Origin of the sequence: Opitutus sp. (assembly GCA_024998815.1) — a bacterium.
Taxonomy (GTDB): Bacteria; Verrucomicrobiota; Verrucomicrobiia; order Opitutales; family Opitutaceae; genus Rariglobus.
Genome location: JACEUQ010000003.1, coordinates 230,685 through 461,370, shown reverse-complemented (window position 1 = coordinate 461,370; position 230,686 = coordinate 230,685). Strand labels below are relative to the sequence as shown.

The following is a 230,686-nucleotide window of genomic DNA, read 5'->3' as shown; positions in this document are numbered from 1 at the left end:
ATCCCCAAAAGCAGGGTTCCAATCACGTCGCGAGGGCGGTGTGCGCGGTTGCTGCTGTAACAAAGCGGCGTGTCCGCAACCAGTGCCTCGAAGCCTCCTGTCGCACACAAGTACTGCGTGAAAAACACCAGTGCCCCCAAGGGGCTCACCGGCAACTCTGGGGCGAACTGCGCACGAAAACGTCCTCCGGGTGTATCCACAATCAACACCTCGGCGGCATCGCTTGGCGTTGCCTTGTGATCAGGGTTTTCTGACTCACCCTCGGGGTGAGCTTTTTCCGGCGGTAAAAACGGCGGCATATGACAGCCAAACAATCACCTGCGTGATTTTTGGCTAGTTTCTATTGCCGGATTTAGGATAAAGATTGCGGGCAACGGCGTGCTCAGCGCGATCGTCTACGCCCCTACTGCCGCAGTCGATATCAACGGCAACGGTGATGTGCTCGGCTCGGTGGTGGCCAAAAACATAACCCTGGTCGGTAACGCCGCCTTCCACTACGACGAATCCCTGGGCGATTTCGGCGGCAGCAGCCCCTACGGTATCAGCAAATGGTCCGAGCTGACCTCCGCCGCCCAACGCGCTGATCACAAGGAAGACCTCGACTTCTGAGCACCCATCCCAGCCGACTCGATAGCCCCTCAAATTAGGCCAATAAATAACGCGTCGCCCTCGCCCTACATCCCCTGTTAGCCCTTGGTCCGAGCCGACTCCTGTGTCGCCTCGGACTTATTTTTTACCGCCGTGAACCTCGTTCTTTTCGAAGCCGCCGAACTCGCCGCTCCCCTGCCCCGCACCGATCCACGGGCCAAACACATCCTCGACGTCCTGCGCCGCCGCGAAGGCGACAGTGTTGATGTCGGCCTGGTCAACGGTCCCTGCGGCAAGGCCACTTTGGCCGAGCTGCGCAGCGACGCGCTCACGTTCACGTTTAACTGGGGCCCGCCCCCCGCGCCGCTGCCGGCGACGGTGCTGCTGATCGGCCTGCCGCGCCCGCAAACCGCCCGGGACATCCTGCGCGACGCCACCACCCTGGGGGCGACCGCCCTGCATTTTATCGCCACGGAGCGCGCCGACCCCAATTACGCGAGCAGCACGCTGTGGACGAGTGGCGAATGGCGCCGCCACTGCCTGGCCGGCGCGGCCCAAGCCTTCGACACCCGCATCCCCACGGTAACCTGGACCCACACCCTGGCCTCGGCCCTGGCCGCCCTTGAACCGGCCACCCGCATCGCCCTCGACAACTACGAAGCCTCCAGCCCCCTGATAAAGTGTCACCTATTAGGTGACACTCCCCTGCCCTTGGGGCCAAACCCCAGCGAGTGTCACCTAATAGGTGACACTCGCGCCGTCGCCTCCGGTGTGCCGCAGGCACTGGCATTTGGGCCGGAACGCGGGTTTGGGCCGGCAGACCGCGCGGCGCTGCGTGCCGCGGGGTTTACCCTGGCCCACCTCGGCACCCGCGTGCTGCGGGTCGAGACGGCGGTCGTCGCCGCCTTGGCCATTACGCGGCTGCACTAATACCCATTCCTAGCCGAATCCTCTCCGTAAAAAGTAGCGCAGACTTCCAGTCTGCTCCGATTTAAAATGCAGACTGGAAGTCTGCGCTACTTTTTACGGCCTCGCCCGCCTCCTGTTAACCGCCTACACGGCGGAAAAACGCCGTGGTCGGCTGGCGCGCGCCTTTGCCCAGGCGCTTCACACACGTCCAGCCCGGCGGCTCCAGGGTGACTTCGCCCGGCATCTCAAACACCACCACCGGGTCTGCCTCCACCGGCCACCACCCGGCCATGCGCGCAAACAGCACCAGACCCACCTCCGCGATCAGTTCGTAAGGTGGGTCAATAAACACCAGATCTGGCGCCTCGCCCGCCGCCGGCGCCCACGTCAACACGTCCGCCGCGCGCAGGCTTAAGCCCGCTTCCGGCCGCCCCGCGCTTTTCGCGACCGCCACGATATTTTTGCGGATGCACTCGGCGGCCTTAGGGTTTTTCTCCACAAACACACCGCCCACCGCCCCGCGACTGAACGCCTCCAACCCGTAAGCGCCGCTGCCGGCAAACAGGTCCACAAAACGCGCCTCAGGCAGCCGCGCCGCCAAACTGGAAAACACCGCCTGCCTCATCCCATCGGTGGCCGGACGCGTCAGGTCGCCTTTAGGGACCTGCAAGGTAACACCGCGCGCCGCTCCGCCACTGATACGCACAACAATAAAACGGAGGTTAACGTTAACCGCGGCCCCGCAGGGCTACTGTTTAACCGCAGCTTCGCGGTACTGAACGTAGGAGCTGCGCACGGCGATGTAGGGATCGAGAGCGTCTTTGCGCACGGCGTCGTAGGTCTTGAGCGTGCCAGGTAGGCGTTGGACCCCGTTGACCACGTCCACGCCGGTTTTAACCTCCCAGTTGTACCACTCGACGTTCTGCTGGATGTCCCAGTTGAGCGGATTAAGGAAATGGTCCCCAACCATGCCCACGGTGTCGCGCACCGTGCCAGGACCGAACAGCGGCAGCACCAAATACGGGCCTTGGCCGATGTGCCACACGCCGAGGGTTTGACCGGTGTCTTCACGGGGAAGCGAGGCGAGCGCCGGCACTTCGTTCGAAATACGAATGAACCCGCCCAGGCCGGCCACCGTGTTGACCGCGAATTTCCCGGTCTCCAGCCCGGCACGGCTGAACTTGCCCTGCAGCGTGCAGTTCACCACGCGCACGGGAAACAACAGGTTGCTGAAAAAGTTCTCAAGCCCTTCGCGCCCCGCCGCCGGCACCACCGCCACGTAGCCTTTGGAAATGGGGCGCAGTGCGTAGGTATAGAGCCCGTCGTTGAACTTGAAAATCGCCCGATTCACGCGTTCAAACGGATCGGAGATCGGCACGCTCGCATACTCGTCCATCTCCTCGACCACCGCCGGATCCGGCGCGGCTGGGGTTTTCTGAGCGCGTGCGAGCGGGGCGGTGGCGGCGACGAACAGCGAAAAGGTCAGCAGGAGCGGGATTCGGGGGTTCATTTGGCGGCGGAGTTGGACAGATTTTGTTTCAGGGAAGCGAGCACCTCGGGGGCGCCGCCGTGCTGGAACAGAGGATTTAACTGAGCTCGCCAGTTGGCAATCATGCTCACGCCCTCGATCTTCACGTCGACGATGCGCCAGCATTCGGCCCCTTTTTCCAAGCGGTAAACGACGCTGTATTTCTTGCCGGCGTAATCAATGGTGGTGGGCACGTCGCGCACGGTGGGCCGCTTCGGATCCGGCACCACTTCAGCCGAATAGGTAATCCCAGGGCGCGCGCCGGCCTCGAAGCGGTCGGCGTAATTGCGGATCACCACCTCGGTGAACAGCGTGACCGCGCTGGCCTGCTGCTCGGGGGTGAACTGCTGCCAGCCGGGCCCGACCGCTTTGCGGGTGATGACCTCAAAGTTGAAATACTTCTCCAGCACCGGCCGCACCCGCAGTGAAAGCGGCGTGGTCGCAGCCGCGCCATCATAGGCAATGGCAAGGACTTCGTTAACCGCCCCCTTCAGCATCTCATGGCTGTCCGCAGCGCACTCGGCGGCGGGCAAACGCAGGGCGGACAATACGGCCGTAAAAACGGCGATTTTGAGCAGGCGCAGGTTCATTTGGTTTCGGCGGGCTTAGGTTTAGAGGTGGTGCTGCCAAAGGCGAAGCGGCTGATGAGCGACTCCAAATCCACGGTGGATTCGGTGTCGGTGATCAGGCTGCCGGGAGCGAGAAACTCGCTGTCGCCACCCGGGGCGAGCGACAGGAATTTGTCGCCGATCAACCCCGTGGTCTTGATCGAGGCGATGGAATCGACGGGAAGTTTGATGGCCTTGCGCACGTTGAAGGTAACTACGGCACTAAAGTCCTTCGGGTTAAGCTCGATTGCCTTAATTCGCCCGATGGTCACGCCCGCGATGATGACATTGCTGCCGGGGTTGAGCCCGCCGGAGTTGGTGAATCGCGCCTGCAGCTCGTAGGTGTCGCCACCGACCAACGCGCCCGCGCCGATGCGCAAAGCCACGTAGGCGACAGCCGTGAGGCCGAGTAACACGAACGCTCCTACAATCAGTTCCAGTCTGGACTGTTTCATAAATCGTCTTCCGAGGTAATGGTTTCGCCACGGCGCAGCGCCGCGAGCGTGTCCCGCAGGGTGTCCGCGCTGTCACGAAAGGCGCGAACCATGGGGTTTTCTGAACGGTTAAAGGCTTCCGGGGTGCCCTGAAATTGCATACGCCCGCCGTCGAGCAGCGCCACCTGGTCGCTCGCCACCAGCGCCTCGGGCAGATCGTGCGTCACCAGCACGGCGGTGAACCCGAACTGGCGCTGGTATTTAACGATCATCTCAAACACGTGGTTGCGGCGGATCGGGTCGAGTCCGGCGGTCGGTTCGTCAAAGAGCACCAATTCCGGCCGAGTCACGATGGCCCGCGCCAACGCCAGACGTTTCTGCATGCCGCCGGAAAGCTGGCTGGGGTAGCGGGAGCGATGCTTGGTCAGATCGAGCTGGTGCAAGGCCTCCATCGCGCGGCGGCGGATTTCGCGGTTGGGTATCTGGGTGGTCTGTTCGAGCGGAAGGGCGACGTTTTCCAGCACGGTGAGCGAATCGAGCAGCGCGTTGCCTTGAAAGAGGTAACTGCAGCGGCGGCGAAACTCGGCGCGTGCAAGGGCGTTGGCGGCGTTGAGCGCCTGGCCGTCGAAGCGGATCTCGCCTTCGTCGGGGCGCACAATGCCGGCCAGACACTTTAGGAAAACCGACTTGCCGGTGCCGCTCTTGCCCAAAACGGTGACCACCGTGCCGCGCGGCACGGCGAGATCGACGCCCGCCAACACGGTGTTTTCGCCGAAATTTTTGGTCACGCCGCGGATGTCGAGGAAGAGCTCGGAACCGGAGGCTGGAACTGGAATGGGGGCACTCACGAGTGTTTAACCAGCAACGAAGTGATGAGGTAATCGGCGGCCAGCACGACGATGCTGGAGAACACCACGGCGCGTGTTGTCGAGGCGCTCACGGCGCGCGCGCCGGTCGAGCCGCGGCGACGGTGGGCGTTGAAGCCGTTGTAGGCGCAGATCGAGATGGTGAGCAGACCGAAAACCACGGCCTTGATGAAACACTCGGCCACATCCTGCGGATCCACGGCCTTGTAAACCGCCGCCCAATACACGCCTGGCTGGAGGTTCAACAGCACGGAGCCGGACAGGTAGCCGCCCAACAAACCGACCAGGCAGAAAATGGCGGTCTGAATCGGATACACCACGAGGGCGGCGAGCAGGCGCGGTGAAATCAAGTAGGCGTGGGTGCTGGCGCCCATCGTCTCCAACGCGTCGATCTGCTCGCTGTTACGCTGGATGCCGAGTTCGGCGGCGAGGGCCGAGCCGGCTTGGCCAACCAGCATGAGTGCGGCGAGAACCGGGGCGAGTTCGCGCACCAAAGTGAGTGAAACCAGCGTGCCCAACAGCCCCTCGGAGCCGAACTTGTTGAGCACGTAGTAACCCTGCAAACCGAGGACCAGACCGGTAAAAACACCCACGATCACGATCACCGGCACGCAACGAACACCCTGCTCGTAAATGGCCCGCACGATCCGGCGCCCCAGCTTGCGCGAGCCGACGGCGGCCGTGAAACCGCGGGTCGTGAACACGGCAAAGTCGCCGATTTCTTCGACGAGATGAAGAGTGTGTTGGCCGAGCGTGCGCAGCATTGGGGGGAGCGAGACGGTAGGATTATAGCCGCCGCAAGCAAGACTGAGTTGCGCCTTTACGAAGGCGGCGGAACGGCATCCCCGGTGGGACGACCTCCGTGTCGCCCGGGATCGAAAAAGTGGCGCAGACTTCCCAGTCTGCTCCGCGTCAGCTCCGGCAAACGCCAGAGCTGACTGGAAGTCTGCGCTACTTTTTCGAATCCTCGCCGCTTTAAAACCGGCCGTGCTCCAGGCCGAAATACGCCACTGCGTTGTCGTGGCAGATGTCGCGCACCAGTTTGCCCAGCGCCACCTCGTCGGCCGGGATCAGCCCCGCCGTCACGTCGGCCCCGATCAGCCCGCACAGGATACGCCGGAAATACTCGTGCCGCGGATACGACAGGAAACTGCGCGAATCGGTCAGCATGCCCACAAAGCGTGAAAGCAACCCGAGTTGTGACAACGCGTTGAGCTGCATCTCCATCCCCTCCTTTTGGTCAAGGAACCACCAGCCGCTGCCGAACTGGATTTTGCCCGCTACCGAGCCGTCCTGGAAATTGCCGATCATGGTGGCAAAAACGTAGTTGTCGGCCGGATTCAGGTTATAAATGACAACCTTCGGCAGCTGGTTGTCGCGGTCGAGCGTGTCGAGGTAACGCGTCAGCGCGCGCGCCTGCGGGAAATCGCCGATCGAATCCACCCCGGCGTCGGCGCCGATACGCTGGAGCAGGCGGCTGTTGTTGTTACGCAACGCGCCGAGGTGCAGCTGCTTGGTCCAGCCGCGTTTGGCGTCGAGGCGGCCAAGAAACACCATCACGTACCAGACCCACTTTGCGGTCTGCTCGGGAGTGGCGGGGCGGCCGGCGCGGGTTTGGGCAAAAATCGCCACGGCCTCCGCCTCGCTGCAATCGGCGTCGGGCAGGTTTTCCAGACCGTGGTCGGAAAGGCGCCCGCCCAGGGAATGGAAAAACGCGTGGCGGCGCTCCAGCGCTTCGAGCAGGGCAGAAAGGGAGTTAACCTCCACCTCGGCGCGGGCGGCCAGTTGGTCGGCCCAAGTGTTGAAGACGGCCGGGGCGTTCACCGCCATAAGTTTGTCGGCGCGGAAAGTCGGGTAAACGCGGGTCGTCAGGCCGGACTTGGCGATGGCGATGTGGTGCTCCAGGGAATCGGCGGGGTCGTCGGTGGTGCAAACGACGGCGACGCGGTTGGCCGTGAGCAGGCCGTGGGTGGAGAAAGCGGGCGAGGCGAGCTGGGCGTTGGCCAGCTCCCAGATTTGGGGGGCGTTGAGCTCGTTGATCAGCAGTTCGATGCCGAAAAAGCGCCGCAGCTCCAGGTGCGACCAGTGGTGAAGCGGGTTGCGCAGCAGCGTGGGCACGATGCGGCAGTAGGCCAAAAACTTGTCGTAGTCGGAGGTGGTTTTACCGGTGATGAGCTCCTCGTTGACCCCGGCCGAGCGCATCGCGCGCCACTTGTAATGGTCGCCTGCGAGCCAGATCTGCGTGAGGTTTTCGAAGCGGCGGTTGGCCGCGATTTGGTCGGGCGGCAGGTGGCAGTGGTAGTCGTAGATCGGCTGCGGCTTGGCGTAGGTGTGGTACAGCAACCGCGCCCACTCCGTGGTGAGCAGGAAATCGTCGTGCAGAAAAGCAGGGGTGGAAATCATGGCGAGGAAAACGGGATGAATGGAACGAGAGGAAGAATGAAAAAAGGGGACGGACGTGTGTGACCGAGGAGGGTGGCAGCATCGAAGCTGTCGGATGAAACCAAGGCAGTTTAGCCGCAAAAGAACGCAAGGAGCGCAAAGAACAAACCCTGTATTTCTATGCGTTCTCTGCGTTCTTTCGCGGCTAAAAGGATCGGATTTTTGGCGTTTATTAAAAAAGGGGGACTAGGATGCGAAACGTTGAATGCTACGGCCTAACTGGCGCACAACCGAGAATTGGGTCGAACCTCGGCAGCGAGATCCGTTGAGCGAACGGCAGGACAAACGCAGTTCAATGGAACGTAACGATCAGTGAAATCCTTGCCTTGGGTAGCGCGAATGTGTCTACCTGCAAACTGTTTCATGCCTGACGCCGCGCCCCACTCCCGCATCACCCTCAAACAAGTCGCCGCCGAAGCCGGCGTGCATGTTTCCACCGCCTGGCGCGCGCTCAAAAACGACACCTACGTCGACCCGGTCAAACGTGCCCGCATCCGCGAAATTTCCCAGCGGCTGGGCTATGTGCCCGACCCGATGCTCACGGCGCTCAGCCACTACCGGCGCAAGCAGCACACGCCGGCCTACCGCTCGACCTTTGCCTGGGTGCACACCTTCGCCGATCGCCACGGCTGGCAGGGCGAGGAAAACATCCACGCTTATCACGCGGGAGCCGACCAATTCGCCGCCTCCATGGGCTACAAACTCGAAGAGTTTTGGCTCACCGAGCCCGGTCTCAGTGCCAAGCGCGCCCGCGAGGTGCTGCTCGCGCGCAACATCCGCGGCCTGCTCTTCGCGCCTCAGCCCGCGGCGCGCACCGAGATCAAACTGGCGATGGATGCGTTTGCCGCGGTGAGCATCGGCTACTCGCTGACCACGCCCCGCCTGCACATCACGGCCAACCACCAGCACAGCTCCACGCTCACTTGCCTGCGCGAACTCTGCCGCCTCGGCCACCGCCGCATCGGCATGGTGAGCGCCTCCGACACCCTCAGCCGCGTTGAGCACAGTTTCGAGACCCCGTATTACTTTTTAAAAGACGCCCAACCGAAAAGCCGCCCGATCCCGCTTTTCACCATCGAAGGACGCGACGAACCAGCCTTTGTTAACCCCTACCGCGAGCGCTTCCTGGCGTGGGTTAAACGCCACCAACCCACCGCGATCGTCTCGACGATTTCCGAGGTGAAGGGCTGGCTGGAAGGCGCCGGTTACGCCATTCCGGGAGACATCAGCCTGGTCACGTTATCGCGAGTTTTTGATCCGCAGTGGACGGGCATTGATCAGCAGGAAAAAGAAGTCGGGGCGCGCGCGGTGGAGCTGCTGATCAGTTTGTTTCAAACCGGCGAACGCGGCGTGCCAGCAAACCCGTTGCGGCTCTTGGTGGAAGGCCGCTGGATCGACAGCGGCACTGTTAAAAAAATCGGCCCGCCGGTCGCCGAGTTGCTCGAACGCCTCACCTGATACAGCGAGCGGACGACACGGAGGGCGTCCCTCCGGGGGATCGGGATCGAGGGAGGGCCCAACTCCGTGTGGGCTGGTTCTGAAAAGTAGCGCAGACTTCCCAGTCTGCCTCCGGTCGCCGGCCCAGAACCGTCTTCGAAGCAGACTGGAAGTCTGCGCTACTTTTCGATCCCGGACGACACGGAGGTCGTCCCTCCATTCTCGCCCTCTTTTACGGGGCCTTAACCAGGCCCGTGCTGATGCATTTCAGCGTGACCGTGTCGTCGCCCGTGGTGACGTGTTCGAGCGAGCTTTTCACCGTGGCGCGCACCGCGCCAGGATTTGCGCTCAAGTAGGCTTGAGCGGCCTGCGCAACTTTAGCCGGCAGCTTGACGGTGTGGACCACGAGGCCCGAATTGGGCAATCCGATTGCTTCCGCATCGTCGATGATACCGATGGATTTATCCCCCAAGGAGAGTGTGTGCGTCGAGCTGCGGATCACCAGCGGCACGATGTTCGGGTTGGCAAAACTCAGGGTGAGCACGCCGGTGTCGTTACCCACAACAAGACCCGTAACCCTCGCCGCCGGAGCGTCCAGACGCTCTTCGGGAGGCGTGCTGCAACCGGTCAGAATGAGGGCCAAGGATACACTGATGGATAAAAGGAAGGGGCGCATGTGGGCGACAAAAGCGCAGGCGAAGTTTAACGACAATCTGATTTCGCCGTGCGTACTCAACGTGCGCAGTCGCCCGCAGTTCGAGGTACCGAGAGCGTGCGCGTTTTGGCGTGCGAGCGCTCGAACTCGTCCGGGGGCGCCAAGGGGGAAATTAAAGAGTTGAGCCGCGGCTGCTCCGGGCTGTTTCTCTTGCCGATATGACCGGCTCAATTGCGGCACGCATCACCGACTTTGTGGCGCACATGTCAGCCCAGGACATGGTGCTGAACGTCAGTTATGTGCTGAATGTCATTACCATGTTTTTGCGCCAGATGCTGCCGCTGCGCATCGGCATGGTGGTGGTGAGCTGCGGCTTCTTCGCTTTCGCCCTGATGGCGGGCAATTACAGCATGGTTGCCTGGAACGTCGTGTTTTTGGCCATCAATATCATCCAGGTGGTCCTGCTTTTATTGGAGAAAAAACAAATCCACCTCTCGGCCGAACTCGAAGCGGTCCACGCCAGTTTGTTTTCCTCCCTGCCGCGCCGCGATTTCCTGTTTTTATGGAACATGGGGCAGGAGCGCACCCTCGCCAACGACGACTACCTTGCCCGTAAGGGAGTGCCCCAAAAAACGATCTGCCTCATCCTCGAAGGGAAGGCCCGCGTCGAAAAAGACGGTCAATTAATCGCCACGCTCAACCCGCAGTCGTTTGTCGGCGAAATGAGTTTCTTTACCGGTAGCGCCGCCTCGGCGGATGTGAAGGCCCAAGGCCCGCTGCGCTTCAACGAATGGTCGCAGTCCCACATTCAGGCGCTGGAACAATTGAAGCCCGATCTGCTCAACAAAATGTGGGTTATCCTCGGCCAGGATTTGAGCAAAAAGCTGCAACGCTAACGCGGCGTTAAAGCGCCGCGAACGGCTTGAGCTTAAAAGTAGCGCAGACTTCCAGTCTGCCTCCGCGCCAGGCCACTGCTGGGCCCACGAAGCAGACTGGAAGTCTGCGCTACTTTTCGGGCTGGGTGCGCCCCAGCCCACGCGTAGGTGGCCCTCCTTCAGCGTTTCAGCGCCGCGCCAACAGCGCGTAGATCAAAACGGCGCCGGCCACCGAGACGTTGAGCGACTCCACTCGGCCGCTACCGGGGATCGTCACCAGACGGGTGCAGGCCCGCTCCACCTCGGGCGCCAAGCCGTGCTCCTCGTTGCCCAACACCACCGCCACTGGTTTGGCCGGGCCCGCCAAGACCACTGGTTTGCCGCCGCGCGCCGCCGCACCCGCCACGTCGTAACCGGCCGCCGCCAGCTCGCGCATCAGCTTCGCCAAATCCGGCGTGCGCCAAACCTCAACCTGCTCCAGCCCGCCTTCCGACACGCGGAACGCCGCCTCGCCCGGCAGCGCGGCCTGCGGATGCGCGGGAATGATGATGTGCTCCACGCCAAAAAACGCCGCCGTGCGGGCAATCGCCCCCAAATTGTGGGCGTTGCCAATGCGATCGAGCAGCACCAGCGGCGTACGTTTGGCCGCCCAGTTGGCCACCACCCGCGCATCGGGCGCACGCAGCTTCGGCGCCTCGATCACCGCGACAATCCCGCCGTGATGGATACTGCCGGAGATTTTCTCCAACTCGGCCGGCGGCACGCAGCGGTAGACCTTGCGCGCCGCCGCCAGCGCCTTGCACAGCGCGCCGACTTTGCGCCCCGTCGCCTCGTCAAAAAACAGCCGCTTGATCGACGCCGGATCACGCTCAAAACGCGACCGCACCGCGACCAGACCACACAGATTCAGTTCTTTGGAATTCGTACTCATGCCATTCAAAAACAGGGATCTAAAACCAGGTTTCTTACCGCTAATGGACGCTAATGAACGCTAAGTTACGGAGGGCCGGATTTCAGGAATGCAGAACTCGGAAAAACTCCGAGTTTCCGGAAGGTCTGAATTAGCGTCCCTTAGCGTCCATTAGCGGTTAAAAAATCTGCGGGTTTGGCGGGGTGAACGGGTGTCGACGCCTCCGTTTATTCCTTCACCTCGCCGACCAGGGTGAACTCCTCGCGGTCGTGATAAAGGTGGCGGATGCGCACGTTGACTCCGCAGCGCGAAAACACCGACTCGGGCGCGCGCATCTCGGCTAGCAACGCGAGCGGATCGACGCGGCCGAACTTGAGGATAACCACAAAGCGGCGACACCATTTGTTGGCCAACCACGGCGTGATCAGGTTCTCGACCACGTGATGCGGCTCCTCGACCAGGTCGCAGAACATCCAGTCAAACACCTGCCCGGACGCCGGCCGGAACTGAAAGGCGTCCTCCATGCGGTGCTCGATCTTGTAATTGTTATACGCGCCGCCTTTGAGCGGGCCGTTGTCGACGGCCACGATCTTGGCGCCGCGCTTGGACGCACTGTAACTCCAGCCGCCGGGCGCGGCACCGAGGTCGGCGACGGTTTCCTCAAACTGGGGTTCACGGCCAAGCACGATGTAGGCCTCCTCGATTTTGAGGTAGGAGCGCGACGGCGCCTGCTCGTCGTCGGCCATGCGGCGCTGCCCGCCGAAGATCGCCTCGCGCGACACGTAGGCGCGCTTGAAATCGACGAAAAACACATAGAGCCCACGCAACCGGGCAACGCCACGCGGCTTGGTGACCACCGCGAGTTTGGCCACGCGCGCCATGCGCTTTTTGAGGTTTTCGTAGACCATCTTTTCGACGCCTTTGACGCGGCGCCCTAGGCCGTCGAGTTCGGCGGCCTCTTCAAACAAACACGGCCACTCCGCATCGAAGCGGTCGGTTTTGGCGGTGGTTAAAAACTGCTCGGTGACCTTGGCGGCCAGGGCGTTGACCGAGTCGGCCGCGATCTCGACGGGGTCGAGCAGGATCATCTGCGGAAAACACAGATCGGGCACGTCGGGCGAGGCCGGATTGGCTTCGGTGCGGACCCAGCCCGGGCCCTGCTCGACGGGGGCGTAGCCGCGAGCGCGCAGCTCGCCGGCGAGCAAATCCACGAATCCGGGTTGGCAGGTAAAAATCATTTGTGGCGCAGCGTGCCGCCCGTGCAGGGAGGCGGCGAGAATTTTAACGGGAGCGTTGGCCAGTGCGGTGCCACGGGGTGGATTCTGCAGCGGATTTTAACGCAAAGACGCGAAGGTCGATCCGAAGTACGCCGAGTAATGCAGCGCATGGCTTGGCGATCTTTGCGTCCCTTTGCGCCTTTGCGTTAAAACTCCGCGTTCGACCCCATTCCCGCCGCCGCCGTCCTTGTCCTTTACTCTTTTGAGTCGCTCCGGTTGATGAAGCGCTCCGGTTTCCATTTTACCGTTCCCACCGTTTTCACCGCCAATCCATTTTAAGCCATGAGCGACACCGCCACCACCACCCGCCCCCCAACCGCCAAAAAATCGCCGATCGCCGGGCTCTTGCGTTTGCGCGAGGGCATCTGGACGTCCGAGGCCATGAACGACACTTCGCCAAGCGGACGACTCAAAGCACTGCTCCGCGTGAGTGCGACCACCGTCAAGGGGGTTATCTATAACAAGATCCCCGTGCAGTCGGCGGCGCTCACTTACTACACGCTGATGTCGATCGGGCCGATGCTCGTCTTGGCGCTCACCCTGGGCGGCTTCATTTTGAGCAAACAGGAGAACGGCCACCAAAAACTAAAGGAGGCGATCTCTTCGGCCCTTCACGGGCTGGCGCCGCAAACCGGCTTGCATGCCGCAAACGCCACGGCCGCTGGAGCCGCCGAAGGCGCAGCCGCCGTCGGCGAAAGCCCCGCTTCTGGATCGCCCGCGGCGATGACGCTCGCCGCAAACACCCCTGGGGCTAACACCCCGGCAACCTCCGCAGCCCCTCCGGCTCCCGCCGGCCTGGATCTGGACAGCATGGTCGACAACCTGCTCACCCAGGCCGCCAGCGGCGGAGCCTCGGCAGGCGGCCTACTCATCCTCGTTTTCCTCGCGGTGATGATGCTGTCCCGGGTTGAAAACGCCTTTAACACGATTTGGAACGTGAGCAAAGGCCGCCCCTGGAAAAGCCGCTTCATTAACTACTTCCTCTTCATGGCCGTGAGCTGCGTGCTCGGCGCCGCCTCGCTGACCATGCTCTCCGGCGCGTCGTTTGCCAAACAAGTCGACGACCTCCCCGAATGGCTGCGTAACCTGCCCGGGCTCGTGCGCTTCCTCAGCGGTGCCGGCCCGACGCTCATCTCCATCGGATTGATGACGCTGCTGGTGGCGCTGTTCAACAAATTCATGCCCAACGCCAAGGTGCGCTGGTGGCCGGCGCTCGGTGGCGGGCTGTTGGTGGCTGTCATTCTGGTGACCAACCAAAAGCTGGGCGCGCTTTACGCGGGCAATGTGGCCAATTTCAACAAGTTCTACGGCTCGTTGAGCATCATCCTCGTTTTGATGTTCGGTATGTACCTGTCGTGGCTGTTCTTGCTCATCGGCGGGCAGTTCACCTACGCCCTGCAAAACGCCCGCTCGCTGGCCGCCTACAGCACCTGGGAAAGCCTCTCCGCGCGCACCAAACAAACACTGTGTTTCGGCTGCCTTATCCTCATCGGACGGCGCTTCCGCGCCAACGAAAACGCCCCCGATTCCCAGGAGATGGCCGACATGTTGTGCGTGCCGCGCAGCCTCACCGACCAATGCCTCGCCCGCCTCATGGCGCTGCGCCTGGTGGTGGCCATCGACGACGGCGACACCAATCCCGACAACGACTGCTACCGCCCCAATTTCCCGCTCCACTCCCGCACCGTGGCCGACATCAAGCACCACCTTGAATCCTTTAACGGCAACGTCGCCATCGACCCCAAACTGCACACCGACGCAGGGCTGGCGCGCTTCGATGCAACCTACCGCCAATTCAATGAGCTGGCCGATGCGCGGCTCAGTTTCGACGCCCTGCTGGCCGAAACCGAACCGCAAAGCGCCTGAGCCCAGGTCCGCCAGCGAGAGGGCCCACCTCCGTGTGGGCTGGCGATGAAAAAAGTAGCGCAGACTTCCAGTCTGCCTCCGGTCGCAGGCCCCGAACCGTCTTCTAAGCAGACTGGAAGTCTGCGCTGGAGTTTGGCCTCTGACTAGTCGAACGAAGATCAGCCGAATCCTTGAGCTCACGCTCAAGGCCACACTCTTCGCGAACACACTCCTTGTGGCCTTGAGCGTGAGCTCAAGGATTCGGCGCACCGCAGCCAGAAAAAACACCTCGTGCTCACGCACGAAGCCACACCGAGCCAAAGCCACCCAGGCAAAGGCACACTCCAGGCCGCACCCGCCCGAACGTGGCCTTGAGCGTGAGCTCAAGGTCTGGAGTTTGGCCGTTTAACTCGTGCCAAGAACCATACAGGTGCTGCGCATCATGTATGGCGATCTGAGCTGATCACTCCGGAGAGTTTCGCAGACTTCGCAACAGCCACCCGCACGTCCACGAACGCATCGAAACCCATGCCGTTGCTACCTGCGGTACGCTTCTACCTTAGCTGGGGGGACGGATCTCAACTCGTTTTGGGGCCAAACTCCAGAGCAGACTGGAAGTCTGCGCTACTTCTAGATTCCGGACGACACGGAGGTCGTCCCTCCGCAATCGTTCTCTTACTCTTACTCGTTCTCGTTCCGCTGGCGGTTACCCGTGGTAAAGCATGCCTTAAATCTGGCCTTAAACCGTCGCCGTCATTTGCGAGGGTCGCCGCAGGGGCGTACGCTGTCCCGTGTGGTACGGGCTCCTCTTTATTTTGGCCATGATCTGGGCGGGGGTCGCCTCGCTCACGTGGTGGCGAGTGCCCACGTTGGCGTTGTGGAAAACCGCGGTCATCACGGGTGAATTCGGCCATTTTCTCGCCGTGGTGCCGTTGCTAACTGGAGCGGCAGCCTGGTGGGATGGCGGCCCGTGGAGTAAAGGTATTCTACTGCTGAGTGGGGTCGGCGTGCTGGCCTTGCTACGACCGGTAGTCCAGGCGGCATGGATTAGCCGCAGCCTGCCAGCAAAACTGACAGCCGCGTTTGGTCCGGTAAAAATGAACCACTCGCCGTTTTCGCTCAGCCGCTTGATTGCGCCGAGTTATCCGCCCGTGGTGGTGGAAACCTACACGATCACAGGCGGGCTGGAGCTGGATTTTTACCGTGCCGAAGGGCGCGCAGGGCCGGCACCGTGTGTGGTGATGATCCACGGCGGCAGCTGGGAGGCGGGCGACCGGCACCAGTTACCCGACTTGAATCACCACCTCGCCCACCGCGGCTATGCGGTGGCAGCGGTGAGTTATCGGCTGGCCCCGGCAACCGTGTGGCCGGGGCAGGCCGACGACATCATGTCGGCGATAAACCACTTGCGCACCCACGCCTCGTCGTTGGCGATCGACCCGACGCGCCTGGTGCTGATGGGGCGTTCGGCGGGCGGGCAACTGGCCACCGCCCTGGCCTACGGACACAAGGAGTTTCCGGTGCGCGGGGCGGTCTCCTTTTACGGCCCCAACGACCAGGTCTTCGAGTGGGGGATTTCGCGCGAAGACGATTGGCTCAACGCGATCAAGATCCTGCGCCAATTCCTCGGCGGCCCGCCGGAGAGCGCCCCCGAGGCGTATCGCACCTCCTCGGGTTACCTCATCGTAAACCGCGAAAACGCGGTGCCCACCCTGCTCGTCCACGGCCATCAAGATTCGCTGGTGTGGTACCAACTGAGCGCGCGCTTGCACACCAAACTCGACACCCTCGGGGTGCCCAACGCCCTCGTGTCGCTGCCGTGGGCCACCCACGCCTGCGACTTCAATCCGCGCGGTCCATCAGGCCAGTTGTCGTGGTACGCGCTGGAGTGGTTTTTGGCCGCAGTCACCAAGTAGCTGCGCACATTATAGGCTCGGCAACGGGTTGGGCATTTGGGATGCGTTACCCGCGCTACCCCGCACACCATTTTTTATGTCACTTTGGGAATATAAGCACATCACCAGCGGCCCGCATGGCTTTGCGACCTCCGCCCTCCTGGAGTCCTACCTCAACCAGCTCGGCAAGGACGAGTGGGAGATCATCAGCTACCAGAATTTACCTAATAACGCTTTGGCCTTCAACGGGGTCGCCCGCCGCACCACCTTGCGCGACTGGACTCTGGAAAGCGCCGCCGCCGCAGCCGCCAAACTCGAGGCAGACAAACTGCGCGCCGAATTTGCCGCCAAGTTCCAGGGCAACACCGCTGCCGCCGACGCCGCTGCCGAGCAGCCCTCGACGCTCATCTCCGAACGCGCGGCCACCGAGGAGACTCACCGCAAACTCCGCGACACCGAGCGCGACAGCGACCCCGACGCCCACGCCGGCGAGGATCTCGACGAATGGGATAACTACGACGACGACCTGCCCAATTTCTTCGAGGCGATCAAACCGCACCTGCGCAAAAACCAGCGCGGCAACGGCCAGTCCGTCGGCGTGACCTTCCTTGCCAAGCGCTGGGAACAGGCCGAGGGCGACATGATCGGTGCGCTTAAGGAATGCGGTTTTGCCATTCCGGATAAAGAGGACTCAGAACCCGAATACCTGGAATTCGAGGGCGACCTTTACTGGCTCAACCTGAACAACCGCCACGAGCTGTTCATCAACACCCGCGAAAAACCGCGTCCGGTCTACCGCGTCGTGGCCGCCAAAAAACTCGACCCGAGCGATCCGGCTGCCGCGTTACTCGTCGAGGAAGCCGCCGCCGAGCAGGCCGAGAAGGCCAAACGCGAGGCCGAGCGCATCGCCCGCGAAGCCGAACAGGCGGCCCGCCGCGCCGAACACGAAGCGCGGCGTCTCGCCCAACAAGCCGAGCACGAAGCCCGTCGCGTCGCCGCCCAAGCCGCGCGTGAAGCCGCCCAGGCTGCGCAAGCCGCCGCCCGCGCCGCTGCCGCGCAGGCCAAGGCCGCTCAAACCGAGGCAGCCCCGATTGCCCCCAACGGCACCGCCCCCTCCCAGCTCAACGTCGCCGAAGCCCCTGTCGCCAACGCGAGCGAGGGCGCTGCACCTGCCGCCAGCGAAACGGCACAGCTCGCAGATCCCGCCGCGACCCCGTTGCCGCAAGGCGAAGAGTTGCTGGCTGCGATCCGCCCGCTCATGCGCCGCAACCGTCGCGGCCCCGGCTATTCGGGGAGCACTGTGTTCCTCGCCCGCGCCCTCAAACACACCGAGGCCGAACTCGTCGCCGCCCTCGCTGCCACGGGTCTTCCGGTGCCAGAAAACGCCACCGACAAGACAATCAAGACCACCCTAGGCGCCTACGTTTACTGGTTAAACAAGGACCCCCGTGGCGCCATCTGGATCAACGGCGACGAGGCTCGCACCCCGAATTCAGACCAACCGGCAGGCGAAACTTCCGCCAACACCAGCGCCGAGGTGACTGCCAACTCCGAGGCGAGCCCTGCCGAGGCTACAGGCGCAACCCCGGCCTCGGCCGAAGTCGCTGTGCCTTCCCCCGCCGTGACACCCGAGACCGCCGCTGCCGCGCCCGAATCCGCCTCGCCCGATTCGCAAGGCACGCCCGCTGCGCAATCAGCCGCAGTCGACGTTGAAACCGTTTCGGCGAGTGAAACCGAATCTGCGCCCCTCGACGCCGCAGCCGATCAGATGCCGTCTGCACCGAACGAGGCAGGCGGACCAACCGACACGGTGCCGACGCCGGAGTCACCCGTGGAACCTGAAACGAAGGCACCGGTGCGCAAAGCCTCGCGGCAGTCGGCCGGGACGGCAGCGCTTACGGCGCTACGCCTGTTGCTCAAGCCGAACAAGCGCGGCAGCGGCGTATCCGCCGAAACCGGCTATCTGGCGAAAAGCGTGGGCCAGGACCTGCAAGTTTTGCTGGTCACGCTCACCGAGCTGGGGTTGGCGTTGCCCGCCACCGAGGAGCACAAGCCCTCGTTCGTGGTGCAGGCCGATGAGATTTATTGGCTCAACAAAAACCCGAAGGACGGATCGGTTTGGCTCAACGCCAAGGCCGCCAAAAGCGCGGTCAAAAAAACCGGCGGCACCGCCAAACCGCGCATTAAGAAACCGGTGGCTGAGGAGTAATACCACTTCGTGTTCTAGCAGCCCGTCGGACTGAAAAAAGCGGGTTCGGGCCAAGTCCCCGGCCCGCGCGCCAACTTTGAGTGTGGCGGATAGATTTTGGGGCCTAAAATACTCCTTCGGGCTGTGGCCCGTTGGATTAGGGCGGTTAATCAATGGCGCGTCCGGATTTTTTTGGTGTTTGAGGGTTGGTTTTCCTGCGTTGGCGAGGTTAGGCCGGCCGCAGTTTGGCGTTGAGGCGATGAAGACGCTTAAAGTTGTAGGCCAGGCACACCAGCTCCCATTCGAGGGATACTTTTTCCAGTCCGCGCATTAAAAAACGTCGGAAGCCGAGCGCCTCTTTTATAATACCAAAAATCGGTTCAATGGTTTCTTGCCGTAGTTTATATAACGCTCGTCCGGCGGCCGTAGCGGTGCGGTGGATCATGCGTTCGGCGAAGCTCGCCTCGGGGCCCGGTTGCGGCGGGTCTTCGTGCTGTTCGAGTTGGGCGATCGTGCGGCCATGCGGCTCCCGTTTCATCGCTGCATATACAGTTACGCCCGTTGTGGTTGCGTCCGGTGCGGACTCGGCCTTTGTCACCGCCGCTTCACTCACAAAACCACTGTCAATCAGTACGTTCGCCACCTCAATATGTTGCGCGATGGCCGCCAGGTTTGGCTCAAGCTGCTGTTTATCATTGGGCGCATTACAGACCCGCGCACCGACGATCAGGCGCGAGTCGGTGTCGGCCCCGGCTTGTGCATTATAACACTGCTGGAAGCCGTTGCCCGTTTTCATAATCCGGCTGACTTCATCGGTCAGGTTGACCTGGTCTTTCGTGCCCGGAGTGGGGTCGGGCTGAACGGGAACTGGGCCACGCGGTTTTTTACCCGTGTCGGCTTCGGACGCGGAGCGTTTTGCCATTTTAGCTTCATACTCAGCTTGTTCCGCCTGAAACCGCAGATGCGCCCGGGCCTCGATTTCCGCCTTGGCCTTGGCCAACGTCGCCTTGCGCTCCTCGCGCCGCTGGATCTCTGCGGGGATCGTCAACCCGTCTTGCAGCGGGATCGCGTCCGCAGCGTCGGCTTTGCGCAACAGTTCAGCGATTTCCAGATCAAGGACTTCCATCGTCTTAACCGCATGGGCATAACTCACCGCCGAGTGCTTGCTGGCGTTGGCAAGTATTTTGGTGCCATCGACGGCCACCGTGACGTTGCCGATCTTTAACACTCCGCACGCCGCAGACATCTGAAGTAATTGAGCAAAAGCTTTTTGCACCAATTTCCGGTTCTCCCGGCGGAACGTGCAAATCGTATCGTGGTCGGGGTGCGTGTCGGCACAGAGCAGGCGCACTGCCACGTTTTCATAGGTCGTGCGCTCAATTTGGCGGCTGGAAAAAACTCCCGTCGCGTAACTGTAAGTCAGTAAACTCAGGAGCATCGACGGCGGGTATTGCGCACTGCCGCTCCCACGCTGATTTACGGACACCGAACTGACGTCGATCAAGTCAACCGCATCGATGACAAAATGCACCAAGTGATCCGGCTTCACCCAATCCCGCAGGTCGGGCGGCAGCAGTAACGGAGTGCGCCGATCAATTATAACGAACTTGGTTGCCATGGAACTACTTAGTTACGCTTTTAATTGGTAGTCAATATAATAAAAATATTTAATGCGTTTATTTTTCCAAGTCCGACAGGCTCCTAGGTGGGCTTAATTAACCGGGTTCATGGGGGAGCGAATACTAGTGGGAAAACACCCTGAGCTCACGCTCAAGGCCACGAGGAGTATCTACGCGAAGAGTGTGTACACGAAGAGTATGTACGCGAAGAGTATGTACGCGAAGAGTGTGTACACGAAGAGTATGTACGCGAAGAGAGTGTATACACGAAGCGCGTGGCCTTAAGCGTGAGCTCAAGGATGCCGTAAGCCTCACTTGAACGCTAATGGGTATAAGTCGGAAGCCTCGCCTGAACGGCCGAAGCTCAACCGATGCAGGCTGGAAACCTGCGCTACGTTCCCGAAGCGGACTCAGCGCGAGATATCGCGCTGAGTAAGCACCTTGAAGCCATGGTGGTTGAGCGACTGCGCGGCCACGTCGGCATCCTCAATGTTGAGTGCCAGCGCCGACTTGCCCTCGGGGCGCTTAATAAAACTGTAAACGTAGTGGATGTTGATCTCCGCCTCGAGCAACGCGGAGAGCACCCCTTTGAGATCACCTTCATCATTGATTTCAACCGCGAGAACATCGACCTCGGTATAAGGGAAATCGTTGTTGATCATTAATTCACGGGCGCGGTCGGGGTCATCGACGATGACCCGCAGAATCGAGCTGTCCGTCGTGTCGAGCACGGTCAGCGCCATCACGTGGACGTTGTTGTTTTTAAGCAGCGCGGTCAGGTCGTAGAGACGGCCGACGCGATTTTCGGCAAAAACGGAAAACTGCTTAACCGGATCGGCGGCGATGGAAATATTCGTGGAAGCCATGTTGAGCGGTGCGCAGAAACGTGCGTAATTAATAGTGCGGGTCAATGGCGCTGCTGAGTAGGCCGTGACCGACAGGAAAGCAGCACAAGGCGAGATCTTTGGTGAAGACAACTGCCAGCCGGATGCACCCGACAGCGACGCTCCATCTTTCTACTTACTCTCTTCACGTTTCTGATTCTGCCGCTTGGTATAAACGCGCAGCCAACCTGCGTGCCCAATGCTCCGTTAATCGCCATTCTCAAGGCCTATCCGTCTGAGATGGAGGCCATGATCAAAGCCTTCGACCTCACCGGCCCTGGATTTACCTCCAAGGTGGTAAGCGGATTTCCGTTTTTACCGGAGCGGTAAAATAATGGATAGGTTAATCTTGCGCCAGCTTCCCCCGCTTGAAGCATGACCCGCGTGCAACAGGATCGCCCTAGCTCGACCGCCAGACTCATCGCCCGCTGCACCTTGCTCGCCGCGTCCGATGAGAGGCTGCGGCCGCTTGTGCCCGCCGGTGCGATCGCCCCAATCGAAACATTGCTCACCAGGATTGGAGATGACTCGTGGTTCGGATTTGCCCGACGCCACACTTTGACCCGAGCGCTTCTCCTCGCGGGCGAACTCCTCGTCCTACCCGGCATCATCGCCCACTACCTCGCTCGTAAAAGTTGGCTCGAAGCCCGCGCGTCCGCCGCTTTATCCGCCGGTTTCGAGCAAGTAGTCGTCCTCGGCGCCGGTTTTGATACCCTCGCCTGCCGCCTTCACTCAGCTCATCCAACGGTCCGTTTCTTTGAACTCGATCATCCCGCCACGCAGCAACCAAAAGCCGACGCGCTCAAGGTCGCATCCAACCTCGTATTTCTTCCCGCCGATCTCGCCCGCGTCTTGCCGTCTTCCATTTTGCTCGCCGCCCCCCGCTTTGATTCGCGCCGCCGCACCTTCATCGTGGCCGAGGGTCTCTTGATGTATTTCGCCGAGACTCGCGTGCGGGAAATCCTCTCCGACCTCACCCGGCTGCCCGCCGCTCAGGTCGCCTTTACTTTCATGGCCCCGGGTGCAGATGGCCGCGCCGCATTCCGCGGCGGCAGCCCCGCCATCGGCGCATGGCTCCGTTTCCGCCGCGAGCCTTTCGCTTGGGCCCTTGAACCCACGCGTCTCACCGCGTTCCTGATCCCGCTCGGCCTTCACCCGCTCGCCACCGCCGCAGCGGCCGAACTTCGCGCCGAGGTGCTCGCACCTGCCGGCCTAGCCACCATTGCTCTCGCTGAGGGTGAACACCTCTGCCTCGCTTCCACCGCGCCGTGAACTACCCGCTCCTCGTCAACGATCTCCACTCCGGGCTAAACGCCACCCGCGTCGCCCGTGTGCTCATGCCTTGCGGCGTAGCCGAGATTTCCGCCGCCATCCTCGCGGCCCAAGCAGCCGGTGCCCAGCTCTCGGTCAGCGGCAGTCGCCACGCCATGGGTGGACAACAGTTCGGCACCGACACTTGGCTTCTCGACCTCCGCAGCCATGCCGCCATTCGCCACTTCGACGCAGCGCGAGGCCTCGTCACCACCGACGCCGGCATCGATTGGCCTGCCCTCATCGCCGGCTGCGCCGCACTCCAAGCTCCGGCCGCCGCCCAGAAATGGGGGATCCGCCAAAAACAAACGGGGGCCGACCGCCTCACCCTCGGGGGCGCCCTCTCCGCCAACATCCACGGCCGCGGCCTTCGTCTTCCGCCCATCGTCGGCGACGTCGAGGCTTTTACCCTCATCGGCCCCGATGCCATCCCGCTCCATTGCTCACGCACCAAGAATCCCGACCTCTTCCGCCTCGCGATCGGCGGCTACGGGATATTCGGCGTCATTGCCGACGTCACGCTTCGGCTCATGCCACGCGTGCCCGTTGAGCGTCGCGTCGAAATCCTCACCTTGGACGAACTCGTCCGCGTGCCCGAGGAACGCGACACCACTGATTGGCTCTTCGGCGACTTCCAATACTCCATCGACGAGCGCTCGCCCGACTTCCTTCATCGCGGCGTCTTCTCCGCCTATCGTCGCTGCGCAGAGCCGCCTCCGCCGCCCGACCTCACCCAGCGCCAGTTGCGCGAATCCGACTGGGAGGAACTCCTCTGGCTCGCCCACACCGACCGGGCGAAAATTTGGGACGTTTACTCCGGTTTCTATCTCTCAACTCAAGGTCAGCGCTACTGGAGCGACACCCACCAGCTCAGCGTTTATCCCGACAACTACCACGTCGCCCTTGACCGCCGACTTGGCTCGCCGTGCAAGTGCAGCGAGATGATCTCTGAACTCTATGTGCCCCGCGCCGCACTGCGCGAATTCATGGGCCGCGCCGCCGAATTGCTCCGCTCCGGCACGACGCCCGTGATCTATGGCACCATCCGCCTGATCGAACGCGACACCGAGACGCTGCTCGCGTGGGCGCGCGAGCCGTGGGCCTGCATCATCTTCAATCTTCACTGCGAGCACACACCCGCCGGCCTAGCCCGCGCTGCCGACGCCTTTCGCGCCCTCATCGACATCGCACTTTCTCTCGGAGGCAGCTACTACCTCACCTACCATCGCTGGGCCACCCGAGCCCAAGTCGAGGCGGCCCACCCGCATTTTCGCGAGTTTCTGGCCGAGAAACAATCCCGCGACCCTGGAGAGGTCTTTACCAGCGACTGGTATCGGCACCACCGTGATCTTTTCGCCTCGGCACCGTGAAGCTGCGCGAGCCCGCTACATTCTGGACCGACTGCGGCCTCGCTGCCTGGAGCGCGTGTCTGGCTGCATTATTGGTCATGCGATCAACCGGTCCACTTTCATCAGGGCTTACATGGTGGGTCGCCGCGTTTGTCACCTGTTTTCTAGCAGCAACCGCGGGCGCAGTTCATCACGGCCTTGGTCACGGGCTTTCGCCCGCAATCAACCGGTCCACATGGCAACTCACCTTGCTTTCCCTCATCGGCACCGGGTTTTGCCTCACACAAATCGCTGCACTGAACATATTCCAAGGAACAGCGCTTAGCCTGGCACAATTTGCAGCGACCATCGTGACCGCGATCCTAGCCGCTATCGCACGACGTACCGAAAAATTTTCGGTGGCGATCTTCGCCTACGGCTTCGGTCAACTCTTGGTGCTGATGTCCGCCGTCCTCACACGCGAAGCCCAACCGCCGCCCCGACTCCCGTGGTTGGCCGCAGCAGTTGCCACCTCCGCACTCGCGGCCGGAGTTCAATTCTTTCGGTTGGGGCCAAGCCGTCATTTCAATCACAACGACCTCTATCACTTAGTTCAGGCGATCGCGCAGGGTGCTTTCTATTTTGCAGCGGCTACTTATTGAAAGTGCCGCTGAGATTCTCGCTCCTATAGAGCAGATGGGATCATCATTACTTTTTTCCTATCCGTAACGCGGGCGAGTGCAAACGCGCTGCCATTCGCGCGGTAAACCCACGTCAGCCGCTATGGTCGCTAAAATCCAGTATCAGTAGCTCGCCGTTCCGTTCGGCACTCCCCCGGCCCGAAAGGAGCCGCGAGCAATCTTAGACTAGGCTAAACAACTTGCTTCGGACGTGGCAGTTACCTGACTTGCGAGCAACCGATGCAGTCGAAAACCGCCCACCACCATGCCGCCAACCAGCGCCGCGCCGAAGCCAGTGCGCGCCTGGTGGTGCGTGGCATGGCGCTCAATCTCGGGCTCGCCGTCGTCAAGTTCGCCGGAGGCATCCTCGGTAATACGTACGCCCTAATCGCCGACGGCGTCGAGTCGCTGCTCGACGTGTTTTCCTCGGCACTGGTCTGGGCCGGGTTCCGCGTGGCGGCGCGTCCGCCGGACGAAAACCACCCCTACGGTCATGGCAAAGCCGAGCCTTTGGCCGCCATGGCGGTGGGCCTGGTCGTGTTCGGGGCCGCCATCTGGATCGGCGTGCATGCAGTGCGGGAGATTCTGAATCCGCACCCCGCGCCGCATTGGGCAACCCTGCCGTTACTCGCCGGTATTGTGGTTGTTAAAACCTGGTTTTCGCGACGCGTGGCCAAAGTCGGCGAACAAGAGGGCAGTACCGGGCTGGGCGTGGAGGCGTGGCACCATTACGCCGACGCGCTGACCTCGGCGGCGGCCTTCGTGGGCATCGCGGTCGCGGTGACCTGCGGACCCGGCTATGAGGCGGCCGACGACTGGGCGGCGCTGGTCGCCTGCGTCGTGATTTTATTCAACGGCGTGGCGATGTCCCAGCGTGCCTTAGCCGACGTGATGGACACGGCCGTGCCGGTGGAGCTGGAGACGGCGGTCCGCTGCATCGCGCGGGCTGTGGACGGGGTTTACGCGCTGGACAAATGCCGGGTGCGCAAGAGCGGGCTCAGCCACCTCGTCGACATCCACGTGGTGGTCGATCCGATGTTAACGGTGCGCCAGGGCCACGTGATCGCCCACGCCGTTTCGGATGCGCTGCTGCACTCGGCGCTGCACATCACCGATGTATCGGTGCACATCGAGCCAGCCGAGGGCGTGGACCGGCGCGGGTAGGCGGTGAATACCCTTTCGCGCTTAAGATGGGCCTAGGAAAACGGGTCACGAGGAAGCGGATGCCTTTGGGCAAACACCTTGAGCTCACGCTCAAGGCCACGAGGACCTCCGACCGAACAACATTCAACATCCAACGTTCAACATCCAACATCCAACGTTCAACATCCAACATTCAACCGCCCGCCCCAACCCCTCTGCACTCCGATTTGAACGTTGGATGTTCAATGTTGGATGTTGAACGTTCTCCGCCTCCCCCTCCGCAATCGTTCTCGTTCTCTTAATCCTACTCGTTCTCTTTCGCTTTCGCTCGAATTCGGCTGCCGAGCTGGAGCTCAGCGCTCCCAGGCCTCCCCCCTCAGCCCCACCAACCCGTTTTGCCGTTTGCTCGTTGGCACGGGGCAGGCTTAGGTTGCACCCATGTTCGCCCGGTCCACCGACAAACCGCTCAGTAAAAACCCCAACTTGCTCAAGTGGGTCGCCAAAATGGCCGCCCTCACCCAGCCCGCCGCCATCCACTGGGTAGACGGTTCCGAGGAGGAAAACACCGAGCTGTGCGCCCAAATGGTGGCCGCCGGCACGTTGATCAAACTCAACGAGGAGCTCTGGCCGGGTTGCCACTACGCGCGCTCCGACCCCAGCGACGTGGCCCGCGTCGAGGACCGCACTTTTATCTGCTCGCTGTCCAAGGACAACGCCGGCCCGACCAACAACTGGGTCGACCCGTTTGTGATGCGCAAAACCCTCAAAGCCCGTTTCCAGGGCTGCATGGCGGGGCGCACGATGTACGTGTTACCCTTCAGCATGGGCCCGGTCGGCTCGCCCCTGGCGCAGATCGGCGTGCAGTTAACCGACTCTCCCTACGTGGTGGTCAACATGCGCATCATGGCGCGCATCGGCCTGCCGGTTTTCCAGCAGATCGACAACGACGGTAAACGCGTGGTGCCGTGCATGCATTCGGTGGGCGCGCCGCTCGCCCCGGGCCAAACCGACGTGCCTTGGCCGTGCAACCCGGACAAGTACATCGTCCATTTCCCCGAAACGCGCGAAATCTGGTCCTACGGCTCCGGCTACGGCGGCAACGCGCTGCTGGGCAAAAAGTGTTTCGCCCTGCGCATCGCCTCTAACATGGCCCGTGACGAGGGCTGGATGGCCGAGCACATGCTCATCCTCGGCCTCGAAAACCCGCAGGGTGAAAAAACCTACGTCGCCGCCGCCTTCCCCAGTGCCTGCGGCAAGACCAACTTCGCCATGCTCATCCCGCCCGCGCCGTTTTTGGCCAAGGGCTGGAAGATCTGGACCGTGGGCGACGATATCGCGTGGCTCAAACCCGACGCCAACGGCCGCCTCCACGCCATCAATCCGGAAGCCGGCTTTTTCGGCGTCGCTCCCGGCACCTCGCTGAAAACCAACCCCAACGCCATGGCGGCGCTGGCCAAAAACACGATTTTCACCAACATCGCCCTCACGCCCGAAGGCGGCGTGTGGTGGGAAGGCATGACGGACACCTCGCCCGCCGCACTCACGGATTGGCAGGGCAAACCGTGGACGCCCGCCCTCGCCAAGGAAACCGGCGCCAAGGCCGCGCACCCCAACGCGCGTTTCACCGCGCCCGCCGCGCAATGCCCGACCATCGATCCGGCGTGGGAATCGCCCGAGGGCGTGCCGATCAGCGCGCTTATCTTTGGCGGCCGCCGCGCGAGCACCATCCCGCTGGTTTATCAGGCGTTTAACTGGAGTGCCGGGGTTTACGCGGGCGCCACCATGGGATCGGAGATGACTGCGGCGGCAGCCGGCACGATTGGCAAAGTGCGCCGCGACCCGTTCGCCATGCTGCCGTTCTGCGGTTACCACATGGGCGACTACTTCCGCCACTGGATCTCGATGCAGAAAAACCTCAGCGAGACGCCGCGTATTTTCAGCGTGAACTGGTTCCGCAAGGGAGCCGACGGCGCGTTCCTGTGGCCCGGGTTCAGCGATAACATGCGCATTCTTAAATGGATCGTGGAGCGGTCGCGCGGTCGCGCCTGTGCCCGCGAGACGCCGGTGGGCTGGCAACCGCGCTTTGAGGACATCGATTGGACCGGCAGCGAGTTCACCGCGGAGAAGTTCGACGCCCTACAAGTGATCGACCGCGCCGCGTGGCGCGCCGAAGTGATCGGGCACGAGGAGCTGTTCATCGACCTGCATGCGCATTTACCCAAAGAGATGATCTTCGAGCGCGAGCTGCTGATTTGCCGGCTTTGAGAGTAGCGCAGACTTCCCAGTCTGCATCCGGGGAGCTGGCCGGGCTGTATCGATGCAGACTGGAAGTCTGCGCTACTTGATCAGTCGAACCCGGACGACACGGAGGTCGTCCCTCCGCAATCGTTCTCGTTCTCTTACTCCTACTCGTTCTCTCGCAACTCCGCCTTTTCCTCCGCGGGAGGGCCCACCTCCGTGGGGGTTCGAAAAAAGTAGCGCAGACTTCCAGTCTGCATCCGGGGCGCTGGCCGGGCTGTATCGGAGCAGACTAGAAGTCTGCGCTCTGGAGTTTGGCCCCTGACTAGTCGAACGCAGATCAGCCGAATCCTTGAGCTCACGCTCCAGGCCACATGATTCGCGAACACACTCCTTGTGGCCTTGAGCGTGAGCTCAAGGTCTGGAGTTTGGCCGTTTAGTAGAGTAGAGAGAGCCGCGCGTCGGTAACCCGTCAGCGCGACCCTCCCCCTCGTCAAACCGTGCAAGCGGTTTTCCCGCACACGGCTTACCGAGTCCCCATTCTTTCGGTTTGGTTTCAGCGGAGTTCATTGCTTCCAAGCCGCCGTAAGCGGCCAGTGCCATAGTTTGTATTGACCATGCAAACGGTCGTCGGTGAAGAACTCGAAGAGTCCGTGGGTGCGGCTATACTTTCGCCACAGCCACCGCCGCAACCGGTTGCGCACAAAAGCCTGCTGGTTACTAAACACGTGCGTGCTGTTGCCGTAATGAAACGCCGTCGCCCAACCGCGAGTGATTTGGTTGACCTTGCGGACCACCGCCACCGCCGGTTGGTTGCGCGTTCGCACATCTAGCTCCATCCGCACTTTGTCGCGTAACTTGGCCAGACTTTTCGCACTGGGTTCCACGTGCGGATACCTTCGTTTGCTCTTCATGCCTTGCCGCCATGCGACGGAAAAACCGAGGAACTCAAAGCCTTCCTTTCGTGTATCCACCAGTCGGGTTTTCTCTTCGTTGAGCTTTAACTTACGTGCCTCCAGCCACCGTTTCAGTCGCGTTTGCAGCCCCGCCCCTTGACCCGGTTTGCACAGGATCAGGAGGTCGTCGGCGTAACGCACCATCGTCGGCTTTTGTTCGCACTTCTCATTCACCGCATGATCGAGGTCGTTGAGGTAGAGGTTCGCCAGCAGAGGCGATATAACTCCGCCTTGTGGCGTGCCACACCGGTTCGCGCTCACCTTGCGGCACCCCGTGTCCCGGTCCTCTTCCACGATGGGTGCGCGCAGCCACGTTTTTATTAAACGCAACACACTCCCATCGCTCACCCGTTTGGCCACCAATTGCAGGAGTTCGCGGTGCGGGATCATATCGAAGTAGCTCGATAAATCCGCGTCCACCACCTCCACCTTTCCGCTCAGCAGGGCCTCTTTAACTTTGTCCATCGCCTGATGGGTCCGGCGTTTCGGCCGGTAGGCGTAGGAGTGGTCATGGAAGTCCGCCTCCCAGATGGGTTGCAACACGATCGCCGCCGCACTTTGCACCACACGGTCTTTTACCGTGGGGATGCCCAGCGCACGACGTTTGGTCCTGGCCTGATCCTTCCATATATAGACGCGCAGGACCGGACTGGGTCGGTAGGTTTTCGTTCGCATTTCCTCCGCCAGCGCAAGCAGCCATGCCGCCCGATAGGCTTCGTTCTTTGCGAGCGTTTCCACCTCGAACCCGTCCACTCCCGGCACGCCGTCATTGGCGATCACCTGATCGAGCGCATCCGACAGAATGTCCTGCCGATACAGCTCTCCATACAAACTATAGAACCGCCAATGCGGCTCCGCTTTTGCTTTCCGATATAGCACACGTTGCAGCTTCCGAACCTTCGGTGACGTTTTTATCCAGAGTTCATCACCCCAGCCATCGTCGGGTCCTTTGCCGCTCTGTGATGCGTGGGAACAAGTGCCCTCCCTTCGCTCCCCGGCGGTTTTAATGTCCGCTAGATCATCACTACTATGGAGGTCTCCGACTCCTGCCACGGCCCGTCCGGCCTTACGAGGTTTTGCCGCGCTTGTGCCGGTGGTTGAGGCATCGCAAGACGCCCCACCGCCGCAGGTCTCACCACTTAACCTAACGACCTTTCCCACCCCGCCGCCCCCGCTGACTCCGCCGACGTGTTGATCGGAAATCAACGATTTAGGTCCTACGTCTTTGCGAGACTGCCTTTTCCGATCCTTGCAGGCTTCACCGTTCAGGTAGCGGCTGGACTCGTCGGTTGTTTCGGTAACGGAGCTCATTGGATGGGGTTCACCTTCGTTGCGGCTGACTGGTTCGGGCACACGGTCGTGCTTTCCGGCGAGGCCTCGCGGCCTGCATCCGTGACCGGGCCCTTCGACCGCGAATCGTTAAATTCGGCCGAACAGACTTTCACTGTTATGGTTGTTAGTTTCATGGTCGCACACCTGAATTCCGAAGTTCAAACCAACCACAGATTACACAGATTACACAGATACAATCCCTTAGGAGGTAAACGGACTCAGCTTGATTCCCTTTTTTTTCATCCTGTCTTCAAATTCAGTAACACTCTGTTATCTGTGCTCATCTGTGAATTCCGTGGTTAAAACTTCGGCGTTCGGGTTTAACTCGTGCCAAGAACCATACAGGTGCTGCGCATCATGTATGGCGATCTGAGCTGATCACTCCGGAGAGTTTCGCAGACTTCGCAACAGCCACCCTCACGTCAACGAACTCATCGAAACCCATGCCGTTGCTACCTGCGGTACGATTCTACCTTAGCTGGGGGGGGATCTCAACTCGTTTTGGGGCCAAACTCCAGGGAGCAGACTGGAAGTCTGCGCTACTTGATCAGTCGAACCGGGACGACACGGAGGTCGTCCCTCCGCAATCGTTCTCGTTCTCTTACTCCTACTCGTTCTCTCGCAACTCCGCCTTTTCCGCCGCGGGAGGGCCCACCTCCGTGGGGGTTCGAAAAAAGTAGCGCAGACTTCCAGTCTGCATCCGGGGCGCTGGCCGGGCTGTATCGATGCAGACTGGAAGTCTGCGCTACTTTTTTCCGGACCCGGAATCGCCCCTAAACGCGGTCTTCCATTCAGAAAAACGATCCGAGCGCCCCCTTCGACGCCAAGAACTGCGCAGGCGTTGGCAACCCCCGCCGAGCGGCGGCAGCGGGATTCAGGCACAGTGAGCGCCTTCTATCATGGCCAAATCAATGTCCCCCTCTCCGTGTTACGTGCCGACGCCCTCCAGCGGAATCGAACTTTTACGGAAATACTCCGGGCCGGTGCCTCGCTACACCTCGTACCCCACGGCCAACCATTTCACCGAAGACCTCGCCGCCTTCAATCCGGTCTCCCTGCTCAAGCTGGATAACCAGCCGGGCGCCGGCCCCCTGTCGCTCTACATCCACCTTCCGTTTTGCCAGAGCCGCTGCTGGTTCTGCGGCTGCACCAACCTGGTCACCAGCCGCCAGGATTCGGCCGACACCTACCTTGACGACCTCACCAAGGAAGTCGCCCTGACCACGCCCTACATCGACCCGGCGCGCACCGTCACCCAGCTCCACCTCGGCGGCGGCACACCGACTTTTTTAACCGCGAGCCAGTTGCGCCGCCTCGGGCAGATTTTCCACGACGCCTTCCGGTTCACCACCGACGCCGAGATCTCGGTAGAAATCGACCCTCGCCACCTCGAACCGGACCAAGTCGCCGCGCTCTACGACCTCGGTGCGCGCCGCGCCTCGCTGGGCGTCCAGGACACCGATCCAGCCGTGCAACTGGCCATCCACCGGGTCCAGCCGCCCGCGCTCAACGAACGTGCAGTCAATTTGTTGCGCAATGCCGGCTTTACCTCGATCAACATCGACCTGATCACCGGGCTGCCCAAACAGACCGTTTCTACCTTTGCCCGCACGATCGACGACGTGCTCGCGCTCGCGCCCAACCGCCTGTCGGTTTTCAGCTACGCCCATGTGCCGGGACTCAAGCCCTCGCAGCGCATTTTCGACCAACAAGGAACGCTGCCCAGTGCGGATGAAAAGCTGCGCATGCAGGTGCTCGCCAAGGAGCGCCTTCTGGCCGCCGGCTACGTCGAAGTCGGCATGGACCATTATGCTCGGCCCGACGACGAGCTGGCGGTGGCGCTGCGCGAACAGGCGCTGCACCGCAATTTCCAAGGTTACAGCACGCGGGCAGGCGCATCGCTTTACGGTTTTGGCATCTCGGCTATTTCGACCACGCCCGACGGCTACCGCCAAAACGACAAGAACCTGGCGACGTACCGCACCCGGCTGGCCAAAGGCGAACTACCGGTCACCCGCGGCTGGCGCCTCACCGAAGAAGACCACCGCCGGAAGACCATTGTCATGGCTATCATGTGCGAGCGCCGGCTGGATTTCCCCGCGCTGTCCGCCAAACTCGGCGTCGAGGTGGAGCAGGAGTATGCAAACGAGCTGGCCTCGCTGGCCGATCTGGAGGCCGACGGCATCGTCGTGCGCACAGCGGACGGCCTGACGGTGACGGACGCGGGCCAGCCGTTTGTGCGCGTGGTGGCGGCGCGCTTCGACGCCTACCTAAAGACCGGCACCGCCGCCTACCATTCGCGCGCGGTGTGAGCGGAAACCGGAGCATTACAAACAGCTCACAAGTAATTAGTAACAGTTAAGTTTCCGCCTCCATCGGCCCTGCGGAATCAACGGAATACTTCGAGCCTTTTAGCCGCAAAAGATCGCAGAGAACGCAAAGGTCGATCCGTCTGCATTTCTATGCGTTCTTTGCGATCCTTCGCGGCCAAACTGCCTTGGTTTAATCCGTAAGGCCCATGTGACCGCAGCGAAGTCGTGCGGCCCCTTAACGCCAGCGTTTGATTTTTCGGCGGAAGCGGTGTTCTTCTTCGCCCCACGTGGCCTCCGCTCCCGCCAATTCCGACACCCTGACCGGCGTTCTTGAACGCATTATCTTCTTCAACGAGGAGAACCACTACACGATCGCGGACTTCCGCCCCGACTCCGCCGAGGGCAAGGACGCCAAGGTCACCATCACCGGCGCGCTGCCCGGCGTGCAATGCGGCGAAACCCTCCACCTGCGCGGCACCTGGACCAAACACGCCCAGCACGGCGACCAGTTTAAAATCGACGCCTTCCGCTCTGAGCTGCCCTCCAGCGTCTACGGCATCCGTAAGTACCTCGGCAGCGGCCTGGTCGAGGGCATCGGTCGGGCCTACGCCAACAAGATCGTCGACGCCTTTGGCACGGCCACTTTTCACGTTCTCAGTCAGGAATCAGGCAAACTGCGCGACGTGCCCGGCATCGGCAAAAAACGCGCCACCGCCATCAAGAAGGCCTGGGACGACCAGCGCGCCTTCCGCGAGCTCTACATCTTCCTGCAAACCTACGGCGTCACCACCGGCCAGTGCGTGAAGTTGATTAACAAATACGGCAGCGAGGCCAAACGCGTGCTCACCACCGAGCCGTACCGCGTCGCCCGCGAGATCGACGGCATCGGCTTCAAAACCGCCGACCGCATCGCCATCAACCTGGGCTACGCCAACGACGCCCCGCCGCGCCTCGACGCCGGCCTGCTCTTCGCCATGGAAACGCTCCAGGAGGAGGGCCACACCGCGCTACGCGAGGCCGATCTGATCGACTACGCGACCCCGCTGCTCGAAACCGAAGCGCGTTTCCTTGAAGCCCGCCTTGTGGCCCTGGTCGACGCCCGCCAGTTGGTGAGTCACGCCCCCGCCGGCGTGGACAACCCGCTGCCCGGTTCGGCGCTGTTGCAACTACCCGTCAACGACCGCGCCGAGCAAAAGATCTCCGCCACCGTCGTCCGCCTGGGCAAAGTCGGCAGCGGACTGCCGCCGATCAAGGCAGACGCCGCAGTCGAGTGGGCCGAAAAAAAAGCCGGTTTCGCCTTCGCCGACCAGCAGCGCGTCGGCCTGAAAAACGCGCTCGTATCCAAGTTCTCAATTCTCACCGGCGGGCCCGGTACGGGCAAAACTAGTATACTGCGCGCCTTGGTCGAAATCCTCAAAGCCAAGAAGGTGCGCGTGCACCTCGCCGCACCCACCGGCCGTGCCGCCCAGCGCCTGTCCGAAACCACCGGCGGCTTCGCCTCCACCATCCACCGCCTACTCAAGTTCGATCCCTCCAAAGGCGGCTTTGTCGCCAACGAACACCAGCCCCTTGCCACCGACTTCCTCATCGTTGACGAGGCCTCGATGCTCGACACCCGCCTCGCCTCCGCGCTGCTCCAGGCCGTGCCCTCGCGCGCCCACCTGCTGCTGGTCGGCGACATCGACCAACTTCCCTCCGTCGGCGCGGGCAACGTCCTCAAGGATCTGATCGCCACGCAACAGGTGCCCGTGACCCGCCTCAACGTCATCTATCGCCAAAATGGCCAGAGCCAGATCGTCACCACCGCCCACGCCATCAACGCCGGCGAACCCGGCCTGCCTCCCTCCGTCAACGAGGTGGCAGCCGCCCAGGCCTGGAGCGACCTCACGTTCATTGTCGCCGAATCGGCCGAGGACTGCGTGCGCAAAACCATCCAGCTGTGCACCGAGTTCATCCCCGCGCACTACCCGTGGTTCAAACCCATTGGCGACGTGCAGATCCTTGCGCCCATGCACAAGGGCGTCGCCGGGGTCAGCAACCTCAACGTGCAGCTCCAGGCCGCGCTCAATCCCCACGCCAAAGGCCTGCGCGGCCCGCACGGCGAATACCGCCCCGGCGACAAGGTCATCCAGCTCAAAAACAACTACGACAAGAGCCTGTTTAACGGCGACATCGGCGCGATCCTCTCCGTCGACACCGAGGCCGGCACGCTCACGGCGAAGTTCGACGGTGACGAGCACGTGTTTGACCGCGGCGAGTTCGCCAATCTCGCGCCCGCCTACGCGATCAGCATCCACAAGTCGCAGGGCAGTGAATACCCGGTGGTGATCGTGCCGCTGCTCAAGGGCCACTTCATGATGCTTCAGCGCAACCTGCTCTACACCGCGATCACGCGCGGCAAAAAAAAGGTGTTTATCGTCGGCGAACCGGCCGCTTACGGCATGGCGGTGCGCAACAACGAGGCGCGCGACCGGTCCACCCACCTGCGTGAAAAAATCGCCGCACTCACCGGCAAACCCTGATGACTCCGACAAGTAGCGCAGGCTTCCCTGCCTGCATCTGCTTTACGCTCAAAGCAGACTGGAAGTCTGCGCTACTTTTTGGCGTATCTGGCTACTTAAAACGCTCCACATCCACCGCTTCGTTTGGTTACGCAGAGCCTCCTATTTTCCCTAAAAAATGAAACGCCCGCGCCACACCGCCCGTCAGACCGCCGCCTTTTACCCGCCGCCTAGCCCGGCCCCGGTGCGCCTTTCGCGTTGTCGGCTGCTGATCGTCATCGACGACCGCCCGATCCAAAATGCGGTCTGGGCCGATTTTCATGCCGCACGTAAACGCGTCGAAAAGGCCGCCCGCGACCTGCATCGCCACGAACAAACCGACACCCCCGCCTTCAACTCGTGGCTGCACGGAACGTTCCCCCAGCTCGTCACCGCACTGCGTGAACTCAGCGCCGAAGTGGAGCGCAAAGGCCGCGACGTCGAGCAAGCCCAGTTCACCGCTTCGATGACCGGCCGCTCGGTTAAAAAAGTCTGGCGCGAGCACCGCGACTACGAGGCCGACCCCGAGGCCTACGAACGCGCCCACCCGCAGCCCGAACCAGCCGCCGCCGACGACTCCCGGCGACCGCACGGCGACCCCACCCAACCCGACGATTCGGACGACGAATTCGAGGATTTTTTCAAAGACCTTTTTGGCGATGAGGGTGACGACGGTGATTCGCCTTTCGGCGGAGGACGCCGCTCGGACCGCTCACCAGCCGACCACGGTAACGCCAAAGAGCTCTATCGGCGCCTAGTGCAACACCTCCACCCCGACCGCGGCGGCGAGTGGACCCCGGCGCGCGAACGGCTTTGGCACGAAGTCCAGCAAGCCTGGGCGGCCCGCGATGCCGACTGGCTGGCCCGCCTGGAAATCGAATGGGAAACGGCCAACGACACGGTCAGCCCCGATTCCTCCATCGGGCGGCTGCGGCGGGCGATTGCCGAACTGGATGCGGCGCGCCGTGACACCGAGCGCAAGCTGCGCGATTACCGCAAAATGCCCGCCTGGCGCTTCAGCCTAGCGGAAAACAAACGCCCGCAGCTGTTACGCAACATCGGAGCCTCTCTGCGCGGCGACTTTGAACAACTGAAGCGCCACCTCGCCTACCTCAACGAGACCATCGCCGCGTGGGAAGCGCCCGCCTCCACGCCGCACCAGCGGCGGCGCGGGCGAGGTCGCTAAAGGGGCATCCCTGCATGACCTGCACCTGCCCCAACCCTCCTGAAATAAAACCCAGCGCCGAATGGCACTTAGTTAGGCCCGACCGCCCCAAAGGGGCTTTCTACCACGTATTTCACGCTGCCGCAGTTGGCCAGCCATGCGTCGTTAGGCACAACCGCCCCAAAGGGGCTCTCTACCACAGCCTAGGGCAACGCCCTAGGACTGGAGTTTGGCCCCAAAACGAGTTGAGATCCGTCCCCCCAGCTAAGGTAGAAGCGTACCGCAGGTAGCAACGGCATGGGTTTCGATGCGTTCGTTGACGTGCGGGTGGCTTTTGCGAAGTCTGCGAAACTCTCCGGAGTGATCAGCTCAGATCGCCATACATGATGCGCAGCACCTGTATAGTTCTTGGCACGAGTTAAGTAGAGTAGAGAGAGCCGCGCGTCGGTAACCCGTCAGCGCGACCCTCCCCCTCGTCAAACCGTGCAAGCGGTTTTCCCGCACACGGCTTACCGAGTCCCCATTCTTTCGGTTTGGTTTCAGCGGAGTTCATTGCTTCCAAGCCGCCGTAAGCGGCCAGTGCCATAGTTTGTATTGACCATGCAAACGGTCGTCGGTGAAGAACTCGAAGAGTCCGTGGGTGCGGCTATACTTTCGCCACAGCCACCGCCGCAACCGGTTGCGCACAAAAGCCTGCTGGTTACTAAACACGTGCGTGCTGTTGCCGTAATGAAACGCCGTCGCCCAACCGCGAGTGATTTGGTTGACCTTGCGGACCACCGCCACCGCCGGTTGGTTGCGCGTTCGCACATCTAGCTCCATCCGCACTTTGTCGCGTAACTTGGCCAGACTTTTCGCACTGGGGTCCACGTGCGGATACCTTCGTTTGCTCTTCATGCCTTGCCGCCATGCGACGGAAAAACCGAGGAACTCAAAGCCTTCCTTTCGTGTATCCACCAGTCGGGTTTTCTCTTCGTTGAGCTTTAACTTACGTGCCTCCAGCCACCGTTTCAGTCGCGTTTGCAGCCCCGCCCCTTGACCCGGTTTGCACAGGATCAGGAGGTCGTCGGCGTAACGCACCATCGTCGGCTTTTGTTCGCACTTCTCATTCACCGCATGATCGAGGTCGTTGAGGTAGAGGTTCGCCAGCAGAGGCGATATAACTCCGCCTTGTGGCGTGCCACACCGGTTCGCGCTCACCTTGCGGCACCCCGTGTCCCGGTCCTCTTCCACGATGGGTGCGCGCAGCCACGTTTTTATTAAACGCAACACGCTCCCATCGCTCACCCGTTTGGCCACCAATTGCAGGAGTTCGCGGTGCGGGATCATATCGAAGTAGCTCGATAAATCCGCGTCCACCACCTCCACCTTTCCGCTCAGCATGGCTTCCTTGACCTTATCCATCGCCTGATGGGTCCGACGTTTCGGCCGGTAGGCGTAGGAATGGTCATGGAAGTCCGCCTCTAGGATTGGCTGCAACACGATCACCGCCGCGCTTTGCACCACCCGGTCTTTCACCGTAGGGATGCCCAGCGCACGACGTTTGGTCCTGGCCTGATCCTTCCATATATAGACGCGCAGGACCGGACTGGGTCGGTAGGTTTTCGTTCGCATTTCCTCCGCCAGCGCAAGCAGCCATGCCGCCCGATAGGCTTCGTTCTTTACGAGCGTTTCCACCTCGAACCCGTCCACTCCCGGCACGCCGTCATTGGCGATCACCTGATCGAGCGCATCCGACAGAATGTCCTGCCGATACAGCTCTCCATACAAACTATAGAACCGCCAATGCGGCTCCGCTTTTGCTTTCCGATATAGCACACGTTGCAGCTTCCGAACCTTCGGTGACGTTTTTATCCAGAGTTCATCACCCCAGCCATCGTCGGGTCCTTTGCCGCTCTGTGATGCGTGGGAACAAGTGCCCTCCCTTCGCTCCCCGGCGGTTTTAATGTCCGCTAGATCATCACTACTATGGAGGTCTCCGACTCCTGCCACGGCCCGTCCGGCCTTACGAGGTTTTGCCGCGCTTGTGCCGGTGGTTGAGGCATCGCAAGACGCCCCACCGCCGCAGGTCTCACCACTTAACCTAACGACCTTTCCCACCCCGCCGCCCCCGCTGACTCCGCCGACGTGTTGATCGGAAATCAACGATTTAGGTCCTACGTCTTTGCGAGACTGCCTTTTCCGATCCTTGCAGTCTTCACCGTTCAGGTAGCGGCTGGACTCGTCGGTTGTTTCGGTAACGGAGCTCATTGAATGGGGTTCACCTTCGTTGCGGCTGACTGGTTCGGGCACACGGTCGTGCTTTCCGGCGAGGCCTCGCGGCCTGCATCCGTGACCGGGCCCTTCGACCGCGAATCGTTAAATTCGGTCGAACAGACTTTCACTGTTATGGTTGTTAGTTTCATGGTCGCACACCCGAACGCCGAAGTTTTAACCACGGAATTCACAGATGAGCACAGATAACAGAGTGTTACTGAATTTGAAGACAGGATGAAAAAAAAGGGGATCGAGCTGAGTCCGTTTACCTCCTAAGGGATTGTATCTGTGCAATCTGTGTAATCTGTGGTTGGTTTGAACTTCGGAATTCAGGTTAAACGGCCAAACTCCAGACCTTGAGCTCACGCTCAAGGCCACAAGGGGTGTGTTCGCGAATCATGTGGCCTTGAGCGTGAGCTCAAGGATTCGGCTGATCTTCGTTCGACTAGTCAGGGGCCAAACTCCAGGCCTTGAGCGTGAGCTCAAGGTGTTTGGCACTCTCCTCGCGAACACACTCCCCGTGGCCTTGAGCGTGAGCTCAAGGTATTTGGCTAAAGGTTACCGCACTCCCACGAATCGACTTCGTTTTGCCCATCTTGAACGCAAATGCGTTAAGCCTCCGCCGTCGCAGAAACTCCGGTTTCACCGAGGAATTCGACCGGACTGGCGTAGATCGCCAACACAATGCAGCCGGCGTCACTGGCCACTCGGTGCACAGTACCGGGCGGGTTAACCACCAACGTGCCGCAGCAGGCCGTGAGGTTTTGATCCCGTTGTGAGCCCGCCAACACCAGGATGTGCTCGTAACCGGTGTGCCGATGCAGCGCGACCGAGGCCGCCTCCCGGTAACGCAGCAGCGCGGCGGCCGGCCCGGTGATGCCGTCGCCGTAGAGGCGGTGGATTTCCACCCCCGGCTTGAAGGGCTGCCAGTCGATGCGCTCCTGCCAGTCGGCGATGGTGAACAAATCCTGCAGGACAATCGGTTGGTAGCGTGCGGGAGTGCCGGTGGGCGGGGGCGTCAGGGGGACGGACATCGGTGAGAACTAAATGGGGTTAAAGGGCGGCAAGAACCGTGCCGCTGGAGGCGGTCCAGCCGACGATTCCGCCCTGCGCCCGCACCATGGCGAGCGTGGCCTGTTTGAATTCAGGGAAATAACTCTCGGTGGCGTCCTCGACCAACAGGCACTCAAAGCCGCGGTCGTTGGCCTCGCGCATGGTTGTCTGCACGCAAACCTCGGTGGTAACCCCGGTGATGAGCAGGTGGGTGATGCCTTGGCGGAGGAGCCAGGCTTCGAGATCCGTGCGGCAAAAGGCACCCTTACCCGGCTTGGTCAGGACCAACTCGCCGTCGCGCGGGGCTAGCTCGGCAATAATGCCGTTGCCTGGCTCACCGAGAATGAGGATCCGCCCCATCGGGCCGGGATCGCCGATCTTCACGGAACCGCGGCCGCGCTGGAGCTTGGAGGGCGGGCAGTCGTAGAGGCCCGGCCGGTGGCCTTCGATCGTGTGGACAATCGGCAGCCCGCGCGCACGAAACGCGGCCAGCAGTTCGGCGATGGGCCCGATCGCCGAGCGCAGCAGGGAAACGTCGTTGCCGAGCGCTTCGCCGAAGCCGCCGGGTTCGACAAAATCGCGCTGCATGTCGATCACCACCAGAGCGAGTCGGCGGAGCTCGGGCACTTCAAACGGATAGGGCAGCGCGGCAATGACGGTCATGGTCGAGGTGGATACGTGCAGGCAAAACGGTGCGGGTTAATGTCCGGCCATGTGGTGGCCGATGGTGGTGATGTCCGCGGTGGCCGGGGTGGTTTCATAGACAAACCGGCCGTGGGCGATCACGACAATGCGGTCGGCCAGGGCGAGCAGCTCATCCAAATCCTCGCTGACGAGCAGCACGCCGACGCCCCGGTTGCGCGCCTCGGTGATCTGGCCGTGGATGGTTTCGACAGCTGCGAAATCCAGGCCGAAACAGGGGTTGGCGGCCACCAGCACGCGGGCGGTGCCACTGCCGAGTTCGCGGGCGAGCACGGCGCGTTGCACGTTGCCGCCGGACAGGTCGCCGATGGGTGTGTCGGGCGAACGCGTCTTGATCCCGTAGCGGGCGATCAGCTCGCGCCCTTTGGCGCGGATGCGCGCCTGGCTCACAAAAAATCCGGCGCGCGCCAGCGGGGGCTGGTCGAAGGTGCGCAGGGCGAGGTTTTCGGCCACGCCCATGTGGGGCACGCAGGCGTTGCGCAGCGGCTCTTCGGGCAGCAGAAAAACCTGGTGCCGGCACGCCTCGGCGCGGGTGGATTTGTAGACTTCGCCCTGCACGCGGAGTTCGCCGCCGGTGGCCTCGCGCTGGCCGGCGATCACCTCGACGAGCTCGCGCTGGCCGTTGCCAGAGATCCCGGCAATGCCGACCACCTCGCCGGCGCGGACCTCAAGATCCACGCCGACGAGGGCCGGAACGCCGTTGTCGCGGTTGGCGCCCAGCCCGCGCAGGGCGAGCGAGACCGCACCGGGGGCCGTTGCGGCCTTGGGCACGATCTTGGGCTCGCGCTGGCCGCCCATCATCATGGCGGCCATCTGGTCGGCCGTGAGGTCTTTGACCCGCCCCGAGCCCGTCTGGCGACCGCGCCGCAGCACGGTCACGTCGTCACAGAAGTTTATAACCTGGCTGAATTTGTGAGTGATGAGCAACACGCTCAGTTCGCCCGCCACAACTTTGCCGCGCAGCAGTCCGAGGACTTCGTCAGCCTCGGCCGGCGTGAGCACCGAGGTGGGCTCGTCGAGGATGAGAAACTTACTGTCGAGGTAGAGCTGCTTGAGGATCTCCACCTTCTGTTTTTCGCCGGCGGCCAGCTGGGATGCCGGCGTATCCAGATCGATCTGAAAAGGCGCGGTGCGCATGAACGCGTACAAGCGGTCAAACTCAGTTCGCCAGTTGATGATCGCGGGCAAATCGGGGCGGCTGAGCACCAGGTTTTCGGCCACGGTCATCGCGGGCACCAGGGTGAAGTGCTGGTAAACCATGCCGATCCCGTACTCGTAGGCGTCCTGCGGGTTGCGGATCTCGCGGGAGTGCCCGCCGACGAGGATGTCGCCCTCGTCGGCGAGGTGGTAGCCCATGATGCATTTAACCAGCGTGCTTTTGCCCGCGCCGTTTTCGCCGATGAGCGCGTGAAACGTACCCGCTTTGACCTTGAGCGAAACGGCCTCGTTGGCGGTAAAGGCACCGAAGCGCTTGGTCACTCCAACAAGCTCCAAGTCCGGTGGGTGCTTGGGGCGAACGTGCGGGGGAATCGTGACCGACATAAGTGGGCGGTTTTTTTTAAACAAAAAAGGGCGGGCTGGACTCAACTGATCGCGGCGATGAGCGCGGCGGAATCGGCGACGGCGCCAAACACCCCGCCCTGCATCGTCACCATGTGGAGCGCCGCCAGGTGGTTGCCGGGGTCGGTGGCCCCGGTGCAATCGGACAAGATCAGGCACTCGTAGCCGCGGTCGTTGGCGTCGCGCATCGTGGTGTGCACGCACACGTCGGTGGTGATGCCGGCGAGCACGAGGTTGCGCACCCCCTTGCCGCGCAGAAGCATGTCGAGGTCGGTGGCGTAAAACGAGCCCTTGCCCGGTTTGTCGATCACCGCCTCGCCCGGCTCGGGGCGCAACTCCTCGATGAGTTCCCAGCCGGGTTCGCCGCGAACGAGAATGCGCCCGCACGGCCCCACGTCGCCAATACCGGCGCCGATCTGCCGGCTGCGCCAACGTTTGTTGGCGGGCAGGTCGGAGAGGTCCGGCCGGTGGCCTTCGCGGGTGTGCATAACGTGGTAGCCCTGGGCGCGAAACGCCGCGAGCACCCGTTTGATCGGTTCGATCGGCGCGCGCGTCAGCGCTAGGTCGTAACCCATCTTATCCACGTAACCGCCCGGACCGCAAAAATCGGTCTGCATATCGATGACCAAAATGGCCGTGTTTTCGGGGCGCAGATCGCCGTCGTAGGGCCAGGCATAGGGTTCGGATTTAACGTAGCGGGTGCTCATGATTTTTAAAAAATTAAGACGCGGTGCCGAGTGCGCCGGGTGAACCGGCCAGGGTGCGTTTGGGCGAACAGGTGATGACCATGACAACCAAGGTCAGGACATACGGCGCGGCATTCCACAGGTAGTAACCCGAGGTGATGCCGATGGCTTGCAGGGCCGGAGCGATGGCCTGGGTGCCACCGAAAATCATCGACGCGTACAGGCAGTGTACCGGCCGCCAGCGGGCGAAAATAACGAGCGCCACCGCCATCAGGCCCTGCCCGCTGGAAATGGCCTCGGTCCACGCACCTGGATAAAACAGCGACAGGTGCGCGCCGCCCAGTCCCGCGATCGCGCTGCCCAACACGATGGCGACAAAGCGAACTTTTTTAACCGACATGCCCAGGGCGAGGGCGGCGACCGGGGCGTCGCCAACCGCGCGCACCCGCAGACCCCAACGGGTGCAGTTGAACGCCCAGCTGAGGAGTAAGGCCAGCCCGGCCCCGAGGACAAACAACGGGCTGAGTTTGAGCGCCGCCTCAAGCTGCGGCAGCTCGCTCCAACCCCCGAGCGAGAGGGCGGGCAACTGGGGCGCACTGGGCCGAATGTAGGGTTTGCCTAGGTAGAAGGCCAAGCCGCTGCCGAAGATGAGCATGGCGATACCGGCGGCGACATCGTTGACCTTGGGCCGCGAAACCAAAAGCGCGTGGATCGCCCCCAGGCCAGCGCCGGTCCCGAAGGCAGCCATGACGCCCAGCCACGGGTTGCCGGTATGGTAAGAAACCGCGTAGGCGCTCATCGCACCCATCAGCAGCGTGCCTTCAAGCCCGAGGTTAATCTTGCCGCTTTTTTCGGTGAGGCATTCGCCGAGGCTGACCAACAAAAACGGGGTTCCGCCGCGCAAAGCCCCCGCGAAGATCCCCAGCACGACGCCCCACCAGCCAATGGATTCAGAGGCGTTCATGCGGTTTTCTCCTTAAAGCAGGCGAAGCGTCCGTAGAGCGAATCGCTAAACAGGATACACAGGAAGACGATGCCCTGGAACACGAGGATGGTGGCGTCGGGCAGTTTAAACTGGCGCTGCAAAATGCCGCCGCTGGCGAGGATTCCGCCCAGCAGCACGGCCACCAGAATGATGGGCAAGCCGCGAAAGCGGGCGACAAAAGCGACCAGGATGCCCGCGTAGCCATAACCGGCGGCAAGCGACTCGTTGGCGCGGCCGTGGATGGCGGCCACCTCGACCATGCCGGCGAGACCGGCCGCCGCGCCACCCAGTAGGCAGGTGGTGATTCCGAGGCGCGCCACCGGCAAGCCGGCCATGCGCGCGGCACGAATGTTGCCGCCGATCATGCGTGCTTTGAAACCGAAGCTGGTGTGCTCCATCAGCACCCAGGCGAAGACCGCGAACACCACGCCGAACACCAGCCCGTAGTGGACGTTACTGCCGGCGATTCCGCCCAGTTGATGGGTTTCGGCGAAGGAGTAACTCGACGGCTTATTCAGGCTCGCAGGGTCGCGCATCGGGCCGTTGACCAAGTGGCTCAAGACGGCGATCGCCACGTAATTGAGGAGAAGCCCGCTGATGGTTTCGTTCACCCCGCGCTGGTAGTGAAGCAGGCCGACCAGGCCGATCCAGGCGCCGCCGCCCGCCATACCGGCGAGCACCATAATCGTTAGCGCAACAAAGGGTGGAGCCGAGGCGGCGGCTAGTCCGGCAGCGGTTGCTGCCAATCCACCCACGACGAGCGCGCCCTCATTGCCGATCACGATCAAACCGAGCCGGGCTGGCAACGCGGTGCACAACGCGGTGAGAATGAGCGGGGCGGCCCGGATGAGGGTATTTTGAAACGAGTACCAACTGCCAAAGGAGGCGCGTTGGATCGATTTGAATACGCTGAGTGGATTGGCACCCTGGACTGCGCAGAAGACGCCGAAAAGGAGAAGCGCCACGAGCACGGCTCCGACCGGCAAAGCCACGGCCTCAAGGGCGGGCCGCCAGCGGCGAGAGGTGGGCGGGAGCGGTGGGTTACTCATCTAGGCGGGAGAGAGCGGCGATTAACGGGTGCGGACAGGGAAGACGGGGCGAATGAGCAGTTACCGGGCCGAGCGTGCGTGGGGACTCAGGACCCGATGAAAACCGTCCGAAAAAGTAGCGCAGACTTCCAGTCTGCCTCGGTGAGGCAAAGCAGGCTGGAAGCCTGCGCTACGGGGAAACGAATGAGGATAATTAACCCGGACGTGTTTGCGTAACACGAACACGGTTACACGAGGCGGTGTTTACGAATTTGCGTTTAGACTAAGGTTTACTGCCACCCTGAGCTCACGCTCAGGGCCACACTCGGTTGATCACACTAGGGGAGACTCTCCTCGTGGCCTTGCGCGTGAGCGCAGGGTGTTTTTCTCCAACAGAATTAACGCCACCTCGACTGGAGTGTTTTAAGCTCAGCTTGAGCGCGGACTGGCGAGCGCTCAGCCCTTGGTGCCGCCGATCACCCCGTCGACCAGCCAGCCCATGGATTCGAGCGCCAGGTCCTGCTGGAGGTAGGATTTGCCAGCGGGAAGGATCTCCTTGCCGGTGTTATCCTTGAGTGGACCTTTGAAGATCACCAGCGAGCCGGCGATGAGGCCGGCCTTGGCGGCGTCGGCGTCCTTCTTGGCGGCGGCGCTCACGGCCGGGCCGTAGGCGGAGACGCTCACGAAGCCCTCTTTCAGGCCGCCCCGCACGAGGTGCGGAATGGTGCCGGCGGCGAGGGTTTTACCCGCTTTGACCGCCTCGGCGTAGTCGGTGTAGACCTTCGTCCAATTCCACTCGGCACCGGTCAGATAGCCCTTGGGCGCAAGCTTGGCACCGTTCACATGGTAACCGGTGACATAGACCCCGCGGCGCTCAGCGGTTTCCAGAATGACCTTGGGGCTGTCCACGTGGCAGGTCAGCACATCGACACCCTGGTTAATCAAGCTGGTGGCGGACTCGGCCTCCTTGACCGGCACCGACCAGTCGCCGGTGAAGACGACCTGCACGGTGGCAGTAGGGTTAACCGAACGCGCGCCGAGCAGGTAGGCGTTGATGTTGCGCAGCACCTGCGGGATGGGCTTGGCGGCGATGAAGCCGAGTTTGCCTGACTTGGTCGTATGGCCGGCCACAATACCGGCGACATAAACCGCCTCGTCGATGTAACCAAAGTAGCTGCCGACGTTGGCCGGATGTTTGGCGGCGTCATAGAGACCGCCGCAGTGGAGGAACTGCACCTTGGGGTATTGTTTGGCGACCTTCAGGATGTGCGGGTCGAAGTAACCGAACGAGGTCGGGAAAATCAGGGTGGCGCCCTCGAGCTCGATCATGTTGCGCATGGTCTCCTGGGCGGCGGTGGTCTCGGGCACGCTGGCCTCCTCGGTAGCCTTCAGCCACGGGAGTTTCTGGATACCGGCGCAACCCTCGGCCTGGGATTGGTTGTAGCCGTAGTCGTCCTTGGGGCCGACGTAGATGAAGCCGACGGACATTTCCGCGGCGAAGGCGGCAACCGCCATCGAAAGGACGGTTGCGAACAGGAGCAGTGAACGGGTGTGTTTCATGGAATTAAAAAGACGGTGGGACGGACGATCGCTGAGCAGTTAACCGGCCAAAGGGCGCGGGATCAGAAGTGGACTTCGGCCTGGAGCTGGAAGACCGAGGCGGTGCAGCCACCGGTGCTGTCGGCGGAGGAATCATTGCCGAATTTGTTTTTCCAATACTGGTAGCCGGGCCCGACGTAGAAGGTGCCCTTTTTGCCGAAGGTGGAGCCGACATCGAACATGAGGGCGGCCTCCGTCAGCCACTCCGCCTCGGTGTTGACGCCGAAGCCGTCCTTGCCCTTCGGCCCGATGTAGCTGGAGAAGCCCTTAAAAACCACGGGCAGACCGAGTTTAAAGTTGATGCCCCACGCGGCGCAAAGTGCCCAGGTGGCGTCGAACTCGACGTGTTTATTAACGATGGAGTTGTTATTGTACTCCTTGTCCAACATCAGCCCCAAAGAGAAGAAGCCGGGGACTTCGAAATCAACGGAGGGACCGACCCAGAGCTCGCGCACAGCGGGGCTGAAGGTGTCGTTTTTGTAGTTAACGTCGAAGCCGGTGACGAAGCCGTAATCGCGAATGATTCCACTCTTAAAGGACTTCCCGGTCACCTTGCTCAGGCTGAGCGTATGCCGGTAAACCACATAGACTTCCTCGGCACCATCGGGCCCGCCGTCTTCTTTGTCGTTACCGTCGGACTTCAGGTAATCGATGTTCAAGAAGTTGCTGCCGTACTTATAGCCGTCGACGTGCTGGAACTGGAGAATGTCTTTGGAGATGTCCTTCGAGTTCACGGGCTCGCGGTACGTGGTGCCGGTGCGATAGCCGATGAAGTTGTCACTCCATTCGAAAGCGCTGGCGGCGGCGGTAAAAGAAAGCGCGGCGACGAGGGCGGCGCTGGCAACGGGACTGAGGATACGTTTCATGGGCTGACGTGGTGTGGAAGCGAGGGTGGATTGGGTCAGGCGATCGGCCTGACGTTCTGCACCCTGCTTTAGCCACCCGTATGCCAGCCGTTCAGGCTTCATTTAAAATACTTACCGTTAACGGGTTGCGGTCACTGAAAGCCGGTTACAGCTTTCTTGTGCCGAAAAATGCAACGCCGCACTAGCCTTGCTGCGGGCCTGAGTGTCGCCAAATGCGACACTCGAATTTGGGCCAAAAACGTGCCTGGCCCGGAAGCGGTGATTTCGCGGCTTTGGCGTACAACCAGCTGATTAAAAACGCGCAGGTGGTTCGGCTGCGCAGGGGCGACCCGGAGCTGAAAACACCTTGAGCTCACGCTCAAGGCCACGAGGAGTCGGATTATCCGGCGCTTGGTCCTTCGGCATGTAGCCCCTCCTGGTGGCCTTGAGCGTGAGCTCAAGGTTCAGCGTAATCCTCCCCTCGAGCGCAAATTAGCCCTCAGCCTTCGATGACGATCAGGGTTTCGCCGGCGGCGACCGGGCGGCCTTCCACGCATCGCACTTCGCGCACCTTGCCGGTTCGGGAGGCCACCACGGTTACCTCCATCTTCATCGATTCGAGAATCACCAGCGGCTGGCCTTCGCTCACCGTAGCACCGGCTTCGACGAGGATTTTCCAGATGTTGCCCGGGATGTGCGATGGGGTGGCCACGCAACCAGCGGGGATCGCCTGCTCGTCCACCACGGCGGCCGACTCGTCGCTCGCGGAGAAGTTGAGCTGGCCGCTCTCCACCCAGCGCTGCCGCTCGGCTTCGAAGGCGGCCTGCTGCTTGGTTTTGAACGCGGTGATTTCTCCGGCGTTGTCGGCGAGAAACTGTTGGTAATCGCGCAGGCGGAAGGTGGTTTCCTCGATCTTCAGCTTCACTTTGCCCTGCGGGAAATCCTCGCGGAATTTCGTCAGCTCGGCGTTGGACACCGGGTAAAAACGGATCTGGTCAAAGAAGCGCAAGAGCCACGGTTTGCCGTCCACGAAGTCGGCGGTCTGCTTGTAGCGGTTCCACATCTGGCAGGTGCGGCCAATGAACTGGTAACCGCCGGGGCCTTCCATGCCGTAGATGCACAGGTAGGCGCCGCCGATGCCGACCGCGTTCTCCGGAGTCCAGGTGCGGGCGGGGTTGTATTTGGTGGTGACGAGGCGGTGGCGCGGATCGATCGGCGTGGCCACGGGCGCGCCGAGGTAAACGTCGCCGAGGGCGAGCACCAGGTAGCTCGCGTCGAAACAGATCCGGTAAACCTCCTGCAGGTTCGGCAGGTCGTTGATGCGGCGGATAAACTCCAGGTTGCTCGGGCACCAGGGGGCGTCCTTGCGCACGATTTGCATGTACTTGCGGATGGCGAGTAGGGTGGATTCGTCCTCCCAGGACAGCGGTAGGTGGACGATGCGCGAGGGCACTTCCATGTCGTCGACTGGCGGCAGTTCGCCCTCGGCGCGCAGGAGAATTTCCATGAGCCGCTCCATGGGCAGGATGCGGTAATCGAAGTGGATCTGCAACGAGCGGATGCCGGGGGTGAGGTCGATCAAGCCGGGGATAGGGTGCCGTTTGAGCAAGGTGAGCAGCGCGTGGGCGCGCATGCGCAGGGCGATGTCGAGCTGGAGCGGGCCGTATTCAACCAGGATGTACGAATCACCGGCCCGGCGATAAACCACGGCGGGCGCAGTCGGCCGCGCTGGGAGGTGATGAATAACTGCGGGCTCGGAGGGAGTGTCACCTAATGGGTGACACTTTGGCTTGGGCGCGCGCTTGAGGGACTCGACTTCGGAGTCCTGGGCGAGGGCGAGGATGCGGGCGTGCTCGGCGGTGAGGGCGACGAAGCGGACTTGGTCGCCGGGCTTGAGCTGGCCCATTTTCCAAAGTTCCGCTTGCACGATCGTGAACGGGCACACGAAACCTCCGCAGCTGGGGCCGTCGGGGCCGAGGATGATCGGCATGTCGCCGGTGAAATCCACCGCGCCAATCGCGTAGGCGTTGTCGTGGATGTTCGAGGGGTGCAGCCCGGCCTCGCCGCCGTCGCGTCGCGCCCACTCGGGCTTCGGGCCGATCAGGCGCACGCCGGTACGGGCGGAGTTGTAGTGAACTTCGTAGGCGGTCGTGAGCAGGACTTTGATGTCGGCCTCGGTGAAGAAATCAGGCGCACCGTGCGGGCCGTAAAGCACGCCGATCTGCCATTCGCGGGTGAGCGGGGGCTGGATGGTGGCGGGGGCGCGTAGGAGCGGGGCAGAGTCGGTCACGCCGGCGGGCGTGGAGCGGTGGACGCGCAAGACGTCGCCGGTGCGCAGGGCGCGGCCGGCGTGTCCGCCGAACAGGCCGAGGGTGAAGGTGGATTTGCTGCCGAGGTAGTCGGGCACATCGAGGCCGTGGCGGATCGCGAGGTAGGTGCGCAGGCCGGGGCCGGCAATCGAACCGATGCGCAGCGTCTGGCCGGCGCGGATACGGAAGGCGCGCTGGGCGGCGACCGGTTTGCCGTCGAGAGTGGCGGGCATATTCGCGCCGGTGAGCGCGACGACCGCGGCGGTGTTGAAGCGCAGTGACGGGCCGTTGACGGTTAACTCCAGGCCAGCGGCGGTGTCGGGGTTGCCAACCAGGCGGTTGGCCAGGCGGAAGGACAAATTGTCCATCGGGCCGGAGGGCGGCACGCCGACGTCCCAGTAACCGATGCGGCCCGGGTAGTCCTGCACGGTGGTCTGGGTGCCGCCTTCGAGGACTTCGACCGTCGCGGGCGTGTAAGGCAGCGTGGCGAGGTACTTGGTGGTGACGGCACCGGCGCGAAAACCTTCGCTGGCGATGATCTGGCGCAGGTACGGCAGGTTGTTTTCCAGGCCGTAAACGCGGGTGTCGGCGAGGGCGGCGTCAAGGCGAGTGAGGGCGTCGGCCCGGTCGCTGCCGCGCACGATGATTTTGGCGATCAGCGGGTCGTAAAACGCCGAGACTTCGCTGCCGGTTTCAACCCAGGTTTCGATGCGCGCGGTTTTGGGGAAAAAGACGTCGGTGAGGGTGCCGGCGGCGGGCTGGAAGTTTTTCCCGGCGTCCTCGGCGTAAAGGCGCACCTGGATGGAGGCGCCGCAGGCGGACGGCGTGTAGGTGCGCAGGTCGAGCTCACCGGCGGCGGCGCGGATCATCCATTCGACCAGGTCAACGCCGGTGACTTCCTCGGTGACGCCGTGTTCCACCTGGAGGCGGGTGTTAACTTCGAGGAAGTAGAATTGGCCGGTGGCGTTGTCGTAAACGAACTCGACGGTACCGGCGTTGGTGTAACCGGCGGCGGTGCCGAGGCGAGCGGCGCAGGCGAGCAATTCGCTGCGCTGGGCGGCGGTGAGGCCGGGCGCGGGGGTTTCCTCGACCACCTTTTGGTTGCGGCGCTGGACCGAGCAGTCGCGTTCGCCGAGGGCGACCACGTGACCGTGGGAATCGCCCAAAATCTGGACTTCGATGTGGCGTGCGTGCTCGACGAACTTTTCGAGGAAGACGCCGCCGTCTTTAAAGTTGTTTTGGGCGAGGCGGACGACGGAGTCGAAGGCGGTGGCGAGTTCGGCGGGTTTGCGGATGAGGGACATGCCGATGCCGCCGCCGCCGCCGGTGCTTTTGAGCATCACCGGATAACCGATACGGGCGGCCTCGCGCTGGGCGGTGGCGAGGTCGGGAAGGAGGTCGGTGCCGGGGAGCAGCGGCACGCCGTGGGCGCGAGCGAGGGCGCGGGCGGAGTGCTTGGGGCCGAGCTGGCGCATCTGCGCGGCGCGGGGGCCGATGAAGGCGATGCCGGCGGCTTCGCAGGCTTCGACGAAGTCGGCGTTTTCAGAGAGGAAGCCGTAGCCGGGGTGGATGGCCTGGGCACCGGTGGCCTTGGCGGCGGCGAGGATTTTCTCGGCGTCGAGGTAGCTCTGGGCGGCGGGAGAGGCGCCGAGGTGGACCGCTTCGTCGGCTTGGGCGACGTGGAGCGAATGGCGGTCGGCGTCGGAGTAGACGGCGACGCTGGCGATGCCCATTTTTTTAAGGGTGCGGATGACGCGACAGGCGATGGCGCCGCGGTTGGCGATGAGGACTTTGGTGAACACGGGGACGGGGAAGTCGGAAGAAGTCGGAGGATTCGGAAGGGTTACACAGAGGGCACGAGAGGTGGCACGGAGATCACGGAGACGGAGGCGGATTCGGAGGTTTTAACCACTAATGGGCACTGATGAACACTGATGTCGGAATCGGAGGAGAAAGATTAAGATAAAGAGGAAAGAGAAAGATTAGGGCCAGATGAGGACTTCGACGGGGGTGGGGTTGTAGGCGTTGCAGGGGTTGTTGAGCTGGGGGCAGTTGCTGATCAGGCAAACGACGTCCATGCGGGCGACCATTTCCACGTATTTACCGGGCGCGGAAACGCCGTCTTCGAATTGCAGGCCGCCGGTGGGCGTGACCGGGACGTTCATGAAAAAGTTAATGTTCGCCGGGATGTCGCGTTTGTTGAGCTCGAAGCTCGTCGCGCCGGGCCAGGTCATCAGGCCGAGCAAAAAGCTCTGGCGGCAGGAGTGCATGTGGCGGGTGCCGTGGCCGTAGCGGACGGTGTTGCTTTCGCAGGCACATGCGCCGCCGAGCGTGTCGTGGCGACCGCAGGTGTCGGCGGTGATCTCGACGAGCACGTTGAGTTCGTTGGAATACAGGCGGGTGCCGGTCGTCAGGTAGATGCCGCCGTTTTCGCGGATGGTGTCCTGGGCGCTGTAGCGTTCGCGGAAGTCGGTCGCGTTGTAAAACAGGGTGTCGGCGGCTTGGTTGCCTTCCAAATCGAGGATGCGGAGGGTTTGTCCGGCCTTGATTTCGTGCATCCAGAAATCGCCGGCGGGGATCGTGCGGCGGTAAATCGCGGCGGCGGGTGCGTGGGGGGATTCGGTGTAGATGAGGACGGACATGGAGGAAACGGAGACAGAAGGGTTACACAGAGGGCTCGAGAGGTGGCACGGAGGTCGCGGAGACGGAATTAAAAGGCGGCGAGTTCAGCGTTGTGGAAGGCGCGCTCGTTTTCGGGGCGGTAGGTGCGGCAGTAATCGTCGGCCGGGGGCGGATCACTGCGGTAGCGCTGGAGTTTTACCGGCTTGGGGCCGTAGGCGGACGACGTGTCCAGCGGGTGGTGACAGGTCGTGAGTACGATGAGCAGGTCCATCTCGGCGCGCAGGTCGATGAAGTCGCCGGCCTGGGCGTGGTCGGGGACGAAGGAAAGGCGGCCCGCGTCGTCGGTGGAGAGCTTGCTGAAGAAGTTAACGTTGGGGACGAGGTCGCGGGCGTTGAGGCCGTGTTTGCCCAGCTCGATCAGGAAGTGGTCGCGGGAGTTGCGGTGCCAGGCGTTGCGGGCGGTCTGGTAGGTTTTGGCGCCCCATTTTTGCTCAACGTGGGCGGCGGTGTCGTGGCCGCCGAGCGGGTCGTGCCAACCAAGTGTGTCGCCGGTGATCGACGCCATCGCCCGGCCCATGTCGGAGACGAGGATGAAGCCGGTGGTGAGGCGGGCGGTATGCTGGCCCTTGAGCGTGTCGGCCATGTTGTAGCGGTCGAGCAGCTCGTGGCGGTTGAAGCAGAGGAAGGAAACATTGGCGCCGGCTTCGAGGGCGGTCAGGCGCAGCGTGTGGTGGCGGCGGAGCGTGAATGAGACGGCGGTGCCGCCGGGGAGGGTTTCCTCAGTGAGCAGGCGGTCGGCAGGAATGGCGCCGGGCTGCGGCACGGGGCCGGTGGGGCGGGCGGTGGTGAAAGTGGTGCCGGTGGCGGCGGGCGGGACGAGGAGCGGCATGGCGGTGTTACGATTTTATTAAAACGTGTTACTGCAAGAACGATGCCAGCGGGGGCTGGCGGCCGAAAATAGCAGGATGAAAGAGGCAGAGCGCGGAGGGGACGCTTGGGCCGAGGGAGGGACCACCTCCGTGTGGTCTGGCTCGGTGCTGAGAAGTAGCGCAGACATCCCTGTCTGCATCGGGCGTTTGTCTGGAGTGGCTCGAAGCAGACTGGAAGTCTGCGCTACTTTAATCACAGCAGCGGCGGCAGGGTGGTGGCGGTGAGGTTGAGCTTGCCGGTGCGCACGCCGCGGCAGGTGGTGAGTTCGTCGGCTAGGGTTTGTAGGTCGGAGGCTTTGCCCTGCACGAGGAGAACTTCCATGTAATTATGGTGCTCCAGGTGCACGTGCATGCTGGTGACGATCATCAAAAAATACTTGTGCTGGATCGCCGCCAGCCTGGCTTGCAGGCCTTTGGTGGTGTGGTCGTAAACTAGGCTGATCGTGCCGGCCACCGACTCGGTGCCGAGTTGCCCGGCATAATCCACCAACCCGTCGCGGGCGAGCGCGGCCACCGCTTGAGAACGGCTGGCGTAGCCGCGGTTTTTGACCAGCCCGTCGAGCTCGTCCAGGAGGCTTTCGGGCAGCGAAACACTGAAGCGGGCAAGGCGGTCTTTTTTTGCGGCGGCGGCGGTCATGGGAAAGGAAAGTTACACAGAGAACACGAGAGGCGGCACAGAGGTCACGGAGCAAATCGTCCGGTGACCTCTGGCTTGGCTTCTGGACTCAGAACATGCGGGCGTAGCGCTCGATTTCCCAGGCGCTGACCTGCTGGTGATACTGGCGCCATTCTTCGGATTTGTAGGCGATGAACTCGTCGCGCAGGCCTTGGCCTAGGACCTTGGTCACAAACGGGTCGGCGGCGAAGGCCTTGACCGCTTCGTCCAGGGTGCGCGGGAGTTCTTGGATACCACGTTTGGCGAACTCTTCCGGGCTGAGTTCGTAGAGGTTGTCCTCTTGCGGCAGGCCGGGATCGAGTTTTTCGCGTATGCCTTCCAGGCCGGCGGCGAGCGCGAGGGTGGCGGCAAGGTAGGGGTTGCAGGCGGAGTCGGCGTTGCGGCTTTCGCAGCGGCCGCCGCCCATCGGCACGCGCACCGAATTGGTGCGGTTGTTGGTGCCGAAACTATTAAAAACCGGCGCCCACGAAAAGTAGCTCATCAGGCCGCGGCGAACCAGGCGCTTGTAGCTGTTCACCGTCGGTGCCATCGCGGCGCAGATCGCCGGGCCGTGGCGGAGGATGCCGGCGATGAAGTGGTAGGCGACAGGCGTGAGACCGAGGCCGCGCGGGTCGTCCTTTGGATCGCACTTGAAGGCGTTTTTGCCCGTGGCGAGGTCGGACAGCGACATGTTGAAGTGCGCACCGTTGCCGGTTTTGTCGGCGAAGGGTTTGGGCATAAAGGTCGCCAGCAGCCCTTCCTCGGCGGCGAACTGGCGCGCCATCATGCGGAAGAACACGTAGCGGTCGCACATCGTGAGCGCGTCCGAGTAGTTGAAATCGAACTCGAACTGGCTGTTGGCGTCTTCGTGGTCGAGCGAGTACAGGTCCCAGCCGAGGTCGTTGATCGCGGTGGAAACCTTGTCGAGCCACGGGTAGCGGTCCATGAAGCCTTTGACGTCGTAACAGGCTTTGTTGAGGCGGTCGTCGGGGTTGGGCATCAGGAGGCTTTTGCCGTCGGGGCCGAGTTTCACGACGTAGACTTCGCACTCGATGCCGAGGTTCATGCCGAAGCCGAGGCTGGCGGCGTCAGCGAGGACCTTTTTGAGGGCAACACGGGTGTTAATCTCGTAGGGCTGGCCTTTGAAGGTGTTGTCGGCGGGGAACCAGGCGACCTCCTTGTTCCAGGGGAGAACGCAGCCGCGGTCGAGGTCGGGCAGGGAGGCGATTTCGTCGTCGTTGGGCGACTGGCCGAGGCCGTCGAGGGCGTAGCCGGTGTAGAGTTCGGAGCCGTGGGCGAAGTGCAAAAAGTGGTCGATGGGCACGAACTTGCCCTTGGGCACGCCGTGGATGTCCACGTAGGCGCCGACGACGTATTTTACGCCTTTGGCTTTGAGGTCGGCTTGGATGGAGAGGATTTCGGAATCGGATTTCATGAAGATGCGGAGGTGGAGTTGAGATTGGGAGATGCGGAGTTGCGGAGTGGTTACACAGAGGGCACGAGAGGTGGCACAGAGGCCACGGAGAGTACGGAGAGATGCGGTTGGGCACGGCGGTGGCCTTGGGGGCGGTGGTCGCCGGAGCGGAACGGGGACGGGTTTGTCACCTATTAGGTGACACTAGGGTTGGGGCCGTTGGTGAAATACGGGGTCGTCAACGGGGCGTTTTCGCGCAGGGCGCGGCGGATGGTTTTGCTCAGGTCGGTGACGATCCAGCCGAAGAGGCGTTCGCCTTGGGCAACGGTGGCGCGGCTCGGGGTACCGGTGACGCCGTTCAAACTGGTGCGGTTAACCGGGTGGGCGAACACGAGGCCGGTGGTGCGGTCGGGGTCGTCGGCCGTGGCGCACAACTCGGGGCGGGCGAGGGCGGGCGCGCGGGCGAGCATGAGCGCGGTCTCGGCTTGGTTGGCGTGCCAGTCGGCGGCGTCGGCGAAAAACGCGGCGCGCACCCGGGAGCTGACCTCGGCGGTGTTGAGCACCGCGATCATAAAGACGTCGTGGCGGGCGCGCAGGATTTCCAGGGCGCAGCGCAGGGGCGCGGCGTTGGTGACATGGCTGTTAACCAAAAACAGGCGGCGCACGCCGGCGTGCCAGAGCCAGTCGCCCAGGTCGGTGACGAGGGCGATCAGGGTTTGCGGCGAGAGCGAGAGGGTGCCGGGCCAGTGGTGGGAATGGCCGAGCGAGCACCCGTAGGCGAGCGGCGGGAGCACCGGCACGCCAGTGGCGGCTGAGACAGCGAGGCAGACGTCGTTGGCGAGAGCGGTGTCCATGCCGGTGCCCAGGTGGGGGCCGTGTTGTTCGGTGGCGCCGCAGGGCAATAGAACGGCGTCCATGCCGCCCGCGATGAGCGCGCCGATCTCGGGCCACGTAAGGTGGTCCCAGCGGACAGGCGTTTTGGCGCTGGCGGGCATGGAGCTGATTGGAAAAAGGGGGCGAACGGGGAAGGTGTCTCGCGAAGCGGGCGAAGGGAGCGAAGATTCGGAGGAAGGGGGGCGTAGGTTGCGGGGCTTATGAGTTCGGGCCTTCGCTTCCTTCACCCCCCTTCGCGAGACAACGGGTTTTATGCGTTACTCGACGTCGTCGCCGATCTGAGTGAGGCGAGTGATTGGCAGGTGCTCGGAGGGCGCGTGGTGCTTGGGGTGGATTAACTCGTCGAGGCGGCGGCGGGTGGCTTGGAATTCAGGCGACTGGAGCTGGTCGAGGCTGCGGGGGCGCGGCACGGGCACCTCGATCACCTCATGGATTTCTCCGGGGTTGGCTTTGAGCACGATGATGCGGTCGGCGAGCAGGATGGCTTCGTCGAGATCGTGGGTGATGAACAGGATCGTCACATCGACGTTGCGCCAGATTTCCAGCAGGTGGGACTGCATCTGGGCGCGGGTCTGGGCGTCGAGGGCGCCGAACGGCTCGTCCATCAGCAGCACGCGCGGGTTGGGGGCGAGGGCGCGGGCGATGGCCACGCGCTGCTTCATGCCGCCGGAGAGCTGATGCGGGTAGTTGTCGGCGAAGTTACGCAGGCCGACCAGGTCAACCCACTGGCGGGCATCGGCCTCGGCTTCGCTGGAGGGGCGGCCGGCCATTTCGAGGCCGAACATCACGTTCTGTTTGACCGTGCGCCAGGGAAACAACGTGTAGCCCTGGAAAACCATGCCGCGCTCAGGCGACGGGCCGCTGGTCTCCTTGCCATCGACCAGCATGCGGCCGGAGGTGGGTTCATCGAGGCCGGCGATGATGCGGATGAGGGTGGATTTGCCGCAGCCGGACGGGCCGATCACGCAGACCAGTTCGCGACGGTGAATTTTTAAAGAGATGTCGCGCAACGCGGTGACAGGCCCCTGAGCACCAGGAAATTGGCGCCCAAGGTGGTCAATTTCCATGACGACGGGGCGCTCTTTGAGTTTGGCAAAACGCTCGGCGACCGCAGGGGACTGGCGCAGGTATTCAGGAAGCGGATCAGGCGTGCTCATGCGGAGGGGGCGGTTTCTTCGATGGGGGCGCGGGGCAGAAACCGGGCTACGGTGGAAGAGATGAACCGGCGCACGCGGCTTGACCGGGGGTTTTTCCAGGTGAAGAGGCGCTCGCCGACGAAGGCCAGAACCTGGTCGGTGGCCAAGCCGATGAAGCCGATGATGAGGATGGCGGCGTAGACGTTGTCGAAGCTGCGGTATTTGGCCTGCTGGTTGATAAAGAAGGTGATGCCACTGCTCACGCCGACCACCTCGGCGACGATCAGGTAAGTCCAGGCCCAGCCGAGTAGGATGCGCAGGTCGTTGTAAAGATCGGGCAGGCTTGCGGGTAGGATGACGCGCAGGACGAGCTGGCGGCGTTTGGCGCCGAGGGTTTGCGCGGCCTCGATTAGGCCGCCGTCAACTTTACGCACTGTGTTTGCGACGACCAGGACCTGCTGGAAAAAGGTGCCGATAACGATGATGGCGACCTTGGGTTCCAGGTGGATTCCGAGCACCGCAACCATGAGCGCACCAAAGGCCGGAGCAGGCATGTAGCGGACAAAATCGATGAACGGTTCACTCAGGCGGGAGGCAGAGACAAAGGCGCCGCAGAGGATGCCGAGCGGCACGCCGATGGCCGACGAAATAAGGAAGCCCCAGAAGATGGTCTTGAGGCTCATCGCGAGGCTCTCGTGGAGCCAAAGGTCGCCTTTGAGGACAGGTGCGGTGGTGAACGCGGTGTAGAGCGCGCGGCCCACTGCGTGCGGCGGCGGCAAGTAGATGGGATTGGCGCGTTCTCCGGTGGGAGGACGCACTCCGGCGGCCTGGGCAGTGGCGACTTCCTTGGCGAAATCCGCGCGCGGAATCTGCAAGCCCGGTCGCATCCAGGAGACTTCGCCGGGTTCGATTACCTTGATGTTGGGGTGCCAGATAAAGGGCACGTAGCTGACGATGCTCCACAGGAGGAGCGGGAGGAGAAAAGCCACGCCCCCGAGCAAACGCCGGCGCGTCGGCGAGAGCTCCTGACGGACGGCAAACCAGCGGGGGCGTGACATGGTGGTGGTGGGAAGAGGAGGCGGTTGTGTCGAATCAATCCCCGGCATTTTAGCCGCAAAAGAACGCAAGGAGCGCAAAGAACAAACCCAGTGTTTTTCTATGCGTTCTCTGCGTTCTTTCGCGGCTAATCGGCTCGAGGCAGGCGGCGCCGCTTACTTCTTGAGCGCGTCGAGGGTGATCGAGGCGTCGAGGTAGGAAGCGGCGTTTTGCGACTCCTTGTACACGCCGTTCTTCACGTTGAACTCGTCGGCGATCTTTGAGGAGCCGAGCACGGAATCGAAGCCGGCGGTTTTAGCGGAGAGGACCTTGGCGCCCTCGGCGAGCGAGAGGAACTTGGTTCCAGGCATGAACGAGGCGTATTCCTTGGCGTCCACACCGGCGCGGGCAGCCATGATCTTGATGCCGTCTTCGGCGGTTTTCGGGTCGGCGAGGTAGGCGACGATCTTGTCCCAGACCTTGGCGACCTTCACCCACTCGGCGCGGTGCTGGGCGAGGCTCTGCGGGCTGACCACGATGGCGTCGTAAATCAGGCCGGGCTCGTCGGCGCTGGTGTACACAGCCTTGGCGCCGGGGACGGCCTTAAGGGCTGCGCCGGAATTGGGCTGCCAGGCGCCGATCGCGTCAACCTGGCCGGAGGCGAGGACCTGCGGAGTCTGGTTGGTGGGCGTGGGCACGAGCTCGACGTCGGCCTCGGTCAGGCCAGCCTTTTTGAGTCCGTTGAGCAGCAAGAGGTGTTCAACAAAGCCGACTTCGATGCCGACCTTTTTGCCCTTAAAATCTTTGAGTGAGGCGATGCCAGGCTTGGCGACGATCATGTCGTTACCGTTGGAGTAATCGGTGATGATCACCGCAATGTTTTTGGCGCCGCCGGCACCGGTGACGAGGGCGTCGCCGTTGGTGACGGTGACCGCGTCCACCTTGGCGGCGGTGAAGGCCTCCATGGACGGGCCGTATTCGAACCAGAGGAGTTCGACCTCGACGCCAGCGTCCTTGAACCAGCCCTTTTGTTCAGCGATGGCGAGGGCAGTCCAACCCGGCCAGTCGGAGTAAGCGATTTTAAGCGGGGCGGCGGAGAGAACGGAAGCGGTGCAGACCGCGGCGGTGAGGAGCAGGTGGCGGAGGCGCATGGTGGTCATGAGTGTTACGGTTTAGGTAAAAAGTGTTACCGCCCTCCTTTTAGCAGGAGCCATGCCGACACCCGCACTGAGCTAAAATAACCAGTCACACCCGTTACGCGCGTCCGCAACGCACGTTAAAAAGCGGGCCACTGCGCTCGATCATTCTCCGGTCCACCGCTCGCCGGACCACCGCTGCCCGGCAGCCAGTGTCACCCATTAGGTGACACTGGGGCGGCCGCAGTTCTGCGCGCTGGGAGGCGGAAAGTGTCACCTAATAGGTGACACTTAAGGATCCGCATTAAGTTAAAATACCGGCAGTGCATGGCATTGAACCGTGATGCGGGCACGGACGACACGGAGGTCGTCCCTCCGCTTGAGGTAGCATGGCGGAAAGTTGCGTAGAATTTCCGGTCCGACACGAATGGCACTTAGTTAGGCAGTGCAGCCCCAAAGGGGCGTTCCACCCCAGCCTAGGGCAACGCCCTAGGAATCAATCAGTAATAAACAAAGCCCTGAAGGGGCGACCTCAGCGAGCGACACCGATATGCCCCCCCTTAACTAAGCGCCATTCCTGTCTGCCTGAGCGGCGTAGCGCAGGCTTCAAGCCTGCTTTTCCAATCGGAGCAGACTGGAAGTCTGCGCTACTTTTTAACCACCCCGCCGCCCGCTCAAGGCGCGAGGGACACGCCTTTGAGCGGATGCAGGTCGAGCACGTTGGGCACCCAGCCGTGGACGCTCGGCCGAATCAGGTAGTTGCGCCGTCCGTACACCAGCGGCGCAATCGGCATCTCGTCCATCAGCAGGCGCTCGGCTTGACGATAGAGCGGGTAACGCCGGGCGTCGTCGCCGGCTTGGAGCGCGTCGGCGATGAGGCGGTCGTAGGCGGGGCTGGCCCAGCCGGTGTGGTTGTTGCCGTTGGTGCGCTGAAACAGCTCCAGAAACGTGCTCGGGTCGAGGTAGTCGCCCACCCAGCCGTAGGGCGTGAGATCATAGCTTTTTGTGCGCACGCTGTCGTTGAGCACGCGGTTTTCCTGCAGAACGATGGCGATGTCCACGCCGAGGTGGGTACGCCACATCTGCTGGATCGCTTCGGGTAACTGGCTGGTGCTGCCCTTGGCGGTGAGCATTTCGAGGCGCGGGAAACCGGCGCCGTCCTTGAAGCCGGCTTCGGCCAGCAGGCGCTGAGCTTCGGCAATGTCTTCCTTAAAGCCGGGAACCGTCTCGTAGCCGGCAATGCCCGGCGGAGTGAGGTTGTAGGCGGGGGTGCGGCCGCCGCGCAGGACTTTTTCGCAGAGCGCGGTACGGTCGATCACCAGCGCGAGGGCGCGGCGCACACGGGCGTCGTGGAGCGGCGGACGGGTGGTGTTGTAGGCAATGAAGTTGGTGGCGAAGGTGGCATCCTGGCGCAGGAGCTCGGGGTGCGTTTTTTTATACGTGTCGATTTTGTCGGGCGGGATCGTGCCGGTGACGTGGAGCTGGCCGGCGCGGAAGGACGCCTCCTCGGTCACCCGGTCCTCGATCGGGTAAAAGTTAACCGCGTTCAGGCGCACGGCGGCGCGGTCCCAGTAGGTGGCGCTTTTGGCCAGGCGCACGACCTGGTTGGGCTCCCAGGCGGCGAGGGTGAAGGGGCCGTTGCCCACGTAGTTTTCGGGGCGGGTCCAGCGGGTGCCGCGGGTGTCGATGCGGCCGAATTTTTCGATGGTGGCGCGGTGCACCGGGTACCACGCCTGGTGCATGAGCAGCGCGGGCAGGTAGGCGAGCGGGGTGTGCAACGTGAGGGCAAGTGTGCGGTCGTTGATCACGCGCACACCGACTTGGGCGAAATCAGAGAGCTTACCCGAGTTGAAATCGGCGGCACCGCGCAGGCAGTGCAGGAGCGAGGCGTATTCGGAGCCGAGACCGGGCGAGAGAATGCGCTGGTAGGCGTAGGCGAAATCGTGGGCGGTGACCGGCTCGGCGTTCGACCAGCGGGCGTCGGCGCGCAGGTGAAAGGTCCAGGTGAGTTGGTCGGCGGAGGTTTCCCAGTGAGTCGCGACCGCCGGGACGGGATGGGCGTCGGTCGGATCCATGGCGGTTAACCCTTCCATCAGCCCGAGCACGATTTGGGCGTCGGTAATTTGGGTGATGAGCTGCGGATCGAGGTCGGAGGGCTCGGCGAGGTTGCCGAGGTGCAGGGTTTGGGTGCGGTCGCCGGTGGTGACGCGGTTGTCGGCGCGTTTGCAGGCGGGGACGAGGAGGAGGGTGAGCGCGGCGGCGAGGGTGAACAGACGGCGGTTCATGTTGAATAGGGGGCGATGAAGCGGAGGCAACGGGAGGGCGGCGCGGGTGGCAAGCGGACGAAAAAAAGCCACGCGGGTGAGGCGTGGCGATTCGCAGGGCGAGGCGTAAGGGTCGCTTATTTTTTCGGGGCGGCGGCGAGCTGGTCGTCGAGGCGCTTCTGGATAGCGGCCATTTTGGCAACGAGGTCGCCTTCCATTTTCTTGCGCTCAGTGCTGCTGAGGATGCTGAACTGGGAGGCGTCGCGGATGATGTTAGCGGGCAGGGCGAAGAGGCGGGCGATCACGCCCTGGTCCTTGAGCGAGCTCAGGTAAAGCGCCGTGAGTTCGTGGGTAAGGGCGAGCGACTCGCGGGCGATCGCCTGGGTCTCGGCAACGTTGTTGTTGAGCACCTGGTTTTTGGCCATCTCGGCGGTGAGCACGATGCCGACCTGGTCGGAGATTTTCTGGCTGTAACCGGAGAGCGATTCGCGGGTGAGGTTCTGGTCCTTGGCGATGTCGGCGAGGATGGGCTGGATGCGGTCGGAGAGGCGGGCGGAGACCTTGTCGACCTGCTCGTTTTGCGCGCGTTCGGCCTCTTCGGGGGTTTTCGGCAGGGCGTTGAACGGCTGGATTTTTTGGGCGATGGCCTCGGCGAGCTGGTTGACCTTGGCCTCATTGGCCTTGGCGAACTCGGCGTCGTTCATGAAGGCGTCGGCGGAGCGTTTCTCGATGGCGTCCTTGAGCAGGGTGTTGACGGCGTCGATCTGGCGGCGGGTCTGTTCGGCGGAGGCCTGCAGCTCGGTGGCGTGCTGGAGGCGGAGGCTGGCGATTTCCTGCTGCTGGGCGGTCTGGAGGGCGGCGACGCGGGAGCTGGCGTAGAAGGCGGCGCCGAGGATGAGCAGGGCGATGAGGGCGAGTAACGGGAGTTGTTCCTTAAGTTTTGGCCACATGGGAGGATTGGGTTGGGTGGCGGAAGGTAGCGCGGATGCGGTTAAAAGCAATGGCGGCGGCGGGGGGCAGGCACCAATGACCAATGACCAATGTTCAATGACCAAGGACCAATGTTCAATCTTTGCACCCACGATCCAGCCCGGGGGGGGGCTCGTTGGGTGGCGCGTAGAAGTTGAGCCCTGCAAGGAATTGGTCATTGGTCCTTGGTCATTGGTCATTGGTCCTTGGCCCTCGGCCCTCGGCCCTTGCCCTTTGCGGTTGTTTTTCCTCCGGGGCTGCGCACGGTTTTGGCCTCCATGAGCCTGAACCGCACCGAGCAGATGGTGTTCGATTACCTGCAAGCCCAGCCCGACGAAAAACGCCACTGGCACGACAAGGTCTGCGCGGTGTCGGCGCGCGCCCGCGATCCGCATGCCGCCGCCTTGGAGTTGGAGGCCGAATTGTGGCGGTATTTTGAGGAACGCTCGGCGGTGGCTTCGCCGTTTCGCGAGGCCGCCCAGCGCGAGGGACTGCGCCGAACCAGCCTGCGCAACCTCGCCGAATACCTGCTGCGGTTGTGGGCCCCGGTTAAAGGCCGACAACGAGGCCCCTTGGCGCCCCTACGCCTAGTAGGCTTCAAAGTAGCGCAGACTTCCAGTCTGCTCAGGTCACAACGGCAGACTGGAAGCCTTCGCCACTTTTCGGCCCCAGGGCAGACTGGAAGTCTGCGCTACTTTTTCGGCCCATGCAGGCTGCGTGGCCATCGCCACTTAACTCAAAATGCAGGCTGGAAACCGGCGCGGTTTCAGGCCTATAAACACCGGCCGTTAACTGAAAAATGCTCTGGCTCAGGTCCTGCTCAGCCCAATCCCACAGCTTGCGATCAACCGCATCGCAGGTTATGCACATAACATAATGGAAAAACTAAGTGGAATTACCCCTCCTAAACTTAAACTTCAGGTTTCCGCCAAAGCGAAGACCTTTGTCCTAGACACCAACGTCCTCCTCCACGACCCGCAGTCGATTTTCAAATTCGAGGACAACAACCTCGCCATTCCGGTCGAGGTTTTGGAAGAGCTCGACGCCATCAAAACCGAGCAGTCCACCGAGCGCGGCCGCAACGCCCGCCGCGTCCACCGCATCCTCTCGGAGCTGTTGCCCGACTCGCGCTCCATGCACGAGGGCGTGAAACTGGCCACCGGCGGCACGCTCTCCGTCATCATCAATCCCTACATGGCGGACCCCGCCCTGCGCGACGCCCCGCTCATGCAAAAGCTGCGCGCCGTCCTCGCCGACTTCTCCAAAAAGGATAACCGCATCATCGCCGCCGCCCTCTTCGTTCAGGAGAGCTACCCGCCGCCCACCATCCTGGTCACCAAGGACGTTAACGTTGCACTCAAGGCCCGCGCCGTCGGCTTGGAATCCCAGGATTACCTCAACGATAAAGTTCCCGAGGCCGTCGACGAGGACGCCTACCGCGAGATCCCTGTCACCATTTACGAAATACAGCGCTTCTGCTCCGAAGGTGAATTCACCTTGGCCGAGGCCGATGCCCAAGCGCTCTATCTTAACGAGTACGTGCTGCTCCGCTCCGACGAGGGCAAGACGATGCCGGCGCGCTATTACGGCGAGGGCGTGGTCAAGCGCCTGCGCATTCCCGACAGCATCAAGGCCCCCGGCGGCATCGCGATTCGCGCGCGCAATCTTGAGCAGCAGTTCTTCATGGACGCGTTGCTCGACGACTCGATCGCGCTGATCACCTGCTTCGGCAAGGCCGGTACGGGCAAAACGCTGCTCTCCATCGGTTGCGCCCTGCACCAGACCCACGACGACCGCTCGCTTTACGACGGCTTGTCCATCTCCCGGCCCGTCATCGCGTTGGGCAAGGACATCGGTTTCCTTCCCGGCACCTTGGAGGAAAAGATGAAGCCGTGGCTGCAGCCTTACTTTGACGCGCTTGAGGTGCTCATGCCCTCGAAGCCGGCCAAGGATCCGCAGTTTGCCGCCAAGAAGGTGTCCAAAAAGCAGCAAAAGAAGCAGCCCAGCGCCCTCGAGGCATCGCGCCAGGAATCCGTTGCCGACAGCCATCCCAATGGCGGCGGCGGTGGTGGCGGGCATCACGGGCCAGCCGCACCGATGAAGCCCTACGAGCGTTTGATGAAGAGCGGCCTGCTTGAGGTTGAGGCACTGTGCTTCATCCGCGGCCGTTCCATCGCCCGCCGCTTCTTCATTTTGGACGAAGCCCAGCAGCTCACCCCGCACGAGGTGAAAACGGTGATCACGCGCATCTCCGAGGGCTCGAAGATCGTCTTGATCGGCGACCCTGCGCAGATCGACAACCCGTACGTCGACTCGCGCAGCAACGGCCTGGTTTATTGCCACAACCGCATGAAGGGCCACGCACTCTCCGCCCACGTGAAACTGACCAAGGGCGAACGCTCCAAGTTGGCCGAGCTCGCCGCTGATTTGCTCTGAGGAAGACCCGGTCTGCGGCAAAGGCGGATCAGTTTAATCACCCCCAAAACACCAACGCCCGCCCTAGACTGAGGGCGGGCGTTTTCGTGAGCTTTTTGGCCCGAGGGAGGGACAACCTCCGTGTGGTCGGTGCTGAAAAAGTAGCGCAGACTTCCAGTCTGCTCCCGCCGCAGCGGACTAAATCCACTTTGCGAATACCCGAAGCAGACTGGAAGTCTGCGCTACTTTCGACACGGACGACACGGAGGTCGTCCCTCCGGTACCGCCACGCGCGGCCTTATGCCTTCTCCATCTCGGTGAGCTGCGAGACGGCTTTTTCCCACGCCTCGGTCGCGGCGGTAACCTGATCGGTCATGGCGGTTAACTCGCGGTTGAGGTGCTGGAATTTGCCCTTGTCGGCATACGTCTCGGGCGCCTCCAGCGCGGCGGTGATCTCCGCCTGCTTGGACTCCAATTCGACGACCTTCTTTTCCAACACTCCCACACTCTCCCTAAATTTACGGATCTCGCTCGGGCTGGCTTTGGGCTTGGCCGGGACAGCGGCGACGGGGGCGGCTTTCTTGACCTCGGCCTGCTTGGGGCGGCCGTCAGTGAAACCGGCGGTGATCGCGGCGCGGGCGTCGCTCAACTTGGATTTCTCCAGGTAATAATCGTAGTCGCCGGCGTAGTTCGTCAGACGGCCGCTGTGCACATGCAGCACGTTCTTGGCGAGGGCCTTGATGAAATGCACGTCGTGCGAGATGAAGATCAGCGTGCCTTCGTAGCTCTTCAGCGCGTGCACCAGCGCGTCGATGGACTGGATGTCCAAGTGCGTCGTCGGCTCGTCCATGAGCAGCAAGTTCGGCGGTTTAACCAAAATGCGGGCCAGCGCCAAACGGGTTTTCTCGCCGCCGGAGAGTACCGAAACCGGCTTGTGCACGTCGTCCTTGCGGAACAGGAAGGCGCCCAGGATCGCGCGGGCCTGCTGCTCGGTGAGCTGGTTTTCGTTGGTGCGCAGCTCCATCACGTTCTCGAAAACCGTCGCGTCGGGATTCAAGTTATCGAGACGGTTCTGAGCGAAGTAACCCGGTACCACGTTACTGCCCAGCTCGCGCTCGCCGCCCTGAATCGGGATCACACCAGCGAGGATTTTGAGGAGCGTGGATTTACCGGCGCCGTTAGGCCCGATGAGCACGATGCCCTGACCGCGCTCAGCCGTGAAGTTAAGGTCCTTGTAGATCACGTTTTCACCGTAGGCTTGGCGGACGTGCTTGAGATCGACGACCTTGAGGCCCGAGCGCGGCGGCTGCGGGAATTTGAAGTTCATCTTGCGCAGCTCCTCGGTCGGCTCCTCGACGGCGACCTCCTTGAGGCGCTCGATTTGTTTCTCCTTGGACTTGGCGCGCGAGGCCATCGAGGCCTTGGCACCGAAGCGGTCGACGAACACCTGCAAGTGGGCGATTTCGCGCTGCTGGTTCTTAAAGGCGGCGGCTTGCTGGTGCTTACGGGCCTCTTTTTCGGTGAGGAAATTATCGTAGTTACCGTGGTAATAATGCAGCGTGCCGGCGCGCAGTTCGAGCATGCCGGTGCACAGGGCGTTGAGGAAGGCGCGATCGTGCGAGATCACCACCAGGCCGCCCGGGTAACGCGTCAGGTAATCCTGGAACCAGAGCAGGGCTTCCAAATCGAGATGGTTCGTCGGCTCGTCGAGCAGCAACAGCGCGGGCTCGGCTACGAGAAGGCGGGCGAGGTGGGCGCGCATGACCCAGCCGCCGGAGAAAGTTTTGGCCAACTTGTCGGCGTCGTCGGTCTTGAAGCCGAGACCGTCGAGGATTTTACGGGCGCGCGGCTCTAGGGTGTAATCGATGTCGTAGTCGTCATCGGTGGGTTCGAGCTTTTTACCGCTGGTGGCGATGTGCAGAATGGTCTCGTCGCCGGCAGGTGCGCTTTCCTGCGGCAGGTAGCCGAAGTCGGCGCCGCGCTCCCATTCGATGGTGCCGGTGTCGGGCTTTTCCTCACCGAGGATCAGGCCGAACAGGGTGGATTTGCCCGCGCCGTTGGGGCCGATCAGGCCGAGGCGGTCAGTGCGCGCAATGAACAGCGAGACGTCAGAAAAGAGTTCGCGGGTACCGTAGGACTTAGAGACGTCAGCGATCGTAAGCATAAAACCGCACACCCAAACCGCGGGCGCTCCATCAGTCAACGCCGCATCCTGATACTGGGTATTCAGCCAGCGCCGATTCATAGCGGGAAGTTTACCGAGGTAAGTGCGCGGAGCGCGCGACGGTCATGATTTTCGGACATGTGGGCGATAAAGTCGGAGGTATAAAGGTGGCGTTTTTTAGTTCGTTGACCGCGCCAGTGCATGAACAGGCTGTTGGCCCAGCGGTTGAACATGCCGTGGATGCGCACAGCGTTCGGGCGGCGTAATCGGCAGCGATCATCCTGGCGCGAGGCGTCGAGGCGGGCATGCAAACCGGTTTCGATTCCCCAGTGCGCAATATTGACCTCCAGCCATTGGGCGGGAGTCAACTCGGCGGCGGGGCGACTGGTGATCAGCGCCACGGTCTCGGTGGGCTTGCCGTGGCGTTTTCGGCAGATTCTCGCGGCTTGCGCCACCAGGGGGAAGCAGGCGCTTTCCGCGCTCAACTCGCGCGCCACCAGGGTGCGCGTCACGGGGTGCTTCTTTTCCTGGGTGGTACGTTGCTCGGCAGCGGGATCTTTTAACGGGTCAAAAAAGGGGCGCCCGGATCGGGCACTTGCGCTGCTACGATTTTCTGCAAGCCGGGCTGATTGCCTTTGACGGTGAACAGGTAGTCGCCGCCATGCTCCAGTACGATCGCCCGCGCGGTGTCCGCCTGGGTATGCAGGGCATCAAGGCTCACGAGTTTATCGACCAAATCGAGTCTCTCACACAGGGCGCGGGCGGCGGGAATCTCGTTACTTTTTTCGGCGACGACCTCGCTGCCGAGATAAAACAAGCTCGGCGAGGTAACCGCGGTCACGACGTTTTGTCCGCCGCTGTGCTTGGGGACTTTGCCGTCGATGACCACGATCTCGCTGTCGGGGGGCTCGCCTCGCACCTGACGTTGGTGGGCGAGTAAAACCTCCTCGATGCGCGAGGCCTGAACGCGGGCGAACAGCCGACTAAAGGTGGGCTGGCTGGGAGCGCCGTATTTGCCGCGGCGGCGGATCACCCCGAGGGCTTGGCGTTGGACCGGGGAGAGCCGGCGGGCGAAAGCGGCCAGGTCACGTTGGCCGCGGGGTGCTCCGGCCAGATAGGCCGCCGCCGTGATCGCCAGCAGCGCGTGCAAGGGATAGGCCCCGATGTAGGCGCGGTATTCAGGCACTTGCCGGAAGGCCTCCGCCAGGCTGATTAAATCGGGGGCCTTCAGGGTACTTCGCACCGGAACTTTCGCCTCCACCGCAGCCAGCGAGGGTTTGATCTGCCCTGCCTGAAGAGCTCTCCGGGCCCGGGGCTCCAGCTCGCGCACAAACAAGCGCTTGGGCTTGGCGTGGTGCTCGTAGTAATCGCGCGACTTACGCGTGTTGCCCTTGGTCAGGCCCAACTCGGTCCACCCGGATGCCTTGTATACACTTCCCGTAAAACGCTCGGGGTCGACGAAGGTTTCCACGACGAGCACGGGGTGCTCGTAACGCGACTGCCAGTCGGCACTGAGCCGGCCGAGCACCCGGCTCAAAACCGCCGAGCCCAAGTTGGGCACCGCCGGCTTGGGCAGCAGCAGGAACCGCACGTTGTTGACCACCAGCGCCAATCGGCGTCGGCGCTGTTCGCCACTCCAGCCAATCCACGCCTCCCGGCCGCGCAGGTGCAGCGCCGCCGCCGCAAACACCAGCACCGCCACCCAGGTGCCCTGCGCATCGCTCACCGCGTACAGCAGCCGCTCGCCCACCGGTTTCACCGCGCCCAGATAGTGATGCTCCTCAAGCAGCCCCTGCGCTCGGGCGTTTAACTCGGGGCTGTCTAGCACCTGCACCTGCAAGTGGCGCAGCGAAATCACCTCCCCTTGGGGGTTCGACGGGTTCGTTTCGGCCGGCATCATTCACCCAGCCAAAATGATTTCCTAGGGCTTGTCCCGCTTATTCCGCTCCTTTGTTAGTATTCAGGTGTTTAGCTGTTCAATGAATCGGCGGTGGTATTCAGCCCATTTCTAGCCCGTCGAGAGTTTGAGTAACTGCGCTGCCGTGGCGCGCGCCGAACGCGCTGGCGTGGTGGTTTGCGTGGCGTGTGCCGTCAGGATCGCCCCGTCGATGAGGAAACTAAGTGTCTCGGCCAACGCTGCGGCGTCCTTGGCACCGGCGGCCTCGCAGAGCTCGGTGAGCGCGGCTTTTACCGCGATTTTATGGCGCCAGGCGGTTTGGTGAATCGGGTGCGTGGGCTCAGGGTATTCGCTCACGGCGCGGATAAACACGCAGCCCTTGAAACTTTCGCTGCCAAACCAGCCTTCAAGCCACTCAAAGACCGCGAGCAGCCGCGCTTCAGCGTCTGGGCCGGCGGCTTCAACTTTGTCCATGAGCGACGTGCGGAACTCCAAATCGCGTTTTTCCAAAATGGCGATGATCAGCTCCTCTTTGGAGGCGAAGTGGTTATAGAGCGTCATCTTGGCCACGCCGGCCTCGGCTAAAATCGTGTCGATACCCACCGCACGCAGTCCGTCGCGGTAAAACAACCGCCACGCTGTGGCCATGAGGTGATCGCGTTTGGGGGAACTTTGAGCGGTGGCAGACATGGCGTTAACCTCACGAATCCAGAGGTAATCGCAAGAAAATAGACAGGTCTGTATATTTTGTGCTTGCGCATGGATAGACAGGTCTGTCTTGTCGTGACTGTCGCTCGACCTCGTCGGTCAACGCGCCGCCCAAAACCAACCTGAAAAATCCATCATGAAACTCGCCATCATCATCCTGTCCGATCCCAAGTCCGGTTCTGAAGAAGCCCTCGGCCGCGTGTTCAACGCGCTCGCCCTAGCCCACGCCGGGCTGCAAGCCGGCGACGAAGTCGAAGTCGTTTTTAACGGTGCCGGCACCCGTTGGCCCGCCGAGCTGAGCAAGGTCTCGCATCCCGCCAATGGCGTCTACAACGCCGTGCGCGAAGTCGTCAAAGGCGCCTCGTGCGGCTGTGCCGCGGTTTTTGGTGCCACCAAGGACGTCGAGGCGTGCGGCCTGCCGCTGCTCAAGTCCAACGCGCTGCCCGGCACGCCGGGGCTTTCTGATATCCACGGCTACCTGGCCGCGGGTTGGCAGACGTTGATTTTCTAAAAAAACAAGCCCTCCTCTTATCACATGGCTCAAGGCTATCTCGATACCCTCGTCACGCCCGCCGTCGCTCAGGCCCAGGCGCACTACTTTGGCCGCGCGATGGCGACCAACGGTGTGCCGACGACCGATCCCTTGGGCGAAGACGAGCGCAACTTCATTGCGGCGCGCGACAGTTTTTACATGGCCACCGTGAGTGAGAACGGTTGGCCCTATATTCAGCATCGGGGAGGACGGCGCGGCTTTTTGCGCGTGGTCAGCCCGACCTCGCTCGCCTTCGCCGACTACAAGGGCAACCGGCAGATGCTCTCGACGGGTAACCTCTCCAAGACCGACCGCGTGTCGCTTTTTTTGATGGATTACCCGCAGCGCACACGGCTGAAAATCCTTGGCCATGCCCGCGTGGTCGACGCCCGCGAACAACCGGAGCTCGTTGAGTCATTTGCCGAACCCGCCGACCGCCGCCTCGTCGAACGCGTTTACCTCATCGACGTTGTTTCCTTCGATTGGAACTGCCCGAAATACATCACGCCCCGTTACACCGCTGAAGAAGTCGCCGAAGCCGTCGCCCCGCTGCGCGCTCGCATCGCCGAACTCGAAGCCCAACTGAAATCCCAACCAACAAGTTAAAACCAATCACATGACCACCCGCCCCCCACTCCCGCCGTTCACCGAAGAAACCGCCCTGAAAAAAATCAAGGCCGCCGAAGATGCTTGGAATAGTCGCGATCCCGAGCGCGTGTCGCTCGCCTACACGGTTGATACCGAGTGGCGCAACCGCACCGACTTCGTGAACGGCCGCGCCGATGTGGTCGAATTCCTGCGTCGCAAGTGGGCGCGCGAGCTCGACTACCGCCTGCGCAAAGAACTCTGGGCGTTTCAGGGCAACCGCATCGCTGTGCGTTTTGAATACGAATTCCACGACGCCGAAGGCCAATGGTGGCGCGCCTACGGCAACGAAAACTGGGAGTTCGACGAGCACGGTTTTATGCGCCGCCGTTTCGCCAGCATCAACGACCTCAAGATCACCGAGGCTGAGCGCAAACTGCGCTGGGATCGCCCCACCCCCGCCCGCTGATCCCATTTTGCATTCAAACGCATTAAAACCAGGCCACTACAGTGATCAAGTCAGAGCGCCCCATCATCCAACCTTAAAACAACCGGATTTTTAACCACTAATGAACACTAAGATACACTAATCCAGAGGTGATGAATCCTTGGTTTTTATTAGCGGCCATTAGCGTTCATTAGCGGTAAACCGGTTCGTTTGTATTTCTTTGAAGGCGAAATGGTATGAGTCCAAGGCAACAACTACCCCGTTGTGTTAGTTGTCACAGGAACGTGACCGAGGCGGACGGGCGTTTTTTGTGGCGTCGGGTTTCGCCTGCGCTGTAAGTCTGCGCCTCCAATTTTCATGAAGAAATCCAAACTCCAGACCAAGCGCCCCGAGGACATCAACGCCAAGCTCGCCGCCAAGAAGGGCCCGATCTCCCAGTTCATCGCGCATAACTACCGCCATTTTAACGCCGCCGCGCTGCTCGATTCCGCCAAGGGCTACGAGGACCACCTCAAGGCCGGTGGTAAGATGCTCGTTACCCTCGCCGGTGCCATGTCCACCGCCGAGCTCGGCCTCACGCTCGCCGAGATGATCCGCGCCGACAAGGTCCACGCCATCGTCTGCACCGGTGCCAACCTCGAGGAAGACATTTTTAATTTGGTTGCCCACGATTACTACGAGCGCGTCCCCGGCTACCGCGACCTGACCGCCGCCGACGAGCAGGCGCTGCTCGACCGCCACATGAACCGCGTCACCGACACCTGCATTCCCGAGGGCGAGGCCATGCGCCGCATCGAGGCGGTTGTCGCCGAGGAGTGGTTGGCTGCCGACAAAGCCGGTGAACGCTTCTTCCCGCACGAGTTCATGTATAAAATTATCCGCTCCGGTAAGCTCAAGAAGAGCTACCAGATCGACCCCGCCAACTCCTGGATGCTGGCCGCCTGCGAAAAGAACCTGCCGATCATCGTCCCCGGCTGGGAAGACGCCACGCTGGGCAACATGTTTGCCGGCCGCGTCATGACCGGTGAGATCAAGAACGTGCACACCGTGCGCACCGGCATCGAGTACATGACCTGGCTCGCCGATTGGTACACCAAGACCGCCAAGCTGCTCAAAACCGGCGAAGGCTCGATCGGCTTTTTCCAAATCGGCGGCGGTATCGCCGGCGACTTCCCGATCTGCGTGGTGCCAATGCTGCACCAAGATCTCGGCCGCACCGAGGTGCCGCTCTGGGGCTATTTCTCCCAAATCAGCGACTCGACCACGAGCTACGGCAGCTACTCGGGCGCGGTTCCGAACGAGAAAATCACCTGGGGCAAGCTCGGCCAGAAGACCCCCAAGTTTATCGTCGAGAGCGACGCCACCATCGTCGCCCCGCTGATCTTCAGCTGGGTGTTGGGCAAGTAAGCCGAACGACGTATTCACGATGCGGCTTCAGGCGACCCTGAGCTCACGCTCAGGGCCACCCCGGCCTTGGAACTCCCCGTGGCCTTGCGCGTGAGCGCAGGGTGTTTTGACAAACCCTGAGCTCACGCTCAGGGCCACAGCGGACCCAACTCCTCGTGGCCTTGCGCGTGAGCGCAGGGTGTTTTTCACGAAAAAGCCGCACCCTCACCGGTGCGGCTTTTTTGTTTCCAGGCTTTGCCTTGAGGCTCGTTTTCCGCGAGCGTCGCCGCCTTCGCCCATGTCCAACGCCCTTGCTTCCGAGAAATCGCCCTACCTGCTGCAACACGCCGACAATCCCGTGGACTGGCTGCCGTGGGGTGAGGCCGCCTTCGCCCGCGCACGCGCCGAGCAGAAACCGATTTTCCTGAGCATCGGCTACTCCACCTGCCACTGGTGCCATGTCATGGCCCACGAGTCGTTCGAAAACCCCGCCATCGCCGCGCTGCTCAACGCCCACTTCGTCGCCATCAAGGTCGACCGCGAGGAGCGCCCCGACGTCGACAAGGTGTACATGGCCTACGTGCAGTCCATGACCGGCCGCGGCGGCTGGCCGCTCTCAGCCTGGCTCACCCCCGACCTCAAGCCGTTCTACGGCGGCACCTACTTCGCCCCCGAGAATCGCCACGGCCGTACCGGCTTTCCCTCGATCCTCACCGCCATCGCCACGGCCTGGAGCGACAACCCCGAAAAACTCGTCGCCGAAGCCAATCGCGTGATCGCATCCCTCACCGAGTACCACGACAGCCGCCGAGGCGAGCCGGGCGCAGCGCCCGACCTGCACGATTCGGCCAGCGAAGCCTTTGAAAAGGCCTTCCATCACTACGCCGAAACCTTCGACGCCACCCATGGCGGCTTCGGCGGCGCGCCCAAATTCCCCCGCGCCTCCAACCTGAGTTTCCTCCTGCGCGCCGCCGCCATCCAGGGCGTGGATACCGACGCCGGCCGCGAGGCCGTGCGCATGGTGGCGGTTACCCTGCAAAAAATGGCCGGTGGTGGCATCCACGATCACGTCGGCGGCGGGTTTCACCGCTACTCGGTGGACGAGACGTGGTTCGTTCCGCATTTCGAAAAAATGCTCTACGATCAGGCGCAGATCGCGGTCAACGCCCTCGACACTTACCAGGCCACTGGCGACGAGCGCTTCGCCTGGATCGCACGCAATATCTTTGGCTACGTGCTGCGCGACCTCGCCGCGCCTGGCGGGGCGTTTTTCTCCGCCGAGGATGCCGATTCGCTGGCGGCAGAGCAGGCGCTCGGGGCTCCGAGTGGCACGGGCGTCCCGCCCGTGGGTTCACCGACACCGAATCATGGGCGGGACGCCCATGCCACGCCGGAAACTCAGGCGCTCGGGGCTCCGAGTGGCACGGGCGTCCCGCCCGTGGGTTCGCCGACACCGAATCATGGGCGAGACGCCCATGCCACGCCGGAAACTCAGGCGCTCGGGGCTCAGAGTGGCACGGGCGTCCCGCCCGTGGGTTCACCGACACCGAATCATGGGCGGGACGCCCATGCCACGCCGGAAACTCAGGCGCTCGGGGCTCCGAGTGGCACGGGCGTCCCGCCCGTGGGTTCGCCGACACCGAATCATGGGCGGGACGCCCATGCCACTATCACCGAGGGCGCGTTCTACGTTTGGACCCGCGCCGAGATCGAAGCCGCCCTGCCCCCGGCGGACGCCGCGCTGGTCTGCGACCATTACGGAATCGAGGCGGCGGGCAACGTGCCGCTTTCGCTCGATCCGCAAAACGAATTCACCGGGAAAAACATCCTCAAGCAGCAGCGCCCGCTGGTCGAAACCGCCCAACTGCACCAGCTCGCCCCGGCTGAAGCGGCCGAGCGGCTCGCGGCGGCATTTGTTAAACTGCGCCGGGTCCGCGCCCAGCGTCCGCGTCCTCAGCTCGACGACAAAGTCATCACCTCCTGGAACGGCCTGATGATCTCGGCGCTGGCGCGAGCCTCGGTTTCGGCTGCCGGCTGCCTGAGCGAAGTGGGCGGAACCTACTGCATGGCGGCGGTGCGCGCGGCGGAGTTCATCGAGCACGAGCTCTACGACGCGACGCGCGGGATCCTGTATCGAAACTACCGCGACGGACGCGGCGCCAACGAGGCGTTCGCCGAGGACTACGCGTACCTGATCGCCGGCCAGCTCGACCTCTACGAGGCGACCTTTGACCCGCGCTGGCTGCACTGGGCCGAAGGCTTGCAGCAGGTCATGGACGCGCTGTTCTGGGATCCCGAATACGGCGGGTATTTTAACTCACGAGCCGACGACACCAGCATCGTGCTGCGGTTGAAGGAAGACTACGACGGCGCCGAACCCTCGCCCAACTCGGTGGCGGCGGCCAACCTGTTGCGCATGTCGGCCCTGTTTCACGATGACGCGCTGCGTACCCGTGCGTTGGCGACGATCGAATCCCTGCGTACCCAATGGTCCGAGGCGCCGCACGCGCTGCCCGAGCTGCTTTGCGCGATCGAACGCGCACTGGAGATGCCGCGCCAAGTCGTGCTGGCGGGCGACCGGCGCACCAGCGAATTCGGCGCGCTGGCCAACGTGCTCGTTGAGAAAATCGGTCCGCGCCGGGTGGTGTTGGCCGTGCCCGGGGATGATCCGGCGGGACGCTGGCTTTTGGCGCGCGCACCGTGGCTGGCGGCGATGAAACCGGCGGCTGACGGGCGGCCCTTGGCCTACGTGTGCGAACGCTTCACCTGCCAGGCCCCCGTGGAAACCCCCGAGGCGCTACGAGCGCTGCTCGGTTGAGCATCGCGCCGAAAGTAGCGCAGACTTGGCGGCCGTCATTCTCAATGTCCCGGATCTGCCGCGCCTGCAAAACCAACGAAATACTTCGAACCTTTTAGCCGCGAAAGATCGCAGAGAACGCATAGAAATACGGGGGTTGTTCTTTGCGCTCTTTGCGTTCTTTTGCGGCTAAACTGCCTTGGTTTTATCCGAAATGATTCATGTGGCTGCCGACTCGGAGCAGACTGGAAGTCTGCGCTACTTTTACCGGATTCTCGCTCGACACCCCCGGCGGCACGGCCTTCCAGTTAACTGAAGCCAATTGGGTTCCCCCTTTTGCCCCGACCGCTCCCCGCACCCGAGCCGCCCCCATTCCCTTGAAAATCCTCACCGTAGAAGATGATGCCGTTGCCCGCGCCGTGCTTCGCCAAGCGCTGCTCAAACTCGGCCATGAGGTGGTGGAAGCCAAGAACGGCGTCGAAGCATTGGCGCTTTTGGCCAAAGAGCCGGTGCGCCTGATTGTCAGCGATTGGATGATGCCCGAGCTCGATGGCCTGCAACTATGCCGGGCGATTCGTAGCCGCGTGGACGCCGACTATGTTTATTTTATCCTGCTCACTGGCCGTGAGGCCGACGTGGAAAACCAGCGCGAAGCAATCGAAGCGGAGGTCGACGATTTCCTGACGAAGCCGCTCAATCTCCAAGATATTTGGATGCGGCTGCGGGTGGCCGAACGGATCCTGCGTTACGCGACTGAGGTACGGCAACTGGAGGCGTTTTTGCCGATCTGCGGGTACTGCAAAAAAGTCCGCGACGACCAAAATTACTGGCAGCAAATCGAGAGTTACATCAACGAGCGAACTGGCACGGATTTCAGCCACTCGGTGTGCCCGGATTGTTATCAACGCGTGGTCGTACCCGAGATGGATAAATTACGCGCGGAAGCGGCGGCCAAAAATCCCCATACCTGTGTCAAACGAACGGATTGATCGGCTGGAGGAGCGCCTCGCCTGGCTGCAACGCCACGTGACCGAGCAAGACAAGGCCATGCTGGAAATGGCCGGCCAACTGGACCGTATCAAAGCCGAGCTGTTGCGGCTCAAGCAGCGCTCCGAGTTGGCGCCCACTGGGCTCGATTCGGTCAGCCCAGAGTCGGAGCGCCCGCCGCATTATTGAGCAGGGCGGCGTTCAGGCAGTAACACTCAAAATGTCAGATCAAAAGGAGTGCGGTGCTTCAGCCCGCATCGGTGATTGTAAGAACAATCCGTGGTAAACCTGCGGGCTAAAGCACCGCGCTACCGCAGAACTCAATCCGCCCCGATCGCGGTTACGGCCGCCTACTAGATTTTAAACTTCGCCACCAGCTGCGTCAGGGTTGCCGACAACCCATTTAGCTCGTTGGCGCTGGTGCTGATGTGCGTCGCGCCCTTCGCGCCCTCGGCAGCCGCGGTGGACACGCCGTTGATGTTACGCGCCACCTCAAGTGCGCCGTCAGCGGTTTGTTGCACGTTTTGCGTCAAACTTAGGCTGGCGGACGAAACATTGTTAATGGTCTCCAAAACCGTGTACGTGGCCGCCGACTGTTCCTTCACGGTCTCGGCGATGGAAACCGCGATGTTGGAAACCTCTTCGATGACCTTGGCCACTTCGCTGAGCGAATGCGTCGACGCGCGGGTGTGGTCCTGAATCAGACCCACCTGTTTGCGGATATCCTCAGTGGCAGCCGCCGACTGACGCGCTAGTTCCTTAACCTCATTGGCCACCACCGCGAACCCGCGCCCCGCCTCTCCGGCGCTGGCGGCTTCAATTGTGGCGTTGAGCGCCAGCAAGTTGGTCTGTTCGGCGATGCGGTTGATCAACTCCACGACTCTCCCGATCTGGCGGGCGGAGTCGTCCAACTTAGCCATCAGCGCTTGGGTCTCACGCGCCTGCGTGTCGGCCTTTTTTGGCGATTTCCGACTCCTTCGCGCAATTGGTGGAGACCTGGCGAATGGAGTCCGACATGGCCTCGATCGAGGCCGAAACGGTCTCGGTCGCCGTCGTGATCTGGGCGGCGGAGGCCGCCATGGTCTTGGCGTTCACCGACAACTCCGCACCGGCGGCGGCCACGGTGTTGGCCTGCACGGTGGTTTCCTCGGCGGCGGCGGCCTGATTGGTCGCCGAGCGCTGCAAATCGCCACGCAGGGCATCGTGCATCATGTCGGCATTGGACTGCGCGTGCTGCACCGTGGCAATGTGGGTGAGTGTGATATAAACTGGGCACTCACCTTTTGGACCTCTTGGTAGACCCCACCGCCGATCACGACGCGGCTGAGGATTCCGGAGGTGGCAAGCAGGGTAATACGATTGGAAACGGTGAGGATCATGGAGGGGGGTTGGGTAAGGTGCGCGATCGCGGAAAAAAGGAGCTTAGCCGGGCCGTACGTGCGGGTTGTCACAACGACTCGTAATCCAAACTGTTATCCCCCCTACTTCGGATGAATTCCATTAATCTTAAATTATTTTTTCGTTCTTCGCTGAACTGAGCTCGTGCCGAGCCTTTCGCGCTACGGTGAACACCACGCTGTTCACTCAGCCAGAAGCCCGAACTCCGAAGCCGAGCGCCGCGAGCCGACGCAACCTGCTGGGCATCTGACCGTTCGTTCACCCGCTCAAAGCACTATTTAGTGCCCCGCGGGGATTCACTCACGATCATCTGCTCCAGCAACTTGCGTCGGCTCAACGACGTCAGCTTCGGAGTTCGGGCTAAGAAAACTTAAATGATGTGAGGCAGGCACCTATTTGTAGGCACCTGCCTCAGGCTGTTCTTAAAAAGCCAGCCCCATCGGCCGGCTGTGCACTTAGATTTTAAACTTGGCCACGAGTTGGCTGAGGGTTGTGGACAACGCCGTGAGCTCCGTCGCACTGGTGCTCACCCGTGCTGCTCCCTTGGCGCCGTCGGCAGCAGCGGTGGACACCCCGGCGATGTTGCGCGCCACTTCGCCCGCTCCATCAGCTGTCTGTTGCACGTTCTGCGAAAGCGTGCCGGTAGCGGTCGATACCCCGTGAATCGTGCCTACGATCTCAGAGGTAGTCGCTGACTGCTCTTCAACGGCCGCCGCGATCGACGAGGAGATTCAATGTCGCGAAAGTAGTCGAGCAGCGTCTGGCCTTTGCTCTCGATGTCTTCCTGCAGGTGCAGTTGCACCACATAGGTATTTTGACCGTGGCGAAGTGCGTTGCGCACCAGCTCGGGGTCGATGCGGAAGCCGCTCAAATAGAGGGGCAAAATCGGTTTGTCGGGGTGGGCGGGCTTGGCGGGTGGTTCAGTGTGTAGCAGGGCGTGCAGCGCGGAGCGCTCAGCCGAGGTGTCGGTGCTCGCGGCTTGGTCGGGTGTGGCGACCATGGCCTTGAGTTTGTCGGTGCCGGAGAGGAACAAGTTGATGAGGTCGCGGTTGGCGATCATGCGGCCGTCGCGCAGGAGGGCCATGACGCTCTCCATCACGTGGGCGAGGTCGGTGATCGGGGTGAGGCCGAAAAAACCGGCGGTGCCTTTGACACTGTGGATGGCGCGGAACAGGCGGTTGAGAAGTTCGGCGTTTTGCGGCGAAGCTTCGAGGGCGACCAGGTCGTTTTCGAGGGTTTCCAGGTGCTCGTTCGCCTCTTGGACGAACAGCCCGAGCATCTCGTTTTCTTCGTTGCTCACGGTAGTTTTGGGGGGGGGGGGGGGGAGGCGGGCTATACCCTACACGTTTCGATTTTAGGCTTTAACGCAAAGGCGCAAGGACGCGAAGAAGCGCAATGAAATCACTCATTTTTAATGCTTTGCGAACTTTGCGTCTCGGCGACTTTGCGTTAAAAAATAGCCCCATTTGTTTAAGCTATTGGTATAACTCAGGCGGTGAGGCCGAAGCGTTCGTTGAGTTTGAGCAGACCGAGCAGGCGGCGGACGTCGGGCGTGGGGTTTTCGGCGCGGAAACCCAATTTGCGGTTCTGGGTTTCGCGGTAGAGGGCGATGAGCAGGTTGACGCCCTTGGAGTCGACCAGACGCGCATGGGTGAGGTCGGCGACGATGGTTTGGGCGGACGGACACTGGGCCATGGCCGCGAGGATCTCGGTGCGCAGGGCATCGATGTTAGTTGAAAGCAAATCGCCGTCGAAAGTGACGCGCAGGGAGGTATCGGTGAGGGTGGCTTGCATGGGGTAAAGTTTAGGGGTTCGCGGGTGGGCTGCGGGTTGGGTTGGGCGGTTCGAATCGTTCTCGTTCTCTTACTCTTAATCTTACTCGTTCGACAGGAGGTTCGTTGATCGGATTCGGCAGGGAGAGAACGAGTAGGAGTAGGAGAACGAGAACGATTAGGAGTTCGCGGAAGCGGGCAGTGATAGCAGGGCGCCGATGTTTAGCAGGGTGATCAAACCGAAGGGGCGCGGGATCACGCCGCTCACGCAGGCATGGTCCATGCCCGACATGAGTTCGGGCGGCGGGGGCAGCACGTTGTCGGGGCGCGTGAGGATGTCGCCAACCTCATCGACGATGATACCGAGCAGGTCGGTGCCAGCCATTTCAGCCTCGTCTGGCGGCAGGGCCAAGCGCGCCAGTTCGACGGTGGATTTAAACACCACGCAGCGGCTCGACGGTTGGATGGACTGCGGCTGTAAGCCCAGACGCTGATCGAGGTCGAGCGCGGTGAGGATTTGGCCGCGCAGGTGGATAAGCCCGCGCACGGTGAGCGGCGCGCGGTCAACCGGGGTGATCGACGGCTGGCGGAGGATTTCGCGCACCCACAGCAGGTCGCAAGCATACCACCGGCCTTGGGTTTTAAAGGTGAGTAATTGGGTTGGGGCGGACATGGGGCGATCTAGGGGGAACAGGTCAAAGGGGGCTGAAATCGAAGGGCGAAGGACGACGGAGAGCTAAAAGGAGTTAAAGAAGGGCCTGAGCGGTGAGCGCGTACCCCTGTATTCGGCTCATTTTGCCGTTAATTTAGAAAAAAGTGGTCGCATCCCCCTAAATTTTTCGGGGGTTAGGAGAATTAACGTTATAACAGGTCAGCGCTTAGCAGCTCCGTTGCGCCCCAATCGTTCTCTTACTTCTACTGGCTCTCCGGCTCGCTGCCGTGGTTCGGGCCCAGTAAACCTGACAAACAGGTTCCGCCTTCGTTAGGGCTGGCTCGCGACTTTCTGAATCTGACTCAACAGAGATCGTTCCTCCCGTCATCACCCATCGGCCCCGGCTCCTCCTGCGGACCGGCGAAACGACGCCCAACAAATTGCGTTGCCGCGTCCGCCTCCCTGCTTATGACCCTAGGCACTTCCACCATGTATCAGGTCACCTTTTCCGAGCAAAGCATGCTGGAGCTGAACAAGCTCGATAAACTCCAGCAGCTCGAAGCCATCGAACCCATCAGCTCGCTTAAACCCGCCGATCTTGAGCATCCGCGTGAACCGCTGGGGCGCTTTTCCCGTTCCGGCCATTCCCTCTACCGCCTGCGCAGCGGCGACCACCGGTTCTATTTCGACCTCAAAGGAAGCGATACCCTTCACGTCCTCTACATTTTGCACAGCAATTCGTTGGAGGATTTTCTCATGCGCAACAAGTTGCCCATCACCGAGCATCAATTGGTCGAGCAGGATTCCAAGTTTTGGAAGTACTTGGAGTCGCTCACCAAAAAGTAAGCCCTCCGCTTCCCATGGCCGATCCCCTCCCCCACTTGAACGATCCCGACGCCGACCACACCCCTTCGCTCGAACAAGCCAGCCGCATTTATTTCCTGCCCAACTTGATGACCGCCGGCAACCTGTTCTGCGGGTTTGCCGCCTGCTTGCGGTGTATCGAGGCGAATTTCATTACCCGTAAAGTCGCCGATGCGGTCGCCGAAATTCCCCCGGAGGCCATCGCCCACTACCGCGAAGCCGTCTGGTATATCTTCGGCGCCATGGCGTTTGACGCCCTTGACGGCCGTTTGGCTCGCATGGGCGGCCGTGAATCCCTTTTCGGAGCGGAATTCGACTCCTTAGCCGACATCGTCTCCTTCGGCCTGGCTCCGGCCTTGATGGTGTTTTTCTTGATCGTTCGTCCCGCAGGCGGCGACCAAACTCTCATCAGCGCCGGCGGGCTGATCGGCTTCATTTACCTGCTCTGTGCAGCGGTGCGTTTAGCCCGCTTTAACGTCATCACTCACCCGTTATTACAACGTCCCGGTGTGAAACCGAGCAGCAAGGATTTTGTTGGCCTGCCCGTGCCTGCGGCGGCCGGTACCATCGGTGCCCTGATGCTCTTCCTGCTCAACTTAATCGAGCATGATAAATCATTACAATTTATGGCCTTGGGTCTCCCCCTGTTGCTGCTTTTGGTCGCCATTCTGATGGTTAGCACCGTGCGTTATCCCAGCGGCAAACAGATCGATCTGCGCACCAAGACCAAGTTAACCACCCTGATCCTGTACATCACCGTAGCGGCTGCGGTGGTGCGCTTTAAGGAATACGGCATGTTCTTTGTCTGCCTCGGCTACATCTTTTTCGGACTCATCCGCCACTGGCGCCGCCACGGCCTGATGAAGCACGCGCCCTTGGTGTGAGTAGCTTTGAGACCAACCGACCAATAACCGACCAATAACTCCGCACCTGTGGATAACCCCTTGCTTGTTAGTCGCCTTGCCGAAGGTTTTTCACGGTGCCGCAAACTCGCTTTTAGCACCCATAGTTCGCCGGTTATTCCAGTTATTCGCAGACCATAATAAGACGGATAACATATATCATTGAACTAGGTATATTTTATCCTTTGTTAATTTCCCCTTTATCGCGTTTCCACGCCCCCCTCTTTCCATGAAATTCAAGATCAACCGCGATCACTTCAGCAATGGCCTCGCCCAGGTCCTCAATGTCGTCGGCTCCAAGGCAACCATGCCCATCTTGAGCAACGTGTTGATAGAGGCCGAGAAGGACTACATTTGCCTGACCACCACCAATCTCGATCTCGGCATTCGCTGTAAGATCAAAGCCGAGGTCAAAGAGGGCGGCGCAGTCACCCTGCCGGTCAAGCGCCTCGCCACCATCGTGCGCGAACTGCCCAACATCGACGTTACCTTCGACGCCACACCCAACCACCAAGTTAAGCTCAGCTCGGGCGGGTCCACCTTCAAAATCGTTGGCATCGGCAAAGAAGAGTTCCCTCCCCTGCCCGAGTTCGGCGACGAGAAGAACTTCACCCTCGAACAGGCCGAACTCACCTCGATGCTCAAGAGCGTCTCCTACGCCCAGTCCAGCGACGAGACCCGCTATATCCTCAACGGCGTTTATTTCAACTTCCGTGATGGTAAATTGAACCTGGTGGCTACCGATGGCCGTCGCCTTGCGCTCATTTCTAAGGATCTCGAGGTCCCGCCAGAGAACGCTGGAAGCATCATCCTGCCCGCTAAGACGGTTTCCGAGCTCACCCGCATGCTGGACAAGGGGGAGAAGCTTAAAATCGCGTTTAATGACCGCCGCGCCTCCTTTCAGATTAATACCGACAAGGACTCCAGCGGTCTGGTCGACTCGATCTATCTTTATTCCAAGGTCGTTGAGGGCAATTACCCGAATTATCAGCAAGTCATCCCCAAGGAGACCCACCAGCGGATCAAGTTGGAGCGCGAGTTGTTCCTCGAGTGCGTGCACCGCGCCGCCCTCGTGACCTCGGAAAAATCCAACTCGGTAAAGATCAAACTCACCAGCAACCTCTTGGAAGTCACCGCGCAAAGCCCTGATTTCGGCGAGGCCCACGAGTCCATGGCGATCGCCTATAGCGGTCCTGACCTGCAAGTTGCGTTTAATCCAGCCTTTGTGATCGATCCTCTCAAAGCGCTGACGAAGGACGAAGTCTTCTTTGAGTTGAAAGACGAAGTAAGCCCCGGGGTGTTTAAAACCCTGGAAAACTTTATCTGCGTGATCATGCCGGTGCGGTTGTAAAACTGCGTAAACGTAACGAGTGTTTCCGAAGGCCCGACGTGACCCGTCGGGTTTTCTTGTTCTTAAGCGCCACCACAATTCTGAAAGTAGCTCAGGTTTCCCAACCTGCATCTGCATCGAAGGCAGACAGGAAGTCCGCGCTACTTTAGAACGTAATTTCAAATCCCCACTTCAGGCCCCTAATTTACCCGCTCCCCCTTTTTCTAGAGCCTATTTTCCATGATTTCTGATTACGCACTGCTGACGGCTATTATTCTCTCATTGGTGTTGTTGCAACTTAACCAACGCCAAGGGTTGCCTGCCTTAACGATTATCAATCGTTGGTTGCGCTGGTTTATTTTTGCGTTTGGCGGGGCGGCGATTGTTCAGGATTTGGGTTGGACTGACCGCTCCTACTTTGTGCTGGTGGCCGGCTTTTTCCTCGTCTGGTTTTTACTCGAAACCGTGTACAACTGGCTGGCGATTCACGCGTTGAGTGTGAGCCCGATGCCACTTTTCCCCCGCTTTTCGGCCAATCAAAGCGGCGAAGAATGGCCCACGGTCGAGCGGTTTATCAAATTACGTGAATGGTTGCGTGCGAATGGCTTTAAACAAGTCCAGACGCTCAAAGCGGAAGTCGGCTCTAGCCTTTTTTTACGCGTGTGCGTGTACCAGGACGCCGATTCTGGAGTACGCCTGCAGATCACCTTTTTGCCGCAAGGTAACGGTGCGATGGCGGCCTGTTTTAGCCTTTCCACAAATACCGTCAGTGGTTGCCGGTATGTGACCGACAATCTCCACATCCCCTTTGGTGGCTTTTATCCTGAAAACTGGCTGGTTTCGCGTCACCCGTGGCGGCGCTCGCTAGCCGGGCTGGTGAAAACCCACCGCGAGCGCCTAGCCCGCGGCAACGAACAAATCGTGCCTTGGACGAGTGACCCGCTCACCGACCTCAACGGTCAGCAGCGTGAGTTGGAGAAAATCAACACGGAGCTCGGCTTTTTATTTCCGCAGGCTGACCGCGAAGAATTCGGCAAAATCAGCCACGAAGGGCGTTATCGGGTGTGGAAAGAGTACTGGATGCTCAGTTATTTCGGCAAAAGCGTGCAGTACTGAGTGTAAGCTCCAACACGCCGCGGGTAGGCTAAAAAAACGCGGATTTTGGGCCGGAGTGCGCGATGGGCAAAGGCACGTCTCCCGGGTGAAGTTCGTGTGGCTTTGGCTTGGCGTGGTTTTGTGTCCGGCGTGGCTTCGTGCGTGAGCACGAGGTGCTTTTTCTGGGGACGAAGGGGCGCCTGCATCCTTGAGCTCACGCTCAAGGCCTGGAGTTTGGCCCCAAAACGAGTTGAGATCCGTCCCCCCAGCTAAGGTAGAAGCGTACCGCAGGTAGCAACGGCATGGGTTTCGATGCGTTCGTGGACGTGCGGGTGGCTGTTGCGAAGTCTGCGAAACTCTCCGGAGTGATCAGCTCAGATCGCCATACATGATGCGCAGCACCTGTATGGTTCTTGGCACGAGTTAAGTAGAGTAGAGAGAGCCGCGCGTCGGTAACCCGTCAGCGCGACCCTCCCCCTCGTCAAACCGTGCAAGCGGTTTTCCCGCACACGGCTTACCGAGTCCCCATTCTTTCGGTTTGGTTTCAGCGGAGTTCATTGCTTCCAAGCCGCCGTAAGCGGCCAGTGCCATAGTTTGTATTGACCATGCAAACGGTCGTCGGTGAAGAACTCGAAAGAGTCCGTGGGTGCGGCTATACTTTCGCCACAGCCACCGCCGCAACCGGTTGCGCACAAAAGCCTGCTGGTTACTAAACACGTGCGTGCTGTTGCCGTAATGAAACGCCGTCGCCCAACCGCGAGTGATTTGGTTGACCTTGCGGACCACCGCCACCGCCGGTTGGTTGCGCGTTCGCACATCTAGCTCCATCCGCACTTTGTCGCGTAACTTGGCCAGACTTTTCGCACTGGGTTCCACGTGCGGATACCTTCGTTTGCTCTTCATGCCTTGCCGCCATGCGACGGAAAAACCGAGGAACTCAAAGCCTTCCTTTCGTGTATCCACCAGTCGGGTTTTCTCTTCGTTGAGCTTTAACTTACGTGCCTCCAGCCACCGTTTCAGTCGCGTTTGCAGCCCCGCCCCTTGACCCGGTTTGCACAGGATCAGGAGGTCGTCGGCGTAACGCACCATCGTCGGCTTTTGTTCGCACTTCTCATTCACCGCATGATCGAGGTCGTTGAGGTAGAGGTTCGCCAGCAGAGGCGATATAACTCCGCCTTGTGGCGTGCCACACCGGTTCGCGCTCACCTTGCGGCACCCCGTGTCCCGGTCCTCTTCCACGATGGGTGCGCGCAGCCACGTTTTTATTAAACGCAACACGCTCCCATCGCTCACCCGTTTGGCCACCAATTGCAGGAGTTCGCGGTGCGGGATCATATCGAAGTAGCTCGATAAATCCGCGTCCACCACCTCCACCTTTCCGCTCAGCAGGGCCTCTTTAACTTTGTCCATCGCATGATGGGTCCGGCGTTTCGGTCGGTAGGCGTAGGAGTGGTCATGGAAGTCCGCCTCCCAGATGGGTTGCAACACGATCGCCGCCGCACTTTGCACCACACGGTCTTTTACCGTGGGGATGCCCAGCGCACGACGTTTGGTCCTGGCCTGATCCTTCCATATATAGACGCGCAGGACCGGACTGGGTCGGTAGGTTTTCGTTCGCATTTCCTCCGCCAGCGCAAGCAGCCATGCCGCCCGATAGGCTTCGTTCTTTACGAGCGTTTCCACCTCGAACCCGTCCACTCCCGGCACGCCGTCATTGGCGATCACCTGATCGAGCGCATCCGACAGAATGTCCTGCCGATACAGCTCTCCATACAAACTATAGAACCGCCAATGCGGCTCCGCTTTTGCTTTCCGATATAGCACACGTTGCAGCTTCCGAACCTTCGGTGACGTTTTTATCCAGAGTTCATCACCCCAGCCATCGTCGGGTCCTTTGCCGCTCTGTGATGCGTGGGAACAAGTGCCCTCCCTTCGCTCCCCGGCGGTTTTAATGTCCGCTAGATCATCACTACTATGGAGGTCTCCGACTCCTGCCACGGCCCGTCCGGCCTTACGAGGTTTTGCCGCGCTTGTGCCGGTGGTTGAGGCATCGCAAGACGCCCCACCGCCGCAGGTCTCACCACTTAACCTAACGACCTTTCCCACCCCGCCGCCCCCGCTGACTCCGCCGACGTGTTGATCGGAAATCAACGATTTAGGTCCTACGTCTTTGCGAGACTGCCTTTTCCGATCCTTGCAGGCTTCACCGTTCAGGTAGCGGCTGGACTCGTCGGTTGTTTCGGTAACGGAGCTCATTGGATGGGGTTCACCTTCGTTGCGGCTGACTGGTTCGGGCACACGGTCGTGCTTTCCGGCGAGGCCTCGCGGCCTGCATCCGTGACCGGGCCCTTCGACCGCGAATCGTTAAATTCGGCCGAACAGACTTTCACTGTTATGGTTGTTAGTTTCATGGTCGCACACCTGAACGCCGAAGTTTTAACCACGGAATTCACAGATGAGCACAGATAACAGAGTGTTACTGAATTTGAAGACAGGATGAAAAAAAGGGGATCAAGCTGAGTCCGTTTACCTCCTAAGGGATTGTATCTGTGCAATCTGTGTAATCTGTGGTTGGCTTGAACTTCGGAATTCAGTTAAACGGCCAAACTCCAGACCTTGAGCTCACGCTCAAGGCCACGTTCGGGCGGGTTAAGGCTGGAGTTGGCCTTTGCCCGGCGAGGCTTTGGCTTGGCGTGGCTTCGTGCGTGAGCACGAGGTGCTTTTTCTGGCGGCGGGGCGCCTGCATCCTTGAGCTCACGCTCAAGGCCACGTTCGGGGGATTAAGGCTGGAGTGCGCCTTTGACCTCCGTGTCGTCCGTGCTGTGCCTCAAACCCGCTCACCACCCCGATCTCGTTACGGTTTAAGCGGGGCGTCGTAGATGAGTTGCAACTCGCCATTGCCCACGGTCCGCCGACCCACCGCCAAATCCCCCGGACTGGCCCAGTTGCACTCAGCGGTGGCTTCGTCGCCGATCACATAGGCGACGAACTCTAGCTTTGGCCCGCCTTCACCCTCAGCCCAATACTCCACGAGCCCGTCCCCCGTGAGCACGGGTTGACCGCCGACACTGTGCAGTGGGAAATCCACAAACCCCTCCAGCGCGCGTGCAACCAATTCGCTGCACAAAACCTTATCCGCATGGGCGAAATCAAAATCGTAGTCGTAGGGTTTTCCCACCTGGTCAAAAGCCCGCGCCACCATTTCTAGGCGCTGGACCGGACGCAGCTTGGGCCGCAGCACTGCCACCGAATCCGCCTCGCCGATCGTGCGCTCAAGTGAGGTCAACCCTACCCCATTTCCTTCTACGCTGATGACCGCCGCGTGGTGTCCGCTGGCTTCGGGTGTGGCGAGTTTTTCTAAGTGCCGCTGGACGCGCATGTCTTGATCGAGCGCGCTTTGCTCCAATTGCCCGGTCGTGCCGACGTAAAGTGAGAGTTGCGACCACGCGCCGGGCAGGTGTCCGGTGGCGCGATAGCCGTTGGCTTTGGTGAGCAGGATGTCGCCTGGCTGGAGAAACGGCCGCACTTTTTCCACCCATTCGGGAGTGATTAACGCCTTGCCGTGCTTGGGTTCGCGCGGTGCCAGGGGCGTGAACAATTCCGCCCGCGCCGCGTCGTCGAGCCGCAGGTTCCAACGGTTGGCGAGGTTACTGGCGGCTGCCGCGGCGGTTAACTGCAATGTCTGGGCGCGAAGTCGGCTGGTTTCATCGCCGAGACGGGTGTGATTTTGGTGGCCCCAAGCCAGGCGCCGCAAGGTGGTGTGGTAACGCAGTACGCGCGCTTGGCGTTGCAGAGGTGCCAGCGACGCTGAGGCGGCGGCGGCGGCCGAGGTCGATTCGGTCCAACTGGCGCTGGCCGTTGGCGTTGACGGCGCTGCAACTTCTTCGGTGTTGAAGCTCGCCAGTTCGGCGAGCACCACGGCCAGCTTCTGTTCGTCGTCGGTTAATTTTTCCTCCAATTGGGCGGGGGTGAACCGGGAAAAATCGGGGGCGTTTCCGCGAAAAAATTCGATCGGGGAAACGTAAATGAGGGCGGCCGCGCAGCTCGCCACCACCAGTAAGCTCGCCGCCCCCAAGCCCTGGGTCACCGCGCCCGGCAGCGGATACCGCACGCGCAGTCGCTGCCGAAGCTGGGTTTGGCCCAAAGCCAACATGCCGCCGAACAGCAGCAAACCGGCCCACACGACCGCCACCCACAGCTGGCAATAGTCGCGCACCCAATACGTGGAAAACCCGCACCAAAACCCATAAACGGGCAGGCCCCAGAGGAGCCGATTGAGCGCGGGGGAAAAGTCGCCCGGGGCCGGAATCCACAGGGTCAGGGTGCGGATCGCCAGCCACGGGGCGAGTTGGCCGAGGATGCCGAACAGCGTGAGGATCAGGCGCAGCCAGAGAACAGGGCAGAGGCGCTCCGCACCGCGTTTCAGGCCCGCAAGGCGGCGCACAAGAAACCAGGCAATCGGGTGGGTGGGTTTGGGCTTGGCCATGAAATGGGGAAAACGGGGGACTCGGGCTGATCGAAAAAAGTAGCGCAGACTTCCAGTCTGCCTCCGACACGAAAGCTAACCCAAAGTGGCTCAGACTCTAGTAGGTAGTAACATTTAAAGAATCGGATCGAACGTAGTGCGGTGCTTCAGCCCGCATCGGTAATGGCAGTTGGCAATCCGTTGCAAACCTGCGGGCTAAAGCACCGCACTACCTCAGAATTCAATCGGGCAAGATTCAAGTCTCTGCTACTAGGGCTGGGCTACTTTTTCAGCGTTTTTAGGTAGGCGACCCACTCGGCGAGCACGGTTTCGGCGACTGCGCTTTGCACGGAGATGCGGTTAAGGCCGGCGCACACCACTCGCCCCGTCACCACCCGCCAGCGGCGCGCGCTCACGCGGTGGGCGATCGCCCAATAGGCAAACGCCTCGGCCACCCCCTGCGCCTTCGCCGGTTCGGCGTAGCCGGTGGTGGCCACCGCCATGTCGGCCCCGAATAAGCGAACCGCCCCTTGCGCCATCTGCGTGGCGACGGCGGCCGACACGCCGTTAACCGGGGTCGCGGCCGCGCGTTTTACCCCGAGGAGTTTAACCTTTTGGTCGATGCTGTAGGCGGTGATGCCACCGAGAAAAAAGCCGGACGCGCCCGGCACGGCGGTAATCGCGGCCTGGACGCGGCCACCGGTCAGGCTCTCGGCCACGGCAAGGCGCAGGGCCGGCTGGTGGCTTAAGCAGAGGGTTTTGAGTTCCCGGGCGAGGGCTGTGGGCATGGGTGGTGGGTTTATTTCTTCGCGGTGGTGCGGCGCAGCTTGGCCAAGCGCTTGCGCAGGCGCCAGCGGTGGCTTTTGGCCACGATGTAGCCCACGCACTTGGGCGAACCGCACCGGCAGGGGTGCTGCCGCCAGTTTTCCACGTCGAAGCCGTAGTCGAAGGAGAGTTCCTCGCCGGCGGCAATGTCGCGGCGCGCGGAAATCCAGATGCGCCCGCGGACTTTTTCGCTTTGGCAATTGGGCTCGCAGGAGTGGTTGATCAGGCGTGCGGTGTTCCACTCCATGTGGCCGTCGAGGTCGTGGCGTTTATTGATCTCGAAAATATAAACGCACCCATCGCCGCCCTCGGCTTCGCGGGCCGCGCGGGCTGCATCGCGCCGCTCGGATTCGGCCTTGGTGATGCGTTCGCCCTCATACTCCATGATGCGCGTGCCGGACGGGATATCGCGGCTGGCCCGAATGCCCTGACCGTGTATCGGCGACTGCCATACGTGTGCCCATTCCGAGGTCGTTGCGGCGCGAACCGGGGCGGCCGGTTTGGCTGTGGCGCCTTTCTTTTTAGCGCGTGCGGGGGCGGCGGGCGCGGCAGGGGCGGTTTTTTTTTTGCTCATGTCGTGAGTTCCAGGCCCACGGGGCAATGGTCGCTGCCCATGACTTCAGGGGAGATCCAGGCGCGTTTGAGGCGTGGTTGCAGAGCGGCGGAGGCTAGGAAGTAGTCGATGCGCCAGCCGATATTGCGCGGCCGGGCTCCGGCGCGGTACGTCCACCACGAGTAGTGGCCGGGGCCCTTTTCAAAAAAACGGAAGGTGTCGATGAAGCCGGCTGTGAGGCAGGCGCGAAACCCGTCGCGCTCCTCGTCGCTGAAGCCGGGATTGCCGACGTTTTCCTTGGGGCGGGCCAGGTCGATGGGTTCGTGGGCGACGTTGAGGTCACCGCAGACGATCACCGGTTTGGTTTTTTCCAGGGTGCGCAGGTGGGCAAGGAAGTCGCGGTCCCAGCGCTGGCGATACGGCAGGCGCGCGAGCTCGTTTTGGGCGTTGGGAACGTAGACGTTGACCAGATGGAAGTCGGCGAACTCCGCGGTGATTACGCGGCCCTCCTGGTCGTGTTCCTCGATGCCGATGCCGTAGGAGACGGCGAGTGGCGTGTGGCGGGTAAAAATAGCGGTGCCGCTGTAGCCCTTTTTCACGGCGGAATTCCAAAACACGGAATAGCCGGCGGCCACTCGACGTGTTGCACGTCACCGGGGTGGCACTTGGTTTCTTGCAAGCAAACGATGTCGGCGCGGTCGGGGCTAAGTTGGTCGAGAAAGCCCTTTTGCAGCACGGCTCGCAGGCCGTTCACGTTCCAGGAGACGATTTTCATGAGTGGGCCGAAGCTCGCGCCCCCGCCGCGCGGTTTCAACTCAGGATTCACTCACGCCCCACTCCCGAAGAGCGGCGTTGCCAGCGGGCGTGGGTTCCGCCCCATTGTTCGCTCAAATGTCCGTGTTTACTCACCTTCCGCTCGGTCAACGCATCCCTCCCAGCCTGCATGGCGTCTCCGCCAGCCTGCCGACCATGCGCGATGTGATCGGTTACGAGGAAAAAGACCCTGCGGTCACCCGCCACCTGACCTCGGGTTATCCGCGCTTTGTGGTGCATCCTTTTGCCAAACAGGCCGGCGCCCACCTGCTGCGCACCCTCGGTTTGGCTGGCCACAGCGTGTGGCTCACCTCGTCGATTCGCGCCGCCGAACAACTCCGCTTGCACCTGGGCGAACCCGCCGCACTTCTGCCCGCCGAGGCCGCGCTCACCGGTGTGATTTTCCCCGAAAACGCCGCGCTGTCGGCCCGCGCCAAGACGTTTCTCCAGCACACCGGCATGTTCCTGTCCTCGCGCGAGGCCGAGGATTACCTGCTGCGGGTGGGCGAGCTCAGCGATGCGCAGGCCCAGGAGGAAAAGGGTTTCGAGGGTTACGCGCCCGCCAACGTGAAGGGGCACGTGGCGCGTTTTTATCAACACGCCGCGACCACCGATGTCTTTCTGGCCACCAGCGGCATGAACGCCATCGCCGCCACCTTCCGCGTTGTTTCCGATTTGCAGCGCCCGCTCGGTCGCACCCGCTGGCTGCAACTGGGGTGGCTCTACATTGACACCATCGCGCTCCTGCAAAAGTTCACCGACACGCCCGCCGTCGACCACCTTTATCAGAGCAACGTTTTTGATCTGGCCGCCCTCGAAACCCTGTTTGCCGTTCAGGGTGAGCGTATCGCCGCGCTCATTACCGAGGTGCCGACCAACCCGCTCATCCAGACGGTTAACTTACCGGCGATCGCCGCGTTGTGCCGCCGTTACGGGGTGATGTTGGTGATCGACCCGACAGTCGCCTCGCCGCTCAACCTTGACGTGCTGCCCCACGCCGACGTGGTGGTCAACTCACTCACCAAATACACCGCCAGTGAGGGCGATGTGATGCTCGGCGCGGTGGTGGTTAACCCCCACAGTGACCACGCCTGCGAGTTACGCGCCCGTCTGCCGCACGCGCTGGAGCCGGTGTATTCGCGCGATATCGCCCGTTTGGCCGCGCAGATCGGCGACACCTCCGCGGTGATCGCTCAGATCAACCGCACCACCCCGGCGGTGGTCGAGTTCCTGCGCACGCACCCCAAGGTGAAGGAACTTTACTGGTCGTTGCATCCGGATTCTCGTGACAACTACCTCGCGCTCGCCCGCAGCCCCGAGTCGATCGGCAGCATGATTTCGCTGGTGGTGGACATGCCGCCGGCGGCTTTTTACGACCGGCTGCGCCTGGCTAAAGGCCCCAGTTTCGGCATGAAGCACACGCTGATCAGCCCCTTTATTTATCTGGCGCACTACGACCTGGTGACCAGCGAGAGCGGCCGCGCCACGTTGGCCGCCTCCGGGTTGCATCCCGAGCTGATGCGCCTGTCGATCGGCTGCGAACCCGTTGAGGACATCATCGCCGCGTTGGCCGAGGCGCTGGCTTAGAACTCCCCGCCCGGAATAAAGGCTAACCTATTGGGTTAGCCTTGATCTGGAGTTTGGCCCCAAAACGAGTTGAGATCCGTCCCCCCAGCTAAGGTAGAAGCGTACCGCAGGTAGCAACGGCATGGGTTTCGGTGCGTTCGTTGACGTGCGGGTGGCAGTTGCGAAGTCTGCGAAACTCTCCGGAGTGATCAGCTCAGATCGCCATACATGATGCGCCGCACCTGTGTGGTTCTTGGCACGAGTTAAACGGCCAAACTCCAGACCTTGAGCTCACGCTCAAGGCCACGTTCGGGCGGGTGCGGCCTGGAGTGTGCCTTTGCCTGGGTGGCTTTGGCTCGGTGTGGCTTCGTGCGTGAGCACGAGGTGTTTTTTCTGGCTGCGGTGCGCCGAATCCTTGAGCTCACGCTCAAGGCCACAAGGAGTGTGTTCGCGAAGAGTGTGGCCTTGAGCGTGAGCTCAAGGATTCGGCTGATCTGCGTTCGACTAGTCAGGGGCCAAACTCCAGAGTGTCACCTAATAGGTGACACTTTGGCTTGGACCGGGGCGTGGGGCGGCGTGGGGCGGGTTAACCGCCAGAAGCGGATGGCCAGCAGCACCGCGGCCACACCTAGGCCGGTGGCAAGTCCAGTCCACACGCCGACTGCGCCCATGCTCGTGTGCAGCCCCAATCCATATGCACAGGGAATGGCCAAAACCCAGTAGGCCACGAAGGTAATTACCGTGGGCACGCGGACGTCGGCCAACCCGCGCAAAGCCCCGGCGCCAATCACCTGGGCGGCGTCGAATAATTGGAAAATGGCCGCCACGACCAGCAGCCGTGTGGCCAGCACAATCACCCCGGGCTCGTCCACAAAGCCCCGCGCCAGGTCCGCCCCGAACAGAGCAAAGACCACCGCCGATATACTCATGATGGCCCAGCCCATCGCCAAGGCCCCGCCAGCAATGGGCCGGAGCAAATCGTGGCGCCCTTCGCCCGCCGCTTTGGCCAGGCGCATGCCCACCGCCATCGAAAGCCCCAGCGGAAACATGAACATAAACCCCGCGCAACTGAGCGCGATTTGGTGCGCCGCCAGGGCTTTCGCGCCGAGCCAGCCCATGATTAGCGTGGAGACCATAAACGCCCCCACTTCCATGAAAAACATCGCCGCCGCCGGCCCGCCAAGGCCCGCCATCACGCGCAAACGCCCTGCCCTAGGCCAGCCTTGCCATACTGCTGGCCAAACGCCTCTAAACGCAGCCGTTCGGCGCAGCCACACGATGATCGCGGCCAACACAGCCAGCCGCGCCGCCAGTGTCGCCCAGCCCGCCCCTGCTAGGCCGAGTGCTGGCGCCCCCAGGTTGCCGTAGATTAATACCCAGTTCAGCCCGACATTCAGGGCGACTCCGCCCAGCATCAGCGCCATCGGGATCCACGGGCGGCCCAGAGCTTCGGCGTATTGTCTAAAAACTTGAAACAGCATCGCCGGCAGCAAGGAGACGGCGATTAACGCGTAGAATGGACCCGCCTCCGCGAGGACTTCCGGCGGTTGGCCGAGGTGGGACGACACGCCCCACAGCGCCAGCATGAGGCCGACTTCGGCCAGGCCAGCCAGCACGGCCAAAACCGTGCCCTGCTGGAGCCACAGGGCGACGTCTTGGGTTTTACCGGCGCCGTGTTCGCGCGAGACCAGCACGGCCACGGGTAACAACAACCCGACACCCACCATAAAAAACAGCATGAACACCCCGCCCGCGAATGCCGAGGCCGCCAGGGGGATCGCGCCCAACCGGCCGATCATCACGCTATCGATCACCCCGAGCAGCATCTGGCTGACCTGCCCGACCACCATGGGCAGCGCGAGGCGCAGCGTGATTCGGGCTTGCTGAAGGTAGACGGACATACGGGTCAATCACGCGAATGGGCGGGGCTGTCAAAGCCGGGGTGCGTCCCCGCGCGGGCTAAACCGGAGCGACGAGCCCCTAGGCGAGTAGGAGTAGGAGTAGGAAAACGAGAACGGGAAAGATAAAGAGGAACGAGAAAGATCGGGCGGAGGGACGGGACGCTCAGGCCACGTGGCACGGGCGTTCCGCCCGCGAGATTGAATCGTTCTCGTTCTCTTACTCTTACTCCTACTCCTACTCGTTCTCTTTCGTCAGTGGGGAGACTCGATCCATAGGTGCCCGCACTCCGCCTCCTCCCTCTCCCCGGAGCCCGCGCCTACGAGCGCAGGAGTTTCCACACCCCGCCGGGTACGTGGATACTCACCATCGCGTAGCCAATCCACGGCAGCTTGGCTGTGCTGCGGTAGGCCAAATACGAGCCGCGCCACACCGGGAAATACTTCTTCTTAAACTCAAACAGCGTGCGGTAGCCGTAGAGCCGGTTGAAGTTTTGGTAAATGTACCGCATCGCCCGGTCGTGGGTGTTTTCCGGCTCGGCCGTGTTGGCCAACGGGGCGTTGGCCAGACTGACTTCATCGAGCCCCTTGTCGCGGAAGGCGCGTATCGATTCGACGATTACAAAATCCATGATGCCGTGCACCGGGGAATCGTAGCGCATCAGATCCAGGCAGCGCCCGCGCCCCTGCCGGTAGGGCAACCAGGTGCCGAAGGCTGCCACGTTACCGTTCGCGTCGAGCGCCACTGCGGCCCCGCGCAGGCGGATTTCCTCAATGTTGAAGCTGCTCATGTCGAAGGCCATTTCGCGGCCGTCCTTGGCCTTCAGCCAGGCGTCGGACACATGTTTTAAACCGGCCTCGATTTTCGCGTCCACCGGCCCCACGCCCGGATACCAAAAGAAGGTGTGGCCTTCGCGACCGGCGCGGTAACTGGAGGCGCGCAGTTTTTGAAACTTCGGGCCGGCCATCGGGTAGTTGGCCAGCGGGATGCGGGTCTGCTCGCCGATCTTGCGGTGCTTGAAGCCGAACTTCGCGTAGAGCTCGAGGTGGTCCGGGCCGACCTGGTAAAGCACCGGCTCCCAGTCCTGCTGTTCGCAGTAGGTGAGAAACTCGGCCACCACGCGCTCGCGTTCATCGGCTGGCCCGATCGGGTCGCTCAAGGTGAGCGCGTAGTTGCGCCACAAGGCGAAGGTCACCACCGAGCGGTTGGTCGTGGCAAAGAAGTAGCGTTTGTCGCTGGCCAGGGCGAATTCGTCGAAGGGGTTGTCGCCGTAGGCGTCGACGATGCGGCGAGCCCGTTGCAGCTCGATGGGCGTGGGCGGGTGTTTTAAAAACACCGGGCGCAGCACCAGGGCGAGCACCATCAGGCCGAGTGCCACGCCGGCGAAACTCACCGCGAAAAACGCCGCCTGCGCCTGCTGGGTCGTTGCGCGCAGGGTGTCGGTGGATTGCAGGAAAATGAGCTCGAAGACCGACTGCAGCGTGCCCGCCACCGTGTGGTTGCCCTCGGCGGTGACCCCGAAGTGGCGCACCGCCAAAAAACCAAACGTCACCACTGCCGCCAGCGCCGGCAGGCCGATGATCCACACCCAGCGCAGCGAGCCGCTGTCGGACTGGGCCACGAATTGTTTGCGCTGCCAGACCAGCACGGCCAGCGGAGCCAAACTGCCGATGGCCATTTGCCAGTCGAAATCCTTGCCTGTGTGCAACAGGGCCGTGACCAGCAACACGATCAGCGTCACCCACCAGGCGAATCGCTTGCGCCGCCAAAGCCCGCGCCCGAGCGCCAGCTGGGCGCACCCGGCCAGCACCAGCAGGGCCTGCGACTCCATTGCGATGTGGAAGGGTGTCCAGTTTTCCAGTTGGTCCTCCAGCCATTGGCTTGGTGGAAATAGTGCCGTGACCAACTGCACCACTCCGGACAGGCCGACGATCACGGCCACCAAACCGGCCCAAAAAAATGTCGGCCGATGCCGCAGGGAGTTAACGTTGCTCATGAGCTTTTGTTTTTGCGCGCGGGGTTGGCCAGCAGCCAGTCGATGGCCTTGTCGGTCAAAGCCAGAAACTTGTCGTTGGCGTTGCTGAAATCGTGAAACGCGCGGGGAAATGTCCACATGCGCAGGTCGAGCTGGAGGCCCTTGAACCAGTCAATCGAGTCGAGCGGGTCCAGGCCGGCGTGGAGTTGCGCGAGGCGGAGGCCTTTGAGCTGCGGGGCGAAATCGGCCAGGCCAAAGGTGCCTTCGCCGGTGGGGGCGAAACCGAGTTTGTCCGCGGTGCGCAGGCCGTAGCGGCCGCGCGGTCCGGGGGCGACCAGCAGTAGCCCGTGCAAGCCGGCGGGACGCGCCGAGAGGACGGCCGCGGCGGGTAGCGAGTGTTCGGCGCCCATCGACCAGCCGCCGTAGATCACCGGCAGCTGCTGGGCTGCTTGGGCTGGCGCGGTTGTTTGGGGTGCGTCTTTCGGCGGCCCGTTGCGCCGGGCCAATTCGGCCACCAATCTTGCGAAATCAGCCGCCAGAATCTCTTGGTTAAAATCGGTGGCGGCGTAGAGGGCGAAATCGACTCCTGCGACCGCCCAGCCGCGGCTGGCGAGATGGCGGGCCATGCGGGTTTCCCAATAGCTCCAACCGCCGTCGCCCGACCCGAGCACGAACAGGCCGCGCACCGCAAGCTGGGTGGGCTGGTACCAGGCGATTTCAAAGGAGCCTCTGGCGAGGGCGATCGGCTCGGTGGCGGGCTTGGTGTGGTCCAGCTCAGTGTCGGCGCGCAGCGGCGTGGGCTGCATGGCGGCGAGCCAAAGTCCAACGAGGAGGAGGGTGCGCAGGCAAAACATGGGTGGGGCGGTGGGCGGAACTTGTCCGCAGTGACGCAGAGGCTGGGCTTGTGGGCAAACCCGTTCCTCACCCAACGGCGTGCGCTGGTGCGCCTCCTTGAGCTCACGCTCAACGCCACGTCCTGCGTGAGGACACGCATTCCTCAATCCCGCACCGGCAGCCAGCGTTGCAACAGCCCCACCAACACCGCCGTATCGATCGGCTTGCTGATGTAGTCATCCATGCCCGCCTCGATGCATTTCTCGCGGTCACCGATCATAGCGTTCGCGGTCATCGCGATGATAGGTACCCCCGCATGCTCGGCCCCGCTTGCGCGGATGCGTTGCGTGGCTTCATAGCCGTCCAACTCCGGCATCTGCATATCCATAAAAATCAAATCGTAGTTCCCTTCCGCCGCCGTCCGGACCGCTTCCAATCCGTCGCCAACCAAATCGGGCGCCAGCCCTAGCATTCCGAGTACGGCGCGGATAATCTCCTGGTTAATAAAATTGTCCTCGGCCACCAGCACTCGCGCCGACGTTTGACCGGGTAACAGGGCGAGTTGGGGCGGGGCGGCGCCGCCACCGGCAACAGGCGCTTCCTGGATGGCCAGGCGCAGGGTAAACCAGAACTCGGACCCCTCCCCTTCCCAGCTGTTCACCCCGATTTGACCTCCCATGAGTTCCACCAACTGCTTGCAAATGGCCAAACCCAGCCCGGTTCCGCCGAATTTCCGCGTGGTGGAGGCGTCCGCCTGGGTGAATTTCTGAAACAGAGACCCGAGTTTGTCGGCGGGTATGCCTATGCCGGTGTCGCGCACACTGAAGCGCAGTTGGGCGGAGTCGACTTTGCGCTCCACGAGTTGGATACGCACGGCGACCGCGCCTGAGCCGGTGAACTTCAGCGCGTTGCCCGTGAGATTGAGCAGGACCTGGCGCACCCGGTTGGGGTCGCCCTGCAGCTGGAGCGGCACGTCGTCGGCGGCCTCGCAGGTGAAGGTGAGTTTTTTCTGCTCCGCGCGCAGGGAGAGTCCGCCGGACAAATCGGTGAGCAGGCGCCCCAGATTGAAATCCACCGTCTCGATGGCCAGTTTGCCGGCCTCGATTTTGGAGAAATCCAGAATGTCGTTAATGAGCTCCAGCAGGTTTTCGCCGCTGGTGCCGGCGAGGTTGGCGTAGTGGCGCTGCTGGGGGTCGAGGGCGGAGGCTTTGAGCAGGTTAACCGTGCCGATGATGCCGTTAAGCGGCGTGCGGATTTCGTGGCTCATGTTGGCCAAAAACTCGCTCTTAGCGCGGCTTGCCGCATCGGCGGCGTCCTTGGCCTGGCGCAGCGCCGCTTCGATGGCCTGGCGTTCGGTGACGAGGTGCTCGATGGCATCGGCCAAACCGAGCAAATCCGCCCCGGCCGCCTCCCCTGCCCCGCCGTCGGGATGCAGCAGCCCGATGGTTTGGCGCAGGCGCGCGAGCACCGCCTCGTTGCGCTGGTTTTGGGCGTGGAGACCGGCGTTGGCCGTAGCCAACTCCAGCGAGCTCACCGACATGGCGTGGTCGGTGAATTTCCGGTCCTGATCGAATTGCTGATAGGACGCGGAGACCTGTTCGAGGAAACGCTCCAGCCCCGGCGGGACCCCCTCGGGCCCGCCGAAGGTACGCCTTAACTGGCGAAGAAGCAGCGCGTGCTGACTCATGCAACGAGCTCGGCGATACTGGTCACGGTCATCGTCTGGTTGTGCAGCTGGCAGGAGCCGGAGTGGCCCGACGGCGCCAGTTCACCATACGAGTAAAAGCCGGTTAGAACGGGGCCGGGGCCAAAGGCCGCGCGCACGCCCTCCAACTCCTCTTCAGTGCGGTGGCCGAGTACAATTCGGCGGCCCACGCAGCTCACGCAAAAGACCAGGCTGGTGGGTTGAGTTGCGGCACTACGCGCGGCGTCCTCGGCTCCAGAGATAAGTTCCTCCTGCGAGGCGCGCATGAGCCGGACGGTTGCGCCAACGGGGATGTTGCCCGCGAAGGTCATGGTGCCGGCCGCCTCGTCGATCGACAGGATGGTGCGCACGATGGAATTGCCCTCGCCGGGTAGCTGTAGGCAGAGCGGAAAGCGCAGGGCGGCTGCGGGCAAGGCGGCGGCCTCGGAGCCGAGGTAGGTTTTGTAAATTTCCAGAGCGGGTTGACCATCCAGTTGATGGAGGACGTTATCCTGGGCGGCAGTGACGAGTCGGGCGGGGCCGAAACTCGACCAGCCACCGGCACTGCCAAAACCGATTTGCAGCGACGCGCCATAAAGGCCGACCGCCACGATGCACCCAGGTGCTGGCGCAGCGTCCAGGCCGACGGTGGTTTGGGCGAAGTCGGTGCCGTCGCCTGCCAAGCCGCCACTGAGGGTGACGCCGGCGGGCAGGCAGCTGTTAAAGGATTCGCTCAAAACCGTGCCATTGACCAAACCGCCGTCGGAAAAAACCAAGACATGGCGCAAGTCGGGACCCGTGAGTTCGGTGACGATTCCTCTGCACAGGTCCTTGAGTTCCACCGACGGGGCAAGGCGGGCGACGGAGGTGCGCAGGGTGGCATGGGAAAAATGGACGGCGGTGCAGACCAGATCGGCGTCCTCGATTTGTACATCGGCGAAATTGCCGGCGGTGGAGGTGAGCACCAGGCGGGCGGCGGGAAAGCGGGCGCGCAACGCGGTCAGGGAGGACGGATCGGCCAGAAGTTTTCGTAGACCGAATACGAGGACCAAACTGGCCTGGCGGGGATCAAGTTGCCCGGAGAGGTCGCGCCAAACGCCAAGGGGGGAGAGCAGGGACTGGAGGATTTTCATGGTGAGGTAGTGGGGGAAATGCTGCGGATGCGCTTGTTTAAGGGGTGAAGCAGGCCGAAAAGAAATGGGGTGGAACTAGAAGGTCCTCTCTTAACGGCACAAATGGCGGGAAACTTAAATGGGTTGTTGCCGATAATAGGCGCATCAGAGGGTCCGTGTTCGCTCCGCCGGAGGGATGATCTTCGTGTCGTCCGGAATCGAGAAAGTAGCGCAGACTTCCAGTCTGCCTCGGCCGGACCCGGAGCAGACTGGAAGTCTGCGCTCTGGAGTTTGGCCCCTGACTAGTCGAACGCAGATCAGCCGAATCCTTGAGCTCACGCTCAAGGTCTGGAGTTTGGCCGTTTAACCTGAATTCCGAAGTTCAAACCAACCACAGATTACACAGATTGCACAGATACAATCCCTTAGGAGGTAAACGGACTCAGCTTGATTCCCTTTTTTTCATCCTGTCTTCAAATTCAGTAACACTCTGTTATCTGTGCTCATCTGTGAATTCCGTGGTTAAAACTTCGGCGTTCGGGTTTAACTCGTGCCAAGAACCATACAGGTGCTGCGCATCATGTATGGCGATCTGAGCTGATCACTCCGGAGAGTTTCGCAGACTTCGCAACAGCCACCCTCACGTCAACGAACTCATCGAAACCCATGCCGTTGCTACCTGCGGTACGATTCTACCTTAGCTGGGGGGGGGGGGCGGATCTCAACTCGTTTTGGGGCCAAACTCCAGGGAGCAGACTGGAAGTCTGCGCTACTTTTAGCACCTTACTGGTCCACACGGAGGTGGACCCTCCCGGGGCGAACCTTTCCCTGCCAGTTCGCTCCCGGCTGGTTTAATTTTGCCCTTTGGCGGGTCTCCGCATTCCGTCTGCGCCATGTCCCGAACGACCGACACCATCGCCGCTCTCGCCACGCCCGTGGGCACCGCCGCCCTTGCCGTGGTGCGGGCCAGCGGCCCGGACTGCGCCTCCCTGGCACAGGCGATTTTCGGGCCCACTCCCCTGCCCCCGCGGCTGGCCCGCCACGCCGATTACCGCGACCAGTCCGGCCGGTTGCTCGACGACGTCCTGGTCACCTTTTACCGGGGCCCGAGCTCCTACACCGGCGAGGATTCGCTGGAAATCTCCTGCCACGGCAATCCCTTCATCGCCCAAGCCATTCTCAAGGACCTACTTGTAAGGGGCTGTCGGGCGGCCGAAGCAGGTGAATTCACCCGCCGCGCCTTTTTGGGCGGTAAAATGGACCTCAGCCAAGCCGAGGCCGTGATGGATTTGATTCACGCCCGCAGTGAACGCGCACTGGTTGCAGCCAACCAACAGCTGCGCGGCAGCCTTGGCCGGCATCTGGGTGAGTTAACTGAAGGGCTGCTCCTGGTGCTGGCGCGCATCGAAGCCTACATCGACTTCCCCGACGAAGACCTGCCTGCCGAGGACCGCCGCTTGGTGGCGGCTGAATTGGCGGGTGTTCTACGTGGAACATCGCGGCTGCTGGCCACCCAGCACTACGGCGAACTGCTGCGCGAGGGCATCCGGACGGTCATCATCGGCGAGCCCAATGCGGGCAAAAGCAGCCTGCTCAACGCGCTGGTGGGCCACGAGCGCGCCCTGGTCAGCGCTGAGCCGGGGACGACGCGGGACTTTATCGAGGAGCGTATTTCGCTCGGGGCGCATTGGCTGCGGCTGATCGACACCGCCGGGCTCAATCCCGCCCCTGCCCCGCTGGAAAAACTCGGCATGGCCAAGACCCTGGAGCGCGCTGCCGAGGCGGATTTGTTCCTCTGGGTGCTCGACGCTACCCGTCCCTGCCCTGCCCTGCCTCCAGCCGTTGCTACCCGGCTGACTCCGGCCAACACGGTGGTGCTGCTCAATAAGGCTGATTTGCTGGGTTCTGTTTCAGGTGCGGGCGGGCACGTGGTTGCGGGCGGCATGGCCTCCCCTGCCCTGTCTCCGCTTGGTTTGCCGGTGCTGGAGGTCTCGGCTTTAACTGGCGCCGGGCTGGAGGCGCTGACGGTCCAGGTGGGCCGGTTGGCCGACGCCTTCCGGCTGGATCAGGGCGATGAAATCATTGCGATTAACGCCCGTCACGCCGATGCGCTGCGGCGAGCGAACTCATGTCTTCTTATTGCCAGTAAGCAGGTTGCGGAGTCTGGGCCGGTCGAGTTGCTGGCCAGCGACCTGCGCGGGGCGCTCGATGCGCTGGGTGAGATTGCCGGTAAAATCGACAACGAGCGCATGCTCGATCACCTTTTTAAAACCTTCTGTATTGGCAAGTGATGGCGGCGGGTCACGTGTCTCAGCGTGCAGTAGCATTCAACGTGGCGGAGCCAGCCAAGGCAGTTTGGCCGCCAAAGAGCGCAAGGAGCGCAAAGAAAAAGCCCTTTAGCCTAAATCCGGCAATAGAAACTAGCCAAAAATCACGCAGGTGATTGTTTGGCTGTCATATGCCGCCGTTTTTACCGCCGGAAAAAGCTCACCCCGAGGGTGAGTCAGAAAACCCTGATCACAAGGCAACGCCAAGCGATGCCGCCGAGGTGTTGATTGTGGATACACCCGGAGGACGTTTTCGTGCGCAGTTCGCCCCAGAGTTGCCGGTGAGCCCCTTGGGGGCACTGGTGTTTTTCACGCAGTACTTGTGTGCGACAGGAGGCTTCGAGGCACTGGTTGCGGACACGCCGCTTTGTTACAGCAGCAACCGCGCACACCGCCCTCGCGACGTGATTGGAACCCTGCTTTTGGGGATGCTCTCCGGGCACTATCGCTACGCGCACCTCGCGGCCCTGCGCGGCGACGACATTGCCCCGAGCCTGCTCGGACTTAAGTCGATTGTCAGCGAGGATTGTGTGCGCCGGGCGCTGGCTCGCATCGGTGCCGAGCAGGGGCAGGACTGGTTGCGGCGTCACCTCGACCAAACCTGTCATGGGTTTTTGGATAACCAGTGGATCCTCGACATCGATGTCACCATCAAGCCCATCTATGGACGTCAGGAAGGTGCCAGCATCGGCTATAACCCGCAAAAGCCCGGACGCCCCAGCCACGCCTACCACACCTACTGGATCGCCACCTTGCGCCTGTGTCTGGACGTGGAGGTGCACCCCGGCGATCAATCCGCCGCCGGACATGGTTTTGCGGGGCTGTGGGCGCTCATCGACCGACTGCCAGCCGAGCGCCGGCCCCATCTTTTGCGCGGTGACTGCGCCTATGGCCAGGAGGCGCTGCTCAGTGAAGCTGAAGCGCGTAAACTCAACTATTTGTTCAAACTGCGCCGCACCGCCAAGGCCCGCGAGCTGGTGGCCGCGCTTGAACGCACCACCACCACCGCTTGGACCGACGCCGGACAAGGCTGGCAGGGCTGCGAAAGCTGCCTGCGCCTGCAAGGCTGGAACCGGGCCCGACGTGTGGTGGTCTTGCGCCGTCGCCTCAACGACCAACGCCACCCCCGGGCCCGCCGCCGCCTCGTGCGCGAGCAAGCCGACCACGCTTTGCTGCTGAACATCCCCGACGCGGCCGCCTGCGAGCCGATCATCTACGAACATCAGATCCTCGTTACGAGCCTGCCCTACGAGATCCTTACCCTTGCCACCCTGTATCGGGAACGTGGGGGCGCGGAAAACCCCTTCGACGAGCTCAAGAACCAGTGGAGCTGGTCGGGGTTTACCTCCCAGGAGCTAAACTCCTGTCAGCACGCCGCGCGTTTGGCCGCACTGGTTTACAACTGGTGGACGCTCTATCACCGCCTGCTTCAACCCGGTCAGCACCACGAGGCGGTGAGCCTAAATCCGGCAATAGAAAGTGCGGCCGGCGGGCGTTGCCCGTCGGATAGATGAGGGTGGAGAGTGCTGCGGCAGGCTGAACGGAAGCGCGATCAGCTTGGGGCGGTGGCCAAAGGCGGTTCAGGGCCGAGTACAGGGAAGTTTTCCTGTAAAATCCTCGCTACGATTTGCCCCCAGCGCTGGGCGACACTCCATTGCTCCGCATTATGAAGGATACCATGTAACCATCTGGCCAGCTTTGTGATGAGTTCACTCAGGCGAGGTGCCTCGGCATGGCTCAAGCGCACGTCCAGGCGGCGTTGACCGGAGTGTTCGCTCTGCCGGGTCGCTCCGCAGAGCAGACGGGGACGTGTACTCACCGCCTCGTGGTGCTGACCGGGTTGAAGCAGGCGGTGATAGAGCGTCCACCAGTTGTAAACCAGTGCGGCCAAACGCGCGGCGTGCTGACAGGAGTTTAGCTCCTGGGAGGTAAACCCCGACCAGCTCCACTGGTTCTTGAGCTCGTCGAAGGGGTTTTCCGCGCCCCCACGTTCCCGATACAGGGTGGCAAGGGTAAGGATCTCGTAGGGCAGGCTCGTAACGAGGATCTGATGTTCGTAGATGATCGGCTCGCAGGCGGCCGCGTCGGGGATGTTCAGCAGCAAAGCGTGGTCGGCTTGCTCGCGCACGAGGCGGCGGCGGGCCCGGGGGTGGCGTTGGTCGTTGAGGCGACGGCGCAAGACCACCACACGTCGGGCCCGGTTCCAGCCTTGCAGGCGCAGGCAGCTTTCGCAGCCCTGCCAGCCTTGTCCGGCGTCGGTCCAAGCGGTGGTGGTGGTGCGTTCAAGCGCGGCCACCAGCTCGCGGGCCTTGGCGGTGCGGCGCAGTTTGAACAAATAGTTGAGTTTACGCGCTTCAGCTTCACTGAGCAGCGCCTCCTGGCCATAGGCGCAGTCACCGCGCAAAAGATGGGGCCGGCGCTCGGCTGGCAGTCGGTCGATGAGCGCCCACAGCCCCGCAAAACCATGTCCGGCGGCGGATTGATCGCCGGGGTGCACCTCCACGTCCAGACACAGGCGCAAGGTGGCGATCCAGTAGGTGTGGTAGGCGTGGCTGGGGCGTCCGGGCTTTTGCGGGTTATAGCCGATGCTGGCACCTTCCTGACGTCCATAGATGGGCTTGATGGTGACATCGATGTCGAGGATCCACTGGTTATCCAAAAACCCATGACAGGTTTGGTCGAGGTGACGCCGCAACCAGTCCTGCCCCTGCTCGGCACCGATGCGAGCCAGCGCCCGGCGCACACAATCCTCGCTGACAATCGACTTAAGTCCGAGCAGGCTCGGGGCAATGTCGTCGCCGCGCAGGGCCGCGAGGTGCGCGTAGCGATAGTGCCCGGAGAGCATCCCCAAAAGCAGGGTTCCAATCACGTCGCGAGGGCGGTGTGCGCGGTTGCTGCTGTAACAAAGCGGCGTGTCCGCAACCAGTGCCTCGAAGCCTCCTGTCGCACACAAGTACTGCGTGAAAAACACCAGTGCCCCCAAGGGGCTCACCGGCAACTCTGGGGCGAACTGCGCACGAAAACGTCCTCCGGGTGTATCCACAATCAACACCTCGGCGGCATCGCTTGGCGTTGCCTTGTGATCAGGGTTTTCTGACTCACCCTCGGGGTGAGCTTTTTCCGGCGGTAAAAACGGCGGCATATGACAGCCAAACAATCACCTGCGTGATTTTTGGCTAGTTTCTATTGCCGGATTTAGGGTGAGTACACGTCCCCGTCTGCTCTGCGGAGCGACCCGGCAGAGCGAACACTCCGGTCAACGCCGCCTGGACGTGCGCTTGAGCCATGCCGAGGCACCTCGCCTGAGTGAACTCATCACAAAGCTGGCCAGATGGTTACATGGTATCCTTCATAATGCGGAGCAATGGAGTGTCGCCCAGCGCTGGGGGCAAATCGTAGCGAGGATTTTACAGGAAAACTTCCCTGTACTCGGCCCTGAACCGCCTTTGGCCACCGCCCCAAGCTGATCGCGCTTCCGTTCAGCCTGCCGCAGCACTCTCCACCCTCATCTATCCGACGGGCAACGCCCGCCGGCCGCACTTTCTATTGCCGGATTTAGGTTTAGTTCTATGCGATCTCTGCGTTCTTTCGCGGCTAAAAGGCTCGAGCGGCTTGGAATTAGTCGACGCGTAATTAGCGTCCATTAGCGCCCATTAGCGGTTAAGAATCTGGGGTATTCGGGCTGTCGACTTTCTGCCTTCATTAGTGCCCATAAGTGTTCATTAGTGGTTACTCCCCTTCCGCATGATTTTTAACTCCACTCCCTTTGATGTGATCGTTTGCGGTGCCGGCCATGCTGGCTGCGAGGCCGCGCTGGCGGCCGCTCGCATGGGGGCCTCCACCCTGCTGCTCACGGGCAACATCGATACGATCGCCCAAATGAGCTGTAATCCAGCCATTGGCGGGCAGGCCAAGGGTCAAATGGTGCGTGAAATCGACGCCCTGGGCGGCGAAATGGGGATTAATACGGACCTCACGGCCATCCAGTTTCGCCTGCTCAACGAGTCCAAGGGGCCGGCCGTGCAGTCGCCCCGCGCCCAGTGCGATAAAAAGGCCTATCAATTCCGCCTGAAGCACACCCTGGAATTGCAGCCCAACCTTCAGGTTTTCCAGGCCACGGTGACGGGGCTCATTTACGAGGGTCAGACGGTCACTGGCGTTAGGACCAACCTGGACATCGAATTTGTGGGAAAAACCGTGATCGTGACCACTGGGACGTTCCTGCGCGGGCTCATGCACATCGGCCAAAACAAGAACGAAGGCGGTCGGTTGGGTGATTTTTCGGCCAAAACCCTCTCGGCGAGCTTTTTGGAGGCCGGAATCGAGCTGCGACGGCTCAAAACCGGGACGCCGCCCCGTTTGCTCGGTCGCAGCCTGGATTTTACCAAGATGGAGGAGCAGCGCGGGTCCGAGGTGCCCACCCGCTTCGCCTTCTACGACAGCCGTGATCCGGAAGACCTGTTCCACGTGGAACAGACCGGCGAAAAGCGTCTGGGTTGGGCCCACGACACCAATCAGGTGTCTTGCTGGCTGACCCACACCACCGCTGAAACTGCCCGGTTGGTTCGCGACAACCTGCATCTCTCCGCCATGTATTCGGGCGAGATTGAGGGCGTCGGCCCGCGTTATTGCCCGAGCATCGAGGACAAGTTCGTGCGTTTTGCCGACAAGCCTCGGCATCTGCTTTATTTGGAGCCGGAGGGACGTTCGACCAACGAGTATTACATCAACGGGTTGTCCACTTCGTTGCCCTTCGATGTTCAGGTGCAGATGGTGCGCAGCATTCCGGGGCTGGAAAATGCCCAGATCCTGCGTCCGGCCTACGCGGTGGAGTATGATTTCGCCCCGCCGACGCAGTTGTTCGCTTCCTTGGAGTCCAAAAAGGTCGAAAACTTATTTTTTGCCGGGCAGATCAATGGCACGTCGGGTTACGAGGAGGCTGCCTCGCAAGGGCTGGTGGCGGGGGTAAATGCGGTCAATAAGGTGCGTCAGCTGCCGCCGTTGGTCATTGGCCGTCACGAGGGTTACATCGGGGTGTTGATCGACGACTTGGTGACCAAGGGCACCAACGAACCTTACCGGATGTTCACCAGTCGGGCTGAATACCGCTTGTTGTTTAACCACGGCAGTGCCGAGTTGCGGCTCCAGCACCATGCCCGGGATCACGGGTTGGTGTCGCCGTCCCGGCTAGCGCGCATGCAGGCGGGAAAACGGCAGACCGAGCATTGGATCGACTTTTTGGAGGCCACGAAAGCGCCGGCAGGGCAGGGGAGTTTTGGGGATTCGATCCGACGCGCGGTGACCGGGCCGTTGGAAAACATGCCCGCGTTACCAGCGGAGTTTTTGGCTGAGCCGGAGGGCTTGCGGCAGGAGGTGCTTTATCGGGTCAGTCACCAGGGGTATTTGGCGCGCGAGCAGCGGCAAATCGCCAAGCTCAGTGAGATCGAAAAAATCAAAATCCCGCCGCACATCGACTACTCCCAGGTGCGTGGATTGCGGAAGGAAAGTGCTCTTAAATTGGCGGAAATTCGCCCCTATACGCTGGGCCAGGCCAGCCGGATCAGCGGGGTGAATCCGGCGGATATCAGCACGCTGATGGTCTTGATCGAAGCGGGTAGGGGAGGGCGCTGAGCGGGTAGGGGACAGGGGCGAGGCGCGAAGGGTGGGAGCAGGTAGGGTAGGGCCGCGGAGGAGAGAACGAGTAAGAGTAAGAGAAAGAGGACGAAGCCGGAGGGACGACCTCTGTGTCGTCCGGGATCGAAAAGTAGCGCAGACTTCCAGTCTGCTCCGGGTTCGGCTCCGACCGGCGTCGGAGGCAGACTGGAAGTCTGCGCTACTTTCGGCAACGAGCCAGTCCACACGGATGCGCCCCCTCCGGTGAAGCCCCACGCCTCGGCGCTTGCGCCCTGGACTGCCTTTGCGAAGCTGACGCTCTTGCAGACGCCTCCCTCTGGCGTTTACCGGGCCTTCATTCGCTTGGTTTAACCGACTACATTTTAACGTGATGACTACAATTACGCAGCCCACGGTGGTGGTGGCCGGTGCCAGCGGTTTTGTCGGCCAGGCGATTTGCGCCCAGCTGGCCAAACGATTTCGGGTGGTCGCGTTGACCCGTTCGCTGGCCCACGCCGCCCTCGGGCCGGTGACGGTTGGGGTCGAGTGGCGGCAGTGTGATTTGTTTTCACTGTTGGAAACCGAGGAGGCGCTCAAGGGCGCCGATTACGCCCTTTATCTCGTTCATTCCATGCTGCCGTCTTCGCGTCTTACCCAGGGCACATTTGTGGATCTGGATCTGATTTTGGCGGACAACTTCGCACGGGCCGCCCGCCTGCATGGGATCAAACAAATCGTTTATATGGGCGGCTTGATTCCGCCGGCAGTGACCCTCTCTGCGCACCTCGCAAGCCGCCTTGAGGTGGAACAGGCGCTGGGCGCAGGGGCGACGCCGGTGACCGCCTTGCGCGCCGGTTTGGTGGTGGGGCCGGGCGGGTCTTCGTTGCGCATTCTGATCAACCTGGTGCACCGCCTGCCCCTGATGGTGTTGCCGTCGTGGGTGCGCTCGCGCATGCAGCCGGTGTCCATTCAAGAGGTGGTGCGCGCGATCGACCGGGTGCTGGGCGATCCGACCTACTATGGCGCCAGCTACGATATCGGCGGGCCCGACGTGATGACTTATCGCGAATTGCTGGAGAAAACCGCCGAGCTCCTCGGGCGGTCCCCGCGCATGGTGGAGGTTCCGCTTTTGCCTAATTGGTTGTCCAAGTTTTGGGTGGCGTGGATCACCGGGGCCTCGCCTGCTCTGGTTAACCCGTTGGTGGAGAGTCTAAAGCACGACATGCTGGCCCACGAAAACCCATTGCTTGCCTACTTGAAAGTGGGCGCGATGAGTTTTGGCGAAGCGCTGCGGCAGTCGGTCGACGCGAACAATCGCCTGATTCGCCCGCGGCTTGAAGCGCTGCGGCCGCGAGATGAGCTGGCGATGCGTGCGGCCAAGCGGGTGCGCTCGGTGCAGCGCCTGCCGTTGCCGGCGGGGGTTTCGTCGCGTTGGGTGGCGGAGGAGTATTACCGCTGGCTGCCCCGGTTCGTCTGGCCGTTTATCAAGTGTACGGTGGATGGTGATGGACGCTGCCGCTTTTACCTCGGTTCGCAGTGGGTGTTGTTGTTGGAACTGACCTATTCGAAAACCCGCAGCACCGAGGACCGGGTGTTGTTTTACATCACCGGCGGCCTGCTGGCGCGTACCCAGGACAACAAAAAAGGCCGGCTCGAGTTCCGCGAAATGCTCAACCGCACCTGCGTGTTGGCGGCGATCCACGATTTTTCGCCGACGCTGCCCTGGTACTTCTACAACCTCACGCAGGCCATCGCCCACCTGGTGGTGATGCGCGGCTTCGGCCGTCATCTGGCGCGGCATGGGGCGGAAGAGGGGAAACCCACGCGGGTGGTTTGAGTGTTCGGGCGGTGGGCGGCGTTCCCCCAGCGCACTTATTCGAGGTGGTAGGCGGTTTCGCCGTGCTCGGCTTGGTCGAGGCCGATGTCTTCGGCCGACTCGTCCACCCGCAGGCCGATGGTTTTTTTGATCACCAGGCCGATCACGAGGCTGATCACGCCGGACCAGAGCAGGGTGAAGCCGACGCACTTGGCCTGAATTAAAAATTGCGCGCCGATGTGGTCGACGCCGTGGCCGCCAAAACGGGGCGAGCCGAGCACCGCCAACAACAGCGTGCCCAAAATGCCTCCCACCCCATGCACCGCAAACACGTCGAGCGCGTCGTCGATGCGCAGCTTTCGGCGAATCAGTACGCACATGTAATAGCAGACGCACCCGGCCAAGAAGCCGATCAGGACCGCGCCCAGCGGGCTGACGTTGCCCGATGCGGGCGTAATCGTGGCTAAACCCGCCACTAAGCCCGTCACGATGCCAACAAGGCCGGGTTTGCCGTTCTTTCGCCATTCCAGGGCCATCCACGTCAGGCCGCCGACCGCCGCCGAGATGTGGGTGACCAACATCGTGAGCCCGGCCGCCTCGTTAGCCCCGCCCTGGCTGCCAGCGTTAAAGCCAAACCAGCCGACCCACAGCATGCCGGCGCCCATCATGACCAGGCCCGGGCTGTGGGGCGGGTGCATGTGCGCGGGATAACCGGCGCGCGGGCCGACCAACCAGGCCAACACCAGCGCGGCGATGCCGGCGGTTGCGTGGACGACGATGCCGCCCGCTAAGTCGATTACCCCGAGTTGCTGCATCCAGCCGCCGCCCCACACCCAGTGCGTCACCGGCGCGTAAACCAACACCAGCCAAAGCGCGGTGAACAGCAGCATGGCGCTGAACTTCAGGCGTTCGACAAAAGCGCCGATGATCAGCCCGGGGGTGATGATCGCAAAAGTCATCTGGAACATCACAAACACGGTTTCCGGATAGGTGCGCCCGGCCAGGCCGCCGACTCCGTGCAGGCCGAGGGCGCTGAGGCCGCCGATCCAGCCGTTACCCGGGGTGAAGCTCAGGCTGTAGAGGCCGACGACCCACAGGACCGAGGCCAGCCCGGCTACCGCCACGCAGTGCATGAGCACCGAGAGGTAGTTTTTGGCCCGCACCAAGCCGCCGTAAAATAGAGCCAGGCCCGGCAGGGTCATGAACAGCACCAGCGCGGTGGCGGTGAGCATCCACGCGGTGTCGCCGGCGCTGAGCGCGGGGGAGGGCGCGGCGGCGGTTTGGGCTGCGGCTACGGCGGGGGACAGCAGGCCGGCGCCGATCAGGGAGAGGGAACGGGAGCGGAGGGCGGACATGGTTAAAAATTCAAGGATGGGCGTGGAGAGTTGTCCCGCCTGAGTGAATTACTCAGGCGGGACGGCGTTGCAGCGGCCCATGAGAATCATTCATGTGAAACTGCAAAGACTAAAACGCCCCCAACCTGACTCAGCCTGCCGGAGCCGGTTTAAGCTCCCTGTAAGTGCAGTCCCCTTGCTAGCGCTCCCTCCGGACGTTGGGTCCGCAGATAGTGTCACCCATTAGGTGACACTCTGGCCGGGCGAAACGGGTTGGCTAGCCGTGGAGGGTTCGGATGCGAAGGTGCCGAGGGTTAAGCCTTGGGGGGAGCGCGGCTTTACAGGTTAGCGCCGCCCGCCCGCCCCTCTTTTCGTTTCTTAAAACGCCGTCTGGTAAATCCCCAAAATGTCGGGAACCGAGGTGGTGCGGGGATTGCCACCCGTACACACGTCACCAAACGCCGCCACCGCCAGGCACGGCAGGTCCACTTCCTTAACCCCGATTTCGCGTAGTTTTTCCGGAATACCCACCGCCTTGGAGAGGGCCTTGACCGCGCCAATCGCGGCCTTCACCGCCTCGGCTTCGCTCATCGCGTCCACGTTTGCCACGCCCATCTGGCGGGCGATTTCCCGGTAACGGGGGGCGGCGGCGGCCGCGTTGTACTCCATCACGTAGGGCAGGAGCACGGCGTTGGCGATGCCGTGCGGGGTGTCGTAAAACGCGCCGAGCGGGTGCGCCATCGAGTGCACGATGCCCAGACCGACGTTGGAAAAGCCCATGCCGGCGATGTATTGGGCCACCGCCATGCCGTTGCGCGCCTCTGAGGAAGTCGGGGTGTTAACCGCTTCGGCGAGACTGGCCGCGATCATCTTGATCGCCTGCAACGCGAACATGTCGGACATGGTCCAGGCGGCGCGGGTGAGGTAACACTCGATGGCGTGGGTGAGCGCGTCCATGCCCGTGGCGGCAGTCAGGCCCTTGGGCATCGAATACATCAACTCGGCGTCGACGATCGACAGCACAGGAATGTCGTTGGGGTCCACGCAGACCATCTTCTTCACCGCCTTTTCGTCGGTGATCACGTAGTTAATGGTCACCTCGGCTGCGGTGCCGGCGGTGGTGGGCAGGGCGATGATCGGCACGCTGCGGTTTTTGGTGGGAGCGACCCCCTCGAGCGAAGTGATGTCGGCAAACTCCGGGTTGTTGACCACGATGCCGATCGCTTTGGCGGTATCGATCGAGGAACCCCCGCCCATCGCGACCATGAAATCGGCGCCGGAGGCTTTGAACGCGGCGATGCCCTGGGTGACGTTGGCGATCGTCGGGTTCGGCTTGATGTCGTCGTAGATCACGTGGGGGATGCCCGCCGCGGTGAGTACGGAGAGGACCTTCTGGGCCACCCCGTATTTGATCAGTTCCTTGTCGGTGACGAAGAGCGCTTTTTTGAAGCCGCGGCGTTTGATTTCGTCAGGAAGCACGCTGCGTGAACCCGGACCGAAGTAGGACGTTTCGTTAAGGATAATACGATTAGCCATCCAGGCAGCGTAGCGGATGACCCCGCTCAAGCCCAGCGATTAGATAGTAATTGAGATAAGTTGAACGATTTTGAAACTAGCCCAGAAGCGCAGGTGATAGCTGAAGCGGAGGGAAACGGCGCTTGGTGAACGGCTGAAACAGCATTGGCCCCGACCTGTCTTGCGCGGTCGAGGCCGGGGCACACGGATACATGATCAAACCGCCATAACCTGCCCGGCCTGGAAACTGTGCTTGGGCTAAATCCCTCGCCCTTCTGCCTCCAAAAGACTCAATTGCGCTGGTACCCCCCCCCCCAATCCAATGACCTTCCCGCGTTTACGCTCCAAGCTCCGACTCATTCTCGGACTCGCCAGCATGACGGTCCTCGTCCTTTCCGCCAGCGCGGCGGAGTTCGAACAAGCCAAGTTCATCGCCCCACCGGTCGGGCGCGCGGCGGACGCGGCCGGCCCGCTTTTCCGCAAGGAATTCACCCTCTCGGCCAAGCCGAAAAGTGCCACCCTGCGCATCATCGGCCTGGGCGATTACGAGGTCAGCCTCAACGGCCGGCCGCTGGCCGCCACGGCCATCAACCAGCCGTGGTCGGACTATGAAAAGACCCTTTATTACCGCGACTTCGATTTGACCCCCGCGCTGGTGGCCGGCCCGAACTGTCTCGGCGTGATGCTCTATAATTCCTTTTGGCATAACCCCAACCCGCCCGCTGGCCGTTATAATAAAGGAGGCGTCCAGCGCACCCCCAGCGAGCCCTTCCTGCTGTGCGCGGAAATCACCGCCACCCAAAAAGACGGCACCGTGGTGCGCATCGGCACCGATGCCTCGTGGCGCCTGGCGGACGGCCCGGTGGTTTTCTCGCACATCTACGCCGGCGAGGATTTTGATGCGCGCCGGCAATTGCCCGGCTGGGACCGGGTGGGTTTCGACGACCGCACTTGGCAAACGGCACGTGAAACCCCCACGCCCGCGGCCCGGCTGGAGCCGCAGCTCTTTCCCTGCATTTCAACCTTCGCCCACCAGAAGCCGATCTCTGTCAGACAGGCGCAAACACAAGCGCCCGCGCCGGTGAACGCCTCGCCCGACACCGAGCAACCGGGTGCTCAGCCAGCCGCTGTGCCTGCGGAGGCACCGGCGACGTTCCTCTACAGTTTTCCGCAAAACATGGCCGCGCAGTTGCGCGTTGAGTTGGCGGGAGGCAAGGCCGGCGACCGGGTGAGTTTTCGCTGCGGCGAACACAAGAATGCGCAAGACCGGCTGTTTGGAGATTACGTGGTCGGTTGCGAGATCATCACCGACGGCCAATCGCTGACCCGCCAGTGGGGTTCGTTTTATCTCGGCATGCAATTTGTCGAGGTCACCGGGGCGGTTCAGCCGGGTCATCCTAATCCCCACAACCTGCCCGTGATTCGCCGGTTGGAGCTAGTCGACGTGCGCGCTGCGTTGCCCGAGGCGGGCACGTTCAAGACGTCGAGCGAACTCTACAACGGCACGCACCGGATCATCGATGCTGCCATGCGCGCCAACATGAGCTGGGTGATGACGGACTGCCCGCACCGCGAAAAGCTCGGCTGGCTGGAGACCTCCTACCTGCTCGCTCCCAGTTTTCAGTACCGCTACGACTGCCGCACGTGGTTCGCTAAAATCATCCGTGACGTGCGCGACGCCCAGGAGCCCAGTGGCCGGGTGCGCACGGTGGCCCCAGGATATCCGAAGTTTGGCGCCGGTTTCCAGTGGACGGTGGAGTGGGGCGCGGCGGCGGCGCTGCTGCCCTGGCGGCATTACGAGTGGTACGGCGACGTGCAAATCTTGCGCGACAACTTCGAGATGATGCGCCAGTTCACCGACTACATTCAGACCGAGGCCAAGGACGGGCTAGCCCCGGGCGGGTTGGGCGACTGGTACGATTACGGCCACGGCGAGAAACCGGGACCCTCGCGCTTTACCCCGGCCAACCTGTCGGCCACCGCCACCTGGGCGCTTTGCGCGCGGGCGGTTGCCCAGGCGGCCGAAGTGCTTGGTCTGCCCGAGGAGGCGAAAACCTATCATGCGCTGCACGCCCGCATCGCGGCGGATTTCCAGCGCCACTTTCAGGATTCGGTGACGCGCAAGCTCCGCCATTCGGGCGGTCCGCAATGCGCCAACGCCATGGCGTTGTGCGCCGACGTGGTTCCGGACTCCGACCGCGCGTTGCTGCTGGACGACCTGATAGCTGATTTGGAAAAGCGCGACTGGCAGCAGACCGCGGGCGACGTGGGCCATGTGTATGTCATCCGCGCGCTGGCCGAGGCAGGTCGCTCCGACGTGCTGCACCGGGTGTATTCACGCGACGGAGTCGGCAGTTACGGTGGCATTTTGAAAAAGGGGCTGACTTCGCTGCCGGAGGCCTGGGACGCGATGATGGACGGCTACCAGTCGCTCAACCACTGCATGCTCGGCCACGTGATGGAGTGGTATTATGGCTACGTGGGCGGGATCCGGCAGCCCGCCGGCGGGATTGGCTGGAAGAAAATCATCATCGCGCCGAATCCCGGCGCGCTGACTAACGCCGAGTGCACGGTGGAAACGCCGGCCGGGCGGGTGGTCAGTCGCTGGCGTGCGGACGGTAAAACCTTCCGGCTGGAAGCGATCATTCCCAAGGGAGTTGAGGCGGTGGCGATCCTGCCCTCGGGAGCGGAGAAGCCCCTGCACAGCGGCAAACAGTTGCTGACGGAAGCGGTGGTGAAGCCGAAGCCCTGATGGCCATTCGTGGGATGCGTTGCGTGCCGAATGAGTTGATCGGGCGAGTCGCGCTGGGTGAGCGGCGCCAAGTGAACCGCGCCAAGTGTGGCCTTGCGCGTGAGCTCAATGAGGGGAGCGCAAAGCGCGCCGGAAGAAAGCTCCTCGCGCTCACGCGCAAGGCCACGTCGGACAACGCAACACGGGATGAGTTGGGCGGGGCTGGTCCCGACAAATGCAGGCCCCCGGGTGAGCCGCGCCAAGTGTGGCCTTGAGCGTGAGCTCAAGGAGGGGAGCGCAAAGCGCGCCGGAAGAAAGCCCCTCGCGCTCACGCGCAAGGCCACGTCGGCCAACGCAACACGGGATGAGTTGGGCGGGGCTGGTCCCGACAAATGCAGTCCCCCGGGTGAACCGCGCCAAGTGTGGCCTTGAGCGTGAGCTCAAGGAGGTGTGTGGGTTGGGTTTAGGCGCCCAAAGTCCAGTTTCCATCACGCGGTGACGATCCGGCGACGTTGTAACGATTGTGCAACGTTGGGTAAATTCTCTGGGAGCGGGTCGGCTCTTCGGCTATGCCTGCGCTCCAAGATATGGCCGAACCTCTCCCGCAAAAAATCCTGGTCGTGGACGACGAGTCTGACGTGTCCACCCTCGTCGCGTATCATCTTAAGGCCAAGGGTTACCAGGTTGAAGTCGTCAACGACCCCAATCGCAGCATTGGCATCGCCCGCACGTTTTTGCCCGATCTGGTCATCCTCGACGTGATGATGCCCGAGCTCAGCGGCATCCAGATCTGCCGCATGCTGCGGGCCGACCCCCAGCTGAAAAAAGTGCCGGTAATTTTTCTCACCGCCAAGGCCGAGGAGAACGACCGTATCCAGGGATTGGAAACCGGGGCGGATGACTACATCTGCAAGCCCTTTAGCACCAAAGAACTCGTGCTGCGCGTGCAGACGATTTTGCGCCGCTTGGCGGTGGTCGTTCCCGAGGTGCCCAAGCGTATTCAAGTCGGCGAAATCGTAATCGATACGGAGCGCCATGTGGTCCAACTCCACGGCCAGCCGCTGGAGCTTACAGCCACGGAGTTTAATTTATTGAAACTGCTGATGGAGCGCCGCGGCCGGGTGCAAACGCGCGAGCATTTGCTGCTCAACGTGTGGAACTACGAGACCGAGATCGAGACGCGCACCGTTGACACGCATGTGCGGCGGTTGCGCGAGAAACTGGGCACCGAGGCGGACTGGATCGAGACGGTGCGCGGGGTGGGTTACCGTATCGCCGAAAAACGCACCGCTGAGTAGAGGCGGTGTGCGGCGCGCGAGGCCGAGTGGTAGTAGTAGGCAGTAACATTCAGGATGTCGCATTCTGCCGGCCCTGAAAAAACAGAAAACACTTCGATCCTTTTAGCCGCGAAAGAACGCAAAGAACGCATAGAAATACAGGGTTTGTTCTTTGCGTTCTATGCGTTCTTTCGCGGCTAAACTGCCTTGGTTTGATCCGGCACTTTAATGTTACTGCCTACTACGCGCCCGCGCGCACCAGCAGCCGGCGCACGCCTTCCATCGGGGGCTCGGTGATCGTGCGCAGTTGCAGCGAGCTGCGCGTGCCCAGCAGCGGGCGCACCGCGGCGTGGGTGAGAATCGGGCCCGTCACTCCGGTGCGTAGCAGGTCGCGGTGCCAGCCGGGAAACAGTTTGGTGATGACGTCCTCGGCGATTTGCAAAAGCGCGGTGATCGACTCGGCGACGACCTGGTGGGCGGCATGATCGCCCTCGGCGGCCAGGCGCAGGAGCGCGGGGGCGAGGGCGGCGATCTGCTTATTGGGTTCGGAGTGTTGGTAAAAGTGCCGCGTGATTTCGGCTGCGGTGGTCAGGCCGGTGTGGTCGCGAACCAGGGTCGAAAGCCGGGTGGTGAGTTGCCAACCTTGCAGCTCCAAGATCGCCTTGGAAACCGCGCGGCGGCCCAGGTCGTAGCCGCTGCCGGGGTCGCCAAAGCGCCAGCCGGTGCCGCCGGCGTAGTGCAGCGTGCCGTCGGGGGCTTGCGCGGCGACGAACGAGCCCGTGCCGGCGTGCAGAACCAGGCCGGGCTTTCCGCCAGTGGCCAGCTCGAGCACGGGGCGAGAATCGTCGCAGGCGACGACTTTGCCGAAGCTTTCATCGGATTGGAGGGTGGCGGCGGTTTCGCTCCAGAAGCTGGTAGCTCCGGCCATGCATAGCAGCGTGTGGGAAACCGGGTGGTGCGCGCGAATGCGCGACAGGGCGGTGGCGAGGGTTTTGCGCGCAGCCTCGGGCCCGGCGATGCTCGGGTTGCAGCCGCCGGCGAGGTGTCGCTCGACGAGTTCGCCCATCTCGTCGATGAGGATGAGCTCAGTCTTGGTGCCGCCGCCATCAACGCCGATTTTCATTTTTTAAGGGGAGAAGTTACACCGAGGACACGCGAGGCGGCACAGAGTTCACGGAGAGGTGGCTATGGGGATTCGAACTCCGTGCGCTCCGTGACGCCTCTTGTGCCCTCTGTGTAACCCCTCCGCTGGGGCGCGTTAGCCGATCAGTTTGCTCAGGCGGGTGCGGTAGGTTTTGGAGAGGGCGATGTTGGCCTCCATGCCGCCGGGGATGTTTTGGCTGGTGACCAGCGGCAGCGGGTGGCCGTTGCTCACCAGCCAGTCGATCACTTCGAGCGTGAGCAGGTTGAGCAGGGTGGCGCCGATCAGCGTCGAGGTCGGGCCGGCAAAGCGCCCGGGGGCGACCTCGGTGATGGCGTCGCCGGTCACCCCGAGGTTGTCCAAGGTGTAGTCGGCGATGGAGTGGAGATTTTGCGCGCCGGGGTGGACGGTTTTCGCGGTGGTACTCATGGCCAGCGAGGTGAGCGCGATGACGTGCAGGCCCTTCTTTTTGGCGTAGAGGGCGACCTCGATGGGCGAGGCGTTTTTGCCCGAGTTGGAGATAACGACGATGGTTTCGCCGGGGAGCAGCTGGTAGTGGTTGTCGTAACGCTCGGCCAGGCGCGAACCGTAGCCGACCACGTTTTCGGAAAAGCCGTAGCCCGGGTCGATCAGGCCGGTGACGGGCATGAGGCCGCCGGCGCGCCCGATGATCTCGCGGCCGATCAGTTCGGAGTGGCCGCTGCCGAAGGTGTGCAAAACCCCGCCGGCGGCGATGGAGGCCCCGATGAGCGGGGCGACGGCGCGGATAACCGGCATGTTTTTCTCGCGCGCTGAGGCGAGCATGGAGGTGGCAGTGGCGAAGTAGGTATCGGCGAGGGACATATGGAGAGCTAAGAGCTGGGAGCTGTGAGCTATTAGCTTCAAGCTCTTAGCTCATTCAGTAAAAGAAGGTGAGGCTGAGGGAGCCGAAGATGGAGAGGTGGTCCTGGCCGCGGAATTCGCGGGTGCGGTAGGCTTGGGCGTAGGTTAACTGCCAGTGCGTGGTGCCCAAACCGATGCCGGCATAGAGGTCGGCGACGAAGGGGTTTTTGTCGACCGAGGGGCTGTCGCTAAAGGTGTTGCCGTCGAGCGTGATGTCGCGGGCCACCGCACGGCCGTCGGTGGCGGCAAACACCAGGACGTTAAACGGGGCACGGCGCGGGCCGTTGGAATCCCCGGAGGGACGGATCAGGTTGCTGCCGAAATCCGACGGCAGGCACCAGCCGCCGCGCACTTCAAAGCCGGCGTTGGCGTAGGTGAACACGTTGCCCAAACTCAGTCCGGCGTGCGGGATCACGTCCGCGCCCCAACCGGTGCGCGCGTTGCGGGTGGCGAAGCGGTACTTGCGCTCGTACCCGAAATTCATGCCCGGCTCGGTCTCGATTTGGTGCTCCCAGCCTTCCGCATGCGCAACCCCGATGACGTCGTGGAAACCGTTCTGGGTCGCGCGACCCAAGGCGGCGGGACCGACCACTCCGCCGTTGATTTCAAACACGTCGAGCCGGTCGGCCCCGCCGGTTTCGGCGGCGGGGTGGTAGACGTGGAAGGCGACGCCCATGTAGAGCCACGCGGCGTAGGGGCGGTCGTTGGGTTGAAAAAGTGGGGTGGCGGTGTCCGCCGGGGTGTAGAGGTTTTGCCCGAGAGTCAGGCCGAGTTTGTAGGCCTGGTCGGGCTCGACCCAGCTGCCGAATAGTTTGGAAAGCCCGCGCACCGGGGCGGGTACGGAGTCGTCGGAGAAGCTGCGCAGATCGGTGGAGAGCAACGAGAGTTTCAGCCCGTTGGTGTAGTGCTCGTCGGTGCCGCCGAGGTACTTGTCGTTCTCGGTGTAGACGGAGATGGAGCCGAAGCGCAGGCGCTCCAGTACGATGGGAACAGGCGCGGCGGGCTCTGCGGTGGGTGCAGGCGCGTCCGCAGGCTCTGCTGCGCCGCCGCTCGTAGGGGCGAGCAGCGAGGCGAGCAAGAGCAGGGAAGTTAACCACGTTTTCATCGGTGCGGTCGGGGTGGGGTGCGACGAGGGGACGAGCGGGGCGAGATGGGCGTGTCGCGCGGGGGGGCGTTGAGTGGCGTGGGCGTTCGCGGAGGAGCTTGAAGGGCGTGGCTTGGGGCTCAGGCCTCCCAACGGCCGTAGATGCCGCAGGGGAGAACTTTGCCGTCGGCTTTGATGGGCAGGCCGACTTCGCCGCCGGTGATCGTGCCGCCACGATTGGCCATGAGCTCGGTGAGCAGGTTAACCACCACCGTGGGCGAGAGGCGGGCGGTGTAGGCGTTGATCAACAAAAACAGCGGCTTCGGCGTGAGCAGAGCGCGGCATTCCTGCAGCAGCGGCCAGAGGTGTTCCTCGAGTTTCCACATCTCGCCGGTGGCGCCGCGGCCGTAGGTGGGCGGGTCCATGATGACCGCGTCGTAGAGCTTGCCGCGCTTGAGCTCGCGGCGCACGAACTTGAGGCAGTCGTCGGCGATGAAACGGATGGGGGCGTCGGCTAGGCCGCACAGGGCGGCGTTTTCTTTGCACCATTTAACCATGCCCTCGGCGGCGTCGATGTGGGTGACGCTCGCGCCGGCCTTGGCGGCGGCACAGGTGGCGGCGCCGGTGTAGCCGAACAGGTTAAGGACGTTGACCTCGCGGCCGGTGGCGCGCGCGGCTTTGATTTTGGCGGAAAACCACTCCCAGTTCACCGCCTGCTCGGGGAACAATCCGGTGTGTTTAAAGGAGGTCGGGTGGATGCGGAAGGTGAGGCCGAGCGACTGGTATTTGATGTTCCAGGAGTCGGGCAGGGGCTTGCGGTTTTCCCAGCGGCCGCCTCCCTTTTCGCTGCGGTGGTAAAAGCCGTCCCATTTCACCCACTCGGGGCCGCCGTGTTTGGGCCAGATGATCTGCGGATCGGGGCGAACCAGAACGACGTCGCCCCAGCGCTCCTGTTTCATGCCGTCACCGCAATCGAGCAATTGGTAGTCCTGCCAGCGGTCGGCGAGGATGAGCGAGGGGCGTTGGGTGGTGTCGGCGGGCATTATGCGGCGAACCAACGCGCCCGCCCTCACTCTGTCGAGCGCCTTTCCGGTGGGCCTAAAAACAGCGGAAGGCGGTTGAGCATTTGACGGCCGCCGCAGGCTTTGTCTTAAAAAGGCCAACGCATGCGTCTCCGCCCGAACTTCACTCGCTGCTTTGCCCTCTGGGCCGCCTTCATGCTTGGGGCCGGAAGCGGGCTCGCCGATGTGATCGAGACCAAGAGCGGTGCGCGGCTCGTGGGCAAGATCACCAAGGTCGAGGGCTCCACGATTTTCCTGAGTACCAACTTTGCGGGTACGCTGCCGGTTAAAAAGTCCGAGGTGGCGAGTGTGCAAACCGAGCAGGTGCGCTTTGTGCATCTGACTGACGGCAAGGTCCTGTCGGGCACGGTGGAGCCTTCCAGTTACGGTCAGGTCAAGGTGGTCGGTGCGGGAGAACCGGTTGAAGTGCCGATCAGCCAGATCGCCGAGCTCTGGGCGCCGAGCGCCAAGGATGTGGCCAAACCGCAGTGGCACTATGAGGCGGCGGGCGACCTGGCGGGCAAATCAGGCAACCGCGAACAGTTCAGCACCGTCTTAAGTGGACGCATCAAACGCGTCGGGGTGCACGATATCTTGCAGTTTTACAGCGGTTACCGGCTTCAAACCACCAATCAAGTCACCTCGGCCGACCAGTTCAAAATTGGCGTGGACTACGCCGACAATTACTCGGGCCGCAAATCTTGGTACGTGCGCGACGAGTCGGGCTTTGATCGGGTTAAACGCATCGACCTGTACAGCCTCGCGGCAGGTGGCGCCGGCTACGATTTCGTGAAAAATCAGCGGCAGAAGCTGACGGGGCGCAGTGGTTTGTCGTATCGGTATGAGTCCTACGAGGACCCCCTCACGCCACCGATCCAGAGCTTCGGTTTGGACTTGGGTGCGCACCATGAGATCAAATTCAGTGACTCCAAGATGGTTAACGACATCACCTTCGTGCCGGCCTTCAGCGAGTTCTCCAACTACCACGCCATTCAAGAGTCCTACTTCGAAATGCCCCTGTCGATGAGCGGCTGGAAGCTGCGCCTGGGCGTGTCCAACGATTACACCAGCCTGCCGGGCGCGAACGTGAAGAAGCTCGATACCACTTACTTCACCCGCTTCGTGCTGAATTGGCAGTGAGCTCCAATTCGCGTTCAAGATGAACGCTCAATTAAATCGGTTTCTGGGGGGGGGGCGTTATATTAGGGTAAACACCTTGAGCTCACGCTCAAGGCCACGAGAAGTGTGATCGAGAAGAGTGTGGCCTTGAGCGTGAGCTCAAGGAGGGGAGCGCAAAGCGCGCCGGAAAAAGCCCCTCGCGCTCACGCGCAAGGCCACGTCGGACAACGCAACACGGGATGAGTTGGGCGGGGCTGGTCCCGACAAATGCAGGCCCCCGGGTGAGCCGCGCCAAGTGTGGCCTTGAGCGTGAGCTCAGGGAGGCGTGCAACGCCGAGGCGCTGGATTTTCTGCTTTGCGCCCCCACGCGGCGGCGGTGAAGGTGGTCGCTTTCCCTCCAACATGAGCGCTGATCCGATTCGTTTTCATAACCGTTATACGCAGACCACCGAGACTGAGCTGGTGTATGGCGAGCCGTGGCTGCGTTGGACCTACGAGACCGCGCTGGGGCGCTTTTCGACCTGGGCTCTGATCAAGCGCGCGGTGTTTTCGCACTGGTACGGCTGGCGCATGGACCGCCCGATGAGCGCCCAACGTGTGCTGCCGTTCATCGCTAACTACGACCTTAACGTCGACGAGTTCGCCTGTTCGCCGCTGTCGTTTAAGACGTTTAACGAGTTTTTCTATCGCGGTCTCACGCCCGCCGCGCGCCCCATCGCTCCGGGCAACGACGTCGCGGTGTTCGCCGCCGACGGCCGCCACCTGGGGTTTCCCGACGTGGATGCAGCGCAGGGGTTTTATGTGAAGGGCATGAAGTTTACCTTCGCCGATTTGTTTAACGACGCCTCACTCGCCGCTGAATTTGCCGGAGGCTCGATGGTGATCTCGCGGTTGTGCCCGGTGGATTATCACCGGTTTCATTTCCCGGTGGCGGGCAAACCCAGTGCCCCGCGCATCCTTAACGGGGCGCTTTTTTCTGTGAGCCCCATCGCGCTGCGCAAAAATGTCGGCTACCTCGTGCAGAACAAACGCGCCCTGACGCTCATCGACGATTCGCGCTTTGGACGGGTGGCGATGTTCGAGGTCGGGGCGACCTGCGTGGGCACGATCAAGAACGTGTTCGCGGCGGGCCAGCCGGTGGCCAAGGGCGAGGAGAAGGGCTTTTTCACCTTCGGCGGCTCCTGCGTGATCACGGTGTTTGCGAAAGGCCGCATTCGCCTGGATGACGATTTGGTGACGCAGAGCGCCCAGCAGATAGAAACCTATGCGCGCATGGGCGACCACATGGGTGTGGCGGCGGGGTAGGCTGCGCGGAGGCGCGCCCGGCGTGCGGTGTGCCGCACGGAATTGGGGCGGGCGGGCAAAGTGCTTCGCGGACCGCAACTGGCGGGGCGTATCCCAGTTTTTGAATAGTGAGCTGCTTTTCGCTGGAAAAAACGGGTCCTAGTGTAGGTTCGTGCTCAGCGAAACGGTGCGTGGCCCTGAGCGTGAGCTCAGGGTCTGGAGTTTGGCCCCAAAACGAGTTGAGATCCCCCCCCCCAGCTAAGGTAGAATCGTACCGCAGGTAGCAACGGCATGGGTTTCGATGAGTTCGTTGACGTGAGGGTGGCTGTTGCGAAGTCTGCGAAACTCTCCGGAGTGATCAGCTCAGATCGCCATACATGATGCGCAGCACCTGTATGGTTCTTGGCACGAGTTAAACCCGAACGCCGAAGTTTTAACCACGGAATTCACAGATGAGCACAGATAACAGAGTGTTACTGAATTTGAAGACAGGATGAAAAAAAAGGGAATCAAGCTGAGTCCGTTTACCTCCTAAGGGATTGTATCTGTGTAATCTGTGTAATCTGTGGTTGGTTTGAACTTCGGAATTCAGGTGTGCGACCATGAAACTAACAACCATAACAGTGAAAGTCTGTTCGGCCGAATTTAACGATTCGCGGTCGAAGGGCCCGGTCACGGATGCAGGCCGCGAGGCCTCGCCGGAAAGCACGACCGTGTGCCCGAACCAGTCAGCCGCAACGAAGGTGAACCCCATCCAATGAGCTCCGTTACCGAAACAACCGACGAGTCCAGCCGCTACCTGAACGGTGAAGCCTGCAAGGATCGGAAAAGGCAGTCTCGCAAAGACGTAGGACCTAAATCGTTGATTTCCGATCAACACGTCGGCGGAGTCAGCGGGGGCGGCGGGGTGGGAAAGGTCGTTAGGTTAAGTGGTGAGACCTGCGGCGGTGGGGCGTCTTGCGATGCCTCAACCACCGGCACAAGCGCGGCAAAACCTCGTAAGGCCGGACGGGCCGTGGCAGGAGTCGGAGACCTCCATAGTAGTGATGATCTAGCGGACATTAAAACCGCCGGGGAGCGAAGGGAGGGCACTTGTTCCCACGCATCACAGAGCGGCAAAGGACCCGACGATGGCTGGGGTGATGAACTCTGGATAAAAACGTCACCGAAGGTTCGGAAGCTGCAACGTGTGCTATATCGGAAAGCAAAAGCGGAGCCGCATTGGCGGTTCTATAGTTTGTATGGAGAGCTGTATCGGCAGGACATTCTGTCGGATGCGCTCGATCAGGTGATCGCCAATGACGGCGTGCCGGGAGTGGACGGGTTCGAGGTGGAAACGCTCGTAAAGAACGAAGCCTATCGGGCGGCATGGCTGCTTGCGCTGGCGGAGGAAATGCGAACGAAAACCTACCGACCCAGTCCGGTCCTGCGCGTCTATATATGGAAGGATCAGGCCAGGACCAAACGTCGTGCGCTGGGCATCCCTACGGTGAAAGACCGGGTGGTGCAAAGCGCGGCGGTGATCGTGTTGCAGCCAATCCTAGAGGCGGACTTCCATGACCATTCCTACGCCTACCGGCCGAAACGTCGGACCCATCAGGCGATGGATAAGGTCAAGGAAGCCATGCTGAGCGGAAAGGTGGAGGTGGTGGACGCGGATTTATCGAGCTACTTCGATATGATCCCGCACCGCGAACTCCTGCAATTGGTGGCCAAACGGGTGAGCGATGGGAGCGTGTTGCGTTTAATAAAAACGTGGCTGCGCGCACCCATCGTGGAAGAGGACCGGGACACGGGGTGCCGCAAGGTGAGCGCGAACCGGTGTGGCACGCCACAAGGCGGAGTTATATCGCCTCTGCTGGCGAACCTCTACCTCAACGACCTCGATCATGCGGTGAATGAGAAGTGCGAACAAAAGCCGACGATGGTGCGTTACGCCGACGACCTCCTGATCCTGTGCAAACCGGGTCAAGGGGCGGGGCTGCAAACGCGACTGAAACGGTGGCTGGAGGCACGTAAGTTAAAGCTCAACGAAGAGAAAACCCGACTGGTGGATACACGAAAGGAAGGCTTTGAGTTCCTCGGTTTTTCCGTCGCATGGCGGCAAGGCATGAAGAGCAAACGAAGGTATCCGCACGTGGAACCCAGTGCGAAAAGTCTGGTCAAGTTACGCGACAAAGTGCGGATGGAGCTAGTGCTTACTTGCAATAATAAGTGATATTGTATCCGCTTTGTAGATGGGACGAAAAGCCGTGCGAATCACTTGTAGCGAGGGGGATCAGCAATCCCTAGAAAAACGGGCAACCAGCCGGATTGAGTCGAGGCAGCGAGTTGAGCGCGCCCGGATGATCCTTGGGTGCGTGAGTGGCGAGCAGGTGCAAGAGGTGGCGCGCCGCTGCAACACCAGGCCGAACACCGTAATAAAGTGGAGGGATCGCTTTGTGCTGCTTGGCATGAAGGGGCTGGATGATGCGGCACGGCCGGGCGCGAAGCGCACCTACGGTGAGGACTTTCGAGATCGGGTGCTGGCTTTATCCTAAATCCGGCAATAGAAAGTGCGGCCGGCGGGCGTTGCCCGTCGGATAGATGAGGGTGGAGAGTGCTGCGGCAGGCTGAACGGAAGCGCGATCAGCTTGGGGCGGTGGCCAAAGGCGGTTCAGGGCCGAGTACAGGGAAGTTTTCCTGTAAAATCCTCGCTACGATTTGCCCCCAGCGCTGGGCGACACTCCATTGCTCCGCATTATGAAGGATACCATGTAACCATCTGGCCAGCTTTGTGATGAGTTCACTCAGGCGAGGTGCCTCGGCATGGCTCAAGCGCACGTCCAGGCGGCGTTGACCGGAGTGTTCGCTCTGCCGGGTCGCTCCGCAGAGCAGACGGGGACGTGTACTCACCGCCTCGTGGTGCTGACCGGGTTGAAGCAGGCGGTGATAGAGCGTCCACCAGTTGTAAACCAGTGCGGCCAAACGCGCGGCGTGCTGACAGGAGTTTAGCTCCTGGGAGGTAAACCCCGACCAGCTCCACTGGTTCTTGAGCTCGTCGAAGGGGTTTTCCGCTGTGAGCGGCGAGCGGGAAAGCGTCTATTTCTGGCGGTTAGGAATGCACTTCTTCTTCGGTGGATCTTCTTCCCCTTAAAAAGAGTAATACTCTTCTTCCGTGGGTGGGTTTTCTTCCCTGTCCGGCTGGGGATATGAGGGGTGCGAATGGGTGGAGATTGAACCGGCGGGACGCTTGGCGGATGCACAGCGATGCATCCAACCGGTTCACGCAAGTGTTTGCACTGTGTCGATTTCTTTCTGCCCGACGCGCATAACCGCGAGCGTCAGCGCTACTGCGGGAAGCCGGGATGCCGACGGGCGAGCCGGGCGGCCAGTCAGGCCAAATGGTTGGCGAAGCCGGAGAACCTCGACCACTGGAAAGGCCCAGAAAATGTCCAACGGGTGCAGGAGTGGCGGAAGGCCAATCCGGGGTACTCAAGGCGGAGGGGGCCGCGACGGCGGGTGGCGTTACAAGACATCCCAACTACGCAATCCGTTGTGCACCAGCCTAAAGCCGAGCCGGTCGCCGAGGTGGCGTTACCGAATCCCTGCGTGCCGTTACAAGACAGATGGGAGTCGCAAAACCCTGTGCTCGTGGGGCTTATCGCGCAGTTCGCCGGAGTGACGTTACAAGAGGACCTCGAACCCATGCTGCGACACCTGCAATCCCGGGGGCGGGTGATCCTGGGCATCGACGTCCAGCCGCCCGATTATGCAAAAACAACCGATCGATCGCGAACAACTCCGGCGCACGCCGGCCCAGTTTAGCTGGCTGGACCACCGGCTGGTGCGGGGCAATTACCTGGGGCGGGCCAGTGCCCCCGCCTGGGGCCTCTATCTGGTCCTGGTCACCGTGGGCGACGCCGACGGGCTGAGTTACTACGCCACGCGCACCCTGGCCCGGCTGCTCACGCTCAGCGAGGACGGCCTGGTCGAGGCGCGCCGGCAGTTAATCGAGGCCGGGGTGATCGCCTACGCCGCGCCACTTTACCAGGTGCTCTCCTTGGACCGGGGCAGGCCAACGCACACGCTGGCGGCAACGCCGCCGCCGAGCCGGGAGGTGGGCGCGTGATCGATTACGAACTGTATTGCCGGATAAAACAGGCGGAGGCGGCCGGTCACAGTGCGCCGCAAATCGCCCGCTCGCTCCAGTTGCACGTGCAGACGGTGAGGCGCTGGCAGGCGCAGGAAAAGTACGTGCGCAGCCAGGCCGCGCAGGTGCCTAGGCCAAGCAAGCTCGACGTGCACAAGCCGGCGATCGCGCGCTGGCTGGAGGCCCATCCGTTCACCGCCATGCAGCTCTGGCAAAAGGTGCGCGAGCGGGGGTACACGGGCGGGTATTCAATTTTGAAAGACTACGTGCGGCGGGTGCGGCCGAGGAACCTGGAGGCGTTTCTTACCCTCAAGTTTGCCCCCGGCCAGACCGCGCAGGTGGACTGGGGCAGTTTTGGCGCGGTGGAGGTGGACGGCACCCGGCGGGCTTTAAGTTTTTTCGTCATGGTTTTGGGGTACAGCCGGTTCCTGCATGTGGAATTTACCCTCGGGCAGGGCCAGGAGTGGTGGCTGGGCTGTCACCGGCGCGCCTTTGAAAAACTCGGCGGGGTGCCGCGCGAGGTGATGGTGGACAACTGCAAGACGGCCGTCCTCTCGCATGTGCCCGGGACCGACCCGGTGTACAACGCCCAGTACCTGGACTTTGCCCGGCACTACGGGTTTACGATAAAAGCGTGCGGGCCGGGGCATCCGCAGTCCAAGGGCATGGTGGAAAACGCGGTGGGTTACGTGAAAAAAAGCTTCCTTGGCGGGCGGCAGATGAACGGGTTTACCGAGCTGGGGCCGGCCGCCAGCTTGTGGCTGGAAACGGTGGCCAACGTGCGCGTTCACGCTGAAACCCAGGGCCGGCCGGTGGACCGGCTGCCCGAGGAGCGCGCTGCGCTCCTGCCGCTTAACCCGGTGGCCAGTCCGGCGGTGCGCACCTTAAGCGTGCGGGCGTCGCGGCGGTGCCGGGTGAGTATCGAAACGAACCGCTACTCGGTGCCCACGAAGTTTGCCGGGGCGCTACTCACCGCGCAGATCGAGGGGGCGCAGGTGAGGTTTTATGCGGACCGCACCCTGGTGGCCGAGCACGCCCGCAGTTTTGCCCGCCGCGCCGATGTGGAAAACCCCGAGCACGTGCGCGAACTCGAAGAGCGCAAACGGCAGGGAGCGCGGCAGCGCCTGCGGCTACGGTTTTTGGAACTGAGCCCGGCGGCACCCGCCTACCAACGGGGGCTGGAGGAGCGCCGGCTCAACGCGGGACACCACCTGGCGACTATCGTGGGTTTGGTGGCCCTGTATGGAACGGAGGCAGTCGGCCGGGCGATCGAAAGCGCCCATGAACTCGGCGCCTACTCCAGCGATTACATCCTCAACTTGCTCGAACAACGCGCGCGGGCCTTGCCGCAAGCCGGGCCGATCCACCTCACCCGCGCCGACGCGGTGGCCGCGTTGGAACTCGAACTGTGTCCCCCGGATTTAAGCCCCTACACTCTATGAAAACAGAACCCGAAAAACCCGATTTATTAAAAGACCAGCTTAAGTATCTGAAACTCGGTTACCTGTTGCGTCACCACGGCGAACTGACCGCCGAGGCGGCCAAGGCGCGCTGTTCGCACGCCGAATTTTTACGCCGACTGGTGCAGGCCGAGACCCAGGACCGCCAGATCCGGGCGCTGGAGCGGCGCATCCAGGCAGCGCGCTTCCCGGTCAAGAAAACCGTCGACCAGTTCCAGTGGGACTGGCCCAAGGAGTTGAACGAAGCGCAGGTACGCCACCTCTTCGAACTGGGTTTTGTGAAGGAGCGCACCAACGTGGTGTTTTGCGGTGGTGTGGGGCTTGGGAAGACACATCTCGCGAGCGCGTTGGGCTACGCGGCCTGCCAGGCGGGTTACACGGTGCTGTTTACGACGGCGGTGGACGCGATCAACGCCCTGGTCACCGCCCAGTCCCTGCACCGGTTGCAAGCCGAGTTGAAGCGTTACATGACCCCTGCGGTGCTCGTGCTCGATGAGGTCGGCTACCTGCCGCTCGACAAGTCGGGGGCCGACCTGCTCTTCCAGATCGTCAGCCAACGCTACGAACGCGGCTCGCTGATCGTCACCACCAACAAGGCCTACAAACACTGGGCAGGGATCTTTAACAACGACGCTGGCATCACCGCGGCGATCCTGGACCGCCTGCTGCACCGCGCTCAGACCGTCGTCATCGAGGGCAAATCCTACCGCATGAAAGACCGCCTAGCCGACGAACCTGCAAGCTGACCGGGCCTGATGATCGGCCCCTGGCGGGGCCGGTCATCGGCTTTTACGACAGGTGATTTTGTAACCGCCAGAAATAGACGGTGTTCGCGCCGCCGCTCACATTTCCGCGCCCCCACGTTCCCGATACAGGGTGGCAAGGGTAAGGATCTCGTAGGGCAGGCTCGTAACGAGGATCTGATGTTCGTAGATGATCGGCTCGCAGGCGGCCGCGTCGGGGATGTTCAGCAGCAAAGCGTGGTCGGCTTGCTCGCGCACGAGGCGGCGGCGGGCCCGGGGGTGGCGTTGGTCGTTGAGGCGACGGCGCAAGACCACCACACGTCGGGCCCGGTTCCAGCCTTGCAGGCGCAGGCAGCTTTCGCAGCCCTGCCAGCCTTGTCCGGCGTCGGTCCAAGCGGTGGTGGTGGTGCGTTCAAGCGCGGCCACCAGCTCGCGGGCCTTGGCGGTGCGGCGCAGTTTGAACAAATAGTTGAGTTTACGCGCTTCAGCTTCACTGAGCAGCGCCTCCTGGCCATAGGCGCAGTCACCGCGCAAAAGATGGGGCCGGCGCTCGGCTGGCAGTCGGTCGATGAGCGCCCACAGCCCCGCAAAACCATGTCCGGCGGCGGATTGATCGCCGGGGTGCACCTCCACGTCCAGACACAGGCGCAAGGTGGCGATCCAGTAGGTGTGGTAGGCGTGGCTGGGGCGTCCGGGCTTTTGCGGGTTATAGCCGATGCTGGCACCTTCCTGACGTCCATAGATGGGCTTGATGGTGACATCGATGTCGAGGATCCACTGGTTATCCAAAAACCCATGACAGGTTTGGTCGAGGTGACGCCGCAACCAGTCCTGCCCCTGCTCGGCACCGATGCGAGCCAGCGCCCGGCGCACACAATCCTCGCTGACAATCGACTTAAGTCCGAGCAGGCTCGGGGCAATGTCGTCGCCGCGCAGGGCCGCGAGGTGCGCGTAGCGATAGTGCCCGGAGAGCATCCCCAAAAGCAGGGTTCCAATCACGTCGCGAGGGCGGTGTGCGCGGTTGCTGCTGTAACAAAGCGGCGTGTCCGCAACCAGTGCCTCGAAGCCTCCTGTCGCACACAAGTACTGCGTGAAAAACACCAGTGCCCCCAAGGGGCTCACCGGCAACTCTGGGGCGAACTGCGCACGAAAACGTCCTCCGGGTGTATCCACAATCAACACCTCGGCGGCATCGCTTGGCGTTGCCTTGTGATCAGGGTTTTCTGACTCACCCTCGGGGTGAGCTTTTTCCGGCGGTAAAAACGGCGGCATATGACAGCCAAACAATCACCTGCGTGATTTTTGGCTAGTTTCTATTGCCGGATTTAGGTTCACCCGCTCGCCCTAGTCCAAAACGGCCCGGTCGCTTACCTTGTCGCCACCGCATTTGATTATCCAGACGTGCGCCTCTACGCGCTCCACCGGATGCGCTCGGCGAAATTAACAACCGAGTCCGCCAACCGTCCGGCCGACTTCTCCCTCGACGCCTTCCTGGCCGGTGGGGGTATGGAGTTTGGCGGCGGTGCCATGATCCAGCTCGAAGCCCACGTTTCCACCAAACTGGCCTGCTATCTTGCGGAGGCCAAGCTCGCCGAGGATCAGCAGTTGCGCTCCGATAACGGTTACGTCCTTACGGCCACGGTGAAGGACTCCTGGCTGCTCTCGTTCTGGATCTTGTCCCAAGGCGCGGACATCACCGTGATTTCGCCCCCCTCGCTCCGAGACCACATCGGCGAAACCCTGCGCGCCGCAGCGGCTAATTACCCCGTGGAAAAGTCCCCGCAGCGTAAGCGTCCCGTGAAAACATAGGCGGCTAGCATCGCCTGCGACCCAACGTGTCGCGGCATCGGTTAGGGTGGTGTGTCACCGGATTTATCCCGGTGCCGCGTCACCCTATGAACACCCCGGCTTACCCGCCCAGCGAAATCAATGCCGGCTTTGGCCTACTCCGTGCGCACACCCCGGCCGCATGGGAGCGCGAAGGCGTCCAGGTTCTCCGGCTCAACCACAACCGTCTCACCACCCTGCGGATGGATCAAACTGGGTTGCAGGTTATTCCCGACTGGTTTGCACCCCCGCTGATCGAGCACCTTTCGTTGGCCCAAAATCAACTGAGCGTCCTTCCGTCCTCATTCTTCGAGCGAACGCCGTGCCTCCAAAAACTGGATTTATCCCACAACCGCTTGCGATGTCTCCCGGCCTCTTTGGGGAAACTCACCGAACTGCGGGAGCTGGATCTTTCCTACAACGCACTCGATTCACTTCCCGAGGAGATCGGTAACCTGCCCAATCTCGCCGTCCTTCACCTTCAGGGTAACCGCCTCAAAAACCTGCCGACCTCCATCGGCCGACTCAGCCGCTTGACCCGTTTGTCGCTTTACGAAAATCAACTCACCGCGCTTCCGGAAACGGTGGGCAACTGGTCATCGCTGGAGTTTCTCGACGTGGGTCACAACGAGCTGAGCAGCGTGCCCGACAGCATCGGCGGCTGGTGTGCGCTGCGCTGGCTCATCTTGGGTCAAAATAACCTGATCGCCCTACCGGACTCCTTTTCGCAGCTATCCCGGTTGACGCATGTGTTTTTAAGCCGGAACCAGCTGGTGGACCTCCCTGCCGCCCCTGAAGGCGTTCGTTTGCCTGTGTTGGAATCCATCGACCTCGATAAAAACAAATTCCCTGCAACGTGGGCAATTCCGGCGCTTTATCACCGGGCCGAATGCCGCAAGGACGGCTATACTACACGCATAGTAAATGGTTTAAGAAAACAGCTATGGCCTGAGAAGCAGTAGCCTTCCGGCCCCTATAAAAAATCGGCCAATGCCCTGAATCGGGGTGTGGATTTTACGGCCACCATACTGGCCGCGACCTAAAATGTCGCACATGCGAGTAATCTACTGGCGCACCTTCGCAACACACACCGAAAAAGCATGACTACCGAAACCGCCACCAGTACAGAAATTCGCCCATCATCGGGACTCGCCCTGAGTTCCATGATCCTCGGGATCATAACCACGATTGGCGGCTTCATGTTGTTAATACCGCCGATCCTGGCGGTCGTTTTCGGCCACCGCGCATTATCTGACTGCAAAAAGAATCCCGCTCTGGGTGGCCGGTCCATGGCGATCACCGGGTTGGTCACCGGCTATGTCGGTTTACTCATCATCGTCGTCATGGGGACCATGGCAGTCATCGGCTACTATATCACTCCTCAACACCCGGCCAATGCGGCGGTAGCTGAAGTAAATACAATCGGGGAAAGCCAAACGGTCACGCAGTCGGGCAACGTCGGCAATTCGGACGAACCCACGTCCAGCAAGCACCAAGAAGACATCGCCAGTGCACTGGTGGGCATTGCGTCCTTCGTTCTCATCCTGAGCTTTATCATCGCCATACCGGGAACGGTTATGGGTCTAAACAACACGCTGGTGATTTATAATGGCCGACAAGACGTCGCGCTCTCGTTCCTCCTGCTCCTGTCGTTTGTCGCCACTCTGGTACTTGCTTATCAATCGGCGCTAGCGGGCATCGTCGCCCTGCTCCTCACTGCCCTGTTCGTGTACTTGTCGATTCGCGATTCCATGACCGTGAATCAGACGCTCCCTCGGGCGCTCATCGCAGTGCCCACCAAGATAATGCTGGTTTTCCTGTTTATTATTACCGGCCTCATCGCCATCGGCAGCATTACCTCCGGCATCGATGACCTCAAAAAGGGTAATAAAAAGGAAGCGGTGAAAAACCTAGGCGCGGGCATCGCGGCATCCCTGTCCGCTTACTTGATGAAAAATCTTATCAACAAGCTGGTCAAGGACCGGGCCGCGCAACTGCTGTGAAATCATATAAAATAATAATCAGCACCACTCCCTCACTAAAATGAGAAACCCTGCACGTATTCACCCCATCACCCAGGAATTAAAGTATGTCTGGCGCGGCAATCCGGATTTACGCTTGGGCCAGCTTATCGTCATCGCGGCAAACCTACCCCGACGCGAAGGCCCCGTGGTGGATGTTTTCAGTATCGAAGACGATCAACTGGAGGCTGGACTTAAGCACCTCGCGGATATGCGAATGCACGAGAAATCAGAGATTAAATTACAGCCAGCTGAAATGACCCGGGAGCAGCGATTATTCCTCGTGAATCTGAACACCCGCCTGAACGAAATTGAACAACAGTATAAAAAAGAAGCCAGGGCGCTTATCGAGATGATGAACGCCAAGGTGGAGAGCGACGCTGACTGGATTCACGACTATGAGATTGAGTGCAAAATACACTTTAATCTAAATCCCACCGACCCGGCCTATAACGAGGACGAGGATAATATCATGGCGGAAATCAGGGATAGCATTGGTATGCTTGAAAACGAGTCGGGAAGCTCCATCGAAAACTGGAACGAGCACCATATCCCTGACCTAGTGCTTACTTGCAATAATAAGTGATATTGTATCCGCTTTGTAGATGGGACGAAAAGCCGTGCGAATCACTTGTAGCGAGGGGGATCAGCAATCCCTAGAAAAACGGGCAACCAGCCGGATTGAGTCGAGGCAGCGAGTTGAGCGCGCCCGGATGATCCTTGGGTGCGTGAGTGGCGAGCAGGTGCAAGAGGTGGCGCGCCGCTGCAACACCAGGCCGAACACCGTAATAAAGTGGAGGGATCGCTTTGTGCTGCTTGGCATGAAGGGGCTGGATGATGCGGCACGGCCGGGCGCGAAGCGCACCTACGGTGAGGACTTTCGAGATCGGGTGCTGGCTTTATTGGAAGGGCCACCCCCTCCGGGGCAGGCGCGCTGGGATGGTCCAGCGGTGGCCCGTGTGCTCGGCGGCTCGGTGCACGCGGTCTGGCGAGTGCTGCGCAAGGAGGGCATTTGCCTGCAGCGCCAGCGCTCGTGGTGCGTGAGCACTGACAAGCAGTTCGCAGCCAAGGCAGCCGATATCGTCGGGCTCTACCTGAGCCCACCGGAAAAGGCATTGGTGATAAGTGTGGATGAAAAGCCTGGCATCCAAGCCCTAGAGCGCGCCACCGGTTACGTGGAGACCGACAATGGTAAAATCGTCCAGGGACTCAAAAGCACCTACAAGCGCCACGGTACACTCAACTTGTTCGCTGCCCTTGATGTGGCCACGGGCTTGATCAAGACGCAGAAAACCACCCTTAAGCGCCGGGAGGAGTTCCTGCTGTTCATGGACCAAGTGGTGGCGGATCACCCGCCCGAGAGAGAACTCCACGTGATTTTGGATAATTATTGCACCCACAAAAAGTGCGACGCTTGGCTCGCTCGGCACCCCAATGTCCACTTCCACTTTACCCCAACCTCGGCGAGTTGGCTCAATCAAGTTGAAATCTGGTTCGGCATACTAACAAGGAAGGCGCTACGGGGCGCGAACTTCAGAAGCGTCGCCGAACTTAGTCAGGCCATTGACGCTTTCGTCGCCGCCTACCTGCCCAATGCCAAGCCGTTCAAGTGGCGCAAGCGCGAGGTCAAGGGAAGCCAACTCAGAAATACTATCATTAATCTACGCAATTAAGCACTAGATAATCCAGATCAAGAGGAGAACCACTGTTGGTTATTCCATCAACTGTGTGATCACTCTGAACTGTCGTGGGCAGACCTATTGCGCATCGGCTCCATCTGGGTGGATGTTAATTTAACCCTCCAGCATTTCCAGGACATGACAGATGATCCGAAAAAAGAAGGGTGTAATGTGAACCTTGATAACAAACGGGATAACGAGGGCCGGAGGCCGTTTCGGGCACAATGACTATTCAGTGCCCGCATATGCGGTTTTATAAACGCTATAAAATCTCCTCCACCAATAAAACGCCATGAACCTCGTCATCTTCGATCTAGAAACTACCGGCTTCTCGCCCTACAAAAATGAGATCATTCAAATCGCCGCCGTGCGGGTGCGCGACGGTCAGGTGCTCACCGCCGACACCGACCGTTTCGAAACCTTCGTCCGCCCGCGCCAACCGATTCCCTGGTTCATTTCCAACCTCACGGGTATCTGGCAAGACGACACCGGTGACGCCCCGGCGGCGGAAGATGCGCTCCGTGCGTTTTCCCAGTTCGTCGGCGACGCGACATTGGTCGCCCACAACGGCACGCGGTTTGACCTGCCGTTTATTCGGGAAGCCTGCAACCGCTCCCAGGTGCCCGTTCGCGAGGTTCCTTTTTTCGACTCACTGACCCTATCGCGCCGCCTCTGGACCGGTGAAAACGCGCACGGCCTGGATGCGGTCAAGGAGCGACTGGGCGTATCTACGCCGGAACACCAACGCCACGACGCCCGGGCCGACGTGGCCATATTGGCCGAAGCGGTGTGCCGCATGTTGCAGCGACTCGGCCTCACCCAATCGCCCGCACTACTACCCACCGAGATCGGCCTCATTCCCGTCTAACGCCAAACTCCCCATGTCCACGCCTGCTCTCCTCGCCTACGCCATCGCAACCCTCGTCTGGTTTTTCCTTTTGGTCTCGGGAATTATACGTGGATACCGGCGGCAGCTCACCGTGTTCAACAGCCCCCGTGATTGCGTATTCACCGCCCTTTTAATCATCGCAGCCGGGATGATCATCCTGCCCGTAAACCGACCGCTGCCGCTCATCCTTATCGGGTGCGTCTTCACGATTGCGGGCACCTGCCTGTGGCTGCGTTCGGCACACCGGACCCATCCCCGCCTGCGTGACCTTGGCCTAGCAGTGCTTACCAAGGTATCGCTGGTGGTCATCGTCGGACTTTGCCTCGCCATTGTGATCACCAGCACCGCCCGCGTCTTGGACCCGAACATCAATACCATTAGGCGAATCCTGAATGCCGCTGTCGCCGGCATAGGTCTCTACGCAAGCTACGGCTACATTCGCATGATGTCGCAGCTCATGCCCTGTGCACGTCCGCTAAAACCCATCCCGCCGAAACTCAGCGTCTGGGCTCGCCTGATGACTTCGCCCTAACGCATTGCGGAAATCATCCCAAATCCCGGCCTCCACCCACCGTTGTCCAACCCCCTCGGGTTAAATCTCACCCAAAACCGCCCGCTCGCCCCCTTTCTGCTTCTACCCGGGACGGCACCCGCTACCGTCCCCCGACCGATGGCCCTCAAGAAGTCCGAACTCTACTCCTCCCTCTGGCAGTCCTGCGATGAACTGCGCGGCGGCATGGACGCCTCCCAGTACAAGGACTACGTGCTCGTCCTGCTCTTCGTGAAATACGTGAGCGACAAGTACGCCGGTCAGCCCTTCGCCCCCATCGTCATCCCCGCCGGGGCCAGCTTTGCCGACATGGTCGCCCTCAAGGGCACCCCCGACATCGGCGACCAGATCAACAAAAAGATCCTCGCTCCGCTCGCCCGCGAAAACCAGCTCTCCGACTTCCCCGATTTCAACGACCCCACCAAGCTCGGCGACGGTAAGGAAAAGGTGGACCGCCTCACCCACCTGATCGCCATCTTTGAAAACCCCTCGCTCGATTTCTCCCAAAATCGGGCCGACGGCGACGACCTCCTCGGCGACGCCTACGAGTACCTCATGCGCCACTTCGCCACCGAGAGTGGCAAGAGCAAGGGCCAGTTCTACACCCCCTCGGAAGTCAGCCGCATAATCGCCCAGATCCTCGGCATCAGCCAGGCCGCCACCAGTAACGACACCACCGTTTACGATCCCACCTGCGGCTCCGGCTCCCTGCTCCTGAAGATCGGCGACGAGGCCAGCCAGGGCGGCAAAGCCGTGCGCGTCACCCTCTATGGTCAGGAGAAAGACTCCTCCACCGCCGGTCTGGCCCGCATGAACATGATCCTGCACGACTACGCCACGGCGGACATCAAGCAGGGCAACACCCTCGCCAGCCCCCTCTTCAAAGACGGCGACGCGCTCAAAACCTTCGACTACGTCGTCGCCAATCCTCCCTTCAGCGACAAGCGCTGGAGCACCGGGCTCACCCCCGACGCCGACCCCTTCCAGCGGTTCACCGGCTACGGCGTCCCGCCCGCCAAACAGGGTGACTACGCCTACCTCCTGCACATCCTCCGCTCGCTCAAAAGCACTGGCAAGGGCGCGTGCATCCTCCCCCACGGCGTCCTTTTCCGGGGCAACGCCGAGGGCGTGATCCGCAAAAACCTCATTCAGCGCGGTGTCATTCGCGGTATCATCGGCCTGCCCGCCAACCTCTTTTACGGCACCGGCATCCCCGCCTGCATCCTCGTCCTCGACAAGGAGCACGCCACCGCCCGCAAGGCCATCTTCATGATCGACGCCTCCAAGGGCTTCATGAAGGACGGCCCCAAAAACCGCCTCCGCGAACGCGACCTGCACCAGATCGTCGATGTGTTTACCCACGGCGAGCAACACCCCGGCTATTCCCGCCTCGTCCCCCACACCGAGATCGAGAAAAACGACTACAACCTCAACCTCCCGCGCTACATCGACACCCAGGAGGCCGAGGACATCCAGGACATCGGCGCCCACCTCCACGGCGGTATCCCGTCCCGCGACCTCGACGCCCTCAGCGACTACTGGACGGTCTGCCCCGAACTGCGCGCCTCCCTTTTTGCTGACCTGCGCCCCGGCTACTTCCAACTCCAGGCACCCGCCGCCCAGCTCCGCACCCGCGTCAGCGAACACCCCCAGTTCGCCGCCTTCATCACCGGACTGGAAACCCATTTCAAAAAATGGCGCGCCGGTGCCGCCGTCAGCCTGCGCCTGCTTGCCCCCGGCTGCCACCCCAAGGACGTCATCCGCGAGCACGCCGAAAAGCTCCTCGCACACGCCGAGGGCCAGGCCCTGATCGATCCCTACGCCGTCTATCAACACCTCCTCGATTACTGGTCCGCTACCCTCCAGGACGACTGCTACCTGATCGCCGCCGACGGCTGGGTGGCCAAGCCTGCCCGCCTCCTTGAAACCGACAAAAAGGGTAAAACCAAAGATCGCGGCTGGTCCTGTGACCTCGTGCCCAAGCCCCTCATCGTCGCCCGGTATTTTGCCGCCGAACAAGCCGCCCTCGACGCCTCCCAAGCCGCGCTCGAAGCCGCCACTGCCAGCCTGGCCGAACTTGAAGAAGAACACGGCGGCGAGGAGGGTTTCCTTGGCCAACTCGAAAAAATCGCCAAACCCGAAATCAGCGCCCGGCTAAAAGAGATCAAAGCCGACCCCGACGCCAAAGACGAAGCCGTGGTCCTCCAGCGCTGGCTCAAGCTCAACGCCGACGAAGCCGACCTCAAAAAAGCCATCCGCGACGCCGAGGCCGCCCTCGACCAGCTCGCCTACGAAAAGTATCCGCGCCTAACCGAGTCCGAAATCAAGACCTTGGTGGTCGATGATAAATGGCTCAAAACCCTCGCCACCGCCGTGCAGGGCGAACTCGACCGTGTGTCGCAAACCCTGACCAGCCGCATCCGCCTGTTGGCCGACCGCTACGCTGCCCCGCTGCCCCAGCTCGTCGATGAAGTCGCCCAACTGGCCGCCAAGGTGGACGCCCACCTGCGCAAAATGGAGGCCAAGGCATGAGCCAGGGTAAAAAAGCCCACCTGCGCAACAGCACCGCCGAGTTTTTGGTCTTCACCGCCCAGGCCGGGGAAACGGGTATCGAGGTCCGCGTCGAAGAGCAGACCGTCTGGCTCACCCAGAAACTCCTCGCCACCCTGTTCGACGTAACGGTGCCCACCGTCAACGAGCACCTGAAAAACCTCTTCGCCAGCGCTGAACTGACCGAGGCGGCAGTTATTCGGAAATTCCGAACCACTGCCACCGACGGCAAAAGCTACCTCACCGCCTTCTACAATCTCGACGCCATCATCGCCGTCGGCTTCCGGGTTAATTCCCCCCGCGCCACCCAGTTCCGCCAGTGGGCCATCGGCGTGTTGCGCGACTTCGCCCTGCGCGGCTACGTCCTCGACAAGGAGCGCCTGAAAAACGGCGCCCTCTTCGACCAGTCCTATTTTGACAACCTGCTGGCCGAGATCCGCGAAATCCGCGCCAGCGAACGCCGGTTTTACCAGAAAATCACCGACATCTACGCCACCGCCCTCGACTACAGCGCCGAGGCCGAGACCACCCAGAGCTTTTTCGCCACCGTCCAGAACAAGCTCCACTTCGCCATCCACGGCCACACCGCCGCCGAACTCATCGTCGAGCGGGCCGACAGCACGAAGGAGCAGATGGGGCTCACCACCTGGCGCAACGCTCCGAAGGGCAAGATCCTCAAACCCGATGTAGTCGTCGCCAAAAACTACCTCACCGAAAAAGAGCTCAAGGCGCTCGACCGCTTCGTGACCATGTACCTCGACTACGCCGAGACCCAGGCCGAGCGCGGTATCCCCATGACCATGGCCGACTGGGCCAAGAAACTCGACGCCTTCCTCCAGTTCAACGAACGCGACCTGCTCCAAAACCCCGGCAAAGTCACCGCCGAGATCGCCAAAGCCTTTGCCGAATCGGAGTTTGAGAAATACCGGGTCATCCAGGACCGCCGGTTTGAGTCCGATTTCGACCGCATGCTCAAACAACTGCCCAACGGCGGAGGCCAGCCATGAAAAAGAAACCCACCTCCCGCCGCACCGCCCCCGCCCTCCGTCCGGCCAAGGCTGCCGTCGCCCGCGTGGACGAACAGGCGCTCATCACCGATCTGCGTGGCCTCATCCACGCCGCCCGCCAGCGCATCGCCGTGGTGGCCAATTCCACCACCACCTTGCTCTACTGGCATTTGGGCCGCCGCCTGCTCACCGACAACCTCCAGGAGGGGCGTGCCGCGTACGGGAAACAGATTCTCGCGACGGTGTCGCGGGAATTGACGGCGGAGTTTGGGCAAGCTTTCAGCCTCCGCGCGTTATACCGCGCCATCCAGTTCTCCCAGTGTTTCCCCGCACAGGAGATTGTGTCGACGCTGTCGGCACAATTGAGCTGGAGCCACTTCCTGGAACTGCTCCCGCTTAAAGACCCGCTCGCCCGCGACTTCTACGCCGAGCTCTGCCGGATCGAGCACTGGGATGTGCGCACGCTGCGCAAAAAGATCGGTGGCATGCTGTTTCAGCGCACGGCCCTGTCAAAAAAGCCCAAGAAAACCATCGCCGCCGAGATCGGCCAGATGCGCGCCGGGCAGCTCTCTCCCGATGTCGTCTTCCGCGATCCTTACTTCCTCGATCTGCTTGGCCTGACCGGTGCCTACAGCGAGGCCGATCTGGAAAACGCCATCCTGCGCGAGATCGAAGGCGTCCTGCTGGAACTCGGCACCGGCTTCACCTTCGTCGCCCGGCAGAAGCGCATGAGCGTGGGGCGCGACGACTTTCATCTCGATCTGCTGTTCTTCCACCGGCACCTGCGGCGGCTCATCGCCGTGGAGCTGAAGCTGGAGCACTTCCAGCCCGCCCATGTCGGCCAGATGGAGTTTTATCTGCGCTGGCTGGATCAGCACGAGCGTGCCCCCGGTGAGGAAGCCCCCATCGGGCTTATCCTCTGCGCCTCGGCGGATGCCGAACAGGTGGAGCTGCTCCAGCTCGACGCCAAATCCATCCGCGTGAGCGAATACCTCACCGAGCTGCCCCCGATCAAGCTGCTTCAAGCCCGCCTACATCAAGCCATCGAACACGCCCGCGAGTTGACCGAGCGCCAGGCCTTGCGGGTGGAAAAAACGGAGGGTTCTGCCTGATGAAACCCGGCTATAAACAAACCGAGGTCGGGGTGATTCCGGAGGATTGGGATGTGAAGAAGCTTGGGGAGATCGGTGAGGCTTTGATAGGCTTGACCTATAAGCCTACGGACGTTCGCCAATCCGGCGTTCTCGTCCTCCGTTCATCGAATATCCAGAACGATGCTCTGGCATTCGACGATAATGTGTTTGTTGATACGGCCATCCCTGAGCGGATCATGGTTTTAAATAATGATGTGCTGATCTGTGTCAGAAATGGCAGCCGTGATCTAATTGGCAAATCAGCGCTTCTCGACGACCGAACGAAAGGAATGACGTTCGGGGCTTTCATGGCGGTTTACAGAAGCCAGCTCGGAAAGCTCACAAGCTAGAGCCTCCTCGAAAAGGCTTTTGGTTTTTTTATTAAAAACAACTTATGTGATTTAAGTTTTCCGTAAAAGTGCCGTATTGTACTGCATGAAAACAGGAAACAAAATAAGTAGCAGCGTTAAATTATCAAGTAACGAATCGATCGTCTATTCCTCCGGCGACTTCTTTTCCACCCCGGCGCGCAGTGATTTTGGTGATTTTTTATTGGAATTGAAGCGCTTTTGGCGGTCCCACCCCGAAATCCAAGTGGCCATGACCGCCGATCTCGACGCCCACGCCATGGCGGAAAAGCTCGAACGGCGGAAAAACCGTGAGTTCGATCTGGCGCAGACCGAGGCGTTGTTCGCCGTGCCGGCGTCAGGCACGGCGGAAAAAACGCAAGCCGAGTTCCTCGCCGCAGGGCGTCCGCGCACCCCCGCTGTTGTGGTTTTTATCACGGCCATGGCCACCGGTTACCTGGGGTCGCAATACGGTGCCTGCCCCCGGATGGTGCTGCTTGAATCGGCATCGTTGCGCACCTTGCTCGATGATTTGGGGTACACGCTGCCTGCACCTAATACCGTTGGCCCCCTGATAAATCGCCTGAGTGAAAGTACTCTCGCCCTGATCCACCGGGCCCAATTGGCCGGTATTTTGTCCGAAGGGCTCGATTCGTTTACCGATATCACCCTGGACAGCACGGCGATCAAGGCATCCAGTTGCTGGCCAACAGACTCCGGTATCATTTATCGCCTCTTTGAGCGAGCCTACCGCTTGGGCGGCAAGCTCGACCAGGTCGGGCTTACCTCGCTGCAGGCTGGCTGCAAAGACCACTGGCTGGAGGAGTTGCGAAAGAGCGCCCGCGCCATCGCCCTGCTGGGCAGTGGTCCCCGCCGAGCCCAAAAACTCCGGCTGCTCTACGACCAGTTTTACCAAATAGCCTGCAAGTTGGGCGGCAGGTTGCTCACCGAAGTAGAAGTCGCAGAGGCCGAAGCAAATGTTAAACTGGCCAAGCTGCGGCCCTCCAAGCGCCGGATCGCGGAAGACCTACTGGACTGCATCCACGGGGACGTGGTCGCGGTGGTTACGACGATCCAGCAAAGCCTTGAGCGGGTGCACGATGGGGTGAAGACCAAGTCGAGGGAAAGGGTCCTCAGCCTGGCTGATCGCAGTGCTGCTTTTATTGAAAAAGGCGGGCGGGAACCGGTGATTGGCTACAAGCCGCAATTGGCCCGTAGCCGCGCCGGTTTTGTCACCGCGCTGATTCTCGACGCGGGCAACGTGGCTGATTGCAAGCAACTGGTGCCCATGCTGATTCAGAATATCGCCAACACGGGCCTGGTGCCGGCGAGCGCGAACGTCGACGACGGCTACTCCAGCGCCGAAGGGCTGGCGCAGGCATACGAGCTGAAGGTGGCCAAGGTGAGCATCTCCGGCGCCAAGGGGCGCGCCTTGCTCGGCGAGGAACTGTGGAACCACCAGGATTATATCACGCTTCGCGCCGAGCGCAGCGCGATCGAGTCGCTGATGTTTACGCTCAAGTTCAACCACGGGTTCGGCCGGCCGGGTCGTCGCGGGTTGGCGGCGGTGCGCAGCGAACTGACCCTGAAGATCCTCGCGCACAACTTTGACCGGATGATTTTGGTGCGCGCGAGGAAGTCTCAGGAAAAGCCGCTGCCCTTGGCGGCCTGAGTAGTTTCGGTCGTCGCGGCTAACCCAAATCGGCTCAATTAGTTCGGTGTAAAAGCCCCGGAGCGAACCGCCGTGGACTTCGCCGTTGGAAAAGCGACCTTAGTGATGGGGCCGGGGCTGTTTTTAGGCCGCCGCCCCTTCGTGAACACGTAAATCGAGTCCGTTCAGGGCTGTTTGCGTCCCCAGTGGCCGGCCGGGGCGGGAATACGCCCGTTGCGAAAGGCTTTTCGAGGAGGCTCTAGCCGGGCAACCCATTAGGATCATTGAACAAGGCGGCGCCGCACTTGCCACAGAGATTGGCTTGGCACGACTCGGCGACCGAATTGAAAACACTGCATGGTCGGTCGCTAAAATGAAGCTATTTAACGTACTTATCGCATGCGGGCTAAGCGCTTTTTTTTGCGGCTATTGGGCTTCTTTTTACACTCAAATTTGGCACACCTGAAATCGGCCGATACCTGGGTTTGTCAGCTGCATCTGACGACCGCATTAAGCTGCTGGACGGCATCGGGGCATCACTTCGGGTTAAAAACTCGGAGGGTGCTATATATGTGTATTTCAAAGGCAACCTTCAGCCTAAAACTGGCCACACGGACGACGGCGTAAACTAGAGCCTCCTCGAAAAGCCTTTCGCAACGGGCGTATTCCCGCCCCGGCCGGCCACTGGGGGCGCAAACAGCCCTGAACGAACTCGGTTTACGTGTTCACGAAGGGGCGGCGGCCTAAAAACAGCCCCGGCCCCATCACCAAGGTCGCTTTTCCAACGGCGAAGTCCACGGCGGTTCGCTCCGGGGCTTTTGCACCGAACTAATTGAACCGATTTGGGTTAGCCGCGACGAGCGAAGCGACTCAGGCCGCCAAGGGCAGCGGCTTTTCCTGAGACCTTCTGGCGCGCACCAAAATCATCCGGTCAAAGTTGTGCGCGAGGATCTTCAGGGTCAGTTCGCTGCGCACCGCCGCCAACCCGCGACGACCCGGCCGGCCGAACCCGTGGTTGAACTTGAGCGTAAACATCAGCGACTCGATCGCGCTGCGCTCGGCGCGAAGCGTGATATAATCCTGGTGGTTCCACAGTTCCTCGCCGAGCAAGGCGCGCCCCTTGGCTCCGGAGATGCTCACCTTGGCCACCTTCAGCTCGTATGCCTGCGCCAGCCCTTCGGCGCTGGAGTAGCCGTCGTCGACGTTCGCGCTCGCCGGCACCAGGCCCGTGTTGGCGATATTCTGGATCAGCAGGGGCACCAGTTGCTTGCAATCAGCCACGTTGCCCGCGTCGAGAATCAGCGCGGTGACAAAACCGCCGCGGCTGCGGGCCAATTGCGGCTTGTAGCCAATCACCGGTTCCCGCCCGCCTTTTTCAATAAAAGCAGCACTGCGATCGGCCAGGCTGAGGACCCTTTCCCTCGACTTGGTCTTCACCCCATCATGCACCCGCGCAATGCTTTGCTGGATCGTCGTAATCACCGCGACCACGTCCCCGTGGATGCAGTCCAGTAGGTCTTCCGCGATCCGGCGCTTGGAGGGCCGCAGCTTGGACAGTTTAACATTTGCTTCGGCCTCTGCGGCTTCTACTTGGGTGAGCAACTTGCCGCCCAACTTGCAGGCGATTTGGTAAAACTGGTCGTAGAGCAGCCGGAGTTTTTGGGCTCGGCGGGGACCACCACCCAGCAGGGCGATGGCGCGGGCGCTCTTTCGCAACTCCTCCAGCCAGTGGTCTTTGAAGCCATCCTGCAGCGAGTTAAGCCCGACCTGGTCGAGCTTGCCGCCCATGCGGTAGGCTCGCTCAAAGAGGCGGTAAATGATACCGGAGTCTGTTGGCCAGCAACTGGATGCCTTGATCGCCGTGCTGTCCAGGGTGATATCGGTAAACGAATCGAGCCCTTCGGCCAAAATATCGGCCAATTGGGCCCGGTGGATCAGGGCGAGAGTACTCTCACTCAGGCGATTTATCAGGGGGCCAACGGTATTAGGTGCAGGCAGCGTGTACCCCAAATCATCGAGCAAGGTGCGCAACGATGCCGATTCAAGCAGCACCATCCGGGGGCAGGCACTGTATTGCGACCCCAAGTAACCGGTGGCCATGGCCGTGATAAAAACCACAACAGCGGGGGTGCGCGGACGCCCTGCGGCGAGGAACTCGGCTTGCGTTTTTTCCGCCGTGCCTGACGCCGGCACGGCGAACAACGCCTCGGTCTGCGCCAGTTCGAACTCCCGGTCCTTCCGCCGTTCGCGCTTTTCCGCCATGGCGTGGGCGTCGAGATCGGCGGTCATGGCCACTTCGATTTCGGGGTGGGACCGCCAAAAGCGCTGTAATTGCAGTAAGAAATCACCAAAATCACTGCGCGCCGGGGTTGAAAAGAAGTCGCCGGAGGGATAAACGATCGATTCGTTACTTGATAATTTAACGCCGCTACTTATTTTGTTTCCTGTTTTCATGCAGTATAATACGGCACTTTTACAGTAAACTTAAATCACATAAGTTGTTTTTACTAGAAAAAACCAAAAACCTTTTCGAGGAGGCTCAAACTACCTCTATTTTACGCAATGAACTCTTTTTTATATAATCGGCTTTTTCATAAAGCAGATGTTTGGCAGCCGGATGAACCGTTGATCGCGTGGGGCAGAAGCACCCGATGGTCGGTGGGATTGAGCTACGAGGGATCACTCCATGTCGGAGCGTCGGGATCAGGTAAGACCTCCGGCGGCGTCCAACTAAAAACCGCAGCTATGATGCGAGCAGGATACGGATGCCTATTTTTGACGACAAAAGGAACTACCCCCTCGGACAGCGAAATGTGTTGGAATCTAGCCCGTGAAACAGGACGTGAAAACTCTGTGGTTTCGGTAGGGCCTCGGCATCGATTAGGGTTTAATATCCTTCGGCATGAAATGCAGGCGGCCCGGGAACGGGCAGAACGAGGCGACCTTGCCGGAAATGTTGCAGCACTCTTCACCGCTGCCGCAGAACTCGCAATGCCTCGTCGGGATTCTTCGGGGTCAGACAGCGCCGATTCATAGCGGGAAGTTTACCGAGGTAAGTGCGCGGAGCGCGCGACGGTCATGATTTTCGGACATGTGGGCGATAAAGTCGGAGGTATAAAGGTGGCGTTTTTTAGTTCGTTGACCGCGCCAGTGCATGGACAGGCTGTTGGCCCAGCGGTTGAACATGCCGTGGATGCGCACCGCGTTCGGGCGGCGTAATCGGCAGCGATCATCCTGGCGCGAGGCGTCGAGGCGGGCATGCAAACCGGTCTCGATTCCCCAGTGCGCAATGTTGACCTCCAGCCATTGGGCGGGAGTCAACTCGGCGGCGGGGCGACTGGTGATCAGCGCCACGGTCTCGGTGGGCTTGCCGTGGCGTTTTCGGCAGATTCTCGCGGCTTGCGCCACCAGGGGGAAGCAGGCGCTTTCCGCGCTCAACTCGCGCGCCACCAGGGTGCGCGTCACGGGGTGCTTCTTTTCCTGGGTGGTACGTTGCTCGGCAGCGGGATCTTTTAACGGGTCAAAAAAGGGGCGCCCGGATCGGGCACTTGCGCTGCTACGATTTTCTGCAAGCCGGGCTGATTGCCTTTGACGGTGAACAGGTAGTCGCCGCCATGCTCCAGTACGATCGCCCGCGCGGTGTCCGCCTGGGTATGCAGGGCATCAAGGCTCACGAGTTTATCGACCAAATCGAGTCTCTCACACAGGGCGCGGGCGGCGGGAATCTCGTTACTTTTTTCGGCGACGACCTCGCTGCCGAGATAAAACAAGCTCGGCGAGGTAACCGCGGTCACGACGTTTTGTCCGCCGCTGTGCTTGGGGACTTTGCCGTCGATGACCACGATCTCGCTGTCGGGGGGCTCGCCTCGCACCTGACGTTGGTGGGCGAGTAAAACCTCCTCGATGCGCGAGGCCTGAACGCGGGCGAACAGCCGACTAAAGGTGGGCTGGCTGGGAGCGCCGTATTTGCCGCGGCGGCGGATCACCCCGAGGGCTTGGCGTTGGACCGGGGAGAGCCGGCGGGCGAAAGCGGCCAGGTCACGTTGGCCGCGGGGTGCTCCGGCCAGATAGGCCGCCGCCGTGATCGCCAGCAGCGCGTGCAAGGGATAGGCCCCGATGTAGGCGCGGTATTCAGGCACTTGCCGGAAGGCCTCCGCCAGGCTGATTAAATCGGGGGCCTTCAGGGTACTTCGCACCGGAACTTTCGCCTCCACCGCAGCCAGCGAGGGTTTGATCTGCCCTGCCTGAAGAGCTCTCCGGGCCCGGGGCTCCAGCTCGCGCACAAACAAGCGCTTGGGCTTGGCGTGGTGCTCGTAGTAATCGCGCGACTTACGCGTGTTGCCCTTGGTCAGGCCCAACTCGGTCCACCCGGATGCCTTGTATACACTTCCCGTAAAACGCTCGGGGTCGACGAAGGTTTCCACGACGAGCACGGGGTGCTCGTAACGCGACTGCCAGTCGGCACTGAGCCGGCCGAGCACCCGGCTCAAAACCGCCGAGCCCAAGTTGGGCACCGCCGGCTTGGGCAGCAGCAGGAACCGCACGTTGTTGACCACCAGCGCCAATCGGCGTCGGCGCTGTTCGCCACTCCAGCCAATCCACGCCTCCCGGCCGCGCAGGTGCAGCGCCGCCGCCGCAAACACCAGCACCGCCACCCAGGTGCCCTGCGCATCGCTCACCGCGTACAGCAGCCGCTCGCCCACCGGTTTCACCGCGCCCAGATAGTGATGCTCCTCAAGCAGCCCCTGCGCTCGGGCGTTTAACTCGGGGCTGTCTAGCACCTGCACCTGCAAGTGGCGCAGCGAAATCACCTCCCCTTGGGGGTTCGACGGGTTCGTTTCGGCCGGCATCATTCACCCAGCCAAAATGAATTCCTGGGGCTTGTCCCGCTTATTCCGCTCCTTTGTTAGTATTCAGGTGTTTAGCTGTTCAATGAATCGGCGGTGGGGGTCAGATCACATCTGGCGGCAGGCGGTCGAAAATATGGTGCGCCACGCGGTAACCGTGGTCTTCCGCGCCACCGACGACTTGCTCCTCGATGATATCGTGTCGGTCGTAAAATCTGCGCCCCAAAATCTTGCTCAGGCCAAAGATCCAACTTGGTGCCGGGAGTCCAAGTGTGCGCAGATGATCGAATCAGCAGTAAATCGCTCCGGCGGAGACCGGAACGTGCAACTAGCTCGCAGCTATTTTCTACAAGAGTTTGCCGTGTATCCACCGGACACCAAAAACAGCGTTCTATTCACCTTTTCATCCGGGTGTGCTGACGTTTTTCAGCGGGAGCCTTTGCATGGGATGTTCTTCGCCGGGACAGATTACACCCCCGAAATACTACTGGATGGGGCAATCCTGCTCTGTGACTGTCCTGTTAACGAGTATCGAGAAATCGGTCGAATCGCCAACGGGCTACTGCGATTAAGCGTCCAGCGTATGTTGGAGCGGCGGGCATCGCACCCCAGTCAACGTCCGGTGGCGATAATTTGGGATGAATGCCAGAAAACGCTGCTACGGTCCGATGTCAGTTTTCAGGAAACAGCCCGTTCGTCCAAATGCGCAACCGTCGCCGTCACTCAGCATGTGCCGGCCCTGAGGGATGCCGTCGGACCCGACCTCACCGCAACCTTCCTCGGAAATCTTCGAACAAAACTCTTCTGGCAAAACAACGAACCGGAAACAGGTGACTACATGCGGAAACTTTGCGGTCAAAAGGAGGTCCCGAAGCAAACCCATGGGCGAGACGCATCCGGAAAAAATACCCACAGTGAAACGCCGATCCTTGAAGATGCCCTTCCGCCGCAGGCGACCCACAATCTAAAAACCGGAGGAAAGGAGAACGATTACCAGGTCACAGGATTTTTGATTGTCGGCAGCAAGAAGCTGAAAAACGACGAACCTTACCAAGAAATCCTTATTCACCAAAAAAAGCTGCGTGGCGGGTGGTTCACGCGACGCGCACGTGTTGTCGCACAAACGCGCCCTTGCCCCGATTTCCGGTATCTGCGGAAGGAGGGAGCTTAAATGTCTGACCGTGCAACCCGAGGCCCCGTTAAAGTCGACTGTACCACACGAATGCTGACAGGCACACTGACCGAAACTTTCGGCTTGGTCACAGTCCGCACTGGCTCCGGTGTCGGAGCCTGCGAGCAGGATGATTCCTGCTTCACGAACCACAAGCGCAGCGTCTCCTCTGAAACGTGCGTCCCCATTTGGCCCAACGCCGCAACCAAGATGCGCACCGATGTCCCCTCCGCTCGTTCCTTAAGAAGAACGCGACGGTGCATATCCAATGCATCCGCCTTGGTTGTTTTTCCGGCTTTAGCTTGGGCAATTAACTGGGAAAGTTTTTTGGAATCGTTGGCGGTGGGTTCGTTCATGACTGGGAAATCGTTGGGGAAATCATGGGCGCCCAATGGGGACCGCCAAGGAAAACACCAGCGACCGGCAGGGGAAAAATCTAAGCGAAATCGCTCAGACGTTGGTGTCTCCAAAATATGGGTGGGGGTTCTATGCTGACCATCCGAACCTGTAAGGACCACGGTCATGCGCTTGGTCAGTATCTGCGTCAGGCCGACTACTATTCCGAGGACCTAAAAATCGAAGGCATGTGCTACGGAAATCTGTGCGCAAAGGTCGGCCTCACGGCAGGGACCAGCATCTCGGATGATGCCTTCACTGCGCTCTCTCAAAACGCTCATGCGGTCACCGGTGAACAACTGTCACAGCGGATGGCAGCTGAACGCCGGGCTGGCTGTGACGCTGTTTTTTCTGCACCGAAATCGGTTTCAATTCAGGCCTTTATCGGTGAAGACTCCCGACTAATCGAAGCCCATGATGCCGCCGTGCTCGCGACCTTAACAGAAGTCGAACGGCACGCGGCACGCCAAACAGGGCAGGCGATTAACAAGCGCCATGTGCCAACCGGCAGCATCGCCGCCGCCGTTTTCCGCCACGGCGAAAGCCGTGCCCTCGACCCTCAACTTCATTCCCACTCCTTCATCTTCAACGTCACTCGCGACGCACTGGACGGTAGCTTGGTGGCACTTGAAGCCGGGAAGCTTTTCGACCGCGCTCGGTATTTCACCGAAATCTATCGGAATGAGCTGGCCCGGAAATTAATGGCGATGGGCTATTCAATCGAGAAGACCGAGCATGGTTTTGAGCTAGCGGGCATTCCGGCCGAGCTTATCGCCCGCTTCTCCAAACGGTCGCAAGATCGTGATGCCGCCATCGGTAAACGGGAATTCGAACTCGGGCGCACCTTGACCCACGACGAAGTGGCCATTCTCGTCCGAGAAACCCGGCAACGGAAGCTCAAGGAGCTGTCGCCCGAGGAAGTCCGCTCACATCAGCTCGGCCAAGTCAGTGCGTCCGAATTAACGGCCCTGCGTCGCCTGCGTGAGTCCGCCACGGCACCCATTGTCGCGCACGTTCCAAGTTTAAAGGACTGTCTTGTGCACGCCAAGGAACACGTTTTCGAACGGCAAGCGGTGGTCGAAGATCACACGCTCACCGCCGAGGTGTTCCGGTCCGGCTACGGACACCACACGCTGGCCGATATCAAAAACGCGATTACCCACGGTCAAAATGGCCTGCTGGTGGTCGATGGCCGCGTATCTACGGCTGAAGCGATCCAGCACGAAAAATCTCTCATCGCCGCAATTCATATCGGGATTGGAAGCGAACTACCACTAGGCCGCATGCCAACCGTGACCCAGTTGAGTCAGGAGCAAAGCGAAGCCGTGCAACGCCTGCTCGATTGCCGCGATCAAGTCATGGCACTACGCGGGAAGGCCGGCACCGGCAAGACGCACTCCCTGGCTGCGATTATCGAAGGATGCGCGTCTGCCGGTCGCGAAACCGTCTGTTTCGCCCCCAGCACCAAGGCGGTGGAAATCCTCCGACGCGACGGTGCGCAACAGAAGACGGTCGGCCATGGTGCCGCCGCTCAGGCACTATCCACCACCAATACCGTTCAGCGCCTACTCATCGATTCCGCCCTCCAAACGACCATTCACGGAAAGGTCTTGGTCATCGACGAATACGGCCTGCTTTCAACTCATGATCTGACCCGGTTGATCGCCCTTTCACAGAATCACTCGTGCCGACTCCTTCTTGTGGGTGACGCCGCGCAACATACCAGCGTGGAGGCCAGTGCAGCCGCACGCCTGGTCGAACGCGAAAGTCGTATCACGGTCGCCGAAATCAGCGAAATGCGCCGCCAGTCCAAAAACCCAGCCTATCTGCGAGCCGCCACCGCCTTGGCTTCCGGTAATCTTCATGGCGGTCTGGCTCGCCTCGATGCGATGGACGCCATTGTGGAAATACACGACGCCCACGAGCGCCGCTCGCGCATGGTCGATGAATGGTTTGAAACCGTCCACACCACTGGACCACGGCACACCGCACCCAAGACCGGGCTCATGGTCGCACCGACGTGGGATGAAATCCTCGTACTCAATCAAACCGCACGAGAACGCCTCAGAGCGGCCAAGATTTTAAAAGGCGATGATCACACAGTTCGTTCGCTCTGGCCGAAGGATTGGACCCGCGCCCAAAACAAGGACGTCCAAAATTATGAAACGGGGCATGTCCTCATTGCGCGAAAGGGCACTAAGTATTTTGAAAAAGGCGACGAACTCACCGTGCTCCGCCGAGAAGGTGAACGCGTGATCGTGCGCGCCGCTCACGGGGCGGAGTTCGCCGTCTCACCCAAACAAAGCGGACTCAGTTGGTCCGTGCTGGATGAACGCCCCCTGTCCGTCGCCAAAGGTGACGAGCTTCGCCTGCGGGCGGTCGGTCAAGCCGCCATGCCCGACGGGAAGCTCAGGCGCATTGCCAACGGTAGCACCGTCACGGTAGCCGGTGTCGATTCCTCTGGTCGAATTCACCTCACGGATGGAGCAACCCTTCTCAGCCGTGAGGTCGTTCACGCTTACGCCCTCACTTCGCACGCGTCCCAAGGCATGACGGTGGATGCGGTCTTCATGACCAACCCCATCAGCCGCGAAGGTCTCTACGTCGCATCGACGCGCGGACGGGAGAAAATCCGCATCTACACGCCTGATCGCAAGGCGCTGCTGGATGCATCACGCTTGAAAAGCGAAGACCGCATCAGCGCTACCGAATTTTCCCGCACCCTCTCGTCGCCTCCCACTTCCGCCCGTGCACGAATCAAGACCACGGTGCACGAACTCCGGTCCTTCTGGACAAACGGCATCGCGCATGGCCGCGAACTCGCTCTGGCCTGTCTCCATTATCTTCACCCGGCCCAACCATCATCATCGCGGTCCCTCGGCCTCAAAACAGACGCCCCAACCCAATCCTCCGCACCAAAGCAGGAGGCCAAATAATCCATGCCACTCGCCGAATGCTACGTCACGAGCGATCACTCCGTCGGCTTCCTGCGCTTCGAAACCCCGCGCGAACGGCTATCGCTGCCGTATGCCACCCTGCTCGGTTTCACGCTTTCCAACGATGAAACCATTCTCGAACTGGATTACGCCTCCCATAAAATCACGGTTAAAGGTAAACGCCTCTACGAGGTGTTTTGCGTCCTTTCTTCCGGTATTGGCCAAGCGTTGATCGCCCGGCCGGAGACCGACGCGCTCATTCTGGGACCATCCGCCAAGGCTCCTTTCATTCAAGAAATACGCATCAAGCCTGTATCCACCGATGAATCGTAAAGTTTTTGTTGAAAATAATAGGGTGTTTTTTCAACATATGATGACTATAACGGTTACCCAAGTGTCATCAAAAAAGCTATTAGCACGAATAAATGGCAACGGCAGGGGGTGGGTCTTCACCCCCAAAGCGTTTGCCGATCTTGGCGACCCTCGTGTCGTCGGTGTCGTGCTTGGTCGGTTGGTCGCGCAGGGCAAAATCCGCAAGCTCACTCGGGGGCTCTATGACTACCCCAAGTCCCATCCGCGTATCGGGCTGCTATCGCCCGATCCCGCCGCCATCGCTCAAGCCCTTGTCGGTAGCGACCGCATACGCCTGCTCCCCTCGGGCGCGTATGCAGCCAACCTCCTCCGTCTTTCCGAACAGGTGCCCGCCAAAATCGTCTTCCTAACCGACGGTCCAACTCGTTTGGTTAAGATCGGTCGGCAAGAAATCCGATTTCGGCGAACGACTCCTCGCAACTTGGAAACGAGCGGGCGGCTGAGCGGCACGGTCATTCAGGCCCTGCGGCATGTCGGCAAAGACCACATCACCCCAGAACGGATCACCACCCTGCGCACCGTGCTCACGGAGGCCGACCGAAAAAATTTACTCAAAGATAGCCAATTCGCCCCGGCATGGATGCGCCCGCAGCTGCGCTCCATCGCCGAGGATTCCGACCATGCGTAACTTTGCCCGCCTCCCCGTAGCCGATCATACCGCGTTTTTCACCGAAGCGGCCGCCCGTCGTGGCGTGCGCCCCTGGCTCGTGGAAAAAGATTTCTGGGTGTGCTGGTTGCTGCGTGAAATTTTCGCTCTGCCCACCCTGCGACCGCACCTGGTCTTTAAAGGAGGCACCTCCCTCTCGAAGGTTTTTAACATCATCGCCCGTTTCTCGGAGGACATCGACCTTTCGCTCAGCCCTGCCTTCCTCGGCATCGCCGAATCCACCTTGGAGGACGCGGCCTCGCGCACACAGCGCGATAAAAATCAAAAGCAACTGGAGGCGCGCTGTGCCGAGATTGTGCGCGACCAAATCGCCCCGCTGATTACCGAAGCGCTCTCGGTGCAACTGGGCAACCTACCTGCTCGCTCATGGAAAATCGAAGCCATCATCGATCCGGCCACCCATTCGCCGGTCATTCTGTTTCATTATCCGGTCGCCGTGCCTTACGAGACCTACGTGCGGCCTGAGGTGAAGGTCGAGTTTGGCTCCCTCACCGATCAACAGCCCACCGGAAACCACACGGTCCGCTCCATCGTGGCGGAGGAATTCCCGCATGAAATGGTCGCCCCCGATGGTGGCGTCGTCGCCTTGGAGGTGGAGCGCACGTTCTGGGAAAAGGCGACCATCCTTCATGCTGAATACCACCGGCCGGCCGAACAGCCGATGCGCGACCGCTTCTCGCGGCACTACTCCGATTTTGCCGCCCTGCTGACGCATCCAACCAGTGCAGCGGCCCTGACTCGCTTTGATGTGCTGGCTCGGGTCGTTCGTCACAAAAGCCGTTTTTTCGCATCGAGCTGGGCGCACTACGACTTGGCGATACCGGGCAGTTTACGCCTCGTTCCGCCAGCCCATCGAGTGGCCGAAATCGAGCGCGATTACGGCCGGATGGCGGACATGTTCATCAACACGCCGCTACCGTTTTCCCGCCTGATCGATACACTCGGCAAAGCCGAGGCTGGAGTTTGGCCTCTGACTAGTTGGCCCGGAGAAGGCCGTAGAGATAAATGGGGCGTCGGGCCCATGGGAAAAAGCGTGGCCATGAACGATGGTGTCGGACCATGAGCACCACCACCAAAGTTCAGCGCATCATCCGCAAAAACAGTGAGCAGTGGTATGTGACATTACCCGCTTCCATCGCCCAGACGATGGGGTTCGCCAAGTCGGAGGCCGTCGAGTGGACCGTCACCGACGCGCATCATTTGGTCCTCTCACGCAGTCTGGTCGCGCCCGTTATGCCGGTCACGCCCGAGCTGGTGGACGTAGGCGTTAAAAAAAAGTCCAGTTGGGTTTATCCGATCGGCTGGGACGACTTATGAAACGGGCTTGTGCTGCGGCTTGCGCCGCCCCCGAGTGCGCCCGGAGACTGCAGGGGCATCTCATGGCGGCACTGGTTTCACCGTGCCGGGGGACTCTTACCAACCTGATTTGTCTGTGCGGGCGTGCCCAGCAGGACTGGACGGCCGACTACCGGTTGTATTCGCGTGACCGGGTGAAGCCGGCGGGGCTTTTCCGCACGGTCCTCCATGAGCTTGAGGTAAACCTGCCGGCGCTTACCCCGTTGGTGGCCGCCATCGATGACACCCTGGTACGCAAAACCGGGGTCAAGATCGACGGCGTCGGCTGGAAACGCGATCCGCTCGGCCCCGCGTTCCAAACCAACCTGGTGCGCGGCCAGCGCTATGTGCAACTCTCTGCGGCCTGGCCTGGTTCCGACGGACACGCCCGGATGATTCCGGTGGATTTCACCCACGCGCCGACGCCGCCAAAGCCGGGTAAAAAAGCCACTACCGACGAGGTTCAGCAGTACACGGAGAAGAAAAAACAGCAGCGGCTTAATGTCGTCGCGCTCGCCCGCATCCAGCAGCTTCGCCAGGCGCTGCCAGACACGCGCAAACTGGTGGTCGCCGGCGATGGCAGTTACACCAATGCGGTCGTACTCAAGGGCCTGCCCGCCAAGACCGTTTATATCGGCCGGATCCGCCGGGACGCCGTGCTCAACGCCCTGCCTGGACCACCCGCGGCCACCGGTCGCCCGCCGGTCTATGGCGCGCCGGTCCAGACCCCGGAAGAGCTGCGCACCGACGACACCGTGGCCTGGCAAAGCGTCGAGGCTTATGCGGCCGGAAAAAAGCACACCTTTAAAATCAAGACCCTCGGGCCGGTGCTGTGGCGTAAAGCCGGGGCGACGCTCCCGTTGCAAGTCATGGTGATCGCCCCGGTGGGCTACCGATTGCGCGCAGGCTCGAAGCTGCTCTATCGCCAGCCTGCCTTCTTGGTTTGCACCGACCCGGATATGCCCGTGGGTGACCAACTCCAGTATTACCTCTGGCGTTGGGTCATCGAGGGAAACTTCCGGGATGAGAAAACCCTGATCGGCACCGGCCAGGCACAACTGCGCACCGCCGCCTCCAACCGCAACCAACCCGCCGCCACCGTCGCCGCCTATGCGCTGTTGTTAATCGCCGCCCTGCTCTTCGGCGATCCTGCGGGGCAAACCCCTGATCCGCCGCCGCATCTTCGCCCGCCCAAATGGCGCACGCACTCTTCGGGCGCCTCGCCTGCGACCAGTTCCACGGGGGACCTCTTGCGCACCCTGCGCAGCGAATGCTGGGCCGACCAGATCGCCCCAGAGAGTTTCTCCGACTTCACGTCGACCGACCCTCCCTCCACGAACTCATCAAAAGCGCCACCCTTCTTGGCTGAAGCACTCTTCCGCGCTGCGTAACCGGGCCTCCGGCCGCTTCGCATCCACCTGCTTTTGGGGCCAAACTCCAGACCGTGGATATCAATATCCACGGACTTCTCAATGTCTTGGCCTCGTGCAAGAATCACGGCGTGAAAAAACTCTGCTTTGCGAGCACTGCCGCCGTGTATGGCGAAAACCCGGAGCAGCCCAAAGTGGAAACCATGGTGCCGGACCCGCGCAGCCCCTACGGCATCACCAAACTCGACGGTGAATACTACTGTGCCCTCTATGCACGCGAGGGCCTGCTCGAAACCGCCGCTCTGCGCTTCTTCAACGTCTTCGGCCCGCGTCAGGACCCGCGAGGCGCTTACGCGGCGGCGGTGCCGATTTTTATCCAGAAGGCGGTCGCGCACGAGCCGATCACCATTTTTGGCGACGGCGGGCAGACCCGTGACTTTATCTATGTGAAGGACATCGTCGGCGCCCTCGCCTTTCTTGCAGAACGTCCCGGTGTGACCGGTGTGTTCAACGCCGGCTACGGCCAGTCGATGAGCGTCGCCGAACTGGCCCACACGATTCTAGTGCTTAATTGCGTAGATTAATGATAGTATTTATGAGTTGGCTTCCCTTGACCTCGCGCTTGCGCCACTTGAACGGCTTGGCATTGGGCAGGTAGGCGGCGACGAAAGCGTCAATGGCCTGACTAAGTTCGGCGACGCTTCTGAAGTTCGCGCCCCGTAGCGCCTTCCTTGTTAGTATGCCGAACCAGATTTCAACTTGATTGAGCCAACTCGCCGAGGTTGGGGTAAAGTGGAAGTGGACATTGGGGTGCCGAGCGAGCCAAGCGTCGCACTTTTTGTGGGTGCAATAATTATCCAAAATCACGTGGAGTTCTCTCTCGGGCGGGTGATCCGCCACCACTTGGTCCATGAACAGCAGGAACTCCTCCCGGCGCTTAAGGGTGGTTTTCTGCGTCTTGATCAAGCCCGTGGCCACATCAAGGGCAGCGAACAAGTTGAGTGTACCGTGGCGCTTGTAGGTGCTTTTGAGTCCCTGGACGATTTTACCATTGTCGGTCTCCACGTAACCGGTGGCGCGCTCTAGGGCTTGGATGCCAGGCTTTTCATCCACACTTATCACCAATGCCTTTTCCGGTGGGCTCAGGTAGAGCCCGACGATATCGGCTGCCTTGGCTGCGAACTGCTTGTCAGTGCTCACGCACCACGAGCGCTGGCGCTGCAGGCAAATGCCCTCCTTGCGCAGCACTCGCCAGACCGCGTGCACCGAGCCGCCGAGCACACGGGCCACCGCTGGACCATCCCAGCGCGCCTGCCCCGGAGGGGGTGGCCCTTCCAATAAAGCCAGCACCCGATCTCGAAAGTCCTCACCGTAGGTGCGCTTCGCGCCCGGCCGTGCCGCATCATCCAGCCCCTTCATGCCAAGCAGCACAAAGCGATCCCTCCACTTTATTACGGTGTTCGGCCTGGTGTTGCAGCGGCGCGCCACCTCTTGCACCTGCTCGCCACTCACGCACCCAAGGATCATCCGGGCGCGCTCAACTCGCTGCCTCGACTCAATCCGGCTGGTTGCCCGTTTTTCTAGGGATTGCTGATCCCCCTCGCTACAAGTGATTCGCACGGCTTTTCGTCCCATCTACAAAGCGGATACAATATCACTTATTATTGCAAGTAAGCACTAGATCGCTCTGGCTCGCCGTCTTCCGTCATCCACGCCCCGGAGCGTGCCGGCGATATCCGCCACTCCCAAGCGAGCCCTCAAAAGCTGATGTCGGCGGGCTGGCAGCCGGCCTACGGGGTAATGAAGGGACTACAAGCCACCCTCGAGTCCTTCGCTACCTGAAGCAATGCGCGCATCGCCCACCCCACCCCACCCCACTTCACCTTTACCTTTACCCAACCCACTTAAATTCTATGTCCGATCGTTCCCAAACTCCCTCCCGCGAAGCAATGAGCGCGGTGGCCTCCCACTTTCTTTTGCACGGCAACCTGCTTGACGCCCAGCGCTACGGCAGCGGCCACATCAACGACACCTTTGTGGTCAACTTTGACCAAGCCGGCACGCCGGTGCGGTATATTTTTCAACGCATCAATCACCGGATTTTCAAAAACGTCCCCCAACTGATGGTGAACATAGGCCGAGTCACCGCTCACGTAGCCGGTAAAGTTACGGAAGGTGATAACCGACGCGCCTTGGTCTTGGTGACAACTCGAACCGGAGAGCCCGTTCACCAGACTCCGGATGGCGAGTATTGGCGTGTTTATTTGTTCGTCGAACACGCCCGCACCTACGATGCCGTCGAAAATCCTCAGCAAGCCTATGAAGCCGCGAGGGCTTTCGGTTTGTTTCAACAATCGCTTGCCGATCTACCGGGCACCCGTCTGCACGAGACCATTCCTCATTTTCACGATACTCCCAAGCGATTCGAGGCGTTGCGCAAGGCCGCCGAGGCCGATGTGGCCGGTCGCAAAAAAGAAGTGCTTCCCGAGCTCAAGTTTGCCTTTGAGCGCGAGGCTGAAACCAGCCGCCTGCTCGACCTCGTGAGATCCGGCCACATCCCCGAACGCGTCACGCACAACGACACCAAGCTCAATAACGTCATGCTCGATGATGCCACAGGCGAAGGCATCTGCGTTATCGACCTCGACACGGTTATGCCGGGACTTTCGCTCTACGATTTCGGCGACCTGGTGCGCTTCGCCACCAACACAGCGGCCGAAGATGAAGCGGATTTGTCCAAGATCGACGTCTCGCTCCCCGTCTTCGAGGCCATCGTGCAAGGCTACATCGCCGGTGCGGGCAACATCCTCACACCGTCCGAGTGGGAGAACCTGGTTTTCGCTGGTAAACTCATGACCTTCGAGGTCGGCATCCGCTTCCTCACCGATTATCTCCAAGGTGACATTTACTTCAAAACCAAGCGACCGGGTCACAACCTCGACCGCGCCCGCAACCAACTCCACTTAGTCGCGCGCATGGAGGTTGCCACAACATCACTCGAATCAATAGTGAAGAGGTATCTCCCCTGCCTTAAATGAGCCGCACACCTCTGCTTTGTCCCATGATCGTCGTGTCCGATCTCGCCGGCTGGATGGCCCGCCCATCCGCCACCGAACCAGTGTTGACCCTGCGTCAGGCTTGGAATCCCGCCTCCTCGCTCATCGGCGGCACCGTGCGTTTCTGCGCCTCGAGTCCTGACCAGACATGAACACTGAATTCAGCCGCCACCCGGGCCACCGCGCCGAGACGCTCCAGGGAATCGCGCTCACCCTTCTGTCGGTGGTCTTGAACGGCGCCTGCTATCTTCTTGTAAATCGATCCAAAAACACCCACTTGTTCTACCTCATCAACAAAAATGCACCTCCTCCTTCGTTCCTCCTGGCAGACAGTCAATATCGGCGACATCGGCCACACCTTTGGGTTCCTGGAGATTTTTCGAAAATACGCACCGGATATCACAATTACCCTTTGGCCGCTTAACATTGACCGTGGTGTCCGGGAAAAACTCACTTCCAGCTACCCAGACATTCGATTGGCCGAGGGAACGCTGAACGAACAGGGCGAGCCGGATAGCGAGACACTACGTCGTGCATTTACTGAATGCGACATTTATGTGCACGGTTCCGCGCCGGGCTTGATCGTGGCTCGCGATTTGAGGATCTGGAACGAAAAAACCGGCAAGCCCAGCGTGCTTTTCGGCATAACCATGGACCCCACCGGGCCGATGCAAACCGGGAATTGGGAAGGTGGAACTCTCGAGCAGCTCTCGCAGCAGATCGAAAGCATGCCCCACCACAGCCTGAATGATCTCCAGACATCCGTTTTTCAGTCGGCCAACCTCATCTACTGCCGTGATTCACTCACCAAGCGCTTTTTGGAAAAGTTCGGGCTCCACAGCGGGCATGTCGCTTTCGGTGCGGATGCGACCTTTGGCTTTGCCCCTGCGGCTCCGAAGGCGGCGAATGATTTCCTTCGTGAGCACGAACTCATAAAGAATGACTACCTCTGTGTGGTTCCTCGCCTGCGCTACACCCCTTACCACCGCATGCACGATTGGGTGCCCGAAGATGCCGCGACCAAGGCGAAGGATGCAGTGAACAACCGCACGCAAGCCCACGACATGGGACTGCTCGCCGATCTCGTCGTTCGGTGGGTGAGGGAAACAGGCAAAAAGGTGCTTCTTTGCCCGGAAATGACCTACGAGGTGCCGCTTGCCAAAACCACCATCTACGACCTTATGCCGGAGGATGTCCGGGCGAAGACAGTATGGCTCGAGCGTTACTGGCTCCCCGATGAGGCTCTGGCTGTCTATGCGGCTGCCCACAGCATTGTGAGTATCGAAAACCATTCTCCAATCCTTGCTTTGATATCCGGCACCCCGATTATCTACCTTCGGCAGCCGACGGATACGATCAAGGGTCAAATGTGGCGGGATCTCGGCATGGGCGACTGGTTTTTTGAAATCGGGGAAACCTCTGTGAATGATCTGTGGAAATCCATCGAAGGCTGGCTGAAGGATTATCCCAGCGCCAGACGAACCGCAGCGGCGCGCCAGGCTGCAATCGGCGCTCAATGGGCCGCCAGCATAAATGAAATCCGCTCCATCAAACGTTTGAAAACAACATGAAATTTCGTGCAACTCGCCATTTTTTTTGCGCGGTCTCAATGTCTAAGCTTATTTTCCTGCCACAGCTGGGGCTGGCTTTGTTCGTCGGATTGACGCTTGCGGGATGTAAGTCCCCACATGTGAAACTTGCAGATTCCCTGTATCGTCCGTCCACACCTGTGACGGTCTATCTTTTGAAGACTTCGGCAGATCCGCAACAGATCACCATGAAACTGCGCGGGCAATCGAAGAAAGATCGCGATCTGATTTCTCTCAGGCTTTTCGATCCATCGGACAAATTGCTTCTGCGTGAGCACTTGGATCGCGGAGGAGAAGGCCCGGATGACGCTGTCGAGTCCGATGAAACACCCAGACCCGAGGGAAAGGCATCCGCTCAAGATTCCCGTTGGCCCGCCGAGGTCGGAATCTTTCGCCGCGAACTCATACAGCCGGGAATATATGAGGTTCGCATGGTCTCTGGCTTGAAAAAAACGGTACTCCAGCTTGAGAGCGATTTTCCGATGCCATCGGGCGTTTCTTTTCAAAACGGCTTTTTCAGCGCGTGGAAACCCGGTCTCTCGAAGGTCTGGTTTTATGTTCCGCAGAATGCCATGAACCTGAAAATCAAAGGCCGTGGCATTACCCTGCGTGATTCGAAGGATCAGATTCTTTATCCCTCTACTGGCACGAAGGACGAGCAGTTGGCGGAGATCACGGTCAAAAGCCCCGGCGAGCTTTGGAGCATGGAACTCAATGGTGACTGGCAATTTTCCGCCGCAGGTTTTCCCGTGATTTTATGTGAGGAGGCGGAAGCAGCCAAGGCGCTCGGCGCCTCAACCGGAATGACGCCCGATGGCTCTTGGTTGGCATTTCGCGATCAGGAAACTCTCTTGGAGAGAATACCAGGATTGCTCGCGCCGGAGAAGGTCGGCCAGACCGAAGCGCTCATCAAACTTCTCGATGCGGATCCCCAAATTTGGAGCAAAGGCGATCCGGCCAAGGCACTCGCCTTCCGGCAGGCATACGGGGTGGGTCCGGGGCTCTTCTTTAGTCTGCGCGAGCAGAATCTCGACCCGACGAGCTTATGGGGCGGCACGATCGGCAAACAGGTTTGGGGCCCGCGCTTGGCAGCCAAAGAACCCAAAGATCGCTGGGATTATCTTCATTCGATGCCGGAATTCCAAGGGGTCGGCAAAGGTGGAATCAACCAGGCTCCTTACGCTCTCGGTCTCGCATGGGCGTATGCGCTCGACGAGCCATTCAATCCGTATCGGCATCGTGCCGATGTGCTCAACCGCGCCACTGCGGCCGCACTGCGCGACATCGTCGGCCTGACCGAAGACGAAGTCGTGCCAGGCACGCCGTCCGAATTGAGCACTTACCCCGGTTTCCCCGGATTCGTCTTTGCGAAAAGGTATTTCCCCGAGTTTGGGCTCCTCGCGCCGCACCTGCCGCCGGAGATTCGCGAACCGTGGGCCGCCGTGGTCCGCCGGCTTTTTGAGCGCCATTGGGCAGAGGGGCTTGTTGCCACGCGCAATCAAAGTGCCCACTATCTTGCGGCGTTCCAATGGTTCGCCGTGGGAACCGGAGACCCCGCCGATGCGGAGTTGGTCCGCCGGTTCGCAAAACGCTACGCCGACGGAGCCAGTCCCGCCGGTTATCAGATCGAGAATGGAGGCCCCTGCGGCACCTACTGCGGCATCCAACATTACTACATGGCGGAGTATTACCGCCTCACGGGTGATCCGGTGATGCTGGAGGCGCTCCGGAAATCTTACGCATTCTACAACTACACCGTCGCGCCAGAGCCCGATGGTCGTCCGTTCGGTGGATTCAACTACAGCCATCGCACGCCGGAAGGATTTCATGCGGAGCAATACGGTGGTGCCCGCAAAACGTTGCTTCCTGGAGAGCTGGCCGAGGTGGATCTTTGGACTGCCGGGGACTACACAACCGACGCCATTGAGAGGGCGCGGAACCAATTGCTCTCGGAAATCGGAAAGGCCCCCACGGGCGATCCCAGTTTTAGAATCGCAGAGGCCCAAGGCTCTCAAGTGCCATTGGGAAAACGCGGCACGAACCCCAACGCCGCTTGGCCTGCCGAATCAAAGGATTCCTTCCTTCGAATCATCGGCGGGGAATTGGTCGCGGTGAAACGCCCTTCTTACTATGCGGCATTTTATATCGGCAAGCCCGCCGTTTCACCGAAATCCGTGGGGCCCGGAGTCGCCGGGCTCAAAGCACCCACCAATCACGAAGAACTCACAGGCGCGAACCCTTGGGAGCTTTATCGCAATCAAAAGGGAACGCTGCGCCCCTTCAATAACGCAGGATTCACCACCTTCGCCATTGCAGGCTACGGCAATGCGATTCTGACCGGTAACAGCCCTTATTCGCACCACGGCCTTGTGGCCCTTGGAGCAGATGGCAGGCGCCACGCCGAAGATTATTTCGCAAGCGTCGCATCCGTGGATGAGTCGGCAGGAACGCTGACCGCTCGTGGGCAATTGGATTCTCTCCCGCTCAACTACACGCGGCGCTACACCTTTGAGGAAAACGCAATCATCGTGGAGGTCACCCTCCGCGCAGCAAACGCGTTTTCGTGCGAGTCCTTGGTGGAAAACATTCCGCTCGCCACCGGCCCGTTCAAAAAAGAGGGAGCGACGATTACGGTGGAGGGAAGCGAGACACCTGCCGACCTGTCATCTTTGCCGGAGGGAATCAGGAAAAGCGTCCGCCTCGCACACGCCCATGCAGGCGGAGTGTCCTTGACGGACAAAAAGGGTCGCGGACTTCGTATCAAACTCGACGAACCGCGTGATCTCAAAATCTGCCGGAGCGGACTGCAAGGGCGTGACGGCATTCACTATGACCGAGTCGAGGTCGCCCTCCCTGCGACGTGGCAGAAGGACCAAGAGGCCACGTTACGCTACCGAATGGTTATGCTTCCCTACACGCAAACTGAGAACGAAACATTATGAACACACGCCCTGAACCGCGAACCTACACACAATTTGTCGCACACGGCATCATCTGGATTGGTGCAATCATTGCCGCATCCATCGTAATCGCTATACCCGGAGACCACTCGATTATCATTCCTATTCTGGTTACCTGCGCCGTCACCAGTCTGGGAATTATCGCCGACAAGCCGAAGACTGGTTCCCGCGTAGTCTCTGAGACGCGTGAACACGATAACCGCAACGCCTAATCATGCGCTGCACCCACTTCATGGAATCCCGCCCACCAACCTGGCTTGCCGATGCCTTTTTTTACGAGGTTTACCCCCAGAGTTTTCTGGACACCAATGGCGATGGCATCGGGGATCTGCCCGGAGTCATCGCAAAATTGGATTATATTCGCTCGTTGGGTTGCAACGCGATTTGGCTGAACCCGTGCTTTGAATCACCCTTCGGTGATGCGGGTTACGATATCAGCGATTTTTACAAGGTCGCCCCGCGCTACGGCTCCAATGCCGATCTGACCCGCCTTTTCAAAGAAGCCCATAAGCGCGGGATGCGTGTCTGTCTCGACCTTGTCGCCGGGCACACTTCCACGGAGCACCCGTGGTTCAAGCAGTCCTCGAAGGACGGGAGCAATTCATTCACCAACCGCTACGTTTGGATGAACAACGTTTTTAGCGGGCCGCCCCCTGGACTCTCGATGATCTCCGGATTTTCCGAGCGGGAGGGAAATTACATCACCAATTTTTTTCACTTCCAGCCGGCACTGAACTACGGCTTCGCGAAACCCGATCCACAGAAGCCGTGGCAACTACCGGTGGATCATCCCGACTGCCTCGCGACGCGCGAGGAGATGAAGAACATCATGCGCTACTGGCTCGACGCCGGGGCGGACGGTTTCCGGGTGGACATGGCGTCCTCCCTCGTGAAGGGCGACAAGGACTTCAAGGAAACGATGAAGCTCTGGGCGGACATGCGGGCCATGTATGACGCTGAATATCCCGACGCCGTTCTCATTGCCGAGTGGTCGGATCCGGCCCGCGCAATCGCTGCGGGTTTCCATATCGATTTTCTCATCCACTTTAACGACCCCTCTTACACTTCGCTTTTCCGGAGCGAGCCCGAGCGAGACCTCTTTGGTTTCTTTAAGAACGTCCCCCCCAGTTTTTTTGATCGCAAGGGAAAGGGCGACATCTGTGCGTTCCTCGATTCCTACCTCAAACACTTCCGCAAAACCCGCCGTTCCGGTTACATCTCCATTCCGAGTGGCAATCACGACATCATGCGGCTCGCGGAGGGTCGGACCATGGACGAACTCAAGGTCGCCTTCACCTTCCTCATGACCATGCCCGGCGTGCCGTATCTTTACTGCGGAGATGAGATCGGCATGGGCTATGTGCGCGGGCTTGTGTCCAAGGAAGGCGGTTACAACCGCACCGGTTCACGCACTCCGATGCAATGGACGAAGGGACGGAATGCCGGATTCTCGACGGCACCCGCGAAAAATCTCTACCTGTCCATCGATCCCGCAAGGAACCGGCCGACCATCGAGGCACAGGAAAAAGATCCCGACTCCTTGCTGAACCACATTCGCCAACTTGCGACGCTGCGCCGCGAACATCCGGCGCTCGGCGGCGATGGGGACTTCGAACCCCTCTACGCAAAACGAAACCGCTATCCGTTTGTTTACCAACGCAAACTCGGCGGCCAACGCGTCCTTGTCGCCGTCAATCCATCCGATCAACCGGTAACGGTCATGATCGAAGCCTCTTGTTCCAAGGCCACGGTTCTCGATGGCGTCGACACAACCATGGAACGAGCAGGGAAAAAATGGCTCATCCGAATGGGTGGCGTATCCAGCGGCATCTTCACTCTTGAGGCGTGAGGCCATGAAGAAAAGCCTAGCAAAACTCCAGGCCCAGTCGCCGGTGACCATTGTATCTGTCGGTGACTCCAACAACGTCATCGCGGGCCATACCAAGGGACATTTTAACTGGTTTCATCACCTTCACCTCGCCATCTGCGAAACCTATGGCGACGGATGCGTCTATACCATCAATAGCGCGGTCTGTGGAAACACGGTAGCCAAGCAACTCCTGCGACTTGAGCAAGACATCCTGCGTTGGAAGCCGGATCTGGTAATCGCATCCTTTGGGATCAACGACCAAAACATGGGAGTTTCCCGCATCGAGGAGTTTCGGACCAGTTACCGGGCATTTGTGGAAAGAGTGCGGCGTGAGAGCGGGGCAGAGATCCTCATGCGCACCCCGGCACCCAAGGTCTTTGGTTCCGGTTACGGGGAAGCATTGCCATCCGGTGCCAAGCCGGGAGTGGCCTGGCCCGGTGAGAGTGGCGTGATCGAACGCTATGCGAGGGCGATTGCGGAGCTTGGCCGAGAGCTGGATTGTGTGGTTTGCGATCACTACTCCGCCTGGGCCGGGCACAAGAGCACCGCCGTAAAGCTGTCCCACAGCTACCAAGGCCTGAGCTGTCGCTATGCGGACACCCTGCATCTCAATGCCCAAGGGCATCTGACCATGTTTCGCGAACTGGCACCCTGTTTCCATGTTCCCGCGAGATTCAACTACGAGGAATAATCATGCCTGACCCGAATGGCACTTAGTTAGAGCCTGTTCCGTGCTTATAAGTAATTTATTTACAATTACTTATAAGCACGGGACAGGCTCTAGTTACATGAAGAGAACGCTTTCGGCGTCTGCCTCATCGAACACCCCTTTCGGAAGTGGATGAGGCGACCCTGCTCAAAGAGATGATAGCTCTGAAACGCCAAATTCCCGGTGCAAAGGCACTTCCAATGCCTCGTGCGCTGGGCCTTAAAGGGAGGTCCTAAATTCATTGCCACGCTTTGATTTTCACAAACCCGACTAGTGCGAACGGGGATACGTTCGCAAAAACGGTAGTAAAACGGCTTTAATATTATGGTTTCACGTGGTTTGAGTGTGGGGCTCGATGAATCAAGCGTAAGCGTCTGGCCGGAGACCCACTACCGCTGGAAGGCATGGTGGGGTAAAGTGGCTGGATGAAAATGATCACAGCGGATTTGGTGGCGGACGAAACCAAGCGGGACACAACTGGGAGGCGGATTACGCCGAAAGCGAGGCGCGAGGAGTTGCTCGCTGCCTATGAACAAAGCGGACTGACGCAGGCGGAGTTTGCCCGGCGAGAGGCAATCAACTATCATACATTCGCCTCGTGGGTGTACGATCGTAGAGGCCGGGACGGCACTGCGGTGGGGCTGGGCACGGGTGCCCAGATCAAATTTGCCGAAGTAAGTGTTACCGATTTTTTTCTGATCGTAAAAACTGCCAAATTGGCCGCGTAGGGTTTTTTCAAGTTTTGCCGGACTGCGGTCGTGTTTTGTAGCCAAATTGCCGCGCACCGGTCGTAGCATTACGACCGATTTGGTGTTACCGATTTTTTTCTGATCGTAAAAACTGCCAAATTGGCCGCGTAGGGTTTTTTCAAGTTTTGCCGGACTGCGTGTGAGCGGCGAGCGGGAAAGCGTCTATTTCTGGCGGTTAGGAATGCACTTCTTCTTCGGTGGATCTTCTTCCCCTTAAAAAGAGTAATACTCTTCTTCCGTGGGTGGGTTTTCTTCCCTGTCCGGCTGGGGATATGAGGGGTGCGAATGGGTGGAGATTGAACCGGCGGGACGCTTGGCGGATGCACAGCGATGCATCCAACCGGTTCACGCAAGTGTTTGCACTGTGTCGATTTCTTTCTGCCCGACGCGCATAACCGCGAGCGTCAGCGCTACTGCGGGAAGCCGGGATGCCGACGGGCGAGCCGGGCGGCCAGTCAGGCCAAATGGTTGGCGAAGCCGGAGAACCTCGACCACTGGAAAGGCCCAGAAAATGTCCAACGGGTGCAGGAGTGGCGGAAGGCCAATCCGGGGTACTCAAGGCGGAGGGGGCCGCGACGGCGGGTGGCGTTACAAGACATCCCAACTACGCAATCCGTTGTGCACCAGCCTAAAGCCGAGCCGGTCGCCGAGGTGGCGTTACCGAATCCCTGCGTGCCGTTACAAGACAGATGGGAGTCGCAAAACCCTGTGCTCGTGGGGCTTATCGCGCAGTTCGCCGGAGTGACGTTACAAGAGGACCTCGAACCCATGCTGCGACACCTGCAATCCCGGGGGCGGGTGATCCTGGGCATCGACGTCCAGCCGCCCGATTATGCAAAAACAACCGATCGATCGCGAACAACTCCGGCGCACGCCGGCCCAGTTTAGCTGGCTGGACCACCGGCTGGTGCGGGGCAATTACCTGGGGCGGGCCAGTGCCCCCGCCTGGGGCCTCTATCTGGTCCTGGTCACCGTGGGCGACGCCGACGGGCTGAGTTACTACGCCACGCGCACCCTGGCCCGGCTGCTCACGCTCAGCGAGGACGGCCTGGTCGAGGCGCGCCGGCAGTTAATCGAGGCCGGGGTGATCGCCTACGCCGCGCCACTTTACCAGGTGCTCTCCTTGGACCGGGGCAGGCCAATCGCACACGCTGGCGGCAACGCCGCCGCCGAGCCGGGAGGTGGGCGCGTGATCGATTACGAACTGTATTGCCGGATAAAACAGGCGGAGGCGGCCGGTCACAGTGCGCCGCAAATCGCCCGCTCGCTCCAGTTGCACGTGCAGACGGTGAGGCGCTGGCAGGCGCAGGAAAAGTACGTGCGCAGCCAGGCCGCGCAGGTGCCTAGGCCAAGCAAGCTCGACGTGCACAAGCCGGCGATCGCGCGGTGGCTGGAGGCCCATCCGTTCACCGCCATGCAGCTCTGGCAAAAGGTGCGCGAGCGGGGGTACACGGGCGGGTATTCAATTTTGAAAGACTACGTGCGGCGGGTGCGGCCGAGGAACCTGGAGGCGTTTCTTACCCTCAAGTTTGCCCCCGGCCAGACCGCGCAGGTGGACTGGGGCAGTTTTGGCGCGGTGGAGGTGGACGGCACCCGGCGGGCTTTAAGTTTTTTCGTCATGGTTTTGGGGTACAGCCGGTTCCTGCATGTGGAATTTACCCTCGGGCAGGGCCAGGAGTGGTGGCTGGGCTGTCACCGGCGCGCCTTTGAAAAACTCGGCGGGGTGCCGCGCGAGGTGATGGTGGACAACTGCAAGACGGCCGTCCTCTCGCATGTGCCCGGGACCGACCCGGTGTACAACGCCCAGTACCTGGACTTTGCCCGGCACTACGGGTTTACGATAAAAGCGTGCGGGCCGGGGCATCCGCAGTCCAAGGGCATGGTGGAAAACGCGGTGGGTTACGTGAAAAAAAGCTTCCTTGGCGGGCGGCAGATGAACGGGTTTACCGAGCTGGGGCCGGCCGCCAGCTTGTGGCTGGAAACGGTGGCCAACGTGCGCGTTCACGCTGAAACCCAGGGCCGGCCGGTGGACCGGCTGCCCGAGGAGCGCGCTGCGCTCCTGCCGCTTAACCCGGTGGCCAGTCCGGCGGTGCGCACCTTAAGCGTGCGGGCGTCGCGGCGGTGCCGGGTGAGTATCGAAACGAACCGCTACTCGGTGCCCACGAAGTTTGCCGGGGCGCTACTCACCGCGCAGATCGAGGGGGCGCAGGTGAGGTTTTATGCGGACCGCACCCTGGTGGCCGAGCATGCCCGCAGTTTTGCCCGCCGCGCCGATGTGGAAAACCCCGAGCATGTGCGCGAACTCGAGGAGCGCAAACGGCAGGGGGCGCGGCAGCGCCTGCGGCTACGGTTTTTGGAACTGAGCCCGGCGGCACCCGCCTACCAACGGGGGCTGGAGGAGCGCCGGCTCAACGCGGGACACCACCTGGCGACTATCGTGGGTTTGGTGGCCCTGTATGGAACGGAGGCAGTCGGCCGGGCGATCGAAAGCGCCCATGAACTCGGCGCCTACTCCAGCGATTACATCCTCAACTTGCTCGAACAACGCGCGCGGGCCTTGCCGCAAGCCGGGCCGATCCACCTCACCCGCGCCGACGCGTTGGCCGCACTGGAACTCGAACTGCGTCCCCCGGATTTAAGCCCCTATACCCAATGAAAACAGAACCCGAAAAAACCGATTTATTAAAAGATCAACTCAAGTACCTGAAACTCGGTTACCTGCTGCGCCACCACGGCGAACTCACGGCCGAGGCGGCCAAGGCGCGCTGTTCGCACGCCGAATTTTTACGCCGACTGGTGCAGGCCGAGACCCAGGACCGCCAGATCCGGGCGCTGGAGCGGCGCATCCAGGCAGCGCGCTTCCCGGTCAAGAAAACCGTCGACCAGTTCCAGTGGGACTGGCCCAAGGAGTTGAACGAAGCGCAGGTGCGGCACCTCTTCGAACTGGGCTTTGTCAAGGAGCGCACCAACGCGGTGTTTTGCGGTGGTGTGGGGCTTGGGAAGACACATCTCGCGAGCGCGTTGGGCTACGCGGCGTGCCAGGCGGGCTACACGGTGCTGTTTACGACGGCGGTGGACGCGATCAACGCCCTGGTCACCGCCCAGTCCCTGCACCGGTTGCAAGCCGAGTTGAAGCGTTACATGACCCCTGCGGTGCTCGTGCTCGATGAGGTCGGCTACCTGCCGCTCGACAAGTCGGGGGCCGACCTGCTCTTCCAGATCGTCAGCCAACGCTACGAACGCGGCTCGCTGATCGTCACCACCAACAAGGCCTACAAACACTGGGCAGGGATCTTTAACAACGACGCTGGCATCACCGCGGCGATCCTGGACCGCCTACTGCACCGGGCCCAGACCGTCGTCATCGAGGGCAAATCCTACCGCATGAAAGACCGCCTGGCCGACGAACCTGCAAGCTGACCGGGCCTGATGATCGGCCCCTGGCGGGGCCGGTCATCGGCTTTTACGACAGGTGATTTTGTAACCGCCAGAAATAGACGGTGTTCGCGCCGCCGCTCACAGACTGCGGTCGTGTTTTGTAGCCAAATTGCCCCGCACCGGTCGTAGCGTTACGACAAATTTGAGCGAAACAGGCTCAAGGGGATTTATCGGCATACGATGAGAGCGTGGATTTCGATACAGCCGATTTTTCGTCGTAAGCATTCCGACCCGAGCGGTTGTAGGGTTTTGAACTGGGTTGCCGCCGTAAGCGTTGTTTCCGGCGGATTTTTTAAGATGGGAGCGCGGTTTTTCACCGTGACCATTGTTCCGCCACAGGTGTTTTCGACTCAGGCGGTCGTAAGGATTTTGGTCGTACTGCGGTCGCAATTACGACCGCAGCGGGCGGATGAGTTGGTTCGTCGGCTGTTTTACGATGCCGTGATTTTGGTCATGGCGTCGTGGAAGGACAGGCCGAGGATTTGGCAAAAAAAGTCGATCGTGTTACCGCTCAAGTTGCGTTCGGGCCAGCGCCAGTACGATTCCTTTGCGATGAGTCCGGGGTAGGCGGTAACTAAAAAATTGCCGCCGCCGGTTTCGACGAACTTGAGCCCGCGTTTTTCCAGCAGAGGAATCAGCGGGGCCGTGCGTGCGGCGCGGATTTGCTCACGGGTCCAGGGCGGGTTTTTGTTAAGATTACAACGGTGTCCAAGTTTTGAAGTATTTTCTGTGCAGGGGGGCGTCACACAGCGCTCGGAAGCGCCCCTTTGGGGCCGTCGCGAACCAGCACGGACTGGGGGTCGAGCCATGCCAATTACGTGTGTTGCGGCGGGTGTTAATTGGCCTTAAAATACTTCAATATAAGGCTTTACGAGGCACATGTAAAAATTTTTTTGGGCCTCATGGCTACACTTCATCCCCTCGCTTTAAACGAAGTATTTTTCGGGCCGCTTACCGGACTCGCGTCCGCTTCTAGGTACGCGCGTCAATGCCCGGAATTGACTGACGATGCATTCCTTCGGCTTGGTATTACCAGAGCTCTATCGGATCCTCGAAGCGGTCGCGGTTTTCTTCAACAAGTCGGTTCCTTGTTCGAGTCTTGTCCCGCTACGGGGCACTTCTTTGAAGTACTGAAAAGCGAACGCAGGTTGGCTTTATTAATGGATGTTTCGGTGCAGGCCACCGCCCTGCTCGAAAACTTTACCGAACTGCCCGCTGCCGTTGATAATTATGCCCTCTATGCCGGCGACGGTCATTGGCATGGGGCGGCTTCGCACGATCAGAAAATTGATGAACGCCGTTGGCCGGTAGGACATTTATATGCCCTTAATATTCGAACTCATGCCATGCAACATCTTGCACTCACTGAGGGCAAAAAAGAACACGATATGAGCGTGATCAAGCGACTCGGCTCTAATGCTTTGCGTATGGGGGAGCCGACCGGCAAGAAAGTTCTTTGGATCTGGGATCGCGCAGGCCTTGATTTTCCTCTCTGGCATAACTGGAAGCAAACTGCCGGCGTCTATTTTCTTTCACGCACCAAAGAAAATCTCCTGTTTGAGCCCTTCGCTTCGAAGTTGTTTGATCGTGCTGATCCCATTAATCATGGCGTCATAGCGGATGAAATAGTCATCGCCGCCCATCAGGTGCGTGTGCGCTTAATACGATACCGCGATCCAGTCAGTGGTGAGGTGTATGAGTTCATCACCAGCGTTTTTGACTTACCGCCAGGGCTTCTCGCCTGGCTTTATAAAAAACGCTGGGAGATTGAAAAGGTTTTCGATCAATTTAAAAACAAGCTGGAGGAATCCAAGGCGTGGGCGTCGAGCTCAACCGCCAAGCAAATACAGGCCCATTTTCTTTGCCTAACCCATAACCTACTGGTCCTGTTTGAGCAAAAATTAGAACGAGATTATCAAATCAAAAATGAGGCGGGCCTCCGTCGGCAACAAAAACGATTAGACGACCAAATCGCGACCGCCAAAAAAAATGACCGGCTTCTTTGCTCCTTACTCACAACCGTATTGCGACCGCTTCAGCGCAGTGTGAAACTTCTCCGCTGGTTGCGCTCACATTGGTTCTCTTCTTGCCCTATTTCAGATCTGCTGCCGCAACTTAAACTGCTCTATGCCAACCCATAGATCTAAAACTTGGACACCGTTGACGTAAGTGCATTTGAGATCAAGTGGGGAGCAACTTACGTAAGTGCCTTAGAAGCCTTTATCGTAAGATGTGCAGGTTCGACTCCTGTCCCGGGCACCACTGTCAGAGGAGAGCTAAAAAAAGGGAACGGAAAGGGAACAAACTCGCCGGGATTTGTTAGCGGCGGACCGCGCCGCACAGGCTCAATCCTGGGCCGCCGACACGGGGTTTTTTACGGGTTTTTACACCCCGCCAATTCGCTCTGGAAATTACGCTTGCGCCTCCCTTTCGCCGCCCCAACGAATCGCACCTTATTCTGCCTGTAACTATTCACCATAAGCGGCGCACTTCCTGCATCACCTGGGTCCTTTAACCGTACCGTCTACACCTTCGTTTACCATGGCCAAGATCCTTCCGTCACCGCTTTATTCCGCTGAACAAGAACACGATGCATGCGGCGTCGGGTGTATCGCCAAGCTCACCGGCGAGCGCTCCCACGATGTGCTCAAGCGCGCCATCGACGCCCTCAAGGCCCTCGCCCATCGCGGCGCCATCGACGCCGATGCGGTCACCGGCGACGGCGCAGGCTTGCTCACCCAGCTGCCGCTGGAACTCTTTAAGGCCTACCTGGCCGAGCGCAAAAAGTCCCTGTTCCGCGAACAGGACCTGGGCGTGGGCATGATTTTCCTGCCCCGTGGCGACGAATACGCCCAGGCCCACGCCAAAAAAATCGTCGAGGCCGCCGTCAAGGCCGAGGGCCTGGCCTGGCTCGATTGGCGCGAAGTCCCCACCGACTCCAGCTGCTTGGGCCGCAAGGCGATAGAAACCCAGCCGCTCATCGTTCAGGCCCTCGTTGCCCGCAAGGAGGACCTCGCCGACGACGAATTTGAGCGCAAACTCTTCCTCGCCCAAAAGTGCATCGAGCGCCAGGTCGCCGAGGCCAAAATCGCGGGTTTTTACGTCTGCTCGTTCTCCTCGCGCACCATCATTTACAAGGGCCTGCTCACGCCGAGCCAGTTGCGCAAGTACTTCACGGACCTGAAGTCGCCGCTGTTCACCACCGCGTTCGCGATTTTCCACCAGCGCTACTCGACCAACACGTTCCCCACCTGGCACTTGGCGCATCCGTTCCGGATGATGGCCCACAACGGCGAGATCAACACCATCCGCGGCAACCGCAACCGCATGCGCGCCCGCGAAAACTCCGTCTCCCACGGGGTCTGGGGCGACCGTTTCGCCGACCTCAAGCCGCTCGTTCAGCCGGCCATGTCGGACTCCGCCTCCTTCGACAACGCCCTTCAGCTCATCACCTTGGGCGGACGCAGCCCGCTCCACGCCGCGATGATGATGATGCCCCCGGCCTGGGAAAAAGATAAAAAGTTCTCCGCCGAGACGCGCGGCTTTTTCCGTTACCACGCCGGCATGATGGAGCCGTGGGACGGCCCCGCCGCCGTGGTTTTCACCGACGGTCTCACCATCGGCGCCGCCCTCGACCGCAACGGCCTGCGCCCCGCGCGCTACAAGATTTTCGACGACGGCTACTTCATCTTGGCCTCCGAAGCCGGTCTGGTGCATGACTTTCCGGGTAAAGTAGTCGAGGCCGGCCGGCTCGGGCCCGGTCGCATGCTCGCCCTCGATCTGGTGGAGCACAAATTTTACCACGACGAGGAGATCAAGGCCCGCTTCACCACGGATCCCAAGTTCAAGCAGTGGTGCGCCGAACACCTGGTTAACAATCAGGCTGCGCCCGCCTCCGGCTCTGCCGCCGCGCCCGCCGTCGCCCCCGCTTCGGTCGTCGACCAACTCGCCTTCGGCTACGACCACGACGAGATCGAGCTCATCCTCACCCCGCTCGCCGAAGGCCTCGAGCCGACCGGCTCGATGGGCGACGACACGCCGATGGCCGTGCTCTCGCGCCGCCCCCGCCTGCTGTATTCGTATTTCAAGCAGCTGTTCGCCCAGGTCACCAACCCGCCGATCGATTCCATCCGCGAGAAAACGGTCATGTCGCTCACCGGTTACCTCGGTGGCCGCCTGAGCCTGTTCGAGGAATTCCCGAAGACCGCCGGTCTCGTCGAGTTCGATTCGCCCATCCTGTTCGACCACGAGGTGGCCGCGCTCTTTGAGGTGTCCTTCCTGAAGGATCGCGTCGTGCGTCTGCCCGCCCTGTTCGACGCCTCGCAAGGCCCCGACGCGCTCGAGGCCGCCGTCAAGGCCCTCGCTGCCCAGGCCGAGGCCGCCGTCGGCAAGGCCGGCGCCAAGCTGGTGATCGTTTCCGACCGCGGTGCGAACGCCAAGCTGGCCGCCATTCCGATGCTTCTGGCCGTCGGTGCGGTGAATCAGCAGCTGGTGCGCGCCGGTTTACGCCTGCAGGCCGACCTCATGGCCGAGACCGGCGAAGCCCGTGACGTTCACCAGATCGCCACCCTGCTCGCCTTCGGCAGCAATGCGGTTAACCCCTACCTTGCGCTCGAGCTCGTTGCCGGTCTGGCCACCTCCGGGGCCACCACCAAGCCGGTCACCGTCGCCCAGGCCTTGCTCAACTACAAGACCACCATCGACGCCGGCCTGCTCAAGATCATGGCCAAGATGGGCATTTCCACGCTGCTCTCCTACCGGGGCGCGCAGATGTTCGAGGCCCTTGGCGTCTCCAAGAAACTCATCGAGGCGAACTTCACCGGCACCGCCTCGCCCATCGGCGGCATCGGTTACCCCGAGATCGCCATAGAGGCCCTCCGCCGCCACTCCCGCGCTTATCCCGAGGCGAGCTATGAGCTAGGAGCTAAGAGCTCTGAGCTCCCAGCTCCGAGCTCCCAGCCCCAAGCTCCCAGCTCTGAGCTCTTACCTCTGAGCTCCGCTCCCGCCGACCTCGGCAATGAGGGGTATTACCGCGTCAACAAGAAGGGCGAAGGCGAGTTCCACGGTTGGAACCCCAAGGTCGTCTCCGCCATGAACAAGTTCGTGCGCGCCGGCGGTTCTGCCGAATCCTACAACGAGTGGAAAACCCAGGCCGACGACCACGCGCCGGTTTCCATCAAGGACATCCTCAAGATCCGCTTCTCCGCCGCCACGCCGATCGCCCTCGACGAGGTCGAGCCGATCGAGGAAATCCGCCAGCGCTTCACCACCGCCGGTATGTCGATGGGCGCGCTCTCGCCCGAGATGCACGAGGCTCTCGCCATCGCCATGAACCGCATCGGCGGCAAATCCAACTCCGGCGAAGGCGGCGAGGATCCCGACCGTTTCAACGTCCGCGCCAACGGCGACAACGCCAACTCCGCGATCAAGCAGATCGCATCCGGTCGTTTCGGTGTCACGCCCGCTTACCTGTCTTCCGCCAAGGAAATCGAGATCAAGATGGCCCAGGGCGCCAAGCCCGGCGAGGGCGGCCAATTGCCCGGCGCCAAGGTCACCCCGCTCATCGCCAAGCTGCGCTTCAGCGTGCCCGGCGTGACGCTCATCTCGCCCCCGCCGCACCACGACATCTACTCGATTGAGGACCTCGCCCAGCTGATCTTCGACATCAAGGAAGTTAACCCGCGCGCCAAGGTCTGCGTTAAACTCGTCTCCAGCTCCGGCGTCGGCACCGTCGCCGCCGGCGTGGCCAAGGCCTACGCCGACGTCATCTTGGTCTCCGGCCACGATGGCGGCACGGGCGCCTCGCCGCTCGCCTCGATCAAAAACGCCGGCTCGGTCTGGGAAATCGGCGTGGCCGAGGCCCACCAGGTTCTGATGATGAACGGCCTGCGTGGCCGCGTCACGTTGCGCACCGACGGCGGCATGAAAACCGGCCGCGACATCGTGATCGCTGCGTTGCTCGGCGCCGAGGAGTTCAACTTCGGCACCGCCGCGCTCATCGCCGGCGGCTGCGCGATGTTCCGTGTTTGCCACTTGAATACCTGCCCGGTCGGCGTCGCCACCCAGCGCGAAGACCTGCGCGCCAAGTTCCGCGGCAAGCCCGAGAACATCATCAACTTCTTCAACGCCGTCGCCGAGGACGTGCGCCATTACCTCGCCAAACTCGGCGCGCGTAACCTCAACGAGATTGTCGGTCGCGTTGACCTCTTGGAGCAGATCGACGACCCGGCGAACCCGAAGAGCAAGTTGGTCGACCTCTCCGGCCTGTTGCACAACCCCGATCCCTCGGGCGAAACGGACCGTTTCCACACCCGCCAGCGCAACGAGCGTTTCGGTGGCGAAGGCTCGCTCGACGAGGCAATCCTGCAGGAGGCGCGCGACGTCATTCTGGGCGAGTCCTCGCGGCTGGTTGCCCGCTACAAGGTGACCAACGTCAACCGCGACATCGGCACGCAGATCTCCGGCCAGATCGCCTACCAGCACGGCAACGAAGGCCTGCCGGCGGGCACGATCGACCTGACCTTTACCGGTTCGGCCGGCCAGAGTTTCGGCGCGTTTTTGGTCAACGGCCTGCGCCTGACCCTGATTGGCGAGGCCAACGATTACGTGGGCAAAGGCATCAACGGCGGTGAGATCATCGTGCGCCCCAAGCCGAGCGAGACCTTTGCGTGGAACGAGCAGGCGCTGTTGGGCAACACCTGCTTGTACGGGGCGACCGGCGGCACGCTGTTTGCGGCGGGGCGGGCGGGTGAGCGTTTCGCGGTGCGTAACTCCGGGGCGACCACCGTGGTCGAAGGCGTGGGTGACCACGGCTGCGAGTACATGACGGTGGGCACGGTGGTGATTCTCGGGCCGACTGGCAGCAATTTCGGCGCCGGTATGAGCGGCGGGTTGGCCTTCATTTATGACCCCGCCGAGAGCCTGCCGAAGAACATCAACCCGGCGATGATCGGCCTGGAGCGCCTGAGCGGGGCCGAGGAAATCGAAAGCCTGAAGCAGCTGGTGGCGGCGCACGCGAAAGCGACGACGAGCCCGTATGCGCAGGCGTTGCTGGCGGACTGGGCTGCGACGGTGGCCAAGTTCTGGAAAGTGGTGCCCTTCGCGCCGACGCCCGACGCGCCCAAGCCCGTGCTCCGTTATCCTGCCGGATAACGGCTTCGGGGGCGGGGGAAAAAGTAGCGCAGACTGGAAGTCTGCTCCGAAGTCACCCAAGGCAGTTTTGCCGCGAAAGAACGCAAGGAGCGCAAAGAACAATCCACCTGTATTTCTATGCGTTCTCTGCGATCCTTCGCGGCCAAATGGATTGAAGTCCGGCCCTGGCCACCGGAGCAGACTGGAAGTCTGCGCTACTTTCCGCCGCTCACCTCGTCTTCTCCGCCACGGCCAACTGGCCGCAACCGGCGCCGATATCGATGCCGCGCCGCTGCCGGACCGTGCTCGGCAGTCCATAGCCCGCCAGAACCGTTTGAAACGCCTTTGCCGCCCCGGTGTGGCTGGGCGCGCCCGTGTAGCCGGAGGTCGGGTTGAGCGGGATCAGGTTCACCTGCGCTTGCATGCCCTTGAGCAGCGCGCCCACCGCATGCGCCTGTTCGGCGCCGTCGTTTTTGCCCTCGATGAGCGTCCACTCGAAGAAAATCCGCCGGTCCAACTTTTCGGTGTAATAGCGGCAGGCTTCCATGAGCGCCTCCAGCGGCCAGGCGCGCGCCGCCGGGACCAACGCGGCGCGCTCGGCCTGCGTCGCGCCGTGCAGCGAAACCGCGAGGCACACGCTGCGTTTTTCATCGGTCATGCGGATGATGCCCGGCACCACACCGACGGTGGAAAGCGTGATTTTTTTGGCCCCCAACGCCATGCCGGTGCCATCGCACAGGATGTCCACGGCCTTCATGACCGAGTCGTAGTTGTGCAACGGCTCGCCCATGCCCATGAGCACGATGTTGCGCAGGCGCTCGTGGCGGTGGTGAGGCGAGGCGTGCGCGCCCTCGGACAACGCCGGTGCGTCCAGTGCCGTGGAGCGCAACACCCGGTCCACGTGAACGGCCTGCGCGACGATCTCGGCGGCGCTGAGGTGGCGGGTGTAACCCATCTGGCCGGTGGCGCAAAACACGCAGCCCATCGCGCAGCCCACCTGCGAACTGATGCACGCGGTGGTGCGCCCCTTGAAGCGCATCAGCACGGTTTCGATGAGGTGGGCGTCGTGGAGGCCGAGCAGGTATTTGCGGGTAAACCCATCACTAGAATGGGTTTCCCGGGTGGTTGCCAAGTGGCCAAACGTGGTTTCGGCCTCCAGCTTCGCGCGCAACCGCGCGGGCAGTTCCGGCATATCGGCCAGGCTGACGGCGCCATCGAGGTAAAGGTAACGCCAGAGCCGCGCCGCGTGCACGGGGCTGATCTCCCACCCGCTCACCAGCGCACCGAGTTCGGCACGGGTAAGGCCATAAAGATTGAGGAGGGAAGACGACATCAGCCGGAGATAGGCAAACGCCGGGGAAAGGACAGGATTTTTAGCGCCCGATCACAAACGAGTTCCCGTGCCGGGCGTGGCCCTGAGCGTGAGCTCAGGGTCTGGAGTTTGGCCCCTGACTAGTCGAACGCAGATCAGCCGAATCCTTGAGCTCACGCTCAAGGCCACACTCTTCGCGAACACACTCCTTGTGGCCTTGAGCGTGAGCTCAAGGATTCGGCGCACCGCAGCCAGAAAAAACACCTCGTGCTCACGCACGAAGCCACACCGAGCCAAAGCCACCCAGGCAAAGGCACACTCCAGGCCGCACCCGCCCGAACGTGGCCTTGAGCGTGAGCTCAAGGTCTGGAGTTTGGCCTCTGACTAGTTGGCCCGGAGAAGGCCGTAGAGATAAATGGGGCGTCGGGCCCATGGGAAAAAGCGTGGCCATGAACGATGGTGTCGGACCATGAGCACCACCACCAAAGTTCAGCGCATCATCCGCAAAAACAGTGAGCAGTGGTATGTGACATTACCCGCTTCCATCGCCCAGACGATGGGGTTCGCCAAGTCGGAGGCCGTCGAGTGGACCGTCACCGACGCGCATCATTTGGTCCTCTCACGCAGTCTGGTCGCGCCCGTTATGCCGGTCACGCCCGAGCTGGTGGACGTAGGCGTTAAAAAAAAGTCCAGTTGGGTTTATCCGATCGGCTGGGACGACTTATGAAACGGGCTTGTGCTGCGGCTTGCGCCGCCCCCGAGTGCGCCCGGAGACTGCAGGGGCATCTCATGGCGGCACTGGTTTCACCGTGCCGGGGGACTCTTACCAACCTGATTTGTCTGTGCGGGCGTGCCCAGCAGGACTGGACGGCCGACTACCGGTTGTATTCGCGTGACCGGGTGAAGCCGGCGGGGCTTTTCCGCACGGTCCTCCATGAGCTTGAGGTAAACCTGCCGGCGCTTACCCCGTTGGTGGCCGCCATCGATGACACCCTGGTACGCAAAACCGGGGTCAAGATCGACGGCGTCGGCTGGAAACGCGATCCGCTCGGCCCCGCGTTCCAAACCAACCTGGTGCGCGGCCAGCGCTATGTGCAACTCTCTGCGGCCTGGCCTGGTTCCGACGGACACGCCCGGATGATTCCGGTGGATTTCACCCACGCGCCGACGCCGCCAAAGCCGGGTAAAAAAGCCACTACCGACGAGGTTCAGCAGTACACGGAGAAGAAAAAACAGCAGCGGCTTAATGTCGTCGCGCTCGCCCGCATCCAGCAGCTTCGCCAGGCGCTGCCAGACACGCGCAAACTGGTGGTCGCCGGCGATGACAGTTACACCAATGCGGTCGTACTCAAGGGCCTGCCCGCCAAGACCGTTTATATCGGCCGGATCCGCCGGGACGCCGTGCTCAACGCCCTGCCTGGACCACCCGCGGCCACCGGTCGCCCGCCGGTCTATGGCGCGCCGGTCCAGACCCCGGAAGAGCTGCGCACCGACGACACCGTGGCCTGGCAAAGCGTCGAGGCTTATGCGGCCGGAAAAAAGCACACCTTTAAAATCAAGACCCTCGGGCCGGTGCTGTGGCGTAAAGCCGGGGCGACGCTCCCGTTGCAAGTCATGGTGATCGCCCCGGTGGGCTACCGATTGCGCGCAGGCTCGAAGCTGCTCTATCGCCAGCCTGCCTTCTTGGTTTGCACCGACCCGGATATGCCCGTGGGTGACCAACTCCAGTATTACCTCTGGCGTTGGGGCATCGAGGGAAACTTCCGGGATGAGAAAACCCTGATCGGCACCGGCCAGGCACAACTGCGCACCGCCGCCTCCAACCGCAACCAACCCGCCGCCACCGTCGCCGCCTATGCGCTGTTGTTAATCGCCGCCCTGCTCTTCGGCGATCCTGCGGGGCAAACCCCTGATCCGCCGCCGCATCTTCGCCCGCCCAAATGGCGCACGCACTCTTCGGGCGCCTCGCCTGCGACCAGTTCCACGGGGGACCTCTTGCGCACCCTGCGCAGCGAATGCTGGGCCGACCAGATCGCCCCAGAGAGTTTCTCCGACTTCACGTCGACCGACCCTCCCTCCACGAACTCATCAAAAGCGCCACCCTTCTTGGCTGAAGCACTCTTCCGCGCTGCGTAACCGGGCCTCCGGCCGCTTCGCATCCACCTGCTTTTGGGGCCAAACTCCAGGCCCTGAGCGTGAGCTCAGGGTGGGTGGGGCGAGCCGCATGTCCCCTTCCGGTCTAGCGCTTCGGGCCGCTCAGGGGCCGGAAAACACCTTAAAAACCACCCAATCTAGAGCATTTGCTGATTTGGGCTTAAGCCGGAAGGGGTTTGCGCCGAATACAGGGGAATCCCCGCTTCATGGGTTGCGGCCCGCACTCGTTTCTCCATCCCCCTCTTTTCCTCCTCGTCATGTCTGATCGCGCTCCCCTCACCCCAGAACTCCTCGATCGGGCCGTTCGGCAGGCGTTTGACCACGTGTTCCCCATTCTCGTCAAAACCAAGGCCAACTTCATCGACAGCGCCCCGCAAATCGACGCCAGCATTTTGGGTGATGGCGGACTGGTGATGGGTTGCGTGGGCTTTCTCGGTGATATCGACGGGTTTATCCACCTGCGTTTCTCGGACGCGTTCTCCCAAGTCGTCGCCGGCCTCATCCTCGGCATGACTCCCGACGAGATCAAAGCGGAGGGTTTCGAACTGGTTAAAGACAGTCTGGGCGAACTGACCAACATGTCCGTGGGTAATTTTAAAAACGGTCTCTGTGACCTGGGTTATCCCTGTAAATTGACGCTGCCGACGATCGTGCGCGGGTCGCATCTGGTGGTGCCGACCGCCAAGGGGGCGACGCGGCGGGTTTATCATTTTGAAATCGCCGGGCACCCGCTGCTGGCCGATTTGCAGCTCAAGGTGGATTGAGCGCGAGGGAGGCCGTCGTAGCGCAGACTTCCAGTCTGCCTGCCCGCTCGAAGCAGACTGGAAGTCTGCGCTACTTTTTAATGCCTAAAAGCCCTAGCCGCGGCGTTTTGCGGCGGGCAGGGTGGCGAGCAACACCTTGACGGGGGCGGAGGTTTTTCCGCGTAGCCACGCCACCATGAGCTGCCATTTCGCGCCCGTGTCGCTGAGCGGGCGAAACACCACTCCAGGCACCGGGCGTTGGGCAGCGTAATCGGGCAGCAGCAGCACCGCGCCCTCGGTCACTACCATGGCCAGGGCGTGCGTCAGGCTGTCGGCATCCTGCACGAAGCGCGCCCGAAACCCCGCGCGTTTGCACAACCGGGCGACCCACGGGTTGTGTCCGGGCAGATCGCGGTCGTGCGCGCCCACAAACACCTCCTGGCGCAACTCCCCCAGTTTTACGCTCTCCGCGGCAGCCAGCTTATGGTCGGCGGGCAGCGCTACCACCACCGGCAGCACCGCGAGCGTTCGCACGTAAAACTCCTTGGATTGCAGGCCGCTTTCCTGGCCGATCAGGCCCACGTCGATATCGCCCTTGCGCAAGGCCGCGATCTGTTCGCCCGGCGAAAGGTCCAGCATGCGCACCTTCACCTCGGGGTGGGCCTTGCGCAGTGCGACCAGTGCGGGGTTGAGGTAATCGGAGGCCGCCGAAAGCAGATAACCGATGCGCAACTCCTCGCTTTGCCCCCGCGCTCGCCGGCGCACCTCGCCCAGCACGGTGTCAAAGGCGGTTAGAACCGGTTGCATGCCGTCAAAGAGCGCATGCCCGGTGGCACTGAGCGCGACCCCGCCCGGCCCGCGTTCCAGCAGGGGCCCTCCGATCTCTTGCTCCAGCGCCTGCATCTGGCGGCTGAGCGTCGATTGGGAGACGTGCAGGCGTTCGGCCGCCTGGCTGAGGCTGCCGTGTTCGACGATGGTGAAAAACGAGCGCAGGAGGGTCAGGTTCACGTTGCTGCCCAAGCTATGCGAAAAACGCATGGAAGCAATCCGTTCCTTGCACTAGCGGCAAAGCGACCGCTGGGTTATGGTCTGGGCCATGCGTTTTAACTCCTCCCTCGCCTCCGCCCTTCGTCTGCCAGTCGTGTTTGCCGCGTGCGCGCTGCTAACCACCGCCGCCGCCCACGCCGCGCCCCAAACCTTCGACTTCAAAGACCCGAAGGGCGTGAACAACATCCAGTTCAACCTCGATGCTCCGCTCGAAGCCATCACCGGCACCGCCAACGGGGTGAGCGGCAGCGTCAGTTTTGATCCCGCCGCGCCCGCCACCACCACCGGCCGCATCGTGCTCGAAGCCAAGTCCCTTACCGTGGGCAACTCGATGATGCTCGACCACCTTCAGGGCGCTAAGTGGCTCGATGTGGCTCAGTACCCGACCATCGTTTTCGAGGCCTCCAAGCTCTCCAACGTCCGCACTCAGGGCGCGCAGATCCTCGCCGACCTCACCGGCAAACTCACGCTCAAGGGTATCACCAAGGAGCTGACTGTGCCGGTCACGTTCACCTACCTGGCGGACAAACTCGGTGCCCGCCTCAACGACGAGAAGATTAAGGGCGACCTGCTGGTGCTGCGCTCCACCTTCGCGATCAACCGCAGCGAGTTCAACATCATGGCCGGGCAGGCCACCGAAAAGGTGTCCGAGAGCATTCAGCTTTCCCTGGCAATCGCCGGCGCCGCGCCGCGCAAGTGAGCGTCATTATCGTTCAAGTGGGGCTTACGGCATCCTTGAGCTCACGCTCAAGGCCACACGCTTCGCTAACACAGTCCTCGTGGCCTTGAGCGTGAGCTCAGGGTGTTGACCGAAAGTGTCCGCGCGCCAGAAGCCTGGTTAGTTAAACGCATCTTGAACCCGCCTTAGTATGAGCGTCGTGTAAGAGCGAACCAGCAGGCGAACGAGTAGGAGTAAGAGAACGAGGACGAGAACGATTTAATCCGCCCGGCGCTCCTACTCCTACTCTTACTCGTTCTCGTTCTTCTGCTCATTCCGGTTTCCCCTGTTTCTTCCGAACCCTGCGCCCATGTTTCCCACCGGCCTACACCACCTCACCGCCATTGCCAGCGACCCGCAGGCCAACGTGGATTTTTACGCCGGCCTGCTCGGGTTGCGGCTGGTCAAACGCACGGTCAACTTCGACGACCCCGGCGCCTACCACCTTTACTACGGCGACGAAACCGGCACGCCGGGCAGCATCGTTACGTTTTTCTACTGGCCCGGCTATGAGGCCCGTGGCCGCCTCGGCTCGGGTCAGTCGACCGCCCTCGTTTTTTCAATACCGGCCGCTTCTCTGGATTTCTGGCAGGTGCGCCTTCAACGCCACGGGGTTGCCGCAACCCGCCGCAGTCGTTTTGGCGAAGACCTCGTCGCCTTCGTCGATCCTGATGGCATTCCCGTCGAACTGGTCGCGGTGGCGGCCGACGCCCGCGCGGGTTGGTTGGGGCATCCCGACATCCCCGCCGCCCAAGCCTTGCGCGGCCTGCACACCGCCGAGGTGACGGTGCGCGTTGCCGCACCGACGGAAGCGTTGCTCACGGGGCCGATGGGCTACCAGCGCGTCTCCCGTGAAGGTAATCGCTCCCGCTTCGTCGCGGCGTCTGCAGCCGGCTCGGGCGGTGTGTCAGGGCAGTTTATCGACGTGATCGCCGATCCCGCTGCCGCTCCCGGTAGCGGCGGGGCGGGCACGGTTCATCACCTGGCCTGGAGCGTACCTGATGACGCCGCAGAACTCGGCATGCAGAAGCGATTGCAGCAGGCCGGTTATGCGGTGTCGGACGTGCGTGACCGGACCTATTTTCACTCGATTTATTACCGTGAGCCCGGCGGCGTGCTCTTTGAAATCGCCACGGCGACGCCCGGTTTTGCGATGGATGAACCGGTGGCGAGCCTCGGCAGCACGCTCAAGGGCCCATTGGAACGCTCGCGCCGCGAGATTGAGCGCCACCTGCCCGCGCTCGCCCCCGCACGCCGCTACGCGTAAGTGCCGGACGGGCGCAGTGCTCGATTACAGCTTCCAGGTGATTGCGGCGGAAACGAAGGTGCGCTCAAAGGCGGCCTGGTCGCTGAAGGTTTCAGTCACGTTGGTGCGGATGTTTTTGGCGAATTCCTGGGTCACTGAGAGCGTCCAGGCGAGCGTGGCACTGGAGTTCCAAGTGAGGCCGGCGATGGCGGTGTAAAGCACGTCGTTGCGATCGGTAGAGCTGCCATCGTAGTTATTCTTGCACAGGCGGCCGGTCAGCGTGGCGGTCCACTGTTTGCTGAAGTCGTGTTTCCATCCGAGCTGGTAGGCGGAGGCGAGTACACTCGCGCAGCCCGTGGAGGAGACTACGCGGCCCATGCTGGTCTTGAGCTGGAGCTCGTCGTTGGCGGCGGCCTTCCAGGTGGCGGTGACGTCCTGGTAAAGCCCCTCGATGCTCTTGTCGGCGCCGAGATAGGAGGAGGTATACTCATGGACGGTCCACCCGAGCTGGGCGGCCAGTTTGAGGTTGGGGGTGACTTTGCCGTCCACACCAGCGAGGAACCGGGTGTACGGGTTGGTAGCGTGGTTGACTGTGGCCGGGGCGGCGTCCGTGTCTTGGTAACAATAGCCGCGGCGGTAACCGAGGTAGTAATCGGGGCCGCCCTTCGCGAATGCCCGGCCGAAGTCGGCGCCACCGTTGAGGTCGTAGCGGTCGCGGTAGTTTTCGGCCCCGCTCAAGACGTGGGTTTGCATGTCCCAGTACTGGAGTTTGCCCACGCCGCGCACGAAGTTTTGGCCGAGGTCGTAGCGCACGGCCAGGTCGGTTTTGTTCTGCAACTGGTCGCGGCGTTCACGCGGGGCGACGGTGGTGAAACTGCTTTTGCCGGGCATAGTCCCGTAAACGCTGCCCTGATCCTCGCCTTGGATCTGGGCGAATTCGGTGGCGGCAGTCACGCTGAGCGCATCGAAGCTGTGCTTATAACCCGCGGCGAGCTGGTGCTTCACGTTGTCCTCGTCGCTGGCGTTCCAGAATCGGGCGCCGGTGGCGGCGTAGCTGGCGGACGCTCCGCAGCCAAACTGGGTCCCCATCTTGGCACCCACGGTGGAGACGACCGAGTCGACGCGGCCAAGTGTGCCTTGGTCGACCAGGTACACGTTGTTGTCGTATCCGAGCGAGCCGGTGAAGGCGACCTCGACGGGCGAGGGCGCTTTAGCCACAGCGGGTACTGCGGCATAAGCGCAGGGCAGCAGACTCGGGATCAGGAGGCAGGCAATGAGATGGGTTTTCATGCTCGGGTGAAGCACGACCCATAATTTATTCGCGTTTGGCGCGGCAATACTATTAGTTTTTCTGATCTTGTGGGGGTGTCTTTGGGGGGGGCGAAGGGAGGGTTAGGGGGCGCATCCCAGTTTTTGAATAGTGAGCTGCTTTTCGCTGGAAAAAACGGGTCCTAGTGTAGGTTCGTGCTCAGCGAAACGGTGCGTGGCCCTGAGCGTGAGCTCAGGGAAGCTCAGGGATACGGGTGGGGCAAAACACCCTGCGCTCACGCGCAAGGCTACGAGGAGGGGCATTCAGGTGCGTGGCCCTGAGCGTGAGCTCAGGGTCTGGATGCGCAAATACCGCGTAATCCCTGAGCTCACGCTCAGGGCCACAGGTCCCCCTTTTCAGAAACTGGGATGCGCCCGGGTTAGGGGCTGGCGGCTTTTTGGGGTTCTTTGGGAAGGGATTTGGTGCTCCACCCAGAGTCGTTCGCGTTAAATGTGATGGTGTTGCCCTTCTCGAGTTCCTTGAGCCAACGCATACCGTTGTTTTTGAAATAGGCCTCGGACCCTTCGGACCCGAGGCTGGCACGTACCTGCGCGCGGGTGGCGGCGGCCAGTTCGGCCAGCGCTTGTTTTTTCTGCGCTGCGGGCAGGTCGGCGTTGGTCGCAATCTGCTGGGCGGCCGAGGCGGTGCTGTCGCGCAACGGGTAAAGGCGCGCGGGCGTGTCGGCGGGCAGAGTCAGGCGGCGGGTGGCGGCCTCGAGCTGCCGCCAGTCGTTGTCCTGTTTGCGAATCGACTCGGCGTAGCGGGCCTCGCCGACGACCGCCTTGATCTGCGCCTGCAGTTGAGCTTCCGCAGCCTGGCGCGCCTTCCAGTAAGCCTGGTCGCGCTCCGCACCGCCGCCAAACGGGTCGCTGTTCTGCGGGTTGTACAGTTCGTCGAAGGCTTTTTGCAGCGGGAAGATCTTAAGGTATTCCTGTTCGGTGGCGTTTAACGCGGTCATTTTGACGCGCAACTGTTGCGCGGTGGACGACTGGCGCAGCTCGTAAGCCTGGCGCTCGGCTGGCGACATCAGCGCCTCCATGTCGCGCTTTTGCTCGGCCTGCAGGTAGCGAAGTTTTTCCCCGTCGGAGGCGAGGCGGAAGCCCTGGGTGTCCTGCTGCACCTCGTTGATCAACTCCTGGTAGTCCTGCTGGATATCGAGGAGGGCTTGGCGCTTTTCGGGGGCGAGAAAGGCGAACTGCTGCGACTGCCAGCGGTTTTGCGTGGGGTCCACGCCCAGCAGGCGTTCGGACTCCTCTTTGACCTCGCGTTGCAAGCGGCGCGCCTCGTCGCGCTGGGCCTTGGATCGGTTGCCATTCCAGCCGTTAACTTGGCTGGGGTCGTCCTTCCACCAGGACTGCTTGGCCTCGAAATCGGAGGGCTGGGGATTGAGGGCTTTGAAGCGCGCCTCGTACTTTTTCCAGACACGCATTTGAACGATGGCGCGCACCAAGTCGTCGGGCAATCCCGAGGCGCGCAGCAGGTCGCGGAGGGCCTCGGGGTTGTCGTCTGCGAAAATGGCGGCTGCAGCAGGGGAAAGCCGCGCTTCGCCGTTGGCGCCTGACGCAGCGGAGGGGGCGGCACCGAAAGGGCGCGCGGGGGTGATTTGCCCATCGGGCGGGGCATCGCCGGGCGACGAGCGCCAGTTAACCGTGAGCAGGGCGGCGTTGGCGACCAGCGAAACGGCAAGGAGGAGGGGAAGCACTTTCATGGGGGCGAAGTGGGGTGGGGCGGTGGGGTGGCACTGAGTTGCACCTCGCCGCGCTTTGACCGCAATCCCTTTAGGCGGTGTAACCCGCATAGTTACATTTTCCCTATCTCGCAGGCTGTAACATTCAAAATGCTGGATCAAGCCACGGCAATTTAGCCGCGAAAGAACGCAAGGAGCGCAAAGAACAAACCCTGTATTTCTATGCGTTCTCTGCGATCTTTCGCGGCTAAACGGATCGAAGTATTCCGTTAATTTTGCAGCGCCGGCGTTGCCGGCTAGCGCCCGAGCCCGGCGAGCACGGCCCGGAGTTGGGCGGCGTGATCTTTGGTGTCCACCTTGGTGATCACGGCCAGTACGGTGCCGTCGGCGGCGAACACATACGCGGCGCGGGCCGGGCTCTGGTAGGTTTTGCCATACATGGACTTTTCCACGATGGAGTCGGTCGCCCGGGCAAAGCCGTCGGTGGGGTCGCTCGCCAGGATGTAGCCGAGGCCCTTTTTGGCGGCGTACTTTAGATGCGAGCCGCAGGTGTCGCGGCTGAGCGCGATCAGTTGATAGCCAAGGGAGGCGAACTCAGCGGCGTGCGCGCCGAGCGACTCGGTCTGGCGGTCGCAGGAGGGCGTGTTGTTCTTCATGTAGACCGACACGATGGTCGGCCCGGTCAGCAGGTCGCGGAAAACGACCTCGCTGGCCACGCCGTCGCGCACAACGGAAAGGGTGAAATCGGTTGGGGGTTTCTGGCCGGCGGCGATCATGGCGCGGAGAGGCGGAGGGGAGGGGCGAATCCCGGTGGAGAAAAACACCCTGCGCTCACGCGCAAGGCCACGGGGAGTGCCGGTCAACGGGGGCGTTCGAGTCCACGGCGAGGGTTGCAGGGCGTGGCCCTGAGCGTGAGCTCAGGGTGGTGGGAGGATTTCTTGGGCCGGGTGTGGCCCTGAGCGTGAGCTCAAGGTGGTGGGAGGATTTCTTGGGCCGGGCGTGGCCCTGAGCGTGAGCTCAAGGTTTGGACGCGCCGCAGCTTGCGCGTGAGTCGAGCCGCCGGCCCGGGCGCGTTAGATGTGCTTGGAGTCGGCCTCGTCCTTTTTGACGTAGCCGGATTCCTGGCGCTGGTGGTTAACCGCGTTTTTCTTCAGGTAGGCTTGGTAAACGTCCTCGGAGGTCATGCCGAGGGTTTGGGCCAGCGAAACGAGGAAGTGGAACAGGTCGACGACCTCGACCTTGGCGTTTTGCTCGTCGAATTTCTGGTACTTGGCCCACCATTTCCAGGGAACGCTGTCGATCAACTCGGCGGTTTCCTGCTGCATGGCGCGGGTGTAGTTGAGGATCCACTTGGTTTTCTCCTCCTCGGTGGCCGGCGGCAGGGTGACGCCGATGCGCGCGTTGAGGGCCTCTTGCATGCGGAAAATTTCTTCGAGCTTGTCCATGGGCGGAGGTTTGGCGGGAGCGGGGGCGAGGATCAAGGGGCAAGTGCGCCGCAGCGCGATTCTACTCCGGCAAACGCGAGGGCGCGGCAGGCGGTCTTGGGAGGGAAATTAGCTGTTGCGCCAAGGCAACGGTTGGGTGACGGTCAATGGGTTGTTACCTGCGTTGAGCGCTCACGCGCCCCGCGATAACACGTCCCTTGCAGCTCCCGCCCTACGCGGTGAGCGCGAGTTTAACCCACAGATAAACAAAGACATGTCAGATAATACCACGTCCGGCACCACGCCCTCCGGGGCTCCTGCCGAGAACGCTGGCGCACCCGCTGCGCCCGTAGCCGATTGGGGTGCCGATGCCGGCGCCAACCGCGGCTCGGGTCTCGCGCGCGGTAAACGCGTCACGCCCCAGGCCGCTCCGGCCTCCGCCAGCAACCCTGCCGCCTCCGGCACCTACCAACCCTCCGCCGTGCAAGTGCTTAAGGCGGAGGCGGAATACCAGAACCCGTTCGCTTCGGCTGACGTGGCTCCTGTCAGTGCTGCTCCTGTCGTCGCCCCGGCTCCGGCCGCCGCGATTCCTGTTGCGCCAGTGGTTGTTAGCAAACCCGCGGAGGCCCCGGCCACCGCTGTTATTCCTCCCGCTCCCGCCGTCAAGGCTGAGCTCAATATCCTCCCTCCCGCCGAAGTGAAGCGTCCCGCCCAAAGCTGGGAGTCCAAGCCCGCTTTCCCTTACGAGGGTAAAGCCGCTGCGGCCTCCACCGGTTCGGCTCCCAAGCCCGCCGTGCAGCGCGCCGAGTCTCCGCTTGAGGCGGAACGCCCGGTGTTCCGTCCGGTGCGTCGCAGCGAAGTGCCCATGCTCGAGCGTGCGCCCGATGCCAGCGGCAAGCCGTTGCCTCGCGAAGATTTCCACAACCCTGGAAATCGCCAGGGTCGCGGCGGTCAAGGTCGCGGTGGCCAGGGCCGTGGCGGTCAAGGCCGCGGCGGTCAACGCGGTGGTGGTCAAGGTCAGGGCAACCGTTCGCAGCCGCGTGACGGTGGCCCGCGCCAGCCGCGCGATGAGCGTGGTCCGATCGCCCCCGGCGCTCCGGCTTCGGGCTCAGCCCCGCTCGCCGGTGGCCCATCGCAGCCTGTTTCCGGCAAGAAGCCCAGCGGCCTGTTCGGCTGGGTTAAAGGCCTGTTCGGCACCGCGCCCGAGCCCGGCAAGCCGTCCCTCCCCGGCGCCCAGCCTTCGCAGCAGGGCCAACCCGGTGAAGGCGGCCCCGATGGCAACCGTCGTCGTCGTCGTCGCGGTGGTCGCGGTCGCTCCGGCGGCGGCGCTCCCCAAGGCGGCCCCAGCGGCCCGCAAGGCGCCAATCCGACCCAGCAGGGCCACGGCCAGGGTCAACCTGCCCATGGCCATGGTGGCGGCGAACACCGTCCGCAGGGCCAAGGCGGCGGTCGTCGTCGCGGCGGTCGCGGCCGGGGTCGTTCCGGCGGCGGTCAAGCTGGCCCCGGCGGCCCGAGTGCTCCGGGCGGCGGCGGCCATCGCCACGATGGCGGCGGCTCAGGCATCCCGCCCGCAGCTTAAACCGAGTTAAACCTTGCCAAGGGCTCACCGCCCCCGCGCATGTTAAAGGCGTCCGTTTTACCACGGACGCCTTTTTTGTGTCCCGTTTTCTTGGGCTCACCGCGTCGGTCTGCGGCTGACCCCGCCGCCGGCATTCCCTCTCTACTTTTCCCCTCACCTTTAAACTCACTCAGATGTCCGATCTCATCGTTCACGGCGGCAAGCCCCTCACCGGCACCATCACCCCTTCGGGTAACAAGAACTCGGTGCTGCCCATCTTTTGCGCTACCTTGCTCACCGACGAGCCCGTGACGTTGCGCAACGTCCCCGACATCACCGACCTCAATAAACTCGTCGCGTTTTTCCAGTCGCAGGGTTCGCAAATCACCTGGGATCGCGACCTGGCCGAGATGCGCGTCTGCCACGCCACCTTCAGAAGCACCCTCGAAAACGATGAGCTGCCCCAGGACATGCGTTCGACCGTCTTGCTGTATCCTGCGCTGCTCAACCGCCTGCGCCAGATCGCCATTCAGGCCAACACCAAGGGCTGCTCGCTGGGCGTGCGCGAAATCGACCCGCACCTCGAAATCCTCTCGGTGCTGGGCGCCATCGTGAACGAGGGCGACCCGCTCGTCATCGCCTTGCCCAAGGGTTTTAAGGGCGCGCGCCACTGGTGCGATTACATGTCGGTCACGGTGACCGAAAACTTCGCCATGGCCGCCGCCCTCGCCGACGGCGAATCCACGCTGATCAACGCCGCCAGCGAGCCCCACGTGCAGGACCTGTGCGCGGCGCTTGTTGCCATGGGTGCGAAGATCGAGGGCCTGGGCACCTCCATGCTCAAGATCTCCGGCGTGGAAAAACTCCACGGCGCCGACATCACGATCAACAGCGACTACCACGAGATCGTTACCTTCCTCGCCCTCGGCGCCATCACCGGCGGCGAGGTTCGCGTGACCAAGGCCCTGCCGCACCACTTTGACCTGATTAGCCGCGCCTTTAAAAAACTCGGCGTGGTCATCGAACACGAGGGCGACACCGTGGTGGTGCGCCGCGGCCAGAAGTTGGTCATCGAGACGCCCTTCACCACCAATTTGCTGCCGAAAATCGAGGCCGCCCCGTGGCCGTATTTCTCGGTCGATTTGCTCCCGCTGATGATCGCCCTGAGCACGCGCTGCGACGGCACGATTCATTTCTGGAACAAGGTCTACGAAAACGGTTTTTCGTGGATCCCCGAGTTGGCCAAGTTCGGCGCGCACGCGCTGGTGAGCGACCCGCACCGTCTCGTGGTTTTTGGCAACCGCCCGCTGCGCCCGGCCACAGTGGAATCGCCCTACATCATCCGTGCGGCGGTGGCGCTCTACATGGTGGCGGCGGCCATCCCCGGCGAGTCGGTGGTGCGTCACGCTGAGATCATCAAACGCGCCCACCCGCGCTTCGTGGAAAACCTGCGCACCCTCGGCGCCGAAGTGGAGTGGAAGTAGCCCGCGCGCTTCGCGCGCGGGAATGACGAATGCCCAATACCCAACGGGTTTCGCCCTGAGCAACACTGAATACCACCCCACCCCGCCTGTCATGCCACGCCACCACCTAGCTGCCGCCGCCCGCGTTTTCATTGGTCATTGGTCATTGGTCATTGGTCATTCGGCGCCCGCCGCCACCCCTCATTTGCCTCACAATGCCTCCCGCTGCTCCCGATAATTCCAAAGACAAAGGCCTCGGTTACCTCGCCTCGACGCTCGCCGCGCCCGTCACCTCCGCTGAGGCCGCGCTGCGCCCGCTCTCCTTTTCCGACTTCACCGGTCAGCCCAAAACCGTCGAGCGCCTGCAGGTCATGGTCGGCGCCGCAAAACGCCGCGGTGACCCGCTCAATCACATCCTGCTTTCCGGCCCGCCCGGCCTGGGCAAGACCACGCTCTCGTTCATCCTCGGCCACGAGATGGGCCGCAACGTCCGCGTGACCTCGGGCCCCGTGGTCGAAAAAGCCGGCGACCTTGCAGGCCTGCTCACCAGCCTAGAAGAAGGCGATTTGTTGTTCATCGACGAGATCCACCGCATCCCCAAAACGGTCGAGGAATACCTCTACAGCGCGATGGAGGACTTCCGCATCGACATCATGATCGACCAAGGACCCAACGCCCGCAGCGTGCGCCTCTCGATTCCGCGTTTCACCCTGATCGGCGCGACCACCCGCGCCGGCCTGCTCACCGCCCCGCTGCGCTCGCGTTTCACCCTCCAGACGCGCCTTGAGTACTATGATGTGACCACGCTCATGGGGATCGTTACCCGCAGTTGCGGACTGCTCAACGTCGCGATCGACCAAGGCGGCGCCAAGGAGATCGCGACGCGCTCCCGCGGCACGCCCCGCATTGCGAATAATTTGATCAACTTCTGTCGCGACTACGCGCAGGAGCGGGCCACCGGCAACATCACACGCGACACCGCCGCCGCCGCCCTTGAGCTCCTAGAGATCGACGCTGCTGGCCTCGACGAAATGGACAAACGCGTGCTGCGCATCATGGCTGAAAACTACAAAGGCGGCCCGGTCGGCCTGGGCACCATCGCGGTGGCGGTGGGCGAAGAAGCCGAAACGCTCGAGGAAGTTCATGAACCGTTCCTCATCCAAGAAGGCTACCTGCAACGCACGCCCCAGGGCCGCATGTTGACCGCCAAAGGCTACCTCGCCATCGGCCTCAAGACCGCGGTCGGCAACGGTGGCGACCAGGGCACGCTGCTGTAGCCCCCCGCCCAATCGTTTTCTTGCTCGTCCTCTTTCGTCCGCAACGCCTTCAGGCTTCCATTCTTTCGGCTCAGCTACATCCGTTACCGTTCCAACCTCATAGCCACCATGAATTCCGGACCGGCCCTAGCGATGCTCAGTGGACTCAAGTTCGTCGCCCCCTTTAAAAACACGAAAACACGGCCGGTCCCGTTCGGAATCGCCCGCTTTTGGTGGATGCTCTTGTTAGTCGGGAGCATCTCAGGCGCAGCTTCGGAGCCGAACTTTGAGCGGGTGTTGCGTGGCTGGGAGACAGGCGATTGCCGACTGTTTGGTGACCTGAACCCTCCGTCTTACGCGGAGTTTGGCGATGCGGAGTTGCGGCGCTTGTTGCCCGAGTTGGCCAAGTGGATTCCGATCACCCGGGAATTGGCGGTGCATGGCGACCAGTCGTGGCGGGCATTCAAGGAACCGCATGAGTGGACGCCTTTTTGGAACGCACTGCCTCTGTATCATCCGTTGCGCGTGAGGCACGGCCAGGGAATGGAGGCGGCGAGCCTCATCGCCTACCTGGTTGAACAAAAACGCATTCAGGACCCCGCCATATTTCCGGAGTTGATCGAAGGTCTGGAGAATCCTCCGGACAGTTCCACTAATAGGGATTGTTTTCGGGCGCTGACGCAGCTGACGCGCATCTACGACGGTCCGTTGACCAGTTGGTCGTTGGTGAGAACCGCGGAGCACCGTCGATTGGTGGCCGACTGGTTTCGCACCTGGCACGGCAAGATGGCGGGGAGGAAAATGAGCGTGACGTCGGCTCTGTTGCAGTCGATCAAACGTGAGTTTCTGTCGGTTACTTGTGTGATCGAATCGCAGGCAGTGGCGCCGGGGCATGCCTTGCACGGCTATAAGTCGCCTGATGAGAAAATCTACCACGAGGTAGGCGAGCCGTTGTTTTATTCTTCGTGGACCGGCAGTGGTGATAATCGGGCCGTCATCATGTCCGCAGGACAATCGAAGCCCCTGTATGGGATGGGGTGGATGTTTGCCTGCGTGCGAGTGCAGACTTCGCTACTGCACGAGATCGAGTGGTGGGATCGTTACAAGTGGGATACCGTCGATACCCTGCCCAAGTGGGCGACCTTGATTTTCTCGCGCAAGATCGAGGGCACCGACTGGGCGATCGAGGTCTACGTGAAAGACGTTCCCATTGGCCAAGTGTGGGCGCTCCGTAATGCTCTAGCGGCGACGAAAGACGGATCGCGCGGCTCTCATTAGTCGGCCGATCCCACGGGGATCTGGCCATGTTTGCGGATTTTTTTCCCCTGCAAGGCAGGCATCATCCTTACGACGAACCCGCTCAACCACCCTCAACCCCATGAGGCCACTCCTTACCCTCATCACCCTTGTCTCCTTCGCGCTCGTCTGCACCGCATCGTTTGCCGCCGCCCAAACGCTTTCCCCTCCGCTTCGCACCGACCGCGCCCGTATCCGCGTCGTCGAGATCGCGGATGTCGATCAGCCGAACACCCGACTCAAGGTTCTGCGCACCGATGCAAACACGCCGCTGCGCGCCGGCACCGCTTGGCTCTGGTCGGAGCCGCCCACGGAACCGCCCGACTCCTACTACGCGGACCTGCGCAAAGCCGGGCTCAACGCCGTGCGCCTGATCCTCTTCGACGTGTGGATCCACGAAGAGGGTTATCGGAAGTACGATTGGGACAACCCCGAGTACCGCCAGGCCATGCTGAAGCGCATCGAGCACGCCGTGAACCTCTGTTCGAAAAACGGCCTCTACGCCATCGTCAACGCCCACAACCGCGTCCCGGGACCGGCACCGAAATACGACGAAAAGCTCAACAACGGACTGTGGCGCGCCGTCGCCCCGTTTTTCGCCAACCGCACCCACGTCATCTACGAACTCGCCAACGAGCCCCTCGCCGGACCCGGCCACGACGGTGCCCTCGACCCTGCCGCTACGGGCACCCTCGAAGCACTGGTTCGCGTCCACGCCACCGCTCGCACGCTCGCGCCAGCAACTCACCTGATGATTCTCTCGCCCGCTGGCGTTTCCGGCTGGGGAACACTCACGGCCATGGGCAACCTCACGCGTTTTTTTCAAAAGCTCGCCGGCCCCATTGACTGGTCCAAGACCTCCGTGGCCTACCACCTTTACCACGCCGATCCGAACCTGTTTCCCAAGGCGGAAAACCTTCGCGCCTTGCACCGCGATTTCCCCGGCTGGCCCTCAGAGAACAACTTTCCCGCCGGGTACACGGCGGAGAAACTCGGGCTGAAGGCCGGTGATAGTGAGCGTTCTGTGAGTTTCGGCAGCGACGAATTCGTCCTTCAAACCTGCGAGCGCCTGGGTTTCGGTTGGAGCCAGTGGCAGGTCAACGGCCCCGAACAGTTCCGCCGCAACTGGCCGCTGCTCTGGGCCGACGCCGAGGCTAAAGGCTACGCGTGGAAGCCCGATCCCGCGCCTTCACCCCGTCGCAGTCCCTAGCCTCTCACCGAATGTGGCGTCGTTCACTCCGATTCTAATCCTACCTCATGCGCTTCCTCTTCCTTCGGTTCCTCGCCCTCGCGCTCAGTCTAACTTTCAGCTTTCCGCCGACTCGCGCTGCCGAACTCGCACCGGCTCCCGCTGCCCCCACATCTGCCAGCCCCGTCGGCTGGGCTTGGGTGGGGGGACTGACCGAGGCGCAAGCGGTCGTCACCGCCCGCCTCAACACCGCCACGTCCGCCCGACTGGAACTGCTCGCCGCTCCGCCATCACTCATCGCTCCCGTGCTGACCGCACCCATGGACGCCGGCACGCTGCACCGTTTTAACCTCGGTGGACTCCGGCCCGATACGACCTACTGTTACCGTTTCATTGCGGCCACCGGCACTCCGCTCGACGACGAGGCGCGCTCCTTCCGCACCTTTCCCGCGCCGTGGAAGCCCGCCAGTTTTTCCTTCGCAGTGGGCTCCTGCGCGCGCGTGAAAAACTCACCGGTTTTTACCGCCGCCGCCGCGCAAGGCGCGCGTTTTTTTCTGCACACCGGCGATTTTCATTACGCCGACATCGCCGAAAACCGCGTCGAAGTTTTTCGGGCGGCCTACGATGCCCACCTTGCCGCTCCGCGCTTGCGCACGCTACTGGCGAACACGCCGCTCGTTTACCAGTGGGACGACCACGATTATGGCCCCAACGACAGCAACCGCACCAGTCCCAGCCGCGAGGCCTCACTGCGTAATTACCGCGAACTGGTGCCGCATTACCCGCTGACCGTGGCGGCGGAAACCCCCCGCGCTCCGGTGGACCAAGCCTTCACGGTGGGCCGTGTGCGTTTTATCCTCTCCGACCTGCGCAGTGAACGTGATCCGGCCGGCCGGCGGATGATGAGTGCGGCGCAAGACGCCTGGCTGCGCGCCGAACTGCTCGCCGCACGTGACGCGCATTGTCCGCTGATTTTTTGGGTGTCCTCGGTGCCCTGGAATGGCGCACCGAGCAAAGACGATCGTTGGCAAGGCTACCCGGCGCACCGCACCGAAATCGCGGATTTTATCAAGGCGAACGGCCTGACCGGGCGGGTGGTGATTTTGTCGGGTGACGCTCACCTGACGGCGATCGACGACGGATCGAACAGCGATTTCGCCACAGGCGGAGGCGCGCCGATTCGTGTGTTTCAAGCGGGCCCCATTGCCAACCGCGGAAGCTACAAAGGCGGCCCCTACAGCCACGGCGCCCGTTACCAAAGCCTGCCCACCGACACGCTCAATCAATTCGGGCTGGTGGACATTGAAGACGACGGCCGCCAGATCCGGGTAAAGTGGAGCGGCCGCCAAGGCGCCGACGGCCTCGGCCACCAGGTGCTCATCTCCGAACGCGACGCGCAGGGCGCGATCCCGATCCAGCTCGAGTTCACCCTGCCGTGAGGCAGAACCTAAAGTGTCACCTATTAGGTGACACTTTGGCTTGGAGGGAGGGCCGGAGACGATGGTTTTTTGGCAACGGTGGAGATGCACGAAGGGGCGCATCTCAGTTTCTGGAAAGCAATACCTGTGGCCCTGAGCGTGAGCTCAGGGATTACGCGGTGTTTGCGCATCCAGACCCTGAGCTCACGCTCAGGGCCACGCACCGCTTCGCTGAGCACGAACCTACACGGCACTAGGACCCGTTTTTTCCAGCGAAAAGCAGCTCACTATTCAAAAACTGGGATGCGCCCTGCACGAAGGTTTTTCTCGCGGCACCATTGCCGCGCTGCGCAGAACCGGTAGCGTCGGCGCCTAATGACGCCTTTCTCCACGATTTTGACCCACCCCGGCGGGGCGCATAAGGACGAGTTTCTCGCTTGTAGCGTGCTGCTTGCGGTGCACCCCACACCCATCTTGCGCCGCGAGCCTTCACCGGCCGACTTGGCCGATACCACCATGGCCGTCGTCGACGTGGGCCTCTCCCACGACCCGGCGCTCAACAACTTCGACCACCACCAATTGCCCCGCGACTACGTGCCCACGTGCGCCCTCTCCTTGGTGCTACGCCACCTCGGGCTCTATGAGGATACGCGCGCGTTCTGCGAATGGCTCGAACCGGCCGAATGGTTCGACTGTCGCGGCCCCATGGATACCGCGCGCTGGCTCGGCGTCGACCGCGACATCGTTGGCAAACTCAACTCTCCAATCGACGGCACTCTCCTGCGCCGCTTCGCCCAAGCCACGCGTCTCGCGCACGGCGACCCGCTCTGGGAGATCATGCGTATGATCGGCGAGGATCTGCTTGGGTACGTGCGCTCCGTGCGCGAGCGACTGGACTTCATCGGCACCCACGCCGAAATCTGGACGCTCGAAACCGTCTCCGGCGCACCGAGCGTGCTCTTTCTTCCGCGCACCGAACCGCTGCCCGGCGATCCCTCGGCGGGCGTCGAGCGCTACGTGGAAAGCCAGGGGCTGGGCAACCGGGTACTCGCCCTCATTTCGCCCGATCGCCGCAGCGGAGGTTATGGGCTGACCCGCCACCGCGATAACCAACGACTCGACTTCACCCGCATCGCCGGCGAGGCGGATGTCCACTTTGCGCACGCCCGCGGTTTCGTCGCCAAGACCTCCGCCACCGACCCGCAACGCCTGCGCGAACTCGTGGGTCTCGCCTTCGGCTGACGGCTCCCGTCTCGGTTTATCAGTGTTCATCAGTGGTTAAAAACTCCGCTCCCGGATCGGTGAACCCCATACAAGTTAACCACTGATGAGCACTGATATTCACTGATGTAGGAGTGTTAACCTTCGGCAATCCACACCCGTTGGATCCGACATCTCGAAGGTTACTGCCTACTAACGCTGCCTTGGGGCTGAATCAGCTTTTGGCGCAGATCCCGGTCAACGGGGTTGGCGCCTATCCAGATGGCGAAGAGGGCCTGGGCGAAGACCTCATCGACAAGCGACCCGAGGACCGTCCCGTTGTGGCGCATGATCAGGAATCCCCCGGAGAGATGGTCGAACTCAAGGCAGTCGCCCACTTTGATGGCGGGGTAAAGGGCGTTCCATTTAGCCAGCGAGGGCTGCAGGGTCAAAAGCGTGGCGGCATCGATGTTGCGGCCGATGGTCTGTTCGGTGGCGTGAACCATTTCGGCCCGGCTGAAGCCATGCAGGTAATCCATGCGCAAGCGTTTGGGTGCAGCGGAAACGGCGTCGATGGCCGAGGGCGCTAGGTACAAGGAGGCGTGATAGAGCCTCACCAGCCATTTCCAGCGCAGGAGTCCGTTGCCACGTAGCGGGAGGGTGGTTTCCTGGGCGTCGTCGCTGACGCGCAGGGCGGCGGTGTGAGGAGGTTCACTGGCTGCGGCAAAAGGGGCTGCGCAGGCAAGCAGGCCGGTTAACAGGAGGGTTCGCAGGGACAGGGTCATGAGGGGCGCACGGGAGGAGTGAAACGCAGGGCCGGAGTCGTGAGGTTTACCTGGGGCTTGCAGCGCATGGAGGGGGGGCAGATGGAGGGGCGTTTTACTGGTTGGGCTGGGGCTTACGGCCCGAACAAGCGGGTGAAGTTGGCGGTGGCCTGCGACGTGAGTTCTGCCAGCGGAATCCCGCGTAAGGCCGCCAAGGCGATGTAGGCGGCTTCGAGATTGCCGGGGTGGTTGAGGGGCGAGCTATCGGCTGCCGGCGGGAGTTTATGGGTGCGCCAAGCCGTAGGCAGCGGCATGGCCGGCGCATCGGTCTCCACCAAAAGCCGGTCCAGCGGCACCCGTTTAAACGCCTCCAACCGCCCGCCCCAACCCAAAGTGTCACCTATTAGGTGACACTTTGGGTTGGGGTGGGAGTTGGAGTGGAAGTTGGGGTTGGAGTTGGGGCTGGGGTGCGCAGGGGCGTGGGCGTCTTTGAGGAAGTAGCCGTTGAAGGAGAAATAGGCGCCGAGGGCGGCAAAGCGGGGGATGAGCGCGGCGGGGCCGGCGTAGGCATGGAGCAAAAAACCGCGCGCGGGCACGGGGTGCGCGTGCAGCAGTTCGTCGAGTTGCCCGTAGGCTTGTAGGCAGTGAATCGTCACCGGGCGGTTTTCGGCGGTGGCCAATGCCAGTTGCGCCAAAAAAACCTCCGTCTGCTCGGCGAGGGGGGCGCGGCGCAGGCCTGCCAGGCGAGCGTCGTCGGGGCGGGCCGAGTCGAGGATCCAGCGGTCGATACCGATTTCGCCGATGGCGGCGCGGGGTTCGGCGGCGAGGCGGGCGCGCAGGGTTTCAAGCCAGGCGGGCGAGCGGTTGCCCGCGTCCCAGGGGTGCAGGCCGTAGCTGGGGCGAACAAAGGCGTAGCGTTGCGCGAGGGCGTGGACGAGGGGCCAGTCGGTTTCGCAGGTGCCGTTCACCACCATGTCGGCAATCCCGAGTTCGCGCGCGCAGTCGGCGATGCGCTCCAGGTGCGCGGCGAACCCTTCGTCTTGAAGGTGGTTGTGCGCGTCATGCAGCATGGGTGGCGGAGGGCGGTGGAAGGGCGGTTTAAAGTAGCGCAGACTTCCAGTCTGCTTGGATGTATCGGGTTTCCGGATCTGAGCAGACTGGAAGTCTGCGCTACTTTTAAAAACGTCGGAGAAGGCGGGGCTGACTTCGTTACCTTTACAGGTGCGAGCGGGCGATGGCGGCGATGTGGGTGCGCACCGCCGCCAGGCCGTTGCGGCGCGTGGGCGTCAAATCACGCGTGATGCCGAGTTCGTCGAGCAGCGTAGGCTCGGTCGCGGCGATGTCGGCGGGTGTGCCGCCTTCGTAGAGGTCCGCCAGCAGCGCGACCAAGCCTTTGACCAGCGGCGAGTCGGCCTCGAATTGAAAGTGAAGCACGCCGCCGCGTAGCTCGCCGGCAACCCAGACTGCGGAAATGCAGCCGGTAACCCGGTGGGCGTCGGTTTTGGCCGTTTCGGGGAAAACCGGCCGGCGGCGGGAACGGTCCACGATGGCGGCAAGGCGCTCCTGTGAGTCCTCGATCAGTCCGAGGTCTTCGAGGAGTTGGGTTTGTTTGGCGGCGACGCTCATGGGCTGAGGTTGAAGATTACGGGCAGGTTTTTTTCGGCATCAACGAACTCGATGGCGGTGATTTTGCCGAGAGAGTTCAGGTGTAACACGGTGAGTTTTTCCGCGTGTTGCGGGTGTTCGTCATCAGGTTAAAACCGGATGCAGCGGGGGTGCGCTCAGGCGGGCTGCAGCGAGGCTTCGCCACGCAACAAATTGGCCTGCCAGGGCAGCAGGACTTCGTCGATTTTGTCGGGGGCGCGGGCGATCTGGGCCAGTTGCGCGCGGTTGGCGATCAGCGTGGATTCAAGGCCGATCCCGGCGGCAACGCGGTCGCGGTCCGCCTTGATGCGGTCTTGCAGGGCGATTTCGCGCGGCGTGAGCGGGGCAAGGTCGGAGCGGGGGCGGCGGGGCAGGGTTTGCGGGTCGCGGCCGATGCCTTGGTGCAGGGCGCTGCCGAGGTTCGCGGAGAGCCGGGCGTGGCGCTTGCCTAGGTTAACTTTGCCGAGAATGCCTTCGACCGAGTCTCCGTCTTCGGCGGCGTAGGCGATGTTGAGCAGCATGTCGCCGTTGCAGACCTTGAAGGGCGGCACGTCGAGTTCGCGCGCCCAGTTCTCGCGCCAGTGCCAGACGGAGTGGAGCACGCCGAGCCCGCGGCCGCGCAGGCGCTCCGAGCGGCCGATGCGCCAGTCGTTGTCGTCGTCGCGGGGGAAGCCGATCAGGCCGGACTCGATCTGGCGGCGGCACTGCTGGTCGAGCCAGTCGAGGCGCTCGAGTTGGGCGAGTTCCTGGGTGAGGATATCGCGCAGGGCGGGCAGGTGCCAGACGTCGAGCGCGGCGTAGTCGAGCAGGTCGCGGGTGATGGGGCGTTTGGACCAGTTGGCCTTTTGGCCGTCCTTGTCGAGGGCCAGGCCGAAGTGTTGTTCAAGCAGGGCGGCCAGGCCGATGCGCGGGCGGTTGAGCAGTTGCGCGGCGAGCATCGTGTCGAAGATGCTCTTGGGGCGGAACTGGCACAGGTCGGAGAGAAGGCGCAGGTCGAAATCGCTGCCGTGGATGAGAATGTGTTTGGTGGCGAGGATCGCCCAGAGCGGCTCGAAATTGATGGGGGCGAGGGCGTCGACCAGAAAAATTTCCCCGGAGACCAGGAACTGCAGCAGGCAGACGCGAGTGCGGTAGTGGTACATGTTGTCCGCCTCGGTATCGAGGGCGCACTCCTCCACGCGTTCGAGCGCGGCAAGGAGCGGGGCCAACTGGCCGGGCTGGTCGATCAACGTATAAGGAGGCAAAGAGGCTTCGTTCACTGGGCAGCAAGGAAACGGCGAAGCGGTGGCGGACGGAAGCGCGAAATACGGGGGGGGGGGGCGGCGAGTGGACGGCGAAAAGTAGCGCAGACTTCCAGTCTGCTCAGTTGGGGCAGACGAAGCGGAAGGAAAGCAGACTGGAAGTCTGCGCTACTTTTCTGCGGCCGCGCGCGGTGCGATTGCCTTTGCGCTTTGCGCCGAGCTTTGCCGGCATGGCGCGCATGAAGGTTGTTGTCTTGTGCTCGGGTGGGATGGATTCGGTGGCCGCGCTCCAGTGGGCGCAGCTTCACCACGTCGTGGCCGCCGTCATCAGTTTTGACTACGGCGCCAAACACAATCCGCGCGAACTGCCCTTCGCCGCCGCTGCCGCCGCCCGGCTCGGTCTGCGCCACGAGGTGGTGAAACTCGATTTTATTAACCGCCTGTTCGCCTCCGATTTGCTCACCTCGGGTGGCGACATTCCCGACGGCCATTACGAGGCGGCCAACATGAAGCAGACCGTCGTGCCGTTTCGTAACGCCATCATGCTGTCGGTCGCCACCGGGTTCGCCGAGAGCGTGGGGGCCGAGGGGCTGATCATCGCCGCGCACGGCGGCGACCACGCGATTTACCCGGATTGCCGTGAGGAATTTATGCAGGCGATGGGCGAAACCATGCGGCTGGGGACCTACGCGGGCATCCAGCTGTTGCGCCCGTTCATCACGTTAACCAAAGCCCAGATCGCCGCCGAGGGCGCCCGTCTCGGCGTGGATTTTTCTAAAACCTGGTCGTGCTACAAGGGAGGTGCGATCCATTGCGGCACCTGCGGCACCTGCGTCGAGCGCCGCGAGGCGTTTATCCACGCGGGCCTGGCCGACCCGACCGCGTACACCGACACCGGCCCCTTGCCGCTCAAACCCACGCCCGCCGCCTCCAGCGCGTCCAGCGCGCAACCCGCCCTTTCGGCTTAATAAAACCGGGCAAACTTCGATGTTCATTTCCGAAACTTTTTATTCGTTGCAGGGCGAGGGCGAACTGACCGGCGTGCCGTCGGTGTTCATCCGCACCTCGGGTTGCAACCTGCGTTGCAACTGGTGCGACACGCCCTACGCCTCGTGGCGCCCCGAGGGCAGCGAGCGCACTGTCGAGGACTTGGTTGCCGAGGCGTGCGCCCACGCGGGGCACCACGTGGTGCTCACCGGCGGCGAGCCGATGATCGCCAAAGCCATCCATGATCTGGCCGCCGCGTTGCGCGCCGCAGGTCGTCATATCACCATCGAGACGGCTGCCACGGTGGCCCCCGACGGCATCGCCTGCGATCTGGCCTCGCTATCGCCGAAACTGGCGAACTCGGCCCCCGACGAGCGCCTGCCCGCGGCTTGGCGCGAGCGCCATGAGGCCACCCGCTGGCAGCCCGAGGCGGTGCGCGCTTGGGTCGATGGCTACGCTTATCAGTTCAAATTCGTGGTCTCCACGCCCGCCGACGTGGCCGAGCTGGAAGGGCTGCTGGCCTCGCTCGGCCGCGACATCCCGCCGCACAAAGTGTTGCTCATGCCCGAGGCCACGTCGTTGGACAAAATGCGCGAGCGGGCGGCCTGGCTGGGGGAGCTCTGCAAGGCGCGCGGTTACCGTTACGCGCACCGCTTACACATCGAACTTTATGGCAACAAACGCGGCACCTGAGCCCTCTGGCGAGCGCAGCGCCTCTGAGCAGAGCTGCGTTCCCCCGCTCGCGGCCGTGCCCGCGTCTTCGCCCGCGGCCGAGGCCGCGCACGTGGTCGAGGGCGACTTGACGGTGGCGGCGACGTGCAAACTCTCCCATGTGCTGCTGCACATCATCGAGTCCTTTCACGAGCGGCCCGTGCGCTTGCGCGAGGTCATCGCCTTGCTTCAGGGGCGCGCGTACCTGCTGCTGATGCTGCTGCTTTCGCTGCCGTTTTTACTGCCCATCCCGTTGCCCGGCCTGTCGTTTTTACTCGGTACGGTGATCGCGGTGATCGCGCTTCGGCTGACCTTGGGGCAAAAACCCTGGCTGCCCAACCGCCTGCTCGACCGCGAGCTGCCGCCGAAGTTTTTCCCCACGCTGCTGACGGGGGCCAGTCGTGTGCTGCGCCTGCTCGAGGTGATGCTCAAGCCGCGCCAGCTCTGGCTGACGGACTCGCCGCTGCTGGTGCAATTGCACGCCTTCATTATTTTTGTGGCGGCCTTTGTGTTGCTGCTGCCGTTGCCGCCGGGGACCAACTTCCCGCCGGCCTTGTGCATCATTTTGATGGCGGGCGGGCTGCTGGAACGCGACGGGCGGTTCATCCTCGCGGGCTATTTCGCCTTTGCCCTCAACGTGGTGTTTTTCGCCCTGTTCGCGATCTATGGTCAGCGCCTCGTTCAGTGGGTCGTCAGTGTGTTCAACGGCTGAGTAAAACGAATTAGCGGCAAAATTGCGGCTTACGGCATCCTTGAGCTCACGCTCAAGGCCACACTCTTCGTTAAGACACTCTTCGTGGCCTTGAGCGTGAGCTCAGGGTGTTTGTCCAAAGGTATCCGCGCTCACACGAGCCGATTTCGCCTATGCGCAGATCTTTACAATCCATGCGTGGTAGCGGCGCGCTTTTTGCTATAATTTAACACTGTCTCCGGTTTATTCAGATACACTCGTAATTCACCATGCCGACCACCGCACTCCTCCCTGAACAGCTTCGTTTGGCCATTAACCTTCGCCTTGGTCTTTTGGGTTGCGCGCCCGTAATCGGTGCATCCGGCACCGATTTGACAGGTGTCGCCGCGCCGCTTTTCGCTCAGCAGCGCGAGATCACCCGTCGCCTTTCCCATCAGCTCTCGCCGGTGGACGAGCGCATCCAGCATTTCCTTAACACCTACCTCGCCGACATTGGTCCGGCGCCCCGCCTGCCCGCCCGCACCTTCGTGCTCGATCAGCCGGGTCTGGCCCGCGAGCTGTCCCTGCCCGCCGACGGCGACACTGTGGATTCGCCGCTGCTAAAGAGCTATCGGCTGCACAACGGCGTGTTGCATAACCCCGCCAACGACCGCCGCACCACCCAGGGCGTTTTTCACGTCGCCGAGGGCGGCCTGCCGGTGCCCGATGACAAGCTCGCCGTGCCCAAGCTCACCTTTGCTCGCCTAGCCGAACTGGCCTTGCGGCCCCAGCCTGAGCTGCTCCGTTTGCCCTTCACCGCCGGCCAGCCGAACCCGGCCGAGTGCATCGTCTCGCTGCTGCTGCGCCCCTTGGTCGTGCCCGCCGTGGCCGGTTTTATTGGCGAAAAACGCATGGAGGTGCGCTTCTTCGCTCCCGGCTCGCTCGTGTCCAACCTCGATTTCGTCGAGTGCATTTTTGGTAACGCTGGCGACCCGTACATTGCCGAAAACGACTCCGCTCTCGATGTCGACGGCTGGTCCGGCCACACCGGTTGCGTGATCCTTGCCCCGCACCTGGTCGGTGTGCGCAAGCACCTCGTCGGCCTGCCCCATTGGGATCTGGCCACCCCACGCCAGCGCCGCGACGGCATGTGCTGGAAAACTGAGGACGAGCTCTACAATGGCGGCAGTGCCTTCAAACTGTGCGCCCGCGATGCACGCGGGGTCATCGTCACGATCATCGCCGACAACTACTACGGGTATTGCAAAAAAGAGGTCAAAACCCAGATCAGTTTCGCGGCTAATCTCTACGGCATGGCCGAAGAGGAGCACGCCGGTGGCGCCCTGGTGTTCCCCAGCTACGACCTCGGCGAGGATTTTTCCGGTTACATCGATGCTAACCCGGACTACACGGTCGCCGCCGTGCTGGCCCGCGAGCCCGCCGAGTGGTCAGTCCAGCCGGAGGGCCATGCGCTCGCCGTGAAGATCCCCGATACCGTTCTCGTTCCCGAGGCCACTCACTTCGACCTGCGCAAGCAGCGTATCAGCTGGACGGATGCCGGCGGTACCACGCGCCAGATCAAACTGCTGGCGGGTAAAACCTACGTGCGACCCAGCGGCTACCGCGTGCACATGGAGCCGGTGCGCGGCGAGCGCGGCCAGTGGCGCCTGGTCGGAACCGTGGCCGAAACCACCCTTTGCCACAAGCCCTGCACCGTCTCCGGCGGCGGCAAGTCCGAGATCTCCAAGGCGATTTCCGACGCCATCCTGCCCGGCCACGTGTTCGTGGCCGATATCGACCGCGATCTGGATAACGTCACCGCGTTGCTCGAGCGCGATTACTCCGGGCGCTTCCGCGAAGCCACGCGCAACGGCAACGACAAGCGCCCCGTCCTCAGCCCTGCGCGTACCCTTGGCAGCGTGATCAAACTGCTCACCCCGTCGCGCCGCGATTACAACGCGGCCTACAACAGTTGGCTCAACGCCATTCCCCGGCACGTCAAGGAGCTCGTTTTTGTGGTGAAGCGTTACCACAAGGCGAGCTGGGGCGCGAATTGGCGCACCCATTTCTCGGTTGATACGATCAACGGCCGCCCCGGCTACGAGCTCAAGATCGACGGGCGCAAGCTGGTGGTTAACACCCTGCGCGTCGGCTACGAAGAGGACGGCTCGTGGCGTGTCTTCGGCCTGCGCCATGACTTCCATCCCGCCGCCAAGGTGCAGATGGAGGACGATATCACCGCCTCGGTGGTCGCTCCCGCCAGCGCCGTCAACGTGCTGGGCAACACCCCGGCCGCCAATGGCGCGGGTTCGGTTCCCGCCGCCCGCTCCTACAAGTTCGTGCAGAACTGCGAGGCGCGTCTGTTCCAGCGCCCCGACGACGCCATCCATCGCGGTTACGACAAGCAGGCCGAGGCCGACATCGCCGCCCCGGGCACGTTTATTTCCAACTACGAGCCGTTGACCGCCGCCGACGCCCGCGACCAGATCGAGGACGCGGTTGGTTTTTCCGCCTACACTGCGCCCATGCAGGACTTGGTTAAAAAGGCGGCAGCCCAGCCCGCCGGCGCTTCGCCCGCGTATTTCGTATCCACGGCCAACCCACGCCTGGTTAACGGCAAGCCGTCCAAGAACACGCGCTACCTGCAGATCCGCCCCGATGTGGCCAACCCCCGCGCAACGGCACTCGCCCAGCTCGGCCTGCGCCTCCACCGCGCGCTTCCCTTCGGTGCTCCCGTGCACACCCCGGTCAACGTCCTGGTGCCCGGCCGCCGCAACAACCCGCCCGAGCCCGGTGTGCGCGCGCTGTGCTGTTTTAATCCGATTCACTACATGGAGCTGCCCGAGCTGTTCATGGAGTTTATCAGTTCGATGACCGGCAAATCGCCCTCAACCACCGGTGCCGGCAGCGAAGGGGCGCTGACCAAGAGCCCGTTTAACGCCATGCCTGCGATCATCGACCTGAACGCCGCGTTGGTTTCCTCGATCCTGACTGGCCACGACGCGTTCCTGTCTTCGGCAGGCTGCGTGGGCCCCAAGGTCCGCGTGGACCACGACGTGTCGCTGCTGGTGCCCGAGATTTTCTCGCGCATGAGCGCCGCCGAACGCTCCGCCTCGGCCCTCATTGAGGACGGCTGTTTTGAGCGCCTGTTCGATTTCGAGCACCGGGGAAAAATGGTGCGCGCCAGCCGCCTAGGCTATCGCATCACCACGCGCTTCGTGCGCATTTACTTCGGCCGCCTGTTCCCGCACCCGCACGTCGTTTTCACCGACGAGATGCTCCGTCCCGAGCAGCAGGACCTGGACATCTTCGCCGACGGCGTGGACACCATCGTGACGACCCACCAGCGCGTGGCCGAAAGCTATTTTGCTGACGAAAGCATCGAGTGGGCCTGCCCGCCGCTCAAAGCGCTTCTGGAAATCATGGCCAAGGGCCAGACAGCTGAAGGCTACGGGCTGGATGCGCCGCAGGTGCGCAGCCTGTTCACCCGCGAACGCCTCGAGGGCAGCGACTGGTATCGTGCTCGTTTGGACGCCAAGCAGGCCAACGAGGCCAAACTCTGGGCGCACCACGTCAAGAGTCTGGAGGCGGTGCTCGATCAGGATCATTACGCCGACGTGATTGCCCGCCTCGGTTTGAAGGCCCGGTTGGTAAAGGCCCATGCCGAGTTGGCCCGGGTGCAGTCGCCCGCCTATCGTCAGAGCCTAGAGGGCACCCTTGGCGTGCACCCGCTCGGCTAACGTGAGTGCGCAACGGGGCCTGGACGGGCCCCGTTGCGCTGGGGTTTGGTCCCTGACTAGTCGAACGCAGATCAGCCGAATCCTTGAGCTCACGCTCAAGGCCACGCGCTTCGCGAACACAGTCCTTGTGGCCCTGAGCTTGAGCTCAGGGTCTGGGGTTTGGTCCCTGACTAGTCGAACGCAGATCAGCCGAATCCTTGAGCTCACGCTCAAGGCCACGCGCTTCGCGAACACACTCCTTGTGGCCCTGAGCGTGAGCTCAGGGTCTGGGGTTAGGTCCCTGACTAGTCGAACGCAGATCAGCCGAATCCTTGAGCTTACGCTCAAGGCCACGCGCTTCGCGAACACAGTCCTTGTGGCCCTGAGCGTAAGCTCAGGGTCTGGGGTTTGGTCCCTGACTAATCGAACGCAGATCAGCCGAATCCTTGAGCTTACGCTCAAGGCCACGCGCTTCGCGAACACAGTCCTTGTGGCCCTGAGCGTGAGCTCAGGGTCTGGGGTTTGGTCCCTGACTAATCGAACGCAGATCAGCCGAATCCTTGAGCTCACGCTCAAGGCCACGCGCTTCGCGAACACACTCCTTGTGGCCCTGAGCGTGAGCTCAGGGTCTGGGGTTTGGTCCCTGACTAGTCGAACGCAGATCAGCCGAATCCTTGAGCTTACGCTCAAGGCCACGCGCTTCGCGAACACACTCCTTGTGGCCCTGAGCGTGAGCTCAGGGTCTGGGGTTTGGTCCCTGACTAGTCGAACGCAGATCAGCCGAATCCTTGAGCTTACGCTCAAGGCCACGCGCTTCGCGAACACACTCCTTGTGGCCCTGAGCGTGAGCTCAGGGTCTGGGGTTTGGTGAGGGAACGGAGCAGGGCGAAGGGGGTGATTCAAGATGCGGCATTTTGCATGATTTTTTTTGATGCCATGAAAAATCCACCGAGTTGGCAGCGCGTTTGCTAGTTGGGTGGTTATCGCTTCGGCGGCGCCGCAGTGGCGTCGGCAAGCATATCGTAACCCAAATAGTTAAAACACATGCTCAAAGTTAAACAGTTGGTAACCGCGGGCGCTTTGGCGCTGGGCTCCTTGGCGAGCTCCGTCCACGCGGCTGATACGGTCAAGGTTGGCGTTCTTCACTCCCTCTCTGGCACGATGGCGATCAGCGAAACCTCGCTGCGCGACGTCCTCCTGTTCACTTTCGACGAGATCAACGCCAAGGGTGGCGTTCTCGGCAAAAAGATCGAGCCAGTCGTCGTCGACGGTGCCTCCAACTGGCCCCTGTTCGCCGAAAAGGCCAAACAGCTCCTCGAGGAAGACAAGGTCGCCGTGACCTTCGGCTGCTGGACCTCCGTGTCCCGCAAGTCCGTCCTCCCCGTTTATGAAAAGAACAACGGTCTTCTCTTCTACCCCGTGCAATACGAGGGTCAGGAAGAGTCCAAGAACGTGTTCTACACTGCCGAGGCCGTTAACCAACAGGCCACTCCGGCCATCGATTATCTCCTCGAGCAGGGCTACACCAAGTTCTACCTGATCGGTACCGACTACGTGTATCCACAAACCACCAACCTCGTGCTGTTGGAATATCTCCTCAGCAAGAAGGTCCCGATCGAGAACATCGGCGGCGGTTTCAAGAAGGACGAGTCCGGCAAGATCATCTCCGCCGGTAAGTACACGCCCTTCGGCCATACCGACTACCAGCAGATCGTTTCCGAAATCAAACAGTTCTCCGCCGGTGGTAAGGCCGCTGTCGTTTCCACCCTCAACGGTGACACCAACGTGCCGTTCTTCAAAGAATACGCCGCTGCCGGTCTGACCGCTGAAACTGCTCCCGTGGTTTCCTTCTCGATCTCCGAGGATGAATTCCGCGGTCTGCCTGCCAAACAATTGGTCGGTCAGCTTGGTTGCTGGACCTACTTCCAGTCGGTCAAGAGCGATGCCAACAAGGCTTTCGTGAAAAACTTCCAGGCCTGGCTCAAGACCACCACGGTCCCCGGCATCGTCAAAGAAGGTCGCGTGACCTGCTCGCCGATGGTGCTCAGCTACAACGGTGTTTACCTTTGGAAAGCCGCTGTTGAAAAGGCTGGTTCCTTCGATGTCGACGCGGTCCGCACCGCCCTCAAGTCCGGCCTGTCCTTCGACGGTCCCGGCGGCAAAGTCACCAGCCAGTCCAACATGCACATGACCAAGAACGTGTTCATCGGTGAGAGCAAAGCCGACGGTCAGTTCAAGATCCTCAAGGAGTTCAAAGACGTTTACGGCGAGCCCTGGCTGCTCGGTAAGTTCAAGGCCCAGTAAATTTAGCCAACGCCTGCCGCCACTTCGGCACAGGCCTTGCTAATAATCCCGTTCATGCGGGAGGAGCGGCTCCTACTGAGGAGCCGCTCTTTTTTTGCCCGTCCCTTTTTCCATTTTTCCGTAACCGTGCGCATTTTCACCCACTTCCTTTTCACCCTGGTTCTCGCCGGGCTGGCCTCCGTCACAGTCCAGGCGGCGCCCACCGCGCGCGCCACCCTTGTCGAGGCCATGCTCGCCGAAACCGATGCGCGCAAAATTGAGCTGATCTCGTCGCTCGCCGGCGAAGCCGACCCGGTGATCGAGCCCGTGCTCAAAGCCTGGCGCGAGGACGCGTTGTTTCTCTACGAACCCGCCGAGGGCGCCGCGCGCATTCCCATTCTCCTGGTCGGCGAAAAAGACGCCGACGACGCTCGCGCCGCCCAGCGCGTCGATACCGATGCGCCGCTCCTCGATGCCGCCGGCAAGCCGCTGCGCCTGGTCTCCGGCGACCTAACCGCCGTGGAGCACACCTCCGCCTTACGCCGCGCCATGAAGGCCGTCGTCGACCTTCTGGAAGTCACCTCGCCTGATCGCAAAAAGCGCCTGCAGGCGGTTCAGACCATCGGCTTCGGCCAGGATTTGACGCAGCTGACCGGGTTGCAAAAACGCCTGAAACTGGAAGCCGATCCCGTGGTGTTGCGGGCGTTGCGCGAAGCGATTGCGGTGACCCGCCTCAAGGAGCCCGGCAGCGAGGGAAAACTCGCGGTGTTGGCCGAGCTCAAGGCGCTGCATTCACTTTCCAGCTACGACCTTATTCGCACCGCGATGCGCGAGGCCGAGGCGGCGGGCGATGCGCCGGTGGCCGAGGCGGCCAAATCGGCGCTGTGGTCGATCGATAACCACAAAGCCAACGTCAACTTCGTCGGCACACTGTTTCGCGGGCTCAGCTTGGGGAGCATTCTGCTGATCGTGGCGATCGGCCTGGCGATCACCTTCGGTTTGATGGGCGTGATCAATATGGCGCACGGCGAAATGATCGCGGTGGGCGCTTACACGACCTACGTGGTCGAAAATGTTTTCGGCTCCGGCGTCACCCTGCCGTTCTTCGGCTTCAGCCTGGCGATCCCCGGAATGAACACCACCGGCGCGCTGTATCAGTCCTATTTCTTGTTCGCCCTGCCGCTGAGTTTTGTCGCGGCGGCACTGGTCGGCATCGGTCTTGAGCGGAGCATCATTCGCTTCCTGTATCGTCGCCCGCTGGAAAGCCTGCTCGCCACCTGGGGCGTTTCGCTGCTCCTGCAACAGGGCTTAAAACTGATGTTCGGCTCCAACAACGTGCAGGTGAGTAGCCCGAGTTACCTGAGCGGAAACTGGACGGTCAACGACATCATCTTCGGCTGGAACCGCGTGTTCGTTATCATTTTCGCCGGCCTGATCGTCTTCGGCGTGGGCCTGATTTTGACCAAAACGCCACTCGGTTTGCTGATCCGCTCAGTGATGCAAAACCGCGCCATGGCCTCGTGTATGGGCGTGCGCACGGAGCGGGTTAACATGCTCACCTTCGGGTTGGGTAGCGGCTTGGCGGGGCTTGCCGGCGCGTTCATTAGCCAGATCGGCAACGTCGGTCCGTCGCTCGGCCAGAACTACATCGTCGATTGTTTTATGACTGTGGTGGTAGGCGGAGTGGGCAACTTGGCCGGCACGATCTACAGTGCGCTTGGCATCGGTCTGGTGGACCAGTCGCTCCAGCAGATCCTGCTCAATCCGGTGCTCGGCAAGATCCTCGTCCTCGGGGCGATCATCCTGTTCCTGCAGTGGCGCCCGTCCGGCCTGTTCGTTACCCGCAGCCGCAATCTCGATGACTAAAAAAACGCCGACATCGAGCTTCGAGCCCATTGGCCGCGAAGGAACGCAGAGAACGCATAGAAATACAGGGCTTGTTCTTTGCGATCCTTGCGATCTTTCGCGGCTAAACGGCCTTGGTTGTATCTGCCTCAATCCGACCCAAGCAGACTGGAAGTCTGCGCTACTCTTCTAACCACACGCCCTTTCGCTCCCCCTTTTAGTCCGCATGCCTTCCCTGTCCAAACGCCATAAAATCGAACTGATCGCCGTCGGGGTGATCGCGCTGTTTTTCATCGTGATCTTCCCGCTGCTCAACGCCCAGGGCGTGGTCAGCAACTTCACCATCAACCTGTGGGGGAAATACCTCTGCTACGCCCTCCTCGCCATTTCAGTGGACCTGCTTTGGGGCTACACCGGGCTGCTCAGCCTCGGCCAGGCGCTCTTCTTCAGTTTGGGCGGTTACATGATGGGCATGTACCTCATGCGCATGATCGGCGACCTCGGCCAATACAAGAAGCCGATCCCCGACTTCCTCGTGTTCCTCGGCTGGACCGAGCTGCCGGAATTCTGGGTGCCGTTCGCCAGTTTCCCCTTCGCTGCCGCGATGATGATGGTCGTCCCAGGCCTGTTGGCGCTGGTCTTCGGCTTTCTCGCCTTCCGCTCGCGAATTAAGGGCGTGTACTTCTCCATCCTCACCCAGGCGCTGACCTACGGCGCGTCGCTGATGTTTTTCCGCAACGACATGCTGATGGGCGGCAACAACGGGTTCACCGATTTTAAATTTATTCTTGGCTACGACCTGCGCGACGCCGTCACTCAGCGCGGGCTGTTCATCGCCACGGCCGTGACGCTGCTGGTGGTTTACGCGGCGCTGCGGCTGCTCAGTTACACCAAGTTTGGCCTCGTCCAGCGCGCCATCCGCGACGGAGAAAACCGCGTGCTGTTTAGCGGCTACGCCACCGCCCATTTTAAACTCTTCATTTTCCTCGTCGCCGCGCTCATCGCCGCAGTGGCTGGCGCGCTCTACGTGCCGCAGGTCGGCATCATTAACCCGTCCGAGATGACGCCCGACAAGTCGCTGGAGGCCGTGGTCTGGTGCGCGGTCGGCGGTCGCGCCACTTTGGTCGGCCCGATCATCGGCGCGATCAGCGTGAACGCGCTCAAGAGCTGGGCCTCGCGCGCAGCGCCCGACTACTGGCTGGTGATTCTGGGCGGGCTTTTCGTGGTCGTGGTGCTGCTGTTGCCCGGTGGCATCGTCAGCATCCCCGATCGCCTCAAGGCCCTTTGGAAACGCCTGTTTAAAAAGTCCTCCGTGCCCGCCTCCGATTCAACGCCCTCCGCCTAAGCACCTGCCATGAATAACAAATACATGCTCACGGTTGAGGACGTCTCCAAAACCTACGACGGGTTCAAGGCCATCACCGACCTCAATTTTTATCTCTTCGAGGGCGAGTTGCGCACCGTCATCGGCCCGAATGGCGCCGGTAAATCCACCTTCTTCGACCTCATCACCGGCCGCGCCAAACCCGACACCGGCAAGATCGAGTTCGGCATGGACACCGACCTCACCAAGATGAACGAGTACGAGATCAACCGTCTCGGCATCGGGCGAAAGTTTCAGACGCCCTCGGTCTTCACCGAGCACACGGTGTACAACAACATCGTGCTCTCGCTGGTGGGCTCGCGCGGCGTGTTCGCCTCGATTTTCAAGCGCCTGTCCTCCACCGAGCGCGACCGCATCGACGAGTTGCTCAAACTGGTCCGCCTCGATGGTAAACGCGATTGGAAGGCCGGCATGCTGGCCCACGGCGAGAAGCAGTGGCTGGAGATCGGCATGCTGCTCGCCCAGGACCCCAAGGTTCTCCTCGTGGACGAACCCGCCGCCGGCATGACCGACGAGGAAACCCACCGCACCGGCGAACTGCTCATCTCGCTCGCCGGCAAACACAGCATCATCGTCATCGAGCACGACATGACCTTCGTTAAACAAATCGCCCGCGACGGCATGGTGACGGTCCTTCACCAGGGCAGCGTGCTCTGCGAGGGCAAGTTCGACGCCGTCCAATCCAACCCCAAGGTCCGCGAGGTTTACCTCGGACGCGGCAAGAGCGGCGGAAAATAAGTTAACCTCGCTCCCATGACAGCATTTTTGCCGATTCCCGACGTAGCGCAGACTTCCAGTCTGCCCCGAAACAACCAAGGCAGTTTAGCCGCAAAAGAACGCAAAGAGCGCAAAGAACAATCCGCCTGTATATCTATGCGTTCTATGCGTTCTTTCGCGGCCAAAAGGATCGACGTCCGGGCCAAGCCGCCGATGCAGACTGGAAGTCTGCGCTACTTCCCGAACCTGCTCCAATTTCAGCCCTCGGTTTCTGTAATTTTTCGTTATGTCTGAACCGCTTCTTCAACTTTCTAGCGTCGAGACCGACATCGGCGGTTCGCGTATCCTGCGCGGTGTGAACCTCGAAGTGCGTGCCGGCGAGCTCGTCGCGCTCATGGGCCGCAACGGCGTGGGTAAAACCACCACGTTGCGCTCCATCACTGGCCTGCGCCCGATCCGCGCCGGCTCGATCACCCTCGACGGCCAGCGCATCGACAAACTGCCGATCGACGCCCGCGCCCGCGCCGGCATCGGCTACGTCCCGCAAGGGCGTGATATTTTCCCGCACCTCACCATCGAGGAAAACTTGCGCGTCGGTCTGGTGGTGCACGGCCGTAAAGGTGCCGAGGCCCGCGAGGCGCTGGACCGGGTTTTTGCGCTTTTCCCCGTACTCAAGGACATGCTGGGCCGCAAGGGCGGCGTGCTTTCTGGCGGTCAGCAGCAGCAGCTCGCCATCGGCCGCGCGCTTTTGACCAAGCCCAAGCTGCTCATCCTCGACGAGCCTACCGAGGGCATCCAGCCGTCGATCATCGACCAGATCGGCGACACCCTCAAAAAGCTCAAGGTCGAGGGGCTCAACCACAACTACGCCGAGGAGGTGCAGCACGCCATCGCCACGCTCAAGGCCGAGGGCAACCTCGCGATCCTCCTGGTGGAGCAGTACGTCGATTTCTGCCGCGAGATCGCCGACCGCTTTTACGCCATGGACCGCGGCGTCGTCACCATCTCCGGCCCCATCGCCTCGCTCACCGACGACGTCGTTAAAAAACACCTCCAAGTCTGAACTTTTGAATATAAGTGTTCATCAGTGAACATCAGTGGTTAACCCTGCCGAATCCGCCTTATGCACCTCACTCCCCGCGAACGAGAAAAGCTCCTGATCGTCACCGCCGCCGACCTTTCCCGCCGACGTCAGGCGCGCGGATTGAAGCTCAATTACCCCGAGGCCATCGCCATCATTTCCTACGAGATCATGGAGGGTGCTCGTGACGGCAAAACCGTCGCCGAGCTGATGAGTTTCGGCACCACCATCCTCAAGGCCAGCGACGTGATGGAGGGTGTGCCTGCGATGATCCACGACGTGCAGGTCGAGGCGACGTTCCCCGATGGCACCAAACTCGTCACCGTCCACAACCCCATCCGCTAAAACCATGATCCCCGGTGAAATCATCCCTGCGGCCGACGCGCCCGCGCTCGACGCCAATCTCGAGCTCGAAACCAAGATCATCGAAGTGGCCAACACCGGTGACCGCCCGATTCAGGTCGGCTCGCATTATCATTTTTATGAGTCGAACGCCGCGCTGTGTTTCCCCCGTGAAGCGGCGCGCGGTTTCCGCCTCAACATCCCCGCCGGCACGGCGGTGCGCTTCGAGGCCGGCGACACCAAACAGGTTGAGCTGGTGGCTCTCACCGGCCTGCGCGAAGTCTGGGGCCTCAACGCCAAGATCAACGGAAAACTCTGATCGAAAACCGGAGTTACACAGAGGGCACGAGAGGTTTCACAAAGGTCACCGAGTCGATCCCGTTTGCTCCGTGACCTCTGTGACTACCTCCGTGATCTCTGTGTAACCCTCCGAAACTCTCTCTCTCAATAATTCCATGTCGCTCAAACTCACCCGCCGCCAATACGCCGAGATGTTTGGTCCCACCGTCGGCGACCAGGTCCGCCTCGCCGACACCGAGCTGTTTGTCCAAGTCGAACGCGACCTCATCGCCGAGGGCGGCGGTTACGGTAACGAGATCAAATTCGGCGGCGGCAAGGTCATCCGCGACGGTATGGGCCAGTCGTCCACCGCCACCGACGCCGAGTCGCTCGACCTGGTCATCACCAACGCCCTCATCCTCGACGCGCAGCTCGGCGTGATCAAAGCCGACATCGGCATCAAACACGGGCTGATCGTGGGCATTGGCCACGCCGGCAACCCCGGCATTCAGCGCGGACTCGGTTCGGTTTACCCTGATCCGAAGACCGGCCAGAAAAACCCCATGATCGTTGGCGCCGGCACCGAGGTGCTGGCGGGCGAGGGCTGCATCATCACCGCCGGCGGCATCGACACCCACATTCACTTCATCTGCCCGCAGCAGATCGACGAAGCCATCAGCTCCGGCATCACCACGATGATCGGCGGCGGCACCGGACCGGCGCACGGCACACTCGCCACCACCTGCACGCCCGGCCGCTGGAATCTCCACCGCATGCTGGAGGCGGCCGAATCCTACCCGATGAATTTGGGCTTCCTCGGCAAGGGTAACTGCGGCACCGCCCAGCCGTTGCGCGACCAGGTTTTGGCCGGTGCGATCGGTTTAAAACTCCACGAAGACTGGGGCACCACGCCCGCCGCGATCGACACCTGCCTCGGTGTGGCCGAGGAGTTCGACGTCCAGGTCGCCATCCACACCGACACCCTCAACGAAGCCGGTTTCGTCGAAGACACGCTCGCAGCGTTCAAGGGCCGCGCGATTCACACCTACCACTCCGAAGGTGCAGGCGGAGGCCACGCGCCCGACATCATCCGCGTCTGCGGCGAGGCCAACGTGCTGCCGTCGTCCACCAACCCGACGCGGCCCTTCACGGTGAACACCATCGACGAGCACCTCGACATGCTCATGGTTTGCCACCACCTCGACCCGAAGATCCCCGAGGACGTGTCGTTCGCCGAGTCGCGTATCCGCCCGGAGACGATCGCCGCCGAAGACCGCCTGCACGACCTGGGCGCGATCTCGATGATGTCGTCGGACTCGCAGGCGATGGGTCGCATCGGCGAAGTCATCTGCCGCACCTGGCAGACTGCGCACAAGATGAAGCTCCAGTTTGGCCCGCTGAAACACCCTTCGCATCCGGCGGCGGACAACTTCCGCGTGCTGCGTTACCTGGCCAAGTACACGATCAACCCGGCGCTGACGCACGGCATGGGCCACATCATCGGCTCGGTAGCGGTGGGCAAACTCGCCGACTTGGTGCTGTTCAAGCCAGCGCTGTTTGGCGTGAAGCCGGAGCTGATTCTCAAAGGCGGATTCATTGCCTGGGCGAACATGGGCGACCCCAATGCCTCGATCCCCACGCCCCAGCCGATGTTTTATCGGCCGATGTTTGGCGCGACCGCCCGCGGTGTGGCGTCAACCAGCCTCACGTTTGTATCGGAGGCGGGGCTACGCGACGGCGGGCTGTTGAACCTCGGCTTGAAGCGGCGTCTGGAGGCGGTGAAAAGCTGCCGCAGCGTGCGCAAGACCGACATGGTTTTGAACGACGCGATGCCGAAGATCGTGGTCGATCCCGAGACCTACCACGTCACCGCCGACGGCGAGCACCTCACCTGCGAACCGGCCAAAGTGCTGCCGTTGGCTCAGCGGTATTTCCTGTTTTGAGGGCACAATCCTTATTAGCCGCGAGAGAACGCAAAGAACGCATAGAAATACAGGCTTTGATCTTTGTGCTCTTTGCGTTCTTTCGCGGCCAAAATTGCGACTCTCTGCGGTAAATGACACTCATTCACTCCGCTTTCTCGGCCCCCGACCTCGCGCTTCCCACCATCCTGTTGCGCGTCGAACGCCGCACCTTGGCCAAGCGGCTTTGGCGCGGTGTCGCGGCCGACGGCACGGAGTTCGGGTTTGAGCTGGCCGCACCGCTAACCACCGGCGCGACCTTTTACCAGACCGCCACGCACCGTTACGTCATCGATCAGGCGCGCGAGCCCGTGCTCGAAGTTCAGCTGGCCAACCTGCCGCCTTCCGCCGCCGCCGGTATTGGCTGGGCGGTGGGGAATTTGCACCTCGAGTTTTCCTCTGAAGCGACTCGGCTGCTCACGCCCGACGAACCGGCCGCCCGCCAGTTGTTCGCGCGCATTCAGGTCGAATACACCGCCACCACCTCGGTTTTCCGCGCCGGCCGGTTCAAACGCAGCCAACCCAACCCCGCTCTCGATGACCTCGGCCCCAGCCACAAGCACTGACGGATTTTTGGCCGCGAAGGAACGCAAAGAACGCATAGAAATACATTCGTTTTTGCTAATCATCACGGCTCAACGCCCTTGGTTTACGGGTCATGCCTCGGTGAAACCAACCCTATGAAAACGATCAATGAATTGTGCGATGTAGTCAGGCAAACCGCTTACGCTGTTCATGTTTACCATGGACATGGGCACCTCGAAAAAGTCTACGAAAACGCCTTGGTGAATCGGCTGCGTAAAGCTGGCTATGCCGTACAGCAACAGCACCCGATCCAAGTCCTTGACGAGGACGGAACAGTGATCGGTGAGTATTTAGCCGACCTCCTGATTGAGGGATGCCTGATCATCGAGCTTAAGGCCGTTAAAACCGTGGCCGAGGAGCATGTGGCCCAGTTGCTCGGATACCTCAAATCCACCCGAACCGAGCACGGACTGCTTATTAATTTCGGTTCCTATAAGTTTCAGATCAAGAAATACGCCCTCAGCCAGCTTCCTCGATTCCCGGTTTCGTCCTTCTGCGGCTTGATTCCGTTCTTTGCGCTCCTTGCGATCTTTCGCGGCTAAAAATTCGATGCTCGAAATTAACATTACATGGCTGTCACCTGCGTCTTCTGCGTTGGCCGGTTTTAATGCAGCCAATCCACTCCCGCTCTCGATGAATTCGGTCCAAGCAATAAAAACCGACGGAGTTTTTGGCCGCGAAGGAACGCAAAGATCGCATAGAAAAGACCGTTCTTTTTTTTCACGTCGAACCCAGTCAACTCACGCGACTTCTCCCGTCTGCGGCTCGGGTCCGTTCTTTGCGTTCCTTGCGTTCTTTCGCGGCTAAAATTCCGATGATTGAATTTAAAATGACATGTCCGCCACCTGTGTCTTTAGCGCCGGCCTGTTCAAACACAGCCCACGCAACCTCGCGCTCGGTTACCTCGCTTCACGCATCAAGCACGGACGGAGATTTTGGCCGCGAAGGAACGCAAAGATCGCATAGAAAAGGCGGTTTCCTTTTTTTCGAGGCAAGCTCAGCCAACTTCATTCATGTCCGATTTCAGTCCTTCTGCGGCTTGATTCCGTTCTTTGCGCTCCTTGCGATCTTTCGCGGCTAAAAATTCGATGCTCGAAATTAACATTACATGGCTGTCACCTGCGTCTTCTGCGTTGGCCGGTTTTAATGCAGCCAATCCACTCCCGCTCTCGATGAATTCGGTCCAAGCAATAAAAATCGACGGAGTTTTTGGCCGCGAAGGAACGCAAAGATCGCATAGAAAAGACCGTTCTTTTTTTTCACGTCGAACCCAGTCAACTCACGCGACTTCTCCCGTCTGCGGCTCGGGTCCGTTCTTTGCGTTCCTTGCGTTCTTTCGCGGCTAAAATTCCGATGATTGAATTTAAAATGACATGTCCGCCACCTGTGTCTTTAGCGCCGGCCTGTTCAAACACAGCCCACGCAACCTCGCGCTCGGTTACCTCGCTTCACGCATCAAGCACGGACGGAGATTTTGGCCGCGAAGGAACGCAAAGATCGCATAGAAAAGGCGGTTTCCTTTTTTTCGAGGCAAGCTCAGCCAACTTCATTCATGTCCGATTTCAGTCCTTCTGCGGCTTGATTCCGTTCTTTGCGCTCCTTGCGATCTTTCGCGGCTAAAAATTCGATGATTGAAACTTATAACCCCCGTTGGCTCGTGGGCCTGTTGCAGGCCGGAGACTCGTATTACCCGACGGGCGCCTATGCCCATTCCTTTGGGTTAGAGGGCCTCGTTCAGGCGGGGCTGGTGCGCGACCGCACCACGCTGCGCGACTTCGTCTTTCTCTCCGTATTGCCCGCCCTGCGCCAAGCCGAATTGCCTCTTGCCGCCCACGCCTATGCCGCGCTCGACCCCGTCTCCCCGGATTGGGCCCGTGTCGGCGAACTCTGCGGGCTGGCCCACGCGCTCAAGAGTGCCCGCGAGGCCCGCCTCGCCACCGAGAATATCGGCCGCCAGCGCGCCGAGCTCACCGCCTCGCTCCATGCGCACCCTCTGGCGACCGGCTACCTGTCCCGCGCCGCCGCGCACGGCTGGCCCTTCGCTACGCCGGTTTCGGCCGCGCTGGAGGGGCGCGTTTTGGGCGCCCCACTTGAAGCCGTGCTGGCTGGCTGTGTGTATGCGGCCATCGCCGGAGTGATGGCCGCCGCCGTGAAGCTGCTGCGCATCGGCCAAAACGGCAGCCAATCGCTCCTCACCGAAGCCCTTGCCCAGGCCCCCGAGCTCATCGCCGCCGCGCAAGCCGTGCCGCTCGACGAAATCGGTTGGTTTAACCCGTGGCTCGACATCGCCGCCGCCCGCCACGAAACCGCCGATAGCCGAATGTTTATCTCGTGAAATCCATGCAATTTAGCCGCGAAAGATCGCAAAGAGCGCAAAGATCAATCCGACGGTTTTTCTATGCGTTCTCTGCGATCTTTCGCGGCTAAACTGCCTTGGGTTAATTCGTAAATTCGGTCGGTTTCCGGTGTTCCCAGTTTCTCCTCTTCTATAATCAAAATGACGCGTTCTCCTCGTATCGGCATCGGTGGCCCCGTGGGCTCCGGTAAAACCATGCTCTGCCTCAAACTCTGCCAGCGGCTGCGTGAGCGCTACTCGATGGCGGTCGTCACCAACGACATTTATTGCTCCGAGGACGCCCAGTTCCTCGTCCAGCACAGCGCGCTTTCCCCTGAGCGTATCGTCGGTGTGGAGACCGGCGGGTGTCCGCATACGGCTATCCGTGACGACACCACGATGAACGAGCAGGCCTGCCGCGCGCTGGAGGCAAAGTTCGCCGACCTGGACCTGCTGCTCGTCGAGAGCGGCGGTGACAACCTCACCGCCACCTTTTCGCCCGAGCTGGTCGATGCGTTTATCTACGTCATCGACGTTGCCGAGGGGGATAAAATCCCGCGCAAGGGAGGTCCGGCGATTCGCCACAGCGAATTGCTAATCATTAACAAAATCGACCTCGCGCCGCTGGTGGGCGCGGACTTGGGCGTGATGGACCGCGACGCCAAGATTCAGCGCGGGGTGAAACCGCACTTGTTCTGTGACCTTAAACGCGAGCACAACCTCGACGGCGTGATCGCGTGGATTGAGCGCGAGGTGCTGTTTGGGAAGAAATCCAGAACCTGAATTTGGCCGCGAAGGAACGCAAAGATCGCATAGAAAAGGCAGGCCCCCATTTTTTTGAGGCAAGTTCATCCGTGTCCGATTCCGTTCCTCTGCGGTTTGATTCCGTTCTTTGCGATCCTTGCGATCTTTCGCGGCCAAACTGCCTTGGTTTAATCTGACAAGTTCTACGTTACTGGTGCATGGCTTTCTTTTTCGGCTAAAACTCTTAATCCACCCATGGCTGAATTTCACGGACAACTTTCCCTGCGCGCCGAGCACCGCCCCGACGGCGTTACCGCGATTGGCGCGCAGGCGTTTCGTGCGCCTTTCCATGTGAGCAAGCCCTACTGGGACGCCGACACGCGCACGTTGCTCGTTCAGGTGGTGAATCCCACCGCCGGCATCCTCTCTGGCGATCGGCTGGAGTCTGCCGTCGAGGTGGCTGCGGGGGCGGCGCTGTTGTTGACCACGCCGAGCGCGAGCCGGGTATTCCGCATGCGCAGTGGCGAGGCGGTGAGCACGCAGCGCTTTCAGGTTGAGACGGGTGGCTGGCTGGAGGTGATGCCCGAGCCAATCGTGCCGCACCGAGGCAGCGTTTTCAGGCAACGCACCGAGCTGGCGGTGGCGCCGGGCGCAGCGGCGTTTTATGCGGATCTGCTGCTGCCGGGCCGGGTGGCGCATGGCGAGGCGTGGGAGTGGGCGCGATTGCTGCTGGAGCTGGAGGTGCGACGGGGCGACGACCTGCTGTTGCGCGAACGCTTTGACCAAGCCGGTGAAGGGCTGAAGGCGTTGGCGGCGTTGGCCGGGGCAGGGGAGGGCGCGTGTTTTGGCAACGCCGTGGTGATCGCGCGGGGTTTGGATGCCGACGCCTCGCCCGCTTGGCGTGCCGAGTTACATGCGCTGCACGGCGACGGCGTCTGGATCGGGGCGAGCCAGCTCCGGCTGGGCGGCGGCTGGAGCATCAAGTTCGTCGCGCCGGACGGCGTGCGTTTGCGGCAGACCCTCGCGGCGATCCGCCGAGTGCTCACGCCCGTGTGCCCTCATTTGGCCTGCGACGCGCGCAAGCTGTGAGGGGCGTGCCGAAAAAGTAGCGCAGACTTCCAGTCTGCTTAGGCCAACCAAGGCCGTTTAGCCGCGAAAGAACGCAAGGAGCGCAAAGACCGATCCGCCTGTGTTGCTATGCGTTCTCTGCGATCTTTCGCGGCCAAACTGCCTGGGTTGGAACCGTTACGAGTCGCACGCCAATGCAGACTGGAAGTCTGCGCTACTTTTTCGGCACCGATCAGTTTTTGAAGAACCGGGCGGCGAGCTTGGCGATGCCAACCGCCACGCCAACCAGCAGCAGTCCGACGAGCAGGGCTTGGCCGTAATGCACGTGGCCCAGGCCAGAGCCGAAGTCCCACGTCAGGTCGTGGCCGCCGTCGTGGCCGGGGTGGGCCGAGGCGATGGCCGGCACGGCGACAAACAGGGCGATTAAACGGGAAAAGCGGGAGGGGGTGATACGGTTCATTGGCAGAAGGTCAGCAAAAAACGGGCCATGCAGACAGGTTAAAATGAGAGATGCCGCCGTGGAGCGGTCGGATCGAAAAAGTAGCGCAGACTTCCAGTCTGCTCCGAAGCACCCCCGGCAATTTAGCCGCGAAAGAACGGGTGCAACGGCCGTTCGGAAGGGTTACACAGAGGACACGGAGCGCGGCCCACAGAGTGCGGGGAGGCCCTGGGGAAAGAGTTTGAAATCAGGCGATTGGGCGCTTTCTACATCAACGTCGATTCGACTTATACAGTGCCGCCTCCTCCGTGAGCTCTGTGCTACCTCTCGTGCCCTCTGTGTAACTGCTCGCTGAAACCAATGCAATTTGGCCGCGAAAGAACGCAATGAGCGCAAAGACCAATCCGCCTTTTTTCTATGCGTTCTATGCGATCCTTTGCTGCTAAAAGGATCGACGTCCGGCCCAAGCCACCGATGCAGACTGGAAGTCTGCGCTACTTTTCGGTGGCTCAGCGTAGCAGCAGCGCAGCTCCGCAGACGGCCACACCGGTGCCGGCGATGCGCGTAAACCAAGTCGACTGGCGCGCGCTCAACAGGCCCAGCGCCAGGCCCGCTCCGTGCAACAGCACCGTGGCGGCAATAAAACCGAGGCCGTAGGAAACACCACCCGAGGAGGCGGGGATTTCGGCGCCGTGGGCGAATCCGTGGAAGGCACCAAAAAGAGCGGTCAGGCCGAGGCCGGCGGCGAGCGGCAGGCGTTGGGCTATGACGACCATAAGACCCAGAACGAGCAGCGAAGCCGCAATCATTGGCTCAACGCCCGCCGGTGCCAGCCCCTGGAGTCCGAGAGCCGCCCCCACGGCGAGCAGTGCGACAAACGTCGCCGGCACCAGCCAGCGGGCGCGGCCGCCGAGTTGCGCAGCCCAGAGGCCAACCGCAACCATCGCCAAGACGTGATCCAAACCGCCGATGGGGTGGCTAAACCCGCCGCTGAAGTCCCACGTCAGGTCGTGGCCACCGTCGTGTCCTGGATGTGCTGAGGCGATGGCCGGCACGGTGGCGAGCAGGGCGATTAAACGGGAAAAGCGTGAGGGGTTGAGGCGGTTCATTGGCAGGAGATGAGCAAAAAACGGGCCACGCCGACAGGTTAAAATACGAGAAGCCCGAGAGAGAAACCCGCGCACGGTGTGAATGCCGAAAAAGTAGCGCAGACTTCCAGTCTGCTTCGCCACACGTGTCGGCCACTTTTCCCAAAACTTTAGGCCGTGGGCGCGTTTGTCACCGGAACGTGACGGCTTCGACACACACACGCCACGAAAGCGTAACACACGTCGTGTTTAATGTAGGCCTTCTCCCGTCCTTTCGGGGGATTTTTAATCGGCCTCCGCCATCCTCAGAAAAAATCCATATGAAACACCTCAAGTCCTGCGCCGCCGCTGTGCTCGCGCTCCTCGCGGCCGATGCCGCTATTGCCCAAACCACCATCCGCATCACCGGTTCCACCGCGTTCCGCTCAGCCACGATCAACTCGATCAAGAACATTTTAACCGTCACGGATTCCGCTTTCACCGGCGGCACCGAGACCAGCGCCCAATACGCCACCTACATCGGTACCTTCTCCGGCCAGCCCGTTGTGATCCAAACCTCCTGGACCGGTTCGGTCGAGGGTGTTCGTGACGTCTCCGAGAGCCTGAACCAGAACTTCATCAAGGCTTCCTTCGTCACCGCGACCACCGCTGTCAGCGGTACCTCCACCACGACCACGAACACGGCGATCTACGAGCAAGCTATCCCCGAGATCTCCATGGCGGACAACACCCAGGGTGCCACCATCTACACCGCCAACACCCTGACCGAGTTCCCCGTCGGCGTGATTCCTTTCGTTTGGGTCAAGGGACGCGTTGGCGCCTCACACCCCGCCCTCGCCGCTTACTCCAGCGTTAACAATATCACCAACCAGATGGCCAAGGCCCTCCTTAGCGGTGGTGCCCCGATCTCGCTGCTGAGCGGTATCGCTGATGTTTCCGGCACCAAGGTTTACGCCATGGGCCGTAATCCCCTCTCCGGCACCCGCCTGGTGACCTTTGCCGAGTGCGGTTATGGCGCTTCTTCTGACGCCACCCAGTTCCAACCGATCATCTTGGGCAGCAACATCACTGGCGTGAACCTCACCGCTGAGGACACCGACAATGGTTTCGCAGTGGGTAACAACGGTTACTCCAGCGGCGGCACCCTCGCCACCGATCTTAGCAAGACGGTTTCCGATATCAATGGTACCGGCAACGCCTATGACGGTGTTCCTTTCGCTCTGATGGGTTATGTCGGCGTCGGTGACGCAGCCAATCTGCTCAAGGCCATCAACACCACCCTGACCACCGACACCAGCTACGTCATGGCTTATAACGGTGCTTCGCTCGGTGTGACTTACTCCACCGCTAATGGTGGAACCACCACCTGGGACTTCACCGCCATCAAGGAAGGTAAGTATTCCCTCTGGTCCTTCGCTTATCTCGCTTACCGCCCTGACTTGAGCGGCTTGGCGCTGACTTTCGCGACCTCCCTCAAGGACAACATCATCCTCAACGTTCCCGCCGCTTCCGGCGTCAAACTCGCTGACATGAAGGTCACGCGCCTCTCCGAAGGCTCGACCATCGCGCAATAATCCACGCTAGCACGCACTAATTAAATCACAGGCGGCGATGGGACTCTGTCGCCGCCTAAATTCATATTATGAAAAATTCACTTAAGGCCTTGTTTCTCGCGTCCGTCGTCACGGCGTCGTCTGCTTTCGCCGCAACCACCACTGATACGTTCGCAGCCGGTGACATCTTGCTCGGTTTCTTCACTAGCACGGGTGTGGGTGCCGGATCCAACTTGATGGTCAACCTCGGTTCGTTCGGTCAGTTCGACAACAACGATGGTTCCACCGTAAACTTCAGCAGCAGCATCGTCTCCGACCTGAACGCCACCTATGGTAGCGACTGGAATACGCGCACGGATATCAAGTGGTCGGTAACCGGAGCTACCTTTGCTGCCTCCGTGGACGGTTTGACCCGTAATTCGATCTTTGCGACCGCCGTTTCTGGTGCCGCCCCGATCGCTTCAGCATCCGATGGTATTCTGGGCACCGTTCGCTCGAACGTATCCTCCATCGGCACCGCGTTCAACGCGTTCGACACAACGGCAAACAGCACCGTTTCGGTGGTTGTCGCCAGCTCGAACGTCAACTCCATGCAGGCGCGTTTGACGACCAACAACTCGGCCCAGTTCGGTGCGAGTAACCAAAACGTAACGACCGCCACCTCGGTGTCGGACTTTTACGCCTTGGTTCCCACCACCGGTGGCACAGCCCCCACCGGTCTCGCGACCGACGGTGACGGCATTGTCTTCGCCCGTGGTACCAACTACCTCGGTACCTTCGAGCTCAAAGCCTCCGGCCTGTCGTTCACCGCTTCCGGTGCCTCCGCCATCCCTGAGCCCTCAACCTTCGGTGCGTTGGCCGGTGCTGCCGTCCTCGGCCTTGCCGCTACCCGCCGCCGTCCGGCTGTCCGCGCCTAAGTGGAGTTCTTGTTAGCCTAAACCACTAGCCATCAGCGATTCCTGAATCGCGAAGCCTCCCGCCCTCACCGGCGGGGGGCTTCTTTGTTCACAACCAAACTTTTTCGCGTGTCGATTTTTCCCTCCTTTTTCTGGCCGTTGCGCGCCTCTGCGTGCGCAGGTTTCGTCTGGCTGCTAGCGCCCGGGCTGCTGTCGGCCGATACCGCCGCTCCGGCCGCCAGCGCCGCCACCGTGCGTTTCCTTATTCAGGAATTCCGTGTCGAGGGCGTGCACACGTTAAAGTCCGAGGAGATCGAGGAAGCGGTGTATGCGTTTCTTGGTCCCGAGCGCACCGCCGACGATGTCGAGCGGGCGCGTGTTGCCATCGAGGCGCTCTACCGCGCCAAAGGTTATCAGGCCACCTTCGTGCAAGTTCCCGCGCAGGACGCGGGCAACGGCGTGGTGGCGATCAATGTCACCGAGGGTGTGATCGCGCAAACCCGGGTGCGCGGCTCGCGTTACTCTTCGCCTACCCAGCTCAAAAAGGACGTACCGTCGCTGGCCGAGGGCCAACCGCTTAACTTTAACCATATTTCCCGCGACCTCGCCCGGCTTAACCAGGTCCAAGACCGCCAAATCACCCCCGAGATCAAGGCCGGCGCCGAGCCCGGCACCCTCGACGTGGACCTGAAAGTTGAGGAGGCCAAACCCCCGCTCGCCGCCAACGTGGAGCTCAATAACCGCAACAGCGCCAACACCTCGTCGCTGCGGCTCAATGCCGGCGCCAGCTACGGCAACCTCTGGCAACGCGGCCACACGCTCGGTTTTAGCTATCAAACCGCGCCCGAGCAGCCCGCCGACTCCAAGGTCATGTCCGGCTACTACCTGTTTCGCCCGGCGGGGGTGGAAAACCTCACGCTGCAACTGCTCGCCACCAAACAGGAAAGCGACGTCTCGACGCTGGGCGGCAGTGCGGTCGCCGGTCGTGGCACGACCCTCGGCACGCGCGCCATTTTTGCGCTGCCCGGCGACGAGAGTTTTTACCACACGCTGGCGGCTGGGCTGGACCACAAGCAGCTCGACCAGGACCTGATCACCGGGACTTCGGTATCGCGTGCGCCGGTGGAGTATTACGCGGTGAGTTTTAACTACTCGGCCACCTGGCTCACGGCCACCGGCTCGACCGAACTCACGCTCACGCCGACCCTCAGCCTGCGCGGTCAAGGCAGCGACGACACCGATTTCGGCACGCGGCGCTTCGGCGCCTCCGGCAGTTTTGCCTACCTGCGCGGTGAGCTCGCCCGCACCCAACAACTTCCTTTCGGCTTAGATTTGTACCTGCGCGGTCAGGCCCAAGTGGCGGGGCAACCGTTGATCGACTCCGAGCAGTTCAGCGGTGGCGGTCTCGACACGGTGCGAGGTTATTTCGAGTCCGAAGTGGCGGGCGACGACGCGGTCGCGGGCACCATCGAGCTGCGTTCGCCTCCGCTGTTGCCGCTGTTCAAGGCGACCCGTCTGGGCGACTGGCGCGTGCATGGCTTTGTCGATGCGAGCCAGTTGGTGATCCAGCAGCCGCTGCCAGCGCAAACCGCGCGCTTTAACCTCATCGGCGCGGGCTTCGGCACCCGTCTGAAATTGCGCGACCATTTCTCCGGCTCGCTCGACGCCGGCTGGCCTCTGCTCGACGAGGGGCAGACGACCGCCGGCGATCTGCGGGTGAACTTCTCCCTCGGTGCCAGCTACTGAGCACCGAATTCCGCCCGTCCCTTTTTCAATTTTTAAAAACTTTTCCAACGACATGAAATCGACCTCCTTCACCTTCACACGCCGTCTCCTTCTCGGTGCTGCGCTCTTGCTGGCCGTCAGCCCCGCGCACGCCTGGTGGAACGACGACTGGTCCCTGCGCCGCGAACTCACCGTGGACGCCACCGCGCTCGCCGCCACCGCTCCGGCCGGTGCCGACGCGAACGACGCCCGCCCCGTGCTGGTGCGCCTGCACGATGGCAACTTCCAGTTCGCCCAGGCCGCGGAATCCGGCGCGGACATCCGCTTCGTCTCCGCCGACGAAAAGACCGTGCTCGCCCACCACATCGAGCGCTACGACTCGTTGCTCAACGAGGCGTTTGTGTGGGTCAAAGTCCCCGCGCTCAAGTCCGGGGCCAAGGTGAGCTTCTGGCTCTATTATGGTAACGCTGCGGCTCCGACGGTCGCCGATGCGAAGGCCACCTACGACGAGGCCACGCGGCTGGTTTACCACTTCGGCGAGACCGGCGCGCCCTTCGACGCCACCCGTAACGTTAACAACGCTGCCAACGCCGGCACACCGGTCGTGGGCTCGTTGATCGGACCCGGTTACCGCCTGATCGGCACCGGCCCGGTGCGTATCCCGGTTTCAGAATCGCTCAAGCGCGCCACCGGCGAGGCTTACACCTGGAGCGCCTGGATCAAGCCGACCGCCGAGGCGGCCCGTGCGGTGATTTTTTCTTGGGGCGACCGCGACAACGGCTTCGAGATCGGGTTGGCCAAGGCCGTGCCGTACTTCGAAGTCCACGACGGCGCCGCCTCGGCCCGCAGCGCGGTGGGCGCGCCCATGGCGCTCGGTGCTTGGAAGCACCTGGCGGTCGTTTCCGCCGACAACGTGACGACGCTGTTGGTTGATGGCGTGGTTTACGCCAAGCTAGACCGCGCGGTGCCCGCGCTCACCGACGTCGCGCTGCTCGGTGCCGACGCCACGGGTGGCAACGGCTTGGTTGGCGAAATCGACGAGCTGCAGATTTCCAACACGGCCCGCAGTTTGGGGTGGGTTAAACTCGCCGCGGTGACCGAGGCGGGTTCGGCTGAGAGCCAGAAGGTGTTCATTTACGGGGCCGAGGAAGCGGCTGGCGGTGGCGGCCACAACGCCACGCTCGAACACGTCATGCTGTTCGGCGACATCGCCAAAAACATGATGTTCGACGGCTGGATTGCGGTGGCCTGCTGCTGCATCATGATGGTGGTCGGCTGGGTGGTGGCGTGGAAGAAATTCGCCTACCTCAAGCGCACCGAAAAAGGCACCGCCGAGTTCCTGCGCCGCTGGAAAACGGTTTCCTCCGACCTGACCGTGATCGACCACGGCGATGCGGCCAACGTGAAGAGCCTGGGCGGCACCGTGGCCGACGAGGAGTTGCAGGAGCTCATGCAGGAGAGCCCGCTTTACCACATTTACCACATCGGCTCGGAGGAGATCCACCAGCGCATTATCAGCAAGCGCGGGTTCAACGGCTTGTCGGGGCGGTCGATCACCGCGATCAAGGCCAGCCTCGACGCCGGTCTCACCCGCGAAGTGCACCGCCTCAACTCGGGTCTGGTGTCGCTCACGATCGGCATCGCCGGCGGGCCTTATGTCGGCCTGATGGGCACGGTGGTGGGCGTGATGATCACCTTCGCGGTCATCGCGAAAACCGGCCAGGTGGAGGTCAACTCGATCGCCCCCGGTATCGCCTCGGCGCTGCTCGCCACGGTGTTCGGCCTGCTGGTGGCCATTCCGGCGCTGTTCCTCTACAGCTTCCTCAATAGCCGCATCAAGGACGCTGTATCCGACATGCAGATCTTCATCGACGAGTTCATCACCAAGATGGCCGAGTTCTATCCGGAACCCGATGCGCGCAATGGCGCCGCTAATAAGCAGGAGAGCGCCGCGCGATGAAGGCCGACGACAGCAAGTCCTACGACGACATCAACGTCACCCCGATGGTGGACCTGTACCTGGTTCTCCTGCTGATCTTCATCATCATGACGACGGCGGGCGTGCAGGGCGTGAAGGTTGACCTGCCCCGGGGCGGTGCCGCGCCCGCGCTCGGCGGACCCAAGAGCAAAGCCATC

The 230,686-nt window shown here is 61.6% G+C and carries 187 protein-coding genes and 4 pseudogenes (2 of these 191 only partly in view); 110 read left to right on the top strand and 81 right to left on the bottom strand.

Going from position 1 to position 230,686, the window contains the following annotated elements:
* Positions 1 to 299: the beginning of a transposase gene (locus H2170_17055; protein ID MCS6301779.1), read on the bottom strand. The gene continues 1,291 nt to the left of window position 1, outside the view; the window shows 299 of its 1,590 coding nt (coding positions 1–299); the start codon lies at positions 297 to 299; the stop codon falls past the left edge of the window.
* 79 nt (positions 300 to 378) lie between these two features.
* On the opposite strand from H2170_17055, the gene H2170_17050 reads away from it, so the two are divergent.
* Both H2170_17050 and H2170_17045 read left to right on the top strand, forming a co-directional pair.
* Entirely contained in the window at positions 379 to 609 is a 231-nt protein-coding gene (locus tag H2170_17050) for a hypothetical protein (GenBank protein MCS6301778.1), read from the top strand.
* Positions 610 to 741: 132 nt separating this feature from the next.
* Positions 742 to 1,518 carry a 16S rRNA (uracil(1498)-N(3))-methyltransferase gene (locus tag H2170_17045; protein ID MCS6301777.1) on the top strand — a complete coding sequence of 259 codons (777 nt, stop codon included), beginning with the start codon at positions 742 to 744 and terminating at the stop codon, positions 1,516 to 1,518.
* Positions 1,519 to 1,633: 115 nt separating this feature from the next.
* Here H2170_17045 and H2170_17040 read toward each other — a convergent pair whose 3' ends face one another.
* The 7 genes from H2170_17040 to uxaC all read right to left on the bottom strand — a co-directional run bounded on the left by H2170_17040 (position 1,634) and on the right by uxaC (position 7,336).
* Complete coding sequence (locus H2170_17040) at positions 1,634 to 2,203, bottom strand: RsmD family RNA methyltransferase (protein ID MCS6301776.1); 570 nt, start codon at positions 2,201 to 2,203, stop codon at positions 1,634 to 1,636.
* Between the two features lie 42 nt (positions 2,204 to 2,245).
* Positions 2,246 to 3,007: a VacJ family lipoprotein gene (locus H2170_17035; protein ID MCS6301775.1), complete on the bottom strand. Its 762-nt coding sequence runs from the start codon at positions 3,005 to 3,007 to the stop codon at positions 2,246 to 2,248.
* Positions 3,004 to 3,615, bottom strand: a complete 612-nt coding sequence (locus tag H2170_17030; protein ID MCS6301774.1) for an ABC transporter substrate-binding protein — start codon at positions 3,613 to 3,615, stop codon at positions 3,004 to 3,006. Before H2170_17030 ends, H2170_17035 begins: the two co-directional genes overlap by 4 nt.
* A complete protein-coding gene (mlaD, locus tag H2170_17025) occupies positions 3,612 to 4,088 on the bottom strand; it encodes an outer membrane lipid asymmetry maintenance protein MlaD (GenBank protein MCS6301773.1) in 477 nt (158 codons plus the stop codon). The genes H2170_17030 and mlaD overlap by 4 nt, the downstream gene beginning before the upstream one ends.
* Positions 4,085 to 4,915 carry an ATP-binding cassette domain-containing protein gene (locus tag H2170_17020; GenBank protein MCS6301772.1) on the bottom strand — a complete coding sequence of 277 codons (831 nt, stop codon included), beginning with the start codon at positions 4,913 to 4,915 and terminating at the stop codon, positions 4,085 to 4,087. The genes mlaD and H2170_17020 overlap by 4 nt, the downstream gene beginning before the upstream one ends.
* The gene (locus H2170_17015; GenBank protein MCS6301771.1) at positions 4,912 to 5,697 is read right to left on the bottom strand and encodes an ABC transporter permease; all 786 of its coding nucleotides are present in this window, start codon (positions 5,695 to 5,697) and stop codon (positions 4,912 to 4,914) included. The genes H2170_17020 and H2170_17015 overlap by 4 nt, the downstream gene beginning before the upstream one ends.
* Positions 5,698 to 5,908: 211 nt before the next feature.
* Positions 5,909 to 7,336 (bottom strand): glucuronate isomerase, encoded by a 1,428-nt coding sequence (gene uxaC / locus H2170_17010; GenBank protein MCS6301770.1) that lies wholly within the window; start codon positions 7,334 to 7,336, stop codon positions 5,909 to 5,911.
* Between the two features lie 402 nt (positions 7,337 to 7,738).
* On the opposite strand from uxaC, the gene H2170_17005 reads away from it, so the two are divergent.
* The gene (locus H2170_17005) at positions 7,739 to 8,833 is read left to right on the top strand and encodes a LacI family DNA-binding transcriptional regulator (protein ID MCS6301769.1); all 1,095 of its coding nucleotides are present in this window, start codon (positions 7,739 to 7,741) and stop codon (positions 8,831 to 8,833) included.
* Positions 8,834 to 9,044: 211 nt separating this feature from the next.
* Here the strand turns inward: H2170_17005 and H2170_17000 are convergent, their stop codons facing one another.
* Positions 9,045 to 9,488, bottom strand: coding sequence for a hypothetical protein (locus H2170_17000; GenBank protein MCS6301768.1), 444 nt, complete (start codon positions 9,486 to 9,488; stop codon positions 9,045 to 9,047).
* Between the two features lie 197 nt (positions 9,489 to 9,685).
* On the opposite strand from H2170_17000, the gene H2170_16995 reads away from it, so the two are divergent.
* Positions 9,686 to 10,363 (top strand): cyclic nucleotide-binding domain-containing protein, encoded by a 678-nt coding sequence (locus H2170_16995; GenBank protein ID MCS6301767.1) that lies wholly within the window; start codon positions 9,686 to 9,688, stop codon positions 10,361 to 10,363.
* 166 nt (positions 10,364 to 10,529) lie between these two features.
* On the opposite strand, the gene H2170_16990 is transcribed toward H2170_16995, so the two are convergent.
* Together H2170_16990 and H2170_16985 are read right to left on the bottom strand one after the other, a co-directional pair.
* Positions 10,530 to 11,273, bottom strand: a complete 744-nt coding sequence (locus tag H2170_16990; GenBank protein ID MCS6301766.1) for an RNA methyltransferase — start codon at positions 11,271 to 11,273, stop codon at positions 10,530 to 10,532.
* A 206-nt stretch (positions 11,274 to 11,479) separates the two neighbouring features.
* On the bottom strand, positions 11,480 to 12,490 hold the full coding sequence (locus H2170_16985) for an rRNA methyltransferase (protein ID MCS6301765.1): 1,011 nt from the start codon (positions 12,488 to 12,490) through the stop codon (positions 11,480 to 11,482).
* A 321-nt stretch (positions 12,491 to 12,811) separates the two neighbouring features.
* Here H2170_16985 and H2170_16980 point away from each other — a divergent pair, with 321 nt between their 5' ends.
* The 3 genes from H2170_16980 (at position 12,812) to H2170_16970 (ending at position 18,478) form a co-directional block, all read left to right on the top strand.
* Positions 12,812 to 14,395 (top strand): YihY/virulence factor BrkB family protein, encoded by a 1,584-nt coding sequence (locus H2170_16980; protein ID MCS6301764.1) that lies wholly within the window; start codon positions 12,812 to 12,814, stop codon positions 14,393 to 14,395.
* Positions 14,396 to 15,195: 800 nt separating this feature from the next.
* A complete protein-coding gene (locus H2170_16975) occupies positions 15,196 to 16,290 on the top strand; it encodes an alpha/beta hydrolase (GenBank protein MCS6301763.1) in 1,095 nt (364 codons plus the stop codon).
* 76 nt (positions 16,291 to 16,366) lie between these two features.
* The gene (locus H2170_16970; GenBank protein ID MCS6301762.1) at positions 16,367 to 18,478 is read left to right on the top strand and encodes a hypothetical protein; all 2,112 of its coding nucleotides are present in this window, start codon (positions 16,367 to 16,369) and stop codon (positions 18,476 to 18,478) included.
* A gap of 208 nt (positions 18,479 to 18,686) precedes the next feature.
* Here the strand turns inward: H2170_16970 and H2170_16965 are convergent, their stop codons facing one another.
* Positions 18,687 to 20,075, bottom strand: a complete 1,389-nt coding sequence (locus H2170_16965) for a transposase (protein ID MCS6301761.1) — start codon at positions 20,073 to 20,075, stop codon at positions 18,687 to 18,689.
* Between the two features lie 411 nt (positions 20,076 to 20,486).
* Positions 20,487 to 20,942, bottom strand: coding sequence for an acetolactate synthase (locus tag H2170_16960; protein MCS6301760.1), 456 nt, complete (start codon positions 20,940 to 20,942; stop codon positions 20,487 to 20,489).
* Positions 20,943 to 21,152: 210 nt separating this feature from the next.
* Between H2170_16960 and H2170_16955 the strand changes: the two genes are divergently transcribed.
* From H2170_16955 to H2170_16930, 6 genes are all read left to right on the top strand, one after another.
* Positions 21,153 to 21,290, top strand: a complete 138-nt coding sequence (locus H2170_16955; protein MCS6301759.1) for a hypothetical protein — start codon at positions 21,153 to 21,155, stop codon at positions 21,288 to 21,290.
* Between the two features lie 228 nt (positions 21,291 to 21,518).
* Positions 21,519 to 22,232 (top strand): SAM-dependent methyltransferase, encoded by a 714-nt coding sequence (locus tag H2170_16950; protein ID MCS6301758.1) that lies wholly within the window; start codon positions 21,519 to 21,521, stop codon positions 22,230 to 22,232.
* On the top strand, positions 22,229 to 23,641 hold the full coding sequence (locus H2170_16945; protein ID MCS6301757.1) for an FAD-binding oxidoreductase: 1,413 nt from the start codon (positions 22,229 to 22,231) through the stop codon (positions 23,639 to 23,641). The genes H2170_16950 and H2170_16945 overlap by 4 nt, the downstream gene beginning before the upstream one ends.
* A complete protein-coding gene (locus H2170_16940) occupies positions 23,638 to 24,261 on the top strand; it encodes a hypothetical protein (GenBank protein MCS6301756.1) in 624 nt (207 codons plus the stop codon). The genes H2170_16945 and H2170_16940 overlap by 4 nt, the downstream gene beginning before the upstream one ends.
* A gap of 327 nt (positions 24,262 to 24,588) precedes the next feature.
* The gene (locus H2170_16935; GenBank protein MCS6301755.1) at positions 24,589 to 25,443 is read left to right on the top strand and encodes a cation transporter; all 855 of its coding nucleotides are present in this window, start codon (positions 24,589 to 24,591) and stop codon (positions 25,441 to 25,443) included.
* A gap of 417 nt (positions 25,444 to 25,860) precedes the next feature.
* A complete protein-coding gene (locus tag H2170_16930; protein ID MCS6301754.1) occupies positions 25,861 to 27,687 on the top strand; it encodes a phosphoenolpyruvate carboxykinase (GTP) in 1,827 nt (608 codons plus the stop codon).
* A 539-nt stretch (positions 27,688 to 28,226) separates the two neighbouring features.
* Here H2170_16930 and ltrA (H2170_16925) read toward each other — a convergent pair.
* Positions 28,227 to 29,927 (bottom strand): group II intron reverse transcriptase/maturase, encoded by a 1,701-nt coding sequence (gene ltrA, locus H2170_16925; GenBank protein MCS6301753.1) that lies wholly within the window; start codon positions 29,925 to 29,927, stop codon positions 28,227 to 28,229.
* A 920-nt stretch (positions 29,928 to 30,847) separates the two neighbouring features.
* On the opposite strand from ltrA (H2170_16925), the gene hemN reads away from it, so the two are divergent.
* From hemN to H2170_16910, 3 genes are all read left to right on the top strand, one after another.
* Positions 30,848 to 32,260, top strand: coding sequence for an oxygen-independent coproporphyrinogen III oxidase (gene hemN / locus H2170_16920; GenBank protein MCS6301752.1), 1,413 nt, complete (start codon positions 30,848 to 30,850; stop codon positions 32,258 to 32,260).
* 287 nt (positions 32,261 to 32,547) lie between these two features.
* Positions 32,548 to 34,782: an ATP-dependent RecD-like DNA helicase gene (locus tag H2170_16915; GenBank protein ID MCS6301751.1), complete on the top strand. Its 2,235-nt coding sequence runs from the start codon at positions 32,548 to 32,550 to the stop codon at positions 34,780 to 34,782.
* Between the two features lie 157 nt (positions 34,783 to 34,939).
* A complete protein-coding gene (locus H2170_16910) occupies positions 34,940 to 35,986 on the top strand; it encodes a J domain-containing protein (GenBank protein ID MCS6301750.1) in 1,047 nt (348 codons plus the stop codon).
* Between the two features lie 528 nt (positions 35,987 to 36,514).
* On the opposite strand, the gene ltrA (H2170_16905) is transcribed toward H2170_16910, so the two are convergent.
* The 20 genes from ltrA (H2170_16905) to H2170_16810 form a co-directional block, all read right to left on the bottom strand.
* Positions 36,515 to 38,215: a group II intron reverse transcriptase/maturase gene (gene ltrA / locus H2170_16905; GenBank protein MCS6301749.1), complete on the bottom strand. Its 1,701-nt coding sequence runs from the start codon at positions 38,213 to 38,215 to the stop codon at positions 36,515 to 36,517.
* Between the two features lie 617 nt (positions 38,216 to 38,832).
* The gene (locus tag H2170_16900; GenBank protein MCS6301748.1) at positions 38,833 to 39,255 is read right to left on the bottom strand and encodes a cupin domain-containing protein; all 423 of its coding nucleotides are present in this window, start codon (positions 39,253 to 39,255) and stop codon (positions 38,833 to 38,835) included.
* 19 nt (positions 39,256 to 39,274) lie between these two features.
* On the bottom strand, positions 39,275 to 39,937 hold the full coding sequence (locus H2170_16895) for a cysteine hydrolase (GenBank protein MCS6301747.1): 663 nt from the start codon (positions 39,935 to 39,937) through the stop codon (positions 39,275 to 39,277).
* A 36-nt stretch (positions 39,938 to 39,973) separates the two neighbouring features.
* Positions 39,974 to 41,518 (bottom strand): ABC transporter ATP-binding protein, encoded by a 1,545-nt coding sequence (locus H2170_16890; protein ID MCS6301746.1) that lies wholly within the window; start codon positions 41,516 to 41,518, stop codon positions 39,974 to 39,976.
* Between the two features lie 41 nt (positions 41,519 to 41,559).
* Entirely contained in the window at positions 41,560 to 42,243 is a 684-nt protein-coding gene (locus tag H2170_16885) for a cysteine hydrolase (GenBank protein MCS6301745.1), read from the bottom strand.
* Between the two features lie 13 nt (positions 42,244 to 42,256).
* Positions 42,257 to 43,186: an ABC transporter permease gene (locus H2170_16880; GenBank protein MCS6301744.1), complete on the bottom strand. Its 930-nt coding sequence runs from the start codon at positions 43,184 to 43,186 to the stop codon at positions 42,257 to 42,259.
* Complete coding sequence (locus H2170_16875) at positions 43,183 to 44,256, bottom strand: ABC transporter permease (GenBank protein MCS6301743.1); 1,074 nt, start codon at positions 44,254 to 44,256, stop codon at positions 43,183 to 43,185. The genes H2170_16880 and H2170_16875 overlap by 4 nt, the downstream gene beginning before the upstream one ends.
* 435 nt (positions 44,257 to 44,691) lie before the next feature.
* A complete protein-coding gene (locus tag H2170_16870) occupies positions 44,692 to 45,795 on the bottom strand; it encodes a BMP family ABC transporter substrate-binding protein (GenBank protein MCS6301742.1) in 1,104 nt (367 codons plus the stop codon).
* Positions 45,796 to 45,857: 62 nt separating this feature from the next.
* Positions 45,858 to 46,700, bottom strand: a complete 843-nt coding sequence (locus H2170_16865) for an outer envelope protein (GenBank protein MCS6301741.1) — start codon at positions 46,698 to 46,700, stop codon at positions 45,858 to 45,860.
* A 478-nt stretch (positions 46,701 to 47,178) separates the two neighbouring features.
* Entirely contained in the window at positions 47,179 to 50,790 is a 3,612-nt protein-coding gene (uca, locus tag H2170_16860; GenBank protein MCS6301740.1) for an urea carboxylase, read from the bottom strand.
* A gap of 180 nt (positions 50,791 to 50,970) precedes the next feature.
* Positions 50,971 to 51,630, bottom strand: coding sequence for an urea carboxylase-associated family protein (locus H2170_16855; GenBank protein MCS6301739.1), 660 nt, complete (start codon positions 51,628 to 51,630; stop codon positions 50,971 to 50,973).
* Positions 51,631 to 51,698: 68 nt separating this feature from the next.
* Positions 51,699 to 52,499, bottom strand: coding sequence for an urea carboxylase-associated family protein (locus tag H2170_16850; protein ID MCS6301738.1), 801 nt, complete (start codon positions 52,497 to 52,499; stop codon positions 51,699 to 51,701).
* A 233-nt stretch (positions 52,500 to 52,732) separates the two neighbouring features.
* Positions 52,733 to 53,176, bottom strand: a complete 444-nt coding sequence (gene nikR / locus H2170_16845) for a nickel-responsive transcriptional regulator NikR (GenBank protein MCS6301737.1) — start codon at positions 53,174 to 53,176, stop codon at positions 52,733 to 52,735.
* Positions 53,177 to 53,264: 88 nt separating this feature from the next.
* Positions 53,265 to 54,629, bottom strand: a complete 1,365-nt coding sequence (gene glnT / locus H2170_16840; protein ID MCS6301736.1) for a type III glutamate--ammonia ligase — start codon at positions 54,627 to 54,629, stop codon at positions 53,265 to 53,267.
* A gap of 173 nt (positions 54,630 to 54,802) precedes the next feature.
* Positions 54,803 to 55,603, bottom strand: a complete 801-nt coding sequence (locus H2170_16835; GenBank protein MCS6301735.1) for a creatininase family protein — start codon at positions 55,601 to 55,603, stop codon at positions 54,803 to 54,805.
* A gap of 156 nt (positions 55,604 to 55,759) precedes the next feature.
* Positions 55,760 to 56,659, bottom strand: a complete 900-nt coding sequence (locus H2170_16830; protein ID MCS6301734.1) for an ABC transporter ATP-binding protein — start codon at positions 56,657 to 56,659, stop codon at positions 55,760 to 55,762.
* Positions 56,656 to 57,696: an ABC transporter permease gene (locus tag H2170_16825; protein ID MCS6301733.1), complete on the bottom strand. Its 1,041-nt coding sequence runs from the start codon at positions 57,694 to 57,696 to the stop codon at positions 56,656 to 56,658. The genes H2170_16830 and H2170_16825 overlap by 4 nt, the downstream gene beginning before the upstream one ends.
* A gap of 153 nt (positions 57,697 to 57,849) precedes the next feature.
* Positions 57,850 to 58,833, bottom strand: coding sequence for an ABC transporter substrate-binding protein (locus H2170_16820; protein MCS6301732.1), 984 nt, complete (start codon positions 58,831 to 58,833; stop codon positions 57,850 to 57,852).
* A gap of 650 nt (positions 58,834 to 59,483) precedes the next feature.
* A complete protein-coding gene (locus H2170_16815; protein MCS6301731.1) occupies positions 59,484 to 61,094 on the bottom strand; it encodes a peptide ABC transporter substrate-binding protein in 1,611 nt (536 codons plus the stop codon).
* 116 nt (positions 61,095 to 61,210) lie between these two features.
* On the bottom strand, positions 61,211 to 62,023 hold the full coding sequence (locus tag H2170_16810) for a hypothetical protein (GenBank protein MCS6301730.1): 813 nt from the start codon (positions 62,021 to 62,023) through the stop codon (positions 61,211 to 61,213).
* Between the two features lie 297 nt (positions 62,024 to 62,320).
* On the opposite strand from H2170_16810, the pseudogene H2170_16805 reads away from it, so the two are divergent.
* Positions 62,321 to 62,590 (top strand): annotated as a pseudogene (locus H2170_16805) (hypothetical protein).
* Positions 62,591 to 62,918: 328 nt separating this feature from the next.
* Positions 62,919 to 64,478 carry a PhoH family protein gene (locus tag H2170_16800; GenBank protein MCS6301729.1) on the top strand — a complete coding sequence of 520 codons (1,560 nt, stop codon included), beginning with the start codon at positions 62,919 to 62,921 and terminating at the stop codon, positions 64,476 to 64,478.
* A 277-nt stretch (positions 64,479 to 64,755) separates the two neighbouring features.
* Here H2170_16800 and H2170_16795 read toward each other — a convergent pair whose 3' ends face one another.
* The 4 genes from H2170_16795 to H2170_16780 all read right to left on the bottom strand — a co-directional run bounded on the left by H2170_16795 (position 64,756) and on the right by H2170_16780 (position 69,208).
* A complete protein-coding gene (locus H2170_16795; GenBank protein ID MCS6301728.1) occupies positions 64,756 to 66,621 on the bottom strand; it encodes an ABC-F family ATP-binding cassette domain-containing protein in 1,866 nt (621 codons plus the stop codon).
* A gap of 77 nt (positions 66,622 to 66,698) precedes the next feature.
* Complete coding sequence (locus H2170_16790; protein MCS6301727.1) at positions 66,699 to 67,133, bottom strand: hypothetical protein; 435 nt, start codon at positions 67,131 to 67,133, stop codon at positions 66,699 to 66,701.
* 47 nt (positions 67,134 to 67,180) lie between these two features.
* A complete protein-coding gene (locus H2170_16785; protein MCS6301726.1) occupies positions 67,181 to 68,521 on the bottom strand; it encodes an ISAs1 family transposase in 1,341 nt (446 codons plus the stop codon).
* A gap of 108 nt (positions 68,522 to 68,629) precedes the next feature.
* Positions 68,630 to 69,208, bottom strand: coding sequence for a TetR/AcrR family transcriptional regulator (locus H2170_16780; protein ID MCS6301725.1), 579 nt, complete (start codon positions 69,206 to 69,208; stop codon positions 68,630 to 68,632).
* Positions 69,209 to 69,362: 154 nt separating this feature from the next.
* On the opposite strand from H2170_16780, the gene H2170_16775 reads away from it, so the two are divergent.
* From H2170_16775 to H2170_16745, 7 genes and pseudogenes are all read left to right on the top strand, one after another.
* A complete protein-coding gene (locus H2170_16775) occupies positions 69,363 to 69,737 on the top strand; it encodes a DsrE family protein (GenBank protein MCS6301724.1) in 375 nt (124 codons plus the stop codon).
* Between the two features lie 24 nt (positions 69,738 to 69,761).
* Positions 69,762 to 70,364, top strand: a complete 603-nt coding sequence (locus H2170_16770; protein MCS6301723.1) for a pyridoxamine 5'-phosphate oxidase family protein — start codon at positions 69,762 to 69,764, stop codon at positions 70,362 to 70,364.
* Between the two features lie 10 nt (positions 70,365 to 70,374).
* A complete protein-coding gene (locus tag H2170_16765) occupies positions 70,375 to 70,812 on the top strand; it encodes a nuclear transport factor 2 family protein (GenBank protein ID MCS6301722.1) in 438 nt (145 codons plus the stop codon).
* A 336-nt stretch (positions 70,813 to 71,148) separates the two neighbouring features.
* The gene (locus H2170_16760; protein ID MCS6301721.1) at positions 71,149 to 72,198 is read left to right on the top strand and encodes a deoxyhypusine synthase family protein; all 1,050 of its coding nucleotides are present in this window, start codon (positions 71,149 to 71,151) and stop codon (positions 72,196 to 72,198) included.
* Positions 72,199 to 72,475: 277 nt separating this feature from the next.
* A pseudogene (locus H2170_16755) lies at positions 72,476 to 73,471 on the top strand (thioredoxin domain-containing protein).
* A 1,880-nt stretch (positions 73,472 to 75,351) separates the two neighbouring features.
* The gene (locus H2170_16750) at positions 75,352 to 75,963 is read left to right on the top strand and encodes a response regulator (GenBank protein ID MCS6301720.1); all 612 of its coding nucleotides are present in this window, start codon (positions 75,352 to 75,354) and stop codon (positions 75,961 to 75,963) included.
* The gene (locus tag H2170_16745; protein ID MCS6301719.1) at positions 75,944 to 76,150 is read left to right on the top strand and encodes a SlyX family protein; all 207 of its coding nucleotides are present in this window, start codon (positions 75,944 to 75,946) and stop codon (positions 76,148 to 76,150) included. Before H2170_16750 ends, H2170_16745 begins: the two co-directional genes overlap by 20 nt.
* A 164-nt stretch (positions 76,151 to 76,314) precedes the next feature.
* On the opposite strand, the gene H2170_16740 is transcribed toward H2170_16745, so the two are convergent.
* The 6 genes from H2170_16740 to H2170_16715 all read right to left on the bottom strand — a co-directional run bounded on the left by H2170_16740 (position 76,315) and on the right by H2170_16715 (position 79,804).
* Entirely contained in the window at positions 76,315 to 76,947 is a 633-nt protein-coding gene (locus H2170_16740) for a hypothetical protein (protein MCS6301718.1), read from the bottom strand.
* Complete coding sequence (locus H2170_16735; protein MCS6301717.1) at positions 76,895 to 77,200, bottom strand: hypothetical protein; 306 nt, start codon at positions 77,198 to 77,200, stop codon at positions 76,895 to 76,897. The genes H2170_16740 and H2170_16735 overlap by 53 nt, the downstream gene beginning before the upstream one ends.
* Before the next feature lie 614 nt (positions 77,201 to 77,814).
* Positions 77,815 to 77,982, bottom strand: coding sequence for a hypothetical protein (locus tag H2170_16730; protein ID MCS6301716.1), 168 nt, complete (start codon positions 77,980 to 77,982; stop codon positions 77,815 to 77,817).
* Positions 77,983 to 78,029: 47 nt separating this feature from the next.
* A complete protein-coding gene (locus H2170_16725; protein MCS6301715.1) occupies positions 78,030 to 78,659 on the bottom strand; it encodes an Hpt domain-containing protein in 630 nt (209 codons plus the stop codon).
* A 188-nt stretch (positions 78,660 to 78,847) separates the two neighbouring features.
* Positions 78,848 to 79,153 (bottom strand): STAS domain-containing protein, encoded by a 306-nt coding sequence (locus H2170_16720; protein MCS6301714.1) that lies wholly within the window; start codon positions 79,151 to 79,153, stop codon positions 78,848 to 78,850.
* 156 nt (positions 79,154 to 79,309) lie between these two features.
* Positions 79,310 to 79,804, bottom strand: a complete 495-nt coding sequence (locus H2170_16715) for a purine-binding chemotaxis protein CheW (GenBank protein MCS6301713.1) — start codon at positions 79,802 to 79,804, stop codon at positions 79,310 to 79,312.
* Positions 79,805 to 80,272: 468 nt separating this feature from the next.
* Between H2170_16715 and H2170_16710 the strand changes: the two genes are divergently transcribed.
* The 4 genes from H2170_16710 to H2170_16695 all read left to right on the top strand — a co-directional run bounded on the left by H2170_16710 (position 80,273) and on the right by H2170_16695 (position 83,995).
* Positions 80,273 to 80,629, top strand: a complete 357-nt coding sequence (locus tag H2170_16710) for a cytotoxic translational repressor of toxin-antitoxin stability system (protein MCS6301712.1) — start codon at positions 80,273 to 80,275, stop codon at positions 80,627 to 80,629.
* A 14-nt stretch (positions 80,630 to 80,643) separates the two neighbouring features.
* On the top strand, positions 80,644 to 81,531 hold the full coding sequence (locus H2170_16705) for a CDP-alcohol phosphatidyltransferase family protein (GenBank protein MCS6301711.1): 888 nt from the start codon (positions 80,644 to 80,646) through the stop codon (positions 81,529 to 81,531).
* 247 nt (positions 81,532 to 81,778) lie between these two features.
* A complete protein-coding gene (locus H2170_16700) occupies positions 81,779 to 82,900 on the top strand; it encodes a DNA polymerase III subunit beta (GenBank protein ID MCS6301710.1) in 1,122 nt (373 codons plus the stop codon).
* A gap of 219 nt (positions 82,901 to 83,119) precedes the next feature.
* Positions 83,120 to 83,995 (top strand): hypothetical protein, encoded by an 876-nt coding sequence (locus H2170_16695; protein MCS6301709.1) that lies wholly within the window; start codon positions 83,120 to 83,122, stop codon positions 83,993 to 83,995.
* 402 nt (positions 83,996 to 84,397) lie between these two features.
* Here the strand turns inward: H2170_16695 and ltrA (H2170_16690) are convergent, their stop codons facing one another.
* The 5 genes and pseudogenes from ltrA (H2170_16690) to xth all read right to left on the bottom strand — a co-directional run bounded on the left by ltrA (H2170_16690) (position 84,398) and on the right by xth (position 90,592).
* Positions 84,398 to 85,750 carry a group II intron reverse transcriptase/maturase gene (ltrA, locus tag H2170_16690; protein MCS6301708.1) on the bottom strand — a complete coding sequence of 451 codons (1,353 nt, stop codon included), beginning with the start codon at positions 85,748 to 85,750 and terminating at the stop codon, positions 84,398 to 84,400.
* Positions 85,751 to 86,828: 1,078 nt separating this feature from the next.
* The gene (locus tag H2170_16685) at positions 86,829 to 88,460 is read right to left on the bottom strand and encodes a hypothetical protein (protein ID MCS6301707.1); all 1,632 of its coding nucleotides are present in this window, start codon (positions 88,458 to 88,460) and stop codon (positions 86,829 to 86,831) included.
* A gap of 260 nt (positions 88,461 to 88,720) precedes the next feature.
* Positions 88,721 to 89,227, bottom strand: coding sequence for a CinA family protein (locus H2170_16680; protein ID MCS6301706.1), 507 nt, complete (start codon positions 89,225 to 89,227; stop codon positions 88,721 to 88,723).
* 11 nt (positions 89,228 to 89,238) lie between these two features.
* Positions 89,239 to 89,838 carry an SET domain-containing protein-lysine N-methyltransferase gene (locus H2170_16675; protein MCS6301705.1) on the bottom strand — a complete coding sequence of 200 codons (600 nt, stop codon included), beginning with the start codon at positions 89,836 to 89,838 and terminating at the stop codon, positions 89,239 to 89,241.
* Positions 89,835 to 90,592 (bottom strand): annotated as a pseudogene (xth, locus tag H2170_16670) (exodeoxyribonuclease III). Before xth ends, H2170_16675 begins: the two are co-directional and overlap by 4 nt.
* A gap of 116 nt (positions 90,593 to 90,708) precedes the next feature.
* Here xth and H2170_16665 point away from each other — a divergent pair.
* Positions 90,709 to 92,217, top strand: a complete 1,509-nt coding sequence (locus H2170_16665) for a PLP-dependent transferase (protein MCS6301704.1) — start codon at positions 90,709 to 90,711, stop codon at positions 92,215 to 92,217.
* Positions 92,218 to 92,726: 509 nt separating this feature from the next.
* On the opposite strand, the gene H2170_16660 is transcribed toward H2170_16665, so the two are convergent.
* The 5 genes from H2170_16660 to H2170_16640 all read right to left on the bottom strand — a co-directional run bounded on the left by H2170_16660 (position 92,727) and on the right by H2170_16640 (position 99,721).
* Positions 92,727 to 94,097 carry an MATE family efflux transporter gene (locus tag H2170_16660; GenBank protein MCS6301703.1) on the bottom strand — a complete coding sequence of 457 codons (1,371 nt, stop codon included), beginning with the start codon at positions 94,095 to 94,097 and terminating at the stop codon, positions 92,727 to 92,729.
* Positions 94,098 to 94,414: 317 nt separating this feature from the next.
* Positions 94,415 to 96,091: a DUF2156 domain-containing protein gene (locus tag H2170_16655; protein MCS6301702.1), complete on the bottom strand. Its 1,677-nt coding sequence runs from the start codon at positions 96,089 to 96,091 to the stop codon at positions 94,415 to 94,417.
* Complete coding sequence (locus H2170_16650; GenBank protein MCS6301701.1) at positions 96,088 to 96,924, bottom strand: hypothetical protein; 837 nt, start codon at positions 96,922 to 96,924, stop codon at positions 96,088 to 96,090. Before H2170_16650 ends, H2170_16655 begins: the two co-directional genes overlap by 4 nt.
* 143 nt (positions 96,925 to 97,067) lie before the next feature.
* Entirely contained in the window at positions 97,068 to 98,591 is a 1,524-nt protein-coding gene (locus H2170_16645) for a response regulator (GenBank protein MCS6301700.1), read from the bottom strand.
* The gene (locus tag H2170_16640) at positions 98,588 to 99,721 is read right to left on the bottom strand and encodes an FIST C-terminal domain-containing protein (GenBank protein MCS6301699.1); all 1,134 of its coding nucleotides are present in this window, start codon (positions 99,719 to 99,721) and stop codon (positions 98,588 to 98,590) included. Before H2170_16640 ends, H2170_16645 begins: the two co-directional genes overlap by 4 nt.
* Positions 99,722 to 100,593: 872 nt before the next feature.
* Here H2170_16640 and mnmE point away from each other — a divergent pair.
* A complete protein-coding gene (gene mnmE / locus H2170_16635) occupies positions 100,594 to 101,991 on the top strand; it encodes a tRNA uridine-5-carboxymethylaminomethyl(34) synthesis GTPase MnmE (protein ID MCS6301698.1) in 1,398 nt (465 codons plus the stop codon).
* 167 nt (positions 101,992 to 102,158) lie between these two features.
* Entirely contained in the window at positions 102,159 to 103,541 is a 1,383-nt protein-coding gene (locus H2170_16630; GenBank protein MCS6301697.1) for a transposase, read from the top strand.
* Between the two features lie 38 nt (positions 103,542 to 103,579).
* Here H2170_16630 and H2170_16625 read toward each other — a convergent pair whose 3' ends face one another.
* Positions 103,580 to 105,169 carry a transposase gene (locus H2170_16625; GenBank protein MCS6301696.1) on the bottom strand — a complete coding sequence of 530 codons (1,590 nt, stop codon included), beginning with the start codon at positions 105,167 to 105,169 and terminating at the stop codon, positions 103,580 to 103,582.
* 58 nt (positions 105,170 to 105,227) lie between these two features.
* On the opposite strand from H2170_16625, the gene H2170_16620 reads away from it, so the two are divergent.
* The 3 genes from H2170_16620 (at position 105,228) to H2170_16610 (ending at position 109,477) form a co-directional block, all read left to right on the top strand.
* A complete protein-coding gene (locus H2170_16620; GenBank protein MCS6301695.1) occupies positions 105,228 to 105,494 on the top strand; it encodes a hypothetical protein in 267 nt (88 codons plus the stop codon).
* A 277-nt stretch (positions 105,495 to 105,771) separates the two neighbouring features.
* On the top strand, positions 105,772 to 107,658 hold the full coding sequence (gene mnmG, locus H2170_16615) for a tRNA uridine-5-carboxymethylaminomethyl(34) synthesis enzyme MnmG (GenBank protein ID MCS6301694.1): 1,887 nt from the start codon (positions 105,772 to 105,774) through the stop codon (positions 107,656 to 107,658).
* A gap of 373 nt (positions 107,659 to 108,031) precedes the next feature.
* On the top strand, positions 108,032 to 109,477 hold the full coding sequence (locus tag H2170_16610; GenBank protein ID MCS6301693.1) for an NAD(P)H-binding protein: 1,446 nt from the start codon (positions 108,032 to 108,034) through the stop codon (positions 109,475 to 109,477).
* Between the two features lie 35 nt (positions 109,478 to 109,512).
* Here the strand turns inward: H2170_16610 and H2170_16605 are convergent, their stop codons facing one another.
* Together H2170_16605 and fucO are read right to left on the bottom strand one after the other, a co-directional pair.
* Positions 109,513 to 110,811, bottom strand: a complete 1,299-nt coding sequence (locus H2170_16605) for an ammonium transporter (protein ID MCS6301692.1) — start codon at positions 110,809 to 110,811, stop codon at positions 109,513 to 109,515.
* Between the two features lie 357 nt (positions 110,812 to 111,168).
* Complete coding sequence (gene fucO / locus H2170_16600; GenBank protein MCS6301691.1) at positions 111,169 to 112,326, bottom strand: lactaldehyde reductase; 1,158 nt, start codon at positions 112,324 to 112,326, stop codon at positions 111,169 to 111,171.
* A gap of 301 nt (positions 112,327 to 112,627) precedes the next feature.
* On the opposite strand from fucO, the gene H2170_16595 reads away from it, so the two are divergent.
* Positions 112,628 to 115,057, top strand: a complete 2,430-nt coding sequence (locus H2170_16595; GenBank protein MCS6301690.1) for an alpha-L-rhamnosidase N-terminal domain-containing protein — start codon at positions 112,628 to 112,630, stop codon at positions 115,055 to 115,057.
* Positions 115,058 to 115,623: 566 nt separating this feature from the next.
* Positions 115,624 to 116,334 (top strand): response regulator transcription factor, encoded by a 711-nt coding sequence (locus H2170_16590; protein ID MCS6301689.1) that lies wholly within the window; start codon positions 115,624 to 115,626, stop codon positions 116,332 to 116,334.
* 220 nt (positions 116,335 to 116,554) lie between these two features.
* Here H2170_16590 and H2170_16585 read toward each other — a convergent pair whose 3' ends face one another.
* From H2170_16585 to H2170_16570, 4 genes are all read right to left on the bottom strand, one after another.
* A complete protein-coding gene (locus H2170_16585) occupies positions 116,555 to 117,436 on the bottom strand; it encodes an ATPase (protein ID MCS6301688.1) in 882 nt (293 codons plus the stop codon).
* A 135-nt stretch (positions 117,437 to 117,571) separates the two neighbouring features.
* Positions 117,572 to 118,297: a sugar isomerase domain-containing protein gene (locus tag H2170_16580; GenBank protein MCS6301687.1), complete on the bottom strand. Its 726-nt coding sequence runs from the start codon at positions 118,295 to 118,297 to the stop codon at positions 117,572 to 117,574.
* Between the two features lie 55 nt (positions 118,298 to 118,352).
* Positions 118,353 to 119,441, bottom strand: coding sequence for a lipid A deacylase LpxR family protein (locus H2170_16575; GenBank protein ID MCS6301686.1), 1,089 nt, complete (start codon positions 119,439 to 119,441; stop codon positions 118,353 to 118,355).
* Between the two features lie 119 nt (positions 119,442 to 119,560).
* A complete protein-coding gene (locus H2170_16570; protein MCS6301685.1) occupies positions 119,561 to 120,463 on the bottom strand; it encodes a class I SAM-dependent methyltransferase in 903 nt (300 codons plus the stop codon).
* A 123-nt stretch (positions 120,464 to 120,586) separates the two neighbouring features.
* Between H2170_16570 and H2170_16565 the strand changes: the two genes are divergently transcribed.
* From H2170_16565 to H2170_16550, 4 genes are all read left to right on the top strand, one after another.
* Positions 120,587 to 121,621 carry a DUF481 domain-containing protein gene (locus tag H2170_16565; protein MCS6301684.1) on the top strand — a complete coding sequence of 345 codons (1,035 nt, stop codon included), beginning with the start codon at positions 120,587 to 120,589 and terminating at the stop codon, positions 121,619 to 121,621.
* Between the two features lie 381 nt (positions 121,622 to 122,002).
* Positions 122,003 to 122,905 (top strand): phosphatidylserine decarboxylase, encoded by a 903-nt coding sequence (locus H2170_16560; GenBank protein ID MCS6301683.1) that lies wholly within the window; start codon positions 122,003 to 122,005, stop codon positions 122,903 to 122,905.
* A 1,216-nt stretch (positions 122,906 to 124,121) separates the two neighbouring features.
* Positions 124,122 to 125,102 carry a group II intron reverse transcriptase/maturase gene (ltrA, locus tag H2170_16555; protein MCS6301682.1) on the top strand — a complete coding sequence of 327 codons (981 nt, stop codon included), beginning with the start codon at positions 124,122 to 124,124 and terminating at the stop codon, positions 125,100 to 125,102.
* Positions 125,103 to 125,244: 142 nt separating this feature from the next.
* Positions 125,245 to 125,424: a helix-turn-helix domain-containing protein gene (locus H2170_16550; GenBank protein MCS6301681.1), complete on the top strand. Its 180-nt coding sequence runs from the start codon at positions 125,245 to 125,247 to the stop codon at positions 125,422 to 125,424.
* Between the two features lie 88 nt (positions 125,425 to 125,512).
* On the opposite strand, the gene H2170_16545 is transcribed toward H2170_16550, so the two are convergent.
* Positions 125,513 to 125,851: a hypothetical protein gene (locus H2170_16545; GenBank protein MCS6301680.1), complete on the bottom strand. Its 339-nt coding sequence runs from the start codon at positions 125,849 to 125,851 to the stop codon at positions 125,513 to 125,515.
* Positions 125,852 to 126,635: 784 nt separating this feature from the next.
* Between H2170_16545 and H2170_16540 the strand changes: the two genes are divergently transcribed.
* From H2170_16540 to H2170_16530, 3 genes are read left to right on the top strand one after another with little or no spacing between them, the layout of a single operon-like run.
* Positions 126,636 to 126,995: a hypothetical protein gene (locus H2170_16540; GenBank protein ID MCS6301679.1), complete on the top strand. Its 360-nt coding sequence runs from the start codon at positions 126,636 to 126,638 to the stop codon at positions 126,993 to 126,995.
* Complete coding sequence (locus H2170_16535) at positions 126,992 to 128,458, top strand: IS21 family transposase (protein ID MCS6301678.1); 1,467 nt, start codon at positions 126,992 to 126,994, stop codon at positions 128,456 to 128,458. Before H2170_16540 ends, H2170_16535 begins: the two co-directional genes overlap by 4 nt.
* Positions 128,455 to 129,222 carry an ATP-binding protein gene (locus H2170_16530; protein MCS6301677.1) on the top strand — a complete coding sequence of 256 codons (768 nt, stop codon included), beginning with the start codon at positions 128,455 to 128,457 and terminating at the stop codon, positions 129,220 to 129,222. Before H2170_16535 ends, H2170_16530 begins: the two co-directional genes overlap by 4 nt.
* 96 nt (positions 129,223 to 129,318) lie before the next feature.
* Here H2170_16530 and H2170_16525 read toward each other — a convergent pair whose 3' ends face one another.
* Complete coding sequence (locus H2170_16525; protein ID MCS6301676.1) at positions 129,319 to 130,491, bottom strand: transposase; 1,173 nt, start codon at positions 130,489 to 130,491, stop codon at positions 129,319 to 129,321.
* Between the two features lie 60 nt (positions 130,492 to 130,551).
* On the opposite strand from H2170_16525, the pseudogene H2170_16520 reads away from it, so the two are divergent.
* From H2170_16520 to H2170_16465, 12 genes and pseudogenes are all read left to right on the top strand, one after another.
* Positions 130,552 to 131,028, top strand: a pseudogene (locus tag H2170_16520) (WYL domain-containing protein).
* A gap of 86 nt (positions 131,029 to 131,114) precedes the next feature.
* Positions 131,115 to 132,008 (top strand): leucine-rich repeat domain-containing protein, encoded by an 894-nt coding sequence (locus H2170_16515; GenBank protein ID MCS6301675.1) that lies wholly within the window; start codon positions 131,115 to 131,117, stop codon positions 132,006 to 132,008.
* Between the two features lie 138 nt (positions 132,009 to 132,146).
* Positions 132,147 to 133,049 carry a DUF4190 domain-containing protein gene (locus H2170_16510; GenBank protein MCS6301674.1) on the top strand — a complete coding sequence of 301 codons (903 nt, stop codon included), beginning with the start codon at positions 132,147 to 132,149 and terminating at the stop codon, positions 133,047 to 133,049.
* Positions 133,050 to 133,089: 40 nt separating this feature from the next.
* Complete coding sequence (locus tag H2170_16505) at positions 133,090 to 133,653, top strand: hypothetical protein (GenBank protein ID MCS6301673.1); 564 nt, start codon at positions 133,090 to 133,092, stop codon at positions 133,651 to 133,653.
* A gap of 19 nt (positions 133,654 to 133,672) precedes the next feature.
* Positions 133,673 to 134,740, top strand: coding sequence for an IS630 family transposase (locus tag H2170_16500; protein MCS6301672.1), 1,068 nt, complete (start codon positions 133,673 to 133,675; stop codon positions 134,738 to 134,740).
* Between the two features lie 298 nt (positions 134,741 to 135,038).
* A complete protein-coding gene (locus H2170_16495) occupies positions 135,039 to 135,614 on the top strand; it encodes a 3'-5' exonuclease (GenBank protein MCS6301671.1) in 576 nt (191 codons plus the stop codon).
* A gap of 13 nt (positions 135,615 to 135,627) precedes the next feature.
* Positions 135,628 to 136,167, top strand: a complete 540-nt coding sequence (locus H2170_16490) for a hypothetical protein (GenBank protein MCS6301670.1) — start codon at positions 135,628 to 135,630, stop codon at positions 136,165 to 136,167.
* Positions 136,168 to 136,305: 138 nt separating this feature from the next.
* Complete coding sequence (locus tag H2170_16485; protein ID MCS6301669.1) at positions 136,306 to 138,717, top strand: type I restriction-modification system subunit M; 2,412 nt, start codon at positions 136,306 to 136,308, stop codon at positions 138,715 to 138,717.
* Positions 138,714 to 139,742 carry a virulence RhuM family protein gene (locus tag H2170_16480; protein ID MCS6301668.1) on the top strand — a complete coding sequence of 343 codons (1,029 nt, stop codon included), beginning with the start codon at positions 138,714 to 138,716 and terminating at the stop codon, positions 139,740 to 139,742. Before H2170_16485 ends, H2170_16480 begins: the two co-directional genes overlap by 4 nt.
* Complete coding sequence (locus H2170_16475) at positions 139,739 to 140,854, top strand: DUF1016 domain-containing protein (GenBank protein ID MCS6301667.1); 1,116 nt, start codon at positions 139,739 to 139,741, stop codon at positions 140,852 to 140,854. The genes H2170_16480 and H2170_16475 overlap by 4 nt, the downstream gene beginning before the upstream one ends.
* Positions 140,854 to 141,225: a hypothetical protein gene (locus H2170_16470; protein ID MCS6301666.1), complete on the top strand. Its 372-nt coding sequence runs from the start codon at positions 140,854 to 140,856 to the stop codon at positions 141,223 to 141,225. The genes H2170_16475 and H2170_16470 overlap by 1 nt, the downstream gene beginning before the upstream one ends.
* Positions 141,226 to 141,310: 85 nt before the next feature.
* Positions 141,311 to 142,894 carry a hypothetical protein gene (locus tag H2170_16465; protein MCS6301665.1) on the top strand — a complete coding sequence of 528 codons (1,584 nt, stop codon included), beginning with the start codon at positions 141,311 to 141,313 and terminating at the stop codon, positions 142,892 to 142,894.
* An 849-nt stretch (positions 142,895 to 143,743) separates the two neighbouring features.
* Here the strand turns inward: H2170_16465 and H2170_16460 are convergent.
* From H2170_16460 to H2170_16450, 3 genes are all read right to left on the bottom strand, one after another.
* Positions 143,744 to 145,327 carry a transposase gene (locus H2170_16460; GenBank protein MCS6301664.1) on the bottom strand — a complete coding sequence of 528 codons (1,584 nt, stop codon included), beginning with the start codon at positions 145,325 to 145,327 and terminating at the stop codon, positions 143,744 to 143,746.
* Positions 145,328 to 145,903: 576 nt separating this feature from the next.
* The gene (locus H2170_16455) at positions 145,904 to 146,338 is read right to left on the bottom strand and encodes a hypothetical protein (protein MCS6301663.1); all 435 of its coding nucleotides are present in this window, start codon (positions 146,336 to 146,338) and stop codon (positions 145,904 to 145,906) included.
* A gap of 47 nt (positions 146,339 to 146,385) precedes the next feature.
* A complete protein-coding gene (locus H2170_16450) occupies positions 146,386 to 147,726 on the bottom strand; it encodes an ISAs1 family transposase (protein MCS6301662.1) in 1,341 nt (446 codons plus the stop codon).
* Between the two features lie 13 nt (positions 147,727 to 147,739).
* Between H2170_16450 and H2170_16445 the strand changes: the two genes are divergently transcribed.
* Positions 147,740 to 148,891, top strand: coding sequence for a type IV secretory system conjugative DNA transfer family protein (locus tag H2170_16445; GenBank protein MCS6301661.1), 1,152 nt, complete (start codon positions 147,740 to 147,742; stop codon positions 148,889 to 148,891).
* On the opposite strand, the gene H2170_16440 is transcribed toward H2170_16445, so the two are convergent.
* Complete coding sequence (locus H2170_16440) at positions 148,888 to 149,247, bottom strand: hypothetical protein (GenBank protein MCS6301660.1); 360 nt, start codon at positions 149,245 to 149,247, stop codon at positions 148,888 to 148,890. The two genes, H2170_16445 and H2170_16440, sit on opposite strands and share 4 nt — an antisense overlap.
* 132 nt (positions 149,248 to 149,379) lie before the next feature.
* On the opposite strand from H2170_16440, the gene H2170_16435 reads away from it, so the two are divergent.
* The 7 genes from H2170_16435 (at position 149,380) to H2170_16405 (ending at position 156,551) form a co-directional block, all read left to right on the top strand.
* Positions 149,380 to 152,223, top strand: a complete 2,844-nt coding sequence (locus H2170_16435; protein MCS6301659.1) for a relaxase domain-containing protein — start codon at positions 149,380 to 149,382, stop codon at positions 152,221 to 152,223.
* A gap of 3 nt (positions 152,224 to 152,226) precedes the next feature.
* Positions 152,227 to 152,556, top strand: coding sequence for a hypothetical protein (locus tag H2170_16430; GenBank protein MCS6301658.1), 330 nt, complete (start codon positions 152,227 to 152,229; stop codon positions 152,554 to 152,556).
* Between the two features lie 40 nt (positions 152,557 to 152,596).
* Positions 152,597 to 153,223 (top strand): hypothetical protein, encoded by a 627-nt coding sequence (locus H2170_16425; GenBank protein ID MCS6301657.1) that lies wholly within the window; start codon positions 152,597 to 152,599, stop codon positions 153,221 to 153,223.
* Positions 153,216 to 154,325, top strand: coding sequence for a nucleotidyl transferase AbiEii/AbiGii toxin family protein (locus H2170_16420; GenBank protein MCS6301656.1), 1,110 nt, complete (start codon positions 153,216 to 153,218; stop codon positions 154,323 to 154,325). Before H2170_16425 ends, H2170_16420 begins: the two co-directional genes overlap by 8 nt.
* Positions 154,322 to 154,579: a hypothetical protein gene (locus tag H2170_16415; GenBank protein MCS6301655.1), complete on the top strand. Its 258-nt coding sequence runs from the start codon at positions 154,322 to 154,324 to the stop codon at positions 154,577 to 154,579. The genes H2170_16420 and H2170_16415 overlap by 4 nt, the downstream gene beginning before the upstream one ends.
* A gap of 62 nt (positions 154,580 to 154,641) precedes the next feature.
* The gene (locus H2170_16410) at positions 154,642 to 155,988 is read left to right on the top strand and encodes a transposase (GenBank protein ID MCS6301654.1); all 1,347 of its coding nucleotides are present in this window, start codon (positions 154,642 to 154,644) and stop codon (positions 155,986 to 155,988) included.
* Between the two features lie 53 nt (positions 155,989 to 156,041).
* Positions 156,042 to 156,551 carry an NAD-dependent epimerase/dehydratase family protein gene (locus H2170_16405; protein ID MCS6301653.1) on the top strand — a complete coding sequence of 170 codons (510 nt, stop codon included), beginning with the start codon at positions 156,042 to 156,044 and terminating at the stop codon, positions 156,549 to 156,551.
* Here the strand turns inward: H2170_16405 and H2170_16400 are convergent.
* Positions 156,535 to 157,602 (bottom strand): IS630 family transposase, encoded by a 1,068-nt coding sequence (locus H2170_16400; GenBank protein MCS6301652.1) that lies wholly within the window; start codon positions 157,600 to 157,602, stop codon positions 156,535 to 156,537. The genes H2170_16405 and H2170_16400 overlap by 17 nt on opposite strands.
* A 314-nt stretch (positions 157,603 to 157,916) precedes the next feature.
* On the opposite strand from H2170_16400, the gene H2170_16395 reads away from it, so the two are divergent.
* The 10 genes from H2170_16395 to H2170_16350 all read left to right on the top strand — a co-directional run bounded on the left by H2170_16395 (position 157,917) and on the right by H2170_16350 (position 170,320).
* The gene (locus H2170_16395; protein MCS6301651.1) at positions 157,917 to 159,005 is read left to right on the top strand and encodes an aminoglycoside phosphotransferase family protein; all 1,089 of its coding nucleotides are present in this window, start codon (positions 157,917 to 157,919) and stop codon (positions 159,003 to 159,005) included.
* Positions 159,002 to 159,175 (top strand): hypothetical protein, encoded by a 174-nt coding sequence (locus tag H2170_16390; protein MCS6301650.1) that lies wholly within the window; start codon positions 159,002 to 159,004, stop codon positions 159,173 to 159,175. The genes H2170_16395 and H2170_16390 overlap by 4 nt, the downstream gene beginning before the upstream one ends.
* A 147-nt stretch (positions 159,176 to 159,322) precedes the next feature.
* Positions 159,323 to 160,594, top strand: coding sequence for a polysaccharide pyruvyl transferase family protein (locus tag H2170_16385; GenBank protein MCS6301649.1), 1,272 nt, complete (start codon positions 159,323 to 159,325; stop codon positions 160,592 to 160,594).
* Positions 160,591 to 163,554: a hypothetical protein gene (locus tag H2170_16380; GenBank protein MCS6301648.1), complete on the top strand. Its 2,964-nt coding sequence runs from the start codon at positions 160,591 to 160,593 to the stop codon at positions 163,552 to 163,554. Before H2170_16385 ends, H2170_16380 begins: the two co-directional genes overlap by 4 nt.
* Entirely contained in the window at positions 163,551 to 163,784 is a 234-nt protein-coding gene (locus H2170_16375; protein MCS6301647.1) for a hypothetical protein, read from the top strand. Before H2170_16380 ends, H2170_16375 begins: the two co-directional genes overlap by 4 nt.
* A 2-nt stretch (positions 163,785 to 163,786) precedes the next feature.
* Positions 163,787 to 165,421 carry a glycosylase gene (locus H2170_16370; protein ID MCS6301646.1) on the top strand — a complete coding sequence of 545 codons (1,635 nt, stop codon included), beginning with the start codon at positions 163,787 to 163,789 and terminating at the stop codon, positions 165,419 to 165,421.
* Between the two features lie 4 nt (positions 165,422 to 165,425).
* Positions 165,426 to 166,133, top strand: coding sequence for an SGNH/GDSL hydrolase family protein (locus H2170_16365; protein MCS6301645.1), 708 nt, complete (start codon positions 165,426 to 165,428; stop codon positions 166,131 to 166,133).
* A 443-nt stretch (positions 166,134 to 166,576) separates the two neighbouring features.
* The gene (locus H2170_16360; GenBank protein MCS6301644.1) at positions 166,577 to 166,879 is read left to right on the top strand and encodes a hypothetical protein; all 303 of its coding nucleotides are present in this window, start codon (positions 166,577 to 166,579) and stop codon (positions 166,877 to 166,879) included.
* A gap of 1,210 nt (positions 166,880 to 168,089) precedes the next feature.
* Positions 168,090 to 169,556, top strand: a complete 1,467-nt coding sequence (locus tag H2170_16355) for an IS21 family transposase (protein MCS6301643.1) — start codon at positions 168,090 to 168,092, stop codon at positions 169,554 to 169,556.
* Positions 169,553 to 170,320, top strand: coding sequence for an ATP-binding protein (locus H2170_16350; GenBank protein ID MCS6301642.1), 768 nt, complete (start codon positions 169,553 to 169,555; stop codon positions 170,318 to 170,320). Before H2170_16355 ends, H2170_16350 begins: the two co-directional genes overlap by 4 nt.
* Positions 170,321 to 170,769: 449 nt before the next feature.
* Here the strand turns inward: H2170_16350 and H2170_16345 are convergent, their stop codons facing one another.
* Positions 170,770 to 171,084: a hypothetical protein gene (locus H2170_16345; protein MCS6301641.1), complete on the bottom strand. Its 315-nt coding sequence runs from the start codon at positions 171,082 to 171,084 to the stop codon at positions 170,770 to 170,772.
* A gap of 156 nt (positions 171,085 to 171,240) precedes the next feature.
* On the opposite strand from H2170_16345, the gene H2170_16340 reads away from it, so the two are divergent.
* Together H2170_16340 and H2170_16335 are read left to right on the top strand one after the other, a co-directional pair.
* The gene (locus H2170_16340; GenBank protein MCS6301640.1) at positions 171,241 to 172,479 is read left to right on the top strand and encodes a transposase; all 1,239 of its coding nucleotides are present in this window, start codon (positions 171,241 to 171,243) and stop codon (positions 172,477 to 172,479) included.
* Positions 172,480 to 172,879: 400 nt separating this feature from the next.
* Positions 172,880 to 177,490: a glutamate synthase subunit alpha gene (locus tag H2170_16335; protein ID MCS6301639.1), complete on the top strand. Its 4,611-nt coding sequence runs from the start codon at positions 172,880 to 172,882 to the stop codon at positions 177,488 to 177,490.
* Positions 177,491 to 177,698: 208 nt separating this feature from the next.
* Here the strand turns inward: H2170_16335 and rlmN are convergent, their stop codons facing one another.
* On the bottom strand, positions 177,699 to 178,802 hold the full coding sequence (gene rlmN, locus H2170_16330) for a 23S rRNA (adenine(2503)-C(2))-methyltransferase RlmN (protein MCS6301638.1): 1,104 nt from the start codon (positions 178,800 to 178,802) through the stop codon (positions 177,699 to 177,701).
* A 448-nt stretch (positions 178,803 to 179,250) separates the two neighbouring features.
* Between rlmN and H2170_16325 the strand changes: the two genes are divergently transcribed.
* The 3 genes from H2170_16325 to H2170_16315 all read left to right on the top strand — a co-directional run bounded on the left by H2170_16325 (position 179,251) and on the right by H2170_16315 (position 181,699).
* Positions 179,251 to 179,508: a hypothetical protein gene (locus H2170_16325; GenBank protein MCS6301637.1), complete on the top strand. Its 258-nt coding sequence runs from the start codon at positions 179,251 to 179,253 to the stop codon at positions 179,506 to 179,508.
* Between the two features lie 62 nt (positions 179,509 to 179,570).
* The gene (locus H2170_16320) at positions 179,571 to 180,917 is read left to right on the top strand and encodes a transposase (protein MCS6301636.1); all 1,347 of its coding nucleotides are present in this window, start codon (positions 179,571 to 179,573) and stop codon (positions 180,915 to 180,917) included.
* 275 nt (positions 180,918 to 181,192) lie between these two features.
* A complete protein-coding gene (locus H2170_16315; GenBank protein ID MCS6301635.1) occupies positions 181,193 to 181,699 on the top strand; it encodes a chemotaxis protein CheX in 507 nt (168 codons plus the stop codon).
* A gap of 93 nt (positions 181,700 to 181,792) precedes the next feature.
* Here the strand turns inward: H2170_16315 and H2170_16310 are convergent, their stop codons facing one another.
* On the bottom strand, positions 181,793 to 182,716 hold the full coding sequence (locus H2170_16310) for a LysR family transcriptional regulator (GenBank protein ID MCS6301634.1): 924 nt from the start codon (positions 182,714 to 182,716) through the stop codon (positions 181,793 to 181,795).
* A 58-nt stretch (positions 182,717 to 182,774) separates the two neighbouring features.
* Here H2170_16310 and H2170_16305 point away from each other — a divergent pair, with 58 nt between their 5' ends.
* Both H2170_16305 and H2170_16300 read left to right on the top strand, forming a co-directional pair.
* Complete coding sequence (locus H2170_16305; GenBank protein ID MCS6301633.1) at positions 182,775 to 183,425, top strand: YceI family protein; 651 nt, start codon at positions 182,775 to 182,777, stop codon at positions 183,423 to 183,425.
* A gap of 328 nt (positions 183,426 to 183,753) precedes the next feature.
* Positions 183,754 to 184,710 (top strand): VOC family protein, encoded by a 957-nt coding sequence (locus H2170_16300; protein ID MCS6301632.1) that lies wholly within the window; start codon positions 183,754 to 183,756, stop codon positions 184,708 to 184,710.
* Between the two features lie 24 nt (positions 184,711 to 184,734).
* Here H2170_16300 and H2170_16295 read toward each other — a convergent pair whose 3' ends face one another.
* The 4 genes from H2170_16295 to H2170_16280 all read right to left on the bottom strand — a co-directional run bounded on the left by H2170_16295 (position 184,735) and on the right by H2170_16280 (position 189,130).
* Positions 184,735 to 185,979 carry an outer membrane beta-barrel protein gene (locus tag H2170_16295; protein MCS6301631.1) on the bottom strand — a complete coding sequence of 415 codons (1,245 nt, stop codon included), beginning with the start codon at positions 185,977 to 185,979 and terminating at the stop codon, positions 184,735 to 184,737.
* A 398-nt stretch (positions 185,980 to 186,377) separates the two neighbouring features.
* Positions 186,378 to 187,706 (bottom strand): hypothetical protein, encoded by a 1,329-nt coding sequence (locus tag H2170_16290; GenBank protein MCS6301630.1) that lies wholly within the window; start codon positions 187,704 to 187,706, stop codon positions 186,378 to 186,380.
* 275 nt (positions 187,707 to 187,981) lie between these two features.
* Entirely contained in the window at positions 187,982 to 188,461 is a 480-nt protein-coding gene (locus H2170_16285) for a redoxin domain-containing protein (GenBank protein MCS6301629.1), read from the bottom strand.
* Positions 188,462 to 188,758: 297 nt separating this feature from the next.
* Positions 188,759 to 189,130 (bottom strand): dUTP diphosphatase, encoded by a 372-nt coding sequence (locus H2170_16280; protein ID MCS6301628.1) that lies wholly within the window; start codon positions 189,128 to 189,130, stop codon positions 188,759 to 188,761.
* Positions 189,131 to 189,383: 253 nt separating this feature from the next.
* Here H2170_16280 and H2170_16275 point away from each other — a divergent pair, with 253 nt between their 5' ends.
* From H2170_16275 to H2170_16245, 7 genes are all read left to right on the top strand, one after another.
* Positions 189,384 to 190,688, top strand: coding sequence for a hypothetical protein (locus H2170_16275; protein MCS6301627.1), 1,305 nt, complete (start codon positions 189,384 to 189,386; stop codon positions 190,686 to 190,688).
* Positions 190,689 to 190,861: 173 nt separating this feature from the next.
* Positions 190,862 to 192,151, top strand: coding sequence for a UDP-N-acetylglucosamine 1-carboxyvinyltransferase (locus tag H2170_16270; protein ID MCS6301626.1), 1,290 nt, complete (start codon positions 190,862 to 190,864; stop codon positions 192,149 to 192,151).
* 194 nt (positions 192,152 to 192,345) lie between these two features.
* Positions 192,346 to 193,407: a Holliday junction branch migration DNA helicase RuvB gene (gene ruvB, locus H2170_16265; GenBank protein MCS6301625.1), complete on the top strand. Its 1,062-nt coding sequence runs from the start codon at positions 192,346 to 192,348 to the stop codon at positions 193,405 to 193,407.
* Positions 193,408 to 193,515: 108 nt separating this feature from the next.
* Positions 193,516 to 194,664: a hypothetical protein gene (locus tag H2170_16260; protein ID MCS6301624.1), complete on the top strand. Its 1,149-nt coding sequence runs from the start codon at positions 193,516 to 193,518 to the stop codon at positions 194,662 to 194,664.
* Positions 194,665 to 194,764: 100 nt separating this feature from the next.
* Positions 194,765 to 195,892 (top strand): cellulase family glycosylhydrolase, encoded by a 1,128-nt coding sequence (locus tag H2170_16255; protein ID MCS6301623.1) that lies wholly within the window; start codon positions 194,765 to 194,767, stop codon positions 195,890 to 195,892.
* 47 nt (positions 195,893 to 195,939) lie between these two features.
* Positions 195,940 to 197,310: an alkaline phosphatase D family protein gene (locus tag H2170_16250; GenBank protein MCS6301622.1), complete on the top strand. Its 1,371-nt coding sequence runs from the start codon at positions 195,940 to 195,942 to the stop codon at positions 197,308 to 197,310.
* 354 nt (positions 197,311 to 197,664) lie between these two features.
* A complete protein-coding gene (locus tag H2170_16245) occupies positions 197,665 to 198,531 on the top strand; it encodes an MYG1 family protein (GenBank protein ID MCS6301621.1) in 867 nt (288 codons plus the stop codon).
* A gap of 161 nt (positions 198,532 to 198,692) precedes the next feature.
* Here the strand turns inward: H2170_16245 and H2170_16240 are convergent, their stop codons facing one another.
* The 4 genes from H2170_16240 to H2170_16225 all read right to left on the bottom strand — a co-directional run bounded on the left by H2170_16240 (position 198,693) and on the right by H2170_16225 (position 202,156).
* Positions 198,693 to 199,274: a chalcone isomerase family protein gene (locus H2170_16240; GenBank protein MCS6301620.1), complete on the bottom strand. Its 582-nt coding sequence runs from the start codon at positions 199,272 to 199,274 to the stop codon at positions 198,693 to 198,695.
* A 113-nt stretch (positions 199,275 to 199,387) separates the two neighbouring features.
* Complete coding sequence (locus H2170_16235) at positions 199,388 to 200,323, bottom strand: TatD family hydrolase (protein ID MCS6301619.1); 936 nt, start codon at positions 200,321 to 200,323, stop codon at positions 199,388 to 199,390.
* A gap of 145 nt (positions 200,324 to 200,468) precedes the next feature.
* On the bottom strand, positions 200,469 to 200,879 hold the full coding sequence (locus H2170_16230; protein MCS6301618.1) for a SufE family protein: 411 nt from the start codon (positions 200,877 to 200,879) through the stop codon (positions 200,469 to 200,471).
* 155 nt (positions 200,880 to 201,034) lie between these two features.
* The gene (locus H2170_16225; GenBank protein MCS6301617.1) at positions 201,035 to 202,156 is read right to left on the bottom strand and encodes an HRDC domain-containing protein; all 1,122 of its coding nucleotides are present in this window, start codon (positions 202,154 to 202,156) and stop codon (positions 201,035 to 201,037) included.
* 212 nt (positions 202,157 to 202,368) lie between these two features.
* Between H2170_16225 and queC the strand changes: the two genes are divergently transcribed.
* From queC to H2170_16140, 17 genes are all read left to right on the top strand, one after another.
* Positions 202,369 to 203,106, top strand: coding sequence for a 7-cyano-7-deazaguanine synthase QueC (gene queC, locus H2170_16220; protein MCS6301616.1), 738 nt, complete (start codon positions 202,369 to 202,371; stop codon positions 203,104 to 203,106).
* A gap of 19 nt (positions 203,107 to 203,125) precedes the next feature.
* The gene (locus H2170_16215) at positions 203,126 to 203,818 is read left to right on the top strand and encodes a 7-carboxy-7-deazaguanine synthase QueE (protein ID MCS6301615.1); all 693 of its coding nucleotides are present in this window, start codon (positions 203,126 to 203,128) and stop codon (positions 203,816 to 203,818) included.
* Positions 203,796 to 204,548 (top strand): exopolysaccharide biosynthesis protein, encoded by a 753-nt coding sequence (locus tag H2170_16210; GenBank protein ID MCS6301614.1) that lies wholly within the window; start codon positions 203,796 to 203,798, stop codon positions 204,546 to 204,548. Before H2170_16215 ends, H2170_16210 begins: the two co-directional genes overlap by 23 nt.
* Before the next feature lie 248 nt (positions 204,549 to 204,796).
* Positions 204,797 to 208,246 (top strand): hypothetical protein, encoded by a 3,450-nt coding sequence (locus tag H2170_16205; GenBank protein MCS6301613.1) that lies wholly within the window; start codon positions 204,797 to 204,799, stop codon positions 208,244 to 208,246.
* A 1,023-nt stretch (positions 208,247 to 209,269) separates the two neighbouring features.
* The gene (urtA, locus tag H2170_16200; GenBank protein ID MCS6301612.1) at positions 209,270 to 210,529 is read left to right on the top strand and encodes an urea ABC transporter substrate-binding protein; all 1,260 of its coding nucleotides are present in this window, start codon (positions 209,270 to 209,272) and stop codon (positions 210,527 to 210,529) included.
* Between the two features lie 54 nt (positions 210,530 to 210,583).
* Positions 210,584 to 212,374 (top strand): urea ABC transporter permease subunit UrtB, encoded by a 1,791-nt coding sequence (urtB, locus tag H2170_16195; protein MCS6301611.1) that lies wholly within the window; start codon positions 210,584 to 210,586, stop codon positions 212,372 to 212,374.
* A gap of 205 nt (positions 212,375 to 212,579) precedes the next feature.
* Positions 212,580 to 213,698: an urea ABC transporter permease subunit UrtC gene (gene urtC / locus H2170_16190; protein ID MCS6301610.1), complete on the top strand. Its 1,119-nt coding sequence runs from the start codon at positions 212,580 to 212,582 to the stop codon at positions 213,696 to 213,698.
* Between the two features lie 9 nt (positions 213,699 to 213,707).
* Positions 213,708 to 214,475: an urea ABC transporter ATP-binding protein UrtD gene (urtD, locus tag H2170_16185; protein MCS6301609.1), complete on the top strand. Its 768-nt coding sequence runs from the start codon at positions 213,708 to 213,710 to the stop codon at positions 214,473 to 214,475.
* A gap of 265 nt (positions 214,476 to 214,740) precedes the next feature.
* Entirely contained in the window at positions 214,741 to 215,517 is a 777-nt protein-coding gene (locus H2170_16180; GenBank protein ID MCS6301608.1) for an ABC transporter ATP-binding protein, read from the top strand.
* 60 nt (positions 215,518 to 215,577) lie between these two features.
* Positions 215,578 to 215,880 (top strand): urease subunit gamma, encoded by a 303-nt coding sequence (locus H2170_16175; protein MCS6301607.1) that lies wholly within the window; start codon positions 215,578 to 215,580, stop codon positions 215,878 to 215,880.
* A gap of 4 nt (positions 215,881 to 215,884) precedes the next feature.
* On the top strand, positions 215,885 to 216,196 hold the full coding sequence (locus H2170_16170) for an urease subunit beta (protein MCS6301606.1): 312 nt from the start codon (positions 215,885 to 215,887) through the stop codon (positions 216,194 to 216,196).
* Positions 216,197 to 216,332: 136 nt separating this feature from the next.
* Positions 216,333 to 218,099, top strand: a complete 1,767-nt coding sequence (gene ureC / locus H2170_16165; GenBank protein MCS6301605.1) for an urease subunit alpha — start codon at positions 216,333 to 216,335, stop codon at positions 218,097 to 218,099.
* A gap of 113 nt (positions 218,100 to 218,212) precedes the next feature.
* Positions 218,213 to 218,683, top strand: coding sequence for an urease accessory protein UreE (locus H2170_16160; GenBank protein ID MCS6301604.1), 471 nt, complete (start codon positions 218,213 to 218,215; stop codon positions 218,681 to 218,683).
* Between the two features lie 114 nt (positions 218,684 to 218,797).
* Positions 218,798 to 219,244, top strand: a complete 447-nt coding sequence (locus H2170_16155) for a GxxExxY protein (GenBank protein ID MCS6301603.1) — start codon at positions 218,798 to 218,800, stop codon at positions 219,242 to 219,244.
* 1,085 nt (positions 219,245 to 220,329) lie between these two features.
* A complete protein-coding gene (locus H2170_16150) occupies positions 220,330 to 221,037 on the top strand; it encodes an urease accessory protein UreF (GenBank protein ID MCS6301602.1) in 708 nt (235 codons plus the stop codon).
* Between the two features lie 162 nt (positions 221,038 to 221,199).
* On the top strand, positions 221,200 to 221,820 hold the full coding sequence (ureG, locus tag H2170_16145; GenBank protein ID MCS6301601.1) for an urease accessory protein UreG: 621 nt from the start codon (positions 221,200 to 221,202) through the stop codon (positions 221,818 to 221,820).
* 216 nt (positions 221,821 to 222,036) lie between these two features.
* The gene (locus H2170_16140; GenBank protein MCS6301600.1) at positions 222,037 to 222,870 is read left to right on the top strand and encodes an urease accessory protein UreD; all 834 of its coding nucleotides are present in this window, start codon (positions 222,037 to 222,039) and stop codon (positions 222,868 to 222,870) included.
* Positions 222,871 to 223,081: 211 nt separating this feature from the next.
* Here the strand turns inward: H2170_16140 and H2170_16135 are convergent, their stop codons facing one another.
* Both H2170_16135 and H2170_16130 read right to left on the bottom strand, forming a co-directional pair.
* The gene (locus H2170_16135) at positions 223,082 to 223,309 is read right to left on the bottom strand and encodes a hypothetical protein (protein ID MCS6301599.1); all 228 of its coding nucleotides are present in this window, start codon (positions 223,307 to 223,309) and stop codon (positions 223,082 to 223,084) included.
* A gap of 488 nt (positions 223,310 to 223,797) precedes the next feature.
* Positions 223,798 to 224,397 carry a HupE/UreJ family protein gene (locus tag H2170_16130; GenBank protein ID MCS6301598.1) on the bottom strand — a complete coding sequence of 200 codons (600 nt, stop codon included), beginning with the start codon at positions 224,395 to 224,397 and terminating at the stop codon, positions 223,798 to 223,800.
* Between the two features lie 299 nt (positions 224,398 to 224,696).
* Between H2170_16130 and H2170_16125 the strand changes: the two genes are divergently transcribed.
* The 5 genes from H2170_16125 to H2170_16105 all read left to right on the top strand — a co-directional run.
* Positions 224,697 to 225,950, top strand: coding sequence for a hypothetical protein (locus H2170_16125; GenBank protein MCS6301597.1), 1,254 nt, complete (start codon positions 224,697 to 224,699; stop codon positions 225,948 to 225,950).
* Between the two features lie 68 nt (positions 225,951 to 226,018).
* On the top strand, positions 226,019 to 226,846 hold the full coding sequence (locus H2170_16120) for a PEP-CTERM sorting domain-containing protein (GenBank protein ID MCS6301596.1): 828 nt from the start codon (positions 226,019 to 226,021) through the stop codon (positions 226,844 to 226,846).
* Between the two features lie 108 nt (positions 226,847 to 226,954).
* The gene (locus tag H2170_16115) at positions 226,955 to 228,571 is read left to right on the top strand and encodes a ShlB/FhaC/HecB family hemolysin secretion/activation protein (protein ID MCS6301595.1); all 1,617 of its coding nucleotides are present in this window, start codon (positions 226,955 to 226,957) and stop codon (positions 228,569 to 228,571) included.
* A gap of 52 nt (positions 228,572 to 228,623) precedes the next feature.
* Entirely contained in the window at positions 228,624 to 230,510 is a 1,887-nt protein-coding gene (locus H2170_16110) for a DUF2341 domain-containing protein (GenBank protein MCS6301594.1), read from the top strand.
* A protein-coding gene (locus tag H2170_16105; GenBank protein MCS6301593.1) for a biopolymer transporter ExbD crosses the window boundary here: on the top strand, positions 230,507 to 230,686 show its 5' portion. 219 nt of this gene lie beyond the right edge of the window; 180 of the gene's 399 nt are visible here — the first part of the coding sequence; the start codon lies at positions 230,507 to 230,509; its stop codon lies beyond the right edge, outside the window. The genes H2170_16110 and H2170_16105 overlap by 4 nt, the downstream gene beginning before the upstream one ends.

What these genes read in the sequence shown, in the direction of transcription:
- H2170_16205 (MCS6301613.1), top strand. Translation starts at nt 204,797, where the DNA reads ATGCCGACCACCGCACTCCTCCCTGAACAGCTTCGTTTGGCCATTAAC.
- H2170_17035 (MCS6301775.1), bottom strand. Translation starts at nt 3,007, where the DNA reads ATGAACCCCCGAATCCCGCTCCTGCTGACCTTTTCGCTGTTCGTCGCC.
- H2170_16485 (MCS6301669.1), top strand. Translation starts at nt 136,306, where the DNA reads ATGGCCCTCAAGAAGTCCGAACTCTACTCCTCCCTCTGGCAGTCCTGC.
- H2170_16325 (MCS6301637.1), top strand. Translation starts at nt 179,251, where the DNA reads ATGAGCACCACCACCAAAGTTCAGCGCATCATCCGCAAAAACAGTGAG.
- H2170_16675 (MCS6301705.1), bottom strand. Translation starts at nt 89,838, where the DNA reads ATGAGCAAAAAAAAAACCGCCCCTGCCGCGCCCGCCGCCCCCGCACGC.
- H2170_16285 (MCS6301629.1), bottom strand. Translation starts at nt 188,461, where the DNA reads ATGATCGCCGCCGGCCAGAAACCCCCAACCGATTTCACCCTTTCCGTT.
- H2170_16335 (MCS6301639.1), top strand. Translation starts at nt 172,880, where the DNA reads ATGGCCAAGATCCTTCCGTCACCGCTTTATTCCGCTGAACAAGAACAC.
- H2170_16665 (MCS6301704.1), top strand. Translation starts at nt 90,709, where the DNA reads ATGTCCGTGTTTACTCACCTTCCGCTCGGTCAACGCATCCCTCCCAGC.
- H2170_16135 (MCS6301599.1), bottom strand. Translation starts at nt 223,309, where the DNA reads ATGAACCGTATCACCCCCTCCCGCTTTTCCCGTTTAATCGCCCTGTTT.
- H2170_16680 (MCS6301706.1), bottom strand. Translation starts at nt 89,227, where the DNA reads ATGCCCACAGCCCTCGCCCGGGAACTCAAAACCCTCTGCTTAAGCCAC.
- nikR (MCS6301737.1), bottom strand. Translation starts at nt 53,176, where the DNA reads ATGACCGCCGCCGCCGCAAAAAAAGACCGCCTTGCCCGCTTCAGTGTT.
- H2170_16590 (MCS6301689.1), top strand. Translation starts at nt 115,624, where the DNA reads ATGGCCGAACCTCTCCCGCAAAAAATCCTGGTCGTGGACGACGAGTCT.
- H2170_16125 (MCS6301597.1), top strand. Translation starts at nt 224,697, where the DNA reads ATGAAACACCTCAAGTCCTGCGCCGCCGCTGTGCTCGCGCTCCTCGCG.
- H2170_16830 (MCS6301734.1), bottom strand. Translation starts at nt 56,659, where the DNA reads ATGAGCACGCCTGATCCGCTTCCTGAATACCTGCGCCAGTCCCCTGCG.
- H2170_16505 (MCS6301673.1), top strand. Translation starts at nt 133,090, where the DNA reads ATGAGAAACCCTGCACGTATTCACCCCATCACCCAGGAATTAAAGTAT.
- H2170_16245 (MCS6301621.1), top strand. Translation starts at nt 197,665, where the DNA reads ATGACGCCTTTCTCCACGATTTTGACCCACCCCGGCGGGGCGCATAAG.
- H2170_16175 (MCS6301607.1), top strand. Translation starts at nt 215,578, where the DNA reads ATGCACCTCACTCCCCGCGAACGAGAAAAGCTCCTGATCGTCACCGCC.
- H2170_16445 (MCS6301661.1), top strand. Translation starts at nt 147,740, where the DNA reads ATGAATTCCTGGGGCTTGTCCCGCTTATTCCGCTCCTTTGTTAGTATT.
- H2170_16720 (MCS6301714.1), bottom strand. Translation starts at nt 79,153, where the DNA reads ATGCAAGCCACCCTCACCGATACCTCCCTGCGCGTCACTTTCGACGGC.
- H2170_16705 (MCS6301711.1), top strand. Translation starts at nt 80,644, where the DNA reads ATGGCCGATCCCCTCCCCCACTTGAACGATCCCGACGCCGACCACACC.
- H2170_16565 (MCS6301684.1), top strand. Translation starts at nt 120,587, where the DNA reads ATGCGTCTCCGCCCGAACTTCACTCGCTGCTTTGCCCTCTGGGCCGCC.
- H2170_16685 (MCS6301707.1), bottom strand. Translation starts at nt 88,460, where the DNA reads ATGGCCAAGCCCAAACCCACCCACCCGATTGCCTGGTTTCTTGTGCGC.
- H2170_16315 (MCS6301635.1), top strand. Translation starts at nt 181,193, where the DNA reads ATGTCTGATCGCGCTCCCCTCACCCCAGAACTCCTCGATCGGGCCGTT.
- H2170_16350 (MCS6301642.1), top strand. Translation starts at nt 169,553, where the DNA reads ATGAAAACAGAACCCGAAAAAACCGATTTATTAAAAGATCAACTCAAG.
- ltrA (MCS6301753.1), bottom strand. Translation starts at nt 29,927, where the DNA reads ATGAGCTCCGTTACCGAAACAACCGACGAGTCCAGCCGCTACCTGAAC.
- H2170_16420 (MCS6301656.1), top strand. Translation starts at nt 153,216, where the DNA reads ATGCGTAACTTTGCCCGCCTCCCCGTAGCCGATCATACCGCGTTTTTC.
- H2170_16655 (MCS6301702.1), bottom strand. Translation starts at nt 96,091, where the DNA reads ATGAGCAACGTTAACTCCCTGCGGCATCGGCCGACATTTTTTTGGGCC.
- H2170_16775 (MCS6301724.1), top strand. Translation starts at nt 69,363, where the DNA reads ATGAAACTCGCCATCATCATCCTGTCCGATCCCAAGTCCGGTTCTGAA.
- H2170_16340 (MCS6301640.1), top strand. Translation starts at nt 171,241, where the DNA reads ATGGCTACACTTCATCCCCTCGCTTTAAACGAAGTATTTTTCGGGCCG.
- H2170_16460 (MCS6301664.1), bottom strand. Translation starts at nt 145,327, where the DNA reads ATGAAAACAGGAAACAAAATAAGTAGCGGCGTTAAATTATCAAGTAAC.
- H2170_16450 (MCS6301662.1), bottom strand. Translation starts at nt 147,726, where the DNA reads ATGATGCCGGCCGAAACGAACCCGTCGAACCCCCAAGGGGAGGTGATT.
- H2170_16890 (MCS6301746.1), bottom strand. Translation starts at nt 41,518, where the DNA reads ATGTCGGTCACGATTCCCCCGCACGTTCGCCCCAAGCACCCACCGGAC.
- H2170_16475 (MCS6301667.1), top strand. Translation starts at nt 139,739, where the DNA reads ATGAAAAAGAAACCCACCTCCCGCCGCACCGCCCCCGCCCTCCGTCCG.
- H2170_16985 (MCS6301765.1), bottom strand. Translation starts at nt 12,490, where the DNA reads ATGATTTTTACCTGCCAACCCGGATTCGTGGATTTGCTCGCCGGCGAG.
- H2170_16210 (MCS6301614.1), top strand. Translation starts at nt 203,796, where the DNA reads ATGGCAACAAACGCGGCACCTGAGCCCTCTGGCGAGCGCAGCGCCTCT.
- H2170_16270 (MCS6301626.1), top strand. Translation starts at nt 190,862, where the DNA reads ATGTCCGATCTCATCGTTCACGGCGGCAAGCCCCTCACCGGCACCATC.
- queC (MCS6301616.1), top strand. Translation starts at nt 202,369, where the DNA reads ATGGCGCGCATGAAGGTTGTTGTCTTGTGCTCGGGTGGGATGGATTCG.
- H2170_16295 (MCS6301631.1), bottom strand. Translation starts at nt 185,979, where the DNA reads ATGAAAACCCATCTCATTGCCTGCCTCCTGATCCCGAGTCTGCTGCCC.
- H2170_16495 (MCS6301671.1), top strand. Translation starts at nt 135,039, where the DNA reads ATGAACCTCGTCATCTTCGATCTAGAAACTACCGGCTTCTCGCCCTAC.
- H2170_16170 (MCS6301606.1), top strand. Translation starts at nt 215,885, where the DNA reads ATGATCCCCGGTGAAATCATCCCTGCGGCCGACGCGCCCGCGCTCGAC.
- H2170_16305 (MCS6301633.1), top strand. Translation starts at nt 182,775, where the DNA reads ATGCGTTTTAACTCCTCCCTCGCCTCCGCCCTTCGTCTGCCAGTCGTG.
- H2170_16965 (MCS6301761.1), bottom strand. Translation starts at nt 20,075, where the DNA reads ATGGCAACCAAGTTCGTTATAATTGATCGGCGCACTCCGTTACTGCTG.
- H2170_16865 (MCS6301741.1), bottom strand. Translation starts at nt 46,700, where the DNA reads ATGAAACGTATCCTCAGTCCCGTTGCCAGCGCCGCCCTCGTCGCCGCG.
- H2170_16490 (MCS6301670.1), top strand. Translation starts at nt 135,628, where the DNA reads ATGTCCACGCCTGCTCTCCTCGCCTACGCCATCGCAACCCTCGTCTGG.
- urtD (MCS6301609.1), top strand. Translation starts at nt 213,708, where the DNA reads ATGAATAACAAATACATGCTCACGGTTGAGGACGTCTCCAAAACCTAC.
- H2170_16215 (MCS6301615.1), top strand. Translation starts at nt 203,126, where the DNA reads ATGTTCATTTCCGAAACTTTTTATTCGTTGCAGGGCGAGGGCGAACTG.
- ltrA (MCS6301749.1), bottom strand. Translation starts at nt 38,215, where the DNA reads ATGAGCTCCGTTACCGAAACAACCGACGAGTCCAGCCGCTACCTGAAC.
- H2170_16870 (MCS6301742.1), bottom strand. Translation starts at nt 45,795, where the DNA reads ATGAAACACACCCGTTCACTGCTCCTGTTCGCAACCGTCCTTTCGATG.
- H2170_16540 (MCS6301679.1), top strand. Translation starts at nt 126,636, where the DNA reads ATGCAAAAACAACCGATCGATCGCGAACAACTCCGGCGCACGCCGGCC.
- H2170_16825 (MCS6301733.1), bottom strand. Translation starts at nt 57,696, where the DNA reads ATGTCACGCCCCCGCTGGTTTGCCGTCCGTCAGGAGCTCTCGCCGACG.
- H2170_16855 (MCS6301739.1), bottom strand. Translation starts at nt 51,630, where the DNA reads ATGTCCGTCCTCATCTACACCGAATCCCCCCACGCACCCGCCGCCGCG.
- H2170_16715 (MCS6301713.1), bottom strand. Translation starts at nt 79,804, where the DNA reads ATGTCCGCCCCAACCCAATTACTCACCTTTAAAACCCAAGGCCGGTGG.
- H2170_16310 (MCS6301634.1), bottom strand. Translation starts at nt 182,716, where the DNA reads ATGCGTTTTTCGCATAGCTTGGGCAGCAACGTGAACCTGACCCTCCTG.
- H2170_16960 (MCS6301760.1), bottom strand. Translation starts at nt 20,942, where the DNA reads ATGGCTTCCACGAATATTTCCATCGCCGCCGATCCGGTTAAGCAGTTT.
- H2170_16575 (MCS6301686.1), bottom strand. Translation starts at nt 119,441, where the DNA reads ATGAAAACGTGGTTAACTTCCCTGCTCTTGCTCGCCTCGCTGCTCGCC.
- mnmG (MCS6301694.1), top strand. Translation starts at nt 105,772, where the DNA reads ATGATTTTTAACTCCACTCCCTTTGATGTGATCGTTTGCGGTGCCGGC.
- H2170_16990 (MCS6301766.1), bottom strand. Translation starts at nt 11,273, where the DNA reads ATGAGTACGAATTCCAAAGAACTGAATCTGTGTGGTCTGGTCGCGGTG.
- H2170_16510 (MCS6301674.1), top strand. Translation starts at nt 132,147, where the DNA reads ATGACTACCGAAACCGCCACCAGTACAGAAATTCGCCCATCATCGGGA.
- H2170_16900 (MCS6301748.1), bottom strand. Translation starts at nt 39,255, where the DNA reads ATGTCCGTCCCCCTGACGCCCCCGCCCACCGGCACTCCCGCACGCTAC.
- H2170_16980 (MCS6301764.1), top strand. Translation starts at nt 12,812, where the DNA reads ATGAGCGACACCGCCACCACCACCCGCCCCCCAACCGCCAAAAAATCG.
- H2170_16290 (MCS6301630.1), bottom strand. Translation starts at nt 187,706, where the DNA reads ATGAAAGTGCTTCCCCTCCTCCTTGCCGTTTCGCTGGTCGCCAACGCC.
- ureG (MCS6301601.1), top strand. Translation starts at nt 221,200, where the DNA reads ATGACGCGTTCTCCTCGTATCGGCATCGGTGGCCCCGTGGGCTCCGGT.
- H2170_16430 (MCS6301658.1), top strand. Translation starts at nt 152,227, where the DNA reads ATGCCACTCGCCGAATGCTACGTCACGAGCGATCACTCCGTCGGCTTC.
- ruvB (MCS6301625.1), top strand. Translation starts at nt 192,346, where the DNA reads ATGCCTCCCGCTGCTCCCGATAATTCCAAAGACAAAGGCCTCGGTTAC.
- H2170_16850 (MCS6301738.1), bottom strand. Translation starts at nt 52,499, where the DNA reads ATGCCGCTCCTCGTCCCGCCCGCCGCCACCGGCACCACTTTCACCACC.
- H2170_16500 (MCS6301672.1), top strand. Translation starts at nt 133,673, where the DNA reads ATGGGACGAAAAGCCGTGCGAATCACTTGTAGCGAGGGGGATCAGCAA.
- H2170_17015 (MCS6301771.1), bottom strand. Translation starts at nt 5,697, where the DNA reads ATGCTGCGCACGCTCGGCCAACACACTCTTCATCTCGTCGAAGAAATC.
- H2170_16895 (MCS6301747.1), bottom strand. Translation starts at nt 39,937, where the DNA reads ATGACCGTCATTGCCGCGCTGCCCTATCCGTTTGAAGTGCCCGAGCTC.
- H2170_16515 (MCS6301675.1), top strand. Translation starts at nt 131,115, where the DNA reads ATGAACACCCCGGCTTACCCGCCCAGCGAAATCAATGCCGGCTTTGGC.
- H2170_16585 (MCS6301688.1), bottom strand. Translation starts at nt 117,436, where the DNA reads ATGAAAATCGGCGTTGATGGCGGCGGCACCAAGACTGAGCTCATCCTC.
- H2170_16415 (MCS6301655.1), top strand. Translation starts at nt 154,322, where the DNA reads ATGAGCACCACCACCAAAGTTCAGCGCATCATCCGCAAAAACAGTGAG.
- H2170_16360 (MCS6301644.1), top strand. Translation starts at nt 166,577, where the DNA reads ATGAAAATGATCACAGCGGATTTGGTGGCGGACGAAACCAAGCGGGAC.
- H2170_16795 (MCS6301728.1), bottom strand. Translation starts at nt 66,621, where the DNA reads ATGCTTACGATCGCTGACGTCTCTAAGTCCTACGGTACCCGCGAACTC.
- H2170_16630 (MCS6301697.1), top strand. Translation starts at nt 102,159, where the DNA reads ATGCCGCCGTTTTTACCGCCGGAAAAAGCTCACCCCGAGGGTGAGTCA.
- mnmE (MCS6301698.1), top strand. Translation starts at nt 100,594, where the DNA reads ATGTCCCGAACGACCGACACCATCGCCGCTCTCGCCACGCCCGTGGGC.
- H2170_16465 (MCS6301665.1), top strand. Translation starts at nt 141,311, where the DNA reads ATGAAAACAGGAAACAAAATAAGTAGCAGCGTTAAATTATCAAGTAAC.
- H2170_16695 (MCS6301709.1), top strand. Translation starts at nt 83,120, where the DNA reads ATGATTTCTGATTACGCACTGCTGACGGCTATTATTCTCTCATTGGTG.
- H2170_16785 (MCS6301726.1), bottom strand. Translation starts at nt 68,521, where the DNA reads ATGATGCCGGCCGAAACGAACCCGTCGAACCCCCAAGGGGAGGTGATT.
- H2170_16150 (MCS6301602.1), top strand. Translation starts at nt 220,330, where the DNA reads ATGATTGAAACTTATAACCCCCGTTGGCTCGTGGGCCTGTTGCAGGCC.
- H2170_16140 (MCS6301600.1), top strand. Translation starts at nt 222,037, where the DNA reads ATGGCTGAATTTCACGGACAACTTTCCCTGCGCGCCGAGCACCGCCCC.
- H2170_17030 (MCS6301774.1), bottom strand. Translation starts at nt 3,615, where the DNA reads ATGAACCTGCGCCTGCTCAAAATCGCCGTTTTTACGGCCGTATTGTCC.
- H2170_16815 (MCS6301731.1), bottom strand. Translation starts at nt 61,094, where the DNA reads ATGAACCGCCGTCTGTTCACCCTCGCCGCCGCGCTCACCCTCCTCCTC.
- H2170_16425 (MCS6301657.1), top strand. Translation starts at nt 152,597, where the DNA reads ATGACTATAACGGTTACCCAAGTGTCATCAAAAAAGCTATTAGCACGA.
- hemN (MCS6301752.1), top strand. Translation starts at nt 30,848, where the DNA reads ATGGCCAAATCAATGTCCCCCTCTCCGTGTTACGTGCCGACGCCCTCC.
- H2170_16760 (MCS6301721.1), top strand. Translation starts at nt 71,149, where the DNA reads ATGAAGAAATCCAAACTCCAGACCAAGCGCCCCGAGGACATCAACGCC.
- H2170_16595 (MCS6301690.1), top strand. Translation starts at nt 112,628, where the DNA reads ATGACCTTCCCGCGTTTACGCTCCAAGCTCCGACTCATTCTCGGACTC.
- H2170_16710 (MCS6301712.1), top strand. Translation starts at nt 80,273, where the DNA reads ATGTATCAGGTCACCTTTTCCGAGCAAAGCATGCTGGAGCTGAACAAG.
- H2170_16110 (MCS6301594.1), top strand. Translation starts at nt 228,624, where the DNA reads ATGAAATCGACCTCCTTCACCTTCACACGCCGTCTCCTTCTCGGTGCT.
- H2170_16820 (MCS6301732.1), bottom strand. Translation starts at nt 58,833, where the DNA reads ATGACCACCATGCGCCTCCGCCACCTGCTCCTCACCGCCGCGGTCTGC.
- H2170_16880 (MCS6301744.1), bottom strand. Translation starts at nt 43,186, where the DNA reads ATGAACGCCTCTGAATCCATTGGCTGGTGGGGCGTCGTGCTGGGGATC.
- H2170_16525 (MCS6301676.1), bottom strand. Translation starts at nt 130,491, where the DNA reads ATGCCGCCGTTTTTACCGCCGGAAAAAGCTCACCCCGAGGGTGAGTCA.
- H2170_16280 (MCS6301628.1), bottom strand. Translation starts at nt 189,130, where the DNA reads ATGGACAAGCTCGAAGAAATTTTCCGCATGCAAGAGGCCCTCAACGCG.
- urtC (MCS6301610.1), top strand. Translation starts at nt 212,580, where the DNA reads ATGCCTTCCCTGTCCAAACGCCATAAAATCGAACTGATCGCCGTCGGG.
- H2170_16765 (MCS6301722.1), top strand. Translation starts at nt 70,375, where the DNA reads ATGACCACCCGCCCCCCACTCCCGCCGTTCACCGAAGAAACCGCCCTG.
- H2170_16580 (MCS6301687.1), bottom strand. Translation starts at nt 118,297, where the DNA reads ATGTCCCTCGCCGATACCTACTTCGCCACTGCCACCTCCATGCTCGCC.
- H2170_16640 (MCS6301699.1), bottom strand. Translation starts at nt 99,721, where the DNA reads ATGAAAATCCTCCAGTCCCTGCTCTCCCCCCTTGGCGTTTGGCGCGAC.
- H2170_17000 (MCS6301768.1), bottom strand. Translation starts at nt 9,488, where the DNA reads ATGCGCCCCTTCCTTTTATCCATCAGTGTATCCTTGGCCCTCATTCTG.
- H2170_16625 (MCS6301696.1), bottom strand. Translation starts at nt 105,169, where the DNA reads ATGCCGCCGTTTTTACCGCCGGAAAAAGCTCACCCCGAGGGTGAGTCA.
- H2170_16660 (MCS6301703.1), bottom strand. Translation starts at nt 94,097, where the DNA reads ATGTCCGTCTACCTTCAGCAAGCCCGAATCACGCTGCGCCTCGCGCTG.
- H2170_16375 (MCS6301647.1), top strand. Translation starts at nt 163,551, where the DNA reads ATGAACACACGCCCTGAACCGCGAACCTACACACAATTTGTCGCACAC.
- H2170_16435 (MCS6301659.1), top strand. Translation starts at nt 149,380, where the DNA reads ATGCTGACCATCCGAACCTGTAAGGACCACGGTCATGCGCTTGGTCAG.
- H2170_16400 (MCS6301652.1), bottom strand. Translation starts at nt 157,602, where the DNA reads ATGGGACGAAAAGCCGTGCGAATCACTTGTAGCGAGGGGGATCAGCAA.
- uxaC (MCS6301770.1), bottom strand. Translation starts at nt 7,336, where the DNA reads ATGATTTCCACCCCTGCTTTTCTGCACGACGATTTCCTGCTCACCACG.
- H2170_17005 (MCS6301769.1), top strand. Translation starts at nt 7,739, where the DNA reads ATGCCTGACGCCGCGCCCCACTCCCGCATCACCCTCAAACAAGTCGCC.
- H2170_16930 (MCS6301754.1), top strand. Translation starts at nt 25,861, where the DNA reads ATGTTCGCCCGGTCCACCGACAAACCGCTCAGTAAAAACCCCAACTTG.
- H2170_16770 (MCS6301723.1), top strand. Translation starts at nt 69,762, where the DNA reads ATGGCTCAAGGCTATCTCGATACCCTCGTCACGCCCGCCGTCGCTCAG.
- H2170_16570 (MCS6301685.1), bottom strand. Translation starts at nt 120,463, where the DNA reads ATGCCCGCCGACACCACCCAACGCCCCTCGCTCATCCTCGCCGACCGC.
- H2170_16370 (MCS6301646.1), top strand. Translation starts at nt 163,787, where the DNA reads ATGCGCTGCACCCACTTCATGGAATCCCGCCCACCAACCTGGCTTGCC.
- H2170_16180 (MCS6301608.1), top strand. Translation starts at nt 214,741, where the DNA reads ATGTCTGAACCGCTTCTTCAACTTTCTAGCGTCGAGACCGACATCGGC.
- H2170_16390 (MCS6301650.1), top strand. Translation starts at nt 159,002, where the DNA reads ATGAGCCGCACACCTCTGCTTTGTCCCATGATCGTCGTGTCCGATCTC.
- H2170_16365 (MCS6301645.1), top strand. Translation starts at nt 165,426, where the DNA reads ATGAAGAAAAGCCTAGCAAAACTCCAGGCCCAGTCGCCGGTGACCATT.
- H2170_16835 (MCS6301735.1), bottom strand. Translation starts at nt 55,603, where the DNA reads ATGCCCGCCAGCGCCAAAACGCCTGTCCGCTGGGACCACCTTACGTGG.
- H2170_16605 (MCS6301692.1), bottom strand. Translation starts at nt 110,811, where the DNA reads ATGTCCGCCCTCCGCTCCCGTTCCCTCTCCCTGATCGGCGCCGGCCTG.
- mlaD (MCS6301773.1), bottom strand. Translation starts at nt 4,088, where the DNA reads ATGAAACAGTCCAGACTGGAACTGATTGTAGGAGCGTTCGTGTTACTC.
- H2170_16975 (MCS6301763.1), top strand. Translation starts at nt 15,196, where the DNA reads ATGATCTGGGCGGGGGTCGCCTCGCTCACGTGGTGGCGAGTGCCCACG.
- H2170_16385 (MCS6301649.1), top strand. Translation starts at nt 159,323, where the DNA reads ATGCACCTCCTCCTTCGTTCCTCCTGGCAGACAGTCAATATCGGCGAC.
- rlmN (MCS6301638.1), bottom strand. Translation starts at nt 178,802, where the DNA reads ATGTCGTCTTCCCTCCTCAATCTTTATGGCCTTACCCGTGCCGAACTC.
- ureC (MCS6301605.1), top strand. Translation starts at nt 216,333, where the DNA reads ATGTCGCTCAAACTCACCCGCCGCCAATACGCCGAGATGTTTGGTCCC.
- H2170_16410 (MCS6301654.1), top strand. Translation starts at nt 154,642, where the DNA reads ATGGCGGCACTGGTTTCACCGTGCCGGGGGACTCTTACCAACCTGATT.
- H2170_16235 (MCS6301619.1), bottom strand. Translation starts at nt 200,323, where the DNA reads ATGCTGCATGACGCGCACAACCACCTTCAAGACGAAGGGTTCGCCGCG.
- H2170_16910 (MCS6301750.1), top strand. Translation starts at nt 34,940, where the DNA reads ATGAAACGCCCGCGCCACACCGCCCGTCAGACCGCCGCCTTTTACCCG.
- H2170_16230 (MCS6301618.1), bottom strand. Translation starts at nt 200,879, where the DNA reads ATGAGCGTCGCCGCCAAACAAACCCAACTCCTCGAAGACCTCGGACTG.
- H2170_16560 (MCS6301683.1), top strand. Translation starts at nt 122,003, where the DNA reads ATGAGCGCTGATCCGATTCGTTTTCATAACCGTTATACGCAGACCACC.
- H2170_16885 (MCS6301745.1), bottom strand. Translation starts at nt 42,243, where the DNA reads ATGAGCACCCGCTACGTTAAATCCGAACCCTATGCCTGGCCCTACGAC.
- H2170_16440 (MCS6301660.1), bottom strand. Translation starts at nt 149,247, where the DNA reads ATGAACGAACCCACCGCCAACGATTCCAAAAAACTTTCCCAGTTAATT.
- H2170_16800 (MCS6301729.1), top strand. Translation starts at nt 62,919, where the DNA reads ATGGAAAAACTAAGTGGAATTACCCCTCCTAAACTTAAACTTCAGGTT.
- H2170_16130 (MCS6301598.1), bottom strand. Translation starts at nt 224,397, where the DNA reads ATGAACCGCCTCAACCCCTCACGCTTTTCCCGTTTAATCGCCCTGCTC.
- H2170_16810 (MCS6301730.1), bottom strand. Translation starts at nt 62,023, where the DNA reads ATGTGGCCAAAACTTAAGGAACAACTCCCGTTACTCGCCCTCATCGCC.
- H2170_16780 (MCS6301725.1), bottom strand. Translation starts at nt 69,208, where the DNA reads ATGTCTGCCACCGCTCAAAGTTCCCCCAAACGCGATCACCTCATGGCC.
- fucO (MCS6301691.1), bottom strand. Translation starts at nt 112,326, where the DNA reads ATGGCTAATCGTATTATCCTTAACGAAACGTCCTACTTCGGTCCGGGT.
- glnT (MCS6301736.1), bottom strand. Translation starts at nt 54,629, where the DNA reads ATGAAATCCGATTCCGAAATCCTCTCCATCCAAGCCGACCTCAAAGCC.
- H2170_16700 (MCS6301710.1), top strand. Translation starts at nt 81,779, where the DNA reads ATGAAATTCAAGATCAACCGCGATCACTTCAGCAATGGCCTCGCCCAG.
- H2170_16530 (MCS6301677.1), top strand. Translation starts at nt 128,455, where the DNA reads ATGAAAACAGAACCCGAAAAACCCGATTTATTAAAAGACCAGCTTAAG.
- H2170_16645 (MCS6301700.1), bottom strand. Translation starts at nt 98,591, where the DNA reads ATGAGTCAGCACGCGCTGCTTCTTCGCCAGTTAAGGCGTACCTTCGGC.
- H2170_16160 (MCS6301604.1), top strand. Translation starts at nt 218,213, where the DNA reads ATGACACTCATTCACTCCGCTTTCTCGGCCCCCGACCTCGCGCTTCCC.
- H2170_16300 (MCS6301632.1), top strand. Translation starts at nt 183,754, where the DNA reads ATGTTTCCCACCGGCCTACACCACCTCACCGCCATTGCCAGCGACCCG.
- H2170_16240 (MCS6301620.1), bottom strand. Translation starts at nt 199,274, where the DNA reads ATGACCCTGTCCCTGCGAACCCTCCTGTTAACCGGCCTGCTTGCCTGC.
- H2170_16995 (MCS6301767.1), top strand. Translation starts at nt 9,686, where the DNA reads ATGACCGGCTCAATTGCGGCACGCATCACCGACTTTGTGGCGCACATG.
- H2170_16395 (MCS6301651.1), top strand. Translation starts at nt 157,917, where the DNA reads ATGAGCGCGGTGGCCTCCCACTTTCTTTTGCACGGCAACCTGCTTGAC.
- H2170_16610 (MCS6301693.1), top strand. Translation starts at nt 108,032, where the DNA reads ATGACTACAATTACGCAGCCCACGGTGGTGGTGGCCGGTGCCAGCGGT.
- H2170_16970 (MCS6301762.1), top strand. Translation starts at nt 16,367, where the DNA reads ATGTCACTTTGGGAATATAAGCACATCACCAGCGGCCCGCATGGCTTT.
- H2170_16380 (MCS6301648.1), top strand. Translation starts at nt 160,591, where the DNA reads ATGAAATTTCGTGCAACTCGCCATTTTTTTTGCGCGGTCTCAATGTCT.
- H2170_16470 (MCS6301666.1), top strand. Translation starts at nt 140,854, where the DNA reads ATGAAACCCGGCTATAAACAAACCGAGGTCGGGGTGATTCCGGAGGAT.
- H2170_16260 (MCS6301624.1), top strand. Translation starts at nt 193,516, where the DNA reads ATGAATTCCGGACCGGCCCTAGCGATGCTCAGTGGACTCAAGTTCGTC.
- H2170_16320 (MCS6301636.1), top strand. Translation starts at nt 179,571, where the DNA reads ATGGCGGCACTGGTTTCACCGTGCCGGGGGACTCTTACCAACCTGATT.
- urtB (MCS6301611.1), top strand. Translation starts at nt 210,584, where the DNA reads ATGCGGGAGGAGCGGCTCCTACTGAGGAGCCGCTCTTTTTTTGCCCGT.
- H2170_16250 (MCS6301622.1), top strand. Translation starts at nt 195,940, where the DNA reads ATGCGCTTCCTCTTCCTTCGGTTCCTCGCCCTCGCGCTCAGTCTAACT.
- H2170_16155 (MCS6301603.1), top strand. Translation starts at nt 218,798, where the DNA reads ATGAAAACGATCAATGAATTGTGCGATGTAGTCAGGCAAACCGCTTAC.
- H2170_16120 (MCS6301596.1), top strand. Translation starts at nt 226,019, where the DNA reads ATGAAAAATTCACTTAAGGCCTTGTTTCTCGCGTCCGTCGTCACGGCG.
- H2170_16650 (MCS6301701.1), bottom strand. Translation starts at nt 96,924, where the DNA reads ATGTTTTGCCTGCGCACCCTCCTCCTCGTTGGACTTTGGCTCGCCGCC.
- H2170_16480 (MCS6301668.1), top strand. Translation starts at nt 138,714, where the DNA reads ATGAGCCAGGGTAAAAAAGCCCACCTGCGCAACAGCACCGCCGAGTTT.
- H2170_16255 (MCS6301623.1), top strand. Translation starts at nt 194,765, where the DNA reads ATGAGGCCACTCCTTACCCTCATCACCCTTGTCTCCTTCGCGCTCGTC.
- H2170_16875 (MCS6301743.1), bottom strand. Translation starts at nt 44,256, where the DNA reads ATGAGTAACCCACCGCTCCCGCCCACCTCTCGCCGCTGGCGGCCCGCC.
- urtA (MCS6301612.1), top strand. Translation starts at nt 209,270, where the DNA reads ATGCTCAAAGTTAAACAGTTGGTAACCGCGGGCGCTTTGGCGCTGGGC.
- H2170_16275 (MCS6301627.1), top strand. Translation starts at nt 189,384, where the DNA reads ATGTCAGATAATACCACGTCCGGCACCACGCCCTCCGGGGCTCCTGCC.